Annotated in this window: 187 protein-coding genes, 1 tRNA gene and 1 pseudogene (1 of these 189 cut by a window edge); 85 read left to right on the top strand and 104 right to left on the bottom strand. The window is 52.6% G+C overall.

What is annotated here, in order from left to right; translation table 11 throughout:
* From Pr1d_RS00955 to Pr1d_RS00940, 4 genes are all read left to right on the top strand, one after another.
* Nucleotides 1-123 carry the 3' end of a hypothetical protein gene (locus Pr1d_RS00955; protein ID WP_148071753.1) on the top strand. The gene continues 321 nt to the left of window position 1, outside the view, so 123 of the gene's 444 nt are visible here — the last part of the coding sequence; the start codon falls outside the window, past its left edge; its stop codon occupies nt 121-123.
* 535 nt (nt 124-658) lie between these two features.
* Nucleotides 659-1,531 carry an MlaE family ABC transporter permease gene (locus Pr1d_RS00950; RefSeq protein ID WP_148071752.1) on the top strand — a complete coding sequence of 291 codons (873 nt, stop codon included), beginning with the start codon at nt 659-661 and terminating at the stop codon, nt 1,529-1,531.
* Complete coding sequence (locus Pr1d_RS00945) at nt 1,531-2,346, top strand: ABC transporter ATP-binding protein (RefSeq protein ID WP_148071751.1); 816 nt, start codon at nt 1,531-1,533, stop codon at nt 2,344-2,346. The genes Pr1d_RS00950 and Pr1d_RS00945 overlap by 1 nt, the downstream gene beginning before the upstream one ends.
* Entirely contained in the window at nt 2,346-3,461 is a 1,116-nt protein-coding gene (locus Pr1d_RS00940; protein ID WP_148071750.1) for an MlaD family protein, read from the top strand. The genes Pr1d_RS00945 and Pr1d_RS00940 overlap by 1 nt, the downstream gene beginning before the upstream one ends.
* 56 nt (nt 3,462-3,517) lie before the next feature.
* Here the strand turns inward: Pr1d_RS00940 and lysA are convergent, their stop codons facing one another.
* Nucleotides 3,518-4,780 carry a diaminopimelate decarboxylase gene (gene lysA, locus Pr1d_RS00935; RefSeq protein WP_148071749.1) on the bottom strand — a complete coding sequence of 421 codons (1,263 nt, stop codon included), beginning with the start codon at nt 4,778-4,780 and terminating at the stop codon, nt 3,518-3,520.
* Between the two features lie 292 nt (nt 4,781-5,072).
* On the opposite strand from lysA, the gene Pr1d_RS00930 reads away from it, so the two are divergent.
* The 4 genes from Pr1d_RS00930 (at nt 5,073) to Pr1d_RS00915 (ending at nt 10,045) form a co-directional block, all read left to right on the top strand.
* Nucleotides 5,073-5,555 (top strand): hypothetical protein, encoded by a 483-nt coding sequence (locus tag Pr1d_RS00930; protein ID WP_148071748.1) that lies wholly within the window; start codon nt 5,073-5,075, stop codon nt 5,553-5,555.
* Between the two features lie 205 nt (nt 5,556-5,760).
* Complete coding sequence (locus Pr1d_RS00925; protein ID WP_238476609.1) at nt 5,761-6,390, top strand: RNA polymerase sigma factor; 630 nt, start codon at nt 5,761-5,763, stop codon at nt 6,388-6,390.
* Nucleotides 6,380-8,608, top strand: a complete 2,229-nt coding sequence (locus tag Pr1d_RS00920; RefSeq protein ID WP_148071747.1) for a serine hydrolase domain-containing protein — start codon at nt 6,380-6,382, stop codon at nt 8,606-8,608. The genes Pr1d_RS00925 and Pr1d_RS00920 overlap by 11 nt, the downstream gene beginning before the upstream one ends.
* A gap of 54 nt (nt 8,609-8,662) precedes the next feature.
* Nucleotides 8,663-10,045 carry a serine hydrolase gene (locus Pr1d_RS00915; protein ID WP_148071746.1) on the top strand — a complete coding sequence of 461 codons (1,383 nt, stop codon included), beginning with the start codon at nt 8,663-8,665 and terminating at the stop codon, nt 10,043-10,045.
* A gap of 39 nt (nt 10,046-10,084) precedes the next feature.
* On the opposite strand, the gene Pr1d_RS00910 is transcribed toward Pr1d_RS00915, so the two are convergent.
* The 3 genes from Pr1d_RS00910 to Pr1d_RS00900 are packed head-to-tail and all read right to left on the bottom strand — an operon-like array spanning nt 10,085 to nt 12,907.
* Nucleotides 10,085-11,227 carry a GNAT family N-acetyltransferase gene (locus Pr1d_RS00910; RefSeq protein WP_148071745.1) on the bottom strand — a complete coding sequence of 381 codons (1,143 nt, stop codon included), beginning with the start codon at nt 11,225-11,227 and terminating at the stop codon, nt 10,085-10,087.
* On the bottom strand, nt 11,224-12,228 hold the full coding sequence (locus Pr1d_RS00905; RefSeq protein WP_148071744.1) for an NAD-dependent epimerase/dehydratase family protein: 1,005 nt from the start codon (nt 12,226-12,228) through the stop codon (nt 11,224-11,226). The genes Pr1d_RS00910 and Pr1d_RS00905 overlap by 4 nt, the downstream gene beginning before the upstream one ends.
* A 52-nt stretch (nt 12,229-12,280) precedes the next feature.
* Nucleotides 12,281-12,907, bottom strand: coding sequence for a PEGA domain-containing protein (locus tag Pr1d_RS00900; protein ID WP_148071743.1), 627 nt, complete (start codon nt 12,905-12,907; stop codon nt 12,281-12,283).
* Between the two features lie 323 nt (nt 12,908-13,230).
* Here Pr1d_RS00900 and Pr1d_RS00895 point away from each other — a divergent pair, with 323 nt between their 5' ends.
* The 4 genes from Pr1d_RS00895 to Pr1d_RS00880 all read left to right on the top strand — a co-directional run bounded on the left by Pr1d_RS00895 (nt 13,231) and on the right by Pr1d_RS00880 (nt 19,223).
* Nucleotides 13,231-14,553: a protein phosphatase 2C domain-containing protein gene (locus Pr1d_RS00895; RefSeq protein WP_148071742.1), complete on the top strand. Its 1,323-nt coding sequence runs from the start codon at nt 13,231-13,233 to the stop codon at nt 14,551-14,553.
* Nucleotides 14,554-14,768: 215 nt separating this feature from the next.
* Nucleotides 14,769-15,956 carry an LptF/LptG family permease gene (locus tag Pr1d_RS00890; RefSeq protein WP_148071741.1) on the top strand — a complete coding sequence of 396 codons (1,188 nt, stop codon included), beginning with the start codon at nt 14,769-14,771 and terminating at the stop codon, nt 15,954-15,956.
* A gap of 242 nt (nt 15,957-16,198) precedes the next feature.
* Nucleotides 16,199-17,857, top strand: coding sequence for a sensor histidine kinase (locus Pr1d_RS00885; protein ID WP_148071740.1), 1,659 nt, complete (start codon nt 16,199-16,201; stop codon nt 17,855-17,857).
* A 10-nt stretch (nt 17,858-17,867) separates the two neighbouring features.
* Nucleotides 17,868-19,223 carry a sigma-54-dependent transcriptional regulator gene (locus Pr1d_RS00880; protein ID WP_148071739.1) on the top strand — a complete coding sequence of 452 codons (1,356 nt, stop codon included), beginning with the start codon at nt 17,868-17,870 and terminating at the stop codon, nt 19,221-19,223.
* An 18-nt stretch (nt 19,224-19,241) separates the two neighbouring features.
* On the opposite strand, the gene lexA is transcribed toward Pr1d_RS00880, so the two are convergent.
* Nucleotides 19,242-19,841, bottom strand: a complete 600-nt coding sequence (gene lexA, locus Pr1d_RS00875; protein WP_148071738.1) for a transcriptional repressor LexA — start codon at nt 19,839-19,841, stop codon at nt 19,242-19,244.
* A gap of 203 nt (nt 19,842-20,044) precedes the next feature.
* On the opposite strand from lexA, the gene Pr1d_RS00870 reads away from it, so the two are divergent.
* The 4 genes from Pr1d_RS00870 (at nt 20,045) to proB (ending at nt 26,171) form a co-directional block, all read left to right on the top strand.
* Nucleotides 20,045-22,546 (top strand): fused MFS/spermidine synthase, encoded by a 2,502-nt coding sequence (locus Pr1d_RS00870; RefSeq protein WP_148071737.1) that lies wholly within the window; start codon nt 20,045-20,047, stop codon nt 22,544-22,546.
* Between the two features lie 135 nt (nt 22,547-22,681).
* The gene (locus tag Pr1d_RS00865) at nt 22,682-23,758 is read left to right on the top strand and encodes a S1C family serine protease (protein ID WP_148071736.1); all 1,077 of its coding nucleotides are present in this window, start codon (nt 22,682-22,684) and stop codon (nt 23,756-23,758) included.
* On the top strand, nt 23,758-24,822 hold the full coding sequence (locus tag Pr1d_RS00860) for a S1C family serine protease (RefSeq protein ID WP_148071735.1): 1,065 nt from the start codon (nt 23,758-23,760) through the stop codon (nt 24,820-24,822). Before Pr1d_RS00865 ends, Pr1d_RS00860 begins: the two co-directional genes overlap by 1 nt.
* A 224-nt stretch (nt 24,823-25,046) precedes the next feature.
* Nucleotides 25,047-26,171, top strand: a complete 1,125-nt coding sequence (gene proB, locus Pr1d_RS00855) for a glutamate 5-kinase (protein ID WP_238476608.1) — start codon at nt 25,047-25,049, stop codon at nt 26,169-26,171.
* A gap of 127 nt (nt 26,172-26,298) precedes the next feature.
* Here the strand turns inward: proB and Pr1d_RS00850 are convergent, their stop codons facing one another.
* Nucleotides 26,299-27,216, bottom strand: a complete 918-nt coding sequence (locus Pr1d_RS00850; protein WP_148071733.1) for a PEP-CTERM sorting domain-containing protein — start codon at nt 27,214-27,216, stop codon at nt 26,299-26,301.
* 62 nt (nt 27,217-27,278) lie between these two features.
* Nucleotides 27,279-28,631 carry a PEP-CTERM sorting domain-containing protein gene (locus tag Pr1d_RS00845; RefSeq protein WP_148071732.1) on the bottom strand — a complete coding sequence of 451 codons (1,353 nt, stop codon included), beginning with the start codon at nt 28,629-28,631 and terminating at the stop codon, nt 27,279-27,281.
* Between the two features lie 282 nt (nt 28,632-28,913).
* Between Pr1d_RS00845 and Pr1d_RS00840 the strand changes: the two genes are divergently transcribed.
* The 3 genes from Pr1d_RS00840 (at nt 28,914) to Pr1d_RS00830 (ending at nt 31,699) form a co-directional block, all read left to right on the top strand.
* Nucleotides 28,914-30,158 (top strand): right-handed parallel beta-helix repeat-containing protein, encoded by a 1,245-nt coding sequence (locus Pr1d_RS00840; RefSeq protein ID WP_148071731.1) that lies wholly within the window; start codon nt 28,914-28,916, stop codon nt 30,156-30,158.
* A gap of 72 nt (nt 30,159-30,230) precedes the next feature.
* The gene (locus Pr1d_RS00835) at nt 30,231-31,259 is read left to right on the top strand and encodes a DUF1559 domain-containing protein (RefSeq protein ID WP_148071730.1); all 1,029 of its coding nucleotides are present in this window, start codon (nt 30,231-30,233) and stop codon (nt 31,257-31,259) included.
* 26 nt (nt 31,260-31,285) lie between these two features.
* Nucleotides 31,286-31,699, top strand: coding sequence for a hypothetical protein (locus Pr1d_RS00830; RefSeq protein WP_148071729.1), 414 nt, complete (start codon nt 31,286-31,288; stop codon nt 31,697-31,699).
* Nucleotides 31,700-31,844: 145 nt separating this feature from the next.
* Here Pr1d_RS00830 and Pr1d_RS00825 read toward each other — a convergent pair whose 3' ends face one another.
* Nucleotides 31,845-31,955 (bottom strand): winged helix-turn-helix domain-containing protein, encoded by a 111-nt coding sequence (locus tag Pr1d_RS00825; RefSeq protein ID WP_390622053.1) that lies wholly within the window; start codon nt 31,953-31,955, stop codon nt 31,845-31,847.
* Here Pr1d_RS00825 and Pr1d_RS26190 point away from each other — a divergent pair.
* Nucleotides 31,950-32,129 carry an integrase core domain-containing protein gene (locus Pr1d_RS26190; RefSeq protein ID WP_148071727.1) on the top strand — a complete coding sequence of 60 codons (180 nt, stop codon included), beginning with the start codon at nt 31,950-31,952 and terminating at the stop codon, nt 32,127-32,129. The genes Pr1d_RS00825 and Pr1d_RS26190 overlap by 6 nt on opposite strands.
* 309 nt (nt 32,130-32,438) lie before the next feature.
* Here the strand turns inward: Pr1d_RS26190 and Pr1d_RS00815 are convergent, their stop codons facing one another.
* The 5 genes from Pr1d_RS00815 to Pr1d_RS00795 form a co-directional block, all read right to left on the bottom strand.
* Nucleotides 32,439-33,614: a glycoside hydrolase family 10 protein gene (locus Pr1d_RS00815; protein ID WP_148071726.1), complete on the bottom strand. Its 1,176-nt coding sequence runs from the start codon at nt 33,612-33,614 to the stop codon at nt 32,439-32,441.
* Between the two features lie 19 nt (nt 33,615-33,633).
* Nucleotides 33,634-34,104, bottom strand: a complete 471-nt coding sequence (locus Pr1d_RS00810; protein WP_148071725.1) for a hypothetical protein — start codon at nt 34,102-34,104, stop codon at nt 33,634-33,636.
* Complete coding sequence (locus Pr1d_RS00805) at nt 34,088-35,104, bottom strand: DUF1559 domain-containing protein (RefSeq protein ID WP_148076216.1); 1,017 nt, start codon at nt 35,102-35,104, stop codon at nt 34,088-34,090. Before Pr1d_RS00805 ends, Pr1d_RS00810 begins: the two co-directional genes overlap by 17 nt.
* Before the next feature lie 141 nt (nt 35,105-35,245).
* Nucleotides 35,246-36,712: a DUF4623 domain-containing protein gene (locus Pr1d_RS00800; protein WP_168204988.1), complete on the bottom strand. Its 1,467-nt coding sequence runs from the start codon at nt 36,710-36,712 to the stop codon at nt 35,246-35,248.
* Nucleotides 36,713-36,886: 174 nt separating this feature from the next.
* Entirely contained in the window at nt 36,887-37,936 is a 1,050-nt protein-coding gene (locus Pr1d_RS00795) for a PEP-CTERM sorting domain-containing protein (protein ID WP_210417848.1), read from the bottom strand.
* 422 nt (nt 37,937-38,358) lie between these two features.
* Here Pr1d_RS00795 and Pr1d_RS00790 point away from each other — a divergent pair, with 422 nt between their 5' ends.
* Nucleotides 38,359-39,609, top strand: a complete 1,251-nt coding sequence (locus tag Pr1d_RS00790; protein WP_168204987.1) for a DUF5009 domain-containing protein — start codon at nt 38,359-38,361, stop codon at nt 39,607-39,609.
* 7 nt (nt 39,610-39,616) lie between these two features.
* On the opposite strand, the gene Pr1d_RS00785 is transcribed toward Pr1d_RS00790, so the two are convergent.
* A complete protein-coding gene (locus Pr1d_RS00785) occupies nt 39,617-40,789 on the bottom strand; it encodes an AraC family transcriptional regulator (RefSeq protein WP_148071721.1) in 1,173 nt (390 codons plus the stop codon).
* Between the two features lie 364 nt (nt 40,790-41,153).
* Here Pr1d_RS00785 and Pr1d_RS00780 point away from each other — a divergent pair, with 364 nt between their 5' ends.
* The 6 genes from Pr1d_RS00780 (at nt 41,154) to Pr1d_RS00755 (ending at nt 49,650) form a co-directional block, all read left to right on the top strand.
* On the top strand, nt 41,154-42,245 hold the full coding sequence (locus Pr1d_RS00780) for an anhydro-N-acetylmuramic acid kinase (protein WP_148071720.1): 1,092 nt from the start codon (nt 41,154-41,156) through the stop codon (nt 42,243-42,245).
* A 19-nt stretch (nt 42,246-42,264) separates the two neighbouring features.
* Entirely contained in the window at nt 42,265-43,182 is a 918-nt protein-coding gene (locus Pr1d_RS00775; RefSeq protein ID WP_148071719.1) for a Gfo/Idh/MocA family oxidoreductase, read from the top strand.
* Complete coding sequence (locus tag Pr1d_RS00770; protein WP_148071718.1) at nt 43,179-44,234, top strand: Gfo/Idh/MocA family protein; 1,056 nt, start codon at nt 43,179-43,181, stop codon at nt 44,232-44,234. The genes Pr1d_RS00775 and Pr1d_RS00770 overlap by 4 nt, the downstream gene beginning before the upstream one ends.
* A gap of 78 nt (nt 44,235-44,312) precedes the next feature.
* Nucleotides 44,313-46,157 (top strand): sodium:solute symporter family transporter, encoded by a 1,845-nt coding sequence (locus tag Pr1d_RS00765; RefSeq protein WP_148071717.1) that lies wholly within the window; start codon nt 44,313-44,315, stop codon nt 46,155-46,157.
* Nucleotides 46,158-46,184: 27 nt separating this feature from the next.
* On the top strand, nt 46,185-47,927 hold the full coding sequence (locus Pr1d_RS00760; RefSeq protein WP_148071716.1) for an FAD-dependent oxidoreductase: 1,743 nt from the start codon (nt 46,185-46,187) through the stop codon (nt 47,925-47,927).
* 28 nt (nt 47,928-47,955) lie between these two features.
* Nucleotides 47,956-49,650, top strand: coding sequence for a family 10 glycosylhydrolase (locus tag Pr1d_RS00755; protein ID WP_168204986.1), 1,695 nt, complete (start codon nt 47,956-47,958; stop codon nt 49,648-49,650).
* Here the strand turns inward: Pr1d_RS00755 and Pr1d_RS00750 are convergent.
* From Pr1d_RS00750 to Pr1d_RS00680, 15 genes are all read right to left on the bottom strand, one after another.
* Nucleotides 49,639-49,947 carry a hypothetical protein gene (locus Pr1d_RS00750; RefSeq protein ID WP_148071714.1) on the bottom strand — a complete coding sequence of 103 codons (309 nt, stop codon included), beginning with the start codon at nt 49,945-49,947 and terminating at the stop codon, nt 49,639-49,641. The genes Pr1d_RS00755 and Pr1d_RS00750 overlap by 12 nt on opposite strands.
* A gap of 220 nt (nt 49,948-50,167) precedes the next feature.
* A complete protein-coding gene (locus Pr1d_RS00745) occupies nt 50,168-50,872 on the bottom strand; it encodes a response regulator (RefSeq protein ID WP_148071713.1) in 705 nt (234 codons plus the stop codon).
* A 63-nt stretch (nt 50,873-50,935) separates the two neighbouring features.
* A complete protein-coding gene (phoU, locus tag Pr1d_RS00740; RefSeq protein ID WP_148071712.1) occupies nt 50,936-51,607 on the bottom strand; it encodes a phosphate signaling complex protein PhoU in 672 nt (223 codons plus the stop codon).
* Nucleotides 51,608-51,643: 36 nt separating this feature from the next.
* Nucleotides 51,644-52,534, bottom strand: a complete 891-nt coding sequence (gene pstB / locus Pr1d_RS00735; RefSeq protein WP_238476607.1) for a phosphate ABC transporter ATP-binding protein PstB — start codon at nt 52,532-52,534, stop codon at nt 51,644-51,646.
* A gap of 70 nt (nt 52,535-52,604) precedes the next feature.
* Complete coding sequence (gene pstA, locus Pr1d_RS00730; protein ID WP_148071711.1) at nt 52,605-53,483, bottom strand: phosphate ABC transporter permease PstA; 879 nt, start codon at nt 53,481-53,483, stop codon at nt 52,605-52,607.
* Nucleotides 53,480-54,412: a phosphate ABC transporter permease subunit PstC gene (gene pstC / locus Pr1d_RS00725; RefSeq protein WP_148071710.1), complete on the bottom strand. Its 933-nt coding sequence runs from the start codon at nt 54,410-54,412 to the stop codon at nt 53,480-53,482. The genes pstA and pstC overlap by 4 nt, the downstream gene beginning before the upstream one ends.
* Nucleotides 54,413-54,497: 85 nt before the next feature.
* Nucleotides 54,498-55,484, bottom strand: coding sequence for a PstS family phosphate ABC transporter substrate-binding protein (locus Pr1d_RS00720; RefSeq protein ID WP_210417847.1), 987 nt, complete (start codon nt 55,482-55,484; stop codon nt 54,498-54,500).
* Nucleotides 55,485-55,635: 151 nt separating this feature from the next.
* Complete coding sequence (gene pnpS / locus Pr1d_RS00715; protein ID WP_148071709.1) at nt 55,636-57,414, bottom strand: two-component system histidine kinase PnpS; 1,779 nt, start codon at nt 57,412-57,414, stop codon at nt 55,636-55,638.
* A 131-nt stretch (nt 57,415-57,545) separates the two neighbouring features.
* Nucleotides 57,546-59,639, bottom strand: coding sequence for a Na/Pi cotransporter family protein (locus Pr1d_RS00710; protein WP_148071708.1), 2,094 nt, complete (start codon nt 59,637-59,639; stop codon nt 57,546-57,548).
* Nucleotides 59,640-59,863: 224 nt separating this feature from the next.
* Nucleotides 59,864-61,168 carry a coproporphyrinogen-III oxidase family protein gene (locus Pr1d_RS00705; RefSeq protein ID WP_238476606.1) on the bottom strand — a complete coding sequence of 435 codons (1,305 nt, stop codon included), beginning with the start codon at nt 61,166-61,168 and terminating at the stop codon, nt 59,864-59,866.
* 8 nt (nt 61,169-61,176) lie between these two features.
* Nucleotides 61,177-62,298, bottom strand: coding sequence for an outer membrane protein assembly factor BamB family protein (locus tag Pr1d_RS00700; protein ID WP_148071706.1), 1,122 nt, complete (start codon nt 62,296-62,298; stop codon nt 61,177-61,179).
* Complete coding sequence (locus tag Pr1d_RS00695; protein WP_238476605.1) at nt 62,282-63,427, bottom strand: iron-containing alcohol dehydrogenase; 1,146 nt, start codon at nt 63,425-63,427, stop codon at nt 62,282-62,284. Before Pr1d_RS00695 ends, Pr1d_RS00700 begins: the two co-directional genes overlap by 17 nt.
* A 39-nt stretch (nt 63,428-63,466) precedes the next feature.
* The gene (locus Pr1d_RS00690) at nt 63,467-64,885 is read right to left on the bottom strand and encodes an aldehyde dehydrogenase family protein (RefSeq protein WP_148071704.1); all 1,419 of its coding nucleotides are present in this window, start codon (nt 64,883-64,885) and stop codon (nt 63,467-63,469) included.
* A gap of 34 nt (nt 64,886-64,919) precedes the next feature.
* Complete coding sequence (locus Pr1d_RS00685; RefSeq protein ID WP_148071703.1) at nt 64,920-66,041, bottom strand: hypothetical protein; 1,122 nt, start codon at nt 66,039-66,041, stop codon at nt 64,920-64,922.
* Nucleotides 66,042-66,234: 193 nt separating this feature from the next.
* Nucleotides 66,235-66,702 (bottom strand): hypothetical protein, encoded by a 468-nt coding sequence (locus Pr1d_RS00680; RefSeq protein ID WP_238476604.1) that lies wholly within the window; start codon nt 66,700-66,702, stop codon nt 66,235-66,237.
* Between the two features lie 533 nt (nt 66,703-67,235).
* Here Pr1d_RS00680 and Pr1d_RS00675 point away from each other — a divergent pair.
* Both Pr1d_RS00675 and Pr1d_RS00670 read left to right on the top strand, forming a co-directional pair.
* Nucleotides 67,236-67,793, top strand: coding sequence for a hypothetical protein (locus Pr1d_RS00675; RefSeq protein WP_148071702.1), 558 nt, complete (start codon nt 67,236-67,238; stop codon nt 67,791-67,793).
* Between the two features lie 151 nt (nt 67,794-67,944).
* The gene (locus Pr1d_RS00670) at nt 67,945-69,618 is read left to right on the top strand and encodes a DEAD/DEAH box helicase (protein ID WP_238476603.1); all 1,674 of its coding nucleotides are present in this window, start codon (nt 67,945-67,947) and stop codon (nt 69,616-69,618) included.
* Here Pr1d_RS00670 and Pr1d_RS00665 read toward each other — a convergent pair.
* The 3 genes from Pr1d_RS00665 to pyk form a co-directional block, all read right to left on the bottom strand.
* A complete protein-coding gene (locus tag Pr1d_RS00665) occupies nt 69,601-70,452 on the bottom strand; it encodes a hypothetical protein (protein ID WP_148071700.1) in 852 nt (283 codons plus the stop codon). The two genes, Pr1d_RS00670 and Pr1d_RS00665, sit on opposite strands and share 18 nt — an antisense overlap.
* Before the next feature lie 397 nt (nt 70,453-70,849).
* Nucleotides 70,850-72,121, bottom strand: coding sequence for a PQQ-binding-like beta-propeller repeat protein (locus tag Pr1d_RS00660; RefSeq protein WP_148071699.1), 1,272 nt, complete (start codon nt 72,119-72,121; stop codon nt 70,850-70,852).
* A 105-nt stretch (nt 72,122-72,226) separates the two neighbouring features.
* Nucleotides 72,227-73,810 (bottom strand): pyruvate kinase, encoded by a 1,584-nt coding sequence (gene pyk / locus Pr1d_RS00655; protein ID WP_238476602.1) that lies wholly within the window; start codon nt 73,808-73,810, stop codon nt 72,227-72,229.
* 249 nt (nt 73,811-74,059) lie between these two features.
* On the opposite strand from pyk, the gene Pr1d_RS00650 reads away from it, so the two are divergent.
* The 3 genes from Pr1d_RS00650 to aroF all read left to right on the top strand — a co-directional run bounded on the left by Pr1d_RS00650 (nt 74,060) and on the right by aroF (nt 76,675).
* Nucleotides 74,060-74,872, top strand: a complete 813-nt coding sequence (locus Pr1d_RS00650) for an SDR family NAD(P)-dependent oxidoreductase (RefSeq protein ID WP_148071698.1) — start codon at nt 74,060-74,062, stop codon at nt 74,870-74,872.
* Between the two features lie 269 nt (nt 74,873-75,141).
* Nucleotides 75,142-75,537, top strand: a complete 396-nt coding sequence (locus Pr1d_RS00645) for a four helix bundle protein (RefSeq protein WP_148071697.1) — start codon at nt 75,142-75,144, stop codon at nt 75,535-75,537.
* Between the two features lie 106 nt (nt 75,538-75,643).
* The gene (aroF, locus tag Pr1d_RS00640) at nt 75,644-76,675 is read left to right on the top strand and encodes a 3-deoxy-7-phosphoheptulonate synthase (protein WP_148071696.1); all 1,032 of its coding nucleotides are present in this window, start codon (nt 75,644-75,646) and stop codon (nt 76,673-76,675) included.
* A 122-nt stretch (nt 76,676-76,797) separates the two neighbouring features.
* Here aroF and Pr1d_RS00635 read toward each other — a convergent pair whose 3' ends face one another.
* Nucleotides 76,798-77,487: a transposase gene (locus tag Pr1d_RS00635; protein ID WP_148071695.1), complete on the bottom strand. Its 690-nt coding sequence runs from the start codon at nt 77,485-77,487 to the stop codon at nt 76,798-76,800.
* A 622-nt stretch (nt 77,488-78,109) separates the two neighbouring features.
* Nucleotides 78,110-80,038, bottom strand: a complete 1,929-nt coding sequence (locus Pr1d_RS00630) for a hypothetical protein (RefSeq protein ID WP_148071694.1) — start codon at nt 80,036-80,038, stop codon at nt 78,110-78,112.
* Between the two features lie 380 nt (nt 80,039-80,418).
* Between Pr1d_RS00630 and rpsR the strand changes: the two genes are divergently transcribed.
* The 3 genes from rpsR (at nt 80,419) to Pr1d_RS00615 (ending at nt 82,002) form a co-directional block, all read left to right on the top strand.
* Nucleotides 80,419-80,685: a 30S ribosomal protein S18 gene (gene rpsR / locus Pr1d_RS26185; RefSeq protein ID WP_238476601.1), complete on the top strand. Its 267-nt coding sequence runs from the start codon at nt 80,419-80,421 to the stop codon at nt 80,683-80,685.
* Nucleotides 80,686-80,837: 152 nt separating this feature from the next.
* Nucleotides 80,838-81,257 carry an acyl-CoA thioesterase gene (locus tag Pr1d_RS00620; RefSeq protein WP_148071693.1) on the top strand — a complete coding sequence of 140 codons (420 nt, stop codon included), beginning with the start codon at nt 80,838-80,840 and terminating at the stop codon, nt 81,255-81,257.
* A 40-nt stretch (nt 81,258-81,297) separates the two neighbouring features.
* On the top strand, nt 81,298-82,002 hold the full coding sequence (locus Pr1d_RS00615; RefSeq protein WP_238476600.1) for an ABC transporter ATP-binding protein: 705 nt from the start codon (nt 81,298-81,300) through the stop codon (nt 82,000-82,002).
* 3 nt (nt 82,003-82,005) lie between these two features.
* Here Pr1d_RS00615 and Pr1d_RS00610 read toward each other — a convergent pair whose 3' ends face one another.
* On the bottom strand, nt 82,006-83,616 hold the full coding sequence (locus tag Pr1d_RS00610; RefSeq protein WP_148071692.1) for a choice-of-anchor I family protein: 1,611 nt from the start codon (nt 83,614-83,616) through the stop codon (nt 82,006-82,008).
* Between the two features lie 365 nt (nt 83,617-83,981).
* Here Pr1d_RS00610 and Pr1d_RS00605 point away from each other — a divergent pair, with 365 nt between their 5' ends.
* Nucleotides 83,982-85,169 carry a PEP-CTERM sorting domain-containing protein gene (locus Pr1d_RS00605; protein WP_168204985.1) on the top strand — a complete coding sequence of 396 codons (1,188 nt, stop codon included), beginning with the start codon at nt 83,982-83,984 and terminating at the stop codon, nt 85,167-85,169.
* Nucleotides 85,170-85,221: 52 nt separating this feature from the next.
* Entirely contained in the window at nt 85,222-86,295 is a 1,074-nt protein-coding gene (locus tag Pr1d_RS00600) for a DUF1559 family PulG-like putative transporter (RefSeq protein WP_148071690.1), read from the top strand.
* On the opposite strand, the gene Pr1d_RS00595 is transcribed toward Pr1d_RS00600, so the two are convergent.
* Complete coding sequence (locus Pr1d_RS00595) at nt 86,247-87,092, bottom strand: PEP-CTERM sorting domain-containing protein (protein WP_148071689.1); 846 nt, start codon at nt 87,090-87,092, stop codon at nt 86,247-86,249. The two genes, Pr1d_RS00600 and Pr1d_RS00595, sit on opposite strands and share 49 nt — an antisense overlap.
* 93 nt (nt 87,093-87,185) lie before the next feature.
* Complete coding sequence (locus Pr1d_RS00590) at nt 87,186-87,857, bottom strand: PEP-CTERM sorting domain-containing protein (RefSeq protein ID WP_148071688.1); 672 nt, start codon at nt 87,855-87,857, stop codon at nt 87,186-87,188.
* Between the two features lie 994 nt (nt 87,858-88,851).
* Between Pr1d_RS00590 and Pr1d_RS00585 the strand changes: the two genes are divergently transcribed.
* Nucleotides 88,852-89,325, top strand: a complete 474-nt coding sequence (locus Pr1d_RS00585) for a hypothetical protein (RefSeq protein WP_148071687.1) — start codon at nt 88,852-88,854, stop codon at nt 89,323-89,325.
* Between the two features lie 248 nt (nt 89,326-89,573).
* Nucleotides 89,574-90,872 (top strand): amylo-alpha-1,6-glucosidase, encoded by a 1,299-nt coding sequence (locus Pr1d_RS00580; protein WP_148071686.1) that lies wholly within the window; start codon nt 89,574-89,576, stop codon nt 90,870-90,872.
* A 47-nt stretch (nt 90,873-90,919) separates the two neighbouring features.
* Here Pr1d_RS00580 and Pr1d_RS00570 read toward each other — a convergent pair.
* The 3 genes and pseudogenes from Pr1d_RS00570 to Pr1d_RS00560 form a co-directional block, all read right to left on the bottom strand.
* A pseudogene (locus Pr1d_RS00570) lies at nt 90,920-91,609 on the bottom strand (HAD family hydrolase).
* Between the two features lie 23 nt (nt 91,610-91,632).
* Nucleotides 91,633-92,985: a glycosyltransferase gene (locus Pr1d_RS00565; RefSeq protein WP_148071683.1), complete on the bottom strand. Its 1,353-nt coding sequence runs from the start codon at nt 92,983-92,985 to the stop codon at nt 91,633-91,635.
* A 150-nt stretch (nt 92,986-93,135) separates the two neighbouring features.
* Nucleotides 93,136-93,942, bottom strand: a complete 807-nt coding sequence (locus Pr1d_RS00560; RefSeq protein WP_148071682.1) for a M90 family metallopeptidase — start codon at nt 93,940-93,942, stop codon at nt 93,136-93,138.
* Nucleotides 93,943-94,094: 152 nt separating this feature from the next.
* Here Pr1d_RS00560 and Pr1d_RS00555 point away from each other — a divergent pair, with 152 nt between their 5' ends.
* A complete protein-coding gene (locus Pr1d_RS00555) occupies nt 94,095-94,457 on the top strand; it encodes an STAS domain-containing protein (protein WP_148071681.1) in 363 nt (120 codons plus the stop codon).
* A gap of 167 nt (nt 94,458-94,624) precedes the next feature.
* The gene (locus tag Pr1d_RS00550) at nt 94,625-94,936 is read left to right on the top strand and encodes a winged helix-turn-helix domain-containing protein (RefSeq protein WP_168204983.1); all 312 of its coding nucleotides are present in this window, start codon (nt 94,625-94,627) and stop codon (nt 94,934-94,936) included.
* A 164-nt stretch (nt 94,937-95,100) separates the two neighbouring features.
* Here Pr1d_RS00550 and Pr1d_RS00545 read toward each other — a convergent pair whose 3' ends face one another.
* The 3 genes from Pr1d_RS00545 to acnA all read right to left on the bottom strand — a co-directional run bounded on the left by Pr1d_RS00545 (nt 95,101) and on the right by acnA (nt 101,713).
* Nucleotides 95,101-97,017, bottom strand: a complete 1,917-nt coding sequence (locus tag Pr1d_RS00545; protein ID WP_148071679.1) for a mucoidy inhibitor MuiA family protein — start codon at nt 97,015-97,017, stop codon at nt 95,101-95,103.
* A 236-nt stretch (nt 97,018-97,253) separates the two neighbouring features.
* Nucleotides 97,254-98,795 carry a sulfatase family protein gene (locus Pr1d_RS00540; RefSeq protein WP_148071678.1) on the bottom strand — a complete coding sequence of 514 codons (1,542 nt, stop codon included), beginning with the start codon at nt 98,793-98,795 and terminating at the stop codon, nt 97,254-97,256.
* A 98-nt stretch (nt 98,796-98,893) separates the two neighbouring features.
* Complete coding sequence (gene acnA / locus Pr1d_RS00535; protein WP_148071677.1) at nt 98,894-101,713, bottom strand: aconitate hydratase AcnA; 2,820 nt, start codon at nt 101,711-101,713, stop codon at nt 98,894-98,896.
* Nucleotides 101,714-101,956: 243 nt separating this feature from the next.
* On the opposite strand from acnA, the gene Pr1d_RS00530 reads away from it, so the two are divergent.
* Nucleotides 101,957-103,336 (top strand): Nramp family divalent metal transporter, encoded by a 1,380-nt coding sequence (locus tag Pr1d_RS00530; RefSeq protein WP_210417846.1) that lies wholly within the window; start codon nt 101,957-101,959, stop codon nt 103,334-103,336.
* Nucleotides 103,337-103,505: 169 nt separating this feature from the next.
* On the opposite strand, the gene Pr1d_RS00525 is transcribed toward Pr1d_RS00530, so the two are convergent.
* The 4 genes from Pr1d_RS00525 to Pr1d_RS00510 form a co-directional block, all read right to left on the bottom strand.
* Nucleotides 103,506-105,665, bottom strand: a complete 2,160-nt coding sequence (locus tag Pr1d_RS00525) for a M56 family metallopeptidase (RefSeq protein ID WP_148071676.1) — start codon at nt 105,663-105,665, stop codon at nt 103,506-103,508.
* The gene (locus tag Pr1d_RS00520) at nt 105,662-106,048 is read right to left on the bottom strand and encodes a BlaI/MecI/CopY family transcriptional regulator (RefSeq protein ID WP_148071675.1); all 387 of its coding nucleotides are present in this window, start codon (nt 106,046-106,048) and stop codon (nt 105,662-105,664) included. Before Pr1d_RS00520 ends, Pr1d_RS00525 begins: the two co-directional genes overlap by 4 nt.
* A 36-nt stretch (nt 106,049-106,084) precedes the next feature.
* Nucleotides 106,085-106,435: a hypothetical protein gene (locus tag Pr1d_RS00515; protein ID WP_148071674.1), complete on the bottom strand. Its 351-nt coding sequence runs from the start codon at nt 106,433-106,435 to the stop codon at nt 106,085-106,087.
* Between the two features lie 77 nt (nt 106,436-106,512).
* A complete protein-coding gene (locus Pr1d_RS00510; RefSeq protein ID WP_148071673.1) occupies nt 106,513-107,919 on the bottom strand; it encodes a Gfo/Idh/MocA family protein in 1,407 nt (468 codons plus the stop codon).
* A gap of 413 nt (nt 107,920-108,332) precedes the next feature.
* Here Pr1d_RS00510 and Pr1d_RS00505 point away from each other — a divergent pair, with 413 nt between their 5' ends.
* Nucleotides 108,333-109,343 carry a leucine-rich repeat domain-containing protein gene (locus Pr1d_RS00505; protein ID WP_168204982.1) on the top strand — a complete coding sequence of 337 codons (1,011 nt, stop codon included), beginning with the start codon at nt 108,333-108,335 and terminating at the stop codon, nt 109,341-109,343.
* Between the two features lie 253 nt (nt 109,344-109,596).
* Here the strand turns inward: Pr1d_RS00505 and Pr1d_RS00500 are convergent, their stop codons facing one another.
* Together Pr1d_RS00500 and Pr1d_RS00495 are read right to left on the bottom strand one after the other, a co-directional pair.
* Nucleotides 109,597-109,776 (bottom strand): hypothetical protein, encoded by a 180-nt coding sequence (locus tag Pr1d_RS00500; RefSeq protein ID WP_148071672.1) that lies wholly within the window; start codon nt 109,774-109,776, stop codon nt 109,597-109,599.
* Nucleotides 109,769-111,568, bottom strand: a complete 1,800-nt coding sequence (locus Pr1d_RS00495; protein ID WP_210417845.1) for a chloride channel protein — start codon at nt 111,566-111,568, stop codon at nt 109,769-109,771. The genes Pr1d_RS00500 and Pr1d_RS00495 overlap by 8 nt, the downstream gene beginning before the upstream one ends.
* A gap of 271 nt (nt 111,569-111,839) precedes the next feature.
* Between Pr1d_RS00495 and serC the strand changes: the two genes are divergently transcribed.
* From serC to Pr1d_RS00480, 3 genes are all read left to right on the top strand, one after another.
* Nucleotides 111,840-112,937, top strand: a complete 1,098-nt coding sequence (gene serC / locus Pr1d_RS00490) for a 3-phosphoserine/phosphohydroxythreonine transaminase (protein ID WP_148071670.1) — start codon at nt 111,840-111,842, stop codon at nt 112,935-112,937.
* 80 nt (nt 112,938-113,017) lie between these two features.
* Nucleotides 113,018-114,646, top strand: coding sequence for a phosphoglycerate dehydrogenase (serA, locus tag Pr1d_RS00485; protein ID WP_148071669.1), 1,629 nt, complete (start codon nt 113,018-113,020; stop codon nt 114,644-114,646).
* Between the two features lie 266 nt (nt 114,647-114,912).
* The gene (locus Pr1d_RS00480) at nt 114,913-115,131 is read left to right on the top strand and encodes a BON domain-containing protein (RefSeq protein ID WP_168204981.1); all 219 of its coding nucleotides are present in this window, start codon (nt 114,913-114,915) and stop codon (nt 115,129-115,131) included.
* Between the two features lie 119 nt (nt 115,132-115,250).
* Here the strand turns inward: Pr1d_RS00480 and Pr1d_RS00475 are convergent, their stop codons facing one another.
* A complete protein-coding gene (locus Pr1d_RS00475; protein ID WP_148071667.1) occupies nt 115,251-116,057 on the bottom strand; it encodes a 3-keto-disaccharide hydrolase in 807 nt (268 codons plus the stop codon).
* 212 nt (nt 116,058-116,269) lie between these two features.
* Between Pr1d_RS00475 and Pr1d_RS00470 the strand changes: the two genes are divergently transcribed.
* The gene (locus tag Pr1d_RS00470) at nt 116,270-117,151 is read left to right on the top strand and encodes a hypothetical protein (protein ID WP_148071666.1); all 882 of its coding nucleotides are present in this window, start codon (nt 116,270-116,272) and stop codon (nt 117,149-117,151) included.
* A gap of 12 nt (nt 117,152-117,163) precedes the next feature.
* Here the strand turns inward: Pr1d_RS00470 and Pr1d_RS00465 are convergent, their stop codons facing one another.
* A complete protein-coding gene (locus Pr1d_RS00465; RefSeq protein WP_148071665.1) occupies nt 117,164-118,855 on the bottom strand; it encodes a SpoIIE family protein phosphatase in 1,692 nt (563 codons plus the stop codon).
* A gap of 311 nt (nt 118,856-119,166) precedes the next feature.
* Between Pr1d_RS00465 and Pr1d_RS00460 the strand changes: the two genes are divergently transcribed.
* Complete coding sequence (locus Pr1d_RS00460) at nt 119,167-120,180, top strand: DUF6973 domain-containing protein (RefSeq protein ID WP_148071664.1); 1,014 nt, start codon at nt 119,167-119,169, stop codon at nt 120,178-120,180.
* A gap of 27 nt (nt 120,181-120,207) precedes the next feature.
* On the opposite strand, the gene Pr1d_RS00455 is transcribed toward Pr1d_RS00460, so the two are convergent.
* Complete coding sequence (locus Pr1d_RS00455; protein ID WP_238476599.1) at nt 120,208-120,780, bottom strand: cysteine hydrolase family protein; 573 nt, start codon at nt 120,778-120,780, stop codon at nt 120,208-120,210.
* A gap of 173 nt (nt 120,781-120,953) precedes the next feature.
* Here Pr1d_RS00455 and Pr1d_RS00450 point away from each other — a divergent pair, with 173 nt between their 5' ends.
* The 4 genes from Pr1d_RS00450 to Pr1d_RS00435 all read left to right on the top strand — a co-directional run bounded on the left by Pr1d_RS00450 (nt 120,954) and on the right by Pr1d_RS00435 (nt 123,462).
* A complete protein-coding gene (locus Pr1d_RS00450) occupies nt 120,954-122,141 on the top strand; it encodes a DNA polymerase Y family protein (RefSeq protein ID WP_148071663.1) in 1,188 nt (395 codons plus the stop codon).
* A gap of 109 nt (nt 122,142-122,250) precedes the next feature.
* Nucleotides 122,251-122,619, top strand: a complete 369-nt coding sequence (locus tag Pr1d_RS00445) for a GxxExxY protein (protein ID WP_148071662.1) — start codon at nt 122,251-122,253, stop codon at nt 122,617-122,619.
* 116 nt (nt 122,620-122,735) lie between these two features.
* Entirely contained in the window at nt 122,736-123,209 is a 474-nt protein-coding gene (locus Pr1d_RS00440) for a hypothetical protein (RefSeq protein ID WP_148071661.1), read from the top strand.
* Between the two features lie 182 nt (nt 123,210-123,391).
* Nucleotides 123,392-123,462 (top strand) — tRNA-Gln (locus Pr1d_RS00435).
* 27 nt (nt 123,463-123,489) lie between these two features.
* Here Pr1d_RS00435 and Pr1d_RS00430 read toward each other — a convergent pair.
* Both Pr1d_RS00430 and Pr1d_RS00425 read right to left on the bottom strand, forming a co-directional pair.
* A complete protein-coding gene (locus tag Pr1d_RS00430) occupies nt 123,490-123,963 on the bottom strand; it encodes a hypothetical protein (protein WP_148071660.1) in 474 nt (157 codons plus the stop codon).
* 88 nt (nt 123,964-124,051) lie between these two features.
* Nucleotides 124,052-125,497, bottom strand: a complete 1,446-nt coding sequence (locus Pr1d_RS00425; protein WP_238476598.1) for an OprO/OprP family phosphate-selective porin — start codon at nt 125,495-125,497, stop codon at nt 124,052-124,054.
* Between the two features lie 417 nt (nt 125,498-125,914).
* On the opposite strand from Pr1d_RS00425, the gene Pr1d_RS00420 reads away from it, so the two are divergent.
* A complete protein-coding gene (locus Pr1d_RS00420; RefSeq protein WP_148071658.1) occupies nt 125,915-127,048 on the top strand; it encodes an ABC transporter ATP-binding protein in 1,134 nt (377 codons plus the stop codon).
* A gap of 113 nt (nt 127,049-127,161) precedes the next feature.
* Here the strand turns inward: Pr1d_RS00420 and Pr1d_RS00415 are convergent, their stop codons facing one another.
* Both Pr1d_RS00415 and Pr1d_RS00410 read right to left on the bottom strand, forming a co-directional pair.
* Entirely contained in the window at nt 127,162-128,808 is a 1,647-nt protein-coding gene (locus tag Pr1d_RS00415; RefSeq protein WP_148071657.1) for a thiamine pyrophosphate-dependent enzyme, read from the bottom strand.
* Between the two features lie 44 nt (nt 128,809-128,852).
* A complete protein-coding gene (locus Pr1d_RS00410; protein ID WP_148071656.1) occupies nt 128,853-130,856 on the bottom strand; it encodes a 2-oxoacid:acceptor oxidoreductase family protein in 2,004 nt (667 codons plus the stop codon).
* A gap of 675 nt (nt 130,857-131,531) precedes the next feature.
* Between Pr1d_RS00410 and Pr1d_RS00405 the strand changes: the two genes are divergently transcribed.
* Nucleotides 131,532-132,452: a DUF4394 domain-containing protein gene (locus Pr1d_RS00405; RefSeq protein ID WP_168204980.1), complete on the top strand. Its 921-nt coding sequence runs from the start codon at nt 131,532-131,534 to the stop codon at nt 132,450-132,452.
* A gap of 555 nt (nt 132,453-133,007) precedes the next feature.
* Here Pr1d_RS00405 and Pr1d_RS00400 read toward each other — a convergent pair.
* Together Pr1d_RS00400 and trhO are read right to left on the bottom strand one after the other, a co-directional pair.
* Nucleotides 133,008-134,420 (bottom strand): POT family MFS transporter, encoded by a 1,413-nt coding sequence (locus Pr1d_RS00400; RefSeq protein ID WP_148071655.1) that lies wholly within the window; start codon nt 134,418-134,420, stop codon nt 133,008-133,010.
* 149 nt (nt 134,421-134,569) lie between these two features.
* Nucleotides 134,570-135,484 carry an oxygen-dependent tRNA uridine(34) hydroxylase TrhO gene (trhO, locus tag Pr1d_RS00395; RefSeq protein ID WP_148071654.1) on the bottom strand — a complete coding sequence of 305 codons (915 nt, stop codon included), beginning with the start codon at nt 135,482-135,484 and terminating at the stop codon, nt 134,570-134,572.
* Nucleotides 135,485-135,583: 99 nt separating this feature from the next.
* Here trhO and Pr1d_RS00390 point away from each other — a divergent pair, with 99 nt between their 5' ends.
* Nucleotides 135,584-136,567: a Gfo/Idh/MocA family protein gene (locus tag Pr1d_RS00390; RefSeq protein WP_148071653.1), complete on the top strand. Its 984-nt coding sequence runs from the start codon at nt 135,584-135,586 to the stop codon at nt 136,565-136,567.
* Between the two features lie 88 nt (nt 136,568-136,655).
* Complete coding sequence (locus Pr1d_RS00385) at nt 136,656-138,041, top strand: L-serine ammonia-lyase (RefSeq protein ID WP_148071652.1); 1,386 nt, start codon at nt 136,656-136,658, stop codon at nt 138,039-138,041.
* 31 nt (nt 138,042-138,072) lie between these two features.
* Here the strand turns inward: Pr1d_RS00385 and Pr1d_RS00380 are convergent, their stop codons facing one another.
* The gene (locus Pr1d_RS00380) at nt 138,073-139,203 is read right to left on the bottom strand and encodes a redoxin domain-containing protein (protein WP_148071651.1); all 1,131 of its coding nucleotides are present in this window, start codon (nt 139,201-139,203) and stop codon (nt 138,073-138,075) included.
* A gap of 455 nt (nt 139,204-139,658) precedes the next feature.
* On the opposite strand from Pr1d_RS00380, the gene Pr1d_RS00375 reads away from it, so the two are divergent.
* Nucleotides 139,659-140,930, top strand: a complete 1,272-nt coding sequence (locus tag Pr1d_RS00375) for a hypothetical protein (protein ID WP_148071650.1) — start codon at nt 139,659-139,661, stop codon at nt 140,928-140,930.
* On the opposite strand, the gene Pr1d_RS00370 is transcribed toward Pr1d_RS00375, so the two are convergent.
* A complete protein-coding gene (locus Pr1d_RS00370; RefSeq protein ID WP_148071649.1) occupies nt 140,877-141,896 on the bottom strand; it encodes an alpha/beta hydrolase in 1,020 nt (339 codons plus the stop codon). The two genes, Pr1d_RS00375 and Pr1d_RS00370, sit on opposite strands and share 54 nt — an antisense overlap.
* A gap of 248 nt (nt 141,897-142,144) precedes the next feature.
* Between Pr1d_RS00370 and mnmG the strand changes: the two genes are divergently transcribed.
* The 3 genes from mnmG to Pr1d_RS00355 all read left to right on the top strand — a co-directional run bounded on the left by mnmG (nt 142,145) and on the right by Pr1d_RS00355 (nt 145,731).
* A complete protein-coding gene (gene mnmG, locus Pr1d_RS00365) occupies nt 142,145-143,977 on the top strand; it encodes a tRNA uridine-5-carboxymethylaminomethyl(34) synthesis enzyme MnmG (RefSeq protein WP_148071648.1) in 1,833 nt (610 codons plus the stop codon).
* Nucleotides 143,978-144,429: 452 nt separating this feature from the next.
* A complete protein-coding gene (locus Pr1d_RS00360) occupies nt 144,430-145,008 on the top strand; it encodes a response regulator (RefSeq protein WP_148071647.1) in 579 nt (192 codons plus the stop codon).
* Nucleotides 145,009-145,044: 36 nt separating this feature from the next.
* A complete protein-coding gene (locus Pr1d_RS00355) occupies nt 145,045-145,731 on the top strand; it encodes a sensor histidine kinase (RefSeq protein ID WP_148071646.1) in 687 nt (228 codons plus the stop codon).
* Nucleotides 145,732-145,828: 97 nt separating this feature from the next.
* Here the strand turns inward: Pr1d_RS00355 and Pr1d_RS00350 are convergent, their stop codons facing one another.
* The 9 genes from Pr1d_RS00350 to Pr1d_RS00310 form a co-directional block, all read right to left on the bottom strand.
* Nucleotides 145,829-146,452: an NYN domain-containing protein gene (locus Pr1d_RS00350; protein WP_148071645.1), complete on the bottom strand. Its 624-nt coding sequence runs from the start codon at nt 146,450-146,452 to the stop codon at nt 145,829-145,831.
* 36 nt (nt 146,453-146,488) lie between these two features.
* Nucleotides 146,489-147,760 carry an aspartate/ornithine carbamoyltransferase family protein gene (locus Pr1d_RS00345; RefSeq protein ID WP_148071644.1) on the bottom strand — a complete coding sequence of 424 codons (1,272 nt, stop codon included), beginning with the start codon at nt 147,758-147,760 and terminating at the stop codon, nt 146,489-146,491.
* A 215-nt stretch (nt 147,761-147,975) separates the two neighbouring features.
* On the bottom strand, nt 147,976-149,598 hold the full coding sequence (locus Pr1d_RS00340) for an ABC transporter permease (protein ID WP_148071643.1): 1,623 nt from the start codon (nt 149,596-149,598) through the stop codon (nt 147,976-147,978).
* A 41-nt stretch (nt 149,599-149,639) separates the two neighbouring features.
* On the bottom strand, nt 149,640-150,023 hold the full coding sequence (locus Pr1d_RS00335) for a four helix bundle protein (RefSeq protein WP_210417844.1): 384 nt from the start codon (nt 150,021-150,023) through the stop codon (nt 149,640-149,642).
* 34 nt (nt 150,024-150,057) lie between these two features.
* Nucleotides 150,058-151,272, bottom strand: coding sequence for an argininosuccinate synthase (locus tag Pr1d_RS00330; RefSeq protein WP_148071642.1), 1,215 nt, complete (start codon nt 151,270-151,272; stop codon nt 150,058-150,060).
* Between the two features lie 228 nt (nt 151,273-151,500).
* Nucleotides 151,501-152,667, bottom strand: coding sequence for a 3-keto-disaccharide hydrolase (locus Pr1d_RS00325; protein WP_148071641.1), 1,167 nt, complete (start codon nt 152,665-152,667; stop codon nt 151,501-151,503).
* Between the two features lie 140 nt (nt 152,668-152,807).
* Complete coding sequence (locus Pr1d_RS00320) at nt 152,808-153,185, bottom strand: GxxExxY protein (RefSeq protein WP_148071640.1); 378 nt, start codon at nt 153,183-153,185, stop codon at nt 152,808-152,810.
* A gap of 59 nt (nt 153,186-153,244) precedes the next feature.
* Nucleotides 153,245-153,544, bottom strand: a complete 300-nt coding sequence (locus tag Pr1d_RS00315; RefSeq protein ID WP_148071639.1) for a hypothetical protein — start codon at nt 153,542-153,544, stop codon at nt 153,245-153,247.
* A gap of 72 nt (nt 153,545-153,616) precedes the next feature.
* Nucleotides 153,617-155,371: a PilW family protein gene (locus Pr1d_RS00310; protein ID WP_148071638.1), complete on the bottom strand. Its 1,755-nt coding sequence runs from the start codon at nt 155,369-155,371 to the stop codon at nt 153,617-153,619.
* A gap of 419 nt (nt 155,372-155,790) precedes the next feature.
* On the opposite strand from Pr1d_RS00310, the gene Pr1d_RS00305 reads away from it, so the two are divergent.
* Nucleotides 155,791-157,449, top strand: coding sequence for an ABC1 kinase family protein (locus tag Pr1d_RS00305; RefSeq protein WP_148071637.1), 1,659 nt, complete (start codon nt 155,791-155,793; stop codon nt 157,447-157,449).
* A gap of 2 nt (nt 157,450-157,451) precedes the next feature.
* Here the strand turns inward: Pr1d_RS00305 and Pr1d_RS25665 are convergent, their stop codons facing one another.
* The gene (locus Pr1d_RS25665; RefSeq protein WP_168204979.1) at nt 157,452-157,604 is read right to left on the bottom strand and encodes a hypothetical protein; all 153 of its coding nucleotides are present in this window, start codon (nt 157,602-157,604) and stop codon (nt 157,452-157,454) included.
* Between the two features lie 390 nt (nt 157,605-157,994).
* Here Pr1d_RS25665 and rpsU point away from each other — a divergent pair, with 390 nt between their 5' ends.
* Nucleotides 157,995-158,210: a 30S ribosomal protein S21 gene (gene rpsU / locus Pr1d_RS00300; RefSeq protein ID WP_148071636.1), complete on the top strand. Its 216-nt coding sequence runs from the start codon at nt 157,995-157,997 to the stop codon at nt 158,208-158,210.
* Nucleotides 158,211-158,565: 355 nt separating this feature from the next.
* Here rpsU and Pr1d_RS00295 read toward each other — a convergent pair whose 3' ends face one another.
* The 3 genes from Pr1d_RS00295 to nadC all read right to left on the bottom strand — a co-directional run bounded on the left by Pr1d_RS00295 (nt 158,566) and on the right by nadC (nt 162,623).
* Complete coding sequence (locus Pr1d_RS00295) at nt 158,566-159,849, bottom strand: Lpg1974 family pore-forming outer membrane protein (protein ID WP_148071635.1); 1,284 nt, start codon at nt 159,847-159,849, stop codon at nt 158,566-158,568.
* A 337-nt stretch (nt 159,850-160,186) separates the two neighbouring features.
* Nucleotides 160,187-161,056 carry a hypothetical protein gene (locus tag Pr1d_RS00290; protein ID WP_148071634.1) on the bottom strand — a complete coding sequence of 290 codons (870 nt, stop codon included), beginning with the start codon at nt 161,054-161,056 and terminating at the stop codon, nt 160,187-160,189.
* 643 nt (nt 161,057-161,699) lie between these two features.
* Nucleotides 161,700-162,623: a carboxylating nicotinate-nucleotide diphosphorylase gene (gene nadC / locus Pr1d_RS00285; protein WP_148071633.1), complete on the bottom strand. Its 924-nt coding sequence runs from the start codon at nt 162,621-162,623 to the stop codon at nt 161,700-161,702.
* A 116-nt stretch (nt 162,624-162,739) separates the two neighbouring features.
* Here nadC and Pr1d_RS00280 point away from each other — a divergent pair, with 116 nt between their 5' ends.
* The gene (locus Pr1d_RS00280; RefSeq protein ID WP_210417843.1) at nt 162,740-163,153 is read left to right on the top strand and encodes a ComEA family DNA-binding protein; all 414 of its coding nucleotides are present in this window, start codon (nt 162,740-162,742) and stop codon (nt 163,151-163,153) included.
* On the opposite strand, the gene Pr1d_RS00275 is transcribed toward Pr1d_RS00280, so the two are convergent.
* The 6 genes from Pr1d_RS00275 to Pr1d_RS00255 all read right to left on the bottom strand — a co-directional run bounded on the left by Pr1d_RS00275 (nt 163,143) and on the right by Pr1d_RS00255 (nt 169,164).
* Nucleotides 163,143-164,045 carry a PfkB family carbohydrate kinase gene (locus tag Pr1d_RS00275; RefSeq protein ID WP_148071632.1) on the bottom strand — a complete coding sequence of 301 codons (903 nt, stop codon included), beginning with the start codon at nt 164,043-164,045 and terminating at the stop codon, nt 163,143-163,145. The two genes, Pr1d_RS00280 and Pr1d_RS00275, sit on opposite strands and share 11 nt — an antisense overlap.
* Before the next feature lie 190 nt (nt 164,046-164,235).
* Complete coding sequence (locus tag Pr1d_RS00270; RefSeq protein ID WP_148071631.1) at nt 164,236-165,957, bottom strand: DUF1559 family PulG-like putative transporter; 1,722 nt, start codon at nt 165,955-165,957, stop codon at nt 164,236-164,238.
* Between the two features lie 46 nt (nt 165,958-166,003).
* The gene (locus Pr1d_RS26445; protein ID WP_261343805.1) at nt 166,004-166,132 is read right to left on the bottom strand and encodes a hypothetical protein; all 129 of its coding nucleotides are present in this window, start codon (nt 166,130-166,132) and stop codon (nt 166,004-166,006) included.
* Between the two features lie 51 nt (nt 166,133-166,183).
* Nucleotides 166,184-167,851: a glutamine--tRNA ligase/YqeY domain fusion protein gene (locus tag Pr1d_RS00265; RefSeq protein WP_148071630.1), complete on the bottom strand. Its 1,668-nt coding sequence runs from the start codon at nt 167,849-167,851 to the stop codon at nt 166,184-166,186.
* Nucleotides 167,852-167,969: 118 nt separating this feature from the next.
* The gene (locus tag Pr1d_RS00260; protein ID WP_210417841.1) at nt 167,970-168,674 is read right to left on the bottom strand and encodes a carboxylesterase family protein; all 705 of its coding nucleotides are present in this window, start codon (nt 168,672-168,674) and stop codon (nt 167,970-167,972) included.
* A gap of 103 nt (nt 168,675-168,777) precedes the next feature.
* Nucleotides 168,778-169,164, bottom strand: coding sequence for a hypothetical protein (locus Pr1d_RS00255; protein ID WP_148071629.1), 387 nt, complete (start codon nt 169,162-169,164; stop codon nt 168,778-168,780).
* Nucleotides 169,165-169,620: 456 nt separating this feature from the next.
* On the opposite strand from Pr1d_RS00255, the gene epsC reads away from it, so the two are divergent.
* Complete coding sequence (gene epsC / locus Pr1d_RS00250) at nt 169,621-170,580, top strand: serine O-acetyltransferase EpsC (RefSeq protein WP_148071628.1); 960 nt, start codon at nt 169,621-169,623, stop codon at nt 170,578-170,580.
* A gap of 104 nt (nt 170,581-170,684) precedes the next feature.
* Complete coding sequence (locus Pr1d_RS00245) at nt 170,685-172,442, top strand: ABC transporter permease (protein ID WP_148071627.1); 1,758 nt, start codon at nt 170,685-170,687, stop codon at nt 172,440-172,442.
* A gap of 70 nt (nt 172,443-172,512) precedes the next feature.
* Here Pr1d_RS00245 and tatC read toward each other — a convergent pair whose 3' ends face one another.
* The gene (gene tatC, locus Pr1d_RS00240; RefSeq protein WP_148071626.1) at nt 172,513-173,535 is read right to left on the bottom strand and encodes a twin-arginine translocase subunit TatC; all 1,023 of its coding nucleotides are present in this window, start codon (nt 173,533-173,535) and stop codon (nt 172,513-172,515) included.
* 279 nt (nt 173,536-173,814) lie between these two features.
* Between tatC and Pr1d_RS00235 the strand changes: the two genes are divergently transcribed.
* From Pr1d_RS00235 to Pr1d_RS00220, 4 genes are all read left to right on the top strand, one after another.
* Nucleotides 173,815-174,792: a type I phosphomannose isomerase catalytic subunit gene (locus tag Pr1d_RS00235; RefSeq protein ID WP_148071625.1), complete on the top strand. Its 978-nt coding sequence runs from the start codon at nt 173,815-173,817 to the stop codon at nt 174,790-174,792.
* Between the two features lie 79 nt (nt 174,793-174,871).
* Complete coding sequence (locus Pr1d_RS00230; protein ID WP_148071624.1) at nt 174,872-175,147, top strand: hypothetical protein; 276 nt, start codon at nt 174,872-174,874, stop codon at nt 175,145-175,147.
* A 188-nt stretch (nt 175,148-175,335) separates the two neighbouring features.
* Nucleotides 175,336-176,454, top strand: coding sequence for a pseudouridine synthase (locus Pr1d_RS00225; RefSeq protein ID WP_148071623.1), 1,119 nt, complete (start codon nt 175,336-175,338; stop codon nt 176,452-176,454).
* Complete coding sequence (locus Pr1d_RS00220) at nt 176,451-177,350, top strand: dihydroorotate dehydrogenase electron transfer subunit (RefSeq protein WP_238476597.1); 900 nt, start codon at nt 176,451-176,453, stop codon at nt 177,348-177,350. The genes Pr1d_RS00225 and Pr1d_RS00220 overlap by 4 nt, the downstream gene beginning before the upstream one ends.
* Nucleotides 177,351-177,456: 106 nt before the next feature.
* Here the strand turns inward: Pr1d_RS00220 and rpsT are convergent, their stop codons facing one another.
* Nucleotides 177,457-177,729 (bottom strand): 30S ribosomal protein S20, encoded by a 273-nt coding sequence (gene rpsT, locus Pr1d_RS00215; protein WP_148071622.1) that lies wholly within the window; start codon nt 177,727-177,729, stop codon nt 177,457-177,459.
* A 59-nt stretch (nt 177,730-177,788) separates the two neighbouring features.
* Complete coding sequence (locus tag Pr1d_RS00210; RefSeq protein ID WP_168204978.1) at nt 177,789-179,258, bottom strand: tetratricopeptide repeat protein; 1,470 nt, start codon at nt 179,256-179,258, stop codon at nt 177,789-177,791.
* A 70-nt stretch (nt 179,259-179,328) separates the two neighbouring features.
* Here Pr1d_RS00210 and cobA point away from each other — a divergent pair, with 70 nt between their 5' ends.
* The 4 genes from cobA (at nt 179,329) to Pr1d_RS00190 (ending at nt 182,752) form a co-directional block, all read left to right on the top strand.
* Nucleotides 179,329-180,876: a uroporphyrinogen-III C-methyltransferase gene (gene cobA / locus Pr1d_RS00205; protein ID WP_148071620.1), complete on the top strand. Its 1,548-nt coding sequence runs from the start codon at nt 179,329-179,331 to the stop codon at nt 180,874-180,876.
* A 248-nt stretch (nt 180,877-181,124) separates the two neighbouring features.
* Nucleotides 181,125-181,364: a hypothetical protein gene (locus Pr1d_RS00200; protein ID WP_148071619.1), complete on the top strand. Its 240-nt coding sequence runs from the start codon at nt 181,125-181,127 to the stop codon at nt 181,362-181,364.
* A 14-nt stretch (nt 181,365-181,378) separates the two neighbouring features.
* Nucleotides 181,379-181,567, top strand: coding sequence for a hypothetical protein (locus tag Pr1d_RS00195; RefSeq protein WP_148071618.1), 189 nt, complete (start codon nt 181,379-181,381; stop codon nt 181,565-181,567).
* A gap of 12 nt (nt 181,568-181,579) precedes the next feature.
* Nucleotides 181,580-182,752, top strand: coding sequence for a S1 family peptidase (locus Pr1d_RS00190; RefSeq protein WP_148071617.1), 1,173 nt, complete (start codon nt 181,580-181,582; stop codon nt 182,750-182,752).
* A 693-nt stretch (nt 182,753-183,445) separates the two neighbouring features.
* Here the strand turns inward: Pr1d_RS00190 and Pr1d_RS00185 are convergent.
* From Pr1d_RS00185 to Pr1d_RS00165, 5 genes are all read right to left on the bottom strand, one after another.
* Nucleotides 183,446-184,411 carry a calcium/sodium antiporter gene (locus Pr1d_RS00185; protein ID WP_148071616.1) on the bottom strand — a complete coding sequence of 322 codons (966 nt, stop codon included), beginning with the start codon at nt 184,409-184,411 and terminating at the stop codon, nt 183,446-183,448.
* Nucleotides 184,412-184,430: 19 nt separating this feature from the next.
* On the bottom strand, nt 184,431-186,350 hold the full coding sequence (nagB, locus tag Pr1d_RS00180; protein WP_148071615.1) for a glucosamine-6-phosphate deaminase: 1,920 nt from the start codon (nt 186,348-186,350) through the stop codon (nt 184,431-184,433).
* Between the two features lie 110 nt (nt 186,351-186,460).
* A complete protein-coding gene (locus Pr1d_RS00175; RefSeq protein ID WP_148071614.1) occupies nt 186,461-187,504 on the bottom strand; it encodes a Gfo/Idh/MocA family protein in 1,044 nt (347 codons plus the stop codon).
* Between the two features lie 42 nt (nt 187,505-187,546).
* Entirely contained in the window at nt 187,547-188,413 is an 867-nt protein-coding gene (locus Pr1d_RS00170; protein WP_148071613.1) for a sugar phosphate isomerase/epimerase family protein, read from the bottom strand.
* A gap of 269 nt (nt 188,414-188,682) precedes the next feature.
* Nucleotides 188,683-190,530, bottom strand: coding sequence for a redoxin domain-containing protein (locus tag Pr1d_RS00165; RefSeq protein ID WP_148071612.1), 1,848 nt, complete (start codon nt 190,528-190,530; stop codon nt 188,683-188,685).
* A 159-nt stretch (nt 190,531-190,689) separates the two neighbouring features.
* Between Pr1d_RS00165 and Pr1d_RS00160 the strand changes: the two genes are divergently transcribed.
* The 3 genes from Pr1d_RS00160 (at nt 190,690) to Pr1d_RS00150 (ending at nt 194,675) form a co-directional block, all read left to right on the top strand.
* Complete coding sequence (locus tag Pr1d_RS00160; RefSeq protein WP_148071611.1) at nt 190,690-192,738, top strand: hypothetical protein; 2,049 nt, start codon at nt 190,690-190,692, stop codon at nt 192,736-192,738.
* 370 nt (nt 192,739-193,108) lie between these two features.
* Nucleotides 193,109-194,008 (top strand): GGDEF domain-containing protein, encoded by a 900-nt coding sequence (locus Pr1d_RS00155; protein WP_148071610.1) that lies wholly within the window; start codon nt 193,109-193,111, stop codon nt 194,006-194,008.
* Between the two features lie 343 nt (nt 194,009-194,351).
* The gene (locus Pr1d_RS00150) at nt 194,352-194,675 is read left to right on the top strand and encodes a DUF6793 family protein (RefSeq protein ID WP_148071609.1); all 324 of its coding nucleotides are present in this window, start codon (nt 194,352-194,354) and stop codon (nt 194,673-194,675) included.
* A 104-nt stretch (nt 194,676-194,779) separates the two neighbouring features.
* Here Pr1d_RS00150 and Pr1d_RS00145 read toward each other — a convergent pair whose 3' ends face one another.
* From Pr1d_RS00145 to Pr1d_RS00135, 3 genes are all read right to left on the bottom strand, one after another.
* Nucleotides 194,780-195,664 carry a hypothetical protein gene (locus Pr1d_RS00145; protein ID WP_148071608.1) on the bottom strand — a complete coding sequence of 295 codons (885 nt, stop codon included), beginning with the start codon at nt 195,662-195,664 and terminating at the stop codon, nt 194,780-194,782.
* 407 nt (nt 195,665-196,071) lie between these two features.
* Nucleotides 196,072-196,683 carry a superoxide dismutase gene (locus tag Pr1d_RS00140; protein WP_148071607.1) on the bottom strand — a complete coding sequence of 204 codons (612 nt, stop codon included), beginning with the start codon at nt 196,681-196,683 and terminating at the stop codon, nt 196,072-196,074.
* A 668-nt stretch (nt 196,684-197,351) separates the two neighbouring features.
* Nucleotides 197,352-199,631, bottom strand: a complete 2,280-nt coding sequence (locus Pr1d_RS00135; RefSeq protein ID WP_148071606.1) for a diguanylate cyclase domain-containing protein — start codon at nt 199,629-199,631, stop codon at nt 197,352-197,354.
* A 468-nt stretch (nt 199,632-200,099) separates the two neighbouring features.
* Here Pr1d_RS00135 and Pr1d_RS00130 point away from each other — a divergent pair, with 468 nt between their 5' ends.
* Both Pr1d_RS00130 and gltX read left to right on the top strand, forming a co-directional pair.
* Nucleotides 200,100-201,131, top strand: a complete 1,032-nt coding sequence (locus Pr1d_RS00130) for a hypothetical protein (RefSeq protein WP_148071605.1) — start codon at nt 200,100-200,102, stop codon at nt 201,129-201,131.
* A gap of 186 nt (nt 201,132-201,317) precedes the next feature.
* Entirely contained in the window at nt 201,318-202,889 is a 1,572-nt protein-coding gene (gene gltX, locus Pr1d_RS00125; RefSeq protein ID WP_148071604.1) for a glutamate--tRNA ligase, read from the top strand.
* 63 nt (nt 202,890-202,952) lie between these two features.
* Here gltX and Pr1d_RS00120 read toward each other — a convergent pair whose 3' ends face one another.
* The 5 genes from Pr1d_RS00120 to Pr1d_RS00100 form a co-directional block, all read right to left on the bottom strand.
* Nucleotides 202,953-203,960, bottom strand: coding sequence for an isocitrate/isopropylmalate dehydrogenase family protein (locus Pr1d_RS00120; protein ID WP_148071603.1), 1,008 nt, complete (start codon nt 203,958-203,960; stop codon nt 202,953-202,955).
* Nucleotides 203,961-203,982: 22 nt separating this feature from the next.
* On the bottom strand, nt 203,983-204,405 hold the full coding sequence (locus Pr1d_RS00115) for a hypothetical protein (RefSeq protein ID WP_148071602.1): 423 nt from the start codon (nt 204,403-204,405) through the stop codon (nt 203,983-203,985).
* A gap of 99 nt (nt 204,406-204,504) precedes the next feature.
* Nucleotides 204,505-205,491, bottom strand: coding sequence for an HDOD domain-containing protein (locus Pr1d_RS00110; protein WP_148071601.1), 987 nt, complete (start codon nt 205,489-205,491; stop codon nt 204,505-204,507).
* Nucleotides 205,492-205,704: 213 nt separating this feature from the next.
* The gene (locus Pr1d_RS00105; RefSeq protein ID WP_148071600.1) at nt 205,705-208,641 is read right to left on the bottom strand and encodes a beta strand repeat-containing protein; all 2,937 of its coding nucleotides are present in this window, start codon (nt 208,639-208,641) and stop codon (nt 205,705-205,707) included.
* A gap of 1,302 nt (nt 208,642-209,943) precedes the next feature.
* Nucleotides 209,944-211,368: a vitamin K epoxide reductase family protein gene (locus Pr1d_RS00100; protein WP_148071599.1), complete on the bottom strand. Its 1,425-nt coding sequence runs from the start codon at nt 211,366-211,368 to the stop codon at nt 209,944-209,946.
* 85 nt (nt 211,369-211,453) lie between these two features.
* Here Pr1d_RS00100 and Pr1d_RS00095 point away from each other — a divergent pair, with 85 nt between their 5' ends.
* Both Pr1d_RS00095 and Pr1d_RS00090 read left to right on the top strand, forming a co-directional pair.
* Nucleotides 211,454-211,636 carry a CPXCG motif-containing cysteine-rich protein gene (locus Pr1d_RS00095; RefSeq protein ID WP_148071598.1) on the top strand — a complete coding sequence of 61 codons (183 nt, stop codon included), beginning with the start codon at nt 211,454-211,456 and terminating at the stop codon, nt 211,634-211,636.
* A gap of 71 nt (nt 211,637-211,707) precedes the next feature.
* Nucleotides 211,708-212,511 (top strand): polyphosphate kinase 2 family protein, encoded by an 804-nt coding sequence (locus Pr1d_RS00090; RefSeq protein ID WP_148071597.1) that lies wholly within the window; start codon nt 211,708-211,710, stop codon nt 212,509-212,511.
* 14 nt (nt 212,512-212,525) lie between these two features.
* On the opposite strand, the gene Pr1d_RS00085 is transcribed toward Pr1d_RS00090, so the two are convergent.
* Together Pr1d_RS00085 and Pr1d_RS26440 are read right to left on the bottom strand one after the other, a co-directional pair.
* Complete coding sequence (locus tag Pr1d_RS00085) at nt 212,526-213,614, bottom strand: protein arginine kinase (protein ID WP_148071596.1); 1,089 nt, start codon at nt 213,612-213,614, stop codon at nt 212,526-212,528.
* Nucleotides 213,615-213,763: 149 nt separating this feature from the next.
* Nucleotides 213,764-213,985, bottom strand: coding sequence for a UvrB/UvrC motif-containing protein (locus tag Pr1d_RS26440; protein WP_261343819.1), 222 nt, complete (start codon nt 213,983-213,985; stop codon nt 213,764-213,766).
* Between Pr1d_RS26440 and Pr1d_RS26175 the strand changes: the two genes are divergently transcribed.
* Both Pr1d_RS26175 and trpE read left to right on the top strand, forming a co-directional pair.
* Nucleotides 213,974-214,153, top strand: a complete 180-nt coding sequence (locus tag Pr1d_RS26175; RefSeq protein WP_238476744.1) for a hypothetical protein — start codon at nt 213,974-213,976, stop codon at nt 214,151-214,153. The two genes, Pr1d_RS26440 and Pr1d_RS26175, sit on opposite strands and share 12 nt — an antisense overlap.
* Before the next feature lie 554 nt (nt 214,154-214,707).
* Nucleotides 214,708-216,234 carry an anthranilate synthase component I gene (gene trpE / locus Pr1d_RS00075; RefSeq protein ID WP_148071595.1) on the top strand — a complete coding sequence of 509 codons (1,527 nt, stop codon included), beginning with the start codon at nt 214,708-214,710 and terminating at the stop codon, nt 216,232-216,234.
* 875 nt (nt 216,235-217,109) lie between these two features.
* Here the strand turns inward: trpE and Pr1d_RS00070 are convergent.
* From Pr1d_RS00070 to pyrF, 6 genes are all read right to left on the bottom strand, one after another.
* On the bottom strand, nt 217,110-218,747 hold the full coding sequence (locus Pr1d_RS00070; protein ID WP_148071594.1) for a restriction endonuclease subunit S: 1,638 nt from the start codon (nt 218,745-218,747) through the stop codon (nt 217,110-217,112).
* Between the two features lie 5 nt (nt 218,748-218,752).
* Nucleotides 218,753-219,823, bottom strand: coding sequence for an HsdM family class I SAM-dependent methyltransferase (locus Pr1d_RS00065; protein ID WP_210417840.1), 1,071 nt, complete (start codon nt 219,821-219,823; stop codon nt 218,753-218,755).
* Between the two features lie 120 nt (nt 219,824-219,943).
* Entirely contained in the window at nt 219,944-220,213 is a 270-nt protein-coding gene (locus Pr1d_RS25945) for a type I restriction-modification system subunit M N-terminal domain-containing protein (protein WP_210417839.1), read from the bottom strand.
* Between the two features lie 141 nt (nt 220,214-220,354).
* Nucleotides 220,355-220,792 (bottom strand): endonuclease domain-containing protein, encoded by a 438-nt coding sequence (locus Pr1d_RS00060; RefSeq protein ID WP_148071593.1) that lies wholly within the window; start codon nt 220,790-220,792, stop codon nt 220,355-220,357.
* Between the two features lie 219 nt (nt 220,793-221,011).
* Nucleotides 221,012-223,705 carry a type I restriction endonuclease subunit R gene (locus Pr1d_RS00055; RefSeq protein WP_148071592.1) on the bottom strand — a complete coding sequence of 898 codons (2,694 nt, stop codon included), beginning with the start codon at nt 223,703-223,705 and terminating at the stop codon, nt 221,012-221,014.
* Nucleotides 223,706-224,153: 448 nt separating this feature from the next.
* Nucleotides 224,154-225,086 carry an orotidine-5'-phosphate decarboxylase gene (gene pyrF / locus Pr1d_RS00050; protein ID WP_148071591.1) on the bottom strand — a complete coding sequence of 311 codons (933 nt, stop codon included), beginning with the start codon at nt 225,084-225,086 and terminating at the stop codon, nt 224,154-224,156.
* 212 nt (nt 225,087-225,298) lie between these two features.
* Between pyrF and Pr1d_RS00045 the strand changes: the two genes are divergently transcribed.
* From Pr1d_RS00045 to Pr1d_RS00035, 3 genes are read left to right on the top strand one after another with little or no spacing between them, the layout of a single operon-like run.
* A complete protein-coding gene (locus Pr1d_RS00045) occupies nt 225,299-226,321 on the top strand; it encodes a sugar-binding protein (RefSeq protein ID WP_148071590.1) in 1,023 nt (340 codons plus the stop codon).
* A gap of 21 nt (nt 226,322-226,342) precedes the next feature.
* Nucleotides 226,343-227,875, top strand: a complete 1,533-nt coding sequence (locus Pr1d_RS00040) for a sugar ABC transporter ATP-binding protein (RefSeq protein WP_148071589.1) — start codon at nt 226,343-226,345, stop codon at nt 227,873-227,875.
* Between the two features lie 22 nt (nt 227,876-227,897).
* Nucleotides 227,898-228,908 (top strand): ABC transporter permease, encoded by a 1,011-nt coding sequence (locus tag Pr1d_RS00035; RefSeq protein WP_148071588.1) that lies wholly within the window; start codon nt 227,898-227,900, stop codon nt 228,906-228,908.
* A 966-nt stretch (nt 228,909-229,874) separates the two neighbouring features.
* Here the strand turns inward: Pr1d_RS00035 and istB are convergent.
* Nucleotides 229,875-230,686: IS21-like element helper ATPase IstB (gene istB / locus Pr1d_RS00030; protein ID WP_315853100.1), on the bottom strand; the 812-nt coding region annotated here is incomplete at its 5' end.

Genomic DNA, 230,686 nt, shown 5'->3' with positions numbered 1-230,686 from the left:
TCCCCTGAATATAACTTCCTAGTAATATCTCAGGCTGAGGATCGTGAGTTTGAACAAGTGCATCTCGTGTTCGAAGCTATGCTAGCAAGTGTGCTGAGGAATCAGCAAAAAATAGAGCAATGAAGGAAAGTGAGCCGGGTCGTCCCCGAACCCGATCTTGTAAGACTTGCAACTCGCAGTGCTATCGCACCATTATGATCGGTGCTTATTTCGCAGACTTCGTGAGTCTTTCACGATTTGGTACGCGGTGTGCATTACTCTTATACCAGTCCGCCAGGCACGCAGTGGCAAAGTCTTCTCTCCCGCATCTTGAAGGCGTAGCTCTGACCCAGGCGTTGCCTCTCGTCACAGTGCGTCGGTGTAGGACGCTACTTATCCCGTTACGGGCAACAACGAGCAGGACTAGAAGCTGAGGAACCGGTTGGCATCCCTCGCAGGGCCAACCGGTTCCTTTCTGTCAAAGGCGGCGTACGCTGGCGCCGCTAATCTTCCCCCAGCTTGCTAACAATGTTTCATTGACAAGCTTTGCTCAAGTGGCAATCTCCTCCCAGTCGAAACAGAGTTATGAGTCGTGGTGCGCGCCTAGTGTTAAAGATCTCGGGGCCAAGTGAGAGCCATCGGCTTCCGCCGACGGCTATGTGGAAATTGGTAGGCATTTATGTCAACAGGTATAGAATACTCGCCGCGGCCACGCCGTGGGGTGTTTGCGGCGCTAAAAGATCCCTTTGTGGATTTGGGGGGAGTCGTGCTGCGCTCGTTTGAGACCCTGGGAGACATGACGCTCTTCGCATGGCAAACGATTCGCTGGCTTGTTGCTCGCCTGCCGAGCAGGGATTCTCTCTACTCGAACATGTATCAGATCGGCGTGATGAGTTTGCCGGTGGTGGCCCTGACGGGGACCTTCATCGGGATGGTGCTCGCCGTGCAGTCCTATTCGCAGTTTCGCGCCTTTGGCCTGGAAACGCAACTAGGTGGCGTGATCAACCGCACAATGTTTCGTGAACTAGGACCTGTGCTTGCTGCCACGATGCTTGCAGGTCGCGTCGGTAGTGCAATGGCGGCGGAACTTGGCACGATGCGAGTGACCGAGCAGATTGACGCCTTGTCGAGCATGGGAGCCAATCCTATTCAATATCTTGTCGTGCCACGATTTTTAAGTTGCCTCTTGTTGATTCCCTCACTCACGATCATGGCCGTGTTCATGGGTGTGGTTGGTGGGGCGGCCTATTGTGTCTTCTTGTTGGATATCGATGTTCACCACTACTCTGCCAACTCTAAGACCTATGTCGAAACCTGGGATTTGATCTACGGTGTGATCAAGAGCATCTTTTTCGGTGCAACGATTGGATTGGTAAGTTGCTACCGGGGCTTTCACTGCAAAGCAGGGGCCGAAGGTGTGGGACAGGCTGCGACGAGTGCTTTCGTTCAATCTTTCGTTGTGATCATTGTCCTCGACCTGTTTCTGAGCATCATGCTGGACAACATCTATTCCTATCTCTGGCCAACTAGTCCCATGTTGCTCAACGGGTAATGGCAGATTCGAACACAATCATTGAGATCGACAAGCTCAACGTCAGATTCGGACGACAGGTTGTGCTGCGCGATATTTCGCTCTCCGTACCCGCTGGCCAGACACTGGCGATCATTGGCGAGAGTGGTTGCGGCAAGACAGTCTTGCTGAAGACGATAATCGGTTTGGTGCGGCCGACAAGTGGATTCGTGAAGTTTGATGGACAGCGTATCGATCAACTCACGGACCAGGAACTGACGCGGCAACGAACCCGATTCGGGTTTGTGTTTCAAAATGCCGCTTTGTTCGACAGCATGACCGTGGCCGAGAATATTTCGTTTCCTTTGAGACAACATCACCCTGAGCAGCGAGCAAGTCATGACGAAGCGATGTTAGCTCGGCTTGCAGAAGTGGGGCTCCCCACTGCCGTGCTACGAAAGCATCCAGCGGAGTTATCGGGCGGGATGCGCAAAAGGGTTGGTCTAGCGCGAGCTCTGGTCATGAATCCCGAGGTGCTACTCTACGACGAACCGACCACTGGACTGGATCCAATTGTGAGTGACGTGATCAATGAATTGATGATGCGCACTCGCAAGAAAAATGCCGTGACAAGCATCATTGTTACCCACGACATGAAGACAGCGCAGAAAGTGGCTGACCGGATTGTGATGCTCTACCCGCTCACCAGACTTGCGGAGAACGAACCGCAAATACTATTTGACGGGACTCCCGAGGAAATTGAGGGCGCAAAGGATCGGCGCGTGACTCAATTCATTCGCGGCGAGGCGGGGGACCGGTTGATGGAAATGAACGAACTTGCTGAGGAGGTAGTGTGATGGATGAGCGAACAAAGAAATTCCGTGTTGGGGCGATGGTGTTTTTCACCGGCATCGCTTCGGTTGTCTTGACCTTGATGAGCAGTGACTTAACCTGGTCTCCATTCAGCCATCACTATCAGTTGCAGTTGCTCGTGGATCAGGCCCCTGGGGTCGCACCAGACACACCGGTCCGTCGACGCGGCATTCTTATTGGTCGAGTAGATAAGGTCGAGGATACCGATTCAGGTGCTTTGATCACACTCAACATTGACGACGACAAACACTTGAAAACGAACGAAGTTGCTCGCATCCAGACATCGCTGATTGGTGATGCTGTAATCGAATTTGCACCTGCCAGTGGTCAGGCTTCGGCGCAGATTGTTCAGCCGGGGGGACCTCCCTTGCGTGGTTTCTACAATCCAAGCCCGCTTGATCTGATTGCGAACCTTCAAGGAGACCTCAAGGTTACGATTCAATCGCTCGGATCTGCGGGTGAGGAGGTTGCTCAACTGGCTGACAAACTCAATGCCGTGCTGGGGGACACTGACACTGAACGAGTTAACCGGATGATGGCAAACGCCGATTCAGCTCTGGCAAATTTCAATCGTGTGATGATCGACGTAGAAGATGTATTGGGTGACGAGCAGTTTAAGGACGAGCTCAAACGCGGGCTGTCCCAGTTGCCTTCGGTAGTGGCCGATGCCCGGCAGATCCTTCAGGTGCTTGAACGGACGCTGGCTTCTGCTGATAGGAACCTGCAGAACTTGCAGGGGCTCACCGGTCCCTTGGGGGATCGCGGACCGGAATTGGTCAATCGACTTGAAGGGAGTATCGATAATCTGGGTGTCCTATTCGAGGAGGCGGCATTATTGGTCAAGAGCGTAAACGCCAGCGAGGGAACGGTTGGGCTCTTGCTCCGTGATCGCGAACTCTATGACCGCTTGGGTAGGACGATTAATGAGGCAACGGCAGCGATCACCGACGTACGGTGCTTGATCAATGATAATCAAATCCAACGACGCATTCGTCAGATTTTGGACAATATCTGGGTGTTGACCGACAAGTTGGCCCGAGATCCGGCACGAGTGGCACGAGGGATTATCCCCAAAAATCGCGAAGTGCCATTGAAATAGGTTCTACTTGCGAAACATCACTTTCCTTAGAAGTCCTCTCAGGCAGAGAGGAGCTACTACGAAGTGGGAATTCTTTCCCCTCGAATGATTTCTTCAAACGATTGCCGGGCGCGGATCAGGTGGGCAGTTGAATCTTCGACAAGGACTTCGGCTGCCAGCGGTTTCGTGTTGTAGTTGCTTCCCATCACTGCACCGTAGGCACCTGCACAGCCGATTTCGAGCAGATCGCCAACTTGAGCCTCGGTTAGCCGCCGAGTGCTCACGAAACCGCCCTCTTCCTGGGTAAAGATATCGCCTGATTCGCACAGGGGTCCTCCCACCACGACATCAACGAGCTTGTTCGACTGATGGTCTCGCTGATAGATCTTCATAGGATGGTAAGCCCCATAGAGAATCGGTCGTGCAAGGTTATTGAATCCCGCGTCGACCAGATAGTAGAGATTCTCACCCATTTGTTTAACGGCGCGAAGTTCAGTCAGCAGCCTGCCAGCTTCAGCGACCAGATAGCGTCCCGGCTCGATTTCTAATGTGAGCGGGATACCGAGCAATGAAGCGAGCTTTTGGCGAGTCGCATCCCACATCTCAAAATAGGCGGCAACATCGACCCGCTGTTCACCTTCTCGATAGGGAACCGAGAGACCTCCTCCTGCGCTGATCGATCGGAGAGTTGGACCGACTTCTAGGGCGGTTGTTTCCATGGCATGACAGACTTGGCTTAGGTGCTCCATGTCGGTACCCGACCCAATGTGCATGTGGAGCCCAGTGACGGTAATGCCATATCTGGCCCCTCGCTCGATACACTCAGCAACTTGAGTATGCCAGATTCCATGCTTGGAGCCAGCGCCGCCGGTATTGGTTTTTTGACTATGTCCATGCCCGAACCCAGGATTAATCCGCAACGTGACTCCGCACCCAGGGCTCCGCTCGCCAAGTTGGTCGATCATCACAGGCGATCCGCAGTTGACCGGAAGGCTGTGCTCGACGACTAGATCAAGTGCTTCGCGGTCAAAGATGTCGGCTGTATAGACGATCTCCGGATGTTCGCCTCTAGCAGGCAGATAGCCGGCAGCGAGAGCCCGCCGAATCTCTCCTGCGCTAACAGCATCCACCAACACACCGGTGCGACGCATCAGATCAAGAATCGCCAAGTTAGAGCACGCCTTTTGGGCAAACCGCACTACATCGAACGCCGCAAACTCACGGATCCGTTCTTTAATGATGCATGAGTCGTAGACGTACAGCGGGGTGCCAAACTCTTGCGCCAGGGAAAATGAGGACAGGTCCAGTTTTCTCTCTCCTAAAATATTGGGTCTAGTCAAGTACGTTTCCTTTGGGAGGGGAAAGTGAACTTGCTCACAGGACCTGCGCACAATCTTGTCGAAATGGTAAGCCTCTGGCAGTACGTTGCATCCGACAGCATTCTAGAAAACCAGATTAGGGAGTCAATAACTGGACCAGTTCAAGTTTTTCCTGAGGAATCGTGGCCAACGCCAGTTTCGAGAAAACTGAGATCTGTTAGATTATAGGCACATCCCAGGGCACTCTCATCGTGAACCGCCCTCCCCTTGTAGCGAATTCGCCCTGCGAATGTGAACCGGACTCAGATCATCTATGGACTATCATGGCATTGAGGGTTTCCTTGGATCTCGTGCTTCGTTGGCCTATGACGTTGCATTTCTACTCGAGTTGGCTGTCATTCCGCTATTCATTCACAGTTTGCTGCTGCTGTTGGTTCGCCATGACTACCAGGCTCACAAACGGTTGCAGTTAATTGTTACTGGTATGTTTGCTGTTGCCGTCGGCTTGTTTGCGTTTGAGTTCTTTGCCTATGACTGGCGGACGCGAGTCGGTGTAGAAGCGGATGCCATCCCTCGCATTACTTACATGACACTGACGATCCACCTCGCATTCCTAACCATTACGGCTTTGATCTGGCTCGTATTGTTTCTTAATGCTTTGAACAAGATTCCTTCACCGCCTGGTCCTTGCGAGTTTGGTCCCACTTATGTGTTCTGGCTCGTGTTGCTTGGTTTGCAATTGTTTATCAGTACGCTAACGGGGTGGGAGTTTTATATGTTGGCGTTTTGCTACTGAGCGTGCCTTCTTTCGAAGGCCCGCAATCGTTCCTTGCTAACGATGCCAACTACTCGGCTATTTCGTTGTCGAAGTTAATATGCGGCGAGCATAGCATTTTCTTTTCTGCCTCCTTTCAAAGAGGCTATTTCGGGTGCCGTTCATCTAATTGGTGAGTCTCCGCACACAGTATGCAAAGTTTATCTTGGTAACTGCGCGGCTTGATATGGCACGCGCAATGAGAGAAAAGCAACTTCACGAGCTTTTTTTTGAGTATTCTGTAAGTCAACACTTGCTCGCGTTACCAATACCTATAGAAGATGGTTTTGCATTGCGTGAAGAAGATCAAAAAACGCTGTTCATGACTTGGCTTGAGGAGCATGGTTCATCAGTCATTAAGGTTGCGCGCGCATATACCCTTACAAGCGAGGAATGTCAGGATCTTGCACAGGAAATCATGCTACAGGCCTGGCGGTCATTGCCGAAGTTTGAAGCGAAGGCAAGCGCGGCGACGTGGTTTTATCGAGTGGCTTTACACACCGCGATGAATTGGCAAAGAAATGACAAGCCTCGCCGGTCCAGGCAGCAACCACTAATGGAGGTGGATGCCTTAGCACCCGAATCGATGAATGGAGTCAAGCAAGTCCAATATCAAGAGACCGTCGTGCAGCTTTACAATGCTATTCATCAGTTACCGAAAACAGATGCTGCATTGGTGCTGCTTTACCTTGATCAATTGAGTTATCGAGAAATGGCTGAAGTATTGGGCATCTCCGAAAGCAACGTGGGCGTGAAACTCAATCGAGCGAAGAAGTCTCTGAGCGAGCTGATGAAAGGCCACAAGCATGAATTCTGATGATCAGTTGGGCCCTGACTTTTATCAGCAGGCATGGCGTGCACAATCGTCTCAGGCCCCTGTCACGGTTGATGCCGACTTGTTGTTCCAACAAGTGCAGCGTAACCAACGAGATTTTCGAGCGACCATCAACCGTCGGGATTTCGCTGAAATAGGAATCTCGTTGCTGTTGTTGCCCGTGTGGATCTATATGGGCGTTGCAACGGCTTCGCCGTGGACGTGGTATTTGACCGTGCCGGCCCTTATTTGGATTGCTGGATTCCTCCTTATATATCGATTGCGTCACAAGCCGCAACCCATCCCATCGGACAATCCCCTGCTTAGGTGTGTGGAGTGTTCGTTGACCGAAGTGGAGGATCAAATCTGGTTGCTGCGGAATGTTTTCTGGTGGTATCTGCTGCCGCCTGCGATTCCCATGCTGGCATTCATAGCCCATCTTTCCTGGCTAAAGTCTAATAACTCGTTGGACGCTCTCAGCGATGCGAACGTCTTTGTTTTTGTATTTATCTTGGCGGTTTTCTATTTCCTCTATTTCATCAATCAACGCGCCGTACGCGTGGAGTTGGAGCCGCGACGCCGCGAGTTGCTCGCGCTATTATCCAGTCTCGGTACCGAGAAAACGGACGATTCGCCTGAAAAACTTGATACGACTAACCTTGCCAAGAGTGACGAATGCTTGGGGAAGATCGGACGATGGTTCCTCGTCGCTGTTTCATGCTTCTTGACACTTGTGGTGGTAGCCCTGGCGGGCGGGTTATTCGACTCCAGCTATGAAGGGCCTCCTCAAAGCATCGGCCCAGCAGGAGAATCGTTAGCGGGTTTGGTTACTAATCTGCGCAATGAGAAGGACCTTGTCGGTCTTGCAGCCATGGTCGTTGTCGACGGCGAAGTCGAGGCTGCTGCCGCCAACGGGGAACGGATGAAAGGGAGCAGCGTGCCGGTTGAGATCGGTGACCGCTGGCATTTGGGGGGAATCGCAAAATCGATCACGGCCACGATGATCGCGCGATTGGTCGAGTCAGGCCAGATGCAGTGGACCGACACCCTAGGCGATTGCTTCCCTGATGCATCCCTACACGAAGACTGGAAGCCGGTGACGCTCAAACAACTGCTGACGGACACAGCGGGCGCGCCAGCAAATTTTCCCATTGAAGTACGACGCATAAGGCCTCCACTCGGCCCGGAATGCACCCTGGCACGTCGAGAGGCAGTGTTTGAGGTAATCGCCAATCAACCTGAATACCCACCAGGTGAGAAGTATGTCTACTCGAATGTTGGCTGCACGATAGCGAGTGCGATGGCCGAGAAAGTGACCGGTGCCTCCTGGAAGGATCTCGTCATACGAGAAGTATATGAGCCACTGGTTCTCATCACCGCAGGGTTCGGCCCGCCGAAGAGCCCGGATCGTACGCTACCTGAGCCGCGCGGTCACCGAGCGGTTCTTGGCGGAAAAGTCTCGGTGGATGACGAGGCAGATAACACTACTATCATGGGTCCCTCAGGCATCGTTCACATGACCCTGAGCGACCTTTGCACTTACGCAACGGACCAAATGCGCGGTGAGCTTGGCGAGGGGAAGCTACTTTCCACCGAGACTTATCAACTGCTACACACACCCGAGTTCAGCTACTATGCCTTCGGCTGGATCAAGAAAGAACCAAATAAGGAACACCCCTATGCGCAGTACTGGCACAACGGCTCGAACACGATGTGGTACGCGATGGTTGTGTTCATCCCCGAGAAGAACATGGTGATCGCAGTCACCTCGAATGACGGCGATATCGAGAGTGCCCAAACAGCCGCCTTGGATATTGTGAGGGCCAGTGTGAACCGGAGCTACGCAATAGCTCAACCCACACAGGGGACAGACTTTCTCAAGAAATCTCCCTTTGCCGCAGTGCGTTGGCAAGATTCCCAACCGGAGGTCGAGCTCGACGGCCAGTGGTTCCGCCTCTTCGCAATCGACGGCCTCTTAACCGACGACATCCTTGCCTTCAGCAAGAATACCTACGGCAAACTCTGGCAAAAGCGATTCGAAGAAGACCTCGTCGAGATCCTCACCCGCATGGGCCACCCTCCCAAAGAGACGGTCCAACTCGTGGTCCAAACACTGATCCACCCAATCGATACGCGCACCCTCAACAAAGTCCCCATGACCTCGGAAAATCGAAGGGCAATAAAGGCGGCAGCTCAAGCCCGAGCGGATACGGAGTCCTGAGACGAACTGCCGCGAATAATCTGAAAAATCATATCTGACCAAAGGGATGAAACCATGTCGTTATTTGGACCAACCTCAAGAATAATTACCTCGTTGCTCTCAATCCACTTACTAGCGAGTTCACCGATAGCAGGTGCCTTCGATCTCAAACCAGAGATTGATCCGCTCGCTAAGCAATTACTCGACGATGATCTTGCGGTCGGCTTCGTCGTCGGAATCTATAAGGATGGCGAAACACAAGTGATCGGTTACGGCGAAACAAGAAAGGGCAAAGGCATCGTGCCCGACGGCGACACAATTTATGAAATTGGCTCGGCCAGCATGGCTTTTACGGGAGCAATCCTCGCCGACCTGGTCGAGCAAGGCAGGGTGAATCTTGCTGATCCTATGCAAAAGTATTTGCCCCAAGCGGCAAGAAAACAAATAAAGAATCTCTCAAACATTACTTTCGGGCATCTTGCTACTCACGTGTCGGGGCTGCCGAAGTTGCCTGACGATTTGCAGCCGGCAGATCCTAAAAACCCGTACGCAGGCTATTCGTATCGGCAAATGCATACCTTCTTGAAAGAGCACGAACTGCGCCGAGCACCCGGTGAGTATGAATTCTCGATGTATGGCATGGGCCTACTAGGTGTTCTAATGGCTGGTCGAGAAAAGACACCCTATGAAGAGTTGTTAGTCGAGCATATCGCAATTCCTTGCGGAATGAACGATACATGCGTCAAGCTTTCCGGCAAGCAGCGCCGGCGGCTTGCCCCGCCCTACGATGCTTCTCTACGGGCAGCTAAGAATTGGGACATGCCGACTTTCGCTGGTGCTGGGGGCATTCGTTCGACTACCAATGACATGCTCAAGTTCATCGCTGCCAATCTTGCCGACGACGACAAACCTCTAACGAAAGCTCTGCAGCTTTCGCATAAAAAACACCAAACGATGCCAGATGGATTGTCGATGGGCCTTGGCTGGCTCATTTGGCCGGACGGCATGACTCGCTGTCTCGACGGTATGACGGGGGGATATGCAGCTTGGTTAGCTGTCGTGCCCAGTCGCGATGTTGGCGTCGTCATACTTTCCAACACGGCCGCCTTGCAAGTCACTGAACTCGGCGCGAAAATCACACAAATCGCTGTCGAAGCGAATGCCGAATCAGCTGCAGCAGCGCCTCTCGCGAAAGTCACTCCGGAAGTACTTAAATCTTACGAAGGTGTCTATGAGATCACGCCACAATTCGCCCTTACGATCACGTTCGAAAAGGATGATTTAATGGTTCAGGGGACTGGCCAGCCAAAACTCCAGACCTCTCCAGAATCGGAGACAAGATTCTATTGCAAGGCTGTCGATGCCCGTCTTTTTTTCGTCGCCGACAAGAGTGGCAAGCCAAAGTATCTCGTTTTGAACCAGAATGGAACGAATCAAACAGCAACTCGTCGAGATTAGTTTCCAGAGATCAAATGCTACGAAGCTGTAATACTCTATTCAGACTTTGAAATCCTTTTCAAACAATTGATAGCGTTTCCAGATTTCAGCACCGAATTTTTCTATCGAGTTACGCATTTTCGTATTGGAATCCAAGATATAGCCTGTCTCCAAATGCGCGATTCCCCGACGCAAACACTCGCCGAAAAAATTCTCATAGAGCACGGCACCTGCTCCGACGGCATATGCTTTGGGGGTTGCAGCATAAACATAAATGACGTGTTTCTTGATGTGGCGGCGCTGTCGAAGATAGGTCCACCAACCGGTGGGAAAGAGACGTCCATCCATTTTCTTGAGTAGTTCGTTGTAGTCGGGGCATGCGATGAAAACCGCTTCGGGCTGCCCGTCGATTTCAGCAAACAGAAACAAGGCGGGATCTACGATGCCCTGTAGTTCATCGCGCGCCGCCTCGAGTTCGGCAGGAGTCATGGGAATGTATCCCCAGTTGTCCTTCAGAGAAATGTTGCAGATTGAACGAACGTGCTCGAGTTCTTCGCTGATGGCATCCATCTGCACGGTACGAACTCTGACATTTGCGCGCTTTTGAACAAAGTTGCTCATGCGCTGTACCCGTTCCCAGGTGTTGTCTTTTTCTGCCTGTGAATGTTCTTCGAACTTGAAGCCGTAAACAAGAAGTTCCATCGCTGGCCGTAAGCCGTAGGCTTCTGCCTGATGGAGGTAGTAGGCTGGCGTATATGGCATCGGAATCGTGGGAGTATACTCGAATCCGCCCGATAGAAAACCGGCACTTGTATTCATCGCTGGGTTGGTAGGGCCTCGCATGCTGGTCAGATTGCGTTCGCGGAGCCACTGTTCGGCGGTCGAATAGAGCGCTTGGCTGACTTCAAGATCATCGATGCATTCATAGTGTCCAAAAAAACCTACGCGATCTTTCCAGTGCTCGTTGTGCCGAGGGTTCTCAATCGCGGCAATGCGACCGACCGCTTGGCCATTGTGAGAAGCCAGGAATAGCTGCGCCGTGGCATGTTCGTAGAAGGGATTTTTTGCTGGCGTGATTTCTTTGAGTGATTCACTTTCCAGGTTGGGAACCCAAAGCGGCTTGTCGGCATTGATGCGTCGAGCAACGCGCACGAATTCGCGCCGTTGTGACTGGGTCTGAACTGGCAGGATTGTAACTGTCACAGGTGTCGGTTGATCCAATCGAGAGTTGTGCTCATCGCATCTTCGAATGATACACGGGGAGAAAATCCAAGTACCCGGCGGGCCAGGCTGATATCATAAACTTGAGGCTGTCCAAGTTCCAATACGGCGAGTCGAGTCAGCAGAGGCCGCTTCTGGCTACGAAGGGCTTTCGCTGCGGCTTCCATCGTCATCGCCAAAGGATACGCCACGCGAGTCGGCAAAGAAAATCGCACACGCCGGGCGCCAATTCCGTCCGCTAAAGCGTCGATATAGTCCTTCCAGGTGACCGGCAAGTCGTCGCAAATGTTCATCGATTGACCAAGGGCCGCCGGAGTCGCAGCAGCCTGCAAGATCGCATCGACGACATTTTCGACATAGACTAGCCCCGCAATGTGGCGCCCGCTGTCTAGGAGCAACATGGATCCAGATCGGAGGTGATTGGCAATTTCGCCGACATAGTTTTGACACTCTGGTCCAAAGACCATGACCGGTCGAAGCAAGGTTGCTCGCAAACCGTCGTCCTGGATGGCATGCCTGATTTCTTGCTCTGCTTGAATCTTAGAATCGATGTAGGGAATGTTGCGCGAAGAGAGAGGTGTTTTTTCTGTGATGTTGTTTGTTACAGGATAGCCGTACACTGAGGCTGAACTGAGGTGAACCATACAATGTACATCCGCTGCCGCCGCTGCCCTCGCGACATTCCGGGTCCCAATCACATTGGATTTATGAAATTCCTGGCGAGAACCCCAATCGGAAACGAGTCCGCCGCAATGGAACACATGTGAGGCGCCTTCAACTGCCTGGGAGACACTTGTCGCGTCGAAGAGATCCCCTTGAAAAAGTTCAGCACCAAGATCCGCCAACCAAGTCGCTTTGTTTGGAGTGCGGACAAGAGCTCGCACTTTCTGGCCTTTCGTACACAGGCGTCTGACGAGATGGCCACCAATCAATCCGGTTCCCCCTGTGATAAGACTCACTTCTGAAGAAGGGGAATTCGGCATGGAGAGAACTTTGTGCTAGTAGCGTGTAATCTGGCCTCGGTAGTAGTTTCCTTTATGGCAATGGCACCAGCGGTTGTCCACCTGAGGGGAGTGAGCCTGGAGGGGCTGGGAGGGCTCCCGAGGGGACCAGGGTTTCCGATTCTGGTGGCAAAGTCAGCACAGGTTGCGTGCCTGGGGAGAATACGGGAGCCGCGCCAGGAGGTAAGACAGGGCCACCAGACCCTGGCGGACCAATTACTGCTGGCGGCAACACGGCACCTTGTTCCGTGCTTCGCCGCAACTCTTCGGCACGGCCTAGGAGTTGTTCGGTCGGCACGATCACTTGTGGAACGAGGTTGTACGAGACTGTGCGAAAGTCTTGAATCTTCTTGGGGCAAAGATTTTCGCTCACAAAGTCCAATGGTGGAATCTCATACCATGGCGTGGGAATTGGCTGGCTTACTGTCAGCGTTTCGAACCCGGGTTTCACGAGGCGCACTTCGCGCGTGCCATAGTAAATAAAATCAGTAGCACAGGGCGTTGTGCCAATCAGTTGATTATCGACATAGACCATCGCACCGGGAGGGTTGCTGCGGACCATGAGCCGACGCCTCACACATCCCGGCAATAACACCAGGCAGACAAGGGCAAGGCAAATAGCCAATTGCTTCAAATATGGATTTATGGCCGTATTGGTCATGCCGTGGTCCGAGGAGCGCGGATTCTGCACAGAAAAGCGGGAGGAACTATAGGGGGCCTGCATGAATTGAGCTACAGCGACTTTGTCGAGCCATCTGCTTGAATCCCCCTGCCCCGCTATCAATTCTGAGATTTCGTCGTTAGAATGGCTGCTTGCTCTGCTGGCAATCGCCTGCAGGTAAGGTAAAGAGATTGGAATTGATTGTTCTCTGGTACCAGGCGGCCTCTACCATCCCCTTCGGAGGGTAGCGTTCAAGTTCTGCTACTAGAATTCTCAGGTCTTCACTCCAACAGTTCAGCACTTTGTGAGAATCTGCATCGCGTATGAGTAGCCCCTCCAGCAAGTTGGAACGCTCCATCGGGGGGCTGCGCTGTACTGCGGTTAGCGATGTGGGTATGCGCCGGTCGAGCAATCAGGATTCAATGGCGGTGTCCCTTGCAGAGGGGAGTCGCCAGTGGCAATCACATGGGCACTTGTTCATGGTGGCTGATGGGATGGGAGCTCATGCCGCGGGGGAACTCGCCAGCAAGCTCGCGACCGATACCGTGCCCCACAGCTATCACAAGCGATCGGAAGTTTCGCCGAGTGAGGCCATTGTAGAGGCGGTCCGAGAAGCCAACAGTGTGATCTACAATAAAGGTTCCAACAGCGTCGACTTCCAAGGGATGGGGACAACCTGCAGTTGCTTGTTGGTCTTGCCTCAGGGTGCTTTGGCAGCTCATGTGGGAGATAGTCGAGTTTATCGGCTCAGAGGGAATTGTTTTGAGCAGCTGACTTTCGATCATAGCTTGGTCTGGGAGATGGCCGCCGCTGGACATGCTAGCGAAGACGAGATTCCTGCGTATGTCCCCAAAAATGTAATTACGCGATCGTTAGGTCCGCACCCAACGGTGTCGGTGGATGTCGAGGGTCCATTTTCGGTTCAAACAGGTGATCGGTTTCTACTGTGTAGTGATGGGCTTACTGGACCATTGAAACCGGAGCTGATTGGTGCAGTCATTGGCTGCTTGCCACTCTCAGACGCCGCGCAAACGCTTATCGATTTGGCCAATTTGTTGGGTGGGCCTGACAACATCACGACGATCGTCGTTGAGATTGCCGAGTCAGATAAATTGGGGCTTGCTGCTCCGCCTGAAGAATCCGAATTACCGCCTCGTCGATCGATGCGTCGTAAGTCGGTTCACCCTTTTTCTTGGATGGCGATGATTTTGAGCGCTGTCTTGGCAGGGGCTTTGATGGCTACTCATCAATTTGGGGGGGCATTTTTGGCTTTGGCTGCATTCCTTGTTGCTGCGATCGTTGCCTGGACACAACGAAGCACCGATCCGGGTGCCTGCAACACAGGTGCCATATTGGGACTCCATGGTAAGGCTCCCTATCGAAGGCACGATTGCCAGCCAGGTCCTGCCAGCATCGGTACGTTGGGGGACATTGTGCGACAGTTGGAAGATCTCGAAGGCCAAAACAATTGGGAAGTTGACTGGCCGACGATTCATCGTGACCGCAATACAGCCCATGAGGCTATCACACAGGGCAATTATCAAGAGGCGGTGATCGCCTACTGTAGCGCCGTCAGGCGGTTGATGCAAGCGCTCCGCAATTCTAAGCACCCTGGAACAAGTGATTCGACAGTTGACCTGTGTTAAGTGGGGGCGTGCTAGCTGAAAGCGGCGAATCGTTCTAGTAGTTGTCGCTAGGCCGATGGCAGTAGGTCAGGGAAACCACCGGCTGCCGCAGAGGGCTATTTGAATCGATTGGCGGCACGAGTAGGAGAGTCTGCCATAAGTGTCGTTTCGCAGTCTGGCCGGGATTGGTACAGTGTGGCAGACTACTCCCCTTGCCCATTTGTAACGCCAGCTTGATGCGCATTCTAACGCGATATATCGTTTTTGAAATGCTGTCAGTATTTCTGCTGACGCTAACTGCGATGACGGCTATCGTGTTTCTTATTCTCGTCGGGAAGGAGGCTGTTGAAAAAGGATTGGGACTCGTACCGTTGTTGCGGCTACTGCCCTACATGCTTCCGCAGGCGATGCTTTTTGCAGTGCCAGGTACGATGCTGTTGGCGTCGACGACAATCTATGGCCGCATTTCTTCCTCCAACGAAATTGTGGCGATCAAGTCACTCGGTATTTCTCCTTTGGTTCTAGTTTGGCCCACGCTAATCTTGGCGACTTTGGCGAGCTTTGCCACAGTTTGGATCAACGACATGGCCGTCTCCTGGGGGCACGGGGGAGTGCAAAAGGTGGTTCTAGAATCACTCGAAGAAATCATCTACGGCCGGTTGCGTACAACACGATCCTATAGCAATGACCAATTGAAATTGACGGTCCAGCGGGTCTATGGGAAACGGCTCATTGACCCTACGTTCCTGTTTTATTCTGCCCCTGACAAACCTGCTTGGACGGTGACCGCTGACGAGGCCGAGATTCGTTCGGATGCCGCTGAGGAAAGGATTTTACTCACATTGGTAAACGCCGAAATCGACTTCGGAGGGGGAGGTGCGATTTCTCATCCTGGATCGTGGGAGCTACCAATTTCCTTTAGCCAGTTCACAGGAGAATCAGGTCACTCGCGTAGCCCTGCTAACTACGCTCTGCGTGAAATCGGGCCAAAAAAAGTAGAGCAAGCCCGGCTTATCGAAACAATGGAACAAGAGATGGCAGCGGATGCCTCCCATGCCATAATGACAGGGCGAATGTTCGAACTTGCCGAAAGTGATTGGCATAGCCGTCGTCGAGCCGTCGAGAACGCTCAAAATACTACACATCGCTTCTACACAGAGCCACATCGCCGCTGGGCGAACGGCTTCAGTTGTCTATGCTTTGTCATGATTGGCGCACCTATGGCGATCCGCCGTCGCCACGGCGAATTCTGGGGGAGCTTTTTCGCCTGTTTTCTGCCGATTCTCTTAATCTACTACCCCATGCTGGTGGGCTGCCTCGACCAAGCCAAGGCAGGCGTGTTTCCCGCCCCTGCGGTCTGGCTCGGTAATTTGGTGCTAGCGGGATGGGGAATCTGGTTGATGCGGCGCGTTGTGAGATTCTAGCTCCTTAGAAGTCCTATTCAGACACGTCTGTCGCTGGACTAGCTTGCGATCTCGCAGGGATCATTGCAACCTACGGCAAGCGAGCTAGGAGAGTGTAGAGTTTTCGTGCACGACACAATGCCATGCTATCACGGAATATCTGTTCTTGTCAGATTTACAATCTAGCTGCTAAACTCCCGCTCCCGTCGGGTTCGAAAAGCCCGTTTTGATTGACTGTATCACCCACGACAAGGAGGTCGTTGGTGCCTTCTCAATGGCCCTTACGCACGAAGCTCAAGTTGGGATTAGGAGTATTCCTAATTTCCTTTCTTGCGCTATTTGGAAGCGCAGTCTACGGCCTCTACGCCTATCGCGGTTTGGTGATGAGTCTCAGTGGTCGGTCAGCTGAGCTTCCACTTGCTAGCGAGATCCAGCAGCGTGTTAACGACCTACGTGTGATTCTCAGCCAGGCAAATGAACGTGCTGAGTTTCCCCAAAGTATCCAATCCTTTACGGAAGTTCCATCAGAAAATGATGAGCCTCAATCCTTGCCGTGGGATGCAAAATGGCTGCGAAACGACTATCGAGATACATTTGTCCGATTGGTGGAAGCGATTGACCGCTACCGCCTCCAACTAGATGTAAGCAGCCTCGATCGCGACTTGCAACTTGGTGACGACAGCTTGGAACGCCAAACCCTGGCCGAGATCGACCAGTTAATCGATGAGCTCGGAGGCAAAGATTCTGGATCCGAACTAGGCGAGGACTGGGTACTGCGCCCCAACCGAATTGAATACATTCGTGGTCAACTCGATGAAATGCGAGACAAGGTGGAGGACTTGCCAAGTTATCTCCATGGGCGACTCGAAGATCTTTCGGACAATGTGCGCGCCCAGTATCGCACAGCAATCTTCATAGCTTGGGTTAACGCTGGAATCGCTCTCGTACTGATTTTCGTTTCCATTCGCGGATTCATTCGCTGGTTCGCCGAGCCTTTGCAAACCTTGGTTAATGGTTCCCGTCAAGTGGCTCTAGGGAAATTCGACCATCGTATCCACCTGGAGTCGTCGGATGAGATGGGTGAACTTGCCGTTGCAATGAATAATATGACGGCCCGCTTTCAAGAAATTCGCGATGATCTGGATCGGCAAGTTCGCGAACGCACCAGCCAAGTGGTACGGAGCGAGCAGCTTGCCAGTGTGGGGTTCTTAGCCGCAGGGGTAGCCCATGAAATCAATAATCCACTCGCTTCGATTGCGTTGTGCAGCGAATCGCTCGATTCACGCATTGAAGAGATGATGGCAAATGCAGATTCACCTTGCAAAGAGGACGCTCCAGTCATACACAACTATTTGCAGATGATTCAGCGCGAGGCTTTCCGCTGTAAGCAGATCACTGAGAAGCTCCTCGATTTTGCCCGGATGGGAGACTCTCAGCGAGTGCGGACCGACTTGCGGGAATTGGTTGCAGGCGTGATCGACATGGTGCAACATCTCGGGAAACACAAGGATAAGAATCTGGAACTCGCCGCTGGTCCTCCAGTGGTTGTCGAAATAAATGCCCAGGAAATCAAGCAGGTAGTTTTAAATCTCATCACGAATGGTCTTGAAAGTCTTGACTCAAGTGGTACAGTCCTCGTGGCCGTCGAGCAAGAAGGTGATTTGGCAAAGATCATCGTTGAGGATGACGGTTGCGGCATGAGTGACGAAGTGCGCAAGCATCTATTCGAACCGTTTTTCACCCGTCGCCGTGGAGGTCAAGGAACGGGACTTGGTCTTTCGATTACCTATCGCATCGTGGAAGAACATGATGGCAATATTGAAGCGACTAGCGCGGGCGCAGGATGTGGCTCGCGGTTTGTAGTATCACTGCCGTCACAGCATACGACAAAGGAGAAGAACCATCGCTACCAAGCAGCCTAACGGTCAAGGATTGACCCTGTTGTTTGCCGACGACGAGCCCTCGCTGCAGGAGCTGATGAAGCTCGAACTGCCGCGATTGGGACATCGTGTGACGGTATGCCCCGATGGTCTGACAGCCATAGCCGCCCTAGATAAAAATACCTATGACTGTATTATCGTCGATCTCGATATGCCTGGCCGCGACGGCATCGGTGTGATCTCCCACTGCAAAGACGTATCTCCCGAGACCGAGGCCGTGGTTCTTACTGGGAAATCGTCGATGGAGACTGCCATTGCAGCCCTACGCCATGGTGCTTTTGACTATCTTACAAAGCCTTGCAAGTTGGTTGAGATCCAAGCACTGCTGAAACGGGTCACCGAAAAGCGGCAGCTCACGCAGAAGTGTCGCGCGTTGCAGCACCGTGTTCAGAGCCTTGAAGGAACCCCGCGACTTATTGGTAACACCCCGGCGATGCAGAAGGTGCGCCTGTTAATCGAAAAAGTAGCTCCCTCGAATTCGACCGTGCTTATTCTTGGTGAAACAGGCACCGGTAAAGAGTTGGTGGCTCGTGCGCTCCACGAACAAAGCACCCGAGCTAGCAATCCGTTTGTTGCGATCAATTGTGGCGCGTTGCCGGAAACCCTCATCGAAAGTGAGTTGTTTGGACATCGCAAAGGAGCTTTTACCGGTGCCGATGACCATCGTGTGGGTCTCTTTGAGGTTGCGAACGGGGGGACAATCTTCCTCGACGAGATTGGTGAACTTCCCAAATCGATGCAGGCGAAATTGTTGCGCGTCCTAGAAAGCGGAGAGATCCGTCGCGTTGGTGAAAACAAAACTACTCAGGTAGATGTGCGGGTAATTTGTGCGACACACCGCGATCTCCAGGCGATGGTTGCCGAGGAAGAATTTCGCGAGGACCTGATGTATCGCATCAACCCGTTTGAAATCTACCTCCCATCATTACGGGAGCGCATTCAGGATGTGCCCAATTTGGCGAGACACCTTCTTGCGCGACACCGTGGCAAGCCTCAAGGGGACGAGTCACTGATCGCACCGGATGCAATCGATGTGTTGCTTTCACATGTTTGGCCTGGTAATGTGCGTGAACTGGCCAATGTGATCGAACACGCGACGATACTATGCGACTCGGGTCCCATTCGCGCAGAGCATTTGCCCCAGCAACTCTCATCGCGGCAACTGCAAGGAGCGGCCAAGCTTCGCCGCGGGGCCATCAGCCTCCGCGATTTGGAGATGGAGGCGATTCAAGAATCCTTAGAACGCAACGACGGCAACAAACCCAAGGCAGCCGAAGAACTGGGTATTAGTCTCAAGACGCTCTACAACAAGCTCAACCAAGTTAGCAACCTAGAGCAGTCGGCGTGAGCGAGGTAAGCAGGCGACTTATCCTACTTTGCGCACGACTCCGGTTACCACGCCAAGCACTTTGACGTTGCGGCTATAGATCGGTTTCATCGAGGAATTAGCTGGTTGCAGTCGGATGCGGTTGGCCTCAGGGTACCAATATTTGAGCGTGGCTTCCCCTTCATCGGTGAGTGCCACGACGATGTCTCCCTTGTCGGCAGTGCGCGCCTTTCGGCAGATAACAAGATCGCCGTCGGCGATAGCCGCCTCAATCATCGAGTCCCCCTTCACTCGGAGGGCGAACAGATTCTTTTGGCTAAACCAGTCGGTAAACTCAAAACGCTCAGATTGTTCGATTGCTTCGCTTAAGCTACCAGCCGCGATCTGACCAACTAGCGGCATCCCCCGATCTACGCGAGCTTCGTCGGTGAGCTGAATCGCACGCGACATGTTAGGTTCACGGGTAATGAGCCCCTTTTTCTCAAGGGCCTTGAGGTGGCACATGACCCCGTTGGGAGAATTGATCTTAAATTGCTCGCCAATCTCCCGGACAGTAGGGCCGTAGCCCCTCCCATCGATCTTGTCACGGATGAAATCGAACACCTTGCGTTGGCGTTGAGTGAGTTGGTCGAGGGACATGGGTAAACTCTTTCTGCGGAATTCTACCGGAATGATCAAACTTATGAGCCCTGACGAGCTAGCATCATCTTAATATACGTTCGTACAGACTACAAGTGCATCTGTACACTATTTAGTGGAGGATGGGAATAGTGGCAGTTTGGCGGGAAAAATTGAATATTCACTTGGCGGACATTAGCGTCACATTTTGATAAGATACAATCATGCCTCACAAACGCCAATCAATGCCTTCTCCACCACTTTCACTGCGTTTTACGAGCATCACCTTCTTGTTTGTCGGTAGCGGTTGTGCAGCGCTTATCTACGAAGTGATTTGGTTTCATCTGCTACGTTTGGTGATCGGTGGTTCGGCGATTTCCATGGGAATCGTCTTGTCCACGTTTATGGGGGGCATGTGTCTAGGGAGTCTCTTGGCTCCCCACTTGATTGCCACTCGATGGCACCCACTGAAGGTATATGCTGCTCTGGAGCTGGCAATTGGTCTCGTCGGGGCAACGCTCCCCTGGTGGATGCCCGCTCTCCAGAATTGGTACATCGCTCAGTCGGATGCCACAGGGCAAGACCTATTCATTCGGGCAATCGTCGCGGGAGGCTGTCTGGTGCCTGGGACGATTCTAATGGGGGCCACATTGCCAGCTGTAGCTAGATCCGTAGCATCCACGCCCACCGGGTTGGCTGATCTGGGTTTCTTCTACGGTGCAAACACGCTCGGAGCTGTCTTGGGTTGTTTCATTGCTGGTTTCTTGTTGCTGCCCCAAACCGATGTTACTTATGCGAGTTACGTCGCAGCGGGAATCAATGTGCTCGTTGCACTCCAGGCGTTTTCCTTGGCCCAACGAATGGCATACAATCCCGATCAGCTTCAAGAGAAGGGTGCCGATCAGCGGAGTGCTGTTGAAAATGTGCCTCTGCTGATTGCTATCGTTATGGCGTTGTCAGGTTTCACGGCTTTGGCGGCGGAAGTTGTCTGGACGAGACTCTTGTCACTCTTGTTTGGTGCGACCACTTACACGTTTGCTATTATCTTGATGGTATTCCTGTCCGGTATCGGCATCGGCAGCGCCTTTGCTTCCAAGTTCGCGGCCAGGGCATCGCGACCGCTCCGCTTGTTGGCGCTAGGGCAATTGCTACTTATGTTGACTTTGGTGTTGGCGAATCTGGCAATCACTCGAATCAACCCTTTCTGGCTACCAAGAGCTGGAGGCCCCTTCCACGTTTACGGTGTTTTTCTTCACGATACGATCCGAGCGGCAATCGCTGTCTTTCCTTCTGCTATCATCTGGGGCGCAACTTTCTCTATCGGATTGGTTGCCGCTAGTCGCGGTCAGCCGGATGCAGGTCGATTAGTCGGTCAGGCCTATGCGGCCAACACATTGGGGGCAATTCTAGGCTCGCTGATGACCACGATGCTGTTGGTTCCCTCGCTTGGTTCTCAACTGACACAACAATTAATGATCTTTGTGGCGGCAGTGACGGCGCTGATAGCACTCTGGGCAGAACGTGGCAGGATGACATCGAATGTCTCCACAGTAAACCCAAACAGAAGTAATCCAATTGAGACTTTTGATCCTGAATTGTTGACTTTTCCCCGTAGTTTCTGGATAGTAGGCCTTCTAGCCTTTGCGACTATTTCGATGCTGATTCCCCCGCCCCACGGCCTCTTGGGCAACTCGATCATGCCGCCAATGTGGAATCGCTTTCGACATTTGTACGAAGTCGAAAGCTTAAATACAGCAGTCGTCGTCTTGGAAGAGAAAGCGACAGATTCTCGGTCGCTGTGTGTCTCGGGAAAAGTAGAGGCTTCGAATAATGTAGACGACCTGCGCTGTCAGCGCCTTTTGGGCCACTTACCCGCTTTGTTTCATCCTAATCCGGAGAAAACTTTGACGGTCGGTTTGGGTGCAGGGACCACCACCGGTAGTTTTGTGCTTTACCCACAAGTGGAGAGCATCAAGATTTGCGAAATTGAGCCAGCTGTAATCGAAGCTGCCGAGTTTTTTTCTGAAGAGAATCACAATGTGGTCGCTGACCCTCGGACAGAAATTGTCATTGATGATGCCCGACACTATATGGCGACGACTCAGGAGAAATTTGACATTATCTCCTCTGATTCCATCCATCCCTGGGTCCGCGGCTCAGCAATCCTCTACTCGCAGGAATACTACGAGCTTTGCAAGACAAGACTTAAACCCGGTGGCATCATGGTACAATGGATTCCACTTTATCAGACCGATTGGTCGACGGTTTCTTGTGAATTGGCGACTTTTCTAAAAGTTTTTCCTGCAGCCACCCTCTGGTCAAGCGGAGCTGATCGTATGTTTGGTTATGATATCATCGCAGTCGCTCAAGTAGATGAGGTTCCGATAGATCTTCAGGCGGTCCAGGATCGTATTGATAGCAACAAGAAACTTAAGTCAGCGCTTGACGAAGTCCATTTGGGTTCGGTTGTCGATCTGTTCAAGCATTATGTCGGTTGCGGCAAGGATCTAGATACCATCTTGCAAGATGCCCAGATCAATCGCGAATCCAATCTTAAGCTGGAATACATGGCGGGCTTGGCGTCTTATATCCAGGAACCTGACGCGATTCTTCGCATAATCTTAAGTCCGCTTCGCTATCCGACAGAGATGCTTATAAATGATGAGAAGTTTCATGAAGAGATTCATGCGGCTCTCAATCTGCTAACCCCCAAAGAAGGCGACTAGGAATCGGGTCTCTTGCCAAGACCGATCTCGCGACAATTATTCGGTAATAAGTTCCATAGATAATCATCGGTACGTGGAGAATAGTGTTCGTTGTATTACCTTTTGTGGGTTGTAAATTGGATTGATCTCATTCACATGAAACCTCTTCATTTTGTATCGATGTTTTTGACATGCCTATCGACTTTTGGACTACTGCGCGCCGCCGAACCCCTACCCTTCTCGTCCGAGTTGACCACCGTATTGAGTGATCGCTATCCCCACGGGGTGGAGGACCTTAAACTGCTCGAAGAACAGGTTCAGCTTGTCGCCGCGCAGGCCGTTCCTGCAACGGTGGAAGTGGAAATTGGGCGGAGTATCGGCAGTGGGGTGATCATTTCCAAGGAGGGGCTTGTCTTAACAGCGGCTCATGTGATTGGTCGGCCAGGGCGCCGAGCTACCTTGGTCTTGGCTGATGGTCGGCGTCTGAAGGGACGCACCCTAGGAGCCCATCATTGGATGGACGCGGGAATGGTCCAGATAACCGATCCGCCTGGGGACTTGCCGTTTGCACCACTTGCTCCGGAAGAGGCTGTTGAAATTGGGCAGTGGGTTGTAGCAACCGGTCAACCCGGGGGGATTCTTGATGATCGTTCTCCGCCGGTGAGGTTGGGGCGGGTGTTGGCGGCCGATGATCAATGGATCTGCACAGATTGCACCTTGGTTGGTGGCGATTCAGGGGGGCCATTGTTCAACATGAGAGGGGAGGTGATGGCGATTCACATGAGCATTGGACCGGAAGTCGTTCACAATTTTCATGTCCCTGTGACCGAAATTCGGCCCGTCTGGGAGAAAATGCTTCAGGGTGAAGTTTGGGGAGGAGAAGTCGCCGAGCGTGACCACGATGGCAACTGGGCCGTATTGGGGCTGGCAGGTCGCACGATCAATGAGCGAACAGTAGTCACGCAGGTTTTTGGAGGATTTCCTGCAGAGGCAGCCGGAGTCTTGCCTGGAGATCAGATAGTGGCAGTCGATGGTCAGGCAATTGCATCGATACTTCAACTCACAGAGACCATTTCACGCAAATCCCCTGGTGATACGATCCATCTTGAGCTTATGCGCAATGCCCACGTGATGGAACTCGACGTTATGCTGAGCTCAATTGGTGAGCCCTTGCCCGGCAGTTTTGACCCTTCCTCCAGTGAAGCCCAACCCGAATCGCGAGAGCAACCTTAATGCAAAGAAAAATACAGGCTTGTACGCTAGTAGGAATTTTGCTGTTGTGCTGCGAATCGGGTGAGACACTACTCGCGCAGTCCTCTGATGAATTGGGAGTGGCTGCTCACAACTATCCCACCGAACGGATTACGGTTCCTAGTTGGCGCTTTGCCCATGGCCCCCATGTGCGGGCCGCGTTTCAAGAGGTTGTGGCTGGTGTGAGGAAGGCCATTGTCGAAATCAAGTGCGAAGGGCGCCAGGTTGCTCTGGGGGGCATCGTGGGACCGGACGGGTGGATACTAACCAAGGGGAGTGCCTTGGTGGGACCAATCACCTGTCGGCTCCATGATGGTCGTGAGTTGGACGCCCGCGTCGTAGGTGCGAGTCGCGAATTTGACGTTGCCATGCTCAAAGTTGATGCCAAACAATTGCCTACCCTTGCGATTTCGGATAGCGTCGTACCCGTGGTGGGTTCGTGGCTTGCTTCGGCGGGAATGGACAGTTACCCAATCGCAGTGGGGATTGTAAGTGTCGAGCCTCGCGAGATTCCCCATCAGGCGGGTATCCTGGGGATTCAGCTTGATGCGGTGGCAAATCGTGCGTTGATTGTACGGGTATTTCCTGGTTCGGCAGCATCCAAGGCTGGATTGTTGGTCAACGACACTATCTTGGAGATCGACCGCGTGCCGACGCCTAGTCGCGAGGCATTGATTCAACGTGTTCAGGAGTTCAATCCGGGAGATCGAGTTTCCTTGAAGATTCAGCGAGACGGAGAGCAACTTGACGTGGAAGCGGTCTTGATGGGGAGATTCCCTGGACTTCAGCCTTCCAGGAACGAGTTTCAAAACCGGCTTGGTAGCGGCTTGAGCGAGAGGAGATTTGGGTTTCCCAGCGCTTTTCAGCACGATACGGTTATCAACGCAACCGACTGTGGCGGACCAGTGGTCAATTTGGACGGCGAAGTAGTCGGGTTCAATATTGCCCGCTCGGGGCGGACGGAAACCTATGCGATCACAGCTGCATCGATCTCCAAGCTCCTTTATGAGTTGATGTCTGGCAATCTGAAACCAGAGCCAGAGTGATCGATGGCTCTGAGGCCGATAAAAACTCGGTGGGAGAAAAAGAAGCGCGTCCGCAAGAAAGCCCGCTAGTGCCGTTGGTGCCTGCTGGAGTACCATGAGCGGAGCGGCGCCAACCGCCGGCGAGAGCGTGAATACCGGTGGCAACCGCCAATCCACTCACAATAACTGTACTTCCTCCAGCCTTAGCCTGATGCTCTATGTCGGAACTCGTGCGGCAAGAAATAATGTCCAACGCCGATTTGGTCGTCGTAAAGGTCGGTACCCGCGTGCTGACCAACTCCGACGGTATGCTCGACAAGAATCGCATCGAGAGTATCGCCGGGCAGGTTGCCCAGCTATGGCAGGCTGGCAAGAAATGTGTTCTGGTCAGTAGCGGGGCCGTCGGAGCGGGACTAGGGCGACTAGGTCTTAAACAGCGACCAACCGATTTGGCCCAACTGCAGGCCGCCGCGGCAATTGGTCAGAGCGTTCTTATTGAGTCTTACAATCGAGCCTTGGAACCGCATCAATTACATGCAGCCCAAATGTTGCTCACTGCCGAGGACCTCAAGGACCGCACCCGCTATCTTAATGTTCGCAACACGCTCTTTGCGCTGTTTGAATCGAATGCCGTGCCTATCATCAACGAAAACGATACCGTGAGTGTCGAAGAATTGAAGTTGAGCTTTGGGGACAATGATAGACTGGCCGCCTTGGTTACAAACCTTATTCGCTCTCCACTCTTGGTGCTGCTCTCAGATATCGAAGGAGTATTCTCGGGCGATCCACACGATGCGGCTTCGGAAGTACTCTCGGTGATTACCGATTTGACCGCAGCACAAGCTGAGTTGGTACGCGATGATCCGCGCCGTCCGGGAATGCGGTTGAGTACTGGAGGGATGACGAGCAAACTGATTGCGGCCAGGATTGCCACCTCCGCTGGTGAAAATGTGGTTATCGCGAATGGTCACCGGGAGAATGTTCTCGTGGATATTTTAGCAGGCAAAGAGGTAGGGACGTTGTTTCTGGCCGAAGGCCCTGCGGTCGACTCTCGCAAGCGCTGGATCGGGTGGAGTGCCAGCCCCAACGGACGGCTATTGCTTGACGCGGGGGCCTGTCAGGCAATTTCAGCCGACGGGCGGAGCCTCCTGGCCGTGGGGGTTGCCGAGGTGGAAGGGAATTTTGTCAAGGGGGACGTCGTCTCGCTTTGTGACGAGGCAGGAGTAGAGTTTGCTCGAGGACTGAGCAATTACCCGGCTGACGAAATGCGTGTGATTGCCCGGCAACCGAGCGAGCGTATTGCCGAACTCCTGGGCCGTCGACCGTACTATGAAGTAGTGCATCGAAATAATCTAATTGTGCTGGGTTAACCGGTTCGCCGTTGCCCACATGCTTTTTGCTTACAAGGCCTGCAGTGATTTCCCAAAAGAAAAAGCCGCTCCGAGAATGAGTTTCTCGGCGCGGCAAGCCGGCCTTGATGGTTGAAAATTCAGGAATTCAATAGCTCCGACGGAAAAACCCTGCCATTGTTAGCAGAGTCAACAATACTACGCTGGTTGGCTCAGGTATCTGCACATTCGCTCCACCAGGCGTGGCGAAGAGGTACATCGAACTAGGATTCACAGTGATCTCAGTACCATCTTCGAAGGCAGCATCGCTGTCGCCAGGTCCAGAACCATCATTAGCGAAGAATGGTCCATTGAACCCGGCGGGCTCACCGTCCCCGCTGCTCGAGTCGAAGAACATCCAGAGACCATCACTCGGTCGCCTTTGATAAACATCTGCGCCGAACCCAAGTAGTATATCATTGCCGCCAAACTGGCTGGCATATTGATAACCGGCATCACCAGTCTCGGCTTGGGAAACCCCATCGTGAAATCCTGTCCAAGCAACATCGAGAACTCCATCATCATCGCCATCAAGATCGTCCCCTATGGCACCGGTGAACCCTTCTACGAGAAGATAACTATGGACATTGTTTTCAAAGATGGGATCTTCATTAATGTCTTCTTCATCGTAGCCAAAAATCTGGCTGAAGCCTCCAACATCAACCGTGGTAGCCCCATCAGGTCCCTGGACGCCAGATGTCAACGGATCGATATCAATGACGGTGGCAGAATCTCTGCGGAGGAACAAGCCATTGGAACCTGTGGAAAAAGCACTGAGATCGAAGGCATTGAGAACTTGGCCCGGGTTGTCGAGTTGGGTGGGTTCAATCGGCAAGTCACCTTCGATTTCTAGAAACCACACATTGTTGAGGGAGGTTGTTCCCGTCGAGCTAAAGAGTTCAAAAAACTGACGGTCGTCTTTCGGGTCCTCGGGACTGACATATATCTCGTTGATTTGCAATGCGGCAAACGCCGATTGGCAGCAAATTAGAATTGCTGCGATTGTTAACATGATTTTCGACTTCATTAGTACTTCTCCATTTTACATGTTGTTGAGACAAACAAATTTACATCGAACAAAGGCAATATTCAGGCTGGCTTACGATTCAAAGCACTGCTAATTAGAACCAAACCGATGGCAATGAGCATTGTCGTAGTCGGTTCGGGGACGGCGGTCACGGCGGACAGTGGCCGGACAAATCCATACTTGTTTTGCCAGGTGGCCAGATCGATTTGGTTGATGATCATGTCCCCGTTGAAATCACCGAGTGCCCAGCCGCTGTTGGTACCGTGGCCTCGCTGCCAAGCGAAAAAGTCGTGTCCATCGACGTCGCCATCGAGGTCGGCATCGCCGTAATCGGTAAAAAACAAATCCTCCGAACGGACTCCAGTATCTCCCTGCACGAGGGCGTCGACATCGATTTGGCTAGCCGCTCCGAAATTGAGTGCAACGTCGAACCTTGGTCCGACAACGCCTAGATTTGAATAAAGAAAATCTATATCGGCAGCATCGACATCACCATCCTGGTCCGTATCTCCTCTGTACAGTCCCCCAACGCCTGATATGTTTTCAGCACCTGGAGTTGCAAAAAGGAATTCGGAGCTTGCAGTTACATGAATGGTACGTCCATCTTGAAAAGCAGCATCATTATTACCATAGAAACCCTGTCCATCATTGGCAAAGAAGGGACCAACATAGCCACTATCGTCTTCTCCACTACCGCTGTCGAAGAATGACCACATGTTCTCAACAGGGTCCCAACTAAAAACATCGGCACCGAACGGCAAGACGGCATTAACACCTCCTACTGACTCGGCATATTGAAAGCCTGGATCGGCCGGTTCTTTTACGCTCAACGCGTCTATTACACTCGTCCACGGTGTTGAATCGAAAATCCCGTCGTTGCCGGGGTCGAGGTCCATTCCTAGTGTCCCCGAAAAGTTGCTCACCAACAGGAAGTTAGAAACATCGTTCTCATAGATCTTTGTCCCACCGTTCTCGTCCCCCTCGTAGCCGAGGTCGACTCTGCCGGGGAAGAGATCGAGTCCCAAAACGGTCGTGGCACCAGGACCCTGGACGCCTGGAGCTTTGGAATTGTCGAGAACGATCGATGCCGAGTCTCTCCACATGAACAGACCATTGGAACCCGTGGATAAACTGCTTAGGTCAATCACAGATAGGATCGTGCCTGGATTGTCCATCAGACTTGGAACGAGATCGCCGTCAATCTCCAGAATCGAGAGATTCGCCAGCGATTCGATCCCGCCTGTCGTGCTCTGCAATTCGATAAACTGCCGTCCATCTTCGGGGACTTCAGGAGAATAATAGATCTCGTTGAAGCGAATCGCTGCGGAAGTAGAAGAGATAGCACAACAAATTACCGCTATCAATAGAAATGTTGGTTCGCGACCTATAGGGGACTTTAGTAGTGATTCGTTCACAAGTCACACTTTCGAAAGCAGTTGTGGATATTTTGATTTCGTGATGTTTTCCAAGTCTAAGAGAACATGTGAGGAATTGATGAACAATGGAAGTGCTTCAGATTAAAGAAATGTTAAGGAATGACGACGTGCTAATTCACATTCCACAGCTACTCCTCAGGAGAAGAAAATAAGACTCACGAAATCTTCATCAGTTCTTCAAACAGATGTCTAGACTGGGGGCGGACGTGAAAAGTACCCGAATCAATTTGTTCCAAACGACAAAAACTCAGATATAAAAACATGTCTATTCTCACGATGCATTGGACTAACCTGCCGAAATGTGCTTGTCAGATATTCTGCTATGTGATCGGGTTCATCGGATGCGGTTCGGTTTCCTGGTGTGAAAATCTAGCAGAAGTGGCGATCAAGTGTCTGGAAGTGCCTGAAGAGTATCCGTCGATACAGGCTGCGATTGATGCCGCAGAGGATGGAGAAACAATTCTGATCGCTCCTGGCGTTTATCACGAGTCGCTCAGGATCTCTGGAAAATCGGTAATCCTCGCCTCTTGGTATCTCACCACGAAAGAGACGAAATACATCAAGCAGACAGTTCTGGACGGCTCAATCGTGCCTGACCCCGATCCGGAAGACGATATCGATGCGGTCGTCGATGCTGTGATTCTAATTGAGCCCGATGCAGGTCCACAGACGACTATTCTGGGATTTACGATTCGAGACGGCGACGATGGTATCTCATGTCATGCAAAATCGCGAATCTTGTTCAATCATTTTGTAAACAATAAAGACGCGATTGATTACGAAGGGGGTGGTGGCGAATGTCGTTTCAACACGTTTGTTGCCAATGACGACGATGCCATCGACTTGGACTTGGCTTGTGAAGTGCTAGTCTCAAACAACATCCTACGTGACAACGACGACGACGGCATTGAAATTCGGCTTCATGATTACGAGGGGCCAACGCTCGAAATTATCATTCGGGATAACACGATCACAGGCAACGGCGAGGATGGAATTCAGGTGATCGACTATCCAGGGCATTCGGATCGTAGGATTACGATTGAGCGCAATCTAATCGCCGAGAATGCGATGGCGGGGATAGGCTTCATGTCCGATGGCATCACCCTGGAAGACTATCGTGGCACGACGATACCTGAACCCATTGCACTGATCAATAACACAATCTGCCGAAATTCCTACGGGCTTTCCGGCGGAGGCAATGTTCAAGTTATCAATAATCTGTTTGTCGAAAACCTGCACACACCCCTGAAAAACGTGAATGGCACAGCCAAACTGAGTCACAACCTCTTATGGGAAAACGGAGCAGAACCAATAGATAGCGATCTGAAATCAGGCTTGCTAATTCGCGAGGATCCGCAGCTTGACGAAACATATAAGCCATTCGTCGGTAGTTTGTGCATTGATCGTGGAACGACTCAGATTGAGCTGAGATCGCAGAAAAACGTTGTCCATCCACAGGCATTTCGTGGCAGTGCGCCCGACTTAGGAGCATTTGAGATCCGCTAGTTCGGAGCAGCTTACGACAAAAAGTGATCTTGAGCTTACCATTCCGATCCTCTGTTTCAGGAAGATAAAAAAATGAAGAAATGGAATTACTGCCGATATTCAGTCCGCCGAGCATTTACCTTGGTTGAACTCTTAGTAGTGATTGCCATCATCGGGGCGTTGGTCGCGCTCTTGCTACCTGCAGTGCAAGCGGCACGTGAGGCAGCCCGGCGGATGCAGTGTCAGAATAATCTCAAGCAGATGGGACTCGCACTGCAGAATTATCACAGTGCCTATCGTCACTTTCCGCTTTCAGTCTACGGGGCAGACAAGAGTGGCATTAATTCAACCACTGGTTTTCCAGAAAGTGAAGAACAAGGATACGGCTGGTCGGTAGCTTTATTGCCTCATCTGGAACTCAATCCGCTTTATGAACAAATCAACCCCGATTGGAAGCCGAGCCCGTTTCTAGTAGCCTTCTACCAAACAGGCAAAATCATTCCTGCTGGTGAAAGCGAAATTTCGGTCTTTCGATGCCCTTCTTCGGCGATGCCATCTCATGTGCCCAATGTGTTTAGTGCTTTGGAAGCACCACAATATCAAAATACAAGAGACTTTCCAGTTCCCGAGCATATGGTCGGATACGCCACGAGCGACTATCGCGCATGCGCCGGAGCCCAAGATAGTGCTGGAGGAATCCCGGGAAATGGTATGTTTGCTACCTCTAGCGAACTCAAGAAGGTCAGCGGCAAGAGTTTCGTTCGCATGAAAGATGTGACGGATGGCCTAAGCAATACAATTGCCCTGGGCGAATCGGCTTATGTGATTGGTCAGGAGCCAAGCAAATGGCCTGTATGGATCGGAGGGGTCGAGGAGGACGAATCGGCTCACTTCGAGACGAAGAACCAAAACATCATAAACTGCGGAATCAGCCCCAAGTCGGTTGAAAACTTTGGGCTCGCAACAGATGATGCGTGTGCATTCAGTTGGCATGATGGTGGAGCCTATTTCTGCTTTGGAGATGCCTCAGTCCATTTTGTGAATGAAACAATTGATTTTCAGACCTATCGCTATCTGGGAAATATCGACGACGGCAACCTGATTTCCGATGTGCAATTTTGAGAGTAAGTATTAAATCATTGAACATAATGACAACAAAACTTTCTGGAATTCTCCAGTTTCTCAGCTTCCTCGTTTGTGTATTTCTGGTTGGATGTGGCACCGCTCATCCACCTGTGGCAAAAGTAAACGGTAAGGTGACCTACAACGGCCAACAGGCAATAGGAGGGCGGATACTGTTTCTTCCTGTGGGGGGTGGCAAGCAGGGGATAGGCACAATTCGTTCCGACGGCACATTCGAGCTTGGAACATTTGCTAAGAACGACGGCGCTTTAGTAGGAAATCATCAGGCAATGATTGTGCGTGCCGTTTTCGATAAAGCTAGAGATGAAAGTCTTGCTTTCCGACGATCTGAAGGGCAATGGATTGTTGTGGAGCCGGAGACGGTGAACGAATTCGTGATTGAGCTCTCATCCGGAGATTGGGTTGCATTGGCGAACTAGCTTTCCCTCCGTCATGGGGTGAAGACCCACAGAGTAAAGTGGGTGGAAAAAATAGCAGAATGAAGCTGGCCACTCCAGTGATTTTCAATACGTGTGGTTTGCTCCTCGGAAGTCTGTGTAATTTTCGACTCCCCAAGCACTTATCTCATGTCAGCACGAGATCAGTCGGATCGCGTAGGCGATACCCAATGCCGCGAACCGTTTGGATCAAATCGGCGTGGGCAGCAAGCTTTTTCCGCAAAGAGCGGATATGCATATTGATCGTGCTCTCAAATACGATGGCGACATCGCCCAGGCAATCCAGCGGTGGAGGACGCGGGTTGCCATCGAGACGCTATACATTGAGCCAGGGAGTCCCTGGGAGAACGGCTACGCGGAGAGCTTTCATAGCTGCCTGGGGGTTGAGTTCCTGGCTCGGGAGGAATTCTGAAAGTTTATCCGCAGTAAGGAAGCTGACTACGGCCTGGGAGGAAGACTACAACTGGTTACCGACCGCATCTCGCTGGGGCAGGCCCCATCCTTGTGAGTGAAGACTTTTCTAAAGAAGCCTGATCGAGCATCACTTTGGAACATCTTGATTCAGATTAGAAAGCGTATAGTACACATGTTTCGGTGAGTTAGTGCAATTAATTGAACTGCTATGTCCGCTGATGTTTTTGGCACAGTCAATCTCTAAGCTTAATTCGAAGCGCCATAAATAGGGTTTGGGAGTAAAACTTTGAACTATGGTAGACTGGGCTCACTTGTACAACGATTCGAAAAAAGTCCGGTGTTCGATTAAGGCGGCGTCATAGAAGAAAACTTCCCCATCTATGCCTGCAGCACGATTGGCGTCGACCATGCCTTGCACTCGCTCGGCATCGTTGAAATCACTATCCGCTGTGAGTACCAGGATTCCTGGGCTCAATAGGTGATGATTCTCTGGGGCGACAAACTGGTCAACGATCTTCTTCAATTCAGCTTCGTAGACTGCTACCTCCGTGCGATAAATCTGTGGGGATATTTCGTCTACCCACCCGTTTTCAATCCACATAGGCCAATCCTGCAAATACTGTTGCTTGCACCAAGGATAAATGCTCGGTGCTGCAGAAACTACGGCCTCGGGACGGATTGCTTTTAGCTCGTGGTACATCCTGCCCATAAAGTCGTTAAGCAAATCGGCTCGCCAATCGATCCAGTCGGGGTCAAGGTGGTTTTTGGGTGGTTCACGACCTTCGTGCTGTTCTTTGTAAAGGGCAACTGTCCAGGGATCATAGCCTCCTATGCTAGGGCAGGCTGGTAGCCGATCGTCTCCTTGGACACCATCGATATCGTACTTGGTGAGTATCTCTTTGAGCAGTGAAAGCACAAAATCTTGCACCTCTGGCCGCATGCCATTCATCCATTGAAAGCCATTCTTGCTGACAAGATTACCTTTCACGTCCAGTGCAGCCCACTCGGGATGCTTCCGGATCAACCAGCCACCATCGGGTTGTTGGTATGAACAAGAAAAACCAAACTCGAACCAGCCAATGACTCGAATATTCTTGGTATGGGCCGCATCGATAATTTCCTTCAGCATGTCGAAGTCTTTGTAGCGAGGATCGACCACAATACCCGATTCCTTCAACATGATCTCGCTAGGATAGGTCGTCATCCCGCGGTTCCAAGTAACGACATAGATCGTGTTTATTCCGCATTTGGCTGCGAGATCGACAAACTCTTGAATTCCCTCGACAGTGGTCAGGGTCGGGGTTCCGACATTCGCGACCCACACACCGCGAACTGGATAGATCGTGCGCGAAGGTTCGTTAGACGATTGCTGAGAGTAGCCGTTCTGGATGAGCAATACCGATAGAAGTCCTAGAACGATGAGATGCTGTACTGCGAAGGACTTCGCCATCCGAGCACAAAAAAACTGATACAAAGCGATCATGAAGCAAAATACTGCTTAATCAGCGAGGCAACTTGAGCGGTGGACCTGTGAGTCGGAGTTCGATAGGTTGATTTCCTACGGATAGGATTTCTACAGAAAGCCCACTTTGATCAGAATACGTGTACTTCTCCGGAATCAAGCTTGGACCGAGTGTTTGTTCTCCGACTGACTTCTTGTTTTCAATTTGAGGACTTTGTGAGGCATAGCAGGTGACTTTCACCTTGTGTTGGCCGACGATTGCTCCATCGAATTCAGAAAAGGTACTTAGTTCAAACGTGCCATCTTCATTGAGCCTTGCTCCCGCGGGCTGGCCCATTTGTGGTTGGAACATCACGCTTCCAAAGGGAAGTGGTTCGTCGTTGTAGTAGACCGTGCCTTCGACTGGAACCACCTGAGGACCATGATCGCAACCAGTTAAGGTCGCTGCCAAAGAAATTAGCAACCCTAACCAGGCTTGTTGAGACGCCCCTGCCCTAGAAAGCCGCAGCATTAACAGGTTCCTCACCATTTGCAGTGGCCAAATCCTTATAAATTTCAATGTCGATCTCATCGGCAATCGAGTGAACGCTCCCATCCACATTGACAATCTGAGTAATGCCAGGGTGAAAACTTCCCAATGGAAGATAATTGAAGTTTATCGCATTTCCTGTCACGCAGTCACCCGAGTTTCTTACGACACAAGCATTTGGCGAAGTCTCCAGGACCTTAAATCCGTAGGGCCCGTCAGAGAAACCTGAAACATACCAAGGACGCACATTTCCCGGCGGTGTTTCTACCAATTGCCCCAAGCAGCAGGCTCGGTGGACGAACTCCCCAATCATGAAAGTATTGCTTTGTCCGTCCAGAATCTCTGAAAGCCTTCTCTCCCGGCCGATTCTTGCAATTCTGGGACGTGCCCCACCCCCGTATCTAATTTCCTCCAAGAGAAACGCTCCGTTGTCCGGTATCGCACCGAACGAGGAAGCGATGAGTGTTTCACCACGATTTCGAACCGCCCCGCCAACTCCTGTATAAGTATTCAGGGCACCCAATTCGTACTCGTAGCCGGGATCTGCAGAGAGTGTAACTTTGTCATCTGGCCAAGAGGGACAAATAAAACTGTCTATAACAGTGTCCCGCACGGGATCGTCATGGTATTGCTGTCCAGTTTCGTAATAGTTGAAAACCATCTGATCGTAGATGTTGCCCTGTTCCATATATGGTAAAATATCGGTAAACAGACCATGCTTAACAAAATTTATGTTCTCTTCCACGTGCTCAAGGGTTCTGCCATATCCCATTGGAAGTGCATTCTTGGTCGAAGCATAGTTTTGCGCGCCGAGTCCCAATTGATGCAGGTTGTTGCTGCATTGAACTCTTCGGGCAGCTTCTCGTGCTGCTTGCACTGCGGGGAGCAAAAGAGCCACCAGTACCCCGATAATCGCAATCACTACCAGAAGTTCTACCAAGGTGAACCCTACGTGGGTTTTGGTACGGGGTAATCTTTGCATAGTTCACATGCTCCTATGGAGAGTAACCTCAGATTGGTGGCTAGACTGAACTGAAGAATAACTCACATCGCCACGAATCGCCTTGAATCGGATATGGCGCTGCCGAGCTACCCCTACCGGCAGCGCCAAAAATGCACTGCCTCATCGACTGTTGCGTCGGCTCGTCCAGAAGCAGACCAAGCCGCTCAATGCCAACCAAGCCGTTGCCGGTTCAGGCACAGCTACTACTGCCGCTGACAGAGGGGGTACTGTGCCGTATTGGTTCTGCCAGACACTGAGATCCAGACCGTCTACATTCTGGTCGCCATTGGCATCGCCATCCATGAGCGTAGCACCACCTATCAGCCCAAAATTTCGCTGCCAGGTAAGAAAATCTTGGCCATCGACATTTCCATCGCCGTCGAAATCTGCATCGTCGGAACTGACAGGATCGATAGTTAATTCAAACGCTTGGATGCCATTGTTGGTACTGAGGCCGTAGATGATCGCCGTCCGGCCTTCAATCGGGCCAAACTTTACCTGTCCAGTTCCATTGATGTTTGCATTTTGAATCATGCCGGTAGGCAAAGCACTTGCTTCGGCGATCTTCCTCTCGGCCAATGGGAGCGAAAGATCCGACATGTCGTAGACAAACAACCGTGCACGTGCGATCGGATCGGTCGAGTTGCTCGCTTCCATGATCGCCAAGATTGGCCGACCATCAATGATAGCAAAATCCATTGGACGTAGCGTGAAACCATCCGTTGCGAAACTGTCAGTTAGAGTGCCTGTACTCCCAGAAACGTCGACAATCCGCGGTTGGGTCGTTGTCGTACTGAAAGACCCCATTCCAATGACTGTATCCTCATCTTGAAAGGTTATGCCTAATCCGAAATCGCCTCCATCAGGCGGTGTGCTTGCTACACTGACATTCGTAGCCGTAAAATTCAAGCCATCGATTGTGTCGAAGATCGCAAAACTGTTGTTCCCAGACACGCTGGGATTGCGGGCATATCCTGCAACCAAACGAGTGTTCGCTCCGCTTCCTATCACGTCGAATGTGTCTCCCAGACGTGCACCAGCAAGCGGAGCACCGCTGTAGGCTAACGTCGGAGAAGCAGCGGCTTCATTATCCCAGCGATAAATCTTGAATGGGTTGCTGGTGACGTTCGTGGTTAAGTTGGCCATGTAGATCGCGCCATCTTCCGCGACGCCAATCATGTTCCGCGTAAAGGTACCACCCGTGACGTTGGTCGTGTCAAAGTCGACGAAACCCTTATCGACTCCCGTCGAGCCATCGAGAATGCGCAGTCCTTTTACCGTATCGGGATTTCCAAAGCGGCTCAGGAGCAGCAAATTGCCAGTGGTTGCATTGTAGGCGATGCCCCGTTCGAGGTCGGGAAATCCGATGCCGTCGTTTACATCCCACAGGAAGTCGTAAAAACCATCGGAATTAGTGTCGGCGCTGGCGACGTCGCCGGGAAGAAGTTCGGCTGGAGCCCGCCAACCAGGGTCTGCTCCGCCGAAGGTGGTGAGTGGATTAAGTGTTGCTGCTGTAGCCGATGAAGCACAAAGTGCAACCAGAGCCCAAAGACTCAGGCCCCATATTTTGAGTTGCTTGTATCGCATCTTCCTCATCTCCCGTAAGTCTCAGGGGCAAAAAAACTTTATCAAAAATCTGCCGCCGACGGACACTCTTTGTATGAGCGTTGAACGTCGGCGACAAATGACAACTCGGTTCGCTGCTCCACTCGCGATGAAGCAGCGAACCATTAATCGTTCTTTTTCCTACTTTCTGGTAGCCTAAATTCTTCGGCGACCAGCCATTAGGCCAATCATACAAAGTCCCAACAATCCCAGCGAAGCTGGCTCGGGCACTACCTGGAACGCTTGAATACCGTTGTTGGCGTTCATGGCGTACAGCCGCAGCCCACCAGAGGCGGGCCGGCCGAACTTGAGGTCTCCGACGCCATTTCCATTACTGACGAAGGCGGTGGTGAGGTTCGCGTCATCCATTAACCCAGTCGTGGATAGCAATGACAGATCTGAGCCGTCGTAGAGGCGGACGAGACTGGAGTTGATGTCAACGGTGGCGAGGAGCTGATCGACGGGGTCAAACGCTATTGGGGCTTCGCCAGCGGATGTACGAGCGAAGGCAGTAGCGGGTCCACCAGAGGTAGCTACCTGAGTCAGGCCGGAAGCGCCGGTTTGCGATCCCAACACGTTCCCGGCTCCGTCGAAGTCAATGCCCAGGCGGAAAGCACCATTGGCAGCTCCTGCGGCGACGGGATTGCTCGCAGTGTAGGAAAGTCCGTCAGCAGTAGAGAGCAACACATAGTCCTCGCCGGCGGTGCTGCCTCCAGCAGCTACGATCTGCGTGTTCGCGCCCGAACCGATGACGGCCATTGAGTCGCCGGTGCGGACACGGTTGGCCGGGCCGTCAAAAGCAACAGTCGGAACGGCCGCCTCATTGGCCCAGCGGTAGACCTTGAAATTGCTGGTAGTGGAGGTCGAGAGATTGGAAGCGTAGATAGCGCCATCGTCGGCGACATCGATCTGGCTCAGGGCGAATGTACCACCGGTGATGCCGGTGACATCGAGCGAGCCGACTGGCAGGCCGGTGTCACCGTCGAGAACATCGACGAAGAGGCCGCCGTCACGGTCGACAACGTATACACGGTTGGTGACTTCATTGTAAGTGATGCCACGTACAGTTGCGTTGGTCTGAGGATTGAAGCCAGATTCACCTGGCGCCAGCCATCCATCGCCACCGCCAAAGCTGTTGAGCGGCGTCAGAATCAGAGCCTGTGCTCTTTCACTCGCACTGAACAACATCAGCGCACATAGGACCATCAAATAACTTTTTCTCAAAACCATTAGACTACCTCCCCATGATGTGGGACTAAGGGTGATGCCCAGTCGCCGTGGACGAAGCAAACTGGACGGCGATTCATAATCTTCCCAATTCTTGGTGAACCCTGAGATGAGTAAAACAAACGTCCACTTCCTTTATGCTAAAAGCGATTTGACAATTCCGCAAACACTTCGGGCGCAAAATAATCCACTGAAAGCGCAAGCAAAAAACTGCATGAGAACGCACTTTTGCACTATGTTTCATGCGGCCAAATCGAATTCTCCGTTCTTTCAAATCTCCACTTTTTTTAGCGCGTTCACCCTTGTACCGGGTAGAGGGTTTTCGGAGTCACTCTATGCTACGTGGGTCGCTCCTGAACCGTTCAGACCCTTGTAGATTCTCTCAGATACATAAGCCGAAAATGGAAAAACGCAGCCTCCAAGAACCCGACGATTTTGGCAAAACGCATGAAAGAATGCTGTCGCTTGATGCCTTTCGTGGCTTCGTGATCGGGTCCATGTTGCTAGTCAATATGACATGGAATGAGTCCGTTTTTCCCCAGCAGTTCTTTCATGTCCCCTGGAATGATCCGCAACAGGGTGCCACTTTTGCCGACCTGGTCTTTCCCTGGTTTTTGTTTATTGCCGGTGCATCAATCCCATTTTCGATAGCAAGTCGGCGGCGACGGGGGATCTCTCACACGGGAATTGTCGTTTCGGCCGCCAAAAGAGCGGTAACGCTCTACCTTCTGGGCGTCTTGCTGACCGTCGCTGGCTCAGCCTACACGCAACCCCTAAGCTGGAACAATTTACTCCAGTGGAACATCCTCCAACTTATCGGGGCAGCTTATTTCATTGCGGTTTGTATTTGGTGCTTGCCCAGTTGCTGGAGAATTGGCTTCGTAGTGCTAATCCTGGCCATCCGCTGGATTACGATGATGGTCCCCTCTTGGGAGGCGGCGAGCGCACTTGCCGAAACCCGTGCACCGACTGACGCCCCGATGGGACCGCATACCTGGGCGCATTTCGATGCGCTTCGGCAAATATATTCGTTCGAACACCTCAAACCCTCTTACTGGAAGACATTTTTCAGTTGGTTCGGAGCTAGCCAAGAATATCTCCCTGGGGCAGCGATCGCCGTTTTGGGTGGTCTCACGTCATCATTTCTGGCGACAAATCGTACTTTTAGAGGTGCCTCCCGAGTTGTACTTACTGGATCAACGATCGTACTGGTCAGTTTCCTGTTGCAATACGACTATGTACCTACTGGGGGAGGAATCTTAGGTGATTTTACGATCCCCTTCAGCAAGTGGTTCTTTAGTCCAGCCTATTGCTTGCTAGCCGCTGGTACAGCGATGCTTCTGTTCGTCGGATTCTTTGTTGTGATCGACCTCTATCATTGGACGACGGCATGGTGGTTGCGTGTTTGGGGTATGAACGCTTTGGCTCTTTATGTCGCTGCGGAGGTTACTTTCAAAATGGTACTGACCAAATGGCTCGTCAGACTCCCCGACGGCGAATCCGATTCTTTGGCGGCGGGTTTTCTCGCTTGGACCGAACACGCCACTGGATCTGCAGCCGTTGCGGGCTGGAGTTTTGTGCTCAGTTGGCTGGCAATCTGGTGGCTGGCTTGCTGGTGGTTTTATCGAAGAGGGATATTCATCCGCGTGTGAGACCCCGTTACTTGCCCCGCAACTTCTTACGAAACGCAAGTGGCATCTGTCCAAATTGTTTGCGAAAGGCCACTCCAAATTGGGTTGTTCCCGCGTATCCACATGCGTTTGCTATGGCTTCGACCGAAAGATCTGATTGCGATAGCAACTCTTTCCCACGCTCGAGTCGAAGCCGGCGAATCTCTTCTGCAGGCAAACGACCAAAATACTTTTTGAACTGCATCTCCAAGAATCGCCGCGAAACAGGTACTTCTCTCAACACATCGGCTACCACGATCCCCTGGAAGACGTGAGTCTGGATATATCGCATCGCCTTGATGATCATCACGTCGTCTATTGCCAATACATCGGTTGATTGCATGCCTATCACGCATGTGGGCGAAATCAATCGTGGCTTGGGAGGAGGAGCCTCGCCCTGCATCATGACGTGCAACATGGCGGCAGCTTCGTAGCCAATTCTTTGACTCGCTACCGAGATACTCGACAAGGGTGGAGTACTTAGCTCGCATATGAGGTCATCTGTATCGGCTGCCAAGATGGCTACCTCGTCTGGAACGGGAATTCCTTCAAGGTTACAAACCTCTGTAAGTTCCAGGCCACGACGCGCATCGACGGCAAATATTGCCACCGGCCGCGGAAGGTGACGAAGCCATCGATGTACCCTCGTATGCTGTTCATCGCGATCAATGCGGCGAGTTACTCGATAGCCAGGCTTATAAACATGGCAGGTGAGATTCTGGGCATGCAATTCCGCAACGAATGCCTTCTCACACTCTTTGGAGTACTCATTACTCGGCGGAGCGTAGTAGGCAAAGTGTTTTAGCCCACGTCCTTGAAAATGGCTGACCGCCATCTTAGCCCTCTCGGCCTCGTTCGTGCGGACATGGCCTATTCCCGGTGCATCGGGAAATACATCATCAACGTCTACCGTCGGAAGCCCCATCTCAGAGATCACTTCGAGTTGTGGCGGAGTACTAATCCGCGCTATGATGCCGTTGCCTCGCCAACGATCAGGTACTGACCAGCGGCGGCTGTAGTCTCGGGGGTCCGTGAGAAGATTCCAAGGGCCGAACTTGCTGCAATAGTCCGCGATTCCGCGTACAACAGCTCTCCCCCAGCTGTGATCCGTCTCAACTAGGACGGCAACGTCAGGGATCCGTTTTCTTGTTCTCTTAGACATTTGTGTCGTTCGTAGTCGAGGGAATTCGTAACGGGCGGTCCGAATGCAATCGCATTAAGAAAAGACTCCGCAAAACATAGATAAAAAGATCGAAATCCTGTGGGTGCTTTCCCTGTTTCTTCAGGTTCCGCAGTTTCAATTTACATGAAAAATTACTTTTAGCCTTGCGTGGAATGACCAAGCCTCGAGGCCTCTTGGTTAAAGGGCTCCTCGTAAAATTCAGCGTTCATTCCACTATACATTCTGAATATCAAGCAATGCGCAAAATACTGAAATTTCTGCGCTGCTTGTGAGCCTATGGCCTCAGCCAATTGATAGACTGAAGCCTGAGACTCCTATCCAATCTCCCCTCCTAGGGTGAAGAGTGCCTCGTTCCACGCTTATTCGTTCTGTTGGTTTGACGAGCTCGACTTCGGGCGATGGGGTAGAAGCTGCGCTCATAGATACCGATGGTAGAGACGAGATAATTCCCCTCGGAGGATTGTTTCTGCCCTACGACAGCGAATTTCGCTGGCAAATCCTTGAGGCGACCCAGAGCGATCTTCCCCTGACAGATTTTTTGCGACTCGAAAGCAGGCTCACTCAGCACCATATAAGTGCCTTCGAGTTGCTTAAGGACAAATATTCTGACGAAATGGTAAAGGCAGAGGTTCTTGGCTTCCAAGGGCACACCCTCCGCCACATTCCTAGCAAAGGATTGACCCTACAAATTGGTAATGCCTGGCAACTCACCGAATCAACAAAGCTCCCTGTCGTGAGCGACTTCCAGCGTCATGACATGGCGATTGGCGGCCAAGGAGGACCTCTGGTTGCCATGTTCCATTGGGCCCTCATGGCCCAGGAGCCCCGACCAGCCTTGATGCTCAATCTCGATTCCGTGGCAAGTGTAACCTGGCTGAGCAAGAAAAACGATATAATCGCTGGCGATACAGGCCCGGGAGTGGGACTACTAAATGAGTGGGTCCAAGAAATGGCCGAGTTGCCCCATGATCTGGAAGGTCGGGTGGCTATCGAAGGCAAAGCTGTTGCTCGCGTGGTTCGGCAAGCGTTGAAATCAAAGTTTTTCTCTCGTAACTTGCCCAAGTCTGCCGATCGCTATGAGTTTGATCATATCGATCTTGCTGGACTGAGTGTCCCCGATGGTGCGGCCACGCTTTGTGCCATAACAGTTGAAGCCTTCGCGTGCGCGGTCAAGCAGCTTCCCGACTTACCCGATCTGCTGTGGGTTACCGGTCCAGGGAGCCAACACCCTGTTATCAACAAGCTGCTCTCGAAGCACTTCTCGGCAGTTAAGAATGTAAGCGAGCGTGGCCTGGATCCGCACACGATGGCCGCAGAATGTTTCGCTTGGCTCGCAGTGCGACACACAAAAGGCTTGCCCATCACGACCCCAGAAACAACCGGTTGTCGCAGCGCAGATTGCGCTGGCTGGATGACTTTGCCCACAAAAGAATAGCTTTCAGAAATTATTTGGCATGACATACAAACGCATCGGTTTCGTCGACTATGACCTGGATAATTTCCATGCGCGGGTTTATCTAGAAGCCTTACGAGGCCCTCTGGCAAGCCGCGGATATACTGTAGAAGGAGCCACGGCATTATTGGCTGAACCTAGTGGAAAATGGGCGTCGGCCCACGATCTACGCTATTTTGATTCTGTGGAGCAACTAGCTAACGAGGTCGATTACTTTGCCATCTTGGCCCCTTCCAATCCCGAACTTCATTGGGAACTCTGCCAACAAGTTTTTCCTCACCAGAAGCCGACATTTGTAGACAAGACATTTGCCCCTGATGAGAAAACTGCCCAACAAATCTTTCGGCTTGCGGACCAATATGGTGTACCGGTGCAAACAACTTCAGCCCTGCGAAACACGAATATCCAACTTCGTGTTCAAGGGCTTGCCTCACCGGTACAGAGCATGTTCGTTACCGCTGGAGGAAGTTCGTTTGCCGAATACGGCATTCATCCCATGGAGCTAGCAGTCAGCACCATGGGACCTGATATTGTGGCACTGATGCGAATAGGCAACCTGAATCATCCCCAGTATGTTTTGAAATTCAGTGATAATCGCACGGTAATCATCGACTTCAACGAAGCTGCCGACATTCCCTTCAGCGTGTTTCTAATAACCGATGAAGGCACTGAACATGTAGTCGTGGACACAGATACTTTGTTTGTCGACGCAGCATCCGCAATTTTGGATTTCTTTGATGCAGGGTCCGCACTGATCGATCGCCGAGAAACCATGGTGATTCGCCGGATTCTGGACTTGGCCATGTCCGATCAAGTTATGTCAAGATTTGCACTCATTGCCAGCGACACAGCGAAAAGAGATTTATTGCCGGCTCCACACTGGAAGCAGTCTGAACTAGTAAAGGTAAGAGAACGATGAAGATAGGCATTATTGGAGCAGGGACAATCGGACAAAAACATGCCGCCGCCGCCAGGCAAGCCGGAGCTGATATCGCATGGGTAGTCGATAAGAATGAAGCCGCTGGTCAGTCATTGGCCCAAGAATACCAGGCTAGCTATTGTTCAAGTCCAGATCGCATTTGGGAAGATGATTCCCTCACTGCAGTCGTTATCGGCGTGCCTAATTTCCTGCACAAGTCATTTGCGATCGAGGCTCTAGAAGCCGGAAAAGATGTTCTACTTGAAAAGCCGATGTCCCTCTCGCTCGATGATTGTCAGCTAATTGCCCAAGTAGCTGAAGCATCTCAGCGCGTATTGCAAATTGGATTCGTACATCGCTACACCGGCGTGGGCAAATTGGCGAAGCAACTATCGGTTTCAGGCAAACTAGGTGAGATCTATTCTGCCAAGGCCAACCTGTTCTTGCGCCGAAATGTACCAGGTTTAGGTAAGTGGTTCACTACCAAAGAACTCTCAGGCGGAGGTGCTATGATTGACGTCGGAGTCCATCTTATCGACTTAGCATGTCACATCATGGATTTTCCAGAGGTCGAGTCTGTAATGGGTCAAACATTCGAAACTTTTGGGCGCCGGATGGAATCCTACCATTATGAGGACATGTGGGCTGGCCCCCCCAGCCTGTCAGGCATTTGCGACGTGGAAGATGCCGCTCAAGCACTGGTCCGATTCACGAACGGTTCCACTCTCGAACTACATGTGGCATGGGCAGGTAATTATCCCCGTAAGTTCTTTCCTGATTCCGTAATGGGATTTTTTGGTGATCAAGCGGGCATTGGATTTGAATTGTTTGGCAACGAAGTTCAGTTCACCTCAGAACTCGATGGCAAGGTTGTAGACGAGTCTCTCACCGTAGAAGATGGCGACTTTTTCCTCGAACAGTTTCAAGACTTTCAACGAAGCGTTGAAACTCGTGTTGTACAAGGGGCAGACTACAAAGAAGCCTGCGCGGTGCAGGCGATTGTCGACGCAATCTATTCCTCCAGAACACGTCAAACAGCCCTCTCCTTGTAACTTTTTGCTTCCTCACAATCTAAACTCCAGTATCCCGCCAAGCGGAAATACATTGGCGACACTGAAGAAGCTGCCAACATGCCATTCGCAACAGCACATACGATCGATGCAGTGGTTATCGGCATCTATCTGCTCGTGAGTTTTGGTCTGGGAGCTTTTGCCAGCCGCATTCTCCATACTGGCGGTGGCGAGGAAGGTTATTACCTGGCGGGGCGGAGAATTCCTGGTTGGGTCAATGGCATCTCCTATGCAGTCACGGCCATGAATGCCGATGTCGCTCCTCTCTATTGTGGTTTGACTGCCGTGATCGGACTTCCGATCGCATGGTACTACTTATCGCGATTCACTTTCGCTTGGATGCTCGTGGCACTCCTCTTTGCCGTCCGCTGGCGATCCATGGGAATTCGCACTGGCCCCGAATTCTATTCGATTCGTTTCGGAGGGCATGGAGCGAAATTTGTACGAGTGTACTCGGCTCTGTTTGCGATTGCCATCAATATGATCCCTTGGCTAGGTGCAGGGCTTTTGGGAACACATAAAATATTGAGCCCCGTATTTGGCATTGAGAGCAAAGTGACAACACTTACTCTCGTCTTGCCCCTACTAATCGCCTATGTGTGGATCTCTGGTTTTGCCGGAGTTGTCTTTACGGACGTGTTGCAATCCGGTGTGATCGTATTAGCAAGCGTGATCCTCTTGGCAACGGTATTAGTCGATCATGGTGGACCGGTTGGTCTGGCCGAGGAATTGGTCACTGCGCACCCTGCAGAACACGAACAAATTATGTCCGTCTTTCCCGTGCCGGGGCATGCCGTACTGGGACCACTAGTCGTGTTGGCTTGGTTCATTGTGCCGACGATTGGACGCGGTGGAAGTGTGGACCTCGATGGTCAGCGACTCTTCTCCGCCCGTTCATCGCGCGAGGCAGCAAAAGTGCCAATCTGGGCAGCTGGGGCTTTGTACTTGATGTTGCTACTGCTGACGCTGCCCGTACTTGGGCTGTTAGCCAGTCGGCCTGAACTTTATCACGCCTCTCCAAGTGTACGCGAAGAAACTTACGGAATGCTCTTGGACGAACATCTCCCCGTAGGAGTATTGGGTATCGCATTGGCCGCTTTACTGGCAAGTGTGATGTCGACGATTGACAGTCATATGAACTATGGTGCCCAAACATTCGTCAATGACGTCTTGCGCCAGATTCTTCCTGAATCCAAATGGTTGGATCCCGACTCCAGCACGTGCGTTTGGGTTGGTCGGCTGGCCATGCTCGGTATTTTGGCTTGTGGAGTGAGCGTCATGCTGGCCGCGGAATCACTGTTTCGAATCGCTATTATTATCGCGGGAATGTTTGCCTCCAGCGCAGCCTTTTTTTGGGCTCAATGGTGGTGGTGGCGAGTGAACTTCTATTCTTGGATAGCGGCCATGGTCTCTGGGCCTCTGGTCTATTTCGGGCTGGGTTGGTTGCTGCCGCACAACGAGTGGTGGGCAGCCCAGATCGCAGTCAGCCCTGCCAATGCTGATACTATGGCAATGCTACAAGCCGTCATCTCGATTGGACTGACGACTGTTGTCTGGTTCAATGTCGCTCTTTTTACATCTCCTGAAAGTGAAGCAACCCTCTGCAACTTTTATCATCGCGCTCGTCCCTTAGGATGGTGGGGACCGATCCGTAAGAAAGTCTTGGCGGAAGAGGGAAATCTGAATCCTGTGCCACGCTTGCTCTTGTCGGGGACATTGATCGCTATAGTAGGTACTTTATGGGTCGCCTCGGCAGTGCTTGGCATTTCACAGATTGTCGTGGGCCAATATACCCAAGCCCTCATTTTAGGCCTGATCTCCCTAGCAGGAGCGGCCCTCTTTCTACCACTATTCCGTTGGCACATTCAAAGAATGGAGGATTCCCAAATCGCTCCTCATGTTTGAAGCGCACGACAATTGGAACATCTACCTATGAAACTGCATCCCTCATTCTATCAAAGATTCTCTCTCGCTCCAGTCTGCTTGTCCGTATTCTTGGCGTGCCTTGTCGGTAACTTACTTCCCACTGACTCTACATTATGTGCTGAGACCATCGAACTCGATAATTACGACGTTGTGATCGCAGGGGGATCGACGGCCGCCTTCGCAGCAGCAATTGCCTCTTCTAATTGTGGTGCAAAAACGGCGCTACTAGAACCAACCGATTGGGTGGGAGGACAACTCACCTCCAGTGGGGTTCCTGCCGTAGATGAAGCTTGGCACACTCTCCGCGATTCGAAATCACAACAACCGCTTCTGAATGTAGCCCAAATCGCCCGCGACCCCCGCAACATGACGCCGAGTTTTCTCAAGTCGCTAGAACAACTCCAAGATTGCGGCGACTGCTGGGTGAGCCGTTTCTGCTTCCGTCCAAGCATTTATCTCAAGCAACAATTACTACCACTTCAGAAGGAATCGGGCGATAATCTGACCGTGTTTCTCGATACGGTGGTCAAACGGATCGAAGTGGATGAAGACTCTGGAAAGATCCAGTCTCTCACTGCCATTCGTAGAATTCCCTCCCCAGATCTGGAAGCCAAGGGATATGATCGGCTACCCTCACAAGACATCTCCGACTGGTATTCACAGGAACCAAGCGATCGATTTTCGAAGGACGTGCTCTTTTTTGGATCGCACACAGATCGTGCACCTATTTTCATTGACGCAACCGAATGGGGCGAACTGCTGGCTTTGTCTGGCGCCAAATACTTGGTGGGGGCTGAACACGTGGAAGGCGAAACCAGCAGCAACGACGTTTGCGGCCAGGCCACGGTGTATTGTTTTGTTCAAGAGCTGCATTCAACTCCACAGGAACAACCCACTTGCGAAAAAGATCTCTCTACTTTTGGCTTTGCCGATTATGCAGAGAAAGAGAATGCCTGGGACCTTATTTGGACCTATCGTCGAATCCATGGTAAAGACAAGCCCTCACCCGGTGATCTGTGCCTGCAAAACTGGGGTTATTCCGGCCGACGCAAGGAGGGTGGCAATGACTATCCTTTCGGGTTTCTTTTCAAGTCGATTGCCGACACAACAGCGGAACTCGCCGATTGGCGGGGTGGAATCGATCTAGGAGTCTTGTCTGCAGCCGAACATCGTGCGTTTGGCTGGCATGAGTGGTTCCGTCAAAACGCTCCAGCTCCGATTGAGCCAGATCAGATTACTCTGAATGGTGCCGAATTGGGAACCGACCACGGTTTGGCCAAACTCCCTTATATTCGCGATACCCGACGTTCCATCGGACTGGATGGTTTCATTCTCAAGTTCGACGACCTCTCTGGACCAGCGAGTCAGGTTACTGGCACCAAGTTCACAGACAGAATTGCCCTCGGTGCCTACGCGGCTGATATTCATCCGTTAGTCTCCTGTACTTATCCGGCACACACCAAGGCTGCACACGATACCCTCCCCTTCTATCTACCCTTTCGAGCTTTGACTCACTACCGCTTTGACAATTTGTTGGTTGCGGGCAAGACGATGGCCCAAAGCTTTCTCGCAAACTCGGCAACTCGCTTGCACCCCATCGAATGGTCTACCGGCACTGCTGCGGGAGTCGCAGCAGCCTATATGGCAGAGACAGGAAAGAATTCAAGACAGGCTCTGGAACAAATCCATGAAGTGCAACGAAGAGTCAAAGAGTTTACCCCCATCGACTGGACTATTCCCACCAAGTAACGATCATTCTGATTCACAGAAACTTGAAATGCCGAAGGTATTTGCCGTGATTATCCGTCTCCTATTACTATGTCTGATCTGCTTGCTTCCGACGTCCTACATGAAGGGAGCTAATCCTGAAGTACGCGGGACATGGCTAACCACCACAGGTGTTGACCATGTCCGGTCAGGTTTCAATACCGAAGCTACGATGGAAGATCTCCGCGCGGTTGGATTGAACACGACATATGTTGAGACGTGGAAAAACGGGTACACGAATTATCCTTCTCAGACTCTCAAGTCGATCATCGGCACAACGGACCGCAACCCAACCATCGGCTCTTCGAGAGATCTGGTTCAGGAAACGCTTATTCATGCTCATCGCAATCAGTTGGAGTATTACGGCTGGTTTGAATACGGCGCGATGAGTCAATACATCGGAGGGGGAGGGAACCCCAGCAATCCACTTTCTACCTATATGAAGAACCGGGGCTGGTTACTCAAGAACCAAGCGGGGGAATATGCGGATGGCACGAATGGGGGATTCGCCTACATGAATGTTGCTGTCCCGGAAGTACGGCAGTTCATCATCAACATGACACTCGAAGCGGTCAATCGTTACGATCTGGACGGTATCCAATTCGACGATCATATGGCATGGCCGATAAACTTTGGCTTCGACACGACAACGATCAACCTCTACACCTCTCAAACCGGCAACCCGGCTCCCACGTCGCCTTCGAATTCTCAGTTCAGTGCCTGGAGGCAACAAAAGGTGACCGATTTTGCTGCTGAATTCTATAAGGTCGTAAAAACGGCCCGCCCGGAAATCAAGTTTTCCATAAGCCCATCGATTACCTCTTTCTCAACAACGAACTACAACGCAGATTGGCCTCTGTGGGAATCACAAGAAATTTTCGATGAATTCGCGATTCAAATGTATCGCTCTTCACTTTCTAGTTTCAACTCTATCGTGAACCAACAGGTCACACCATTCAAACCCAATGATCTCGATAAGCTCGTTTTCGGTTTGCGAATCAATCCCTCTCCGCTCACGCCCTATGCCGATGTGGAAGCGATGATTCAACGCAGTCGCACTGAAGGTGCCGCCGGTCACAGTCTCTGGTTTTCAAGCGGAGTCTTGGACTTCTATGAAAATCAACTAACTGCTTTCTACGACGTTGCTGGCCAAGGCCATGCCCAGAACCCCAACTTTGCTGCGGACCATCGCCCTGCCCCACTCATAGGCACCAGCGCCGGCGGGAATTTGTGGGACGTGAATGTGATCGACGCGGATCGCTATCGCATTGTTGCCAAGATTGGCAGCTTCTGGACTGAGTTCAATGTGGCGGAGCTTGCTGCCGGCGCACAGCAATTGCTCGTACCAGGTGCCACTCAAGTCGAGTTATTGGTTGATCGCCGCTCGGCAACGTCCTTCCTTGGTGACTTTGACGGCGACAACAACGTCGATGGCACCGATTTCCTTGCCTGGCAGCGCGGCCGAGGGACGACATCAGGTGCGACAGCCTTCGACGGAGATGCCAATGCCGATGGCAAAGTCGACGTACTAGACCTCGCCCACTGGCAAATGAATTTCGGCTGGATGCAAAATGATGAGTCCATAAGCCAGTTTAGTGTACCGGAACCTTCATCGGCGGCACTCCTTACAACGATTATTCTTATTGGGTCTGCACAAATCCGATGTCGCAGATCAGAATTCTTCCGAAAGATACTACGAGCATGAATAAAACTGCTTTCCGATGTTTCTCGTCGTAAATTCACCAAAGTTTCTACCGATACTGCTGCCCTGGCTGCGACGCCGGTTGTTCGAGCAGCGGGTAATCACGACGGTACCTCTGCGAAAGATCGCCTGCGTATTGGCTTTATTGGTATAGGCGGGCGCTGCCAGCAACACCCTGATTCGGCTGCCAGGCTGTAAAACGAAGGTGGCACGGTGGAGATTCCAGCCGTCTGTGACGCGTTCAATCGCTACCGGGATCGAGCCGGGCAGCAGGTCACTCAAGCCACGAAGAAGAAGCAATTGTGACTGCCGACTATCGTTGCATAACGCCTGACCTGCCCCCAAAAGTGATGCCACTTTTGGGCTAGGTCAAGCTTTCTCACTGTCATAGGGTGAAGGCCCACAGAGGAAAGTGGGTGGGAAAAGAGAGCAGAATGAAGCTGGCCACTCCAGTAATCTTCAATACGTGTGGTTTGCTTCTCGGAAGTCTGTGTAATTCTCGCCTCCCCAAGCACTTATCTCATGTCAGCACGAGATCAGTCGGATCGCGTAGGCGATACCCAATGCCGCGAACCGTTTGGATCAAATCGGCGTGGGCAGCAAGCTTTTTCCGCAAAGAGCGGATATGCACATCGATCGTGCGCTCTAGTACGATGGCATCATCTCCCAGGGCGGAATCGATCAGCTCGGCCCGAGAGAACGCTCTCCCAGGCTGACGAATGAGAGCGGAGAGTAGCCCGAACTCGCTTGGTGTCAGATCAAGTGCGATACCACCTGCAGTGGCACGGTGACGGACTCGATCGATCATGATTCCCTGACTGACTAGAATCTCACGATCGGCATTGCCCTTATCCTTCCGGCGCAAAAGAGCGTTGATACGTTGCAGCAGAACTTTGACACTGAACGGCTTGGTGACATAGTCGTCGGCTCCCACGGTGAAGCCGACTAGCTCATCGCTTTCTTCTGAGCGAGCTGTGAGCATTAAGATCGACAAATCCTTTGTGTTGGGATCAGCACGCAACTGCCGACAGACTTCTAGTCCATCGATCATGGGTAGCATGAGATCAAGTACAATCAGATCAGGGCAATGCTCGCGAGCATGTCGCAGACCTTGCTGTCCGTCACGACTGAGGTCTACTTGGTAGCCTTCTTGCCGGAGATTGTAGTCGAGAACCTCCCCTAAGGAAGGATCGTCTTCAACTATTAGTATGCTTGCCTTTGCCATAGTGATTTGTTTTCAATTATCCCCTTCCAGGGACGATTATGTAGGTAAGACCGAATTCTGATATTAGAAAAATGATAAATCTTCGTTCCGGTGGCGTGCGATCTCACCGTCAACTAAGTAGATGACGTCCTCAGCGATGTTGGTGGCATGGTCGGCGATACGTTCGATATGGCGTGAAGCTGAGAAGTAATACATGGCGGGTTCGATATCACCCTTATTAGATCTTACCATTTCTTGTAAATCGTCGATCACTTCCCGATTCAAGTCGTCCACTTGATCATCGCGTAATCGGACTTCTCGAGCCAAATCGACATCAAGCCGCACGAACGCATCTATTGCATCTCGGACCATTGAAATTGCGACATCAACCATCTCCTCTAGACGTCCAGGAAAATGAAAAGAAGTGAACCGTACAAGGCTCTGAGCCCGCTGGCCCAAATTGACGGCCAAGTCGGCGATTCGTTCCAAATCGGCATTGATTTTCATCACCGTCGCGACACGTCGCAAGTCAACCGCCACGGGTTGATGGAGTGCCAAAAGCTTTAGACACTCTTCTTCGATGCGGACCTCTCCACGATTTACCTGATCTTCATCAGCAAGCAGTTTTACCAAGAGGCCCGATTGCAGTTCTGCGATTGCATGGCTGGCGCGCAGGATCATTCCCTCCACAATAGAGGATTGGGCGAGGAGGTCCTGTTCGAGGGCTTCCAGATCACGGCTGAGATGTTTTGACATAGTAAAAGTGGGTATTGTGAGTAGGTAAATATGCCCTTAACCAAAGCGGCCCGTAATATAATCTTCTGTTTTCTTCTCACCCGGGTTGGTGAACATGTCAGTAGTTGCACCCACCTCGACCAAATGGCCTTCGTAGAAGAACGCCGTTTGGTCAGACACGCGTGCCGCTTGTTGCATGTTGTGGGTGACAATGACAATGGTGTAGTTTGATTTAAGCTCGAAAATTAGGTCTTCGATTGCGGCAGTTGATTTGGGATCCAATGCCGAGGCAGGTTCGTCCATCAGCAATACTGCCGGGTTGGTTGCCAGGGCGCGAGCAATACAAAGCCGTTGCTGTTGCCCGCCGGATAGTTGCAGAGCCGAATCGTTCAGGCGATTTTCGACCTCATCCCACAAAGCGGCCTGCTGAAGACATCTCTCAACAATCTCGTCAAGGACATCGCGTCTCTTGACTCCCGCTACACGAGGTCCGTAGGCCACGTTCTCGTAAATTGACTTGGGAAAAGGATTCGATTTCTGGAAGACCATTCCTACTCGTTTGCGTAGTTCGACCACATCGGTGCCCCGCTGATAGATATCCATGCCATCAAGCAGGATCTGGCCATTCAGAGCAGTCTCGTCGATCATGTCATTCATGCGATTCAAGCACCGTAGGAAGGTGCTCTTGCCGCAGCCTGAGGGGCCGATCAAAGCGGTCACACAGTTTTCAGGCATATTGAAACTGATGTCATGGAGTGCCTGATGGGCACCGTAGAAGAAGTCGACGTTGTTAGCCACAACTTTATTCGCCCTCTGGGTAAAATCCGTTTCGTCGCGATCCGTAGCTGGTCGCCGTACGGTCGGGGTCGTCACACGGAGGGATGGCTTCGGAGAGGCCGCTTCGCTCATGGGAGTTTCCTCTTCGGCTAACAGAGTTTTGAGAGCCATTGATTCAGTACTCAGGTTCTTAGGGAATTGATTGCTTGTTACTGGGGAATGATTTCTAGTGTCGCAATTCTTACCAGCGGATTTTCTTGCTGAATCTTTGTCGGAGGATTACAGCCAATGCATTCATGGAGATTAACACGATCAATAGTACGATAATGCCAGCCGCGGCGACCTCATGAAAGCCTTTTTGAGGTTGATCTGTCCAATTGAAAATCTGAATGGGTAGTGCGCTAAACTCGTCGGTAAATAAGTTACTGGGGGTGAATCGTACGTAGGTGGCCGCCCCAATGGCAACTAAGGGAGCTGCTTCTCCTAAGGCTCGCGACAAGGACAGAATCACTCCCGTCATTATCCCAGGGAGGGCAACAGGAAGCAATTGATGCCAGATCGTTTGCCAGCGGGTAGCGCCTAGAGCGTAGGAAGCTTGTCGGATTGTACTAGGAACCGCCCGTAGCGATTCTTGAGCGGAGAGGATGACGATTGGAAGAACGACCAAGGTTAAGGTAAGTCCGCCGGCGATCACGCTGCGATTAAGTTGCATCATGCGTACGAAAAGGCCAAGCCCCAATATGCCATAGACGATCGAAGGAACGCCTGCCAGGTTGGCAATATTAATTTGTACCAGAGTGCGCCACCGACTTGGGGGAGCATATTCTTCCAGATAGATCGCTGCACCAACCCCGATTGGAACGGATACCGCGGCAGTCACGCCGATCAAATAGAGACTTCCAATCAACGCAGACCAGATGCCACTCTTGTCGGCAAATCGAGAAGGCCAGCTTGTGAGAAAGTCCCAAGAGAGCGAGCTCCAACCGTAGCTGCAGACATTCCATAGGAGTAGGACCAGAACCGAGACGCTTAAGACTGTACAGAATCCGCAGAGGACTGCAAAGCAGCTTGAAGCGAATTTTGCATAAGGTCGACCTTTGGAATGTTGGGAGAGGTTCATTCGTATTTCTCCCGGACGCGAGAAAGAATCCATTGTGCGATCACGTTTAATAGGAGCGTGAAAATGAACAATGTAAGACCGACGGCAAAAATGGTGCGGTATTCAAGTGTGCCTGCTGGTGTGTCTCCTTGGCTGACTTGCACAATATAGGCGGTCATGGTTTGGATGCTCTCAAGCGGATTGAGTGTTAGCTTGGGCGTGGCACCGGCCGCTAGGGTGACCGCCATCGTCTCACCGACTGCTCGTGCAATTGCCAGTAGGAAGGAAGCCATGATTCCGGACATAGCTGCCGGGACGACAACACCGACGGTAACATCCAGCTTCGTTGCTCCGAGGGCATAGGCGGCCTCGCGCAAGCTGCGGGGGACAGAGCGTAGCACGTCTTCGCTGAGCGAAATGATGGTCGGTAGAATCATGAAGCCGACGACAATGCAGGCATTTGCAGCATTGAATAATTCTGCACTGGCAAAGAGGCTCTTAATGATGGGAGAAACGAAGACAACGGCCAGATAGCCATACACCACTGAGGGAATTCCAGCGAGCACTTCGAGCAAAGGCTTCACAATGTCGCGTATTAGCGGGGAGGCATATTCACTTAGGAAAACGGCCGTGCCCAAGCCTATGGGGATGGCGACCACAGCCGAGCCGGCCGCCACGAGAAAAGTCCCGCAAAACAGAGGCAAGATGCCAAAGTGCTGGGGCTTCAAGAGGGGCGACCATTTCGTTCCGGTAAGAAACTCCCAGACGGAGACATCGCGAAAAAACTGAAGCGACTCAATCAACAGCACCAGGACGATGCCGACCGTTGTGATGATTGAAACTACAGCACAAAGCAGCAACACGGAATGCAGGATAATTTCAAATACGGCACGAAAGCTTCTGCGACCGCTGGAGGCAATCAATGTCTCGGTTGCTGAAAGTGATGGCATACTAAGCGAATTCTGACTTGAGATTTCCACGGGGAAAGTCATATCGAGAGTGGTCCCTCTGGAACAGGGGCCATATCACTCAACGCTAACTTTTGTTTAAAGCTTCTTCCAAAAGCTTGTTGTTTTCTTTGGCAACGGCCTCGGTAATTGGGACATAGCCCACCTCGCTAGAAAGTTGCTCCACGTTGTCTAGATAGAATTTAATGAACTTTACAACTTCTGGTCTCGTGAGCGATTCTTTGCTTACATAGATAAACAGAGGACGAGACAGCGGAGTGTAGGTGCCGTCTCGCACGGTTTCCTCGCTAGGAGCCACACAATCCTTGCCGTCATTGACTGAGAGCAGTTTGAGCTGATCTTTGTTTTCGGCGAAGTACGCATAGCCGAAGTATCCGAGTGCTCCCTTGTCGGCGGCTACGCCTCGGACAAGGGCATTGTCATTTTCGCTGGCTGTGTAATCGGGCCGACTGGCACGGGCTTCCCCGACAACAGCTTCGGTAAAGTATTCGAAAGTACCGGAGTCGGTGCCAGGGCCATAGAGTTTCAATTCTTCATCGGGCCAGTCCGGATTCACGTCGCTCCATTTGGTGATCTGGCCATCGCTCTCAGGACGCCATATGTTTTTGAGTTGCTCGACGGTTATGCAATCGCACCAATCGTTTTCAGGATTTGCCACAACTGCCATTCCATCGAATGCGACCGTCAGTTCGATGTACTCGACACCATTTGCTTTACAGGCTTCGACTTCGGATTCCTTGATCTCACGCGAGGCATCGCAGATATCAACTTCTCCGACGGTGAATTGCTTCATGCCCCCGCCCGTTCCCGATTGCTTGACCGGGACTTTGATCTTGGGGAAGGCTGAGCCAAACTCTTCGGCGACGGCCATGGAGATGGGGAAGACGGTACTCGAACCATCGATGCGGATGCTCCCACTAGGTGAGGCAGTCCCTTCCACGGATGGCGACCCCGATTCGGAAGGAGTTATGGCTGATTTGCTACAACCAGCAATTAGAAGCAGACATGCCAAAACCATCCCTGTAGATCTCTGCAAGCGACGTGAAATATGCACTTTTTTCCTCTCACTTCATGATTTGAATAGGAGTACCCAAGTCCTTTGGTTACTCTAACTGTTGTTTGTGAAGAAACTGTGAAGAATTCTTCACGAATTGGGGACGCCGAAAAAGTGCGGCAAAAGTGAGCTGTATGCGGCTTTGGCGCTTCTAGGCCAATCGGAGTCGGACCGCAAAGGTACTCCCCTGACCGGGGGTACTCTTGACGGAAATACTGCCCTGCATGGCCTGGCAGAGATGCTTTACTATCGCCAATCCCAGGCCGGTGCCTCCCAGTTCTCGGGATCGGGCCTTGTCGACACGGTAAAATCGCTCGAAGAGCCGTTCGTGATGCTCGCTCTCGATGCCTATGCCCGTGTCGGTGACCTCGATGACTGCTATTTCTCCCTCGGTGTGACTGCTAACAGTGACAGTGCCTCCGGCCGGAGTATATTTGATCGCATTGTCGATCAAATTGCTTAGTATCTGCACGAGACTCTCCTCATCCGCTTGTACCCGCAGTTGCTGTTCGGCAACTTGGTTTTTAAGAGTGATTCCCCCTGCCTTAGATCTTTCTTCAAAATCATCGAGACAAGTTCGGACGACCTTGCTGAGCAAGAGATTGGTAACTTCCAGCGTGGCCTGTCCGGATTCGATGCGGGCGATACTCAAAAGATCGAGTATTAATTCGTGCAGGCGAGATGTTTGATCGTCGATACGGGTGAGGAACTGTCGGGCATGCTCGGTATCTTCCAATGCTCCATTCAGAAGTGTCTCGGTGTAAGCCTTGATTGAACTGAGAGGGGTCTTGAGTTCATGGGATACGTTGGCAACAAACTGCTGGCGTAGGCCTTCAAGCCGTTTCAATTCTGAGATGTCGTGCAAAACTAGCACCACGCCAGCTGGAGGAGTGCCGGCTAGTTGGGTGGCCTGAACGTCGAGGGTAAGTAAACTGTTCTTTGTCTGCCAGGCAACTTCTCCTCGAATAGGCTTGCTGCTCTTAAGTGCTTGCTGAAGAAGTGAGCGGAGTTCATGGCTGCGAACCACTTCCAGAAGCGGTAGGCCAGCAACCTTGTCTGGCTCGAAATTCAGCTTCTTTCCGGCAGCCGTATTGGCAAACAGCACGTGTTCCTGGCGATCGACGGCAAGGACTCCTTCTACCATACCTTCGAGTACAGTCGTTTGTCGTTCGATGCTTTCACGCAGTTGGGTTTCCCGGGTTCCGAGTTCGCTACTCATATGTTCGAAGGAGCGGGCGAGGCGTCCCAATTCGTCGTTGGAATGGATACGAACCCGTTCGGAATAGCGACCTTCTGCGACTGCCTCGGCAGCATCGGTAAGCACATTTATTGGGCTCACCAGCCGCTTAGTTAGCCAATAGGCGAATAGTAGGCAAGTGAGAGCAACTCCCAAGCCCACCAAGCCGATTAATTTGTTTGTGGACTTTACTTGCTCATTGAGAGGTACCACTGGCAGCGCCGCTCGGACGAAGCCTACGGTGTTGTCCCCATCTCGAATAGATAGGGAGTAATATAAGAAAGGGATTCCTAGCGTCGGGCTGCGACGGCGGGATTGACCCTCCCCCTCGTGAGAGGCCTGGGCGAATTCTTTCCGGGCGAGGTGATTTTCCATAGCGTCGACCGAGGAAAGCGAATCGCGTTCGGAGTCGGCCAGAACATTCCCTTTGGCATCGACGATGGTAAATCGAATATCAGTACTCGAGCCTATCCGGCGGAGTTTTTCTTGTAATTGCTGGCGATTTTCTGTGGCTAAATCTGATCCCAGGTCCTCTCGGACTAGTTTTGCAGTGTCCCGGAGTCGGTGACGCGCTTGCTCGATAAATTGCTCTTCCTGCCAGCCGGAGACGATTGCCATGCACGCGGCGACTGCCAAGATGACAAGCATCGCAGAGGCGACAAACAGTTTCCAGAAGATTTGCGAGGACCACATGAATGATATCGTGGTCGTTGGGGATTCATTCAGCAAGACTAAAAAAGTTGAGAATCTCAGAGCCGACCCAAATCTTATCCACGGTCAAACAGCCCCCAATAATCGCCGTGAAATTCTAGTGACGGAAATAGCTACTTAATTGCAGCGAGCGATTCAGCCACATTTAGGGTGTGATCACTTACGCGTACATAGGAGTTGAGAGCAGAGGTAAATGCAACGTTTACGTAGGGAGCGATCTTTTCGTCGGTCATTTGTTGCAAGTGTTCCTTGCGGAGTGTGCGGACAAGGTGTTTAATTTCTGCCCGCATGGTATTGGCTTTCGTAATCACTGACTGATTTCGCTGTATACAGGCATCGATTACCATTTGCATATATCCAGCGACCGTATCGTGTAGTTTGTTCAATTGCTGTCGCATTGTGCCGTTCATGGCGTAACCTTGGTCATTGAGTTTGATCTGGAATTTGAGGATGCTCGCAATATAGTCACTGATAGATTCAAATTCATCAGCCATACGAAGCTGGCGGCGGCCTTCGTCGATGACGTCATGCGGCAGGTTCGCAGACAGTAAGTCAGAAAGGAACGTAACGATTTCATCTTGAATCGTGTCGAGGACTTCTTCCCGATTGAAAAGCTTCTGCGTCAGCTTACGGTCGGGCTCTCCCCCCTGGTATGAGAGTTCCGAGAGCCAGTGCATCATTTTTCGGCAGCCATCAGCCATTCGCAATACCTCGACGCGAGACTGTTCGATCCCCATGACCGGCGTATCCAACATGCGAATGTCAAGTCGAGTGAGATGTGGTTTTTCCTTATGTACTTTCTGCGGTACGAGTCGTTCTAGCAACCTGCCCAGCAGGCTAGCAAACGGGAAGAATACGATCGTGTTGACGACGTTGAAGCAAGTATGAACCGCTGCTATTCGGACCGTCATATCGATGGCTTCGCCGACATCACCTTCCACTCCAGCAAGTGATCGAATAAAAGGCAGATTGAAAAGATCGTCAAGAAAATCAATATACCAGGGAAAGATTGCGGTGATCCATGCTACGCCCACTAGATTGAACAGTACATGGAAATAGGCGGCACGACGTGCATTGGTCGTGGCACCGAAGGATGCTAGCCAAGCGGTAATCGTCGTCCCGATGTTCTCGCCAAGCACCAAGGCGGCCGCCGTTTCGAAAGGAATCACACCGATCGTCGCCAGGCTGATGGTAATTCCCAATGTGGCCGAAGATGATTGTACAAGAAATGTCAGAATGCAACCGGCGGCTGCACATTTCAGTACTCCCAGATAGGAATGCGCATCAAATCGAGCAAACCAAGCTTCGAAGGCCGGTAGGTCCTTTACCATGGCGAAACCGTCCTTCATCAGTTCCAGTCCGAAAAAGACCATCCCAAGTCCCATGACTGCCAAGGCGGCAAATCGGATGCTTTCTCGCCGTGGAAACAGGTAGCCAAAGGCACCCAATCCCAGCATGGGGAGTCCGTAGGCGCCAATTTTTAGGGCAAGAATCCACCCGGTGATTGTGGTGCCGATGTTGGCACCCATGATCACCCCAATAGCCTGCGCGAGAGTCATAAAGCCACTGTTCACAAATCCTACGACCATAACGGTCGTAATCGAACTCGACTGGACGAGCATCGTGACTAGCGTACCCACGCCGACAGCCATAAATCGATTGTCGGTCACCTTGCTAATCATGCGACGCAAGCCACTTCCCGCGATGGCTTGCAGGCCTTCGGACATGTTCTTCATGCCCAAAAGAAAGATGCCTAATCCGCCGATTACGGTCAGAGCAAGCGACAAGTAGTCAGGGTGCCACACCGTCCCTTGGAAGCGAGCATCGACAATCGTATTGGTAACTGGGTTAAGAGCACGAACCGTGATTTCGGTACTCCCCTCTTTCTTCCACTCGAGGATAAGCCGATTGTCTTGTAGATTTGTACCGGCGACTTTTGGTTTAGTGTTGTGTACAATCGATAACTTGAGCTCCTCTCCTGTGTCAGCAGGGGTCCCTTGGAACACTTCTCCTAAGTTGATGATCGTATCGGGAGCGCCATGCAACACTTTGCAATCGGGGAGCAGCCTCTCGCTCGATCTGTTTGCTCCAGGCTGCTCTATTGAGGGCTCGGCTTGCTGGGCATCATCTAGTAAAGAAGCTACTAAGCGGGTCGCCGGGTAGACAGTCAGGCATATGCCTAATACGAGTATTGCAACGCGCACCATGAGCGCTAGTTCTCCTCAATCAGATCATTCAAAGTTGCGGATGTTTTCGCCTAGGCAGAATTTCTCGCCCAGATTGGGTAATAGGCTTGAAATCAGAATCAATTTCCGAGATTCAGCGGCTCTTAATAATTCCTTCACACAATCTTAATTGCCAAGGCGCGGATCGCCTAGTGACTGAGAGATGGGCGACTCATCGAGTCGGTGAGAATTGCTGCCGGACGGGGTCAAGTGTAGCGAACATCCCGGAATTGCGGCTCAAAGAACGCCGGAAGCAAGGAGTCGACACGCAACAGGCCTTCTCGGGTGAGTTCTACTCGGCGACCCGAAATTGCGAGATATCCGGCATCTTGGTATTCCTGCCAGACTTCGCTCCACTGGGCGAGAATATCGCAGGAGAACTTATTTTGGAAATAGTCAGCGTCGAGGAATCCCCGCTTGAGTTGCAAGATCATTTCTCGAACCAGGGCCTGATGGGGTGTGATTTGCAGGGCACGGCCGACAGGCAACTGGCCCGATTCCAACGCTTCACAGTAGTCTTCCCACTCGGGAAGATTTTGATAGTGTACACCTGAGACATGTCCAAAGCTGGCGATGCCCGTGGCGAGTAGATCGCTGCCGTGCCAGAGATTGTCTCGATAACTAAAGTTTACTGCCGTGGGATCCTTCACCATCGTGTAGGCACTCGACACTCGGTAACCGGCAGCACGAAATTGGTCGAAGGCGTAGTCGACCCAACGGCGCTTGGTCGGCCAATCGGCAACGGGGGTTTCAATTTGGTTGCCCAGAATATCTTGGGAATAGACCGTGTTAAAGGGTAGTTCCATCTGGTAAATGGTTACACTGTCGGGCTCAAGCTCGATCGCACGTTTTACAGTTGTTTGCCATTTTTCATCCGTGTCGCCAACCATTCCGGCTATGAGGTCGATATTCGTATTGGAAAAACCGGCAGCTTGAATCCAGGGCCAGGCTCGGTCAATCTCCATCGATTCATGCGCGCGGCCATTGTCACGAAGAATCTCGTCGTCGAAATGTTCCACGCCAAGGCTGAGTCTCGTCACCCCCAATTCACGTAGAGTATGAACCTTGGGTTCGCTCAGAGTACCAGGTTCACACTCAAAGGTAACTTCCTCAGCGTGATCCCAATTGATGCTTTGCCGCAGGCGGTCGACCAGCCGAGTGAGTTGTTTTCCGCTAAGGAATGATGGAGTTCCTCCACCAAAGTAGACAAAGCGAAATGGTCTGTCTCCCATCACGGGAAGCTTGCTGACCAACTCGATTTCCTGCGACAGAGCACTGACATAGCGTTCGACTTCGCTGGAATTCTTGTCGATAAAAACTTTGAAATAACAGAATTTACAGCGTTTTCGGCAAAATGGAATGTGCAGATAGAGTCCTAAGGGGACTTTGTTGGGGGGGCTCTGCATTGCTGAGAGCACCTCGTCGAGATTATCTGCGGACCACTGTGAGAATGGTGGATAATTGCTGACAAAGTAGCTGCCAACTTCGGTCTTAGTGGTTTCAGTCGCCATGCTTTTAGTCATTTCTCTTCCGAGCTAAAACAATAGAGTGTTCCATCGGTATTCCCGATGACCAGCCGATTGTTGGCAATGGCAAACGCCGCTTGGAAGTTCCCGCCTGCTTCATATTTCCAAAGTTCCTTGCCCGTCGCAATATCAACACGATGAATTACGCCGCGTTTGGTCGCAAGAAAAACACTGTCGCCAACAATCACTGGCGAACTTTCGACGGCACTGCGCACCGGAAAAGTCCAAAGCATTTCGCCAGATTCTGGGTGAATTGCATAGAACTTCTTCCCCTGAGTTCCGAATACCACCGCACGTGAATCGACAGCCGCCGCGGTGTGAATGGGATTGATATTTTCAGGGTCTTGATGTCGCCAGGCGATTTCCATTGCCGGCACTCGGATTGCATAGAAACTTCCCTGCTCGGTGCCAAAAAGTGCTTTACCGTCAAAAACAGCCGGTGTTGAGCCGGTTGGTCCATCGATGTCGACTCCAGCAACTTCTTTACCACTGGCGATATCAATCGCATGGACACGTTCGTCGCAACCGGCGAGTAAGACATGACCCTCGACCACAGTGGGCCAGCAGCGTAGCGGTGCTTCTATCTGGAATTTCCATTGCAATTCGCCGGACTCTAAATCCAGAGCAACGAGCTCACCCGATTCCGTAGTCGCAAGCACATGGTCTCCAACAACATTGGGGGCAGCGTAGGATTCACCTTGCGCTTCGTATTCCCAAATCAAGTCACCATTCTTGGCATCCACGGCACGAATGATGCCATTGAAATCGCCAATATAGATTCGGCCATCGTGGAAGGTGGGCCCTGCAATAAAGCCGCTATTCTCAAACTTCTGATGCCAAACTTCCGTCCCATCAGATAATTGATAGGCATAAAGCATTCCGTCATTGTCACCGACGTACACCACTCCCTCGGCAATGACTGCCGTCCCCTCGTACCCGCTTTCAGAAAGTGAATGCTTCCATAGAACGGCCGGTTCGCCAGGTAGGGCAGTTTGCACCGCCCCGGTGGCCATTTGATTTCCACGATAGACGGGCCAATCTTCGGCTAGGGACGGATCGAGAACCCAGCTGCTTGCGATTATCAAAAAGGCTACGAGTTCAAAAGGCTTGTTCATAAAGCTTCAGTAATTCGTCGCGACTCACGGGCACAGGATTAAATGTGGCTGTCCACTGGCAGGAGGCGGCCTCAGCAAGATGCGGCAAGCGGTCCTGCTCGACACCACATTCATGTAGTGTAGCAGGAAGACCCGCACGGTTGGCGACATTTCGCAGGAAGTCTGCCAATTCAGTGGAGCCTCCTCGAGGACAATTGGGCTCACCATCGATCTCGGCAAGCAACTTTTCATACCAGGATTCGCATTCCTGGCCATTGAATCGCACTACGTGGGGCAGCATCAGCGCTACAGATTCTCCATGGGCAATCTGATAGGTGGCGGTCAGTGGATTAGCGAGTGCGTGAGCAGCCCCAAGCATCGAGTTTTCGATCGCTGAGCCAGCTAGACACGCACCCGTTTGCATATGAGCACGGGCGGACAGATTGTCCGGCTCTTCGATAACTTGCAAATAATGAGGGGCCAGTTCCTTCCAAGCGCGGAGGCTGTAGTCGCACGAGATCTCGTTCCGTTTCGTTGTGACGTAAGTTTCTACCGCATGGGAAAGTGCATCGAACCCTGCGAGAGCAGCCACGCGGGGTGGCTGGGTTAAGGTAAGCTCGGGGTCAAGAATTGCCACACGAAATGCTGCGCGGTGATCGCCACAGGCCATCTTCACATGGGTCTCGGCATCAGAGATGAGCGCGAACGATTGTGTTTCGCTGCCAGTGCCGGCCGTAGTGGGAACCGCGATCATCGGCAGTAGTGGCCCCGTTGCCTTACCGATGCCCCAGTAATCTTGCATTCGTCCGCCGCAGGAGTAGAGGAAATTGATTCCCTTGGCACAGTCCATAGAACTGCCGCCACCCAATCCGACGATCAATTCGGGGTGAAACTCCTTGGCGACTGCTAGCCCCGCTGCGACGTTGTCGGTCGTAGGATTCTCCTGAACGCCATCGAATAGCTCGGCTTCCAAGTCGGATTTCGCAAGACTTTCAAGACCACGACCCGTGTGCCCTGCTCCGATAACACCCGGATCGCTAACTACCAGTACCCGCTGCACGTCAAGTTCGCGGGCCAGTTGTCCCAGTTCGGCAACCTTTCCGGCGCCGGACACGATTTGCGTTGCTGAACTATAGTTTGCCTGTGTCATAGTTCCATTCATGAGCCAAGTGGTACAGCCACGTCTCGTCTACGTAACTTGCAAAGCACGATTGCGGTACAAGAACTCGATGAGATTGCCTTCGTGGGGTTGGAGCCAATCGACCTGAGGGGTGGGAATCGAACCAAGGTTAAGCCGATCGATGTGAGTACATGCTATTAAGTCGCGGAGAAAGGATTCATCGTTGGTAATCGCGGTGCCAACTAGTGTGGGGCCGATACGTGCAATCATTTCTTGTTGTGGACATCGCACAACGCTTACCATAGGAAACATATACTCGACATTGGCTGCGGGCGAGTCGGGGCTATCGCATTCCAATACGGTGGGAAGCAAATAGTCGCATGTTTCTCCCTCAATCAAGCGGGGACCAGCTTTTGCAGTGGCATGGCGTGCGCCACCGCTTTCGATTAATTTTTCGATTGAATTCCAGACAGCCGGGGCGACCTTGGGGGTGGTAAATGCCGCTAGGCAGGCCTGCGGATCATCGGGAGGGAGGACCTGGATTGGTCCCAACTTCTCGGCCAATGCATCCGCAATTTTCGCAGTGTGCCGTGAAGCGTAGATGCTTGAACAGTTGATGCAACTTCGTCCTCCATTGCGGACCACACTATCAACCATCATATCGAGGTATTGCGGCCAATCGTCGACCACATCGTCGCCCAGCAGAATCTTGCTATAGCCGGGACCATGAACCTGCACCTGGGGGTTTCCGGCGTATTGGTCGATCGTTTGGGGACCGCCGAAAATCATGCTGCGTCGATGGGAGGCCAGAATGGCTCCTCCAAGTTCGGCACCTGGTCCCGGATAGAGTGAAATCGCCTCGGCAGGGATTCCAGCAGCGACCATCGCGGCAGCGACACGGTAGGGTGTCCACGGTTCTTGCGAGCCGGGTTTCAGCGCCAGACCGATCTGCAAAGGGATCACAGGAAGCCAAAGGGTGTGGACTCCAGGGGAATTCGAAGGGAGCACGGCCCCTAAAACGTCGGTCTGCGCCTGGTAGCTAACAGTTACGCCACGACCTTCGTCACCATAACCACGCGCGAGAATGTTGAGATCAAGCCCGCGTGTGAGGGCATCGAGAATCTTATCGATGTTTTTTAGCACAAAGGCATTTTTCGTGACGTTGGCCGCACACATCGAGAGCGGCATACCCGTGGTAGCCGACTGCTGAGCGATAAAGTCGGTAGGTGCCTGCTGGCTATCTCCAACAGTGAGAGTGCCATTCTCAAACAACTCGCCAGCTTGTTTGCATTTTTCGATAAGTTCTGCAGGCGAGAGTTCACGCAGTGCCTCTCTAGCCTGTCGGGCCTGCCTCGCATCGCGACGGATAATTCCCGCACCGACCGTATGGACTTTGGCGACCGGTTCCCCGGTAAGAAAGTGCGAGATTTCTTCGACTTCGAGAGATTCGTAAGGTTTGCCCCATCTTATAGCCGGAAGCGTAATCATGGATGATTGCAGTTAGTTGAAAGATGAATCGGATTTAATAGACGCCAACCGTGGTACTATCGGCCAATCGGCTGAAGGGTCGCACACCGCTCACACCATCCCAGGGGTATTGCTCACAGGGTGGTTCTCGTTCGCCTTCGTCCCGTTCAAGAAATCCTGGCACGAAGAATTCTGGAGTGAGCGTCGTTAGTTTTACGCGTCCCGTCTCGCCAAAATCCACCAGTCGGTCGGTATCGTCAAAATCGACGACTTCTATTACTGCGCGAGGTTGGGGGGCATGGTACGTTATCTTGTAGCCGTTGTCCTTAGTTACCAATTCGCTACAGGCCAGTCCCATCAACGTATTTCCATAGGTGGGCGTCATGTAGATGCCGCTCTCTTCAGGGGGGCCTCCAAAAAGCTCTTCGACACAGAACTTCGTCCACTGCGGCGTGAACTCTGTGCCACCAGAGAAAATACCCGTGATCCCCATTTCGCCCAGCGTTGTCCCACGTTCTTCAAGTTCCAGGCACAAGGCCTCGATCAATTTGGGAGTGCCGAACATGCACTTCACATCGTGTCCAGCTCCCAGGATGGATATTGCTTGATCGATGCAATGTTTCTTGTACTCTTTGAGGTGCTCCATCCAGCCTTTTTTAATGAGCTTGATCACCCAGCGGGGATCGAGATCGATACAGAAGCAAATTCCACCTCGATGCTGCGCGAGATGTTCCACAGCTAGCCGCAATCTCCGCGGGCCAGAAGGGCCGAGCATCAACCAATTGCTTCCCGGTGGGAAATACTTGTCAGGCAAGGTATCACTGAAGAGCGAATAGTCAGTGCGGAAGTCCTCCATGGCGATTCGGCTCTTCGGGATTCCGGTGGTACCGCCAGTTTCGAATACATAGACCGGCTTGCCCACAAGACCTTTCGGCACCCACCGCGTCACCGGACCACCGCGCAACCATTCGTCCTCGAACGGGTCAAATTTCTTCAAGTCTTCGAAACAATGGATTTCTGTGAGTGGATCAAACTTGAGCTTTGCCTTCTTCTCAAGCCAGAAGGGACAACCCGTAGATTCGTGAAAATGCCAGGCGACAGTTTCCACGGTGTGAGCATCAAGTTTCTGTCGCGCTTGATCGATTGCCGTGGCTGAGGCAGGGGCAGAAGGATTCATGGGGAGGGTAGAGGCGAGCGAGGGATTGAGAGGGGAGTAATTGACACACTCCACAAGCTATACCACCGGGCAACAACTGGCAAGTCGATGGTAGCCAAGACCAAGCTGTGCACAATTTCTTGACAGGGCATTTGCTCGTATTACATTGCCGGAACTCGTCTGAATCGTTCTGGCATACAAAGTTCTCAAATAACTATGCCGGATCGGCTTGAGAAGTAGCGCTGGGGATACTGCTCAGTTGCGCCAAGACTTGAATGACCCCATTGAGATGCGCCAGACGGGGGCCAAATCGATCTACGAATTCGTTGAGTACGAATTCACCGTCAACCAGTTCTTCGGCAGTGTCGTTGATTTCCTCGGTCATGCGTTCTAGATACTCGACCTGTACTTTGCTGAGGACTTCAGCTGCCTGACGGCAAGAATCAGAAAGTTGAGGATTGGCACTTCGCCACTGATGCAGCTCTTGGGAACGCTGTTTGTGGGAGGTGGCCATCACGGCAACCAATTCTTCTAAGAGTTCGTTCGTGCGATCTTGTGCCGCCAGGACATCACGCAATAATTCCGACTGATCCCCTCCGGGATTAGCGGCTCTGTGAGAACTGCTTCCCGCACTAACATCTAACTGGGAAAACACAGCGGGAAGCGAATGACTTTGAGACATCGAAGAATCATTTCCTTTCTTCGGGTTGCCATGGAGCAAACCCATTGCAGACTTTCATGCCCGCGCTAGTCAAATTTGTCCGTCAATCTCTCGCCCAACAATCAGTCCGGAGAGGAACTGCATCATATGAGAATGCCAAACAATGAATTTGTGATAATACGAACGAACAGTATCTCGAACAAGATCTCCGGCGACTTCATGTCGCCTGACGCTATGGTCGTTGTGCGTCGCGACAACGAGTTCTCGTCCAATCTGCCGCTGCGTTTTTTGTTGCTTCGATTGTGCCATTAGGTTGGCAAAGCCAGAAGCCCCCGGGATGGCTTGCTAGGTCAGCGGTTGCCCCAGCAGCCATAAGTCCCATTCTAACGAAACTTGAGTAGATTTCTAGCGTTTGGAAAGCCTGTATTTGTCCTCGGGAGGCTAAAGTTGGCCCTCCCTGGGTCCCGATGAGTGGAACGACCGGTGTGCCTCTTCTGGTCAAGCTGCCATGTCCCCGTGGCCCTTCGAAAATACCCCCTTGGATGAACATCAAAGTGTCTAAATCCTTACCTGCCATTGGTTTTGTGACGGCCCTCGAGGACGAGAATCATGGCTATTTTGGCGGATATCTGGTGCTTTCTTCACTGGGGAGGCCCCTGGAATTTCACTGCAGCACGCCGGTGCAGCCGAATCAGGCCCAGCGAATACTGTATGGTGCGACTCTAAGGGACTATGTCCTGGCTGATCTAATTGGGCAGACTTTGCTGGCCAAGTCCCAGCTACCAGTGCAAGCGGTCTTGACCGATCAGCGCGAAATGCTTGGGCTCAGCTTACTTTGTGACGAAACGATCGCTTGTGTCGAGCCTGCAGGTTGCAACGACGCTCAGGCCGAGGCGTCAAGCGGCCCTTTGTTGGTGCTAAGCGACTATCAACTAGTTGGTACGCCGAGTTGCGTATGGCAACCGGAGGCGTTTCAGACGTTGCTTCTTTCGCTGATTTCCCATGTCGATTTGATGGAACCCTTTGAGCGCATTCGCGCAGCCATCCGCGAAGCTCAGCGTATTACCGATCCTGCTCCAGACTCTCAGCTTGGTCTTGCCGATGCTGCTTGATCCTCAGCCTCAAAATATACTGTCTCGATCTTCACATCAGCGACCGGCGATTCACTCTTTTGTCGGAGATGTGTTGCAGGCTGAATTTTGCGAAGTTCGAGAACTGACGGCCGCATTTTCATTCGACCAGGAAGTTGAATGTGTGGAGATTATGTCGCGACTAGACGAGCTCGCGGCTGTGACTGTGCCTTTGGCATTCCCTCGTGTAAAGACCGTTGGAGTAACGTTTCCCGCTGCGAGAGAAATGTTGGCGAGCAACGCTCCCAAAGAGCGAGTTCCGAAGCCAACGCCAGCGACTCCTCCAGTCGTTCCCTTGGACGAGCATGTCGTTGAAGGGGGTGACTTGAATGAAACTTTTGTACCAACAACTTGCACTCGAATTCGTCCACCGCGTGATGTGGTGAAACTGGAGGACCGGCTTTACTATCTCCTGCAGCCTCCGCTGGAGCAGGTTTTTGCTACTGCAACTTTGGAGTTTCCTTTTCGTCCTTTCAAATATCAATTCGATGGCGTAGCATTCTTGTACCCACGGAATGAAGCGGTGCTGGCCGACGAGATGGGACTTGGCAAGACGATGCAAACAATCGTTACGATGCGGCTGATGGTGCAGCAGGGCCATATTCGTCGAGCCCTCTTGGTGTGTCCCAAGCCGCTCGTCACCAATTGGCAGCGGGAATTTTCCTTGTGGGCACCGGAGCTTCCCATCACAGTGATCGAGGGGAAGCAGTCCCGTCGGGAATGGCTTTGGGAGAACGCCCGCGAAGGAGTGTTGCTGGCCAACTACGAATCACTCGTGCGTGATCGCTCTTGCCTCGATGCCATTGAGGAACCCTTCGACTTGGCCGTGATCGACGAATCGCAGCGGATCAAGAACATATCAGGGACCACAAATGAAGTCGTGTGCAGTATCCCCCGCAAGCGGAGCTGGGCACTAACTGGCACACCAATCGAGAATAGTATTGACGATCTGTTAGGTATCTTTCAATTCGTCTCACCAGGTTGTTTACGACCGCAGATGAAGATTCCCTCGATTCGTGAGGCTGTGGGGGATTACATCATTCGCCGTACCAAGGATCAAGTCCTCACCGATTTGCCGCCTAAAATGTTCCGCGATGCCGACGTCGAACTCACGCCCGAGCAGCAGTTGTCGTACGAAATGGCTGAGAAGGAAGGGGTTATTCACCTTCAAGAGCTTGAGACTTCGCTGACGATTCAGCATGTATTTGAGCTGGTGATCCGGCTCAAACAGATATGCAATTTTGATCCTATTACCGGCGCCAGTGCGAAGTTCGATCGCCTAAAAGTAGATCTCGAAGAGTGCCGAGCGAGTGGCCGCAAGGCAATCATCTTCAGCCAATGGACGAAGACCCTGTTTGAATTGCGCGACCGGCTGCAAGAATTTGGGCCACTGGAGTACCACGGCAAGATTCCTTCTCGACAACGAGACGGCGTGATCGAGACGTTTCGCAACGACCCTTCGAAGCATGTGATCCTAATGAGCTATGGCGCGGGGAGCGTCGGCCTCAATTTGCAATTCGCTGGCTACGTGTTCCTCTTCGACCGTTGGTGGAACCCGGCAGTGGAAGACCAGGCGATCAATCGGGCACATCGCATTGGTGCTACTGGGCCAGTCACGGTGACTCGTTTTCTGGCAGCTGGCACTATCGAGGAACGCATCAACGCCGTACTTGAAGAGAAGCGTCAGCTTTTCAATGCCGTATTCGACGGTTCCACGGTTCGCAAACAAGGGCTTTCGCGTCAAGAAATCTTTGGGCTCTTTGATCTGCGGTTTCCCGAGCCTAGCGGCTTAGAAGAAGCGGCGTAGGAGTGAATCGAGAGTCTGCTCGATTTCTGCTAGTTCATCTTGTGTAAGTTCTCGTGACTCGCGATCCGTCTTCGGCTCAAAACCGAACCAGGTCAAATGCACTGGCCAATGTCTGAGCTCTCCGGTTTCATTCACGCGCTGCATGATCCGCAATCCCCAGAATGCTCCGTAGGCATTGCGGAAGCTGAGCCAGCGTTGCGTGAGTTGGTTGATTGATCTGTCCTCTGGGACTTTAGTCCTTCTTAACATCACCAATACCGAGGCAACGAGAAGACTTCCCAGGGCGATTGAGAAACGCCAGGGTGAGGATAGCTCGTGTTCCAGGTATTCGCCTAGTAACAATCCTTGCCCCGCTGCCGTAAATAATGCAGCCAACCAGTGGCGAGTTGGCAGATAGTTCAGCAGTCCCAGGACGATGAGCGCAAGGAGGAATAACCTCCAGGCGGCGAACAACTCCAGACGTGGGCCAGCCGGTAAAGCGAGCGCCTGAAGTGCGGGCCAGACCAGAATCAGCCAAAGCGTCGCTACGACCCATTGCCAACCGAGGTTCTGCGGACGCTTGGCTCCAAGCACGGCCATGAGGGGGCAAAACGTGCTGCAACCGACAATATACCAGATCGCTGCTTGAAGTAGCTTGTTTTGTATTAGTGAGTCTTCTCCCAAGTAGAACGAAGCTATCAGGAGCAATAAGGCCGACAGCGTTGCCCAATTCAGGGGGGCTGTGAGAGTGGTCCCTTTGGCTGTCGTACGATCGACGAGCAAGACCCCCAGCAGGAAGGTGGCCAACACAACCTCAACTAATTGTGGCTGATTCGGAATCCCTCCAATCGTCATGACTGGTTCTCTCGTCCAAGCGATGCTGCTCTGAAATCACAAAACACGGTGTATGCCGATTATAACGTCCGGGTAAGGCTTTGGGATCAGAAAAAATGTGCTTGTTGCGTTTGCTCAACACGGTTGAGTAACGCATGCTTCGACAGTGAAACGTTGTGCTTCAGAGTAAAACATTCGCTAAGGAATAAAAATCAAACAGGCACGAAAAATAGTGTGCCTGACTCAACCGTTCGTCCGTGCCGGCATCCGCCGTGAGCCTACTGGGGAGTATGGCTCGCGACAGCGAAGTCGGTTGACTGTGGGCAGGCTCTCGCTTCGAGAGCCTGCCCGATTTTTTTTTGATTCTCCAAGGGCTCACCCTAAAACGCCTGCTCACTCTTTCCAGAGGTGGCGAACCCTATTCGATACGGTAGAGATGAGTGAAGCTCCGCAGAATGAGTGCATCATCTATGACCGCTGGCGAGGCATTGAAACCGGCGGGAAACTGTTTTTCTGCGACCAGTTGATATTCATCCCCCGCTGCAATCACCAAAACTAATCCCTCTTTGCTTAAGAAGTAGAGGTTTTCGCCGGCTAGTAGAGGTGATGCCCAGTATTCTCCAGTCGAACGCTTGACCCAGATGGATTCGCCAGTTAACGCATCAAGACACGATATCACGCCACTATCATTGATCATGAAAAGTCGGTCATTGGCGACTATCTGCGAAGAACGGTGAGGAACAGCTTTTCCCGTACTCCATGCGACACGCGACTCGGTGATGTCGCCGGTACCCTCGGGGGCCACAGCCAGAAGGCTCATGTCACCCTCGCCTGCCGCAATGTAGACCAGTCCGTTCTCGTAAATCGGTCGAGCAGCGGCATTCATTCCTTCGTGATGAACTCGCCAGAGTTCGCTGCCGTCTTCAGGGTTGTAAGCGATTGTCTCGATTGCTGCAGGACAGATCAGTTGCTGCTGACCTTCGACTTCGATCAAAGTCGGTGTACAGTACGCTTTCTTAAGATCGCCCTCTTCGGTCCCATAATCGATGTCTCGATTAGTTTTCCACAGTGTCTTGCCTGTGTGTTTATCGAGTGCGACGACGTATTGGTTGTCAATGCCGTCGAACAGGAGGAACAGTCGATCTCCAGCCACAACAGGTGATGAGGCAGGTCCACGAAAATCCTCGCAGACAAAATCGCGACGTTCCCAGAGCTTCTCACCAGTGGCCGTATCGAGGCAGGCCGTACCATACTCACCGAAATGGACGTAGATGCGACCTTCTTCAATAAAAGGCGTACAAGAGGCGTAGCTATTGGTAGGGTGGCAGTATCTCGGCTCAGCCACCTCAAGCACCAAAATATCATGCTCGATGACACCCGTGTCAGCCTTCACGCATACGGCATAGAGTTTCTTGCCATCCTCCGTGGCCGTGGTGAGCCAGATTTGCTTCCCCCAGACGACGGGAGAGGACCAACCCTTATCGTGAATCGCAGCCTTCCAGGTGACTTTCTCAGTGTCGCTGAATTCGGTGGGGAGCGTAGCCGAGGTTTCGCCGTCGCCATTTGGACCACGGAACTGATTCCAAAAAGGCTCAGCGCACGTACTTTCCACCACGGTCAAAGAAGTCACTGCAAATAGCAAGTAGTAGACGATAACGCGTGATGAGAGCGAACTCAATAAAGTCGACATAGTGACATTCCTGAGGCAAATCGCAGCATTCAATTTGCTGGTGAGCTTCAGGATGTCTGAAGTCATGGATTGCGTCAAGCCGCACCGTTTCTTAATTGAGTACAGTTAAGCGATTGTTCCTTCCACTTCATGCACAACCACAATGTCGTGCACACCGCTTGACATTTTCTTATTGCCCTGGCCTGCCGTGAGATGAGAACCTCCGACAATCACAATGCGGTCTCCCTTGGCAGCCAGGCCCACCCGACAGGCCCATTCGTCGGTGTACTTGATGAGTTGCTCGATGTTTTCTGCAGGTGCGTTGCGAAGCGGTGTGACGCCCCAGTAGAGGCACATGAGTCGCAGAGTGGATTCCTTGCTACTCACTCCAATCGTGGGACTAAAATTTCGCTGCTGGGACAATGCCAGGGCAGTACGTCCGGAGTGACTTGCCACGACGACAAGTTTGGCGTTCAGGCTTTGAGCCATCGTGCCTGCTCCTCGAACGACTGCAGCCGTGACTTCGTGCAAACCCCCTGCGTTTTTCTTGGCAGACTGCCTGATGGGAAGACCTTCCAAGCTTTTTTCGGTTACTTGGGCGATCCGGTTCATCATCTCAACCGCTAGGCGGGGGTGTTTCCCAATTGCGGTTTCACCGGAGAGCATACAGGCATCCGCTCCATCGAGCACGGCGTTGGCCACGTCGGTAGCTTCTGCGCGGGTTGGCCGCTGTGATTCATGCATGCTGTCGAGCATCTGCGTGGCGATGATAACAGGTTTGTGATATTCGTGACAAACTCGAATGATGCGTTTCTGTGCCAGGGGCATTTCGGCCACGTCGATTTCCACACCGAGATCACCACGGGCGACCATGATGCCATCCGCTTCTGCGACGATTTCCTCAAGTCGCTCCAGGGCCTCTCGCTTTTCAATCTTGGCTATCACTCGCGCGGTAGAACTGTTCGAACGGATGATGTCCTTGAGTGTCCGGACTTCATCGGGAGAGCGCACGAAGCTCAGGCTTACAAAATCGACCCCTGTCTTCGCGGCCCAGATTGCATGCTGATGGTCTTCCACGCTAATGGCCGGTGCACTGAGTTTTACTCCCGGCAGATTGATGCCCTGACGACTACGGATAATGCCATGCTGCTGGACACGTAAGCGAGCCCGATCTGGAAACAACTCTTCGACCAACATACTGACGGTGCCATCGGCAAACATCACGAGATCGCCAAGAGAAAGTTCGTCGACCAGTGCTTGATAGCTGGTAACCAGTTCATTGGCAGCCGAAGGGTTCTGTTTGACCAAGAAGAACGTCTCGTCTCGACCACAGAAAATTCCTTCGTCAGGCAATTCGCCCAGGCGAAACTTGGGGCCAGCTAAGTCTACCAAGATCGCTAAAGGTTCATTGATATCTTCGCTCACCTGTCGGATGTGATCTACATGAGGCTGTTGTTGCTCCGGACCAGCATGTGCCATGTTGAGACGAAAGACACTAACCCCACTTCGTGCGAGAATCGCGAGTTGCGAGGGTTCGCAGCAAGAAGGCCCTACCGTGGCAACGATCTTGGTGCGTGCCTTTTCGACACGGTTGAGGGGAAGATTGTACTCATCCATAAGTTTTCCTAATTCGCTCGAACGATCGCTAGGCGCAGCAGGCGGGACAATAGATTGGGAGGTTGGCAGGAAGTCGGTGCAAAGAATCGTCATCTCTATTGTGCCTTAATGTCCAGATAATGGAATACGGTGTAAAGTTGAGGCTGGTCGCAAAAAGCGTGCTAGAGCAATAGGAACTGCCTGCTTGCTTGGATTCAACTGTTAAACCATACTTCCATGACTTAGAGAATGTGTCGTTTGCTGGTGTTCTAGGGTGAAGTATAGGGAGATCAGCACATAGAATAAGCATTACAGATACTACCAGACCCTCTCGACCGGGGGTTAATAGCTACCCCAAGTGCAATGTCGAATTACTGGCAAAACAAAACCTGCCTGGTAACCGGTGCTTCCTCCGGATTGGGGTTGGCGATTGCGCGTAGCCTCGCGACCCATGGAGCGACGGTCCTACTCAATGCGCGTACTAAAGCACCACTTGAGCAAGCAGTCGAAATATTGGCGGCAACGGGAAGCAATGCAATTGCCTTGCCAGGTGATGTGACCGATCAGTCGGATGTCGAGGCGCTAGCGAGTGAGGTCCAAGAGCGATTTGGTGGACTGGACTTGCTTTGCAATTGCGCTGGTCGATCCGCACGGGGAGAAGCAATCGACACAACCCCCGAGAACTTTCAGGACTTGTGGGAGATAAACTTCCTTTCAGTTGTCCGCATGACCCGTTCATTTGCGCCTCTGCTGATCGACGCAGATGGGCATTTGGTGAATATTGGCTCACTGGCAGGCAAGGTGGCACCTAGATATTTAGGTGCCTATCCGGCCAGTAAATTTGCTTTGAGCGCCTATTCGCAGCAACTTCGCATTGAGCTTGGACCTGAAGGTTTGCACGTATTGTTGGTCTGCCCAGGGCCCATTAAACGAGATGATGCTGGGCAGCGGTATGCTGACACTTCTACTGTCATCCCTGACGCGGCACAGAAGCCGGGGGCAGGTGCGAAGCTTCGCGGGATTGAACCAGCTTGGCTCGCCGAAAGGATTCTTGCCGCCTGCGAGAAGAAGCAGCTTGAATTGGTGGTACCTGGAAAAGTCCGCTTGTTGATGGCAGTGTCCCAACTTTCCCCGAAGCTAGGGGACTGGATTTTGAAGAAATCGACCTCTGGTTAAATTGGCCGATTTTCTTTTTTTGCATTTTTCTCTGTTGCCAAAATCGGAGTTCGTGTTCAGAATACAGACATGCAGGCAACTTACGGTTACTTTTGGTTTAGTTCCACTCGCTCCTTCTTTTTTACAAGAGGTGGCGGGGCCGGAGGTAATGCGTAGCTGCTAAGCAAAGATACGTAGACAACACTCAAAAGCCCCGAGCACCTCAACGGTTCTCGGGGCTTTTTTTGTTGGAAGAGTGAATAAGTGAGTAAGTGAGTAGGTGATTTAAGATGGCTTACGAGAGTCGGTTTCGTCTGGATGATTTTGAGCTGTACAAGCAGGCACGTGATTTTCGCAAACGGCTTTACGTACTTATCAACTCACTTCCTTCAAATGAGAGGTTTGCCCTGGCTGATCAAATGCGGAGAGCTGCTATCTCAATTTCCAATAATATCGCGGAAGGACATGGCAGATGGTACTACCAACAAAACATCCGATTTTGCCGAATATCGCGCGGTTCCATAGAGGAAGTCATTGATGACTTAAACATTTGTTTCGACGAAAACCATGCGAGCGAAGATCAACTAAACAGCCTCAAAGAAAACGCTCTACAACTAATTGCCCGCATCAATAGCTATATTGCCTACCTTCGAAAATCCAAACAGGGCATACCCGACGAACCATAGTATCGCCCCAACTTACTCACTTACTCACTTACTCACTTACTCACTTACTCACTTACTCACTTACTCACTTACTCACTTACTCACTCCCCCCCCACCGGAGCCCCCCATGATTATCGTAATGAAACGTAGTGCCTCTCAGGAGGATATTGACACCATGATTGCAAATGTTGAAGGTCTTGGCCTCAAGGCCAATGTCATCCAAGGAACTGAGCGAACCGTAATTGCAGCGGTTGGCGAAGAACGCGTCGCTGGGATCAGTTCCCTGGAGAGTGGTCCAGGGGTAGACGAAGTGCTGCCCATTCTTGCACCGTACAAGCTAGCCAGTCGTGAGCTCAAGCCAGAAAGCAGTACCGTCACTGCCGGCAGCCTGTCGGTAGGAAACGGCACAATCGGCGTGATGGCTGGTCCTTGCTCCGTGGAAACGAGTGAGCAAATCCTTGCCTGCGCCCGAGCCGTCAAAGCATCTGGGGCCTCAGCCTTGCGTGGTGGAGCATTCAAGCCCCGCACCAGTCCCTACAGTTTCCAGGGCCTTAAGGAAGATGGCCTCAAAATGTTGGCGGCCGCTCGCGACGAAACCGGCCTGGCTATCGTCACAGAGGTTGTATCTCCCGATGACGTCGACCTGGTCAGTGAATACTCGGACGTCTTGCAGATCGGTGCGCGAAACATGCAGAATTACCGCTTGTTGGAAGCCGTCGGTAAATCTCCCCGGGCAGTGCTCTTGAAGCGCGGACCGAGTGCCACGATCGACGAATTCCTACTTGCCGCGGAGTACATTCTTGACGGCGGCAACCTCAACGTGATGCTCTGCGAACGTGGAGTGCGCACCTTCGAAAGCCACACACGGTTCACACTTCCCTTGGCGACGGTCCCCTACGTACAACAGCGCACCCACTTGCCAATCGTCGTAGATCCCAGTCATGGAACGGGCCACACAAGCCTTGTCACAGCCATGTCCAAGGCCGCAATCGCTGCCGGTGCCGACGGCCTGATCGTCGAAGTCCATCCGAACCCCGACAAGGCAATGAGTGATGGCTATCAATCGATGAACTTCGCCCAGTTCGAGCAGATGATGACCGAATGCCGACGAATCGCCGAGGCGGTGGATCGTGAGCTAGGAGCGATGGTGGCGGTATAGCCGCTGATTCGTCGTCGGCTACGACGAGGATGTGCCGCGCAATTGAATCGATTCCAGCTTCCGGTACTTAGTGACGTAGCGTGGGACCCTGTCCCGCGTAATTGATCTTCACTCCACTCGCGTCAGGGTCCCAAGCTACGTTCCCGATCAAAATCCCATCCCGCTGCTTGCCACGCAGGATTGATCCAGCGGTGCCACGCACTGCGTGCAATTCCCGCCCGTTGAGGATTGGCCCCGATGTATTGGACGACGCGATACAAATGCTCAGTGTCGCGAATGATCCGATCGTAGAACTCGGCTTGCCATAAACTACCTGTCGTCTTGTGACGCTTGTTCACAAACTTCGCGGACAGGCGTTTCATGGAGCCTACTTCGTCTTCCAATTCGTAGGAAGCGAAAGGACGAATGACCATGTGACAGTGATTGGCCATGATCACAAAGCAACCCAGTTCATAGCGTTCTCCGTGGAAGTTTAGAATAGTCCGGCGGAATTCGACAGCGTACTCTGGCTGAGCAAGCCAACACTCGCCATAGCCGGCGTCCATCCACTTTTCAACCTTACGAAAGACTGTCCGCGCGTAGTCGTTCCACGCCGCTTCATCGCGCGGGGGTGGATTCCGCGCCTCCCATTCTCGCCGCATCGCGGCCAGTTCGTTTCGCTTAGCGGTCGGCAAGGCATCGGCCAGATTGAAGGTAACGAAGTAGGTCGCCCCCTCTTGCCGCCAGTGCGGCAGGTTCCGCGTATAAACCCGCACCGGCAAAGCCGGATGAAGACCTCGAAACCCCGGAGGCGGATCCAAGTTGAAGGACATAGAGAACACCCCCGTAGAGTGGGACCCCGTCCAGCGTTCCAACAACGTACCTACGTTTCTACATTAACTCGGGACAGGGTCCCAAGCTACGCTCTATCAAGTAGCGTTGGTCCCCGACCCGCGTTTCTTCCCTCCAATTTCACTCGGGTCGGTGACCCAAGCTACCCTATGCCACTCGGGTCGGGACCCAAGCTACCATTTGGTAAAATAGGTTCACTCCGTGGCACAAAAATCGTTGTAGAACTCGCCCACCCAATCGCGATAATAGAGCTCGCAGCATTGTCTGATAGGTCTTTGAAAACTGAACCGCAGGAAGAATGCCAAGCAATTTTCTTAGCAGGCACCTACCTGAACGCAGCCGTTCCCTCTTTGCACCGTAGCAGGGACGCCGCTAGCGATCCGTCTGTTGTCGCCAAGTCCTGGAGGGCTTGAAGCACCAGGTATTTTGTCCCTCACGAGGGTGGGTTATGTTTACAAAACTATTCGAGAATCTCGCTAGAACACGGGAAAGAGAACGATTCCGATTTAGTTTTATATTTTTGTTTTGAGTTTCGATAAGAATGGCCAGGACAAAATTCCCCGGCACGGTGCGCAAGAGCAAGCAAAAATTCGTGAGTTTTCACTAGCCGCTGCTTGCGGCTTGGCGGTCTATCACTTGGCGATGCACGGCAGCGGGAGCGCGAATATAGACCAGTTCATTGCCCGAATCGTGAATCACGATGGCATTGCCGTCAGTTTCCTTCGGCCAAAGTTTGGCAGGATAGATATCCAGCAAGGGTTCGCTATTCACAACATCCTGCGAAGTGATTTGGACCGTCCCGCCGGGGCCAGCGCGCCAGCCCAGTTCTAATGGAGTGAGTACGGCTTCAAGAGCCGCACGCCAGGGCTGATTGGTGATCTGGCAGGTGATCCGCGAATCGGGCCACAGATTCACTGTCGCCAGTGCAGGCCAGTCTACAAACACGGGCAGACCCATTTCGCTTTGCCAATAGCGAAAGACTTCGGCAAGGGGAGTCTCATGGGAAAAAGTGAACGTTGTGGGTGCAGATACTCGCTCTGCTATCTGCAAGCCATGGGGCTTGCCGCCAAGTAGCCGGGCCGGATAGCGACTTCGAAGTGGTAATTGCTTCGCCAGGCGAATCCGTTCCAAGAAAAATAGAATATGGAAGTGAACGCCCTGAGCCTGATTGATTTCAAGCTCGTTGGTAGTCGCAGAAATCGTGCCGATACCCCCTGCCCCGTCCCAGCTTTCAGGAGCAATCAGTTCTTCAATCCACTTGGCAAAGTCTTCTGAAGTGGTTTGGGGACCTATCAGATCGTCAATGGGATAATCGATCTTGCGGACCCTCTCAGCATCTTCTCGCACAATCACTACTTGAGGCCCGTCGGTGGTAAATTCAAGATGCAGGGGCTTCAGAACTTGGGAGAGGGCCTCCTCAAGATGTATCTCGTAGACATCGATCGAGACTTTTTTATTGGGGGATACGCCCGCCATCTGCAACTCGACGGGAGCCACACTGAGAGGTACACCAGAGAGACTGCTCATCAAATCCATAAAGTCCGTGAGGGTCACATCTTTCGCTACTAGTGAGGGGATCTTGTGTTGAAGTTGCTCCTCCGCCGAGCGATCGAAAATGAGTCCGGGGCTATTCTCGCTCAAGCGAACTACTGTGGGCTTCCCGATGGGACGCGGCTTCTCGAAGTTGTTTTCTGGTTCGACAGCAGTCTCAGAAGGCGAGGCAGTTGTTGCGGTTGCAGTCTCTTCGCTAGTCCCAAGATCCTCCAGGTCCATTTGCTCTAGGTCGAAGCGGAGAGGGTCAAATTTGCGAGCGATGCGGGGTTCGTCGGGCGGTTCCACGACGAGCTTGGGTGTGGCAGTGTCCTGCGTTAGATTTTCGGTCGGGGCAACCCTAGTGTCGACAGTATTTTCGCCAGCGGGATGCGGTTTCGCAGGGGGTATGCTTGGGGGTGGAGTGGCTGCCGTTTCAGCGAGGGGCTCCTCAGGAGAAGTTATGACTGGACTCTGGCGATCCTGAATCGCCCCGGGTTCCTGCTTTTCGCTGGGTACAGACGGAGTAGGTTCTTCTGCTGTCCTGGTGGGAACTTCGGCGAATTGAGGATTCTCGGAATCAACCACGATGGCAGGTTCGGAGAACTCTTGATGACGCAAAACAAGGAACGCACTGGTGACACTCGCACCAATGACGAAGCTGGCGATCCACCACAGGATCGTCTTGTGGCCCGCTGCCGCTGTATTTACGGCAAGGCTTGCCATCTCGTCCAGCGGTGGACTCTCTGCTGTAGGAACATCAGCCGATGGCGTCTCGTAGTCGTAGCTATCGGGAACAACTGGAGCTGGCTGTTCGACTGGCTCGGGCAATTGCGCTGCGGGAGCCTGACTCAGGGCCGAAGATGGCGTTTCAGCCTCTGGCGCAGCGACGAGAACCATACTCTCGCATTTGGGACAAGCTACGATCTGTCCGATCAAGGCAGCATTGCGCACCGATAGCTTGGACTGGCAAGTGACACACGTAACTTTGAATAGTTCCACGGTACTCAGTTTCTCTGTTCACCGAGAAGGGCGAGTTGCAGGCAGGTTGAACAAGATCAAATTGCAGCAGATTGATCTCAGACAAGACTGCTCATTCCGACTTGTTCCATTATAGTCGATCTCTAAGTAGGAAGGGAAACTTTGGCAGCAAATACAAGTCGTGCAATCGAGCCGGTACTCGGCCCCATCTCAGGAGTGCACCCGACAATTGTAGGTCACAACGTGGCCTTTCCATGAGCAAAATGCCATCGAAAACGACGTTTGATCCGCACTTTCAAGGGTGTTTTCAGCAGAATTTCCGATTGCAAGCGATGATTGAATTGGTAGAATGTGGAATTGTTACTCAATGAACCCTGCTGTCCTGTGAGGATTGTTACCCTGTGAAACCTGCCCGATCTCCCCGATTTCAGAAGCGTAAAGTCACTAAGAAGGTTGCTAAGAGAGACCCCATCTGCATCGATGGTGAGCGTCCTCGGCCGATGTTTGTCGACTACAAAGACTTGGATATGCTCAGCAAGCTGACCAATCGCCACGGTCGCATTGTTAGCCGTCGCAAGACCGGTTGCCAAGCGACCAGCCAACACGCCGTTTCCAAGGCGGTCAAGCGTGCCCGATTTATGGCATTGATGCCTTACGTCGGTAGCTGAGGCTAGCGCATCTTACTGGTGCGGTGACGATCTAGTGCTTTGTCTTTGCTAAGAATTAGGGTGCGAGACGTCGCAAACTTAAACTTGTAAAAGAGTTGTGACGTCTCGCGCCCTAATTTTAAGAGTTGTCAAAGCACTAGGATCACCTCCTCATGACCGAGCCTTTCCGTACCCAGCGACTCGTGGAGTTCCACGACACGGATATGGCCGGAATCATGCATTTCGCGGCCTTTTTTCAGTACATGGAATCTGCGGAGCATGAATTCGTTCGATCTCTAGGTTTCAGTGTTCACTCTCAAATCGACGGGGAGACGATCAGTTACCCTCGAGTTGCCGCCTCTTGCGATTACCTCTCGCCCGTTCGTTGTGAGGAGGTGCTCGATATTTCCATTCTCGTGGAACGTCTTGGGAAGAAGAGCATCACCTATTCATTCGAGATGGCTTCGAACGGCCGAGAGATCGCTGTAGGAAAAATCACTTGTGTTTGTTGCCGGGTGACACCAGGCAAGGCGATAACTTCGGTTCCACTGCCCACAGAGGTTCGAGAGAAGTTGCTGGCTTTTGTCGCCTAATCTTTGCCCCGCTTGTTCTTTATCAAGGATGCTTGGCCTCATGCCTTGGGCCTGTCAGAATGATGGCATGGTTTCCCTACTAGCAGATTCACTCTCGAAGTCTTACTCGACTCCAGATTCTGAGCTGGATGTTCTTGTCGATGTTTCTTTGAGCCTTGCTGCCAGTGAGAATCTGGCGATCCTGGGCCCTAGCGGTTCGGGAAAAAGTACTCTTCTAGCTATTCTTGGCACTTTGGATCAACCTAGTTCAGGAACGTTGAAAATTGGAGACGCGGATCCCTTTCAATTACCTGAGCCACAATTGGCGGAGTTTCGCAGTCGGCAGATTGGGTTTATATTCCAGGATCATCACCTGCTGCCGCAATGTACGGTACTGGAAAATGTGTTAGTACCATTTCTGGCGAGTGGTTCGGCGGGCGCAGTTGAAATTGATGAAGCGACTCAGCTCATCGGTCGAGTAGGCCTAGCGGATCGACTACTACATCGACCGGCCCAACTCTCTGGCGGCGAAAAACAACGAGTCGCTATCGCCAGGGCTCTTGTACGCAAGCCGATACTTGTGCTGGCCGACGAACCCACGGGAAATCTCGATAGCAGAACCGCTGAGGAGGTTTCCCGATTGCTGCTAGAGTTACAAGTCGAGCAGGAGTCGATGCTCGTCGCGGTGACACACAGCCAGCAATTGGCCGATTCAATGCAACGCCGCTTGCACCTTGATAATGGACAACTCGTGGAGCATGTCTGAGAGTTATTCCGCTACATTGAGCGAAAGAGTGTGAGCCGTCATGGTGCCACTCCCTTCATTGCAGACGACTAACAGTGGTTTGTGGAGTGGATTCTGCGAAGCAGGAATGAAGAGAAGCCCCTCTGGCGCACGATCTCGAAGTTCTGGCTCAGCATTTGGTTGCAAGTAGCCGAGAAAACTTGGGGAACGAGGGTTGGAAACATCATAAAACATTACGCCCCCTGTTCGTTCCAAGCTAATAGCAGCGATGTGTCTTCTATCGAGCGAAATGAGAGTGACGTTTTCAGGTTCAGGGCCACGAGTTGTGCTGCGATTGTCTGGAACACTAGGCAGATAGCTATCGACATTGAACAGATGGGGGGCCTCACGTGCGACGGTTTGCTCAAATCCGTTGCCACTGTCGAAAACGAGTTCCAGTTCATCAGGGGTTCGTCGCCAAATAGAAAACGACCTGGTGCCAAAGCAGACGAATTCGTCAAGATCGCCGTCGCCGTCCAGATCCCCTGCCGATCGAGAAATCTCTAACCGAGCCAGATCGGGATGGTTCGTCAAATGACGTGCAGGGTTGTTGCGATCCACGAGTATACCATTATCTGCGATTGAGCCGATTAGAATCGGTTCGCAAAAATTGGCATAGTAACGTGGATCGCCCTCGTTGGCCGTTACGAGATAGGATTCATCTTTGTGCTCAAAAGTCGCAATGCCGTCAGGCTGAAATAATCCAGCTACAGGCCAGTGTCGAATTCGGACTCCACCGTCCTGGTCACTTACATCGAGCCCTGTACCCGCTGAGGCAGAAACGAGTCTTGTTACTGAATTATTACCTCGTACTCGAAAATCCTTCAGTCCTAGTGGATAGATCGTAGTGATCTCAGCATGTTCGATGTCCAATTCTGCGATTGCATTATTCTCTTGCAGCGTAATCCAAGCTTTCTTGGAGTCGGCACTGACGGCAATGTATTCTGGTTCTAGGTCCTGGGCGACACTTGCGATTCCATCGTCGTTGCCCTGATTGGGGCCAAAGACACGAACTCCATCAGCGATCAGTTGCTTTTTCTGCGAATCGAACTTTGTGAAGCGGACTTCTCGCGCGGAGGCATCTTGCCAATCATCACCAGGAGTGATGATTGTGACTGAACCTTCGGGATCAAAGGAGTAGTCGTCATTCGGCTCCCCTTCGTTGGCGACTAATAAACTCTTGCCATCTGGTGTGAAAGTGACCATGTCAGGTAGAAAGCCTGCTGAAGAAGTTGCCAATTCGACCAATTGATTCGAATCGTAGATCGTGATGATCCCTTTTTCGTGCTTATCATCCGCAGCCCAAGCAACAGCCAGCATTCCCCCTGAACAAGTAACACTGGTCGGGTGATACCCAGCAGGATGCTCTATGCTACCTGTTTGCTGTCCCGTGGAGACATCGACCACATCGATCCCGACTCCTGTAGTTACGAATAGCTTGTGAGTCTCCGAGCAATGCGCAGCAATCTCGCAAGATTCACTAGGGGCTGCGTATCGCCAGCCGAGTTCAGCGACGAGATCACTTGCCTGTGATTTAGGTAGTAGGAATTGCGTAGCGCAAACTGCAATAAAGCAAACTTTACTTAAAGTTATCACGCGAAGGTCCCGTTGTTTCGACTCACCAGATGGTGGGTTCCTGTGCAAACTTGATCATTTCACTCGCCCGACGTTCTGTCGATGGGTCTAGTTTGTTAAAGGATTGTTAAGACTGTATGCAGGGAATGTTATTGAATTGTGAAGAAGTGATGATTTTTGAAGGATGTCGAGCCTAGGGCGTTGTGACGCATGCAAGCGACGATACGATGAGCGCATATCACCAACCCTGGTGACCTTGCGCACGAAGGACGTGTGAATCATGAAAACTTTGGAACAAAGAAATGCATTTAATGAGGACGTTGCGGCAATCAGGTTTTGCTTGCTTTTTGCTTTGCACTGTGAATTCGCAGGCCAGTATTGGCCAGATGTTCATCAATGAAATCTATCTCGATCCCCCCGGTAGTTCTGGTGATCTAGTGTTCGAGTATGTCGAACTGCGTGGGCTGCCAAATGCATCTTTGGCTGATCACTATCTGATCGTGCTAGAAAATGAAACCAGTGCTACTGCCAATCCAGGCGAGATCGAAGCGATATTCGACCTGGGTAGTTTGAGTACTCCATTTCTGGGAGCAAACGGTTTTCTAACACTGCGCCAAGCGGGAGGAAATTATTCAGCCTTCGATTCGCAGGCTACTAATCTGGACAATACTCTGAGTAGCTTTACCTGGGGGTCGGGGCCTACGACTAGCTCCGTTGGATTCTCTGACGAAGGTAACAATGGCGTTCTAGAGAACAGCGGCGGCACGTTTATGCTGGTGAAGAACAACGGAGGCTCAGCAACAATCCCATTTATCCCCGCTTTGCCTGATCCCTTGATCGATCTAGATGTCGATGATGACAACGAGCTTGATGCAGGAACAATTCTCGATAGCTGGACAGTTTTCGATTCCATTGGAATCAATGGAGAAGCCAGCGATATCAATGGGCTCCTATACGCACCCATCAACTTTAGCGCTGGGACGCCTGATGGTGGCGGCAATGTCCCTGCAGGTGCCACCTTTATCGATGCAGGATTCGAAATCGAGTATTTCGGCCGCTGGGGCAACAGCACAGGATCGTCCGCCGACGACTGGCATGTCAGCAATCTGACCAACGACAATGCATCTGGATATCAAAGCACCGGTGACTTTCGACAATCTGCTGAGCCGCACGGAGTTGATGCAGTTGGACAATTCGTAGAGACCAGTCAGGGAGTCCCCTATAGCATGAACCTTACAGGAACTATGGGGTCAGCCAATCTCTATATCGAAGATGGCGATTTCGATGCAATCTACAATGGTGACCAATATGTCTTCGACGGTGATGTCGACGGCAGCGATTTTCTCACTTGGCAGCGAAATTTTGGATTCGGTGATGGTCAACATGCTACCCGCCGGCATGGTGACGCGAATGGAGACCGTACCGTTGAGGGTGCAGATTTAGCACTTTGGCGTACCAACTACGGGACAGGGGCAGGTGCTTTGGTTGGCATTGTAGTAGCCGTCCCTGAACCGTCCTCCCTTGTTCTCTTGGTTTTGGGAAGTGTCGCCTTATGGCGGAAGCGCCGCGAATAAAATTTCGATCCTGTGGAATCTGATACGAGTAAATCATTGCTTGGAGGCATCTATGTTTCGTACTAAAAAGCGCCGACCGTGTGGCTCGCTCAAAGCGTTCACCTTGGTCGAGTTGTTGGTTGTTATCGCCATTATTGGAGTGCTAGTTGCTCTCTTGTTACCGGCAATTCAGTCTGCTCGTGAGGCAGCCCGCAGGGCCCAGTGCATGAGCAACCTGAAGCAGATAGGATTGGGCATGCTCAACTACGAGAGTTCACGCAAGAGCTTTCCACCCGGGCAATTTAAGCCTGCCGGACTTACGGAAAAGCGTGCCCTCTCCTGGTCGGTTTGGCATCTGCCCTACATCGAGCAGCAAAGCGTATTCAATCAATTCGATCTAAAGTTTGGTGTAACCGAATTACCAAACAACCGCCCAGATCTCACGGGGCCGTCCAATACGGTGATCGATGTCTATCGTTGCCCTAGTACAGGTCGCATACAGAATTTTCGAGGAAACGATGGTCGACTCACTGGCCTGCCAGAGGCCTCAGGCTCCTCCGGTCATACGGGCAATGGACTTGGTACCATTGATTATATGGGAATCCGTGGACCTGATTGGGATGTCATAAACAAAGTCTCAGGAATTACGTACGGGACTGAAGGAGGGAGCAATTTCACGAGCCTTAAACTGGATCGGGGAATTCTGATGTATTTGCAATCGGGGGGGCTCTGTTTAAACAAGAATGAAACATGCTCATCCGCAGTAGTTCGGTTCAAAGAGATTACCGATGGTGCCACTTACACTATCCTGATTGGCGAATCGAGCGGTCGCGGTGCTGAGGAAGGTCTCAAATGCAACGGCGAGAATACGTTGTCAACGGACGAGTTTTCAGGCGCCTGGGCTAGTGATAAGAATATTAGCCGAGTGAAGCTAGATCCTGAGAGTCCTGTTTGTGGGGAAAAGATCTCGGCGATTAATCCCGCTGCCAAGTATCAATTTGCTTATGAGGAATTCTTCTCTGACCATCCTGGCGGCGTTCAGACGCTTCGCTGCGATGGCTCGGTGCAATTCCTGCGGGACGACACTGAGCGTGACGTCTATTTCGCTCTATGTACGCGGAATGGCGAAGAATTGATTTCGGAATGATTTGCACTACCGCCTGGGTGTCGCCACATCGTCAAACCTCCGCAGCTAAGCAGGAACAGCAGGACACTTGTTGGCTCGGGGATCGAGGTCACTACGATGCCCTGGAGTCGCGATCCGTCTCCCACGTCATTGGGAAATTGAGGAAAACGTGGATTGGTCCTGTAGTTCGGCACATCGGCATAGTTGCCTTCGCCATAGGTGAGTGTAAATACCTCATCCGCAAGGTATGGATAGTTGATCCCTGTTAAATCATCGTCCTCGAATTGACACTCGATAGGGTTTGGCACGTTCAAGTCGGTCAGATGATATCCTTGTAGATCGAGTCGGTATTCGGCCTGGGAGTCAAAGATAGTGATCTGATATCCATTGGGAAAGGTCAATATGAAGTATTCGAGTGTCTCGTCTTTAACGCCATCAAACAAGATGTCGTTGAGTACACCTGCCTGATTGAATGAGAAAGTGAGAGACTCACCAAGGCTGGTCGAATTGTGGCTTCCTTCGAGAAGATTGAATTTAGTTCTGTCACCTGTTGCAGTCCCATCGATTGCATCTGATAGACTTCTTGAATCGATACCTAGTCCTTGTGCGTCGCTATCGTCTAACAAGGTGCCTATAGGTGCAGCCATGAAAGTTGCTGTAGTGCCCTCAGAGACAATATTCGCCATGGGTTGTCCCACGTAAGCATTGTTCTCGCCCCCAATGTCGGTACCAAAGTGAAAGCTAATAGCGAAGGTATTGGACTGAGAAGATAGTCCCGCAATTAAGACCAGTACGCAGCGTAATATTGGGTTAGTCATAGGAATTGTCCTTGAATTCGTATAAAAACAATCCCCGTTCTGAAAGGGTTCAGAACGGGGTATCTAATGGTCACATTGAAGATCGAAGTGTAATTACCGGCGTCGCAGGCTAAAGACAACCAAACTCATGCCAACCAATGCCAAGCTAGCTGGTTCTGGGACTCCAACCGAGCCGGGTGAGCCAATAGCAGGTTCGCCGATATCGTTGACGGCAGTTGCCACAGCACCTGCGGCATTGCCTACTGTGCTGAATGATCCGAGAACGAGGTCGTAAGAACCTCCAAGGGAGCCATTGCCGTCGGGATAGGAACCAGTGATGTCAGGTGACCCTGTTGGTGCCACTGAAGTTATCCACAATCCGATTGCATCCCCACCTTGACCAAGTCCGGACCCCTCGTAGGAGCCAACTTGAGGAAGTGGGCTAACCAAAGTGCCCCAAGTATCGGCCCATAAAAAGGTGTTGATCCCCCCTGTTCCTGCGTTTCCATCGACAAAGATGACAGACTCGCCGGGAGCAATAGTATCCACGCCAAACAAAAGGTCTGCTGTAGTGGCATCGAAAGAATCGTCGTCAAAATAGAGATTACCGTCGGTCGCTTCCACCCAGGCCATATCACCATAATTGGTTACTTCAAACCAATCATCGGTCAGATTCTCGCCATCGGTATTTCCGGGCCAAATTTCGGTAATTCGCAAGTCAAAGGCAGCCATCGCCTGGCTGCTTAACAAAGCGGCCAAAGCCGCCGCACACAGTAAGATTCTCATTAAATCCACTCCATCTGTCGTAAGTTTAAGAAACTGAAAACCACGGACTGGGACTACAAGCCCAATCCCATGGCTGGAGTTTAGCGCGACAGGGTGAAGGATCTATGAAGAATTTGTGAGCATTGTCTAAATAGAGCGATTGTTAATGAGTCATTAAGATTCCATGAAGCTGCCGAGAGTTGCTCCTGTCCGGACTACCTCAGTGGTTCTCAACTAACCCGGAGATGCTTTGTGGTAGGGCCCTTCGGCTCAGGTCGGGGGAGCATTGCCTAGGTGCGTAGATTGAGTCGTCGGGTTATTCCGGTCTTGATGCCCCCTCGAAGGATTAATGTGAAATGATTGGCAACTCCTCAGCGCTATAATTAATGAACGACGTTATCGTAGTTCGATGCAGTTAGTATCCGTTCGATTTTGCCCTTCATGGAAGAAAGCAAATGTCTTTGCATCGCCAATTCTGCTGTGCCGCTCTCTTGGCACTAATGTTGGCGGGCACTTCATCTGCCCAATCAATAGGCTACTGGCACTTGCCCAGTACCCATGCACAATACTGTGGCTTTGGTTGCGGGCCAGGGCACCACGTACCGATGATTCGGACTCATGGCTGTGCGCCGCTTCGAGTCCCTCGCTGTGTGCATACTCGGGGATGTCTCTCTAGTGGCTTGGCCTACTGCGAATCCTTCCGTGGCGGATTTGAGAGCCCCGGTTGCCATGCTGAGCTTGATGCTCTGGTCACTCCAGATCACTCTGGCACCGAAGACAGTGTTTTACTACCGGAACCCGGGGATTCTTTATTTTCTTTCCCCGGCGAGTCCGACCACCAAGTGCTCCCTGCGCCACAATCTCGTCCGCAGAGATCGCCTCAAAACTGACGCTTACTGCTCGGGTTTTATGCAACTTCGCACCATATGGAAGCAGCATTGCCTGTCAAACAGCACACTTTTCTCTTACACTTGCTAGTAGTGTGACCCCCAGATCCTCAATTTGAAGTTGCTGCATGCGATTTTTCGTCGTTTGTTTAATTGGCTTAGGAATTGCTATAGTCTCTGGTGCACTGTGGAGAAGGTGGCGAAAAGCTCAAATCGAGGCTACTCGCAGAGATGCGATTCAATCGTTCGAAGAGCAACGTCCAGTTCTGACAGAGAAATTCTTGGCCGCAGCAGATGCCACCGGCAAGCCTCGGGGGCTGACCTGGAAAAACTGCGAACTCTCCGGCGAACCGCTGTTTGCGACCGATCAGCTAACTGGCGAATTGTATGCACTTGTAACCGCCTCGATCAGCTTCGAAGCCATCGCAGGGGGAGACATGGAAGATGTCGAAGCAGTGAGCAATCTGCGATGTGCCACGGCTATCTTTGCTTATCGAGACCACTCTTGGACCACCAATGGGCGGGCTGTCTTTAACCTTGAACCAGCGCAGTCGTTAGAGCGCTACCAGGATTCGCTGACTCCTTTTGAATTGAGACGTTGAATAGAGACGTAAATTTACTCGTATTTACATCATCCACGGTGCGCTAGCATCCGGTTGTTATGCTTTGCCAGAGGAACGAGTCGCTAGCGTGATGCGGCTGATAGTCGACAACTGTGTGCTAAAAAAACATCCGCATAATCTGCCCAATCACTACCCCCACGGTAAAGTGTTTCTGTTATCATGCTAGGTTTGGTTAGCATGTTGTCTGTGAGTGATTGTCGCGTCTCTGCCCTGAAGGAGCCACTGTTTTGCCGAAGCCCATCCTTTTTGATCCCAGTCACTACAGCAATCTTACCGCAGAGGACCAAGCTCTCTTGCAGTTGGGCTATGGCCGGGCTGTCGATGCCCTGGAGCGGAACATCACGCCCAAGGGTTTCTCAGCCTGTTCGCTCAATGACAACCAAGTTTGTGGAACAGACGCAAACTATCGCTCCGTATGGGCCCGCGACGGAGCCAAAACGATCATTTGGACGCTTGATCTGGATGACGAGCATATCCGAAATTGCCAATTCCAAACCCTTCGTACGATTCTCTCCCATCAGGCACCTGCTGGGCAACTTCCGGCGCATGTGCTGATTGATTCGGACGAGCCCGAGTACGGTGGCGTAGGGGGAATCACTTCGATCGACAGTGCCTTGTGGACGATCATCGCCGTCCACCACCTTTGCCGACATCTCGGGGATTGGTCGCTGGCGGAGGAGTTTCGAGACACTTTGCAGAAAGCCGTGGATTGGCTCGGTGCCCTCGACGCTAACAATTGTGGCCTGCTGGAGATCCCAGAAGCGGGAGATTGGACCGACCTATTCGCCCGTAGCTATCATGTGCTTTATGACGAGGTGCTCTGGCACCGTTGTCTTCAATGCCATGCCGACATGCTTGATCACCATGGCGAGAATGATCGAGCCGAAGATTATCGCAATTGGTCTGAGCATGTGAAGAGTATGATCTTGCGCCGGTTTTGGCCATCAACGATCCACGATGAGTCCCAAAGTGGTCCTAGTTTTGCCGATGTGCAATATCAGCTGGGTGACGCTCGCTATTTGGTCGCGCAAGTATCGCCATTCAATTACAGCTGGCGATGCGATGTCTACGGCAACCTCCTGGCGTATCTGACAAAGCTGGTTGACAAGGATCGGGCGATGATGACGTTCCGGTTCTTGTGGGGAGTTGGCGTCAACGAGCCAGGGCCAGTGCGCAACATGTACCCGCCGATTCACGCTGGCGATCCGGAGTGGCGTGACTATTTTGCGGTCAACGTCCTCAATCTGCCCAATCATTACCACAACGGTGGCATCTGGCCCTTCATCGGCGGTTTGTGGGTTCGTTACATTCACAAGCTGGGGATGCCCGAGGTTGCTCGTCGCGAATTAGTCAAATTGGCGAGTCTCTGTTCGCAGGGAGTGAAGAACGAGTGGGAGTTTAACGAATGGCATCACGCCGAAACTGGTCGGCCGATGGGCAAGGCGTATCAAGCGTGGAGTGCAGCCAGTTTCGTGAAAGCCTGCCACGATCTGCATCTGGAGCCAGAACCGGATGGGCAGTTTTGAGCCCGGGAACACGCTCTGCCTCGAGGAACCTGGCAGCCACGACGCGGCTAACGAAGACTTGCCTCCAGCCAATAGCGAATTCCCTCTTCAACTCCTGCGGCGTAGTGTCCTTGGGCGTGGTAGATATGCAAGGACTTAAGCGATTTGAGTTCAGGAAGTGCATTGCCGACGACCACACCTAGCAAGTCTTGCTAGAACATAGAGCGGTCATTGCCTGTGTCGCCGCAGACGAGCACCCGCTCGGCTCGAATATTCTAATGCTCGGCCAAATCTGCGCAGGCTGTTCCTTTGTTGACGCCGACGGGAAGAATATCGAGGTCGCTCACTGAGTTGTAGACAATCTGGACACACTGCCCGTTTTTTTCGAGCAGGGACATCCAAAGGGCCAGATCATTTTCGCTGGCAACGTAAGCGTAGTAACTGAGTTTGTGCTCTGAGAGAAACTCGTCGGGCTGCAAGTCGAGTCCCTCGCAAGCGGCGAGGGTATCGCGGATGACCAGGAGATTCCAATTCGCCCCAGATACCGGCCAATCGTCGAGCGTTTGGCGATTTACAAAGAACTCGATTTGCGTTCCCACGCCACCAATCAAGGCATCGGGTTCAGGCAACAGCGTCGTCTCAACCGATTGCCGAATAGAAGCGGATAAGCGTCCCGAATTGTAGGCCAGATAAAACTGTTCACGACGCGAGGACAGCCATGCAGCAAATCGTTCCAGTGCGTCGTCATCTCCCAGCATGGTTCCGTCGACATCGCTGACAATCAGGAACCGGTCGTCCACGACTTTTCTCCTGCTAGACTATGGATCGGTGCTTCTTCGAACACAAGATTGGGTTCTTGCGGAGTACGCGGAATATCGTCCACCGACGCTAGCAATTGTTGAGCGATGCCAGTCCAGGTGAAATGGGCACGCGCTTTCTGGCAACCGTATTTCGCCAGTTGGTCGTAGATTTCATCATATTGCAGCACCGAGGCGATCGCATGGCCAAATGCGGGAGGATCAAATGGATTGGCATAAATCGCATCGCGGCCCCACATGACTTGTTCCCATAAGCCACCTTCGGTAGTCACAACTGTGGGTGTCCCACAGGCCATGGCTTCGACGGCAGTCATGCCGAATGGTTCGTAGCGACTGCTGAGGGCAAAGACGTCAGCGGCACGATAATAATCGGGCAGTTCTTCATCAGGGATATAGTCGTGGTAGATCACGCGATCTTCTATCCCTAACTCTCGTGATAGATTCTTGAAGCCGTCAACCATTTCCGCTTCTTGAGGATTTGGAGAGGTCGAGCCGATCGCCAATACCAGTTTTGCCTCTGGGACACGATCAAAGACTTCTTTCATCGAACGGATCAAGAGGTCGTAACCCTTGTTGTTGGCGATCCGCCCCAGAGCCAGCACGATGCGGCCATCGAGTCCAAACTGTTGTTTGAGACTGCGGCGTGAAGCTCGCGAGACAGGGAAGAAACGGCGGTCGTCATAGCCAGGAGGAATGACTCGGATTTTGTTCCGCGTGCAATCGTATTCTCCATCGGGACGGAGGAGAAAATCTCGCTGGACGGGAGTCGTGGCGATCAATAAATCGCACTCGTCGAACACCACCTTCTCTTCGCGGATACGACGCCGGAAGTTGTATTTCTGTTCCAATTCGTCAGGATTGCCGTCCATGTTGTCCCGTTTCCAGGCACCGATCGAATGCGGCGTATGGATATGGGGAATGGATAAGCGATTGGCCAGTGCCTGTCCGGCTAGGCCTGCATCCCAATAATGGCTGTTGATAAAGTTGTAGTCGAGGCTTTCATCCCGAATGAAAGTGGCGACGCGCTGGACCCATTCAGGGATGGCCTCGCACAATGTCTCCTTAGGAATGAAATGCCTTCCCCCACATGGAAATCGTAGAACCCGCACGCGGTCGTCGACCGGTTCAACTGCAGGCTGGTCTTCAAATTGGCGGGTGAGAATGTCGACCTCATAGCCGAGACGCGCCAAGCATCGAGATAGTTCGATTACGAAGACTACTTGGCCACCGGTATCTGGTTTGCCAAATTCCGGTTCGGCCGCAACATAACCATGGGTAGAAATCATCATGATCCGCTGCGACGATTGGGACATCATTCGATCCTCCTCTGGGAATTCTGATACTCTCAATTCGAGCAAGCATTCTAGCAGAAATTAAGTTCAAGCATAAGTATGCTCTGCAGTCACTATGTTCACGCGTGTTTTGATCTATCAGAGAAGTGTAAAACAAATATCGAGGAAGCTTAATTACGCATTTGACGGTGACGGCAACCACTCGCGCGGATCCTGACCGAAGAGACGTTCGAGGGCTGCAAAGAGTTCGCCATGCTCAACTGCCATCAGGTGGGGTCGAGTAAAGAAGCATTCTGAAGCGACCGCGAAAAACTCTGCATGGTTCGTGGCTCCGTATCTGTCGAGCAAAGTACGTTCCCCTCGTTGGCTGCTTTGCACCAGGCGAGTGAATTCGGCCGAAGTAACCCGAAACCACTGTTTCTCGAATTTGTAATCCGTCATCGGAGGTGACCCGTCGGTTGTACCGTCGAGGCTATCCATGTGGTGGGCAAATTCGTGGATCACAACGGATCGTCCACACTTGGGTCGGCGACCTTCACTCAGCACAGCCTGCCAGGCCAGTACGATAGGCCCCCCCTGCCAAGATTCGCCCGATCGCACATCGGGGAACGATTGGGGCGATTCGAGATGTCCCAGCAGCAGCTCGGAGGACTCAGCTGGGCGGGATTGATAGACTCCTGGATAGACAATAATCGTCTGCAATCGGTCAAAGTAATAGGACTTCTCGAAACCGAGCGTAAGGAGGGCCGCCTGCCCGGCGATAGATACACGCATCTCGTCGGTAACGATCAGACGATTTCCCCCTGCCCAATCTTTTTCTTGGAGCATGACATGGACAAAATCACGAACTCTCTGTTGGCGAGTCGTATCCAAGAGTGAGTACTGCCAGACATTGTCGCAGAGGTGCGACTCCCACTCGCTCGGCCAGGGCTCGGCCAGCAGTCGGCGACGTCGTCGTTCCCTCAACCAGCCGAAAAACATCTTGTAGCTTCCTCATAGAGGTATTGTAGAGAACAGTCTTGCCAAAGAAAATTACGGGTTTCCGCTTGTCGTAGAGTTCATGGCATGAGATGCTAATGTAGCACACGCTTGTCGTCTTTGACTTACTTGGCACTGTAGAAGGGTAACCAACGATGCCGATTCAAACTACCTCGAAGGATGGAATTCTCACGATCCATATATTGGACGATCGGCTTGTCGAACCAGTCGTCTTGGAGCGACTCTTTGAAGATCTGAACACGGAGGTGAATAAATCCACCGAAGACCGTGTAATTATTGATTTCTCTCCGGTTCTGTTCATGGCATCCTCGGCCTTGAGCAAACTGGTGCAGCTCAATAAGAAGTCGAAGGAATACAATGCCAAACTCAAGTTGAGTGGCATCTGTCCGGAAATAATGGAAGTCTTCAAGATTACCAAGCTGAATAAGGTGTTCGATATCGCCGCCAACGAGGATGCCGCCCGCAAGGCCTTCAACAAGACGGGCTTGTTTCGCTAGCTTGCCCTATAGTTTTCCCTGCCCAGGTCGGGATGATATTTTGGGCCCTACCCCACGGATTTCCATTCTTGGCTCTGGCTCATGTTTCGGGTATCTTAGTGGCGCGTCGGATTGAATGCGGCAAAACAATCCTCCTTTCCCTGATGAACGTGAGCAAGGAGAACACCATGGCCAAGAAGAAGGCAACTTCGTCTGCTGTAGCAAAGACTTCTACTCCCAAGAAACAATCCATTAGCAAGTCGTCCTCCAACGGTGTCGCCTCCAAGACACAGGGTGCGTTGGGAAACGAGCAAATTGGGATAACTGCCGGCGATATTTGGAGCGTGCTCTCCCAAAATGGAGAATTGACGATAACCGCATTGAAGAAGGAAATCGATGCTCCGAGTGATCTAGTGCTGGCAGGAGTTGGTTGGCTTGCACGTGAAGAGAAACTTCAATTCACGACCAGTGGACGCAGCGCAAAGGTGTCGCTGAAGTAGACGCTTTTTTGAAGTGGTGAGCGAATCCAGGAGGATTTGTCATCCCGATGGGAGCTTCACGACCAGAGGGATCTGCGTTGTATAACCAGTACACCTAGGGAGCCAGTGATGGTTCGAACTAGATTCCTTAAGTCGTGAAACTCCTCTCGGAATGACAGAAAAATCTATTTCTTATTTGGCATGCCGACGATCGAAAGCTGCTTGTCGTACTCGATTTTCATCGTGTAGGTCAGTACCTTTTCTTTGGGACCTACTGCTTGAGCAGGGACTTCCAGGTCCCAACGGAGGATGCCTTCCTTGCGGTCGGTCATTAAGTAGGTTTCGTTGGTACTGATCGCTTCATCGGATTTGACAAGTGTTACCTTGATGTCGTTCTCACCCACCGTCGGGAGCCGATCGAGCAGACGGACGGAAGCCGCCTTTTCGCCGAAGTTTTCCAGCGTGAGTTCATAGGTGAAATCGACGACCCGGTTTCCGCCTTGAATCTGTTCCTCCTTGTTGACCAATTCTCGATGAGTTCGGAGAGAAGGGTCGATGCCAAGCCCCACGGTAAAGCTTTCGCCGACGGAGACGGTGGGCAGTTCGCCACGCCCTACGAATTGGCCACCTAAGAATGTGGCGGCCGGACCTGCCAAGAACACGCGGTCACTGGTATTGGAAACTCGGGCTTCTTCGTAGACATAACTGGTCAATACAGGGGTTGCCAGTCGGTAAAAATCTCCCTCAAGCGGAACCGAGGCAATCTGGATCAGTTGCCGATCGGAACGGCTGGGGAGGCTTGTGCGGTTGGCGAGCTGGTAGCTGACGCTCACCCCTTCGGCAGGTGTTTGTGTTGAATCTTTTTCTCGCTTGAGTTCGCTGAGCGAATTATTAAAGTCCATGAGTTGCAACTGATCGGCAGTTTGATTCAAAACAGCGTCGGCACTAGCCGTATCGCTCATTGCTAATCCCCAGCCACCGACACCGCCACCCATACCGCCACCCATACCGCCACCTTCCCCACCGAATCCTCCACGGCCACGTCCCGCTCTCCGGGCTTCCAATTGTGGACTCGACGCAACAACGTCACCGAAAGGCCCGGATGCATCGGCATTGATCTGACCGCGCATTTTGCCAAGTTTCGCAAGGTTCTGCTGGGCCTGCTTGTAGTTCTCTGCGGCCGACATCGGTTGTTGCTGTTGTTGCGGTGCAGGATTACCCAGCTTGATTGCGAGGGCTTCGAGTTGTGGTGCTTTGGCAACGAGCGAGGGAGTCGCCGTGGAGAGGATCATCTCCACGTCGTTCCAGTCTTCGCCACTCATTTGCTCGATCGAGGCGTTGTACTCGACCGTGATCTGGTCACGCTCATCGGTGGCTCGGATATTATAGGAGGGAGACCAATTAGCATTTCCCACCAGGTAGCTAAGCTGCAATTGGGAAGCTGTGCGTTTTGGCACATCGATGAAGACGACTGCTTCTCGTACATTGCGGGCGGAACCTGCGGCAATAGTTTCTCGTTTGCGAACGAGCAAGGTTTTATCCTTGTTTAGACTCCGTTCTTCTTGGGCCAGTTCCAATTCGCGCTTGGCGATCTCATCTCGCTCAGAAAATTGAAATTGCGTGAGTTCCTTAAGTGTGTCTGCGTTGAGGACGCCGTTCTTGAGTTCTTGTTGGGAAGTGACTGCGGCAAATTGAGCGAGCTGAGTGAGATATTGACTCCGTTGGGCTAGCAAGCCGCGTTCTTGGGCTACGGCGGCTAGCTTATCATCGACGGCCTGGATTTGTTCGTCGAGTTCGCGAACCTCCTGCCGCACGTCGGCTTCAATAGGGCGGGTTCGATAGCGGACCGAGCGGATCTGAATTCCGTCACCCGGCTCGGCGAACAGGCTGCCCGCAAGGACTGACTCGGGGAGATTGGTCACGACCAATTCGAGGAGGCCCTCTGTCTCTTCGATATCGATCTTGCGGGTAACCAGGGCCTGGCCTTGATAGACGGTAACGGCCGAGACGTGCCCTTCGGTTGATACCGGCTCAGCGGCTTGGACAGAAAATGAGTTGACCGAAAGTACGACAAGCAGTGCAGCAAAAGCGTGGCGAATCATGGTTGTTCTCCGTGGTGATGAGTCTAATCGATACTCCCGAATTCTACCAAAAGGGAGTCCCTGCGTGGTTGGACGCAGCTTAGAGCGAAAAGATTCCCGGAAATTGATGATTCTCAGAAGAAATTAGTCGCTAATGAACGCGGATCGGGCAGATATGCGCGGATAGGAATGAATGATTTCCTAAAAAATCCGCGATAATCCGCTCAGCCCGTGTTTGTCCGCGGCCTATTTCTTTCCTAGGAAGTCGGCACCCGAGTGCGGGGAGCATTCGTCTTGAGATTCGACGCTTCTGGGTCTTTCTGAGGGACCTTTAGTTCGCTGCGCAGACGTTTGAGTTCTCCCTCAAGCCGTTTTCGCACTCCCGCGTAGGCTTTGTTGTCGTAAACGTTTTGTAATTCATTCTTGTCGAGCAGCAGATCGTAGAGTTCCCATTCGTCGACATCCGGCTCGTAGAAATAGATGAGTTTGAAGCGACCATCTGTCACACCATAGTGCCGACGGACATGGTGCCAACCTGGATACTCATAATAGTGATAATAGAAAGTCGTGCGCCAGTCAGCAGGAGTTTCGCCCTCTAAGAGTGGGACGAGCGAACGGCCTTGCATGTCGGAGGGGATCTCCAGGCCGGCGACATCCAGAAACGTTTCGGCAAAATCCACCGGCGAGACAATCGCATCGTTCAAGGAGCCCGCCTTGGTGTGTCCCGGCCAGCGGACTAAGAATGGTGTGCGGAGCGATTCTTCGTACATCCACCGCTTGTCAAACCAGCCATGCTCTCCCAGGTAAAAACCCTGGTCAGAGCAATAAACGACCATGGTGTTTTCGGCGAGACCTGATTCTTCGAGCCAATCCAAGACGCGTCCTAATTGCTCATCCACGGAGGCAACACACCGCAGGTAATCCTTTATGTAGCGCTGATATTTCCATCGCACCAGCGCATCGCCAGTCAGGTTCGCTTCGCGGAATGCCTTATTTCGAGCCTCGTACGCGGCATTCCATTTCGCCAGTTGTTCTTCGTTCAATTCTCGCGGTGGAATGAGCTTCAAGTCGCGTTTGTCCATTGTCTCCGCAATGGTCATATCTTGATGCTGGGCAGCTGGGCCGCGGAGAGAATAATCCTCGAACAGCGTCGGTGGTTCGGGTATGGTCTCGTCTTCGTAGAGGTCGAGTTGCTTCGGACCGGGATCCCACGGCCGGTGCGGGGCTTTCTGCTGGTACATCAGCATGAAGGGCTTTTCCTGATCACGGCCATTCTTGAGCCAATCGAGAGCCTTGTCGGTAATGAGTTCGGTCGTGTAGCCAACATTCTTCGTCGGCTTGCCATCGCGGATCATGTTCGGATTGTAATAGGTCCCCTGCCCTACGAGGACATCCCAATGGTCGAATCCTGTGGGTTCGCTTTCTAAGTGCCATTTTCCAATCATTGCGGTTGCATACCCTGCTTTTTGGAGAAGCTTGGGAAACGTTTGCTGGGCACCATCAAACCTGTTGCCGTTCACAAGGAATCCATTAAGGTGGCTATATTTACCTGTAAGAATCACCGCTCGGCAAGGACCGCAAATGGAATTGGTGGCATAGCAATTGTCGAACCGCATCCCCTCATGGGCGAGTCGGTCGATGTTAGGCGTCTCGTTGATCCGCGAACCGTAGGCGCTGATCGCTTGATACGCATGGTCATCGGTAAAGACGAAGAGGATGTTGGGACGCGGGGTGGCTTGGGCAGTCGTGAGGAAAAGCAGCCAAGATGAGAGAGTGATCAAACAGAGAGGAATCTTCATGGTATTGCCTTGAGGAGCTAGAGATAGGTTTTTTCCTCCTACTAGCGGAGGATCTTAAGTTGGTAGCAGAACAGTAGAAGAAACGCTTGAGACAACCCCTACCCCTTCATCAATTTCCGCAGCACAGTCTGCAGGATGCCACCATTGCGGTAGTAGTCGAGTTCGACGGGGGTGTCGATGCGGACCGTGGCGGTGAATTCGATGGGGTCGGCGTCGGCTCGGCGGGCGATGACTTTGAGTTGCTGACGGGGTTTGAGGTTATCGCCTAGTTCAGGAAAATCGAACGTCTCTTCACCGGTGAGACCTAAGCGCTCCCAGGTTTGTCCACCGGGGAATTCCAGAGGCAAGACGCCCATCATCACGAGATTGCTACGGTGGATGCGTTCGTAGCTGGCCGCCAGCACGGCTTTCACACCGAGCAAAAATGCCCCTTTCGCTGCCCAATCGCGGCTGGATCCGGTGCCATATTCGCTGCCAGCAAGTACCACCAGGGGAATGTCTTCGTCGCGGTATTTCATCGCGGCATCGTAGATACTCATCACTTCACCATCGGGAAGATGGCGAGTGACTCCTCCTTCGGTGCCAGGAGCGAGCTGGTTGCGGATGCGGATATTGGCAAACGTGCCACGGGTCATAACGCGATCGTTGCCACGGCGAGAACCATAGCTGTTGAAGTCGCGCGGCTCGACACCATTGGCCTGCAAAAACTTGCCAGCTGGGCTATCTTTGGCAATCGCACCAGCGGGTGAAATGTGATCGGTAGTGACCGAGTCGCCAAGTAAGGCTAGACAACGGGCTCCCTTGATTGATTTGATCGGATCCACCTCTGGTTTGAGATCCTCAAGAAAAGGTGGTTCCTGTATGTATGTGCTTTCTGGGTCCCATTCGTACAGCTCGCCTCCTGTGACTTCGATCTCATTCCACTTGGGATTCTTTGCCCAAACATTGTCGTACTGGGCCTGGAACATTTCTGGCAACACACTGCTCTCCACCGCCGACTGGACCTCATCATGAGTTGGCCAAATGTCGGCGAGCATGACTGGTTTGCCATCCTTACCAGTCCCGATGGCGTCCTTAGTAAGATCGATGTCAGTTGTGCCTGCAAGACCGTATGCAACAACTAGTGGTGGGCTCGCCAGATAGTTGGCCTTCACATGCGGATTGATGCGGCCTTCGAAATTCCGATTACCTGAGAGTACGCCAGAAACCACGAGATCGTATTCGCCCACGGCATTGGCGATTGGTTCGGGGAGTGGGCCGCTGTTGCCGATACAGGTCGTGCAACCATAGCCGACAGTGTTAAAACCGATCTGGTCGAGATACTTGTCGAGCCCTGACTTGGCGAAGTAGTCAGTCACCACTCGTGAGCCTGGAGCGAGACTTGTCTTCACATGGGGTGGAACGGTGAGACCTTTTTCGACCGCTTTCTTGGCGACAAGTCCGGCGGCGACCATGACAGAAGGATTCGACGTGTTCGTGCAACTCGTGATCGCGGCGATGACGACGCTGCCGTGTTGAATGGGAAATTTCTCGCCGTTATTTTCAACTTCAATGCCATCGAATCCAGGATCAGCTATCGCGACTGCTTCTTCTACCTCAGCAGTTGCAGCGGCTTCTGCTGGCTGTCCCCCCTCCCCTTCCCACCGACCTTGCGGACTCCCATTGTTGGGGCGTTTACCATAGACTTCTTCCAGATCGCGATGCCAGGTGGACTTCATTGCCGTTAAGGGGATTCGATCTTGAGGTCGCTTGGGGCCTGCCAAGCTTGGTACGACGGTTGAGAGATCGAGCTTGACGGTTTTGGTAAAGGTCGGGATGGGTGCGTCGTCAGTACGAAACAGGCCCTGAGCTTTGGTATAGCTCTCGACGAGCTCTACCTCTGCCTCGGTGCGGCCCGTGCGGCGCAAGTACCGAAGTGTCTCTTCATCGATAGGAAAGAAACCCATTGTGGCCCCGTATTCGGGTGACATGTTGGCAATCGTGGCCCGATCGGCTAGCGACATTGTCGAGACACCTTCGCCAAAGAACTCGACGAACTTGCCGACGACTTTTTCTTTACGCAACTGTTCGGTGACGGTTAGCACGAGATCAGTTGCTGTGGCCCCGGCGGGGAGCCTGCCGGTGAGCTGCATGCCGACGACTTCAGGCATAAGCATGTAGATCGGCTGGCCTAGCATAACCCCCTCTGCTTCGATTCCTCCCACGCCCCAACCGACAACACCGAGGCCATCGATCATGGTGGTGTGGCTATCGGTTCCGACAAGCGAATCAGGGACGGCCACTTTACCGGCGTGATCGTCCAAGAGGAACACACATTTGGCAAGATATTCGAGATTTACCTGATGGACGATTCCAGTACCCGGGGGTACGACCCGAAAATTGTCAAATGCCTCCTGGCCCCAGCGCAAGAATTCGTAGCGTTCTCGGTTTCGCGAGAATTCCAGTTCGATGTTCAAATCAAGCGCCGTATCGGATGCATAGTAGTCCACCTGCACCGAGTGGTCGATCACCAGATCGACGGGGACCAGGGGATTAATCTTCTCCGGATCACCTCCGAGTCGCTCCATGGCGGATCGCATGGCAGCGAGGTCGACGACGCAGGGGACGCCCGTGAAATCCTGGAGGACCACTCGGGCGGGCTTGAAAGGAACTTCGACGCCAGAATCACCGGGGGCGAGGACGCCCCGGCTCTTTGTCCAGGCCGCAAGCTTCTTGACGTCATCTTCGGAGACCGTGTAGCCATCACAGTTTCGAAGACACGATTCCAGTAGCACGCGGATCGAGTAGGGTAGTTCCGCTACTTTGGTTAGACCCAGCTCTTCGAGTTTGGCGAGCCGATAGATTCCGGCTAGGCCGTTCCCAGTCTCAAACGTGTCTCGGGCTGCAAAGGGATCAATTTGTAAGGTGGGAGCGGCCATCGTAGCGATCCTTCGTATTTCATTGCTGTTAGTGCTGTTCTATTTGGGATTTCCAAGCATTGGAAATGGACTTTCTACGTCCAATTTGCTTGGAACATCATTTTAGCGTTTTTCGATTGGCTTGTCTGGACCCTGTATCCCATCAATTTCAGCCCTTCAAACACTTCCGCTCACTTCTCCTGCACCGTACACTTTCAACAGTAAATTCGTGCTTCTCTTCTTGTTTATTGGTGACAAACACTCTTGCCCCCACGCGATCCCTACGTTCTCGATCCGGCATCTATTCAGGAGCCTCCCACAAGGTTTCTTGATCAATTGAAATATTGCGGCCCCGGATTTGTGCTCTCAGCGTCGATCGTTGGGTCGGGGGAATTGATCGCCACAACCACGCTTGGTGCTAAGGCGGGATTCACTGCCTTGTGGGTCATCCTCGTGAGCTGTCTCGTGAAGGTCGTGCTGCAACTGGAGTTTGGCCGACACACGATCCATCATGGCGAGACGGCTCTCGTGGCGATCAATAAGCTTCCCGGCTGGCGAATCGGCCGTGTGCATTGGACGATCTGGTTTTGGTTGGCTTTATTACCAATCAAGATTCTACAAGTCGGCGGGATCGTGGGGGGGCTTGCGATTCTCTTAAATCTCATCATGCCGACGTTCTCGATACCTGCATGGTGTGCTGTCGTAGCAATCACAGTCGCGGCATTGGTGTTCAGCGAACGATACAAGCTGATTGAGATGATGTCGCTGAGCATGACCTGTGTCTTTACGATTCTAACACTCGTATCAGTTGCCGCTCTTCAATGGACGGATTACGGACTCAATGGGAATGAGATTCTCGATGGGTTGCGAGGCCAAGTGCCGCCTGGAGCATTGCTCTTCGTGTTCGCCGCGTTTGGGCTTACTGGTGTCGGTGGCGATGAGATTATGCAGTATACCTATTGGTTGCTCGAAAAGGGTTATGCCTCGCGAGTTGGGTCCTATCAGCGCGGAGATGCCGACTGGTTGCGCCGGGCAAAAGGTTGGACTCGTGTGATGGTATTCGATGCCCTTCTGTCGATGCTCGCCTACACCACTGTTACGGCGGCTTTCTACATATTAGGTGCTGCCGTACTACACGCACGAGATGAAATCCCAGCCGGAAATGAGATGGTAGCCACTCTCGCCAACATGTACACCGAGTCACTCGGACCCTGGGCACGAGATGTCTTTCTAGCAGGTGCCTTCTTCGTACTCTTTTCGACGACCTTCTCCGCCCTAGCTGCTTGGACACGCATCTACAGCGACACATTTAGTCAGTTCGGCTGGATCGATTTCACGAAGCAAGTTTCTCGAGTGCGGACGATTAAGATACTCGCTTGGGTGTTTCCCACGTTGTGGACGATCACGTTCCTGTGGATCGAGCAACCGGTGTTGATGGTCATGTTAGGGGGTCTAGCTACGGCGGCGATTTTGTTGATTGTCGTCGTCGCAGCCTTCGACTTCCGTTATCGTCGGTCGCTGCCTGAGCTCAATCCTGGAATCTTGTACGACGTTGTGTTCTGGATCAGCACGGTTTCAATTGTTTCTCTAGCGTGTTATGGCATCTGGACGGCCGTTGCTTCCTGGCTTGCTGAAACAGTTTAGCAACCAGGTTAGCCGCCACGCGGCTGTCGAGCCATTCTCGTCTAAGCGGAGCGTTTGGAGATTTCAGCATTCAACGGATGCCGATAAGCGGTTTCGCTAAGATAGAAGCCCAGCAGAACGACTCGCAGAGTCGCCCTGCAGATGGCCTCTCATTTCCAGAATTTCGATTTCATCGAGTTTCAAGTTCGTCGGAATGCTTAGCCAATGCCAGCATCATCTCCTGCATAGGAAATCTCGATACCGCTAAAATTTCGTTTGCGTAAGATCCATCGGCCCGCTTCAAGACATTCGTCGAAATTCTTTCCAGGAATTCCTTACAGAATTGCTCATAGGCGACTTCAACACTTTCAAGCGGATGTTCCGATTCGTGTTCATTGATCTGCTTAGTCAGGCCTGTGATTGCCAAAGGAATGAGTTTCTCGATCGCTTCGCTCACCGACTCGGCGGATTGCTCGTCTTCAGAAATCAAGCTGAACTTCAAGCCGACATTTCCGGTTTCTTCTTCCAGGTCCAATCCGATGGAAATCTTTCGCGTGTGCTGGAGGATTGCACGACAAGCCATTTCCGCCGGTTCGGTTGAAGTAGATTCGGCAGATTCGATTGACTTGTCTGTTGCCACGATCGTTAGAAGCCCCCTGTCTGCGGCCTGCCACTCGGTTGCCAGAGTATCGCTCGTTTGATGCACACTTTTGTTGTCCGCCATTTCTTTAAGCCTCTCCAAGGAGTGTGCCAAGATTACCGTGCGACTGTCGCGAGCGACAATCAGCAAAGGCTGGGGACCAAACGCCATTAAACTGTACTCAAAATAAACCACATCCCCTTCGCTCTTCTCTTCAGCGTTTGGAAGATTGCGTCGGATCCATGATTGCCATTGAACATCTTCACGGAAGCGAAGCACTACTTCAGACGAGCCAAACATCAACTTATTCTTATGCTGTGCATCGCTGGGTTTCTCGATCGGCTTAATTGTCAGATCAAGTAGACCGATGATATAGTCGATCGATTCAAAGTGAACGTCAGCCGCTATATCTTTTCCAAGGTTCTCCTGTATGACTTCGCAGAGAAGGTTGTTGAACAAGTTCATTGTGGGTCGATACGCGGGATGATGCGATAGCTCACCCAAGCGAATAGCAAACACCCCAGATTCATTGTCCCCAACTAGGGAGATATCAATCGGCGCCCTATTGAATGCCTCGAATTCTTTGGGTGGTTCAGCCGCCGTGACCGATCGTGTTTTCTCTGCCTGTGTCGCGTTCAATGGTTCAGCCGAACTTCTCAAAACCATCGTGACGACACCGAGAGTAACAATAACGCCAGCGGAAAGACCTCGTAGGCCACGCTGCGCGCTTCGTTCCTGTTCGCAATCCTTTGCTCGTAACATGTTGATCCTCCTGATCAAGTTAGTCGACAAGGCAGGCAAAACGATTGGCTCCGTGCGAAGCCATACAGAATCGTCTCTGCTGATTGCCAACTGTGACAACGCCTTCAAATATCTAGTTCGTCCCCCAACGGTAGCAGCAGCTAATTGATCGGCTGCCAATTCTTGCGACAGAGCTAATCTTTTCACTAGAGAGTGAATCAAGGGATGGTAGAAATGGATGGCACCAGCAAGACTGCTCAGCAAACGCCATATGAAATCCTTGTGCTTAATATGTGCCAACTCATGCGCAAGCACCGCCAGCAGTTGATCGTTGGTCCACTGGCGCCAATCGAGCGGAAGGATGATCCTCGGTTTTCGCCAACCGACGACTGTCGCGCTAGCAACTTCCGCCGATTCACAAAGTATTATTGTCCTTTGAACTTCAATATGCTCTGCGAGTTGAAGAATTCTGTGAAGAACATGGCGGTCCTCTATCGGCACGCTCGCTCGGATCAGTTTAACGATGTATCTTAGGGAAACAATGAATCGCAGCATCCCCCAGACCATGAATGCTACAGCAAGAGTTACCAGACTGGTGAGAATCCATCCGAGCGTTGTTCTTGATGTAGTATTGCCGATTGAAAGAGGTCCAACATCCGACAACAATGCCATTGCATTGAAGAAGACCGGAGATCCTTGGCCGTGAGAGCGATCCTCCACAGATTTGAAGTTGGTAGTTTCTTCTGAGCCGGTCGAGTCTGCAGTCATTTCCACATTGGATTGTGGAGTGAAGATTCTTGGGAGCGAGATCGGTATAAGGATGGTTATCACGAGGATTGTCGCCGTCGCTGTGCTTGCTACTTGGGCACCTATCCCAGGGTAGCGGCGACATAGACTACATGTTAAACCTAGCCCGGTCGCCGATATCAAGGTGACCTGCATGACACACCATAGGTAGGATGTAGTCATTTCTCTTGCTCCCGTAAAACTTCTTTGAGAAGCGTTCTTTCCTGTTTGGTGAGTTTCTTTTCACTCCCGAGCAGGTTGACCAGCAACTGTTTACGAGACCCTTGAAACACGCGTTGAACCAGATCTCCCACCAAGCTTTGAGACACCTCTTCAAAGGTGCGCATAGGACGATAACGAAACGGGCGTTCCTCATTGGTGGGTTTCAGAAATCCTTTGTCCACCAATATTCTGACCAGGTTGGCGACCGTAACATAGGCTCGATCCACCCCGCTTTTGGCAAGGTTTGCACGTGCCTCGCTCGCAGTGATATCACTTCGCTTCCAGAAGACATGCATCACCTCCAACTCTCGTTCAGTAAGTTCATTCTTTGGCGGACGACCCATAATTACCTCAATATTTGTTTAACCAAATTTGGTTTGTCAAAATATAGACCCAGACATGGGGCTATCGCAATACCAATGGAGTTGGTCAATAAAACTGCGACTTCCTGCTAGCATCGACCGCAAGGTAACGGGCTGAAACGAGGTGTATAGCAGTACTTTTCCGTCCCCTCCGCCTCGCGTCTTCGAGGGGCCAAGCATCAACCGATTGCTACAGCGCGGAAAGTACTCGTCCGGCGAGGTATCGCTGAGGAGTGCGTAGGCGGTGAGAAAGTCTTGCATGGCAATCCGGCTCTTGGGAATGCCCGTCGTGCCACCGATCTCAAGCACATTCACCGGATTGTCGGCATGCCCCTTGGGAACCCACAGCTCCACTGGGCCACGTCGCACGCTCTGGCAAGGTACTCACCACCGCTTGAGCCGCGACGCAGAACTGAGCAGCTCTCCACACATTTGCCTGATCTATCTCAGATCTCCCAACCCGGTCGGCAGTCGCGCTGTACAAACTGATTGACTTCTGAAACATTGGGGCTTTTGAGTTGCGCAGCATCCCATTCAATTCGGGTACCTTCGGGCATACGCAGCGCCAGATTCCCAATCAAGATAGTTTCAGTCAGGCGGCCTCCGTAGCCAAAGTTGGACATCGTTCCGGGAGCATAATCTCCCTTGATCGCATTGACGAACTCCCACTTCTGGCGTTGGTCGCCCCCTGAATTGTAGGGAATTCTGGGCAAGGTTGGCTCTGGCGGATGATAGTCAACGAAGTCTTCCTTTGGGAGCAGATAGTACTTTGCTCCGTAATCATCTGGGGAAAAGAGGGTCCCCTTGCTACCAATCAGTACAGAGCCGCTTGTCTTGTTGCCACCCTCTCTTTGCTGTTGGACACGCTTTTGAAACGAAGCAGGCAATTGTCTTACTACTTCGTCGCCTGGCAGTTCTCCTCCATCGTACCAGTAGAATTTACATGGGGCTAAACCATCGCGCTCAGAAAATTCAAACAGTAATGCTGAACTGGCCGGGTAAGTTTCACCTTCGGTCAGGCCTGGGTTCTTGAGGGGAGTTACAGCCATCGCGTCGAACAGGTTCAGCGCCATCACTGGCATGTTGGTCGTGTGGCATGCCATATCACCCAGAGCACCAGTCCCGAAATCGGTCCACCCTCGCCAATTAAAAGCATGGTAAATCCCCTTCTTGAACGGACGCATTGGAGATGGTCCGATCCAGGCTTCCCAGTTCAAATCTTCCGGAATGGGATCCTCCCCTTCCGGGCGACCCTGACCTTGTGGCCAAATCGGTCGATTCGACCAGATGTGAACTTCAGATACATCACCGATGGCTCCACTGCGAACAACTTCAACTGCCTCGCGGAGCCCATCTTCACTGGTTCCTTGATTACCCATTTGAGTAACAACACCCGTCTCTTCGGCAACCTCACGCATCTTTCGCGCTTCGGCGATTGACCATGTCAGAGGCTTCTGGCAGTAGACGTGTTTCTTCATTCGCATCGCGCGTACTGCCGCAGCGGCGTGAGTATGATCCGGAGTACTGACAGTAACAATGTCAGCTTTGTCTCCCAGCCGATCCAGCATCTCTCTGAAATCTGAGAACTTTGCTGCATCGGGAAACTCTCGACCCTTCTTATTTAGCGTCCCTTGGTCGACATCACAGAGGCCAACTATTGCAACTCCTTGCTCCGCGATATGACTGGTATCGCTACTTCCCTTTCCCCCCACACCGATGCAGGCCGCACTTAATCCTTGGAGGGCAGAAGTGTCAGCACGCAATAATGAACTACCACTGGACCAAACACCCAGGCTTGCGCCAAAGGTTGCAGCTTGCCCGATAAAATCCCTGCGAGTCGATTTTCTAGACATTTGTATTCCAAGAGAGAAAGGACGGCAAAAAAGGTCACAACCTGATTGTTGGCCACGGAAGTAATGCGCGATCAATCCCCAGCTTAGCAAACTCTATGCCCGCAGATCGCCGCAACACCCAAACTTATCAAATCGTTGTCATTGCTTCAAGTAATAAGTAAACTACCAGTCTCGCACTGCACCATTACTGAAGTTACCCTCCGAAACCCACTGGCATAAAAGTGTACCAATTCCGCTCTATTCGAACATTTTCTTTTTCGATCGCCTTGATACTACTGGCTGGGTACCACATATGTACCCACAGAACTCAAGCAAAAGCTAGCGAATCAACTTTTCCGGCTGATGAAAAGCTGCCAGTAGAAAGTTTCGATTCCAAGGCCTCTCTAGCCGATCAAGACTCGGTTGACATTCTCTTGAAGGCCGGATTCAAACTCAAGCGAGCCGCCAATGGCGAGGTCTCTGAAGTGGACCTCACCGATGCTCAAATCGACTCGCAAATCGTCGATGCACTAGCCGAGCTTGAGAATCTTGGGATACTCCGACTACGCCGCACGAATATCAGTGATGAAGACCTTGGTAAGTTGGAAGGACTCACAAGGCTGAGAATGATCGACTTGCGCAACACCAATATTACGGATGAAGGTTTGAGTAGCCTGGCAAAACTCAAATCCTTGGTCGACATTCAACTTGAGAAATCAAAGATAACGGACTCTGGAGTAGCCAAACTGGCTGACTTGAAATTGAAATCTATCAATTTTAATTACTGTACGACCATCAGTAATGAATCTCTCAGAGTAATTGGTGCCATTCCCACGATCGAGCAGATTCAGTTGGACTATACAAAGATCGACGATAAAGGAATGGCCGCATTGGCCAATGCAAAACGACTTAAGCGACTCCGCATCCGGGGCACCGACGTCACCGGTGAGGGGCTTGCTCACCTCTCCAACCTGACTGAAATTGCGAGGTTGAACCTGCGCGACTCTTCGGTGGACGACGCTGGACTGGAGGTGATTTCTGCCATGCCAAAGATCAATTACTTAGACATCAGTGAATGTCGCTTAGCGACTCCAGAGGGGATCGCAAAAATTGGCAAACTTCCGGGACTAGAATATCTTTCACTTTGGGAAACCAAGACAAACGACGCAACGATGGAATCATTGGGTAACTTACGCAATCTCCAAACACTCATTCTCAAGGCAACCAATATCAGCGACCAGTCGTTGCCCGCACTGCTGAAAATGACGAATCTAGTCGATCTTGACGTCGCCGGCACTCAACTTAGCGACGACAGCTTTCTTGCACTCGGGAAACTCCCGAGATTAAAAAAGATGAACGTCGCGAATACGCGGATCGGGTTCGATGTGATCGACGAACTATCTGATTCCCGAGAAGATCTACAGGTCATCGAGTTCGAGAACTGACACAGAGAATCTTATAAATGGCACAAAGATCGGTGTGGATTCTACCAGCTCAATCCTGATAATGGAGCTTGCGACACATTAGGCAAGCTCTTTGATAGTTTGATATATGGAGTGCCGTTTCGTGATTTCGGAGAGTAGAATCGGCGAGTTGTGCGCGCCCATGATTCGGCAAGGTGCTATTTGCAAGTGCTTTGCCAAGACATATTGATTTGAAGCAGACTTCAATTCTGCAAGAAAATGCCCATTCTACCGGTCACAATACGTCTATCTTGACCCGCAACTTGGACTCCTCAGCCCAAGGGTCAAAGAGAGACCGCCCTAACGGTGAGACCAGAGAAAAATCCGTGGCCAACAAAGCCAAGTTATCCAAGATGGAATCAGGGAGGTTTCGCATCGGTTGTTCTGGTTCGGCAATTGGCATCAACTCATTCATGGTGCTGCATCTTAGAGACCCGGTCGTGATAGGCGCCAATCACGTCATGTCGGCTTAACATGCCGATGACATGGCGCGGGGCTTCTGTTTCCACGATTGGGAGGTAGTCGACATTTTTTTGGGTGAAGCGGCGTAGGGCAGTATGTAGGTCGTCTTCCGCTTTGACCGTCAGCACGGGTTGGGTAGCAATGTCGGCCGCTACGATGAGTGGGCCAGAGCCGTTGCCGGTGAGGACTGCCCGCAGATCTCGCAGGGAAAAAATGCCGGCCAATTGTTTCTCCTGGTCGACTACTGGGTAGTAACTGTTGTTGGAGTAGGAAGCAAGTCGGAGAATCTCGGTGAGCGGCATGTCTTCTGGGATCAAATCGACTTTGCGATCCAGATGCATCACGTCACGAACAAACATTTGTTCTAGCACATCGACCACAAAGTCCCCTTGGTGGGCAGGGCTATCGACCAAACCGGGTACTTGTTCTTCATAGAGGCTCCATCGTGATGAAAGGACCGCGACGTTTATGATGCAGACCAACATCAGCGGGATGAGCAGATTGTAAGTCCCGCTCATTTCACAAACCATCAGCATGGCTGTGAGGGGAACCCGGGCGACGCCAGCAAAGAATCCTCCCATTCCCACGAGAATGAATGCTTCAGGATGGGTGATCAGATTTGGGAACAATTGCTGGCAGGCCATGCCAAAAGCCCCACCAAGCATCGCACCGATGAAAAGTGATGGAGCAAACACGCCACCGCTACCGCCAGATGAAATCGTGAATGACGTGGCGAAGATTTTCCCAAAGCAGAGGACGACCATGATCCAGATGGTCAACTTGCCATCAATGGCTCTTTGAATCCAGCCGTACCCACCCGACATTAAGTGGGGCAGCCAGATCGCCAGGACGCCAAGCATCAGCCCTCCGACAGCAGGTTTCACAAAATTGGGAATGGGTAGCCGACGAAAAACGCGATCGCGCATGCAATAGAACACCAACACATAGATGTAGCCGACGATTGCGCAAAGTATGGCAAAAACCAGATACAGGGGGATCTCTTCAGCCCCGCCAAACTCCAAGCCAGGGGTCGTCTTGAATGCCAAACCGGGGCCATAGATGGTCGCGAAGACGGTGTAGGCCGTAATCGAGGCGATGAAACAGGGAATTACTGCCGCGGTTTCTAAGGCCGTAGAGCTGTAGAGTACCTCGCTCACGAATAAAGCCCCGCCTAAAGGGGCGCGAAAAATTGCCCCAATTCCTCCGGCAGCACCAGCAAGCATGAGCAATCTTCGGTCGCGTTCGCTCAAACTCAGCTTGGTGGCCAGAAACGAGCCGAATCCGGCACCAATCTGAGCAATTGGCCCTTCACGGCCCGCCGAGCCTCCGGTTCCGATAGTGATGATCGAGGCCACAGTCTTCACAAAGGGGACTCGCCCTCGGATTCGGCCGCTGAGTCGATGAAATGCTCGCACAAGGGCATCGGTACCATGGCCTTCCGCCTCGGGTGCGAGACCATAGACTATCATTCCACAAACCAAGCCACCTATAGTTGGTACCAACAGAACCACCCACCACTGCGAAGGATTCTGAGGCACATGCTCTATCGCTTCACTCCCGGCTGCCGGGGGATAATAGCCTGCGATACCTCCCAGCACGGCCCCTTGGAACCACATCAGGAGGAAGAAGAATAGAACAGCGCCAAGACCGGCAACAATCCCCACTAAGGGGCTGAAAAAGACAAGCCTTCCAGAAGACTCGGTATCGAAAATGGAAGTAAAATACCGCCGAATATGCTGAAACACACCCACCCTCAATTCCAAACGGAGACTCTCTGCGATATTTCAGTCTACTTCTCCCCAGGGGTTGCCACAAGTTGTGGACCGCGCAATAGCAATTTGAGTATCAGGTGAACTATTGTCCCCCGGATGAGTCGTTTTAGTGTGAAGTTGACCCATCGCCAAGTATGGGAGGAGTCACTAAAATGGCCCCTTTTGAGGAGCGGATTTTAGAGTCAATTGCCGCTCACGACGTGTGGGCGTCCCTCTCGCAGTTACAAAGGATTACTCAAATAAGATGACCCAACGGGCTTACAATTTTGCAGCAGGACCGGCAACGCTACCTGAGACAGTATTAGAACAGGTACAGCGTGAGATGATGGCATTGCCAGGACCGAAGGCCTCGATTTTAGAGATCAGCCATCGGTCACCGACCTTCAAAGAAATCATCGAGGCTGCCGAGAAAAACATCCGCACACTGCTGGGCATCTCGGACGACTATTCTGTATTGTTTCTACAAGGAGGCGGACGGCTGTTGTTCTCGATGATTCCCATGAATCTGCTTACTGAATCGCAACCGAGCGCCGACTATATTCTCACGGGTTCGTGGGGCAAGGCCGCTATCAAAGAAGCTAAGAAGCTGGGTTCGATGAATGTAGCTTGGGATGGGGCCGACGACAAATATACTTACACGCCCTCCGATACAGATTTGAAACTCGACCCCAACGCAGCTTACGTGCACTACACCTGCAATGAAACTATCGAAGGGGTGCAATTTGCTGCCGAACCCCAAGCGGGCCAAGTGCCACTAGTTTGCGATGCTTCAAGTGACTTCATGCACAAGCCACTCCCTATAGATCGCTACGGCATGATCTACGCTTGTGCCCAGAAAAACATGGGCCCTGCGGGTGTGTCGATCGTTGTCGTCCGCAAGAACCTCTTGGAGCGATCCAGCGATGAACTCGGCAGCTATCTCGATTTCAAGCTGCATGCGGACCAGGGCTCTCTGATGAACACGGCACCCACGTTTGCTATCTATGTCGTAAGGCTTGTAACGGATTGGCTGCTCAATGATATTGGCGGGTTGGATAAGATGTATTCCATCAACCAAGCCAAAGCCAAAATGCTCTACGATACAATCGACTCTAGCAATGGATTCTATGATGGGCATGCACGGAAGGATTCGCGGTCGCTGATGAACGTTTCGTTCCGTCTGCCCAGCGAGGAACTTACGACCCAGTTTATTGATCAGGCCGACGCGGCGGACCTTACTGCATTGGCTGGTCACCGTTCGGTCGGCGGCGTTCGAGCTTCGATCTACAACGCGATGCCAGTCGCGGGAGTCGAGGCACTGCGAGATTTCATGATCGATTTTAGAGATAAGCACGCAAAGTAATAATTCGAAGGACTGGCGATGCATTGCATCGCGGTTATGATCACCTCTGACTACTATCCACTGACCACTGCTCAACACACATGCACAAAGTAATAGTTCTCGACGATTTGTCTCAAGAAGGTCTCGATCTATTGAAAGCCGCACCGGGTTTCGAATACGAAGTCCGTACGGGGCTCAAAGGCGACGATCTTCGCGAAGCCCTGGGGCAATTCGATGGTGCAATCTGTCGAAGTGGTGTGAAGCTCACGCCTGAAGTGCTGGAGGGTTCGCGGCGACTAAAGGCCGTCGTGCGGGCTGGAGTCGGGACCGATAATATCGACAAAGCAGCTGCCACTCGAGCCGGAGTCGTAGTGATGAACACGCCGGCTGGCAACACACTTAGCACTGCCGAACACACGATCACTTTGATGCTGGCGATGTCGCGAAACGTGGCCCCGGCGTACCAAAGTCTTTGTGAAGGACGATGGGACCGCAAGCTCTACATGGGTTCGCAGGTTGCCGGCAAGACGCTTGGTATTGTCGGATTGGGGCGCATCGGTCTGGCAGTTGCCGAACGGGCAATTGCTTTGGAGATGAAGGTGATCGGCTACGATCCGTTTTTATCCAAGGAGCGAGCGCAAGAATTGGGCATCGAACTGGTGGATACCGTGGCAGCGATGCTCCCAAGAGTTGACTATCTTACAGTACATACTCCGCTTACAGATGAGACACGGAATCTAATCGATGTGCCTCAACTGGAAATTATGAAGCAAGGGGTGCGGTTGGTGAACTGTGCTCGGGGCGGGATTTACAACGAGGCGGCACTCCTGCAAGGATTAGATTCGGGAAAAATTGCCGGAGTAGCACTCGACGTCTATGTCGACGAGCCTTGTACGGACAGCCCTTTGTTCGGAAAACCCGGCGTGATTTGCACACCACACCTGGGAGCCAGTACGGAAGAAGCTCAGACACAGGTCGCCGTGGAAGCGGTCGGCCTGCTGACAGATTACTTGGCCAACGGCACGATTCGACATGCGGTGAATGTTGCACCGCTTGATGCCAAAACGATCGAATCGCTACGGGGTTATTTGGATGTCGCATACCGGTTGGGCATGTTACTGGCCGGCTTGCAGGAAGGTGTGGCTCGGCAGTGCCGACTCGTTTATCGTGGTGAGATAGCTGATCGGGATATCAAGGTACTCAATGCCACATTCGCCGCCGGTTTGCTTAAGCACGCCCTCGACCAAGAGATAAATCTGGTGAATGCTGAGTTGATGCTCCGCGAGCGGGGGATTGAACTCACGACCGAATCGCATAGCGAAATGGGATCGTTCCGCTCTTCGATGTCGGCTGAGTTGGAAACCGACGCCGGGAAACACAAAGTTGCTGGAACCGTTTTCGGCCAGTCGATGCCACGGCTGGTCGCAATTGATGGATATCGGCTTGAAGCTTATCTCGACGGCTGTTTGCTGGTATTCACTCATGAGGATGTACCAGGCATCATTGGTGGCGTGGGGACTGTCTTCGGCCAACATGGAGTCAACATTGGCCAGATGGCAGTCGGTCGGGCTGGTGACACGGCGGGAGGTGATGCTATCGGCATCTTAAATCTCGACGCCCCCCCCTCTGGCGAGGCGCTGGAAGGGGTCCGCCAGTTGACTGCCATCGGCAGTGCCAAAGTGATTCACCTCCCACCTGCTGGAGAATTGCCTTCCTGGCTTCAGGGTTGAGAATGTTCACAGTTTGGATCTCGCGGACTGGATTTGGTGCGTGAAATAGTTCTCAGACTGCATGAATTTGACCTCTCGCTATCTGCATCCAAACGGTAGACTCCGCACGACCCGACGCGTTTTTCCGCAAACCGGATGCGGATTCCCTCAGATTTTCATCCTAGACCAAATTTATGACCCATATTCTTTCGGGCCATGATCTTGCCGGAGTTCAAAGCCCTCCCGCCGTATCCCCCTCCAATCAGGTCTATGCAAGCAGGCAAGCCATGGCAACTCTATGTCCACTCTTTGAGCAAGTTCAGGGCGCTCTGACGGGTAATCCCTACTTTGCAGTCAAGCAATTTCGCGTCGAAACCAATGACGGCATGGTCCGGTTGGAAGGGACCGTTGGTTCCTTCTACCAAAAGCAAATGGCTCAAGAGGTGGTCCGCCGTTTGGATGGCGTGCAGGGAATAGAGAATCAGCTGCAGGTGAGCTGGTCATAAGAAGCTGTTAGCCGATTGCTATTAGCTGGTAGCCAGAGGGGATTGCTTTCTGAACTGTTGGCTTGCCGCTTAGCGAGAAAACTTCTTTCCAGCAGAAAAAATCTACTCTCTGAGATGGGCTACTCCCCCAGCTCCATCAGCTCCACATTCCGAAACTCTACCGGATGTCCTTCTGATTGCAACGAGATCGTTCCCTCGGTAAGCATCTTTTCTGCTCCGGCGTCGAGCAGTCGTTTCGCGTCAGGGTCAGAACCGTCGAGTTGGGGATCGCTGTATTCAAGTACGACCTGACCGTTGATTCTGTGGCGAATAAGTTTGTCGCCGTGGACTTCTATCTCGGCGGTTACCCATTGGTCACCGTGATAAGTGGGGCTGCTGCTGTTTGTACAATGTTGGCTGATTAGTTTACCATCCATCACGACATGAGTACCAGGAGTGCAGAGGTTGCCGGTGTGGCGTGGATGTGTACCGTCGCCACCGAGTAGTTGCACTTCGATCGACACGGGAAAGTCTTGATCGAGAATCATTGACTCGGGCGTTTGGCCATGGATCATGATCCCACTATTGCGAAACGCCCAGGCAGGGGCATTAGGAGATTGCTCGCCAACGACTCGGTACTCAAGTCGCAAGATGTAGTTGGAAAACGGTTTCTCGTAAAAAAGATGACCAAAGCGGTCGTTGAAATCGCCAACATATTTATCGTAAGCCACCTTCAATACACCATCTTCGACTCGAAACGTGTCCGCAAAGTTATCTCCTGAACCGTGGCCTTTAATCTTGGGCGTCCAGCCTGTGAGGTCCTGACCGTTGAAGAGTCTGATCCATTCTTCGTCGTTTGTAGAGGGCTCGGCTGCTGGGGAGTAAGATGCCAACAAAAACAGGATAAAGAGTGGGGTAGTGAATGTTTTTCGGTTGTAATGCATCATGGATGGGCCTCATTGAGAAAATGAAAAGTGACCATTCAGTATAGAGGGACAACGCAAGCGGAATAGGGGACCTTGCGTGACCAGCGGCCATGACTTCTTGCAGTCGATGCTAGCTGGTAGGTGCTGCGGAATCGTTAAACTTTGCCAACGTTCTCGCCGAACATGGATAGAGAGTCTTCTCTTTTCCTGCGCGCTTCGACGTCGAGATTGCCATGCGATTCGCTGCTAATGTCTATCTTCTTCTAATTTGGGGGTGTTCCTGCTGCTATTGCGCGGCGGAAGATACTCAGTTTACGCTCGACCAATACTATGAAACTTCCCTGGAAGAGCCAATGATCGAGGATTCGGCTGTCCAACCCGCTGGGTATGGTGGCCAAACATGCATGGATTGCTACTCCTGCATGGATTGCAATTCGTATGCACCTTGCCCACAGACCGTCGGCTGGCTCTCGGGTCCATATTTCAAGCTGGGGTTAACTTCCGTGTTGGGGACGGGCCTCTTGGAGGAGAATCGAGGTACCAGCTACACCATTTCTATGGGTGGTCGGCAACCCCTTGGCCCAGGGATGGGAGGGCGACGGTTGTTTTTCGATGTTGGCGGTTCTTATCTGTCGGCGGAAGGGGAAACTACACGCGATGTAAGTGGCAAACAGACCAACACGGCTACAAATACATCCATGATTGTTGATGATGCATTCAGTGTGACACTTAACGAAGTACGTCGCGCGGGTGCCCATGCGGGGGTCGGGTGCTATTTTGGTTCGCTTCTAGACGACCGCACCGAGGATCCTCAAGCCCGACTTGGCCTGGTCTTTGGAGGAAGGCTCTCTCACATGCATGGCGTGTTTCGATCCCAGCGACTGGTGACTCCACCAGCAGGTAGTACTCTCACACCGATCAATGAACGATCAGACATGGCAGGAGGACTCTACTTAGATGTGGAAGCGCTCATATTGAAGCGTAATTCCCCTCTGGGAGACTTGCAGTGGACAATCGATGGCGAATTTGCCCAGGACTGGATCGAGTATTCGAACTTCGCAGAGGGTGGTTTAGGTACGGCATCGTTGCTGTTCGGGTTCATGTTAGTTCGCTAAGAGACGAGCAGATCAATCCCGCCCGATGCATACCAGACACATATCGTCGCTCTGGGGGTAGTCCCCTGCGAATCCACGCACGTCGTCCAGCAGACGGTTGCCGAGATCGGTGTTGATGATGGTCTTGTCGCTGATGAGTTCGATCATACGTTCCACGCCGTAAAGGTCACGCTCGGAATTCATCGCCTCGCTGAAGCCGTCGGTGTAGATGGTTACAAAGTCGCCCGGCTCGAGAACACGCTCGTAGGCCTCGAATTCGAAGTCGTCGATGACACCTACCGGCAATCCGGCTTCTTCGCCGCCGATCTCGAGAATCTCGCCCTTGGCGTTCCGCAGAATGGGAGGCATGTGTCCGGCATTGACCAAGATGAGTTTATTCGTCGCAGGGTCTACCACGGCAACCACCATCGTAACGAACCGGTCGTCCCAGCCATATCCAGAGAAGATCGAATTGATCTTACCCAAAGCCTTGGCCGGATCGGGTTCAATCGCCAACCATAGTCGTACGTCACTCGACAACTTTGCCATCAGAATAGCGGCGGGGACTCCCTTGCCGGCAACGTCTCCCAGCACAACGGCAAACCGATTGTCGGGGAGTGATACGTAGTCATAGTAGTCTCCACCCACCTGAAAGGCCGACTCGTAGTAAGCAAAGAAATGATAGCCGGTCACTTCTGGAGAGTGATGCGGCAACAGGGCACGCTGCATCAGTTTGGCGGCTTCCATGTCTCGCTGCAGTGCCATTTGGCTCATCGCTTCTTGATGCAATCGGGCGTTGTCGAGTGCGATTGAGGCCTGGTTAGCAATTCCTGCCAACAATTGCAAATCTTGGTCGGTGAATCGGCTTCTCTGATTGTTCGTGTCGATCTGAACAACACCCAGCGATTCACCTGCGCTGGAGATCATCGGGGCGCAGATGAGCGAGCGGATTTGAAAGTCGGCAATGCTTTCGGCCATGCCAAATCGCTCGTCGGAAGAGGCGTCAGCAGAAAGGATCGCACGTTTGCCTTCCATCGCCTGTCGGACGATGGTGCGGCTGAAACGCATGTTTTCCTCGTCGCTCGTTTTTCGCGCCTTGGAGGCTACAGCCACCAAGGGTGCGGTTGGTTGCGGACGCATGACGATGAATCCACGATCGGCCTGCACAAAAATCTTGAACAAACTGTCAAGAATCTTGGGAAGTATCTCTTTGACAGTGAGTGTGCTGCCCAAATTGTTAGAGATTTCCACCAAGGCTTGCAGCTGAGTCTCGGGCCGGGCTGAAAGATTCCAAACTGAAGCTGAGCCTTTACTGACATCTAAAGTTGCCATAATTTCCGAGGTGGCGTTCGGATCTTCCTCGGATTCTTCAGCAAGTGTTTGCAGTAGCGACGAGTTCGTGGGGCCAGCACCTCCTAAGGATTTCGACGGTGAGCCATCCTCGAAGACAAACAAGATATCGCAGATAAGCATCTGGTCGCCGTTCTTGAGTTCTCCTCGATCCTCGACCCGGACGTTGTTGATGTACGTGCCGTTACGACTTCCCAGGTCTTTGACAAAGATGTGTCCATTTTCTTTAGTGAGAATGATATGCCGGCGACTGACCGCAGCCACGTCGAGCACCAGGTCGCACTCGGGGCTCCGCCCCATGACCCAGTGTTCGCCCTCGTCTAAATCATAGACACGGCCAATTTCGCCACCCTGCACGATTTTCAATCCAGCCATGATTGCCCCGCAGGCTCGCCTGCAGCCTGTTTACTCAGAAAGGCGAAGTGCCGTTCGATGCTCAAGGAACCTTCCTTGGCTATCGAATCAGCATGTAGTGTGAACTGATGATTTTAAGGGGGGGGATTGGGGGGCGTCAAGCAATGCGAGCGAATCAGCAAATTGACCCAATGGTACTACCGATGCAGCTTGTATAGAGAACGTGCCGTAGGCAGTTCTGGGGGCATGACTTTCAAAGCCGGAGAATGAGACCTAGAATTTAGCTACCTCTTACTTGTCTCCGCGACTGAAAGTTGGCTCACAAAAAATTCATGACTCGCAAAAAGAAGATAATTTGCAGTTTGTTCGTCACTCTCGTGGTTTTAGCCGTCATTTTGTATGTAGCTGCCAACGTAGCGTTGGATCGCGTATCTCGTCGACTTATGACAGATGTAGCTGCGAAAGCAGAAAAAAAGGGGCTTGGTGTTGCGCAGCCTTCCTTCGATTCGGTTCGGCTTTCTGGTACTCTTTCGCCAGCCTGGTCAGGTTTACGCGCAATAGTATCTGGCAGTCCCCACGAACGAGGTCCCGAGTGGGATCTGCAGGTAGAACGGGCAACTCTTGGCTGGGGGTTCGACAGTCGAGCTAACTTGATAGTTTGGGGAATGACACTTTCCGAGATTTCAGAAGTTCCTGAAGATCGAAAGTTTACTGATCGCAAGATTGTGATAGATCGCATTAACTGCCAGTTGCCCTTCAACGTATTTCACCCCAATGCGGTGATTTTAGAAGTGTTACAAGAGGGTGAACGTATTGTCTCGGACGGGACTACGATTTGGCCTCTGGAGATCGACGGAAAAATCATCTGCAGCGTTAAGAACAAGCCTGTCGAATTGCGGTTGAATGTCGTGCCAAAAGGAGATGAGAACTCGCTGGCCCTCATAGAGGAGGATGTGGTCGCGTTGTCGCCGCTGTTTGGGGAGAAACTTACACAAGCAGAAGTCAAACTCATTTCATCACATCCCTTGCGTGCCTCGCGGCTGTTGCAACTCAAAGACGAAGCGGAAACGAAATCGTCTAGATCTAGTGAAAAAGACCCTTCAGTCCCTCAAGACGCTTATCGGCACATTCTCTGGAGCTATCTCCTGAAGGAGGCTTATGGTGTCGAGTTCGCCGAACAAGTAGGAAGTGCACACGAAATGGGTGACACAGGAAATACTGAGGCCGAGCGCGAAATGGATCTGCACAACAACGCAATTGGAAGAAAGTATGCCGAAGAAGGAATCCGCGAGAATGAAGTCTTGCAGCACTTGATGAGTGACCCTGAAGTTCGACGTGAACCGTAATCAATGGTGAAGGTATAAGTGTACGGCTTATAGCCGAGCAATCCAGCTGTCTAAGTCCAACACTTCGCTGAGCAGCATCTGTTGGGCGCACAGAATGGAGCGGTGCAGCTCTTCGGCAGTCACCTTGCCGGCGGAGTTCTCCAGGGCCAGCGTCCCGGTGGCATCTTGCAGAAACTCGACGGTCAATCCGCGGTGGACTGCTTGGCGGGCCGTGGTGTCGCAACACATGTGGGTCATGTAACCGGCGATGGTGACCGTGTTCACATCGTGTTCACGGAGCCAGTTTTCTAGATTCGTGTTGGTAAAACTCCCTGGCAGCGTTTTCTCAACTAGCAGATCGCGAGGTCGGTCGGCCACCTCTGGGTGGAGTTCCCAGCCAAGCGTTCCTTTTTGAAAAAAAGGCATTGCAGGATCGGGAAAGTGGTGCTGCACGACAAGTGTGGGCACGCGACCCTCCGCGGCGTCCATCGCCTTGAGTATCTGGCCTAGGTGCCCCGCCGGATGCGTGATGGGGAGCGCTCCCCCGGGAAAGTATTCATTCTGGACGTCGATTACCAGCAGTGCCCGACTCATAGCGTTTTCCTTATTGTTCTTGACCATGCTTTCCTTTCGGCACTGGTAAGTGTAACGCAATTGTGTCCCGGTGAATGCCTGGAGCCCCAAATATATGGCAGGCTTGTATAGTATACTTATGTACATTATTCTTGGAGGGCGAAGCCTGAAGTTTGGCTCTGGACTCTCGACCCCTTAGCTCTTGACTATCCTCCCACACCATGATTGGTCACGTTGACGCCGATTGTTTTTATGTCTCAGCCGAACGGGTGCGCTATCCACACCTGCAGGGGATGCCTGTTGGTGTGTTGGGCAACCACGGGGCCTGCATCATCGCCAAGAGCTACGAAATGAAGGCCGCCGGGGTGCCCACCGGGATGCCGATTTGGGAAGCGACGCCGATTTGCCCCAAGGGGGTGTTTGTGAAGCGGGACTTCCGCTGGTACGAGGCGCTGTCGCGCAAGATGCTGGCCATCGTTCAAGAGGCCAGCCCCCGTGTGGAGTTTTATTCCATCGACGAACAATTCTTCACCACGACCGAACACACACAAGAGTTTGCCGGGCGACTCCAAGGAGAAATTCTCCAGCGGGTCGGCGTGCCGGTGTCGATTGGCATTGCCCCCACCAAAACGCTGGCTAAATTGATCTCCGATTCCTCCAAACCGTTTGGCTGCGGAGTGATCCACAACGATCGCGAACGCCTCGCCTTGCTTCGTGATCGCCCCGTCACGGATATTACCGGCATCGCTCGGCGTAGCGCCAAGCGACTGGCCGAGCACGGCATTCATACTTGCGAAGATTTTGCCAACGCCGACCGGGCATTTGTCCGCTGGCTGCTCACCAAGCGGGGCGAGGATTTATGGTGGGAATTGAATGGGACACCGGTGATCCCGATCCTGATAGCTCGCCCTCGACACAAGTTTGTCTCTCGAGGGGGGAGCATCGGCAAGGCGAGTTGCGATCCCCAGCGGGTGCACGCTTTTGTCGTGCGGAATGTCGAACGGCTGGTTGAAGCACTCACCCACTACCGTATTTGCTGCGACTCACTGATCCTCACGCTACTATTTACCAACGAACCAGAGCGGTCGCTCCGCAGCAGCCTGTTGGGAAGCCGAGCCGACTTCGAGGCCCTACTTGAAGCCGCCATGTACCTGCTCCCTCGGGTTTGGCAGCCCCGCTCAGCCTATGTTCACTATATGCATGTGATCGCCGACGGCCTCCGCCCACTCGCCAACCGGCAGCGGAGCCTTTTTGAGCAATCGCAACTGGTAGATATCAAGCACAGGATCAATAATGAGATGGGCCGGTTTGTTCTGCGCAGTGGGGCCACCCTCCCCCTGGTCGACGTCTATGGCGATGCAGCGAACGAGTACGACATTTGTGATATTTATGGAAAGAGTTGTTTTTGAAGAGAAGCGAATTCTTTAGCCACGGATTGACACGGATGAAACACAGATGCCGAGCGAGTATGTTTCTCAACAAACCCAATCGCTTCTCAATTTGAGGCAGTGAAAGAACATGAATTTGCAGCATAAAGATATAACCGAGGAAATCATCGGGGCGGCGTTCGAAGTGTACAATGTACTGGGCTACGGATTTCTTGAGAAAGTGTATCAGAAAGCAATGCAGGTCGAATTGCAGTTGCGAGGTCTAAAATCCGAACTTGAGAGCAAGATCAAGGTCCGATACAAGGATGCACTCGTCGGAGACTATTCAGCGGATCTCTTTGTAGAAGAATGCGTCCTCGTAGAACTAAAGATCGCCAAAACATATCACCCAGAGGACGAGCCCCAGCTATTAAACGAACTCAAAGCAACTGGAATCAAAGTCGGCATCATATTCAACTTTGGAAGGAGTAAAGTTGAATTCAAACGAATGGTGTATTGAAAGATTGGTATGAATTAGCCACGGATTGAACGCAGATTAGGTTTCGACATCAATATTTTCCGTGTTTCATCCGTGTCAATCTGTGGCTAAAAAACATCTCAGGTTGGACTCATTCAATGTGCAAAGGCATCTCGATACTTAAGGCTCGGTTGAAGCAAGAGTTGTTTGACCAATACGAACTGGAACAGCGGATCACTTCGCGGGGCGCCGGTGCCCAGCCGGAATTGCATTTCATGTACACCGACCCGGTGGTGCAGCTCCCGGTGATCCACGACGGCCAATTGGTGATCTACGAATGGGGCAATCGAGGCAACAAGGAATCAAAACTCCCTCGCACCGGCTGGTGTCGTCTGGAGAGTTTGAAGGCCGGCAAGTGGCGCTGGCTCTCACCAGAGAAAATCATCATCCCCGCCAATTTCGGCCTGGAGAAATCTGTGTGGTTTCAAATCAACGAGGGAATGCAAGGCGTGGTGGTCCACGATGAACAGGAACGCCCCCACGCCTACATGCTCACCCAACCTGCCAGCCATTACTACCAGACGATGACCCGCCACGAGCGCATGCCGATTTTGATTGACCAGGAAATCTAGAAGGTTAGCCGACTCTCCGAGTCGGATTGGATATCCCGACTTGGAGAGTCGAGCAGCAGTAAATAGAGGGCCTCAGAGTTTCAACTTGACGATTCACCCGCCTAATCGTACGGTATTGAAGAGGAGAGGTGGTCAATTCAAGGCCTGCTAAAGCCTGGAGAAAACATCTATACTCGACATTTTGGGGAATAGTGTAACGGTAGCACTCCGGACTCTGACTCCGTCAGTCTAGGTTCAAATCCTAGTTCCCCAGCTTTACTTGGCTGACCTGCTTTTCCGACTAGCGGCAATTGCGCTGGCAGCGGGGGCATTTGCAGTGGTGACGGCTGTTCCCCTGTCTCGTGCAGACGCATTTTACTTCCCATTCGTAGCCGCAGGTGTCGCACTCGTATTTGTGTTCTTCCAAAACGTTTACACAACGTACCCAGCCACAAACGGGGCCACAGCATTTTTCCCAGGGGAAGCGAAAGCCGGGGACGCACACATATTCGCAGGCCACTTTCCAACAAGATTTCTCTTCTTTATCTTCCACCCGTTTCGGGCAGCATACCGGCTCGCAGCAAGTGCAGGGTATGGTGCGACAATGGCGACAGCCGACAGGATTTACCAGATTGTCTTGGATGGTGGCTGAGGGTTTGCCGGGAACGAGTCGCGTCGCTGTATCAGTTGCTTTGCCTTGATTCATCAAGCCTATGCTGCTCAAGAGTATTGCGATGGCAAGCATAAATGCGGTTGGATGGTTCGTGTGTTTCATGTTATTGATTCCAATGTCTTGAGAATCGGTTTAGGTAGAAAGGAAAGCGCAGAGCTGCGTTGCGGCTCGGCTGATAGGAACTACCAGACTAAAAATCCACCATGAAGCGGGTTCCAAGGATTGTGTAATGGCCAGCAGTCAAGCCAGCAATGGGGAAATGATCGTCGATTTCTCCATAGATGGCGTTGAATTGCATACGAGCGTAAGCGTTCCAGTACCAATTTAACCCCAGAGTGTGGCTTGTACCAACTCCGCCAAGGACGTCTTGATCGGAAAAGTCGGCGTGGGACCAGCGATAAGCGATCTGCCAGGCCCCCCATCCACCACGGACTCCATCGTTGCAGGTGTCGACAAGAAAGAAATTCTCAAGTGGTTTTATGCGGTCGAGCGTTCCCGACTCACGATCCCAGGGCATGTAGTCCCCAGTGAGAAAATAAGCGATGTACGCGTAGCCGCCGTGGAAACGAACATCTTCAAACCCATCCCGATCAACCCAATTGTGTTGATACTCACCCACAAGTTGCACAGGCCCAAAATTCCAGACGTTTTCCAACCCAATCAATTGATAATTGTCTGCGCCAGCGATCTGCCCCGTGTCAAGCCAACGCCTCGTTGATCGTGCTTCAGGGCGAGTCCTGAACTGGGCCTCGTTCGGCCCACGACCTGGAGTACCGGAGCCATCCGGGTTTGCCAGTGTACCGGCAACAGCAAAATGGCCATAGCCTCGACCATCGGAAGGCTCGTCGTACCAGAAGGTGGTTGCCAATCTTCCTGCACCTTCGCCTTGGAAATGGTCGCCCACATAAACTCCTTCATCTTGGATTAGTCGTTGGTTAAACACACCATAACGCCAGTTCCAAACGAGATCGTCAGAGTATCCATAAGCACAGACGCCCAATCGACGAGCATCTTGGTTGAAGCCTTCGATAACAAAAGGCCGTTCCAAGAAGACGTTGTAGCGACTACTGTTCAAGTGATCCAAGCCATAGGGTCTTTTCTGGTTGCCGACCAGTAGCGTTTGTACCATTGGGATGTCATTCCATCCGAGATAGACGTCTCGAAACTCGGAGTCGTTACCCGCAGCGAACTCCATCTCGATCTTGTACTCCATCGTCTTCCACAAGCTGCCCGCGACTCCGAATCGAACACGGCGAAATCCTAACCGATCCTGTGGTGTAAGATTGGGGTCCCCTGTTTCGAACGCGTTCGTCCCGGGAGAGTTCCCTGGAAAACTCCACTGATCCACATGGATTCGACCACTGAGTTTCATGCTCTCTTCACCGTGGCCCATGACGACGTAACTCTTCAGCTTCTCTTTTACACCAGAATAATTTTCCTCGAGCTCTTCGTAGTTTTCATTCAATTCAGTAAAGTTTTTCTCGAGCTTCGCAAACCGTTCTTCGAGCGATAGTTCTTTGGGAGGTTCGTCGAGGAGGAAAGAATCAAACGCAGATGGTTGAACAACTGCTTCGTCTTCTCCGGAAGAAAGCGGGTCTAATCTAGAATCTTCAATTGCCACTGAAGAGGAAAGCATCAGACTACTGGCAAACAAGATCACGAAGAGACACGACTGCACTCTTCGAAGAATCTGCCCAGACGTTCTATTGATGTTTCTCATGTTTCAACGACTTGTTTGATCGGGACTGAGAAGTGAGGGCACACTTGCCCCAGCAAGCGACATAGATCCCCTACAAAGGGAATAATCGGTACGACCGTTCCCGGCAAAACGGTTAAGACTCCTACAATTAACACAATCTTCACAATTGACATGGAAATACCCGAAAAACCGTAACCTCTTACCTCAGCTGTAATATTTACCTGGCCCGCAAAGTTTGCCAGAAAAGCGGTTGTGGGCCCATTGGGCGTATTGGCAGCCAGAATAGTAACCTCTCGTTATAATCAAGTATTCCATCGCACATTACGCTGAATTCCCGAACTCGAAGGCTGATCTATGGCTTCTGTTACCCTAGAAAATGTTTCCAAGATCTTTCCCGGCGATGTGTATGGAGTCCGGGATTTCGACCTACAGATTCGGGATGGTGAATTCCTCGTATTGGTTGGCCCCTCGGGGTGTGGCAAGAGCACGACCCTCCGGATGATAGCAGGGCTGGAGACGATTTCAGCAGGCACTTTGAAGATCGGCGATCGTGTGGTCAACGACGTTCATCCCCGCAGCCGAGACATCGCGATGGTGTTTCAAAATTATGCACTTTATCCCCACATGACTGTATTCGATAACATGGCATTTGCCCTCAAAATGCGTAAGACGCCCAAAGCGGAGATCAAAGAGCGAGTTGCCTGGGCAGCAGGTTTGCTGGGCTTGGAACCTCTCATGGCCCGCAAACCCAAGGCGCTTTCAGGCGGACAGCGTCAAAGGGTGGCGCTGGGAAGAGCTATCGTGCGGAAGCCAGCAGTATTTCTTTTCGATGAACCCCTGTCGAATCTCGATGCGAAACTACGTATTGAAACACGGGCGGAAATCAAACGGCTACACCGTGAACTCGGTACGACTACCATCTATGTAACCCATGATCAGGAAGAAGCGATGACGCTGGGTGATCGGGTCTGTGTCATGTGCGACGGCTTGCAACGTCAATGTGCTCCTCCGTTAGAGATCTATCGCAATCCTGCAGACCGATTCGTGGCTGGTTTCCTTGGTATGCCTTCGATGAATTTTTTTGAGGGGCATCTTGAACGGACGGACGGGCAAATTTGGTTCGACAATGTTGATGTCCGACTACGCACGGAGGGTGCGCTGAGTGAGTGGCTTGGGAGCGAAAATCGGCGTGATATCGTAGCGGGAATCCGTCCCGAAAGTTTTCAATTTAATGGATCGGAAGCGGCCTCCGAGGGCAAGTCGATTTCTGCGACTGTCCAAATTGTCGAACCATTGGGGAGCCAGATGGATGTGTATCTGGTGCTCAAATCAGGGGCTCGAATAGTGTGCCGGGTTCCTGCTCAATCCCTTGCCGAGGGGAAATCGGTTGCATTGCGGGTGGACCCTGAGGAAATTCATCTCTTCGAGCCGAGAACTGCCGAAGAACCGTATGGCCGGAGTTTGCGGGTTGAGGAGGAGTTGGTGTGAATAGGTCTCAAAACTATGAACATCCTCGCTAGTTAAAACGCCATGTGTTGAGGGAATCACGAATGCAGATGTGCATTCGCCCAGGAAAACGATCTTGACTTGGCAGATTGACTCTAAATCACGCCCGCCAATTCCTGCAGCACGTGCCAATTTTCGAGGCGGTCTTGTTTGGCGCGGAGCAGGGTCTCCGACGGATTGCCTTTGGCATCGAAATGCTTGACAAAGCGGCCTTCGCTGCGGGCGAAGTCGAGAAAGTCGACCGTTTCTCCTGTCTTGGGATTGGTGAACCAATCATCTTTCATCGAGGGATTGCCTTGAAGAGAAAGTCTTTCCTTGATTTTTGTGCCCTTGTTGGGATCGTACACCAAGAGAGGGAATGCTCTGGTGTCGACTGCTAGCCGGGCCTGCTCGCCGGCCATGTTGTCTCCCACGCCGTGCTCGGGCTGACAGGTGGTGTAGCAATTGACGATTGCTGGGCCATCGAATTCCAAGGCCCCTAACACTGCTTTGTAGAAGTGATTCGAGTGTGCAGCAGTTGTCTGAGCCACAAACGTGTGAGGATGCATCATCGCGATCTGAGCGATCTCTTTGCGCCTTTCTTGTTTGCCATCAAGCATCTTACCGTGATTGCTCATCTTGGTGTTCTGTCCGGTGAAACTGCTCGTCGAAGCCTGGCCTCCCGTGTTCGAGTAGACCTGCGTATCAAGTACAAACACTTTCACATGCAGACCTGAAGCGAGCAAGCGAGAAAGGGATTGGAAGCCAATGTCGAACATCGCCCCATCGCCCCCGATGCACCAGAGCGGTCTATCTTGCCATCCCATCTGATTCCAGCGAAGGCGAACACCCATTGCATCGGCCGGAGCATTTTCAAAGAGTGAGTTGGTCCAGGGAACTAGATAAGGGTTATATGGATAGGTAGAGGTATAGACTGTGTTGCAGCCCGTAGCCGCAACGATTCCCCATTGGTCTTTGTACTTCGCACCGGTGGCAGCACACAGCATCCGCAGCGCAGTCCCTTCGCCGCAACCAGCACAGGAGCCTGCCCCGCCCACATAGATGTGGGTTTGCTCGCGGAGCATCATGTCGATTAGTAGGTTGTCGTTGATATAAGTTTCATCTGAGGGACCGACTTCCTTGAAGTAGCGATGACTTCGGCGGATTTGTTCCATTACGGGTTCGGTCTTGGGAATCATCTCCAGAGCCAGATCATCGCAGACTTTCACACATTCAGCGCAGCCCTTGCACTTACTGGGATCGATGATGATAGCAAAACGCCCTCCTTCTTTTCCTTTCTTTTTGGGGCCGTCGTAGTACTTGCGCGGACGGGACCACTGCGACTCGAACATCGTGCGGTCCTCTTCGTCAGAGAAGTGTCCTAGTTTTTCCTCTAGATCGGGTTCAGCGATCACCTTAGCCAGAATTGCCGTATCGGGGCACTGCGTCACGCAATCCATACAGCCCGTGCAGTTGTCGGGGATATACTCAGGGATCTCAGGAGAAACATAGCTGAAATCACGTAGTGTCGCCGTACCAGCGGGAACTAGTGAACGAGCCAGTGATAGATCGGCAGGTAGTTGTGTTGCCCCATTCCCTTCTTCATAACCGCGGATCACTCGCTCGTTGAACTCGCGCGCATCCAGGACTGGCAATTCGACATCGATATAACTCTTGTCGACTAACGTGCCGTAGCAATTGTTATTGTGCGGATCGCGGGGATGAGCCTCGTTCATCGAGCTAGGATGGTTGACAGTAGCCATGAAATATCCCTTTCTCTTGCCGACAGAGTCGGCAGTATAATTCACTATTGAAGCTTAACCTGTCCGTTCGTTTCTGAACGTATGTATTCAGATGGCACTTCCTGGATTTCGCTGTACCCACGTTTGACGCAGGTGAGATTGTCCTGGACAACTTGCTCGCCCCGCTTGCCAAAGTATTTGCGCAGTGCCTTTTCCACGCCTGCGTAGACTGCTTGATCGTCCATGCCACTCATTTCACGATATGGAGTGAGTTTCAGGAATGCACCGAGCAAAACGATACCTTGCATACGCATCTGCAGGTCAGAGGCGGTCGCCACCTCCCGTGCGATTGAGACCATATCGATGTAGTAGATGTGGATTCGTTTCTCGCGAATGGTGTTTTTGTGCGCCTCTGGGATGCGCGCCCACACGTCGGCTGGATTGTTGTAGGTGCTCTGCATGAAGATCGCTCCACCATCGACCATCCCCTTGAGTGGGTTGCCGTTGAAGAGGGCGTTCGTGTCATTGAGTACCGCGAGGTTGACATATTCCAGCTCGCTGTGCGAGTAGATATGGCTATCGGCAATCGTGAGATAGTACGTCGTTGGGAGCCCTTTTTTCTCGGAGCCATACTTCGGGTAAGCCTGCACGTCTTTGCCAAAGACTTGGCCGGCTATTGTGGCGATCACTTTGTTGGTGGTGACCGATCCAAACCCGCCGACCGAATGGCCTCGCATAGAAAAAGCATGCGGCGGCCGCAGATCGGGATCGTCATCGGAAGTGATCGCCAGGGGATGCTTGATGCCGACGCAGAAGTAATCTTGGCCTTCCTCGATCATATTGTCGAAGATAGCGTTGATATCACCAGGACGTACATCGCGACTTCCCAGTCCGGCAGAGCCGGAATAGATCATCGGAACTCGATCAATTTCCTCCTGACCATTCTGTCCGGTGACCGCATCACAGAACGCCGCTTTGATTTCACGGGTCAGATGATTCCCAGTGGTAGAAAGCGGATCGTCCATCCGCTCCAGGACCGCAAACGCCTTGCAGTTTTTCAAGGATTCGACGATTTGTCTCGCGGGGAAGGGACGGAAACAGTGAATATTCAGACACCCTGCCTTGATTCCGCGCTTCTCACGCAGATAGTCGATTGTTATCTGGGCGGTTTCCATGTAGGAACCGATACCTACCAGGATGTACTCGGCATCTTCACAACGGTACGGGATCACCATGTCGTAATACCGGCCAGTGTTGCGATAGAACTCAGCAAATGCGTCCATGAGTGCCGGTGCGACCTGGTCGTAGTACCACCGCTGGGCGATCTTGCCTTTCATGTATGAATCCTGATTCTGCACGACTCCTGACATAAGCGGACTGGAGGGGTCCATCAGGTTCATCAGTTTGTCTTCAGGGCGACCGATGAATTCTTTCATGAATTCCGGTTCAATGAGTCGCGCACTTTCGACCGTGTGGGTCGTAAGAAACCCGTCCTGCACATTGAAGAACGGAGTCTGAGAAGCCTCTGCTGCACGACGGGCAATCAGACACAGGTCACCTGCCTCCTGGGCATTTCGGCCAAATAAGACACCCCAACCACAATCGGCCACGCTCATCACATCGTCGTGACCTGCATGGACATTCAAACTGTGGCTAGTGAGTGCCCGTGCACCGATATTGAACACCACGGGCAAACGCTTGCCTGATATGGTGTAGAGCACTTCTTTCATCAGAACGAGGCCCTGTCCCGAGGTGAAATTGGTAACGCGTCCCCCGGCTACTGCAAAGCCTTCGCAGAACGTGGCCGCCGAGTGCTCGCTCTCCGGTTCGAAGAACAAGAGCGGGTCACCCCACAGGTTGGTCTCTCCATTTGTGACCGCTTGGTTGAACCCGCCTCCCATTGTGGTGGAGCTAGTGATCGGGTAGGCCCCTGATCCCTGGCTGATATGGATCTCGACCCAGACGACGGCCTCAGCTCCGTCGCAAGTTGTGGGAATTCCTGGGTAGGGAAAGCCTTTCGCTTCATCCAGCGTGAAGTCTGTGGCACGATCAACAGAATCCGTCGCCATACAAATTCCTCCGCAAGAGTTTCGCCCAGAGTTTCTTCCCCCCTCCCCCGATCAACTTATTACGGTGGGGAATCCCAAGCGAACCGAGCGCCGATTGCGCTGGCCAGCGTGGGGAAGATTCTATTGGCTGTGAGCCGGTTGCCCGGCGGAACTATTGGTTGCGGCAGGTATTGCAGGAACCGAGTTGCGAAGTTTGAAAAGAAGACTGCAAGACTGCCGATCAAGATCGCGAAACTTACGAGTCAAAGAAAACAAATCTAGATGAATAGAGGAAAAGTCCAACCACCCCTCATCGTACACAAGGCTGCGGTCATTGCAAGCAGATGGAGGGTCGTGGATCTCACATCCCGTGTTGTAAAGTCTTTGGCTGCTTGATTTAACGGCGCTTCAATAAGGAATGCTGGATGGCCCTGCACAGAGAGAAATAGGGATCCAACGCGACAAATTGTCTACTCTTGTAAAGACAATTGGAACGCTCATGCGACGATTTCTTGAGGATTTGCCTCAGTCCCACAGATTCTCTAGCAATTCTTAAATCTACTGTCGGGAGGAGTTCCGTAGTTTCAAGCATACGGAACGGTTTGCAGCTGAATCTGTCGTACTGCTGAGTCGAGAGATCAAAGTGCGAACCGTGTAACAAGAGCCCACCAAAAAGACTAGAGGATGCCTACTGTGATGAGATCCACAATTTATATGCTTGCCATTGTAATGGGTTTCGTAAGCCTATCTTCTCAATCGTCCGCTGAAATGATCTATGGGATTGCCGAATTGGGCTCCCAGAATCTTGTGAGGTATGACTCTACCTCGCCTGGAAGTATTATTTCGAGCATTGCAATTTCTGGATTGCAGGCCAATGAGTCAATCAAAGGAATAGACTTCCGTCCCGCGACGAATCAACTCTACGCCCTGGGAAGCTCAAGTCGCTTGTATCAGGTGAATACCAACACAGGCCAGGTATTTGCCGTGGGTACTCCATTCACTCCCACGCTGAATGGGACAAGCTTTGGTTTCGATTTCAACCCTGCAATCGACCGTATAAGGGTCGTTGCGGAAACAAATACGAATACCGTGTTGAATCCGAACGATGGCACAGGAACCGGCGTTACCAATTTGTTTTATGGTGCTGGTGATCCAAATTTCGGAGTTGATCCTAACGTTGTTGACTCAGCCTATACCAACAGTTTTTCTGGCCCACCCAACCCCCAGACTCCAGCTAGGACGACGCAGCTCTATGGCATCGATACGGGGCTGGATATTCTCGTGACCCAAGCCAACTCGGCGGGAACTTTGGGGACAGTAGGAGGACTCGGTTTGGATGTAGTTTCTGTAGGGGGATTCGATATCTCTCCGATTGGTAACCAAATCGCGTACGCAGCACTCTTGCCTGCGAATGCCACGAATTCACGACTCTACACGATTAATCTAGGGACAGGTCTAGCTACGCAAGTCGGTGAGATCGATGGTGGTCTATTCATCTCGTCGTTGGCTGTCGCTCCAGACAGGATTGTGCAGCCCGATATTCCGGAACCGACTTCTATGGTTCTCGTTCTCACAGGATTAGTTGGAGTGATTTCATTACGACAGAGGAGAGCCTAGGCTATACCAGATAGCCTGAAGCAAACGATACCGAGCCCAGCAATTGTTGGGCTCGGTGTTTTACTAGCGAATCCTACTATTGCCGAACGCGAAGGTAGTGGGGAAACCGAGTTGCTCAAGGGTGTCGACGCTGTCCGGAGCATAGGAAAGTCCTAGGGACAAAATAGGCGTGCTCCAACACCTTCGAAAAGTAGTCCACTGCCTCCTTGGGAGTTTCCAGAGAGCAAAGTTGACGCTGCCCTTCCACTCGTCGGTAAGCACATTTCCTGCCACCCGAATCTCAAAGAGACTGTTGGCTCGTTGGTTGCAGTAAAAGCTTGAAGTTTTCAGAGGACAGGTTATCCATAACGTCTTCCAAGTATGGGGAAATCGGTGGTGCGCCTCTGTATACTAAGGTGCGGAGTTGGCTTGCAAATAGGGCTCAACAGATTCGAGTTGTATGTTTGAGCAGAGTGCTCCGGTATCAGTTCTCGAGTCAGCTCACTGGAAAAACCACAGAAAGGGTGACCATCAAGCATCCACTTCATGCGCATAGATTAAACAGGGAGACTACTCTCAGATGGTCGTTGTCTCTTCTGCCCCCTGGATATAGGTTTTTCCTTTATAGAAGTTTGACCAAGCGACATAGATGAGTGCAGTTACTATCATGACCCAGGTAAAGAACCAGAAATAATCCGCACCAACTAGAATGTCATTTCCACTGTCTCTTTGACTCTTAATGAACGAGTTGACGCCTGAGGTAAAAACATTTCCAAGGGTGATCGACAAGAAATAGACTCCCATGATAAAGGATTTCATTTTCTTGGGTGCTTGGGTGTAAGAAAATTCTAGCGCAGTAATTGAGACCATAATCTCGGCAGCCGTCATTAAGACATAAGCGAGCAACTGCCAGCTCAAATGGGGTGTCTCTCCCGCATCAATTCGCATTTGAGTCCAGGCAACAACGGCGAAAGCAGGTCCGGTGAGCAGCAGGCCCAAGCCAATTTTCCTTAATGGGGTTAATCGCCAAACCTTGTTTATTGCAGGGTAAATGACATACGCAAAAAGAGGGATAAAAAGCATTACCAAGATGGGGTTCGCCGCCTGAATCTGAGCGGGCAAGACTTCATATCCTAGCATGTTGCAATTCAGATCGCGTGCCTGGTGAACCCAGGAAGATTGCGTTTGGTCGAACAGGGCCCAGAAAGGTGCAAGCATTAAATACAGGGGAGCAAGATTCGCAATGGCCAACAGACCATCCTTGCTGATTGTTTCGGTGAAAAACTTTCTGCCACCTGCCGGAATATGAACAAACTTGTTCCTACCTAGCCAAAACGTAAATGTTGCGATAGCCATCAAGACGCCTGGCACTCCAAAAGCGACTCCAGGTCCGTAATGTACCAAGAGCCAGGGGGTGAGTAGCGTAGAAAAGGTGGAGCCAAAATTGATCGCGAAGTAGAACCAACTGTACACATTCGAGAGCAGGTGTTGATTCTTTGCGCCAAATTGATCGCCAACGTGGGCAGAGACACACGGTTTTATTCCGCCCGCTCCGAAAGCAATCAGCCCCAACGCGACGGCCATGGTTGCTTTGGGACTAATACCAGTCATGGCCGGGTAATCAGCAAGGGCCATAACCGCATGGCCTAAGCAATAAAACATAGACAGCCACAGTATTGTGCGATACTTGCCCAGGAGCCAGTCGGAGAGAATTGCTCCAATCAAGGGCAAGAAGTAGACGGCAGCCACAAAATTATGTTGCCACACATTTGCTGTGTTGTCGTCCATAGGATCCAGATTGCCACTGGAATCGAGCAGATGAGTGGTCAAGAAGACTGCCAAGATAGCCCTCATCCCGTAAAAGCTAAATCTCTCTGCAATTTCGTTGCCCACGATATAGGGAATGCCGCTTGGCATCTTGTCAGAGAGTAAGGGCTCTATGAGATATTTGCTGGTAGGTGTGGGCACGGGAGGGATTTCTTTGCTCATCGAAAATCCAGAGTGTCAGGATGATAGAATTGGGGGCCGAGACGGCAAGTGTAATCAAAATCGGCAATAGGGGCAGCAGCAATATTGGCAAGCGAAAAGTCGAGAGCAGTCAGCTGAGTGTCCAGAACCACTCTGCTGACGCTAGGCTCTCAATTAGAATGTCCAATACCTCTGTCGCTGGGCTCCCTCGGAGTTGCTAGATCAACCGACTTCTTGCAGCAATATGGGCATTGCTCGCCGATGATGTAGTCGGGCGACTGCTGATCTTCCTTTGAGAGCAGTTCCTGACATACGAAGCACATCTCAGTGTCCGTCTCCTGGAGATTGGCGTCTAGGGCCACGCGTTTGTCGAAGACGAAGCATTCACCGTTGTAGTGTTCGTTGCCACATTCTTCGAAATATTTGAGGATTCCGCCGGATAGCTGGTACACTTCACGGAAGCCGGCCTGCTGCATGAAAGGTCCCGCCTTTTCGCAGCGGATGCCACCCGTACAGAACATGACGATCGGCTGGGCTTTCGTTTCGGGTGGCAATTTCTCCACAGCGGTGGGGAAGTTCCGAAAGTGGTCAACGCCGATTGGCTTGGCATTCTCAAACGTACCGAGTCCGACTTCGTAATCATTCCGCACATCAAGAAGCAGGCATGGTTTGCCCTCGTCGAGCCAAGACTTGAGTTCGGTCGGTGATATCTTTTTGGCCGGAGCATTCACGGGATCAATATCCGGCATGCCGAAGGCAATGATCTCTTTCTTGACCTTCACCAACATCCGGCTGAACGGTTGTGTGTCGCTGGTGCTTTCTTTTACTTCGAGCGAACCGATTTCCTTGTCGCTCGTTAGGGTGTCGAGCAACTGCCGAACGTCGGCTGACAGCCCTGCTACGAAGAGGTTGATCCCTTCCGGGCTGAGCAGAATTGTCCCTTTTAGGCCAAGTCTGCGCGCCAGCTCCCGCAATTGCTCCCGTCGCTCGAATAAATCCGTAAGCGGGACAAACTTGTAGGCAGCCACATTGAGAAACTGCGATTGTGGAGTACCTCCGCAAAATTCTGCTTGATCCGAGTTCATCTACGTTCTATTTCTTCCTCAATGACGGTAGGATTCAGGCTTTCAGCATATACAATTGGGTGACAATTTTCATCTCCTTTTTCAAGCATCGAGGGACCTATGCAACTTGTCCGCTGGGGAATACTGAGTACCGCCAAGATTGGCACCCAAAAAGTGATTCCAGCCATGCAGCAAAGCGATTTGTGCGAGGTGCTGGCGATTGCATCGCGGAATCAAGCTACTGCCGACGAAGCAGCCACGAAATTGGGAGTTCCCCGGGCCTACGGCAGCTACGAGGCCTTGCTGGCCGATCCGGATATCGACGCCGTCTACAATCCCCTGCCAAATCATCTGCATGTACCGTGGTCCATCCGTGCCCTCGACGCGGGGAAGCACGTGCTATGTGAAAAACCCATCGGACTATCGGCGGCTGAAGGGGAGAAATTGCTCGCTACGGCTTCCCGGCATCCTGAACTCAAGGTGATGGAAGCCTTCATGTATCGCCACCATCCCCAATGGCAAGCTGCGAAGCGACTTGTCGAGGATGAGGAGATCGGCGCTTTGCGAGCCATCCAAGTGGCGTTTTCCTACTACAACGTGGACCCCAAGAATGTGCGCAACGTCGCGGAGATCGGCGGCGGAGGGTTGATGGACATCGGTTGTTACTGCATTTCGCTTGCGAGATTTCTCTTCGACACCGAACCGAAAAAGGTTTGTGGTCTAGTAGAAAACGATCCGAATTTTGGCACGGACCGGCTAGCTTCTGCCATTCTGGATTTTGGAACAGGACAGGCATCGTTCGTTTGCTCGACCCAGATGGTCCCTTACCAGCGTGTAAATGTTTTCGGTACCGAGGGACGCATCGAGATCGAGATTCCATTCAATGCTCCGCCGGATCTACCCTGCAGAATATGGCACGAGAAAGAGGGTGCAACAAATGAGGTCGTGCTCGACGTTTGTGACCAATACACTGTCCAATGTGACTTGTTTTCATCGGCAATTCTGAACGATACCCCAGTGCCGACTCCCTTGAGCGATGCAGTGGCGAATATGCGTGTCATCGAGGCGATTAGGGCCAGTGCAAGTTCTGGCAAATGGGTCTAGGGGTTTCCACGGTGCCTGTTTTCGGTGACAGGCATAGAATGCATTGGTTTCGTTCCCAATTCTAGCTTTTCATTGTAGGGCTCGTATCGTGGCTACCAGCGTTCTCGATTTGTTCACCATTGGCATTGGACCCTCGAGTTCTCACTGCGTTGGGCCGATGCGCGCAGCGCGGTTCTTTGCCGAGCAAATGCAGGACTTTGGGGTATTGGCAAAAGCTCACAAAATTGAAGTCGCCTTGTACGGATCACTAGCACTGACTGGCCTGGGACACGGGACGAACCGGGCCATCCTGCAGGGGCTCGCCGGCGAGACTCCCGAAACGGTGGAACCGGAGAAAATGGAGTCATTTCTCGTCGAGGTGGAATCGACGGGAGAGTTGGCAGTGCTTGGCCACAAGATTCCTTTTTCTCAGCAGGAGCATCTTGAGTACTTGACGAATGAGCAACTCCCCTTACACAGTAACGGGATACGCTTCTCAGCTTTTGACAGCGCTGGCTCCGAGTTGCTGCAGCGAGTTTACTACTCGGTTGGTGGCGGATTTGTTGTCGATGGCGATGGCCAGCCCTTGAAGCAAACCGAGCTGCGCCGTCCGCTGGCCTTCCCTTATCAATCGGCAGCAGAGCTGCTTTCGTTTGCCAGTGAATCAGGTTTGCGGATAAGCGAAATAGCGAGAGAGAATGAGAGATCCTTCCGCAGTCCTGATGAACTCGAGACGCGATTGGATGAAATCTGGATGGTCATGCAGCAATGTGTTGTGCGGGGTTGCCGAAAGCAAGACCAACAGACGAGCTATTTGCCAGGTCCCCTGAGGGTGCGTCGGCGAGCGCCACAACTCTATCAGAAATTGCAGTCAGCTCCACTTGCTTCGAACGGTGATCCCCTGTCTCCTATCGATTGGGTGGATGTGTTTGCCTTGGCCGTGAGTGAGGAAAATGCTTGTGGCGGTCGCGTCGTTACCGCTCCCACCAATGGGGCTGCCGGAATCATCCCGGCTGTGTTGCACTATTTCCATCGTTTTTGTCAGGGGGCCGATCAAGAATCTGTTCGACGTTTCCTGTTAACGGCTGGAGCGATCGGGATTCTCTACAAGCAGAACGCCTCAATCTCAGGCGCAGAGGTAGGTTGCCAGGGTGAGGTGGGGGCTGCTTGTTCGATGGCGGCAGGTGCTTTGGCGGAGGTGCTTGGTGGCAGCCCGGCTCAGGTGGAGCAGGCGGCCGAGATCGCCATGGAGCATCACTTGGGACTTACTTGCGATCCCGTCGGTGGCCTTGTGCAGATTCCTTGTATTGAACGCAATGCGATGGCTGCTTCCCACGCGATTCATGCGGCACGATTGGCATTGCGCGAAGACGGTCAGCACCGTGTATCTCTAGACCATGTCATCGAAATCATGCGTCAGACAGGCGCAGACATGCTTTCAAAGTACAAGGAAACATCGCAGGGCGGGTTATCGGTCAACTCGATCGCATGTTGAATAGGGCGGATGTTTTGAGGGCCCAATCTGCCTACTTAGAACTGGTGATATTGGAAGTGGCACGCTGCTCGCCTTCGACAAGCAGGTTGTCGACCAGGTCCTCGATGACTTTGTCGCTGGTTGCACCCTTCCAGTTCAACTCACCTTGCCACCAGTGGCGAATGTAGCCGTTCTTGTCCACGACATAGACGGTTGGCCACATCGTGTTACCCCAAGCTTTCCAGTTTTTGGACTCCAAGTCGATCAAGATCGGGAATTCGAGTTCTTGATCTTGTGCAGCAGATCTAACCGCAAGTGGATCACGTTCGGAACTTGTTTCGGGGGTCTGAATACCAACCACTACTACGCCCTTGTCGGCCAAATCTTTGTGCCAACGTCGATAGATGTCAAAATTGGCATGACAATTGTGGCATTGAAAGGCGTAAAAATGAACCAATACGACTTTGCCTCGCAGTTCGGCCATCTTCAGTGGTTCTGAATTGAGCCAATGTTTGACATCGACGAATTCGGGAGCCATCGGATAAATGCGTTTGAGTTTCGTCGTATCGAATGCATCGCCGAGAATTTCGCTGAGTTGCTCTTGTTGGGAGGGGGTGAGGTACTTGGTCAGACCTTCTCGCTCTGCTTCCGTAGCTTTTAGCAATTCGGATTGATATGCGGGGATCTCAGGGTCGCCGTATTGGGTGTTTTGCAGTTTCTGTTCGGCAACTTGGACATCACTCGCTAACTTGGCGAGACTTTCCTGTTCGGCGGGTTGCAAACCGATCTGCTTGGCAAGATCAACTCTTAAGAGCATCCGTCCGGCTTGGGAGTAGTATTCAAGTTGCTGGAGCCGCTCCTGTTGGTCAGGCCTGGTATTGGTGCTAAACCAATCCCAGATGCGGCCTTCTAGTTCAGCAACAATTGCAGATTGTTGCTGCCACGGCAGGATCCTCGCGGCAAACCAGCGACTGTCGATTTCCGAGAAGAGTTTCTCTAAATCGGTGACTTGGACATCGGACAATCCCAGTTCCTGGTGAACTTCTGGGGCGTGCACAATGCTCAACAAATGACGCGGAATCAGACTTTCGTATTGCCCAAGTTCAGCCGGAGCCCGAGCCGCCGCGACAAGCGGAACTGCCAACAGCACCAGTGTACCGAAGAGAACACATTGTAACTTCATTGAGGATTTCCTCCAGTTAACCGATAAAAGCGTTCGCCTACTGATGAGTCAGTCGCTTTCAGGGTGCGGAATCTTACCCATATTCTATCCAATCTCGGCCCAAGCTGGCCAGGAAGATACCCATTTCGCAGGAATGAATTGCAGGAAACGAGGTTGCAAGGAATATTCTGGTCTGCCCCCCTCTCTCTACTGGGCAAGAATTTAGGTTCTAGAAGAAGCCGTTACTTTCATTCCGCCGAAATATTCTCATTTTCTCAATGGTAACGGTTGTAGCGGCGGCAGGTGATGATTTTCTGCCACATCTTCGCTCTGGAGCACGTTGCATTTACGCAACGCGTTGTATTGTTTTCCAGACCCGCAGATTTTGCCCAACCTAAATTGCCCCCGTGACGGGCAAGGTCAAGCAGTCCTGCGGTAGTCAGTCTTTCAAATCCCAGTTCGAAGAAGGCACTGAAATGAACACCACTTTCCCCCACGATTTTAGTTTTAGCAAGTTCCTGCGACTTGCTACGGTCGCTTTGCTGTCCTGTGTTGCCATGGCCGCGTTTGCCTCGGCCCAAGTCCAATGCGACGAATGCAGCATGTGCAACAGCTGTCTGAATTGTTGCAATTCGGCCCCTGAATTGTGGGTAATCAACACCCGCCATGTCCCCAAGTGTTCGAACCTCGACCGAGGATTCGAGTGCATCACCTATCAGCGGTACGACCGTTGTCGAGGTTGCTTCGTGAAGGAATCCCGTGAGTCGTTCCTGGCTCAAGAGGCATCGATGCCTACCATGTTCTATCTGCATGGCAATACTCTAAAGCACAAAGGTGCGATGAAAGGGTTTTGGGATCTGTACGACAAAATGAGATGTTGCCCCGGTTGCAAACGGCTAGTCTGCTGGTCATGGCCTGCGCAACGTGTGTATAAAATGAAGGGGTTGCGGTTCCGAGAGATGGTTCAAAAGAATCTTCGGATCAAGTATGTATATTCCGAATATCAAGGATACTACTTGGCAAAGCTCGTTGATCAAATGAGCCTCACTCAACGCGTAACTCTTTCGGGCCATAGTTATGGTGCGATCAGCTGCTCAGTGGCACTGCACTTGATGGGCGGCGGCTGTACCCGCGGCTTGACCCTGGCAGGGGCTGAGCCCGTCGAGCGGCACAACTTACGTGCAGCGATGATTTCCGGTGCGTTTGACTACGACATGCTATTGCCAGGACACCGATACGGTCAGGCATTTGTTGCAGCGGAAAAAATATTCTCCACGTTCAACTGTCACGACAAGACACTCAAGAAATGGCCCGACACTTCATGGCATGGTCGCCAGGCCCTAGGCTTCATAGGAATGCCAGCACGTTGCCTGGGTGAGTATCGTCATAAGCTCTGTCAGATGAATACCTACCCTGAGAATAAAAAATCGCATTATCTGTCAGCTCACTTGAAGAATAACCGCTTTGTTTCAGCTCTCTGCTGCATCGCTTTTGGCGGAAGCAAGCCAATGATCGCTAAGGTAAATGTGGCTACCGAGTTGGCCAATGCGTCTAAAGAAACGGCGAAAGAGGAAGAGCCGCTGCCTGCTATAGATGACTTGGCCATCGAAGCCCAGTCCGCTGCAGACACCGAGGAAGTGGCTGAGGAGAAGCAAGCTCCCTCCAACCGTGTGGCAAGCTCAAAGACTTCGAGATCAGGGAGTCGTTCCAGCCACCGCCGTAATGGGGTGTTTGGTTCCCGAAGGTAGGAAGTACCCATGCTGCAAGAATCGCAGTGTATATTCGCGTACTTGTTCATTCTTCGGCATGAGTTGATGGATCCCTTTTGCCAAAACGAAATCACTGGCACCTGCCAGTTGAGTCGTCTCGACTGATAAGAGTCCATCGTCGTCGCCAGGGATGGCGGCGAGGTAGCCTTCGCCGTCACCGTGACCACCTGCGATGATGCCGAATTCGAAACTGGGCGTCGTGAGTCGCTGCTCCAACGTTTGCCAGCCTTTGCCTGGAGCAAGTTGTTGCAGCGGCTCGCCGGCGAATAGCTGAGCGATCTTGCTTTCAGAAAAATTGTCGGCCATTGAGGCTCCATGATTCGGCGGGGCGATCATGACGAATCGATTGTAGGTAAAGTCTGGCTGCTCTGAGGCAGGCAACGATGCCAAATCGGTCAGCGCCAAACGGATGACGATATTGCCCATGCTGTGGGCGACAAAATTGACCGTCTCCACGCCGTCCAAATGTCGTAAAACGCTGGTAAGAGACTTCGCATGTTGGTCGATATCTCCTACCGTCGAGGGATAGCCAAAATTTACTACATTGAAACCGCCCTCTTCCACAAGATACTCAGCTAGGCCATCCATCATTTGGCGGGCCGCTCCGAGACCATGAACTAACACAACGACTTCCTTAGGGAGTGCCGGAAGTTTCTCGACTTGCTTGGCTCGCTCCAATTCGGCAAGGCAGTTTTCGAAAGTGCCAAAAGTTCGCCGTCGATCATTGGCATCGATCAACCGGTAATGCCCAATACTGGAGTGCCTTTGAATCCGCCAGCCGTCATAGATTACCTCATCAGACCAGACGAATCGGCCGCCGAGAGTCTGGCTGCCAATGCCAAAGAGTGCCGGCTCGGCGTTCGCATATGCTGCCAGAAGAGTTAGAAAGAACAGGCTCTCGATTACAAGAGCGGCGAAGTGGTGGTGTTGGCGGGTACTTTTCATGATTGGCTCCTCTTCCTGGGGATTAGCCGATGTCCCAAAAGCAGATGGTGGGCGGGACAATTAGCTAGCGTGGATTGTACTCCTTCGGGCCCAGCAGCCCAACTACGTTTACGGGACCGCGGGGTCGAGAGTTCGTGAGTGTTGAGGAAATCGTTCCTGACCCTTGGGGAAACAGCATTTCCAATGATTCCCCGCATCTCTCACCTGGATGACTCGCATTCGCCCTGGGACTCCAGTACGCTAGGGAAATGGCAACATGCACCTATGATTTCGATGTAATTGTCGTCGGCGCAGGTCACGCGGGGACCGAGGCGGCGTTGGCCGCTGCACGTATGGGGGCTAAGACGGTTCTTCTCACCACCAACTGCGATACCGTCGGTCAAATGAGTTGTAACCCGGCGATCGGCGGCGTGGGCAAGGGGCAGATTGTCCGCGAGATCGATGCCCTCGGAGGCGCGATGGGATGTGCGATCGATGCGACAGGCATCCAGTTCCGCATGCTCAACCGGCGCAAAGGCCCGGCCATGCACAGCCCACGAGCCCAAGCCGACAAGAAACTCTATCAAGCCGAAATTAAGCGGTTCTGCGAAGAGCAACCAAATCTTTCGCTACGGCAGGAGGTGGTCGAGGATCTTCTGACCGAAAAAAGTGGCGAGGTGCCCCGCATCGTCGGCGTCCAGGTTCGAGGCGACGCGGTCTATCGTGCATGCGCTGTCGTGCTCACCACCGGTACATTCCTCCAAGCCTTAATGCACACCGGTGAGACGAAGACCGCAGGAGGTCGCGCGGGGGAAGGAACCACGGGGGGAATTAGTGGGGCGCTTGACCGATTGGGAATTCGCCTCGAGCGATTCAAGACCGGGACGCCGCCTCGCCTGAATGGCCGCACCATCGACACCAGCCGCACCGAGTTGCAGCCAGGCGACGATGAGCCACAACCGTTTTCGTTTCTCAATGACCGCATCGAGGTCGAGCAACTTCCCTGCTTCATCACCTACACCAACGAGCAGGTGCATGATTTAATCCGCGCAAACCTCGAACGAGCCCCCATGTACAGCGGACAAATCAATTCTTCCGGTCCGCGCTATTGTCCGTCGATCGAAGACAAGGTCGTGCGGTTTGCCGACAAGTCGCAGCATCAATTGTTTCTCGAACCAGAAGGCCGAAACACGCAGGAAGTTTATGTGAATGGTGTCTCGACCAGCCTGCCACGAGATGTGCAAGACGCGATCTTTCGCCTGATACCGGGTTTGGAACACGCCGAGATCATGCGCTATGGCTACGCGGTGGAATACGACTACGCTCCCCCCGATCAGCTACGCGTAAGCCTGGAATCGAAGCTGGTTAAGGGTCTGTACTTTGCTGGGCAGATCAACGGTACTACCGGCTACGAAGAAGCCGCTGCCCAAGGGCTCGTGGCGGGTGCCAATGCAGTGCTGGCATTGCGAGGTGATCCTCCCTTAGTACTCGACCGCGATCAGGCCTACATCGGCGTACTCATTGACGATCTGGTCACATGCGGCGTCGATGAACCCTACCGTATGTTTACCAGTCGGGCTGAGTATCGCCTGCTCCTTCGGCAGGACAATGCAGATCGGCGACTCACGGCGCTGGCCCATGAGCTAGGATTGGTCGATCTCAACCGGTTTGATCACTTTGAACAGAAACGTCTCGAAATTGAGGCCGCGACGGAGTTGATTGAAAACACCCGTTGCGATGGAACGCCGCTGGCTCAAATCGTGCGTCGCCCCGAGATCGCGTGGTCGGACATTGTAGGAAGGCTGCCCCAATTGGCGGGCCTGGGCAAGCAAGTCGCCGAGCAAGTGATGAATGACCTAAAGTATGCTGGCTATATCGCACGACAAACTGTCGAGGTCGACCGGCAGCAGCGACTTGCGGAAAAGCGTATCCCCCAGAGTTTCGACTATGCCCGTCTCACGCAGCTTCGCGCCGAAGCGCGGGAAAAATTCCAAAAGGTGCAACCGGTGAGTCTTGCCCAAGCAAGTCGAATCAGTGGTATTACGCCTGCTGACATTGCTTTGTTGATGGTGCATTTTGAGGGGAAAGCACCTGTGAGGTAGTTGGTTTTCTACCGATCATCCTGAATTGGAAGTCCAGGCAGGCGGGCACCATCATCGGCAGAAAAATACGGCTTTAGCTAGCTTGAGATCATAAGGTGTTATGAGCTAATACGTTACAGAGAATTGATCTCTGTTGACGGGAATTCAAGGGCGGCTATAATTCGTTCAATTGGCAATTCAGGGGATATCGGCAGACACGGAGAACATTGCCGTCTAAATAGCCTTGCTTATTTGAGGCGGCAATCAATGGTTGGGAAGACTACGCACTTCGGTTGTGTGTTGTTGAAAACTAGGTGATTTGGACAGGATACACTTCTATGTCAAATTGTCACACCGAATAGTCCAACCTTAGTTCTTGCTGCTGCCCTAGTTTATCCTGCTTGCCTTTTTAATTCCCTTGAAAGTACTACTGGTCCTTTCACCATCGACTAAGGAGAGAGGTGGTTCGAACTATGAAGACCGTATTCACTACCGGCGAAGCCGCGAAGATTTGCAAGGTCAGCCAGCAAACGATTATCCGCTGCTTCGATTCGGGGCAACTCAAGGGTTTTCGGGTGCCTGGCAGCAGATTCCGGCGGATTCCCCGTGAGCAACTCTATGCCTTTATGCGGGACAATGGGATTCCTACCGATGCCCTCGACAGTGGACGCCGCAAGGTTCTAGTTGTTGACGACGACGAAGATCTGGTCGAATTGATTGTAGACGCCCTTGAACGCGATGGCCGATTCGATGTCCGTAGCGTCAACAACGGCTTCGGCGCTGGCATGTTGATCAAGGAATTTCGCCCCGACATGATCGTGCTGGATGTCATGCTTCCAGACATCAATGGTAAAGAAGTCTGTACGCTAGTTCGCAGCCAGAAGACGATGGACGACGTGCGGATCATCTGCATCTCGGGCATGGTCGAACAAGACAAGATCCAAGAGCTTCGCGATGCAGGTGCCAACGACTTCATGAAGAAGCCGTTTGACGTCGATGATCTGGTCGGTCGGGTCTGCCAATTGCTAGATGTCGAGACCGCTTCAACCTGAGTGCGACTCGCCTAATTTTCGCGGGGGCCGTGCCGGATGGATGAGCTCGAACGGCAAAAGCTCGATGCGATGAAGGAGCTGGCGTACGGCGCAAGTCACGAGATCAACAACCCGTTGGCCAACATTGCCGCGCGTGCGCAGTCGTTGCTGCGCGAAGAATCGCATCCTGATCGCCGACGGTCTCTCGAGGCGATTCATCAGCAGGCGATGCGCGCCCACGAAATGATCTCCGATCTGATGCTATTTGCTCGGCCACCTCAGCTAGTTTGCGAACCATTCGATTTGGTGGAATTGATCTCCGGCGTGATCTCAAACCTAGCTGCTGAGACCAATACTCGCCAGATTCAGTTGAAACTAGAGAGCTCAGAGGAATCGATTCGGATCAAAGCAGATCGACAGCAGTTATCCGTGGCAATAGGTGCGGTCTTGGACAATGCACTGGAGGCGATTGGTCGCGACGGAAATATTTTAGTTGCGCTCAGTTGCTCGGATGAATCAGTAGCAATAGAGGTGACCGATGACGGTCCCGGCATCTCTGCCGAAGTCCGCAAGCACATGTTCGATCCTTTCTACTCAGGTCGAGAAGCGGGACGTGGTCTGGGGTTTGGACTCAGCAAGTGCTGGCGCATCGTTTCCGAACATGGTGGCAGCGTGGTTGTGGAAAGCGCAGGCGAGTCAGGAGCGACGATCACCATGCGTTTGCCGATTGAGTCAGCATCGTAGCCCCCGACTCTGCGAGTCGAAATCATGATTGCTGCACTTACCACTCGGAGAGTGGTGCTACAATCTGCCGGAACTGCGCATGACTTGTTCCGGCCTACTATTGCTCGCCATCTCTCAGCAAATCTTCTCCGTAGCCTGGTGGAAAAGGGTTTGTGAGGTCTGTCTCCACTTCGCGAGTTCTCGGTTTTGTCGGTTCGACAGAGTCGGTAGCCTCTGCCGCCATGCCTTCGGAAAACTTGTCGACCCAATATGCGATCTCTGCCTCTGTAAGCGACCTGACAGGCTTGTCAGGAACTAGAGTACCCGGCTGATTCTCAGCTTCCTGTCTTCTTTGCCAGATTTCACCATACCAGCGATCGCTATCGATATGTGATGCCCGCCGTCGGCGGGCTGCGCGTTGGATGCGGTGATCACTCGATACGACCAGTAAAGACCGTGGAGCTGTCTCTGCGAGAATCAACTCTTCGATCAATGCATCGGCATCGGCATACTCTGCCGCATACCTAACGATGATCCCCTGATACGTCAATGTTCGAGGCAACCCAGGCGGTGCTTCAGCAGCATCGAAGACAATGGTGGTCAGAGAACGTTCTTCATCCGGAATCGAGTTGGCGAGAAAACTCAGAAGCGCTTCTCGTGATCTTTGGAATGAATTGGGTCCGCCTCCCCCTCCAAACCCCGTCACATGCAACAAATTGTAACCATCAATGAGAAGAGGCATGATTGAGATGGGGGAGGAAAGAAGCGGCTAAATTCTTCAAATCGCCGAGGAAGGACTTTCATTATAGTCATGCCATTCGCTGTATTCTTCGTGGAAGAAACGCGAAATTTGGTGATCGACACCGAATACCGATGCCAACAGTGCGGCGCGGATCCACATGCCATTGCGGGCCTGGCGGAAGTAGACGGCCCGCGGGTCATTGTCGATTTCGGGTGGAATTTCGCCGAAATGCTGATCGCGCGGGAAAGGGTGTAAAATGGGAGCATAGCGTTTCATGCGGCTCACAAGTTCGAGATTCAACTTGTAGCGCGACAAATCCAACGCGGCAAACTTCGCATCCTCGTCGGCCGCATTGTGTTCCTTCTGTATGCGTGTCATGTAGAGCGCATCGAGTTGCTCGATGACGGGTACTCCCCCGACCCGTTCGTCAAACGACTGCACTTCTATTGTTCGCACCCCGCGGTCGGCCAGTCGCTGGCGCAAGTCGTCGCGGAGCGAAAGCGTCGGATCGTCGGGCGAGACGAAAATTAGGGTTACTCCCTCGTAATTCCCCAGCAAGCTGGCCAGTGATCGCACGGTCCGACCCCGACCAATGTCTCCACAGAACCCGTAGACCTTGTGCGACAATCCTTTGGTCAGATCTGGATGCTCCCGGCGTAGTTCGTCAAAACGAGTAGCGGCGGGCGAGTCCTGTGGGCGAGAGAATTGAAAAGTGCGTTGCAGCGTGTAAATGTCTAGCAGTGCCTGGGTCGGATGTTCGTCCGATCCGGAACCCGCGTTAATGATCGGTACACTGCGGTTGCCCGAGGCTTCTAGATCGTTCATCAAGTAGGCACACGACTCTGCCAGTCGGGCAAGTTTGCTGCGCATGATAATCAGATCGAAATAGCTGGAGAACATTCGCAGTGAGTCAAATCGGGTCTCACCTTTGGTCTCCGAGGAGGTCGTCGGATCGCGGACTTCGTTACAAGTGATCCCAAGAATCTGGCAAGCAGCCATGAATGAGAGAAACGTGCGGGTCGAGGGCTGTGTGAAATACAACATGGCCCGTTTGTGATTCAAGAGGCGGATCAGGAAATCCTGCCCTTCACGCATCTTGGAAAGGACGCGGATCTTGTCGGCCGTTTCGGCCAAGTCTTCGAGCATCGCAACCGAAAACTGGCCACTGAAAATCACGTGCCGCAGACGCTCGTTCCGCTCGAATTCGGGGAGCTTCATCCGCACTGGCCGCTCAATCCGCGACTCATAATGCAGTAAATCCAACTCGTCTTGCGTTGGAGCGGGACCATCTGGCAGGTCGTGCGACATCAGGGTAAACCTTTAAACTGGGCGGCATAGGATGGCAACGTCCGTTATCGCATAACGAGGAATTGATCGTCAAGCTTCCACTGCTATTCCCGCGCTGCCGTTGCTCGTCTTTTCAACAGAGTGGTTTCTCGTCTTTCCCGCGCAGGGGGGAATCCAGGTTCTTACCGCTGCCGTCTGGGTTCCCGCCTGCGCGGGAATGACAAGTCGTGTGCCGGCTAATTATCTGACACCCGCCAGCGGACCTGGAACAACCACATCACCGTACACAAGAGCGCGGCGTTGTACAGGATGGCAAACACCAAATGACCGAAAAAGAGAGGGAGTGAACCCTGAGGAGGCCCCGGCGAGCTTGCCACCTCGAGCGGCAGATTAAAGATTGCCACAAAGGGACTCGCAATCCCGGCAAGTTGCACGAAGTCCTCGGCAGTTCCGGATTTGCCAAAAAACTGGACGAATCGATCCGCAGCCAGCGGTACCAGAAAGAGGGTAATGATGATCAGATATGTGGCAAGCAAACTGGTCGAAGTTTTCTGGAAAAGGGTCGAACAGAAAAGCGCTGTCATCGCCGTCGTACAGCATGCGAGGAAGACTACGACAAAGTAACCAAACATCGTCGGCAGATTGTACCAAAAGTCCAGCGGCATTATGCAGGCCAGCACGACTGGCCACATCAGGAATGCCGTCAACACACTTGAGACCCGCAACCCAGAAAGCAATTTTCCCCACATCATCTGCCAAGGAGAAATCAGCGTGGTCAGCAACATGTCGAGCGTCTGGCGCTCCCGCTCGCTGGTCACACTTCCAGCAGTAAAAACTGGGCCGACAAGCATATTAAAGAGCAGCACGTAGGCAATATACCAGGGGGCGAGATGCTGTTTGAGAAAAAGTAAAATGCCCATCAACGGTAGCGCCAAACCCATGCTGATCTGGATCACCAGGCGAAGCATGAGGGTCCCCTGGCTGAAAATTTCGCTGCGGATTTCCTTGTCGTAGATCGGATTGGCATCCTCGGGGAGAAACGTAGTCCGCTTCGGAGGTGCGAACAACCGGTCGGGAAATTCTTCGCGCTTGATATACAATCCAACGGCAGATTCGGCTTCGGTGCCAAGATCAATCGCCTGTTGGCCGGCACTTCCCAGATCAGGGGCAGCCAGCAACCGCCGCGAAGTGTCGAAAAGTAACATCGCTGTGACGGAGAGGCAGGCTACTGGCACTACCCCGCAGACGACCACGAGTCGCGCCGGGCCCAACTGCTCAAGCGCCTGCCAGATAAACACCCCTAACATGGCCAAAGGGAGAATCAACAGATACGACACTACTAGCGAAGAAGAGGTCCGCGAGAAATAGCTGCTGCACCACAGGCTGATGGCAGTGAACAGCGCCACGGACGAAATCATCGCTACATACGCCGCGACTACTTCGAAGAACTGCACCCCTCCCAACGGCAAACAAAGCATCACAACTGGCAACGAACCAATCATCAACTCCGCCAGGGGGCACAGCGAAGCCGCCAATTTGCCGAACACAATCGCCCCCGGCTTCACCGGACTGGCCATCAGCATCTCGAAGCTGTCGCGTTCCTTCTCGCCGGTAATTGCCCCCGCAGCAAAGCTGGGAGCCATCAGCGACATGAGCATGTACTGCCCCAGAAACAATAGATTCACCAGCGGCTTGGCCTTGTCGGAGTTCGACATGTCCAACCGCTCCTCTGCAGGCCACGCAGCATAGACCAACAACCCCAGCAGCGCCACATAAGCAAACAACAGCACAAAAGTGCGGTTCATCCGCAAGTTGCTGACGAGTTCCTTCTGGAGCACAGGGTTTTCGAAGAGATACATGGGGGGACTGGGAGCTGGGGGCTTGAGACTGGGGGAAGAAACTAAGTTTCCTTCGATTGCAAAACCCTGGATTTCAAGGAGCTTGTGAGTGATCTCAAGCGTCTTCCTAAAGTCTCACACCTTTCGAGGAGAGAATTCATAATGATTTCGTCAAGATATTGGAGTTCGTTGGACAAGATGAGTTGCGTTCCTAATTCGGCCAGCGAGCCCATCACAAAAGAAATGTGATGAAGATACTCCTTGGTTGAGGTCCGCGCGTGTCCTTCGGCAATATTGGAAGGGATGGAGACGCTGCACCTACGAATCTGGCTGACCAATCCATAAAGTTTCTGTTTGGGGAAGTGCTCCTTAGCTTTATAGACCTCTTTGGCGATAGCCATTCCCTCCTGCCAAACGACCAAGTCTCGATAGCTAAGAATGCTCATTGTTTCTTCCCCCCAGCCCCCGAATCCCAGCCCCCTAATATGCTCTCGGCCGCGCCGCCCCTAGTACCCGACTCGGCAACCCCTGGATCCTCAAAAACCCTTCCGCGTCCGTCTGGTCGTAGCTGCCGCCACCTTCCATGCTGGCGATCTCCTCGTCGTAGAGGCTGTTGGGGCTTTCTCGGCTCTGGATCATCACGTTGCCTTTGTAGAGTCCAAGCGTCACGCTGCCGGTGACCGGTTTCTGCACTTCGCGTATGAAAGCCAACAGGGCGTCCATTTTGGGGACGTACCAGAAACCGTAGTAGACCATCTCTGCCACCTCGGGAGCGATGCGGTCGCGCAGGTGAACTGTCTCGCGGTCTAGCGTGAGTTGCTCCATCGCCAGATGGGCAGCGTACAGGGCCGTCATGCCGGGGGCCTCGTACACGCCGCGGCTCTTCATGCCGACGAAGCGGTTTTCGATGATGTCGATCCGCCCTACCCCATTGCGGCCAGCGATTTCGTTCATCGTCTCGACTATCGCAAGCGGGCTGAGCTTCTTGCCATTCACGCTCGTTGGCACACCGCTCTCAAACTCAATGGTGACCTCTTCCACCTTGTCTGGAGCCTCTTGAGGCGAAACAGACATGCCGAAATCAACGATTGCCACACCATTGACCGTGGGGTCTTCGAGCTTGCCTGCCTCGTAGCTGATGTGCAGGCAATTCTCATCGCTGCTGTAAGGTTTCGCCGCAGAAGCTTTGACGGGGATTTTCTTCGCGTCGCAGTAGTCGATCATCTCGGTACGGCCGGGGAACAAATCGCGGAACTGCTTGATCCGCCACGGGGCGATGATCTGGACATTCGGATCGAGGGCTTCGGCGGCAAGTTGGAAGCGACATTGATCATTACCTTTGCCGGTCGCCCCATGGGCATAGGCCTCGGCACCCACCTCGCGGGCAACCTGCAAGCAGATCTTCGAGATCAACGGCCGCGCGATCGAAGTACCCAGCAAATAAATCCCTTCGTATTTCGCTTGCCATTGGAGCACCGGGAAGGCAAAGTCGCGGCATAACTCCTCACGGGCGTCAATGAGTTGCGAGGATTTTGCTCCGTTGTCGCGAGCCTTCTGTAGAATCGCCTCACGGTCTTCACAAGGTTGCCCCAGATCGACATACACGGCATGCACATCGTAGCCTTCGTCCTGAAGCCAACCGAGAATTACCGAGGTATCTAAACCTCCCGAATAAGCCAACACACAACTGGGCATAATCATTTTCCAAAATAGTTAACAGACAAAGCCTCGATGCAACGCACCGCACGGCGTACAAATATTAGCCGCGACTCTACGAGTCGCAGGAAACCCATTGTGGATGGACACCGCAAGACTGGCAAGCGGTTCACAGGGAGAAATGGGCCAAGGAAGAACACGGATTAAGCGGATGCTCACGGAACTTCTCATCTACGTAAATCCGCAAAATCAGCGTTCATCCGCGGCCTATTTCTTTCCAGGCAACTCCGCGATCCGTAGATTGCGAAACTCTAGATCAGTCGTCGGATCGTGCCCCTGAATCATGAGCGTACCCGCTTCAAGCCTGAGGCCACGGCGAGGGTTTACGTCGGGCTTCCGATCGTCGGTCCAGTCGCTCACTTGATAGCCGTTGACCCACACTGCCACGTGGGGACCGTTGGCGATGATAGTTTTGGCGAACCACTCGTGATCGCTCGCTACGATGCGGCGGGCATTCTGCCGGCGGAAGATGCCGCCCGTGCCGCAGTCGACCGGTTTGGTGGGATCACCATCGACCATCCCGTTGTGAATCTGGCTCTCATAGCCCATCATCTTGTCCCCGGGGATGCAGCGGAAGAAGATGCCCGAGTTGAGTCCGTCACCGTTGACTTTGCATTCGAGTTGCAGGACAAAGTCGCCATAACTGTCGACACTCTCCAAATGACCGGGGCCGTTTTGCACCGTGAGGTCATCTTCTGCGTTCACCGAGAACTCACTTTGGTCCGTTCCTTTTGTGCTCCAACCGGTAAGATCGCGGCCGTTGAAAATCGGTTTCAATCCTAACGGTTTGAGCCGAATGTTGCGAAATGCGATCTTGCCTTCGCGGTGTTGCAAGCCGATGTGGCCGCGGGCGACAGGGTGGGGATCGGTGTACGAAACCGCTTCTGCCCCATCGAGTACGACTCTAACCTGGGGCCCTTCGACGGTGATCTCAAAAACATGCCACGACGGCGGTGCCCACTTCAGTGGGCCTCCAAAACGCCTACGCCCCACGATCGAAGCAGTCGGAAACGGATTCTCCGCTGGAGCGATGTTTACTTCGTAGCAATCCTGTGCTGGGTCCGTCGGATTGAGGGGAGTGCGCAGAAAGACTCCGCTGTTGGTCGTCTTGGGGGCTTGGAACTCAACGTGCAACGCATAGTCCGCAAACTCGCTGGTACTCATCAGCCAGCCCTCATCACCGGAGTCGACCGTAATCGCACCATCTTCGACGCGCCAGTTGGCATCGCTTGTCGCCTCCCAACCAAAGAGCGTCTCGCCATCAAAGAGTGCAATCCAACCGTCGTCTATTTGTTTGGGTGTGAGGACATTCTCCGCTGCATGCGAAATGGAATAGGATAGGAGCAGACATAGTGTGCAAACGATTTTAGTCATGATGTGGTGAGATTGAGAGCTACGAAGGAAGAAATGGAACGCGGAGGAACGCTGATTTGGCGGATGTTCGCAGATCAGACAGGTTTCAATTAGGCATTCGACAGAAACGGAAACCAAGCTACTGACAGCGATAGTTTTGTTTAATGGGAAAATACCTTGCGACGAAACTCAGCCTTCGGTCCAAAGTTTAGTATAAGACCGACTTGATAGCCAGTTGCCTTGAGATAGTTTACGAGTTGAGCTTCATGTTCTTTCGCAATCGATTCAGCTGCCTTCACTTCGATGATTACCGATTCATTTACTAGCAAGTCGGCAAAATACTCTCCAACGATTTCCTCTTCGAACATCACAGCAATCGGCCATTGTTGCTTGACCGTACATCCTGACTTCGAAAGGGTGATACCTAAAGAATTCTCATAAACCTTTTCCAGAAATCCATATCCGAGCGAATTGTAAACATGATAGAAACCATGAATGATTCTATCGGTGAGATCACCGCGAATTAATCCCTCAGGCACAGCCCGGATCCTTTCTTAAAAATCAGCGACAATCCGCCGAATCCGCGTCCCATTTCTTCCTACCCCTCATCGATATCAATCCGCACCGCAAAGGGCAACTCCCCTGCCCTCCCCTGCGGGAGTTCGATCTCCACGCGGTTGGTGAGCCCAATCAGACGCGTAATCTCTAAGCCTTCGCCAAGCGATTGCCCATTGAGTGTCACCCGCGCGTCGGCGGGCAAGGGATCGACAACGATCCACACTTTCTCCCGCGGCGTCAGCCCCGCGGGCCAATTAAAAGAGCGCGACCACCGGACCCCCGATTCACAAGGCTCACATTGCCAAGGTTCGCGAAGTCGAATCGAGTGGATGTCAGGCATTAGGGAATGCGGAATTCGGATTGGGGAATGCGGAATTTGAATGGCTAATAGCTAATGCCTAACAGCTAATAGCTAGTCCGTCATATCCCGCGTGACATTGGCTTCGCGGATAGCGCGGGTATTGGGTTCATAGATCCGCAGTTTGACCTGGACCCCCTTAAGCGGAGTGGGGTAAGGGGGTGAGGTCTCACGTTCCATCGGGTCGTCCGGGCCGTTCACCCCATCGTCATCGAGACCGTTGGTGCCTTGGTCGAGATTATCTATTTGCCAAGGAGCCCACGAGGGTTGGATCGTTAGGTTCGTCGAGACGTAGTAGGGCGAGTTCTCCTGGTTGATCTGATCCGTTTCGTAGTAGTCTGTCCAAGAGTCGTAAACAGATGGACTTTCTCTTGAACTCTCCGGAAATGTCGGATGCCAACCAGCCCCGCGTTCTTGCTGATACAAGGTTCGTGGGGCTCCAGTGATACTCAGATAGTTGTACTCGGGAACATATGTCGAACCAATAAGTAGGCCGTTGTTCCAACCCAAGTCAGCAAAGGCTCCGAAGCCGGTGATCTGAGTTGGCCCGCCGGGATTGGCTATGAAGTCCTGAATGGCGAGCAAGAATGCTCCGTCTCCTCCACTAGTCGAAACTCTGACTGTACTAGGTTGGATGATGTTTCCCTGATAATTGAATAATGGTGCTCCGGGATCAAACACCTGGACATCAAATCCCAAGACATTTGACAGAACAATATCTGCCCCCGCGCGATCTCCACTTAAGGGCTGGAGTGAACTAATGGGATTAAGAGAAGCGTCGGCGACTCCAGCTAGCATACTTATCGATGGATTTCGATTAATTACATTGTATGAGAGAGGATGAGGAAACTTACGGTTACCTCCGATAAGATTGTCTGGCAAGTGAGCAAAGCGATGTTCCCTACGCGAAAGATCAGCCAGAGTATTCGGCACGATGCGGTCATTCTCTAATCGGACTGAAATATCAAAATCATTCTGAAAATTCAGCATTTCTAAGAGTTGCGCATGATATGTATTGGCAATCGGATTTGCTGCATAAAAGAATGGAGGCTCGCTATTTGGATGGAAGTTCGTATTCGTCAAATCATAAATCGGATCATCAACTGTCCCCGAAGGAGTGTCATAGGTCGTGACCCAAGGAGCGATCAACAATACCCGCCGATAGATCGTTCGCATGCCAGGCTCACCACGCGATCCGTCGGCCGGATTTTCTACGGCAAACCAGATAACCTCAGCAAATCGAGATTCAATCGACGTGCCCACCCAATCGTTTGGATTTGCTTGAGTACCGCCTGGAACGAGCGCGCGCCCTCTTCCGCGAAAGGGTGCTCCGCGGCTTTCCACTGTCAGCGCCAAAATGTCGTCATAATCTCCGAGTGAGAGAAAATCGGTGACAGTTGCTGGGTCGATGAGATTACCCTCTGCGTCAGATACCGTGTTGCTTGAGGGAATAAGGGAAACGGCTGGATCCACATTATTAGGAGGATTTATTATCAGGCTGCCGGCCAACGGATTCTCATCCGACGCCTGCCCCTCAACGATTTCAAGATACCCATCCGACGAATCAACCGCGTCGGTCTTCACCGTCGCCCCGGCCAGATCGTTGTACAATCGTTGCCGCGCGATGCGCAGCTCAGAGCTTATCTCCATCGCTCCTTGGCGACGGTTGACGCCGGTGCTGATGTTGGCGAACAGGTTCACTACGGCGGCCATCATCACTAGCGTGATCGCCATGCCGACGAGCATTTCGATCAGGGTGAGCGCGCGGCGTGAAATGGGCGCGGGGTGGAAGGGGCTGGTTTTCGGCATGTTGACTCGTGTTCCGCTCTGGACCGGGTGCCTCTGAATTAGTCGGTCTCAATACTACTATTGCACCGCGCAGAGGCCAAAAAGTCAAGCAGAACCCGTAAGAGAGTGACCAAGGACTAAGGCCCAATGAGCAATGTGCCGGGAGCAAATGCAGCACTATAAAACGTTCTTCAGCCGATTCTGCTCGATTGTGCCTCACTGCCGGGGTGCCTGGTGGCGTGTTACAATACAGGTTGGCATATATTCTTTTATGTAGGTCCATCCAGAAGAGAAGAAATAGAACGCGGATGAACGCAGATTGTACGGATTTTCGCTGATAGGAAATTGGAATTCTTATCTCTCTAAAATCCGCGCCGATCCGCTGAATCCGCGTTCATCCGCGTGCTATTTCTTATCGAGAAACTTAGCCCACACAAAACATGCGCATCAGCTCCATCCCGCAAATTTATCGCAACGTCAATCGCTGGGGCGAGATCTTTTCGATCCTCAGCAAGTATGGCTTGGCAGGTTGGCTGAGCAGGTTTGACTTTTCGTTGGGCAAGTCGCTGTTGAAAAACCGCAACGGGCAGGTGCTGGCTACCGAGAGCCGAGAGACCCGCATTCGGCTCGCCATGGAAGAACTTGGCCCCTCTTTTATCAAGTTCGGCCAGATCATGAGCACCCGACCCGACGTGGTTGGCACAGAGCTTGCCAACGAACTACAAAAACTGCAGACCGACGTGCCTGCTGACTCGCTCGAAGAAGTTGCTGAAATCGTCGAAGAGGAACTAGGCCAGTCGCTCTCCGAGTTGTTCGCGGAATTCTCTGAGAAACCCGTCGCCTCGGCTTCGATCGGGCAAGTCCATCGAGCCCGCTTACACTCCGGCGAAGATGTGGCGGTGAAGGTGCAACATCCACAGATCAAACAACGCATGCGGGTCGACTTGGAGATTCTCACCGGATTGGCGCAACTTGCCGAACGGCTACCGGAACTGCGGCCCTATCGACCGGTCACGATCGTGAGCGAGTTTCAACGGATGCTCCGTCGCGAGTTGGATTTTACCTGCGAGCGGCGACACCTCGATCATTTTGTCCGTGCCTTTGCAGAGAGCGATCAGGTAAAAATACCCAAGTCGTATCCCGAGATGAGTACCGAGCAGGTGCTCGTGATGGAATGGCTCGAAGGCGTGCCAATTTCCGATCTCCAGCAGGTGCGAGCTTCGGGAGTCGATCTGGCTGAAGTGGCTCGCAGCGGGGCCGAAGCGTATCTCGAGATGATATTCCAGCATGGGATCTATCATGCCGATCCGCATCCAGGAAATCTGCTCTTGATGCCCGATGGCAAGATCGGCCTCTTGGATTTCGGCATGGTCGTGCGTCTGGACGACTCGATGCGCGAAGCAATCGAAGACATGCTGCTGGCAATCGTCGAGCAAGACGCCAACCGCCTTGGCTCCGTGGTAGTTCGGATGGGTGCCGTGCCGGCGGGGCTTGATGAGACGAGCTTGAATCTAGATCTGTCAGATTTTGTTTCGCACTATGCCAATCAGTCGCTCGATCGGTTTGAGTTGGGAGCGGCACTCTCCGAGATGATCGACATCATGCTGCAGTATCACATCATGCTACCGTCGCCCATGTCACTGCTCTTGAAAGTGCTGATCATGCTTGAGGGGACCGCCAAGCGCCTCGAGCCAAGCTTTAGCTTGATGGAAGTCCTAGAGCCGTATCGCCAGAAGGTCGTTGCCAGACGGATGTCACCCACGCGACAACTCCGCAAAGCACGGCGTATGGCGTACGAGATGCAACTACTGGCGGAAGTGGTCCCCCGACGCTTACGCGACATCTTGCAGCAAGTGCAGGCAGGCCGGTTCGATGTGCATCTCGATCACCGGGGATTAGAACCCTCGGTCAATCGGCTGGTGTTGGGAATGTTGACCAGTGCACTCTTCCTGGGATCGGCACTGTTGGTCACCAACCAGGCATGGCCACTCTGGGGCGTCTCGGTCCCCGGGACGGCGGGTTTCTTACTCAGCGCAGTATTGGGCCTGCGGCTACTGCGTGCGATCAGCAAGTCGGGCAGCCTCGACAGCCGGAAATAGCCTCAAGCAGCTTGCTGAAGTTCAGGCTCACGTTGCGGAGAGATTTGCTGGAGGACCTCTTCAATATCCAGGCACAGCGAGTCGAGCGCCTGGAGGACCTCCGCATGGCGCTGGTCAAGTTGGCGGAGCGATTCGCTGCTGGCAAGTTCAGACATGGAAGGTTGTTAGCTATTAGCTGTTCGTCATTAGTTGATAGCCGCTGGCGGAAGCCTGCGGTTTTTTCGGATTTCAACCATCAGCTCCAGCCGACGGCTACCATTTAAGGCCACCCTAAGCAATCGGCAACAGGATTGGGCTGGGTGGAGCCGAGAAGGACTCATTTCGCTTGCGTCTTCGCGTCGTAAGTAGGGAAATGCAGATTGTGACGCGCAAGGCAGGCTGAGGTTGTTAAATCCGAGAGAATCTGCCGAATTTGCCGTCTGCGTAGGCAAATCATCGGGCCGTGGGCTAGACTCGCTCGCCGGTCGATGCTACTTTAAGCGTTTGCCCATAAGAGGTTAGGCTTCGCAATAAGCCCATCCACCAAACAAGATTAGGAGATACCCTTGGTAAAGTTGACGTTGCGGGAAAGAGAATCTGCTCAGGAAGCCGTTCGGCGGTTTCGGAAGTTAGTAGAAAGAAGTGGGATTAAGAAAGAGATTCGCGTCCGAGAGTTTTACGAGAAACCAAGCGAAACCAAACGTCGCGCTCGTCTACGTGCCCAGCGGCGCGCTCGCCGTGATCGTCTGATGCTCACCAGCCCCGCTGGTCGCCGCGGATAATCATGCCCTATCTTAGCCGGAGGCACACCTGCCTCCGGACATTCCCTGAGGCAGGTGTGCCTCCGGCTAGGAAGAAGAATTAGTACTTACTCTTTCGTAGAGTTCTATGCACCAGAGTCGCTCAGGACATCTGGCAAGCGCTCAGCAAAGTCGCGTTTTTCGTCGCGCACTCGGCGGTATTGCTCCGGCGCCTCTTCTTCAGTCTTTGACTCCCGAGCCAGTGTAGATAGCTCGACATTCGGCACAAGCATTATCCGCGATGCCGCTGGGAAGTTAGAGCATCTTGAACAAAAAAACACGCCAGCCGTAAAACGGCTGGCGTGTCGGAGATAGATCAAACAAAGTTTGCTTCTTCTCAGTAGGACACCACGGCCCGAGCGAAGAAACCATCAAAACCTAGAATGTTGGCATCGTCGAAATTGTTCAACTGAAGACCTGGAGTGGTCCAGTCGTACTCGTCACGAATACCAAGGTCATGCCAGGCGGCGATGAAATATCCAGAGCTTAGCTGGATATTGTTCGTGACCTGGGCACTCACACCGGCTTCGATCTCGGTGACTGGAATAACACGGCACCCCGAGTTGCTATAAGAACGCAACGTCAGTGGGGCCGAACCGTCGGGATCGTCTGTCGTGTAGGTGCTAATGTTCATATCACCGACCAGCAGAGAGATATCTCCTTTGGCATAGGCGCTAACGCACCCGCTACGTCCAAAGTATCGCCGACCCATGAAGCCCACTCGAGCACCTGCACCATTAAAGTCCAGTCGAGTTGTGGCGCTATCGATCTCATCACCGTTGTTAGCGATTGCCAGATTGTTGCGTGCCCAATCGACTTCAGCAAAGCGAACGCCAGCCGTCCAGGTAATGTCCCAAGCGGGGCATGGGCAGCAACCACAGCCACTGCCACAACCACACGAGGAACCACCGCCGCAGCAGGTATCGCAGCATGTGTCGCCGCAACACGAGTCGCAGCAGCCACTGCTACAGCAACCGAGCGGACAACCTAGTGGAATCGTCTTGGCTACGCCCAGGTCGTAAGACTTCACATCGACGTCCAAATTCCCTTGCAGGGAACCATTGTCGCCGGGAGCGTCTACTTCATAGGGGCCAAAGATGGTGGTCCCTGTCGAGGCGGAAGTATCCGTGACATCAAAATCCCCTTCACTTTGGTAGCGAGCGAAGTTGAAAACGATCGCACCACCACAGTCGCAGAAGTTGATACCACCACCAAAGCGATACGACGAAACATAGTCCATGTCGTATTCGACGATGCTCTGACCCCCTTGAGGATCGTTGGGATCACTGACAATGTACGCGAGGGCTTCGCTGAAGCAGGCCCGGGCGTAGATGTAATCACCGTAGAAAAAGAGCTGGCTATCATGGCAACACAGGGCATTGCCGAGTCCTAGGTTGCCACCGCTTCCGCCGGAGCAACCCGTGTTGCAGCTTCCAGCGTTGCACGTGCCAAAATAGTCGCACTGCTCGATTTCATTGTAATTTGACCACGAATCGCTAGCTTGATTAGCTGCAGAACTTGCCGTTTGGTACTCTCGTGGATTGGCGGCGTCGGCGGTCTGTGCCGCCAAGAGTGCAAGGCTCACTGCGAGCGCAGCAGCCCTCCTAAAACGAAACTTCATCTTGGATCCCCCCTTTGAAATTTCGAACAGGACGACGCTTGCGGGCGCACTGCCTGCTATGGAAGCATTTGACGAGCACCGGATCACCTTCCAGTGCTGTCCGCCTGTTCGATTATTCGTACACAGAAGAGAATCGGACCCCGTACTACCGTTACTTTCACTTTTTTCAGAATTATCCGAGTATTGGGTACAATCCAGGGGATTTACGCATTCGGCAAAGCTTGCCAAGAGAAGTTGGGACGCCTAAGCGGATGGATTTTCCACATTATAGCCGCCGGCGGGAGCCCGCGGTTCAAACCATTTGCTCCCCCCGCCAACGGCTACTACAGAGACGCACTCAGCTACGGCTGAATGTGCGTCTTCGGCAGAGCATGGCAAGGGAGACAATTCCCAGGAGGGAAGCTGTAGCAGGCTCAGGGATTCCCCCGTCTGTTTCAAACATGTCCGTAGGTGTTTGGGCATGATAGACCTCTAAGAGGCCAGCGTTTGAGACGGTATCTGGGCCGTTCAACTCGATTGCACTTGTTGTGACATCTGGCATTCCTGCCATGCCAAAAGTTGCCTGAACCGTTGCGGGATCGGTGGGGCCGTTACCAGCGTCTGCACCGAGAAGTACTTCGCGGTAATCAGGGTAGAGCGTATTGATCATGGGAGAAGGATCCAGATCAACACGGAAAATTGCGGCGTTTTGAAGCGAAGCTGTCGAAGTAAGGCCTGTAAAGTCAAGGGTCAATATCATGTTTGTTGGGTCAAGCGAACCAGAAACTCCCACTCCAGCATCAGAGTAATTTGAAGCAGAGACAGGCGTGCCGTTGAATCCCTGGGAGGGAGCATCGCCCAGTCCGAACTCGAAACCAGCCTGCTTCATATCGATTACAAAACTGCTGAGGTCGTTTTCCTGGGAGGAAACGTTCTGAATGAGTATAGCCGGACGATTACGCTGCTGAAGGCGGATCGACGGGTTCTTGCAGGACTCTTCGTGGTGGATCGCATCGAGTTGAGCTTGATTGATCTCGCCACGGTTGAAGTCCAAAATTGCTTTCAAATAGCGTTCGCTTTCGCCAATCATGAACTTGTAGTTGCCGATGACAACCGCCTGTGATGTGTTGGCAAGTGCTCCGGCTAGCAAGAGTATCGCGAATGCGGCACACGAGTAGCGAATGAGTGCTGCGGTCGAACTGAAACGATTTGTTGATGTCTTTTTCATAGTTGTCTCCAAGGTCAACCGCACGTGCCTTCCGTAGCGGCAGGGGCAATGATCTCTGGTGTGATGGGTCTAAATCAGGGAGGAGACCTGTCAGAACAAGTGCCAAACGCTATTCACGTTTGGCAGCATTCGATTGACGAGAGATGCAAAAATGCAGGGGCTTGCGGGCAGCTATTTAGCTGTCTTCAAGAAGTATTCGCGCACCTGTAGCGTGCCGAATTGACCGCGTGCCCTGACCGAAGCGTTGGTGATCCTGCCTTGGTGATGCGCAGAATGACCTCATGCAGGAAACCCAGAGACAAACCCATCAGGGGAGAGCTGAGTGCTATTGATTCCTGAAACGAAAAACCGTTAGGCAGGAATGCTTCTCAGCAAGCAAAGATGGTGTTGTGAACCCAGGCTACCAATTTCACCTGTCCGGACAACGAAGAGTCAACTCGACTCGTCGCCGATCGAATGTTCATGAGGTCCACAACCCAATCGAAAAAGTAAAAATGTGTGTTAAAAAGCGGTAAATCTACCGCAGCTTCCCTGATTCTAACCACCCCTGGCAGTGCTGTCAATTAAATTTGTACGGATTGCGAAGAATTTGTGTGCGGAGTCTTCGGACTCACCCATTAGTGCTCTCCACCCACCCCACATCCTAGGGGTGCCAGTCTAAGCCAATGTCGAGCCCGCGGGCTGAATGGGTTAAAGCGCCTGAGCTGATTCTGTCGACTCCCGTCTCCGCAAGCTCTCGAATGGTTTCCAAGCGCACTCCTCCGGAGGCTTCCAGTTCGACCGTTGGGGCGATATCGTCACGCATCGTAACGGCCGTGCGAAGTTGACTTGAATCCATGTTGTCCAACAAAATGACGTCAGGATGCATTGGCAAGACGGCGGCAAGCTGTTCAAGACTGTCAACTTCGATTTCTACAATCAGATTCGATTGAGCCGCGTTTTGTGACGACTCAAGAAATTGACTTGCTTCCAGGACTGCTGCTGCGGCATCCTCGGCAGTGGCAACCGGCTTTCCTGAACGCTGGGCCAGATGATTGTCTTTGATCAGTACTGCATCGTAGAGACCCATGCGGTGATTGGAACCTCCTCCACAATGAACTGCGTATTTCTCCAAACGGCGCCACCCAGGAGTCGTTTTTCGAGTGTCGTAAACCTTTGCCTTGGTGTCGGCGACCTCTTGGACAAAGCGGCTTGTGAGTGTTGCGATGCCCATCATCCGACCCAGGAGATTCAGTATTGTCCGCTCCAGAGTGAGTATGTCACGAACGTTGCCGCTCAACACCGCTAGAGTTGTTCCTGCGGTGAAACTTTGAGAATCTTGGACACGAAGCTCTACTTCCATCTCAGCTTTTGCTTCCGAGAGAACGAGTTCGATCGTTACCAGACCGGCTGCGACTCCTGGATCACGAGCTACAATACTGGCAGCTCCCTGTCGCTCTGCAGGTACCAGGGCGACGGTGGTCCAGTCCTGTTGGCCATTCAAGTCTTCAGCGAGGGCAAGACGCACAATCTGCCGACAATCGTGCTGAAGCTCACTATCCCATTCGATCTGCTGGAATTCTCTCATGGCTAGTTCTCGATTTGGGAGAGGGCAAACGGTTATACTGGGGGCAGAGCGTTGATGTTTCATTGTCAAATATCCCCTTTTCAATGCACGCCATGCAACCCGGCAGAGAAAAATCTTTGACCGATTCGACACCACGGCCGTGGATTAAGCCCCGCGATCAAGCAAGCCTGCTTGCCGTGGTGGCAAGTCTGCTGGTGATGATGGCAAGCTACTGGGTGTACAAAGGTGGGCACGAGGGAAGGCTAATCGATATCGATCGAGCAGACCCGCTGCAGGCGAGCTACTTGGTGAACGTTAACGAAGCTGATTGGCCTGAATTGCTCCAGTTACCCGGATTGGGAGAAACGATGGCACGGCGTATTATCAGCGACCGGTTACAGCACGGGCCGTTTCGCAGTGTTGAGCAGTTGGACCGCGTCAACGGTATTGGACCGCGAACTATGGAGCGGTTGCGACCCTTCTTGATGCCGATCCCCGTGGATACTGATTGGGCCGTGAATTCGACGGATGAAATCGAAATCAGAAATTGAGCATCTTCTTGTACTCAGTCATCCGCTCGTCAATGTCTTTGCGGGAGATCTGTTGCATCCGCTCGAGACCGAACCCTTCCACATTGAAGCTTGCCACGAGAATGCCATAGGCCATCGCCATCTTGAGTGTCTCGGGTTCAAAGTTATCGCACTCGGCTAGATACCCCATCATGCCGCCGGCAAAGCTGTCGCCCGCACCAGTGGGGTCGACGACCTGCTCGGTTGGAAAAGCGGGGAGAACATAAGTTTCATATTCGCTAAAGAACATCGCTCCATGCTCGCCCTTCTTGATAATGACGAACTTGGGGCCCATTTCTCTTACGCGGTGGCCAGCCGTGACCAGATTCTCAGTCTCGGCAATCAACTTGGCCTCACTGTCGTTCAGTACCAAGCCATCGAGTTGCTTGAGCAGCTGATTGAGGTCGTTGCGGGTAGTCTTAATCCAGAGATCCATCGTGTCGGCCACGGCCAGCCGCCGACCTGGCACTTGCGAGAGAACTTTCATTTGAACGGCAGGCACGCCGTTGGCGAGAAACACATACTTTGCCCTGCGATAGCTTTCAGGCAGCACGGGATCGAACTCGCCGAACACGTTCAGCTGCACGTCGAGTGTGTCGCGGTCGTTCATGTTGTCGTGGTAGCGACCCGTCCAGGTAAAGGTCTTGCCACCTGGAACCTGCTGTAATCCCGAAGTATCAATCCCCTGCTCATCCAGCACAGCCGTATGTTCCGCAGGCCAGTCTTCGCCAACGACCCCTACGAGCCGCACGCTGGTGAAGAAACTTGCGGCATAGGAGAAATGAGTCGCTGACCCCCCGAGCATGTTATCCCTACGTTCCGTGGGAGTTTCGACGTGATCAATGGCAACGGACCCGACAACAACAAGTGGCATGGTTCTTCAATGGGGTTAACGAAAGGCGAGCCGGAAGCGTAAGCGCCCGGAGTAAACAACGTGGCGAGCCGGGTCGTCCTCGACCCCGAATTCCTACAGGCTCGGGGACGAGCCGGCTCGCTTTGATGGAAATTGAACCGAGGATTATGTGCAGTAGAGCTGCCTGGTGACAACCCCCAACGCCGAGTCGTCAAGGAATCTCAACCACTTCCCCACCATCAACCGTCAAGAGCTTCTTGAAAACACCAGGATCAATGTCTTTGCTGATAGATTTGACGTGGGCATCAGCAAAACTCGCTAAGAAAACACCAGCATGTAGCGGAGGAATCAACCCCTTGAGTGGTTTTTTTTCGTCAAATTCCCAATCCTCAGGTTTTGTCCAGGGAACAGCACTCTCGTCGTTGACTTGTACCATCATGATTGTAGCTGCTGTGCCGTCTCGTAGGTCCATGAATCTCTTTCCTTCCTTTGATCCGTCAAAGAACATGCCGTCTCCTTGTACACCGAGATAGTTGGTGCGACCCTCTGTCTGAGCAAAGCTAGAACTTGGTTCGGCAAAAACGGCTGGCATCTTGGCGATTAGAGCCTTGTTGTGCTCACTGTCCCACGGTTCGTCGAGATGAAATTGTTTGTAGAGTTCATTCTGTTCGAGAAAGGGAAGGATATGTACCCGCCAACTCAGAAGTGGTTTGTCATTGTCGTCAAAATTCGCTTGAGCTGGAAATGATATTTCATTTTGATCAGCATAATTGTGAAGTGCTAAGTTGATCATCTTCATGTTGTTCATTGAAGTATTTCGCCGTGCCGCTTCTCTAGCCGCCTGCACCGCGGGCAAAAGCAACGCAACCAACACACCCGAGACGGCCGTCATCGTGAGCATTCCCATCTGGCCATGCTCGCCTGACTGGCGGAAGATCACCAAACGAGTACCTTCTCGCTGTGGTGCCAATGCCGTGCTCATGTCATTCATCATCCGCTCCTGATAACGTCCCATTGCTTGCTGAACGGGATCGCTATTCTGTTTGAGTCGGGTGATCTCTTCGGTGGCCTGGGAGCGGACCAGATCGAAAGACTTATCGACTAGGCCCAACAATTCCTGCGCGTCTTGCTCATTATTGGACTCGATGACTAGTTCGTTGGTTCCCGGATGGGACAGGTTCATTCGCAACTCTATCGTTTTCACCAGATCGGGAGCTACATTGAGATACTCAAATTTGGGTGGAGTGGGATTCTGCATCAACAATCCATTGATCAGAGGCCGCAGCGGCACGACATCAATTGCCAGATAGACATCATCACTGGCAGCTGCCATTAAGTGCTCGTGCAGTGAGCTCTCGGCGGGCTTGAATTTGCCGGTAAGAAACTTCTGAAGCGTCACCTCCGGCGTAGCCAGTAGCACCGTCTCACTCGGAAAATACATGCTCGGCATGAGTGGGTGATTGCTCTTCAAGTGAGGTTGTTCAGATTGCTCGTTGGGTGTGGTGTGCTGAGTAAGCTGCGGATGCAGTTTGCCAACCACGGGGGAAATGAAACTCCCCATGACGGCATAGTTGGGTGCCCCTGCGGCGGGTGGTTCCACCGTCAATAGCAGTCGATCCAGCTGCAAAGGGTCAAGCCCTGATTGGTGGAGCGATGCTGCTTGCAAGACTTCAATGGGCATCATCTTGGCAAACGGCGAGGCGAGAATCGCCTGTGGACGCAATGAAATGACGAGACAAGCTTGCGGCAACAAGTAGGTCACGTCCAAGGGAGTGTCGACAACATCCGGCACTGGCACAGCCGCTGGATCGGCAAGGAGCGTGGTACGTTCATCTGCCTCCTGAGCAATCAGAGAGGAACCCGGAGTGAACAGCATCAACCCCGTGAGAAACCAGCAAAGAAAATGAGTGTGTGTTCGATTCGTGTGGAACATAAAACCTCCTGATGTGTCTTCTAACGAGGAAGACGGTGAAGTACACCTAATTGTCGATTTGCCAATGCTCGAAGCGGTGATACCCGCGAATTCCTTCGATCTGGCTTCGCGATATTATGCTGATTCGCTTGGACTTGGCATGGATTGTAGCAAAATCAGGGCGAATTGGAATCATGTGTTCCCGCCCTAGCCGTCCCGCCCGCTGAAGCGGGCTCGCCAGATGCAGTTACTTCATCTTCGCCCAACTATCGCGCAGTGTTGCAGTGCGGTTGAAGACGGGCTTCTCTGGAGCGGAGTCTACCGGGTCCACGAAGAAATACCCCAATCGCTCGAATTGAATATGGGTGCCAGGCATTGCCTCATTCAGTGAGGGCTCCACGAATGCCGTGATTGTTTGCAGCGAGTTGGGATTGAGGTTGTCGAGAAATGTTTGGCCCTCTGATACGTTTTCCGGATTTTCTACTGCACACAAGTGGTCATACAAGCGAACCTCGGCGCTAAGTGCTCGCTCGGCTGAAACCCAATGGATGGTTCCTTTGACCTTGCGTGAGTGATCAGGGTCGAACGTGCAGCGAAGTTCAGTCACATTGCCAGCGTCGTCTTTGATGACCTCGTCGCATCTGATGATGCCCGCACATCTTAGTCGCACCTCGCCTCCTGGTCGAAGTCGGAAGAACTTCTTAGGGGCGTCTTCCATGAAGTCCTCGGCTTCAATCAGAATCTCTCGCATCAGCGGCACCTTACGCATTCCGGCCTCGGGGTTTTGAGGGTGATTTGGGGCCTCGACGTCGATTGACGAGCCTGGTTCGATGTTTGTGAGTATTACCTTGATCGGATTGAGTACCGCCAGAGCTCGCAGTGCCTTTTCGTTGAGGTCCTCGCGGATGGCGTCTTCCAGCCAAGCCATGTCGATGGTGCTATTAAATTTGGCGACGCCGATTCGCTCACAGAATGCCTGGATTGCTTCGGGAGTGTAGCCCCGGCGGCGCAGACCCCGAATCGTTGGCATTCGCGGGTCGTCCCAGCCCGATACGTGTCCTTCGTTGACCAGCTGCAGCAGCTTTCGCTTGCTCATGACGGTGTACGTCAGATTGAGCCGAGCAAACTCGATCTGTCGGGGGTGGTGAATTGCAAGTGATTCGCAAAACCAATCGTATAACGGACGATGGTTTTCAAACTCTAGTGTGCAGATTGAGTAAGTGATCCCCTCGATCGAGTCGCTTTGACCATGGGTGTAGTCGTAGGACGGATAAATGCACCACGTGTCTCCGGTGCGATGATGATGTGCGTGTTTGATACGGTACATCACCGGATCGCGTAGGTTGATATTCGGCGCGGCCATGTCGATCTTTGCCCGCAGAGTGTGCGTGCCATCGGCAAACTCTCCAGCCTTCATCTTCGCAAAGAGTTCGAGATTCTCCTCGACGGTACGGTCTCGAAAAGGGCTGTTTTTGCCAGGCTCAGTGAGCGTGCCACGATAATCACGCATCTGGTCGGCTGTCAGGTCGCATACGTATGCCTTACCGGCTTTGATCAGTTCCACTGCCCAGTCGTGGAGTTGATCAAAATAATCCGATGCAAAGAACAGCCGATCCTCCCAATTGGCACCCAGCCAGCGGACGTCGTCGAGTATGGAATCGACGTACTCTTGCTCCTCCTTTGCAGGATTCGTGTCGTCGAATCGCAGATTGAATTTTCCGTTGTATTCCTGGGCCAGGCCAAAATTCAAGCAGATGCTTTTAGCGTGACCAATATGCAAATAGCCGTTTGGCTCAGGGGGAAACCGCGTATGGACCTCGACGTTCTTGTTATCAGCGAGGTCGGCGTCGATAATCTGCTCAATAAAGTTCCGCGAGGCGGGCTTTTCTGCGGTGGGGGAGGGATCGGTGGGCATGAAGGTTCCTGCGAATTCATGTGGCGGTGGGTTCATCCCCCAGTGTAGCAAATTCCGGTCTCTCCCCGGTAGATGACTCTTGTTGCAACGAGGAGAATCCGCTGTGAAACCTCTGCCTTCATTTCTCCTTCTTCTGGCTCAACAACCAATCGTAAAGCATGAGATTGTTGTAGGTCTCGGTCCAGCTGTCATGGCCCGCATCGGGATAAACAGTTAGGCGAGGAGCGCTGCCCAGGTTGTAGAGAGCGTTGATCATATCGGTGGTACTCTTGAGGGGTACCACTGGATCTTTTGCGCCATGAAAGGCCCACAGGGGAATCTCCTGAATTAACTCGGCCTGAACTGGCTTGCCACCTCCGCAGATCGGCGCTATCGCGGCGAACACTTCGGGCCGGCGGGCCGCCAGTTCCCAGGTGCCAAAGCCACCCAAGCTGAGTCCCGTCAAATAGACTTGCCCACGATCGACAGGCAACTCTTCGAGCACATGATCGACAAATGCGGAAAGCATGTCGATGTCCCAGTTCACTCCGATGGGCGTTTGTGGAGCAACGATCATTACTGGCAATTTGTGCTGCTTTACAAAATCGAAAGGGCCATGCACATTTACGAGTTTCAAGTCGTCGCCACTCTCTCCTCTGCCATGGAGAAAGATGATCAGAGGATACTTTTTCTGTTCGTCAAAATCCTCCGGCTTGACTATCAGATAGGGGCATCCCACTTCTTTCGTGATCTCTTCGCTAAATTTACTGTGATTCTCCTCTCCACACACGGTTCCGACTTTACAAACGGTCAATACAATCATCGCTCGCAGAATGCTGTTCATAGTGTTCTCCAAAGTAATTGAGGCTTGGCAGAACAGTAGAATAGAGCACTGCAGCTAAGTATCAATACCCCTGGTTTCATGCCTGGATTTGACCGCGGCCGAATCAGATCGTAATGGCAATCGTCGAGTTCAGCATGGACAAACCCAGGTAGAGAGCCGTAAAAATCAGTCCCTGGCATGTAGTGACCACGAGGGCTGACAATGGCCCTGTTCGTACCAAAATTGCCACGATGGCGATGGTCAGCACAATAGGTGCCAACAGACTGGTTCCCAGGCCGGGGGCTGACACGGAGGTGTTGACCCAAAATCGGAGAACGATATTGGCAACCACCACAAGAAAGGTGCAAAGCAGACTCTGCCAGAAATCGGGAGGATCAACCGAGGCAATCGCACAGGCAATTTGCAAGGACCACGCTGCAAAAATCATGGCCGCGGGGACGAACAGGCAGAGCACTAACGTGGGATCGAGCCCAGAGAAGAATTGAAACATGTTGCTGCTCTCCGCTTCGAGTAATAGTTATCCCGCCGTGGAGTCCTACTAAAATATAGTTCAATAACTGCTTCAATGTGGCAGCTAGAAGTGAGGTATTTTCGCAACAAATAGATCAATTTCGATCCGTAATAGCCTTGGCCGAAAGCCCATGGTTGTCTCAGGATCGGACCATGGGCTTCTGCACGGCTAGTACACAGGAATTCCGCACTTACCAATTGGGATAAATGCGGTAAAATGGTTAAACTCGGTATATTCGGTGTGCCGAAAGAACCAAGGATGGCCAGTCTGTGTCATGCGAGAAGGACAGGAACCAAACATGATTGCTTCGTTCTATTTCTGTGACTGTACGGGCCCGGCTTAGGCCGGACCCTCTCGACCCTCGCGCTGGCCCCTTCTCGGCTAGTTATCTCGACCGTTTCGCAATCAAATCCCCATTGGGTGAAGAGCATCATCATGGCCTCCGATTTCCGTCTGAAGGATCAACTTCCTGAGATCACTGACCGCATCGTGCAGACCTACAGTGAGCTAGGCACGATCAATCATCTCGATCACTGCCCATTACCAAGCTACGAAGAAGTGATTGCCGCGACGTATGAACTCATGGAGATATTGTTCCCCGGCTATCGGCGTCGCACGGGGCTGCATCGAGGGAACATTTCCTACTATGTTGGTGACCTTGTCGACCGCTTGCACGATCGCCTCACGAGCCAAATTGGCCGCGCGTTGCGACACGATGCCGGTGCGACGAGCGATTGCCACTGCGACAGCGACTTCGAGGCCCTTGGCCAGGCCAAGACTTTGCAGTTTCTTGATCAACTTCCCGATTTGCGGCGCGTCTTGGCCACGGACGTACAAGCTGCCTTCGACGGAGATCCGGCCTGTAAGAATGTCGACGAAGTCATTTTCTGCTATCCAGGCTTTGATGCAATTACCGTTTATCGCTTGGCGCACATACTCTATGAACTGCAGATTCCCTTCATTCCCAGGATGATGACCGAATGGGCCCATAGCCGCACGGGAATTGATATTCATCCCGGCGCTACGATCGGCAAATACTTCTTTATCGATCACGGTACGGGTGTCGTGGTCGGCGAGACGTGCGAGATTGGCGAGCATGTGAAAATCTATCAGGGCGTCACTCTTGGTGCCTTAAGCTTTCCCACCGATGGCGATGGCCAGTTGGTTCGGGGGCAAAAGCGCCATCCGACGATCGAAGACCGCGTGGTCATCTACGCAAATGCTACGGTCTTGGGAGGCCGCACGGTGCTCGGCCACGACGCGGTGATCGGCTCCAACGTATGGATTACCTCAAGTGTTGCTCCCCATACGACGGTGGTACTGGAAAAGCCGAAGCTGAAGGTGCGAAGCGAGGTGCCTGACGAATTACGCCCCGAAACGCAGTACCAGATCTGATGGGGAAATGGCTGGAATAGGAGGAATTGGGGAATAAAAGGAATTCTGTTAGAGTTCTTTGATTCCTCCATTCGTTCATTCCTCTATTCCCCCATTTTTTCCAGATGCTCGCCGGCCCTATCTATCGTGTCGAACTGGTCGCCGCCGCGCGCCGGCGGCGCTATTTCGTGCTGCGGGTCATCTATGCGGCGCTGATTCTGTTTGTTTTGTGGGTAACCTATTCAAACATGAGCTATCTGGTCTTTCGTTCCAGAGGAATTCCAGCGGGCACTTCAATCCGCAATTCGGCGATGCTGGCAGCAAGCTTTTTCATGAGTTTTAGCTGGTTACAGCTACTCGCGGTTCTGGCCGTGGGACCCGCCATGTCAGTCGGGACAATTGCAACTGAACGAGAACGCAGGACGATCGAATACCTTTTCACAACCGACCTTTCCAACGCGGAGATCATCCTCGGCAAGACACTTGCTCGACTGACGCTACTCGGCCAATTCGTGCTGGTCGGACTGCCGATCTTGTTTCTGTTTCGTATCATGGGAGGTATCCCCGCGGGAGCCCTTACCGCCAGTTTTCTAATCACTGCGAGTAGCGCCGTAATGCTCACGGCACTGAGTGTCTGCGTGTCGGTCTGGTCACCACGAGCCAGAGACGCGACGGTGCGAATTTATCTCTTGTTGATTGTCCTGTTCTTGCTTCCCCTGCTTTTGAGTACTTTCTTCTGGTCGCGTCTGATAACCAATGTTGGCTGGCGAACAGCAATCATGCCTGTGGCAGAATGGCTTGGTTCGATCAACCCCTTCTTGATTATGGCGAGGGCAATGGGGAACACCTCTGCCGTAGGAATCGGACTCAATATGCGAGTCGTGGTGAGCAGCGTCGGTGCCCAGATGTTGGTTTCCCTAGTCGCCCTCGGACTGGCAATCTTCGCCGTACGGCGAGTCCACCTCTCGGAGACCACACGGAGCGTGCCGAGCAAATCGCGGTTCCGCAATCTCCACTTGCCTAAATTTCGCCGACCTCTTGGAACTCGTCCGATTCTCTGGAAGGAAATGTTTGCGGAGTCTTCGACGACCAAGTTTGGCTACGTCGGTGGGATAGCTCTCATGATTCTCTTGATTTCAATTGCTGTGATGACAGTCATGGTTTTTCTTAACTCAATCGTAGCCTACCAAACCTATGCAAGAAATGACTATTTCGAATATCTTATGGGGCTCTCTGGAGCAATGGGGAGCGGCATATTGTTGCTCTTGGCTTCGCGGGCAGCGGGGCTAATTGCTCAAGAAAAGGAACGCGACTGTTGGGACTCTTTGCTGGCCACACCTCTGTCCGGTCGAGAGATCATCGACGGCAAAATTTGGGGCAATCTCTACAGTTGCCGTTGGTTATTTCTGGTCTTGGTGGCAGCTTGGATGTTGGGACTTCTGTTCACAGCAAGTTTTTTCTGGCCACTGCTTGCCAGTAGTCTCACTTTCCTGATATTGGCCTACTTTGCCACAAGCCTGGGATTGTTCTTCTCGCTCCGCTCCGCAACATCAATGCGGGCTATCGGGCTCACACTCGCGACAATCATTTTTTGTGGCGGAGGATATTTATTTTGTTGCTGTGTAGTTTTTTCTGTTGGAGGTAGCACTGAGGGCGGGACTCTTCTGCTTGCCCCCTGCATTCCGCTGTTGTTGGCATTGCCGACAGTCCTATTTGAGGATTTCGTCAAAAGTACAATCTGGGGCCCATGGTTTCCTCTATCATATTGCCTGGGCATGATCGGCTATCTCATCACAGGCATCTGCCTAAATATGCACATGAAGGCATACTTCAATTCCTACGCAGGTCGCACCGATTGGAAGCAGTACAAACTCAATGAATAGTAGGCGGATTGGAGCTAGAAGCCTGTAGCCCTCCAGCAGTCACGAGAACTGATGGCTAGCACCGATCCACTCACTTCGGCAGATATTTGCAGAGCAATATCCCGCCAAAATAGAGAAACACCAGCGGTACGCCCATCAGGATCATGCTTCCTGGGTCGGCGGGGGTGAGAAACATAGACAGCACGGCGATCACAACCACTGCCAATCTCCATTTGTCCAGATAATCCTTGATGTTAAAGATGCCGATCCGTTCGAGCATCAACATCACCAGCGGTAATTGGAAACTAATGCCGAAACCAAGCGGCAAGATTAACACAAAGCTCATCCACTCGCTGATCTTTGGTGTGGGGTTGATGCCCATCTGAGCATTGAACCAGAACAAAAAGTCCAAGACGTAGTCGAAAACCGCAAAGAATGCTAAGGCAGCTCCGGCAAAGAACAGGCCCAGGCTCATGGGCAAGTAGAGGTAAACCAAATTCCGCTCTCGCTTGTACAGTCCCGCCGCAACGAATTGCCAAATAAAGTAAAAGATGAAAGGACTCGCCAAAATCGCACCTACTACCAATGAGGCCTTCATGTACACCATGAATCCTTCCTGGCTGCCGGTACTTATTGCTTGGGTCCGAGGGTCGTTTTCGAGGGGCCGATAAAACCGCAATTTGAGCATTTCATCGCGATGCGTAGAAATCTCTGACTGTTTATCTTCTGGGAGATCAATCCCCAGGGATTTCAAAGTCTTTGCCAATTCGTGTGGATCGATATACCACTCTTCGGGCATCAATCCTTCATCGGCGATTTCTGTAGCGGCTGCAGCAGGGTCAGCAGGTACTGGCTCGCCAGAAGAGTTCTGCTGATCAAACCATTCCAATTGCGTTTCTCTTGCTTGGCCCCGATAGTAGCTCTGAAGCGCCTCAACCAAAGGAATCTGAACGAAATCGACGACCTGCCAGCCGATCATCAAACCGAAGGCGGTCCCGACTGCCCAAGCCGCAATCGATTTGAACAGGGCCGAGCGGAGCTCTTCGAGATGCTCGGAGAACGACATCTTCGTTCTCTCAAGCTGTTGTTCGTCATCCTCAGTCGTTTTGGCCATGAGATCAGATCTAGCTTCCTAATGTCAGCGTCGGGCGGTTTTGGAGTCAATTAAGAATACAACAGGAAGCGTCAGCGGGCCGAATCGAGCATAAATCCTATAATAACAAGGGATTGAGGGAGCGACAACGGATTCATGTGCAGCCATTGCCACGATCTGCCGAATCGCGAAGATGGAAGATGTTAGATCATAGCTGTCCCCGGAAGGGGGTGGTTCTTCCAGGTGCAACCATCCCCTTTCGGTGACAGCCACCAAAAGTAATCAACGTGATAAGTCCCCATGCCATCCGTTTGTAATTACCCTCTGCGGTTTGAACCTCTGTTTCGTCAGTACCTTTGGGGAGGACGCCGACTTGCGACGATGCTTGGCAAGCCGCTCGGCCCGGGGGACAACTACGCGGAGAGTTGGGAGATCGTGGACCACGGCGAAGATCAAAGCGTGGTTGCCTGCGGTCCTGCCAAAGGACTCACATTGCATGAACTGGTTGCTGAACGCCCTGAAGCATTATTCGGTCGCCATGCGAAGCAAACCCAGTTTCCGCTCTTGTTCAAGTTTCTCGATTGCAATCGAACGCTTTCCGTGCAAGTCCATCCCAATGATCAGCAGGGCGCCCTGCTTGATCCTCCCGATCTCGGCAAGACGGAAGCATGGGTAGTACTCGCCGCAGAACCGGGCAGCAAGATCTATGCTGGTCTCAAATCCGGGGTCACCCGCGAAGATTTGAGAGCAGCTATCGAGTCAGGCAATTGCGCCGAGTGTCTCCATGAATTCGAGCCCAAAGTTGGCGATTGCGTTTTTATTCGAGCTGGCACCGTGCATGCCTTGGGCGCTGGTCTGGTGATTGCTGAGATTCAACAGGCGAGCGACACGACGTTTCGACTTTTCGACTGGAATCGGGTTGATGCCCAGTGCAATCCGCGACAACTCCACATCGAACAATCACTTGAAGTGACCGATTACACCCGCGGGCCTGTAGCTCCACAAGTTTCTGACTCAACCGATATTCCCGGCAGAGAACGACTTGTTGAATGCGACAAATTCATCCTCGACCGTTGTGCTGTCGGCGAGTCGACAGACTTCGGAGGCGACGAACGGTTCCACCTACTGGTTCCACTCAAAGGTGCTATCACGCTGGCGGGTGATGCTAGCGGCGAACCGCTATCCCTGGGCAATACATGTCTCCTCCCAGCAGCGGCCGGCAGAATAACGGCCGAACCAATCGAGCCTGCCGTCGTATTGGATATCTACCTGCCTTGATCTGAGCCGCACTTCCCTGGCAGTGAATCTGTTCCTACAATTCGCTCCCTGTAATTCTCCTCCAATTTCCTGGTGTGCAGTGAATCGAAATCTGTTTCCCACAGCCGGTGCCTGTTTGTTGCTGTTGTTTGCGATTGGTTGCTCGCCGACGATCCGTATGCCGAAACTCTTGCATCCAGGCACCGCGGCTTATCAGCGCTACAATGCCGAGTTGTTTGATCCCTATCCTCAAAATGATATGGGACCAAAAATCGACGGCGGTCGCCCGATCGATTATCAGTACCCTATCAATCAGGTTGAACGTGCCCGCCAACCGATGCCGGTTGGCCCGTGGCGCATGGGTTCGCGGTATTGAGCGTTGGGGTCCTTGCCGGCCCGCCACACAGTCCTGGAATCCCGGTAGGCGTGGACTCTCAGCTAAGAGCAAGGAAAAGCGTTGCGTTGGTTCCCGCCCCTGGGTCTAACGTCCCGTTTCAGTTAAGATGGGTCGTAGGCGACCGTGTGTGAGTCGCTCCTTACTTTCGATGAAACGACCCGCCTACCATGCCTCCCCGCAATGCAAAAAAACCTGCCTCGAGGCCTGGACGCTCATTATCCGGTGGAAAACCATCTGGCAAGAAAAACACGGATAAGAAATCCGGCGGAAGTTACGCTGGGAAAAGTCGACCAGGCAAGCCGGTCAAGCGTCGCCGCAAAGCCGCACCTCAACCCGCCTCCGAGCTTCCTGGTGAGCGGCTCCAAAAGGTGCTGGCCGCCGCCGGCTTGGCAAGTCGCCGTGAAGCAGAGACATTGATCCTCGAAGGCCGTGTCGAAGTGGATGGACAGATGGTGACCGAACTCGGCACGCGGGTTGATCGGCGGCATCAAGAAATCTTTGTGGATGGGGAACCCTTGCCGCATCCCAAGCTCGTCTACTTTGCAGTGAACAAACCTGAAGGCGTCGTCTGTACAGCAAATGACCCCTCGGGGCGCCCACGGATCACGGATCTCCTGCCTCCAGATATAGGCCGTGTTTTTAACGTGGGTCGGCTCGACATGAGCAGCGAAGGGCTGATTCTTATGACGAACGATGGTGAGCTTGCCAACCAGCTCACACATCCGCGACATGGCGTACAGAAAATCTACGATGTGCAAGTGGCAGGCGAACCTGGTCCAGAAGTATTGGCTCAACTTCGCAAAGGGATGCACCTAGCCGAAGGGTTTGCCCGGGCAGTAGATGTGCGCGTCAAGAGCCGCAAGAAGAACGGCACGGTGCTTGAGATGGTACTCGACGAAGGCCGCAATCGCGAAGTGCGTCGTCTCTTGGCTCGCGTGGGACACAAGGTGCAAAGACTTACGCGAATCGCTGTGGGGCCGGTCCGTCTGGGCGAGATGCCACGAGGTTCCTATCGCCAGCTTACACATGAGGAAGTCCGCAAACTCAAAACCGCCTCTGAAGATGGCCCCGACGAAAGAAAAAGCACCTCTAGTGGAAAACCTGCGAAGAAACTAGTAACTGATCAGCAGGCCGCTCAGCAGCGAAAACGCAAAGCTGCCAGGGGTAAGGCCTCGGCTTCCAGAGCAAGCAGCAAGCCACCACGCAAAGGGGCCGGCACTCAAAGTCAATCCGGCAAAAAACCCTCCGGTAAGAAATCAGGCCCACCTAAGCGAGGTCGGCGGTGAGCGATACACTGAGTGACGCAGGAGGCAATCCACTCTCGGCCGCCTACTATGCCGATTGCGCTAGTCAGTACCGTGCAGCAATTACGGAGAACGAGTGCCTCGCGCGGGATACCTACCGAGTGCGGTTCGAGTGCCCTGAGCTGGCCGCTACGATCGTGCCTGGGCAATTCTTGATGATGCGACCGGTGGGCTCCAATGATCCGCTATTGGGTCGCCCCTTTGCACTCTACGACACCGTGCTCGACACAGCGGGCAGTCCCATAGCGATTGACGTAGTATATTTGGTCGTTGGCAAGATGACGTCGCGACTTGCAACTAGCCGCCCAGGCGAAGAAATCGATGTCTGGGGGCCTCTAGGCAACGGTTTCTCTCCGCAACCAGTCGATCACCTCATCATGGTTGCAGGGGGCATCGGCCAGACGCCATTCTTGGCACTGGGCAGAGAGTTCCTAGGAGGTCGCCAATACGGCGTACCACCTCGCAGGAACAAGCACGCTGAAAAAGTCACTCTCTGCTACGGCGTTCGTTCGGTCGATCTCCTGGCTGGAGCCGAAGATTTCAAATCGTGCGGGATCGATCTGCGAATCGCCAGCGACGATGGTTCTGTCGGGCACCACGGATTGGTTACGGAATTATTGGAAAATCTATTGGCCGAGAAGTCTACTGCTTCATGCCGTATCGCTTGCTGCGGACCAGAGAAGATGATGGAAGCTGTGGCGGGCATCGCGCGTGCCCATGAAGTGCCATGCGAAGTGTCGCTAGAAACCCCAATGGCATGCGGAATTGGGATTTGCTTTAGCTGTGTGGTAAAGACCCATCAACCCGATGGCGACTGGGACTACAAGCGGACTTGCGTCGACGGCCCCGTCTTCAACAGCGAAAAAATCGCATGGTAATAGCGAGCACGCCTCTTATTCCTTTATAGCCGCCAGCGGAATCCCGCGGTCCATTGATTCGGAAGAAACCACAGGCTTCCACCAGTGGCTCTTGCAGAGGGAACGCCTACTTCGCAGCCTTCAGCTTCTTGATTGCCGCGGAGAGACGCGACTTGATGCGGGCAGCCTGATTGTCGTGAATCACCTTCTTAGCGGCCGCTTGATCGAGACGCTTCGTTGCGATCACATATTCTGATTCACTTGTGGCGACATCGCCGGACTCGATGGCTTCGCGAACTTTGCGAATTTGACCACGCAGAGCAGACTTGACTGAGCGGTTGCGCTGGCGGCGATCCTTGCTTTGACGCAGACGTTTCTTGGCACTGACAGAATTTGGCATTATTTTCGTTACTTAACAGGTGTACTGAAGCCAGATCGGCCACCCTCGGCCAACCCGAATCACCCACTATTACGCAATTTGTTGATCTTGTCTAGCCGGTCAGAGACATCGCGGTAGGCAAAATCTAGCCCTGCCAGCTCGGTCAAATGACTTTCGGCCCGGTCGAATTCCTTCATGCCTGTGGCCAAAACCCCTGCCCTATAGAGAGCCAATCGGCGAGTTTCTGAATCTGGCTCGTCGCAAGCCTCTAGGGCCTGCTCATAGCTCGCGAGAGCCAATTTGTACTGCTCAATTTTCTGAAAACACTCCCCCAGCTCCAACAAAACTTGAACTCGACGCTGGGGGTCACTCCGCGCTGCCTGTAAATGGGGGATTGCCTCCTTGGGCTTGCCGGCACGCTTCAGACGCACGGCCAATTCGTACTTGAGCCGAGTATTGCCCGGATCGCGATCTGATTTAGCGGCATAAGTCTCGAGTTCGAGTTGATTGGCCTGAGCTTTGACGCGCATCGCAAGTTGCCGATTTTCGTCGGTTGGATCTTCCTCGAACTGCTTCTCGGCAATTGCCTGTTGCTCGCGAGAGCGTCGCATTAGCACGTTTTCCATTCGCTCGCGGACAGTGAGATCGCCACCACCTGAAACCTGCATCGCTTGTTCTAGTAGCTTTTCAGCCTCGTCGTACCGACGTTCGCGCACCTGAAGATCCGCTAGTTTGAAATAAGCTTGCAAGTCCGTCGGATCCTTCGCGATCTCTTTTCGAAATCGCTCTTCTGGTGGAAGTTGTTGGTCTTCAGGCGATTTCTCTTCGACTTCGCCTTTTGAATGGCGTGAATAGCTGGCAACCGAGGAATGGGACCCACCATCCGCCGAATTATCCTGCCGCAGCAAGTCAGGGTCGTAGCCACCCTCATGAATCGTTTTTTCGACCGAGAGCCGCGAAATTGACCTTAAAGCCTCTTCGTCATGGGGCTTGGCCTGTTCGACTCGATGCCAACAGGAGATTGCTTGATCGAATTGGCCCATCCGCTGAAGCGTGATCGCCGCTTGACGATTGACATTGATATCTTTCGGATTCGTGTCGAGTGCCCAACGCAAATAGGTGAGTTGGGATTCGTCGATTCCCAGTTCATCGCAAGCTTGAGCCATAGCAAGAAGCGTGGGGATATCCCATGGATTGATCGCAAGTGCCGTGCAACCTGCTTGCAGTGCCTCGGCCCACTTCCCTTTGGCTGCGGCCTTACAGAGTGTCGAGCGAGGGCTCTTGATCTTCAAGCCTGCCATCCGAGCACCAGACTTATTGTTTCCATATTTTTTCTGCAGATTGGCGAAAAAGCTCTGCAAATAGACAATATTTCCCGGATCTTCGACGACACATTGTGAGAACAGCTGCGTGGCATAGTCATAGTCGTTTTTCTCAGCGCAACGCTGCCCATGCTCAAAAACCTTCTGCAAACGTTGCCGTGAGGCAGGGCTCAGGGGCGTCATGCCATGGAGCGGTTTCGACGTGGCGGCTTGTTGTTCAGGTTCCATGGCCATTATTCTATCATGTTGTTTCGCGCTATCCACCGTAACCCCGCAGCGACCCAAAGGTGCTGAACCGATGACCAATGAATCTGGCAAAGTGTACCTTGTGGGAGCGGGCCCCGGCGATCCATCGCTCATTACTCTGCGTGGATTCCGCCTCCTGCAGCGGGCAGACGTGGTTTTTTATGATTATCTCGTAGATCCAGTGGTACTCAATCATGCCGGCCTCCTCGGCGAAAATCTAGGACAGAGAGATCTCATCTGCCTCGGTCGCCACGGCGAGGGACGCATCCTGACCCAGGAGGAAATCAACCAACAGATGGTGGCGGCGGCCAGCGCGGGCAAAATGGTGGTCCGGCTCAAGGGAGGCGATCCAGCAATCTTTGGTCGCACGGTCGAAGAAATCGCTGCCCTCGAACAGGCTGGCCTTTCCTATGAAGTGGTGCCAGGTGTGACCTCTGGTCTGGCGGCTGGCAGCTATTCCGGGATACCACTTACCCATCGTGACGTCGCTTCCTGCGTTGCGCTCGTCACCGGCCAGGAGCGCGAGGGGAAAGCGGGGAATGCGATTGACCTCAGCAGCCTCGCCAAATTTCCAGGGACTTTGGTTTTCTACATGGGAGTAACTACTGCCGGTGATTGGTCAAGAAGGCTCATCGACCACGGCAAGGCTGAATCAACTCCGGCAGCGGTCGTGCGTCACTGTAGTTTTGCCGACCAGCAAGTTTTGAGAACGACCCTGGGAGAGCTAGGCACCTTCTTGAGTAAACATAAGCTGCGACCCCCTGCAATTATCATCGTGGGAGATGTGGTTGCCGCTGCAAGCGGCAACCCCTGGTTCTCGATCGCACAACAGCAACTGGATCGTCCGTTGTTCGGGAAAACCGTGTTGGTCACGAGGCCCAAGCATCAAGCGAGCGATCTTACGGTGAAACTGCACGAAAAGGGTGCGATTGTTTCATGTCAGCCGGCAATCCAAATTGAACCTCCTTCGGAGTGGGGATTGGTCGATCAAGCGATCGAAAACCTCGCTTCGTTCGATTGGCTCGTGTTTTCCAGCGCCAATGGGGTGAAGTATTTCTTCGATCGAATGTTGGCAACCGGTCGTGATCTACGGCACCTAGCAGGTTGCCAGTTCGCCACAATCGGCCCTGCGACTGCTGCGGCACTCAAAGAATATTGCCTGCATGCCGACTTGCAGCCAAGCGAGTATCGCGCTGAAGCACTCGCCCAAGAGCTTGCCCCGTTATCAAAAGGCAAGCGAGTGCTGCTGCTGAGGGCAAGCCGAGGCCGCGAGGTACTTGCTGAGTTGTTGACTGCCGCTGGAACCGATGTATCTCAGGTAGTCGTTTACCAGAGCAACAATGTCCTAGAGCCGTCTAACCACATTCTTAATAATCTGCGTGCAGGGAAGATCGATTGGATCACAGTTACCAGTTCGGCCATTGCTCGGTCGCTGGTGCAAATGTTTGGCGATGAATTGCGCAAGGCAAAGCTCGCTGCGATCAGCCCCCTGACCGCCGAGGTACTCAGCGAGGCGGGTTATCCAGCAGGTGTCGTCGCGGGAGAGTACACAACTGATGGTCTGCTCTTAGCGATTGTAGAAAACGAAACCGCTCCTTAGCCGGCCCCGCCACGCTGTCCGAGATTTCTCTATCTCGTAGGGCGTGACTCTCCGGCTGAGCGTGAGTCAAATATTAGCGATTCTTCTTTTTGTGCCACAATTAACTCGCGTGCCTCTTAGCCAATCCCTGCGGCCAAACGTCTGACGTTTGAAGTAATGGTCACCAACGTCCGATGAATGCACCAGGGACACAGTGTTTCGCAAGGAGCGAAACCCCACGCTAGGTACTCGCAGCAGGGAACGAGAGCATGCAACATGGACTAAACCCAAAAGTACGGGCCACGATTTACCTTCCGCTTGACGTGTTGAACGAGGCACGCGATGCGGCGGTCCATCTGGCCGGTTACCCCGCACGACTGACATTGACCCAACTGGCAGAGAATGCCCTGCGTGCAGAGTTGCGGAGGCTTAAAGCCCTCTACAACGATGGCCAGGATTTTCCTCGACGCGATGAAGAGCTTCGGGGTGGTCGACCCATTGCGGCCTAAGGGAGGAACAGACCATGAATGAACTGCCCCTTGTGTCGGTCAGTCGAAGAGAACGAGAAGAAGTGGCGATTTCATCCGCTGTAAAGCCTACCGGCTACCTCAAACCAAACGAGGAAGCCATTCAGCTTCGCAGTCGGCTGCTACAAATGATACTCAACAATGAAAGAAGTCGCCGGACACCACCTCCAGCCCCTAAGGTTTGATAAACCTCTGTGATGTTACATCAAGTAAGTGAGTTCTGGAGAGTATGTGCCCGCTATCGAATCGCGATAGCGGGCACCATCCTTTGTGCGCACTTCGCGCTCCCCTTGCAGGCATTGGCTGATTTCTCGTCGGCCAATTTTGCCCGCATCTGGCAAGAAGAAATTGGGTCAAGACTGTCTGACGTGCAGCAGCAACCCGCCTTAAATACAGTTCCCTTGGGTACCCTCCCCTCCCCTTCCGCAATGCCAACCCAATCTGCCAAGCCCCACCCGGCAGTGGTGCGGGTGGTGGTTCCTGAGGGTGAAGCGACATCTTTCGGCAGTGGCACCTTAATCGATGTCCGCGAAGAATTCGGGCTTGTGATTACTAACTGGCATGTGGTCCGCGACGCCAAAGGTCCAATCGAGGTGATTTTCCCCAATGGGGTGACTTCCAAGGCCCGTTCGCTCAAAGTCGATCCCGATTGGGATTTGGCGGCCTTGGTGATTTGGCACCCACAAGTTGAACCTGTAAAGATTGCTGACAAGGCACCCCAGCCTGGCGATCTCTTGACGATTTGCGGCTATGGACCCGGCATTTATCGTTCCGTTACCGGCCGCTGTACACAATACTATTCCCCAAACGTCAACCTCCCGCAGCAGATGGTCGAGCTTGACGTCGAAGCGCGGCAAGGTGACTCGGGTGGTCCCATTTTCAACGATCGAGGAGAGTTGGCTGGTGTTTTATTCGGCGCCGGCCAGGGAACCACGCTGGGAAGTTTTGGAGGACGCGTCGAGTCATTCTTAGCGACGTTAGCACCCAATATCGGTAGACAAGCGGAAAACGCTATCGTGCAGGGATCAGCAAAAGAGGATGCTCGCTCATTAGCACCTCGTACTAGTGACTCAACGCAGGCTTCCTTCGAGGACGAATGGCAATCAAGCGAGGCCCAGTTGGCCGACCTGCGAGCAGAAAATCCAGATCAAAGCAAGGCATCACATAATGCAAACACTCTTTCCCCGCCAACGTTCGACGAACTGGAAGAACAGCCCCACGACGAGATAGTCGATGCCGAAGTCGCATCACCTCAAAGAAACAAATCACACTTCACAGCCAAACAACCCTTATTTGAACAAGTAAAAACCGCTCTAGCCGCGGTCGGAATCGTTGCCTTGGCCGTCATGGTGCTCAAAGCGGCAGGATAAAACCTTCAGTTGCTCAAAGTGCAGAATTGGCTCTGGAGTCCCTGGAAGTATTGAAACTAAACCCCAGGTAAGGCCATGTGAGTTCTACGAACTTCGCTACCACTCCGAGGTATGCTCATCAGGTGTTTTTCCATCGGCAGTGGACTTATCCGTTGATGCTTGCGGGTATATTCGCTCTTGTTTTCGTTGGGGGGTGGGTCGAATTGCTCCTCCGTCTTGGCTTAAAGGAGGGAGTTTGGATTGGCTTACCACTCTGGCCTGGGAACGTGATTGCTTTCGGATTATTGTTTTTGGCGTTTGCCTTCGGGGTGGTCGGCGGAAAGGCTCTTGAGCAACGCTAGAATGCTAAATGACACAGGAAGCGTCGTCCAGGGGTACCAACAGCCCAGGTTAAACCTGCGTTCGGCGTGAATGAACGGCGCTAGTCGCGGAGCTTGCCGGAAACACAACCGAGTGCCAAACGGCCGCGAAAAACGAAACAGCCAGAGTTGTCTTGATTGAATCTTCCAAAGCTCACGGCGAGGTTCCTTTGCTCTGGACTCCAAATGTAGCAGGATTCGCAAGAATTCAGACGAGAGAATGAAAGTTTGGGAAGTCTCCGATCCGAATTCTTGCGAATCCGGCTACTAATTGGCTGAACAGATGCAGAAGCTTCAAGACCAGTGCAATGGAGGCGTGCAGAAAGACACCTTCTTAATTAATCAACAGTCGCCCAACATAAACGCAATAGACCACCAGCAAGAGAAGCCCTTCGGCCCGGATGATTTGACGACCGGACCAGAGCATGGGAAACAACAGGAGCGTGATCCCCAGCATCCACCAGGCATCGGTAGCAATCAATTGAGGATCGACCGGTAGCGGCGCTAACATTGAACTGATTCCCAAAACGCCCAAGATGTTAAACAGATTCGAGCCGATGACATTTCCTACCGCGACGTCGCTTCTGCCACGGATACTGGATATCAGGGAAGCCACGACCTCCGGCAATCCCGTGCCGGCGGAGACGATGGTCAAGCCGATGACGCGCTCGGACCAGCCCAACAGGCGGGCAAGCTGCACGGCGCCCTCCACGGTCACATTCGCGCCCAGCCCCAAGAAGGTCACCCCTGCGGTCAATAGACCGAGGCAAACCCAAGGACTTGGCCGCTCGGTTGCAGGGGTTAACTCGGCAACTTCCGCTTTTAATTCCGCGGCTTCTTCTGCCGAAACCTGGCGCCGAACCAGTCGTACCAAATAAGTCGTGAAGCCTACATAGAAGGCAATGAACAACATGCCATCCAGCCGTCCGATCTCGCCGTCGTGCTCCAGGACAACTCCCAGAAACGTGACCAGCAAGAGCACAGGATACTCCAGCTTGATTGTGTTACCCACAACGGCGATGGGACGAAACACGGCACAGAGCCCCAGGATGACCGTGATATTGAAGATATTCGAGCCTATCACATTTGCCACGGCAATTTCGGCGCTGCCTTGATAAGAAGCCATCGCACTGACGGCGAGTTCAGGAACTGAAGTTCCTGCTGCGACAACCGTGAGTCCGATTACAGCCGGAGAGAGCCGCAACAGTGTCGCCAAGCCGACTGCGCCGCGCAGTATCGTTTCGCCCCCCAGTACGAGGAATACGACGCCCAAAACAATAAGGCCACATGGAATGAGCATCTACTAGGCAGCCTGTGATTTAAAGAATCCCTTCCGCATCGCCATTCCAGCAGACAAAGCCTTCAATTGCTTCATACTCGGCAAGGCCCAGTGCATCATAGAATTTAGCCGTCGCACGATTGCGGTCCTCGGCTCGCTGCCAAAACTCACGGGGATCAGCGCCGGGAAACAGCGCCCGATCTTTTTGAGACTGATGCTTGAAAACTGCAGTCCGTTTGCGCATCAATTCGCGAGGGCTCAGGGGAACGGCCATCTCTATTTGATGTGGGTTCCATTCCTGCCAGGCTCCACGATAAAGCCAAACAACACACCTCTCGTACCAATCCTGATCCTTCACGCGATTACAGGCCTGAAAAACGGCGCTCAGGCACGTGCGGTGAGTGCCGTGGGGATCAGATAGATCACCTGCCGCATAAATCTGGTGAGGCTTAATGCTCTCCAGAAGATCGACCGTGATCGCGATGTCTTCGTCGCTGAGCGGTTTCTTGCGAACCCGACCTGTTTCGTAGAACGGCATGTCGAGAAAATGCAATCGCTCAGCAGGCACCCCCGAGGAGCGAGTGGCAGCGCGAGCCTCGCCGCGGCGAATCAGTCCTTTGATCGACTGCACCTCGGCACTGTCAACCTGACCAGCCACCTTGTGCTTGAGGAATTGTTCGACATGCTTTTCCAAGCTGTCCACCCGCTCAGCGTCGATGTCAAAATGCCGATTGAATTCAGCGGCGAACTCGGCAAATCGAATTGCATCGTCATCGAACACGGCAATGTTCCCAGACGTTTGATAGGCAACGTGTACTTCATGCCCCTGGTCAGCCAGGCGAATCAGGGTGCCCCCCATCGATATCACGTCATCATCGGGATGTGGTGAAAAAATCAACACCCGCTTCGGGAACACATCATCGTAGGATTGTCGGCGGTCGCCAGGCTGCCTGGCCTTTTCAGGTTTACCAGCAGGCCAACCAGTGATGGTTGATTGCAAGTACCGGAACACACGCAGATTGATTTCATAGGCAGAGCCCACTGTTGCCAATAAATCCTGCAGACTCTCTTCGTTGTAGTCTTCTTCAGTCAGCTTGAGGATAGGTTTCTCAAGGCGAGTTGCCAACCAAATAACAGCCTTGCGGATGGTAGCGTCATCCCAATCTACAGACCCCAATACCCAAGGAGATCGAAGGCGAGTCAATTGCTCTGCTGCAGCTTCATCGAGTATGAATCGAGCATCTGGGTGTTCCTGTAAGTAGGTCGCTGGGATGTTTGGAGTGATCGGGCCTTCAACCGATTGAGCGACGACCGGAGCCTTCCCTTCCCCAAATGCCAGAAGATAGATCTGCGTTGCATCGGAAATCGTGCCAACACCCATGGTGATCGCGCGACGAGGAACATACTCCTCACCAAAGAAGTCGCTTGCTGCGTCGTTCCGCGTGAGGCGATCAAGTGTAATCATACGAGTGCGACTATTGGGCCCCGAGCCAGGTTCGTTGAAGCCAATGTGTCCCGTGCGACCGATTCCCAGAATCTGTATGTCGATGCCACCGGCCTCGACGATCTGCTCCTCGTATCGCTGGCAGAAAGCGGGGACATCGGCTTCGGCAAGCGTGCCATCAGGTATATGGACATTGGCCGGATCGATGTCGATGTGATCAAACAAATGCTCATTCATGAACCGCACATAGCTCTGCAGTTCATTGGATTGCATGGGAAAATACTCATCGAGATTGAAAGTCACCACATTTTTGAAGGAGAGCCCTTCATCCCGATGCAAACGTACAAGTTCCTTGTAAACGCTCACTGGGGTGCTACCGGTGGCTAGACCCAGCACGCAAGCCTTGTTCTCGTCGCTTCGCTTACGAATAAGTGCTGCAATTTGGGAGGCGACATGACAGCTCGCCTCGCGGGCAAGGCGAAATACTTGACAGGGAATTTTTTCACTCGGGGACATGCAGCCGTTGCTCTCAATTTGAGGAAGAATTAAATTTTTAAGCGTCCCTTTATTATGTGGGGACTGCCTGTAGATTTGCAACGAGCTAATTCATCAATTTGCGCAAAAACCTAGACCTTCACAGCTCTCCCTTTCGATAGGCTTTCGGCTTGTTTCTGGCACAATAGAATTGCGTCTTGAGCAAGTTGAGCGTTCAAAATGTTCGAAGTTTCCCCTCGGCTGAGGCAGCGGACGACCTCCCTGATTTCGGCATCAAAGGCGTGTGTGGGGTCTTCGCCTGCCAGGGAAATATAGTCAACTTTTCCTTTCTGACTCAACAAGGTTGGAGGACATAGGTATTCCGCCTTGTCGCCTATCACGGCGAACTCGAAAAGCAGTGTTGCTTTTTCCAGATGAATTTCAAATCCGTGTAAGAATTGGCGGCCTTGTTGGGGAATGGTTCCCGATGTTGCTTGTACGACCGGACCTTTCGGGCCATAGGCAAACTGGGAGTGCCAATACTCCGCGAGTTCGCTTCTCGTGCGACCAGTGGTCGAAACGGTCAGCGGCATCCCAAAGAGAAGGCAAATGAAGTGGGCATCGTGAATATGAAGGTCCAGCAAAGGACCTCCCACTTTGTCGGCTTGCCAATAATTAGCAAGCCAACTTGGGTCGGCAATTACTCGTTTGAAATTGCCACCCAATAGCTTGCCGTAACGGCCGCTGCGAATCGTTTTCAATGCCCAATTGTACTCCGGAAAGAACGGCAATACGTGCCCTACCAGAATCTGGCGATCTGCTTTCTCCGCAGCCGCGACCATTCGCCTACAGTCAGCTGGAACGAGTGCCATTGGTTTTTCACAGAATACATGCTTGCCGGCACGAAGGGCTTTGACCGCAATATCGGCGTGCAGCGAAGGTGGAAGTGTGATGTCAATTGCATCGATTTGCTCGTCGGCGAGCATGTCATCGATCTGGCTGTATGTATCCACACCCTTCAGGTCCATTATGGTGCCGGCCGGACCAAAATTCCCCTTAATATCTCGCCAATCGCCAGTTAGGCGATTCTGATCTTGCTCGCAGATGGCGACTACTTTGGCTCCGCGAATCTTTTGATAGCTCAGGTAATGGATCATTCCCATGAATCCGATGCCTGCAATTCCGACTTTCAACATGATGTCGCTTTCTTTGTTCCTGATCACAGGTGAGGCTACTGCTTAGGTAGAAAATCTCAGAGCTTCCATAGTGCGTCGAAGGAGATTCACGCCACTACCAATCTCCTCAAGCTGGCGAGCAGGATCCTGGGGAATTTCACGCTCAATGGTAAGCGGACCTTTATAACGAAGAGCCTCGAGAATACGAAGGAATTGAGTGAAATCAACATCTCCTTCACCGAGCGCGACTTCAGTGCCCCAAGTTTCACCCGGTTGGTCCGACCACTTCGCATCTTTGCAATGGACACTTCGAACGAAACGTCCAATTCGCTCGAGAGAAGGTAGCGGTTCACCGCAACCATAGAGAATCATATTGGCTGGATCAAAATTCACAAAAAGATTTTCTCGTCCGACCGTTTCCAAAAAACCCTCAAGCACGTCCGCAGGTTCTTGTCCAGTTTCTAGATGAATCGCCTGGCCATTCTGAGTACAGTAGTCACAAACATCTCGAACTGTTTGGACTATTTGCTGGTAAGCCTCCGATTTTGGATCGTGGGGTACGAAACCAAGATGGAGACCCACGGCTTTGACTTCCAGTTTCGCAGCAAAGTCGGCTATCTCTTTCAGTTCTGCAACGCGCTTGTCTCGGGTTTCGGTAGGAACGAGTCCCACGGTACGCTCGACTGTTGGTATATCCGCATAGCTTTCGCCTTCAAATCCAGCAAAAACACAAGAAACCTCGATGCCGAGCCGCTTCAGCCGTTCACTCAGCTCAGCAGCAGCCTCCGGGGACCGCTTGGCAGCTGCTGGGGCATGAAGATGAATTGTCGTAAGTTGAAGTTGCGCTAGTACGTCAAAGCTGACACCCAACCCTGCATCGATACTAGTAAACACTCCTAGAGGCCAATGGTCTGTAGTACATGGATTCATGGAATAGATTCTTGATTGAGATTGGATCGTGACTCGTAGGACGATTGGCGACGAACTATCGCCAGCCGTCTACGGTATAAGGCCGATAGAAATCGGTCTAGCCCCCTTGGTCTCAAGAAGTTGTCGGTACCAAGAAAATCTCTGTGAAACAAGAAATCACAGAATCACAATATGTTGTGCAGAAACCAGGGAATATCGGGCGCGAGGTGGTACTGCACCGCACGGACTTCCCCGCAGTTGTGTGGGTAAAGGCTAATCTGTACTTAGTTCTATTGCACCGGCCCGAAATCTACCACTTCATACTTCACACGAAGATTGAGCATTTCCTGTGCTGAGAGCAAACCAAACTTCACCAACGCTTCGGGATCAGGATTGTTTGGATTGTACTGCGAATTGTCGAAGTGAGTTACTGTATAGAGTGCGTCTCCTGCCTTGAGCCGAACAGGGTTAACGAATTCATATGTGCGTTGCCAATTGAAATCGTACGTCGGCACACTCATGATCAGTTCTCGCTTCTCTTCAGGCGTTCCAGGGTTTACGGCTTTATAGATTGCAAAATCTTTTCCCCGATAGTGCATATGAGGAGCGAGGGCGTAGATCAGAACATCAGTCGGAAACTGGTAATAGTTGGACTTCTCGTAGTGCATGTCGTGTGGTCGCAAGCGTATGTCTTTGCGATTGAAAACTTTTGTCTCAAGCACATGCTCCGGTTTCTGATTGGCCCACACGATTCCCATTCGAGAGACGTCTGGCTCTTCCTTCCGACCTGTTGGTGTGTAATGCATCTCGAAGAAGATGTCGTGGCCTGCCGGCAATTTGAGTGCGAAGTCCTTCTCGTAAGTCCGCGCGTTGAAAGGATCGCCAGCAATATAGTCACCAACTTTCTTCACTTTATCGCCAGTCAGGCCATACAGCTCGAACATTGCTTGTGTGGCGACAAGTTGTTTTTCATTGTGGGGGCCGATGATTGCTCCAATGTGGTGTACGATCGCTCGATTCCCTGGCTTGACTTCAATTGCTTGGATATACCGATCCTCGGAAAAATTGGCCTTAACCCTGTAGAACTGATATTCATCGAGCCTAAACAGAGGAACTTCGTAGGGCTCAGGCATTTCAAAAACAAAGTCCGGTTCGGCAATGGCCCAATCTTCTGAAGACGGCCATTTCTTTTTCGGTGGGGCATCCGCAACGTCTCCCACGGGACACCCGTTTTCTACCCAGGCACGAAATGTGTCAATTTGTCCGGTGCTTAGGCGTTCATCATGCTTGAATCCCCCCGTTTCACCCTCTGCGTCCGTTCTGCCATGCCAAGGTGGCATCAATCCGTTTTCCATTCGACTGAGCATCACTTCGCTCATTGAGGCTACTGTTTCATAGTCCTCGAAAGAGCTGAACAGCTCGGCGCCAGCTTCCCCTTCGCGGTGACAGTTCATACAATTGTCTTGTAGGAGGCGGGCAATCTCTCGGTAGTATGTCACCGATTGATATTCGCTCAGATCCCGCGGAGCGTGCCTGGCAATGGCACAACCCGATGCGGCCGTTTCACTCAGCAAAGGTTCTTTGCCCTGGAGAAAAGAATCTAACGCGTCTGCAAGATAATCTTGCTTCGTATCAGCCGTTCCACCTCCAAACCACATGCCGTCTACCTGTCCTCGGTAGACGATCTTTGTGGGATCGTATCCATCACGTGTATCGAGCACGACCACCTGAGGAGTGGTCTTGAGTTCGAGTTGTTCGTGCCAAGGATTCTCCGCATCGTCCTTATAAACAGGAAAAATAAGCCCCGTATCCTGAGCGTAAGCGGCTATGGATTGTAAGTCATCGCTTCCATTGGGAAACAAAGCAAAGAATTGGATTCCAGTTTCATCATAATTCTTCTGCAATTCGTTCAGTTTGGGAATCAACCGACGCACAAGTGGGCATTTCGTCGAGAAGGTAACAACGACTACTGCTTGAGTTGGCTTGGTTTCGTATTGAGAAATCAATTGCGGTGGAAGGCAAGTATTACCCCATCGCCCCGTCAGAACGGGAGCGGAAGCAAAGATCTCCTCAGAAGCTACGAGCGTCAGAATCGCTACAAACGGCAATAGGAAAACGATTTTTTTTGTCTTAGTCATGGCAACTGAACCTCAGGGAGGGTCGATCTAAAGTAATTCATCGGCACACGTCGCTGAAAAGCAACTTATGTTTACACAGGAATCAGTAAAAACACACACCTGCTCAGCAATACTAGTTTAAAAAAATCACCACTTTGACTGACATCCTGGACACTTCCAATGATTTATCAAACTACCACACGGTGGCTGCCCTGCCTCTTGCTGCTTGGACTTGCCAGCGAGTCTATCTCTGCAACTCTTGACGTGGCACAGTCAAAGGCTAATCCAGCTTCAGTCCTACTAGATGCCGAGTCTCGCTTTGTACAGCCCTCAGAAGTGTGGTTCTATGAAACTCAAGAATCGCTTCGTTCAGAACTTGACCGAGTCGGTGCAATGTTGGACGCTCAAGGCCCTGGTTATGCCGAGCCGTGGAAAAACCATTTTCACTGGGATCAATTGAAAAGGAATCTGGGCTCCTTAGCCTCCGTCAATGTTTCCGAGATCGAACTTTCGCGGAGATGGATGTATTCTAATCGCAAAGGAACCGAATATCCATTCTTTGCCGAACTACGTTCTGCAACGGATGCCTATCTCGATGCCGCATACACACTTTCGCACCCGAATCTACACCGTGAATTCTTAGAAAAAGTCGCTTTGGCTCGCGAGCAATCACAAGCTCTTTGGGCTGATCCCAGCGACGCGAATGCCGCTGCATTGGGGCGCACACTCGGTTGGTTGGAAAGAACCCGCCAGCTTCCTGTAGAAACCGCTGAATTACGGTCGGCGCTTTCTCACCCAAACTTGCAACTGGTTGTTTCCAAGCCTCTCATACATCGCATCATGTCGACCCAAGACACTGGCGTGGAACATAGTCTTGAAGTAAGTGATACCGGCCAAACACCTACGACTCGCCCATTCCAAAGATCTCGGACGGTCCACGTGCGGGGAACCGCACATACCAAAGGCGAGATTGCTTTAGAGCTTGTGCCCAACTCTCAGCTTGCGGAACTAAACATCGCCTATCAAGGCGATGTTAATTCACACTGTCATGCGACTGCAGGGCCAGTTTCCTTCAACATCCACACGATGGGGCCTGTCTCGGCCTACACACCGGTCACCTTTGGCCCTGAGGGCATTGTTGTCCAGCCCACCGCCGTTGAGCCACGTGTTCGCACGAGTATCAACAACGTTTCTGCGGATCGCAGGATTGTGCAGCGCATCGGCAACCGTCGCGTCAACGAACCGGAGTCGCGGGCCATGATCGACAAGCGGTCCCGCGAGAAAACGATAAACCTTCTGAAACTAGAAATGGATGAACGCGTTGGCGTGGCGATTGACGATATACGCTCCGAAATCTCCCGCATGCGTTCTACTATGGGGCAATTTAGCGAGGTATTTGCTCCTGTCGTTCGCGAAGGGGCCGCGCCAGTCTTTGCAAGTACTCAGTCGTCCGATAGGGATGTCACAGTTAATATTTACGAAGGTCGTCGTGAACAATTTGGGGCTGCCCACCCTTGTCCTGAAAGTTTTCCGCAAGCCGACGTTGTGGGTCAGATGCATGTATCTTTCATCAATAATCTGCTCGAAACGATCATGGCAGGCAAGATGTTCACGGACGAATACTTCATGAAGTATGCCAAAGTGCTGCAGCCTACTTTGCCACTTGACTTGATGGTTCATGCCCGCGCCAAGCGGTGGGCGATCATCGCTGATCAACCTCGACCCTTGGAAATGGAAATCCCCGAGGCGAATCTCTTCCGTATTAAGTTGAATATTGCTGCCTTGGAAGTGGATGGGGATCGCTTTACCGCTAAAACCCAAGCCACAGTACGCTACCACCTTCAGCAGAACGAATTTGGCGATTATTTTCTTGAACGTGAGGGAAATGTTGAGCTCGATACTCAACTTGATACGCACCATCGCGAGCTATTGGAAAAGAAACTAAATGCCTTCTTTGCGCCCATTCTTGATGGGGGAGGTGTCGTTATTCCCGAGGGAGGGGCCACCGGGCCAATGAACTCGCTGGAACTGGTTGGAGTTCAGGCAACTGACGATTGGCTTGCCGTCGGCTATATCGTGCCACAGGATTTGGTCGACTCCTTTATGCACGCAGAACGTAGCGAAGCATCGCCCTCAGCCGCCATCGATGAGAATCAGGTGTTGGAACCGAAACTACCACCTCCTTATGCAGTGGACGACACCCTCAGTACCTACCCTGGTATTCGATGATCGAGGGTTATCCCAGTCGTATGGGTTAGTGAGGTGCTCCGGATTTGCATTGGCTTGTGACGTAAATCCGTAAGGAGTCCTGCGAAGCAATTCTAACCTATTCTTGAGAAGAAAAACGCGGTGCATTGTTACCCTAACTCGAGGTCTTTGAAATGGAAATGATACATCAAGCTAAGCACTGGGTGTTTCAGATGCTCAACGAAACTTGGGCTTGGTTTTCGACGCTAACCAAAGTCGAATGGATGGTGGTCCTGGGAATTTGCTCAGCATTTGGATTTCTCTGTATGAGAGGAATCGCTAGTCGCGGTACGACCTGAACGAACTTCCACTGCATCGCAGTGCCCCAATTCTTTAATAGGACTGAAGCGTGATGCCAATCGCAAGTATCGAAGTAATTCTGGCGGATACAGTTGCCTTGGCTGCCGTAGCACTGATTGGCTATCTGTTTGGTAGCCGTACCCGCGGCCAAGCAGCTAGTACAACCGATGCCCAGCTTGCGAGCGAGCTTTCTCGAGCTACCCGGATTGCTCGTGAGTTGCAAGGCGTTGCCGGTCGAATTCGAGAAGAAGTGGCCCAACATCAGTCAACGATCAACCACTTTCAACAACGTTTGGGCCGGTTGGAGCAAAGCGATCATACAGAAGGCTGGTTGGCCTTAGGTCGGGAAGCTGAATCGCTGCTAAATCCCACGATGAAATTGGCGAGCAACTTATCGCTGGCCTATGACGAGCTACGTAGACATTCCAATCAGTTGACCTTATTTGCAGGTTCGCGAACTGATCGTGAAACGGGATTACGAAATCGACGGGCGATGGAAGAACAACTTGAATTCTTATTGGCCAATCATACCGAGTCTTCTCGTCGGTTTGCCGTAACTATTTTTAGCGTACAGAGCGAGCAAGGTGAAATTGATACAGACAGCTTGTGCCAATTTGCCAGCCTACTTGAACACTCCGCAAGAGACACAGACATCGTCGCCCGCTATGGCAGCGATGAGTTTGTCGTCGTGATGCCTCACACGAGCCTGCCAGGTGCCACGGTGTTTAGCGAGAGGCTACTAAAGTTAGTATTATCTGAAATATCGCTTACCCTCTATGGTGGCATCGTAGAAGTCCAAAGCGACGACACCACGAGCAAGTTGCTTTCCCGCGCCGATTCGGCACTCTACAGTGCACGCAGCGATGGCAAAAGCTGCCTGTATCAGCATACGGGCAAATCCATCCGCCCACACGAACTGAGTGTGCTTCCGGAAACAGCCGGGGTTTGCTAGTTTTTAACGGCCCCCTGCAAGCAGCACGCGGGTAGACTTTGGTACAACCGCGTACTTGGCGCAGGGGATCTGAACCGTGCAGGATTTCGGTGTCTCAAAGGGCCAGAAAATGCGGGATTCGTTCAATTAGTTGACGCTCACCTGCTCTATCATCTAGACTTACTCTCTGAAGGCTCCAGCGAGGACGGGCATTGCCTTGCTGGTCAACTGAATCGGTTTTCATGACACCGATGCTAAGGGCTCCCAGCTTTGGGGCATCAATTGGCAAAGGTGGTATGAATTCGTTTGGAACGGATTACCAGATTCTGAATTCTTAACCACAACCGTCAGAAAGGAGATTGTCATGCCACTCTTTGAGGTCGAAACGGATAGTCACATCATCATCACCTGGGCACAAGACAACGACGAGGCGTCGGCTGTCGTGACCGATGCCTATCCCAATGATTCGGTCCTTCGCATGACCAAGCGGCCGCGTGATACTTGGGTGATCTCCAAGAGCGCCTTGGGGCTTTCCGGTTCACTTGATGTTTGTCACACCGCGAGAGATTGCCTGTCTAAGGCAGAGGGGGACAAAGTTCATGCTATTCGACTCTATATGCACGAGACGGGAGTCGATCTTGAACAAGCACGTAAAGTAATCGAGTCCAACATGGTCATGGGCTGGTAGCAAGAAAGCAATTGCCCCAAAGAGCTAATCCCAATGTCCAGCAAATTGTTGGTCAGTTCACCTCTTGGTCATTGGGAATTGGACATTCAATTCAGCCTGTTGTATTACCGATACTGGTTGGTGCTAGTACTCGGGTAAGCCACATTGGGTACCGACGAGTCGCTGCTCGTTGGTGATGTTGGACGTGTGGCCACTTCATATCTCGCGTTTGTAGCTGCTATGGCTGGATAGGTGCCAGTTCCCCCAGGACGATAGGGTTCAGCCGAAGCGATAGCCGACGCAGTTTGCACTTGCTGTGGTTCACTAGAAGGACTCGTCACAGGTGAAGCCGACTTCGGTGTGCTCGACATAGAATACCGGTCTCCTAAACCATTGGAAGCTGAACTCGTCGAGGCTGTTGCCATGGTGTTCGCGGGAGCGCTGAAATTTGGAACGGCTCCGCTGGTCGTTGGAGCGGTTGGTTCGGAACTCTGCGAATAGGAGTTGCCATAGCGGTCTGCAAGAGGAGCATTGCTTGACGGTGTAGCAGATGAATCTGCTAGGGACTGAGCGCTTGGTGCCGACTTCGCTGCAGGCACCGCGTTGGGATTATACGGCAATCCGCTTGAGGAGGCAGTCATCGTCGTAGCGGTTGAAGCCGCAGGACTGGTAGTCGTTGGCACGTAGCTTTGGGCTCCGGTACTCGGATAAGCTCCCGCCGATGCAACAAACGGCGGTGCCGCTTCGGTAGCACCGGACGCCGCTGCATTGGCGTTCGACTTAAACGCCGGTGCTGTTGATATCTGCACTGGATCGGCAGAATTCATGCTTTCGGCTTGCTTAGCGATTTCTGAAGGAAGCTGAGGGGCGGCATGTGCCACTGCAGTCGACTCGACCTTGGCGGCGTCCTTGGACGAACTCCACCAAGCCATTTTGGGTGCTGACTTGCAACCTAGCGCTGCACATCCAATAACTACCGCTAAGCTGACAGTAAGTATTCTTACTCGCATGGCATCCGTGCCCCAGTCTATGATTTAGTTTGCTTCCCTACGCTTCTATTGAGTAAAGATAATATAGAAGTCAGGTATCAGGGTTTCGCTATCCCGCATTAAGCGATAATTACTCAGCGGCGGAATAATCCCTACTTATTCTCTTGTCGGCAAGCTTGAGCAAACCTGCTTACTAAAATTCCTCGATTCAGGAGAAGTTTATGACGATTTTCGCCGACGGATTTGCGCTCCGCTAGCGAGCGGGGATTATAGAGGCCCTCTTTAGAGGGTCAATGTCAGTTGCATCGTCTTCGCTTGCCTAGAAAAACAGCACCCGGCACATGACTGCAATGCACCCTACGAAGGGTTGAGCAATGCATGCATGTGTGGGTGCTATTCATTGGCAGTGCTAGCAATTCGCCTTTTCCTCAGCCTTTTGCCTTGTCGTATCGTTCGTCGACGGCCTTCCAATCGATCACGTTGAAGAAGGCGGCAACGTAATCAGGACGACGATTCTGGTAGTGAAGATAATAGGCATGTTCCCAGACATCCAATCCCAAGATCGGCGTGTTGCCACTCATGTAGGGGTTGTCCTGATTTGGAGTGCTTTCGACGATCAACTTGCCAGCCGGAGTAACACTCAGCCAGGCCCAGCCGCTGCCGAAGCGTGTGGCTGCAGCCTTGCTGAAGGCTTCTTTAAAGGCCGCGAATCCACCCAGTTCACTAGTGATGGCTTCACCAATCGCTCCAGAAGGTTCGCCGCCCCCCTTGGGGCACATGACGGTCCAAAATAGAGAGTGATTGGCATGCCCACCGCCGTTATTTCGCACGGCCGTTCGGATGTTCTCAGGCACGGTGTCGATCTTGCGACACAAGTCTTCGATTGACATCTCAGCAACCCCTGCCCCTTCCAAAGCGGCGTTGACATTAGTCACGTAGGCATTGTGGTGTTTGTCGTGGTGGATCTCCATCGTCTTGGCATCGATATGAGGCTCCAGTGCGTTGTTAGGATACGGTAAATCGGGGAGAGTGTAGGCCATTTTAGATTCCTCCTCATAGGATTGAGTTGCGTTATATTCACACTGCGAAGCGCCGGGAAAGAATGTCGCCAGATCTGATGATTCCCGGGCCATCCGCTCAATCAGCAGCATAACGGACTGAATCCGGTTGGGCAATCGGCCCATAGAAAGTCGAGCCGGATACATCAGCTTCCGGTATCAACAGACTGAGCAAGATATGTCGGCTTCAGGCAAGACGAGAGCCGCGCAATTTTGTCGCACCTCGGTCCACTTAACTATCAGTCCTACCAGCCGAACTTAACAGTCCTTGCAGATGGTGGCACTGGGCTTCAAGTGCTGAGAGTTGCAAGGAAAGTCTCTCGACGATTGATTCCTTGGAATCTGTGTTGGTAGAACCGCGATCTACTCTCTTGTGCAGCGTATATTCAGAGTTCAAATCAACGTCTTCAAAGGCGGCGTCCAAGGCATCAACAGAAGGCTTCTCTGGGGCAACGGATCGCAACTTCGTGTGTTGGGAGAGAGGGGGTCGGTTTTGATTTCGCGATTCGGTCCGGGGTCTCCTCCCTTTCCAATTCATCGTTTCTCGAATGTCATCACGCATGGCATTGCCCTTAGTTAAATATGCATTGCAACTGCCAGAAAGCCTATCGATCTCTGACTAACAGCTGGCAGCTAATTGCTTTGAATTCTTACAGAACAAGAAGTTGAGACTCTTCAATCAACTCGTGTTCCTCTTTCGCCATCAAATAGGCCTTTACACTTTGAAGTATCATTTGCGCACGATCAGCCACGTCGCCGCTACGACGATTACTCGTACTACGCGGTCGCACAGCCACTTCGATATTTGTCGAGGTATATTCTCCCGCTGCGAAACCAAGATTGTTCGTCCTCATGACGCGCTGTTCGCTAAACTCCAGTTCGATGCGGTAGTCAATATTACGGTCTCCTCTGCGGCGATCGCAAGAAACCTTTGAACTGGCGATTTCCAGTTCGACGGTATTTTCCTTCGTAGAAACTATTTTCGCCTGGTGGTCGGAAACGAACCCACGAAGCTTGGCAATCGCAATATCGATAGGTACTGCCGTCGAAAGAGAGGTCTCGATAACAGGTTTCCCTGAAAACCTACCCAACCACCACCATTTTTTCTTTGTCGGTTGTTTTTCCATGCCGTTCCCCAGTTGTACGACTTGATTTCGACCTTGCTCCTTCGCCATCAACAGAGCTCGGTCCGCACGACGCAGCATCGTTTCCGAGTTGTCACCTGCTTGCAATTCTGTCACGCCAAAACTGGCAGTTATCTTTTTGTCGCCTAGTTGCGAATGGGATGTTTCTGCTAGTTTGCGGCGAATTTCTTCCGCGCGACGTGCTGCATGGGCATTGTTACAGTCGGCACACAACACCGCGAATTCTTCCCCGCCATATCGGGCAACAAGGTCACCCGTTCGACACATCGAAGAGAGGAGACCGGCAACCGTGATGATCGCTTCGTCGCCCGCCTGATGGCCATGGGTGTCATTGATTGACTTGAAGTGATCGATATCGATCATAATGAGGCTACAAGGGTGATGCGCCTGCTCGTGCGCTTCAATGAACAAAGCTTGCATTCGGTCAAATTCTGCTCGATTTGCCACTTTGGTAAGCGGATCTCGCGTGACTTCGGCATGCAAAGCTTCGCATTTTTCTTCCAGAGTTGCTTCAGACTGGGCATCGTGTAAAAGAATCGTCGCACCAAGAATGGCACCATCACGTCCTATCACGGGAATGGCGTGCAAGTCGATCGGTACCAATTTTCCTTGACGACCCAAAATCATCAACCGCTGCCGAATCTGAGAACTTGTACGCAGTACTCGCGCAACGGGACACGAACCATCATGGATGCGTCGTTTGCCGTGACTACACATTTCTAGCAAGCTCGGTGCAAATGTTCGCCCCGTGGCAGCGCCTCGACTGATGCCAGTGATTTGCTCGGCACCCTTGTTCCAAAGAGTAATCTTGGCCTGAACGTCGACGAATACCACTCCGTCCCGCATCGCTTCAATGAGCTTTTGCTCGAAGAGCGATCGTCCAGAGTTTTCGGAGGCTGAACCTTGTTTGGTTGGCACTGGAGACTCTGCATTCTGGACAGCATCCCAGGGCAGTTCATCCTGCGTATTATTTAGTTCATTGAGCCATCGTGTTGCGACACGCTCAGTCAGCACATCATGGTGTTCTGAGAGTACTTCTTGGAATTGCTTGACTAGCACGGAATCAAATTGTGTACCGGAGTGCTCAAAGAGTTCCTGTAGGGCACGATCGCGACTCCAAGCATCACGATAGACTTGATCGGTTGTCATCGAATCGAAGGCATCGACAATGGCAATCATTCTCGCTGCCAGCGGAATTCCCTCGCCACGGAGCGCTTGTTCATCGTCGCCGCCGTCAAAGCGTGAGGTCGAATGCATGATCGCTTGCAATACTTCAGTCGAACCACAGCATTCTGCTACGATGGAACTCCCCTGTCGGCATTGCTTTCGTACCAGCGATTCTTCTTCTGGTGTGAGGCGGCTTGATTTAGTTAGAATCGAATCGGGGACGCCGATCTTCCCAATGTCGTGAAGTAGAGCAGCCACTTCGATAATGTCTCTCGTGGCTTCGTCCAATCCCGCATAGAGCGCCCAAGAACTGCATCCTAGTGAAACTCGCAAAGAATGCTCGGCCGTCTGAGGGTGCTTTTGGCGCAAAGCGGTGAACAACCCGCTTGCCATTCCTAGTCGAACTTGCACCAGCTTATTTTCATGGCGTGCGGTCGGATGGGGTTTCACATCTTCATTGTGCTTTACCAAGCCGCTGCCGCCTGCCACATCTTCCAACGCGCGCAGGAGGGAGCTGATTTCAGCCACTCGCGACTCGGTCGACGTCAATCTGGATGACTTGGCTTGCGATACTTCAGGAACTGGAGGTTCTTGAATTTCAGTATTTGATTCAGACATAGGATCAATGCATGTGCAGTTTGATTCGGAATACCGGCTGCCAGATTACGCAGGTGACACCCCTCCGATTTCCTCTTTAAGGCTAGGTTATTTTTGGACCTCCTGATTTAAGTCCAGGGACTTGGCACGGTCACCAATCACCTAGGCGCACAACCCCTACAATCGGATTGCCCGGTTTCCCCTGGGGAGTCCTGTAGTTTGCTTCTGACTCGCTGGTAGCAGCCATTTATAGATTTTACCCAACCGTTACAAAGCGGTTTGACGAACGTTCATAGCGAATGGTGCGGTCAAAATGCCGATTCCGATTGTACGGAAGCTAGTCGAGTGTTGGCTGGCTATGCGCTAACTACGATTCCTAGCTAGCACTCAAAAAGGCAGGCGGACAGATATCAAAGCCGGCTACGAATTAGCTGGGCAAACTCGAACTGACCGGTTGAAACACCGAATCCAATTCAGCAAAGCGGCACGATGGCACGAAATAACGCACGCTTGGGACGACTTCGACGCGTCCTCAATGAAGACCAATCCTCCGTGAGTGTTGCCTACAACATTCAAGAGTCTGACCGGATCCCGGGCGATACACCTCGCTATGGTGGGGGTGCGAACATAGAGAACCACCCTCAGATTACTGACTATATTCCACGTAGGGCTCGCGTTTTCGGACTGCTAATCGCAGCCGGAGCATTCTTGGGGATTCTTGCAGAAATGGTTGCCCACCACGCCGCAAAGATCTCGGCTTTCATTCCCCAGGGAGTCGACATCAATCTTGCAGAGGTGTTTTCGTCTCGGTTGATTGCCTGGACTTCGGCGGCATCGCTGCTCCTTACCGCAGCCTGTGCGCATGTAGTCTACCTATTGAAACGGCATCGCATCGACGATCTGAGTGGCCGTTATCGTGTTTGGCGGATGGTGAGTTGGCTATCTGTCATACTCAGTGCCAACTGTGTACTCGCGATTCATCCAGTTGTCGGGCAGATGTTGGGCCACAGCACGGGTTGGCATCTCTTGAGCAACGATTCAGGATGGTGGTTGCTACCGGTGTTGCTTATCGGCGGTTACGTATTCTCAAAGTTGGTAATTGATGCCGCTGAATGTCGAACAGCGATGACCGTGTTTCTGTTGGCAATGACGTGCTTTCTGATTGCCGGTGGACTTGCTGCAGGATGGATTCCAATCGAGAACTCGCTTTGGGCTGGGACGATCACTCGCTCACTGCCTCTAGCAGGATTCTTGCTCTCGCTGATGGGGTGCCTACTGACTGCCAGGTATGTCGTTCTCGACGTACAAGGATTGATCGAGCACGATGCGCCTGAGAGCAAAATCGTGGTGGCGGCTAGTGCTTCAAATACTGCTGTGGCCAACGAATCCCACGACGAAGCTGAGGAGGATTCCGAGTCGGCGTGGATCGATGGCAGCCAACCCGAAGACGACTACGATCGCCCCCTCTCGAAGGCAGAACGCAAGCGTCTCCGCAAACAGCAACGCCATAGAGCTGCCTGAAAAACGCAGGGCTTATCAAGAAAAATCCTGTCGTCCCCTTTCAGGACTCCGTCGCTTCGGGGATAGTAGTCTCTGCTGCCAACGTCATTCCCGCGCAGGTGGGAACCCAGAGTTTGTGCATGCCCTCTGATTTCACGCATAGCTGGGAACGACGCAAACCTTTCACCACTTTCCCTCGTAGGTTCCATGACGGTTCGCACACGTTTTGCACCCAGCCCGACAGGTTATCTCCACATCGGCGGGGTCCGCACAGCCTTGTTCAATTGGCTCTTTGCACGCGCCCACGGCGGGCAATTTGTGCTGAGAGTTGACGACACAGATCAGCAACGCAATGTTGAAGCCGCCCTCCAGCCAATCCTTGAAGGTTTTCGGTGGCTGGGGCTTGATTGGGACGAAGGTCCCGAAGTAGGCGGCCCTTATGGACCCTACTACCAATCCGAACGCAGTGACAAGTATCAAGCTGCGGTCGAATCGCTATTGGCTTCTGGCGCAGCATATCGCGATTTCGCCACGACCGAGGAAATTCAGGCAGAACGGGAAGCGGCACAACAAGCAGGGGAACAGTTCACCTATAGTCGTCGCTGGATGGCGGAATCCATCGAGCAAGCGCAGCAGTTCGCTGCTGAAGGCCGCCAGGCAGTTGTCCGCCTAAAAATGCCTCGCGAAGGGGAGTTAATCCATCAAGATCTGATCCGCGGAGAAGTTCGCTTTCCCTGGTCCAACGAACAGGACCATGTTATCCAGCGTGCCGATGGTAGCTGCCTGTATCATCTCGCATCGGTGGTCGATGACAACGACATGCAAATCACGCACGTCATCCGCGCCGAGGAGCACCTCTCTAACACCCCTCGGCAGATATACATCGCCCAATCGCTCGGCTACTCGCTCCCCGAGTATGCCCATCTGCCCTATGTGGCAGAACCAGGTAGCAAACACAAACTCAGCAAACGCAAGCTGGACAAATACCTCAAGAACAAGGACTTTGCCCAACTCAAGTCCCACGGCGAACGAATTGCCGAACGGATGCATCTCTCAGTGGACAGCGAAGTCTTCAACCCAGTCATTGTCGATTTCTACGAGCAAATTGGTTTTTTGCCCGACGCGATTCTCAACTACCTTTTGCTCTTAGGTTGGTCTCTCGACGACAAAACCGAAGAGTTTACCCGCGACGAGATGATCAAACATTTTTCGCTTGAACGAGTTAACAAGGCTCCGGCAAGCTTCGATCCGCAGAAGCTGGTTGCTTTTCAAGATCGCGCGATGCAGAAATTGCCCCTCAAGCAAAAGGTTGCGAGGGTGTTGCCCTTTCTGCAAGCAGCCGGCTACATCAAAAACCCGCCGCCGTGTGATACCGGTCCTTACCTCAGTCAAATCTGCGAGGCTGCTGGCGACCGGATCAAAGTCGCGGGAGACATTCTCGATTACGATGATTTCTTCGTCGCTGACGACAAGCTCGAATACGATGAGAAAACTCTCGACAAGCGACTCCGCAAAGCGGAAAATTCGCCTCAGCTCTTGGCCGAGTTCCGTGATCATCTAGCCAGCGTAGAAACATTCGAGGCCGCGACGCTCGAAGAAACATTGAAGGAATTCGTCGCAGAGAAAGGAATCAAGATCGTCGAGATCGTCCACGCGGTCCGCGTTGCGATCACGGGCAAACCTGTGGGTTTCGGACTCTTCGAGACACTAGCCATTCTTGGCCAAGAGCGTAGCCTCGCTCGCATTGACCGAGTCTTGCAACAGATTTCAACCTCATAGCCGTGGCCGGAAGGCCATGGTTGAACCTCAAGCATCCCTCGCCTACCGATGAGGGCTAATATATCAATTCGCCTCAAGCCGCGAGATTACCGCGTTAGTATACTCGCTCGTCGAGGCATTACCCCCCAAATCACCCGTCAGCGTCTTTCCTTCGGCTAGCACGCCGCGGACTGCATTTTCCACTGCGTCCGCCGCTGTCTTCTCACCAAGAAAACGCAACATCAACACACCGCTCAACACGAGTGCAGTCGGATTCGCCAATCCCTTGCCTGCAATATCGGGGGCTGTGCCATGGACTGCCTCAAACACCGCCAGCTTTTCGCCAACATTGGCACTAGGCGTCACCCCCAGGCCGCCTACAAGTCCGCTGGTCAGGTCGGATAGAATATCACCGAATAAATTTTCCATCACGAGTACGTCAAATACATGGGGATTACTAACTAACTTCATAGCCGCCGCGTCCACGATGCAGTCATCGAATTCGATGTCGCTGAACTCCTCGGCAACTTCCTGGCAAGTCTGTAAGAACAACCCGTCGCTGAGCTTCAGAATATTTGCCTTGTGGACACAGGTCACGCGTTTGCGATCCTGCCGACGAGCCGTTTGGAACGCAAACCGTGCAATTCGCTCCGACGCAACCTTGGTAATAATTCGCAAACTCTCAACAACCCCTGGCACCACGGTATGCTCCAGCCCGCTGTAGAGTCCTTCCGTGTTTTCGCGGATCACGATCAGATCAACATCTTCGAATCGAGTAACGACACCAGGGAGTGATCGAGCAGGGCGGAAGTTGGCAAACAAATTCAGCTTTTGCCGCAGAGCGACATTGACGCTGCGGAAACCGGCCCCGGAGGCCGTCGCCGTTGGTCCCTTGAGTGTTGCATCAGCCGATCTAACGGCATCCAGCGTTGCTTCGGGAAGTGGATCACCTACCGTTTCAAAGGCCCCCTGCCCTGCCACTGCCTCTCGCCAGTCAATGGCCACGCCACTCGCATCGAGAATCGCCTTCGCAGCTGCACAAACCTCGGGTCCAATTCCATCACCAGCAATCGAGACTACAGAATAACTCATAAACGACTTTCTAGATAAATTTTCACCACGCTGCATCACGTGCATCAAACGGGACTGTCAGCGCCGAAGCCCCGCCACTCGTAACCGCGATCGCCAAGAATCCGTCCGCCGGCGCATTACCCTCAAACACTGGTGCTAAATAGGCAAATACCGCCGGGACCTCCGAACGACATTTTAGATAAGGAAACGCACAAAGAAAGATGGTAGTCTTTTCCGTATCGCCGTCGGAGCGTTGGGCGGCTATAGCTTCGTCCACCGTGTCGTCCCCCAACCAACTGCGGGCGATCTCTCCGCCAACCGCGTCTTCACAATCGAGCAGAAACAACACGGGATCGCGCATTTTCTCGCGCACGGCATCATACGTTTGAAACGCCAGCTCTAAACTGCTTTCCAGCAGCATCTGTTGGGCCTCTAAAGCGGCCTCCCCATCTGCTCCCTCTTCCACCGGGTACTCCTCGCATAGACATCGCTGATAGAAAGTTTCAGCAGAACGTGAGCCTATCGCTCAGGAGGCAGTTCGGCAAGCGACCCTACGGAAAGTCGATCAAACTTGCCCATTTTCTTCGGCCAGCAAAGCCTCCAGACTATCCAGGTCGACAGCCGTTTCGAAGACGGCGGCTTGGAATATCACTTGGGCTTCGCGCTCGATTGCTTCGACGTCGATTTCGCCATCGATCCGCACCTGGAAGACTTCCACACTTTCTTTCACGGCTTCCTTGCACTCCGTGGCAAGCGAAATGAGGTCATCCAGATCGAGATCAAATCGAGTTTTCAACAGGGGAAGCAAGATCCGCATGTGAGGGCTGTCGGCAGTCCATAGCACCTCAGCCAATACGCTCGCCACTTTGAGTATCTGACTCATTTTGTCTGCAGATGCCGGGCAGTGATGATGCTGAGAAACGGCCACCACCAATTCCTCTGGCAATTGCCACCGGGTAAGCAATCGCACACCCACATCCACGTGAGTGAAACCAAAGTCTTCCTCTTCACGTTGGAGCTGTGTGACCAGATGATCGGAGTTTGCGCAAGTCTCCAGGTACTTGGCGGTTTCGATTTGTGCCATCGCCATCATCCCCAGATCGGCCAACAGCCCTGCGGCAAATACCGAATCAGCATGCACTTCGCGTTTGTCACAACGCTCTGCAAGTTTTCGGGCCGCCACGGCCATACTCAGCGAACGCCTCCAATAGTTCTCGTGAAAAGTCTTCGGGCACCCATTGGCCAGCGCCTTCACGAGCCCGAATCCCAGCACCGACAATCGCAGCGAACGCCGACCCAAGTACGCCATCGCTTCTTGAACAGCCGTAATCTTGCGCGGCAAACCGTAATAAGACGAGTTCACCAACCGCAAAACCGCAGCCGTCAGAGCCGGATCATTTTCCAGACACCGCTTGACGTCGTGAAATTCAAAATCGGGATCGCGCGTGATCTCCATCACCTGCAGCGCAACCGCGGGAGACGAGTGCAACTTGTCCAACCGGCCAAGCAAGTGATCAATAGAGTCTGACGTCTCCAGGGCCAAGTTAGACATGGGACTTCTCTTTCCAAAAAAAGCCGCGACCGCTGGTCGCGAAGGTGCAATAACCACAGGCTTGCGACCGCCGGTCGCAAACTACGAGCTAATGCAACTTTAGCTCACACTCCGGCCAACGTGGTCTGGCTGTATGGATTACTACGAAAGAACCGAGACCCACTTCTCTAGACGTTTCGCCCCCATTGTTAGCCGCGACACGGAGCGCCATTGTTAGCCGCGATGCGGAGCGCAGCAGAGCGCGTTCCTCCCTCCCCACCAGCCACACACCAGGAGCCACCCAAGCAACAAGAGCCCACTCGGTTCCGGCACCGCAGCTGCATTCGCCGAGAGCGGCGCGACCATGCCGTAGTTCGCCTGCCAATCGGTGAGGTTTCCAATGCTCGGATCACGCTGCCAAACAAGAAAATCACGACCATCGACATCGCCGTCGACGTCGAAGTCGCCAAGGAGAACGTTGATGACTTCAAGCGTCACATCGTTAGCGTTGTACTGCACGTCGAATCCGAGTCCGGCGCCCAAATAAGCGCCATTGACATTGGCAAAGGTACCCGTCACTCCACCGGTCGTGGTGAGAATGGGAAACATGTGCCCGAGACTTGGCGAGTAGCCACTATCGATCACAAGTTCCAAACTACCGCCCAGCGTGGCGGTGTCGGCCGTGAGTTGATCGAAGTCGACCCCCGCCGTGGGTGTAACTCCACCGGCAAAGAGTTCGATCTCCACGGAACCGGCGTTGATCATGTAGTCCTGCGAGACGGTCATTGTTCCTGGCGAGCCACCGATCAAGAGCGTGCCACCATCCTGAACAAGTACGCCATTGAACGTCTCCGCAGTGAGTGTGCCACCATTGAAATCAAAATTGCCCGTGCCGGGGTGCTGGATCGTGCCGGCAAAAACGTCACCGCCGTTCATGGCGAACGTCCCACTCGTGACGTCGATCAGGCCGTGAGCGCCATCGGCGTTGCCGCCGGTACCCAGCCCGCCCCGCAGGTCGAGCGTGGCGCTATCGGTAATTGTGTAGCTGCCGCCAAGCACATTCAACGTGCCGCCATCGCCGCCGACGTTGCCGGGTGAGCCGGAGCCCAGGCCGGCGTTGCCGCCATTGAGCAGCACCACGGACGAGCCGTTCTGGGTGATCGACCCGCTGTTGAGCTGGATCGTGCCACCCAAGCCGCCGATGCCGTCGCCGAATGTGTCACCGCCGCCGCCGTCGCCGCCATTGGCCTTTAGGCTGCTCTGAGCGTCAAGGATCACGGTGGTACTGCTGAGGTTGAGGGTGCCGCCTGCGCCGCCGGTGCCGCCGTAGTTGTCGCAGCAGGCGCCCAGGCCGCCGCCGTCACCGCCGTCGAAGCTCATCGAGCCGATCCCGCCGAGTGTGATGCCGCCGCCGGTCGCAGTGAGCATCCCGCCGTCGCCGCCAATCCCACCGGAGTTGAAAAGGCCGGGGGGGATGAGTCCGCCGTCGCCGCCGTCGTAGCGGATCGAACCGTCGGTGTTGGTGATCTGGCCGTTAGATTTCAGCGTTTTGCCGCTGGTCCCGGCCACGCCGGCCGCAGCCTGTGCCGGCGTAGCGTCGACGAGACCGCCCGCTGTCACGTTGAGCGCTGCGCCGTTGCTCATCGTCACGTCATTCAGGACCTGGACTAAGCCCGTATCCGAAACATTCAGCGAGGCGTTGCTAAGCGTGAGTGGATCGGCCGAGGCAGCTCCGGTTCGACCCAGGATCTCCCCACTATTTAGCGAGAACGTGCCGCCGGTGACATTGACGCTGCCGTTGGCGCCGGTAGTGCCGGGGAAAATTGCGCTGCCGCCAACACCACCAGCCAGGGAGATGTTTCCTCCATGCAATAGGAACTCACCGGCAGAGACCGACACGGTTCCGCCTCGCCCGCCATCGCCTCCGGTAGTGTTCGCATTGCCACCCACACCCCCATCGAGAGTGACGGACCCGGTAAGGGTGGCGAGCCCTCCAGAGATAGAGACATTTCCCCCCTGGGCCGCATCCCCTCCGGTAGCTCCGGCATTCCCACCCCGGCCACCCGTCAAGTCGAAGGTGCCGGACAGATCGACGGTTCCACCAGAGACCGTCAGCGATCCGCCCACGCCGGCCTCTCTTTGCTGGGTTCCGACACCACCGACCTGAACAAAGTCGCCCGACAAAACGGCCGTGCCGGTGGCGACCGAAACGGATCCTCCCGCACTGAAACGGCTCCCACTGAGGTCAAATGCGCCCGAGATCGTAACGTCGCTGTTTGATAGACTGATCGACCCCCCCACTCCTCCTGCCGAGGAAGAAGATCCGGGACCTTGTGTTCCACCTCGCAGGTCCCCATCCCCCCCGAGTACGGCAATCCCACCCTCCACGACGATTGCCCCACCCCTTCCACCAGCAGCAAATTGCCCTCCCGTGCCGCCTCTCAGATTCCAAAGAGAACCAACACTTGACAGGAGTTCACTAGATGAAGTGATTTTACGCCCTTGGGCTCCAGTACTGAATCCCAACCCGTTGGCGCCGTTCCCCTCGATCACTCCACCGGCTTGTGATTCGAGGGTACCCGTGTTGTTCGCGTCTGCCGCGAGCCGGTAAGTCGCCGTTCCGCCTCCCGTGCTGCCGAATTTCAGCGAAGTAAGCGTTGCGTTATTGATAGGCGTGCCGCCTGTGAAAACAATCGCGTCCGCCGGGCCGATCAGATCCACCGCAAACGGGCCCACCGGTGGTCCGGATGGGCCGGCAAGAAGGTTCAGACGGTAATTGTCCGCCGGGAGCGGGTTGGGGTTCAGTGGGGTCCCGACGACCGTGATGCCTGGCCAAGACAGCAGTGCGTCTGGACCAGCAGACGTACGATCCTGTCCGCGGAGCGCGTTGGCACTATCGAACAAAGATAGTTGCGCGTCGAAGCCCGAACTGGGGATCACATCACCCGCGCTGTTCACTCCGCCCACCTGCGTATAAGCGCGGAACCGCAGGTCCTCGCCGCTGCCGACAGTGCGCGTCAGATCGAACAACGCATCGTACTCGTCAAGCGGCACATTGATGTCGCCCTCCAGCGAGAAGTAGGCCGACTGGCCTCGAGCCAGAGCGACACTAAAAGTGAAGAGCGAACAGATGAGGATCCCAATGGCGACGTACGAGTGGTGGTGATTCATGGTGCAATCTTCCTGCTATTTCTTGGGGGGAAACGATTGAAGTGGCGTGAACCGCCTCCCGTGCGGCCAACGACCAATGGTGAAAATCTGAGTGTGGGCTGTTCGCTGCGAGAACTCCGGGTGTGAAGCATCAGTCACGTCGTGTGAGAACTGGCGATTAGTGTTGAGCCTCCAGCAGCACTGGATTGGTCCGATATTAACACGACCAGTGCCGAATTCCTACCAATTTCTGCGAAATCCAGCCCTTTGTCGCCTAATGGCGGGATGGTATACCAATCCCCACAGGCGCATGACATCTGAACTATGCCGTGACGCAGGCTTACAGCCTGTGAATCTTATGATTGACAAGCGAGATGACTGCCCCGCGAAATCTACTCGATGGCCAAAACTAATCTCTAACCTCCAGTCACCATTTTCTTATAATGTCCGTTGCACTCCATAGCACACGATCATTGAAAATAGAGAAAATGAGTTGAGAGCAGAGAGCGCACTAGCAGCGACGTCGCTAGAGATCCGTCGGTAGGTTTTTGGCGGCCAAATGCTTGAGGGATTCCGCTTTTTGTCCCCAAGGACAAGAGTTTTGTTTTCAAAATTATTTGACAAACTCGATAGAACCAGGGGAAAATCAAGAAAATGGGTTTAGTTTTGTATTTTGTTTTTTAGTTACCGATAAAAGGAACTCGGCAAGCATGCCGTCGCAGTGCGCAAGATTGAGATAACTTCCTTCACTTTTCGCAACTCGTCTGGAAGAACCGGCAGCTCTCGCCGAACCGCGCACAAGAGTCTCCGTTAGCCGCGCCGCGGAGCCCCGGCGCAGCGAAGCGCGTCTTCGATTCTGCCCTCAACACCAGTCCCTTATGTTGCGAGACAAGCTGAGATCAAAAAAGAAACCCGGCCACCACTCGGGTGACCGGGTTCATAGTTTTTGCTTAGAGAACAGGCCTTAGCTCGGAAGTGAGCAAGGCGGGCACTCACAAGCAGGTGGTGGCTGCCTCCGTTAGACAACCCGCCGGCGGTCAACGGTTTGCACCACCCCACTGGCTTATATGATAATCGTTCAAAGAACCACCTCCTTTCTCACAAGTTTGCGGCGGCTAAGCGCCCTGCCAGAGGACACTCGGCGGCCAGTTAGGGCCCGTCGTGCTGCGGTCGCACGACCCATAGTTGCATTATAATCACGAAACCGGCCCGTCAAGCAATATCAATTGTCAGAGGCCAGTATTTTTGCTTAGCAACTAATTCCAGAGAGTCGCGCGACCCTACCAAGGTTCGTAGAAAATGGAAAAAACCCGAAAATGCCGGTCATTCAACTTCAGCAGTTTGGGGCTCAAGGCCCAAGGTATTCTCGAAGAACCCGAACCATTTAGTTTCATCGTTGGGGACACCTTTAATAACCCCCTTCTCTGAAACAAGAACCGGCAAGCCGGTTTCGAGTTTCTTCATTTCATCGACATGCTGCTTGACCCGGCGATTGGCATCAATCTCGAGTGATTTGTCGAGTAGTATCTCGTTTCCCACAAGTTCCATCGCCTTATTGCGTGCCTTGTAGACGGCAGGTGCTTTTTCGCCTTCCATTAAGTAGTTGTGAAACTCAGCGAACTTTGCCGGATTCAGCTTCCAGACACTGATGGCCAGTTTCGCGTAGTCGCACGCCGTGCGATGTAAGCTCTGATCCATCTTTACATGAGGATTGCAGTGGCGACTCAAAGGGACATGATAGATCGCGAAGCAGATATCCTCTCCATAGCGCTCGGCAGCTTGGTGAATATAAGGATGCATCTTTCGGCAATGAGGGCAGGTGTAGTCAAGCAGTTCGACCAAAACCTGCTCTGCGTGCGGATCGCCCAGCGTCGGCTCATTGGTGACTTCCACGCGTTTTCCCAACGATTGCAAAGTGAGATAACGCGGCTTGGACCTACCGGGAGACGTCGATCTAGTTTCGTCGGTCGTGGGAGCAGGAGATTTGGCTTCGGGAGTTTCACTATCGGAGTCCAATTCGACAGTGAACTCCGGCGTGTCCTCTGCTTCTTCTATGTCATCTTTCTGTTGTGCATCAACAAGTTTCGCATTGTCTACGTTGGCGACGAATTTCATAGTAGACGGTGCGAAAAGCAGTTGCCCCCCAATGAGGAAAAGCAAACCTACTACCGCAATTCCAGATGCAATCAAGGGTTGAAAGTTCGTGAGTCTTGTTGATTCAGTTGGTTCTGAAGCGTCGAAATCGACACCCAACAAGGATCGCATTTGATCGTAGTCTTGAACTGGAGCAGAATCGTTCAAAGCGAAATAGGCAACGATCGAGATCAGTAGCCCGCAGATATGCACGGAGAGACAATAGAAACAATAGTGCCCTATTAGGAGGAACTGTACTCCAAAGAACCAGACACCAGATCCAGCGGCAACAAGGGCCAATGCCATGAGACCCAATGCCGCCCAACTTCTGGGATGCAAGATACCTGGCCAGCAGAGTGTCAGAATCCCGGCATACACGAGTGAGCCAAATAGACTGACAGGAATTCCTAGCCACTTCGACCAGACACTGTCAAGCACTTCATCACAGCCTGCCAAGGAACTGCCCGAACAGCCAGCAATCGAGGACTGGTTCCAGGTAACCCATGTCAGATAGGATGAGATGCCAAGAGCAAACATCGCCAGGACGGTGACTATGACTGCCAGCGCCTTGCGATTGTTTGAAACGAAATTTGAAATGATAGAATGGTCGCTCACGCCGTTTCCCGCTTTTGGAGTGGAAGTCACTTAATCCTTAATTCTAGCACAATCCTTGGCCCCTAGAATCCTTGCGAGAAGCAGAATGGACGACGATCTGAGCTATATTTGTGGTAGTTGCGGGGAAGAAATTGTCATCCCGTTCGATCCTTCTCAAGGAACCAGGCAGGAGTATGTCGAGGATTGTCCCGTCTGCTGCCATCCCAATTTGATTCGGATCGAAGTTGAACCAGCGGGACACATTATCATTTCAAGTGAATTAGAATAGAAAAGCAGCAAGGTAAGATCTCGACTCCTAAACGATCACGGCCATTCCATCAGCATGTGAGAAACGAACCTATGTCTCAACCACTGACAGTATCACCTGGTACAAAGATTCATCTCAAAGATTTCGACGCCAGATTCGTCGCGGGAGATTGGAAAAAGAAATCTGCAGCCAAGCAGATCGAAGAAAACACGGCCATTAGCGGTGAACTCGCATATAAGTTGTATGCCGAGAATCAACGAGCCTTACTTTTGGTTCTTCAGGGAATGGACACCGCAGGAAAAGACGGCACGATTCGCACAGTAATGACGGGTATCAACCCTCAGAGCTGCCACATTACCTCATTCAAACAGCCCAGCCAAGCTGAACTCGACCACGACTTTCTTTGGCGAATTCACAAAGCGGTTCCACCAAGAGGTGAGATAGGTATCTTCAATCGCTCGCATTACGGAGATGTTTTGGTTGTACGTGTTCACAACTTGGTGCCAAAAGAGGAATGGAAGTCTCGCTACGAGCGGATCAATGAATTTGAACAATTGCTTGTTGAAGGCAAGGTGACTATCGTCAAGTGCTATCTGCATATTAGCAAGGAAGAGCAGCGAGAAAGATTGCAAGCACGACTGGACAATCCCAAGAAACGTTGGAAGTTTAGCATGGGAGATTTAGCGGAACGCAAATTGTGGGATGAGTATCAACGAGCTTATGAGGATGCGTTGACTTTGTGCAATACCAAGCACGCCCCCTGGCACATCGTTCCGTCTGACCGCAAGTGGTATCGCAACATGGTAGTGAGCGGCATCTTGCGTGAAGCACTGGAGAAAATGAATCCTCAAGTGCCACCAAGCGAACCTGGCTTGGATGGTATCGTTGTGGAATAGCTCAGGCTGATCGACTAGTTCTGGGTCGGACCGTTAGGCTTATTCCCATCGAGGTGGCGGCGCAAATAAGTAGCCCGTTCGATATTGCGAGCAGCTGAATCGAGATCGTTGCCCGCGAGTTTCTGTAAATGAGCAGGTTGGGTATGTACAAACAGTTTGTTGATAGTAGGAATCTGCAAATCACTGATAAGTCCCAGGTTCAGGCCCATCCGCACACTCGAAAGCAAGTGCATGGTTTCCTCTGAGCTAATTGTCTGGGCAGTGCGCAGAATGCCAAACGCCCGACTCACGCGATCGTGGAGGGTTTCGTGGCTCTCCCGGATCAAAAAGTCACGAGCCTGACGTTCGTAATCGATGAGGACAGGCACAATATCGGCAACTTTGGCGATCAATTCCTCTTCGGTCAGTCCCAAGGTGATTTGATTGCTGATTTGATAGAAGTCGCCCATCGCTTGGGAGCCTTCTCCATAGAGTCCCCGCACCGCCAGGCTGATCTTTTGTAAACTCTTGAATACTTTTTCGATCTGTCTGGTAATCACCAAGGCAGGTAGGTGGAGCATGACGCTCACGCGGATTCCTGTACCAACATTGGTGGGGCAAGCCGTGAGGTACCCCAGCCTGTCACTGAAGGCATAGACTACATGCTCTTCGATTAAGTCGTCCAAACGATTGACCTGTTCCCAGGCAGCCTGAAGGTTCAATCCGCTCTGCATGACTTGCAGGCGGACATGATCCTCTTCGTTGATCATGACGCTGTATCTTTCCTGGGGATCGATCACTACGGAACGAGCCCCAGTCGCATCTGCCAGCTCTCGGCTAATAAGCTGTCTTTCTACGAGAAACATTCGATCAAGTTGGTCTATGTCACCGACCTTGATGTACAACGTGTTCGGATCGAGTTTCTTCTCCTCGATTAATTTGGAAATCGTATCTTGCAAAATCTGTTCGATAGCAGCTCGATCAGCCTCTGTAGCCCGAGAGAGAAAGGGAAAGTCTGCTAGATTGCGGGCTAACCGAATACGACTGCTGATAACAATATCCGACTCTGGGCCAGCCCCACGTAGCCATTCGCCGCTCGCATTGGTCAGTTCGTTCAATTCCATTTTTTCTGGCTTCTCGTCAAGGATTGCTGCAACGGCTTAGGCACTAGGTTGAGCCGTCTCATATTTCAGTTCTGGCTAACCCAATTCTATCCAATTACTCTAAGCTTGTGAGGGGGAGATTGACGGGGGTGGCATATCAATCGCCGTAATTAGTCTGACTCTTCCTTTTCTCCACCGTTTTCAGGGGATTGTGCTTGAGTTTCGATGGCCCGAATTTCGTCTCTAATTTGGGACGCCCTCTCATAGTTTTCGGAAGAAATCGCCTCTTTCATTTCGCGCCGTAATCGAATGAGCTGGGTTTGTTGGTCCGCTCCCTTAGGGCATCTCTTGGGAACCTTCCCAATGTGATGAGTTTGATCATGGATGTTCATCAAAAGAGGCTCAAGTTCATCAGCGAAGAATTCATAATCATGGGGACAGCCGAGCCTCCCCTGCTTACGGAACTCGAGAAAAGTGATCGAACAAACTGGGCAACGCATCTGGTCGAGGCGCGCCAATTGATCGGCAGTTTCCCCAACGGCAAGATGCTGGGCCAATAGGCCTGCCATCGCCGGCATGACATCCGATGTATCTTCTTCGCTAGGAGTCAAGAAATTCTGCGCGCAATCTTCACACAGATGGAGTTCTTTTGGCTTACCATCAATCAGGTCGGTTATGTGAAACGTAGCTTGTCGATCGCACTTTTGGCACTTCAGCATAGTTCAACTCACGAATTGGCTTGTTAAAGGAGAATTCGGTATCAGATTCAGCCTCTGACTTGCAGTATACTCTCTTTTGGAATCATTCCAGAGTGTGCGCCTGGGGCAAGGTCGAACTTAGGAGAATCCTTGCGTGTCTGCCACCAGGTATGAGCATCGCCGCTCTCGGTGAGAGTCTGTCAGAGAATCCCCCTATTAAAGTATGGGGATTCTAGCTGTGTTACGGGTGGTGTCAAGAGAACCGTAGAACACCTAAGTACTTACCCATCAATTAGTTGGAGCCCTCCAGCCTCTCACAGAACGACAGTTGTGAGGGGTAGAGGCAACTGATAAGCTGGCTCTCAAATTGATCCATGTAAGGTTCTTGGCACCGTCTGTGAGGACATCTTGGCACGATGAGTTACGCACCTGGATTCGACCGCTTTTCTCAACTCGCTGCAAGCGCTGACTATGTCCCCGTATTTCGCAGGCTACTAAGTGACGCCTTAACACCCGTTCAGGCTTTTCAGCGGCTTGATTTGACTGATGCGGCATGTTTGTTCGAAAGTGTCATTGGTGGTGAAAAGGTGGGACGCTATTCCTTCGTAGCGAGCGATCCATTCAAGTGGATCAAGGCCTATGGGAAACAGGTTGCCATTGCTTCCCGAGGTGACAACTCGGCGGGCGAACCAGAGTGGGAAACGCAGGCCATCACTTCAGAGAATCCCTTTGAAGCTCTGCGAGAACACGTCGATGCCATGAGGGTTGCCCATCCGGAGCAGCTGCCACCGTTCATCGGGGGTGCCATTGGGTATGCAGGGTACGACACAGTGCGGTATGTAGAAGACCTACCTAACGCTCCTCAGGATGATCGTCAACTGCCCGACCTGTGGTTTGCTCTCTTTGATTCTTTGGTTGTGTTCGATCATGTGCAGAAAACGGTTATCGTACTCGCCTTGGCGGAGGTATCGAATAAAGATCCCGAGGCGCTTCGTCAAGCTTACGACAAGGCTGGAAAACGTGTTGACAAGATCGTTGAGCGGTTGGAATCCCAACAGGAATCGCTGCAACTTGCGGACATAAACTCCGACGGTGGAAGTTCACTCAATTGCTCCTCGAATTTCACTCAAAGTGAGTATGAAGATGCCGTGCGAAAATGCGTCGAATACATTCGCGCTGGAGACATTTTCCAGGTAGTCATCAGCCAGCGAATGGAAGCCGAATTTCAATCGCCTCCTTTCGAACTCTACCGAACGTTGCGTGTTGTGAATCCTAGTCCCTTCATGTTTTATCTGCGCACTCCCGAAGTAACACTCGTAGGAAGTTCTCCCGAAATCATGGTTCGTGTGGTCGATAACAAGGTGACCGTCCGACCCTTGGCGGGCACGAGAAAGCGAGGACAGGACGACGTTGAAGATCAGCGGCTAGGTGAAGAATTGCTGGCAGACCCCAAAGAGTGTGCCGAGCATGTAATGCTCGTCGATCTGGGCCGCAATGATGTGGGACGTGTGGCGAAGTTTGGTTCGGTCGAGATCTCCGACGTCATGGTGATCGAGCGCTACAGCCACGTGATGCACATCACGTCGAATGTAACGGGTCAGTTGCGAGAAGAATGCGATGCCTTTGATGCACTGGCTGCCTGCTTGCCGGCGGGCACGGTCTCTGGGGCTCCCAAGGTGCGAGCCATGGAAATCATCGACGAGATCGAGCCCACCCGTCGCGGTCCCTATGCCGGCGCAGTGGGATACATTGATTTCGCCGGCAACATGGATACCTGCATCGCGCTCCGCACCGTGGTGATTCACAATAACAAAGCCTACATCCAGGCAGGTGCGGGCATCGTCGCCGACAGTGTGCCGGAAACGGAGTACCAGGAAACACTCAACAAGGCACAGGGCTTGTTGAAAGCCATTGAGATTACTCAGCAGCGGTTAATGAATTAGTAATCTTCTCTCATCTGCACTAATCTTATGATCAAAGCGAGGCACCCCAGCCGCAATCAAGATAGGAAACAGGAGGAAACTGAGAGAACGGAGGGAGAGTGTAAAATCGCAACACTCATCCTCACCGATCGGAGCTAATTTAGTTAGAAAACATTAGTGCACTTCTCTCCTTTCGATTTTTCTCCGTTGCCTCGGTTTCCTCCTGTTCAATATTATTTGGTTGTAGTCAAAGGCCACGTGAACTTCGGCAAGCAGATAGATACTTATCCCGTGAAGCGTCCGCCGGACGATCGCAACTTGCGAAAAGTGAACGAACTTATCGCAATCCTGCGCACGGCGACGGCATGCTTACCGGGTTGCTTTTATCGGCAACTAAAAAACAAAATACAAAACTAAACCCATTTTCTTGATTTTCCCCTGGTTTTATTGAGTTTTTCAAATAATTTTGAAAACAAAATTCTTCTCCTTGGGGCAAAAAAGTGAAATCCAGCGAGCATTTGGCCGCCAAAAACCTACTGACGGATCTCTAGCGGCAACGCTGTGGATGCGCTCTCGGTTTCCGAGTCTCTGGCTCTAGACTCTCGTCTCTCAGCCCTCGACTCTTATTCTCAGTTGTCAAAGAACTCACAGTTCTTGCTGCGAACCCTATTATAAGGAATAGGTGACTGGAGGTTAGACACTGTTTTTGTGCCACTTTGGCAGTAGTTACTTAGATGCTCGGCGCTAGTCAGAAAGCGTGAACTACTTCTTCTTGAGTTTTAGTGTGCTTGCCAAGATGGAGAGCCGATTCCAGTATCCCCTCCCCGCTCGATAGCTCGCGACCCTCCCAGAGGGAGGGTATTCTAAAACATCCTCCCTCTGGGAGGGTCGGACTTTCAGGGCCGGGGAGGGAAAGAGTCGTTTCGGTATTGGGACAGATTCTTAACGTTTCTTCTTACGTTTGACCGCCCGCTTGGGCTTCCATTACTCTCCGCCGCTCGCTCTGCCGCGATGCGCTCCAGCAGAACGGAAGCCGGTTCGAATTCGCGGCCTTCGCGGCGGGCCAGGTCGGCTTCGGTTTCGACAAGCTCTCCGGCGAATGCCTTGGCAAGAACGGACTGGCCAATCTTTTCGGTTCGTCTAGTTCCAGTTGAGACTCGATCTTCAATCTCGATCGCATAATCCAACAAGAAGTCGACCCGACGCACAATTTCTCGTTGTTCATCTAAGGGTGCGAGCGGCAAGGGAATCCTGGCAATTGCTTTGGTATTAATGTTAGGTTGAGCGGAGGCTTGTGTACCGCCTACCAGTCGCTCTTGTCCTTGCGGCGACATTAGGAAGTTTAGAAGATACTTCGGGTCCGTCGTAGACGTTGTTAGGCGATATCGAATTAAGTAGGCACTTGCAATAGCTTCCCCTAATTCGGAGTCGAATAGAGCACACTTTCCTATCGTTGCACCAGTGCGTGTTACAAGCAAGTCATTCCGCTTCAAACAAAAGTGCGGCTTCGCTCGTTCTTCTATTTCAAGTCGTGGCGGATTGTCAAAGTCTATATTGCCTCGATAATCCATATCAGACGTCCGGATTGTCGGAACACCTTCAGAAACATACTCATCGGCACCAAAGCGAGGGCCGTAGAGCGACTGAGCAGACACTTCGTCGAATGAAACCCACATCCACGTCTCTGGAAGCTCGAATAGTGAATCTGTATCGATTTCAACTGCTGGCTTGTACTTGGACTTCCAGTTATTTGAACCTCCAGTTCTCCCTCCGGCAGCATACTTCGCCATTTCAGCCTCTTCCCATTTAGCTTGACGCTCATCTCGTGTTCGGCAAATGAGCTCATCTGCAGGCTCTACATTACCATGCTCCTCCCGCCAGTCGGCGGTGAGGCGGCCGGAGCAGGCGGCGGCGAGGACGGATTGGCGGAACTTCTTGAGGATGTCCGGCACGCGGCTGAGCCGCTCGCGGGCCTTGTTCACCCGCTCCAACAGGGCCTCGACCTTCGCCACGATTCGCTTTTGCTCGGCGAGGGGTGGAAGGTGAAGAGGCCAATCACGCACAATCTTGTTGGTCAAGTTCGGTTGTGTTCCACCTTGTCCGGCTTCGATTAGGGATTGTCGCTGCGAAAGCAGATAGTAGAAGAGATAAGAACGGTCAAAGTGCAGTTCGTCAACAATGCAATTCGCACAGGCTTGATTTGTTGCTGCTTCAATCTCAAGCAAACCGAGCTTGCCAATAGTCGCCCCATACAAGGCAATCGAGAGCGTGCCACTTGGAAGTATTTTTGCGGCAGAGTTCGCAAGTCCTTCTTGTGAAATGTATTCTTCGGTTGCGGTGATTCTCCCATCATTCAGATCGCCACTCTTTACCCAAGGGATTTTACCTCCGAAATACTCCGGGTTCTTACGGGAGGGAGTGCCGCCAGTTGCCCATTTACCAGCAGCTTCTATTTGGCAGGCTGCCCATCCTTCGGGCAAGGAACCGTCGCTGTTTTCTGACGAGGCCACTGTCTTATCTGTTGCAATGCTCATGAAGCTCAACCACCATTCTCCAGCAATGCCACGACGCCGTTCAGCTCCAGAATTGCGTTTTCGAGTTCCGATATCGCATCGGTTGCGAGCTGCTCGGGCGGCGGCAGGTCGTCGCTGTCGTCGAGGGATTCGTCCCGCAGCCACTTGAGGCTGTCGAGCTTGAAGTCGCGTTCCTTTACTTCGGCGATGCTGAACTTCCGCCAGCGGTCGTCCTTCGAGTCGCTTGCCTTGCGCTTTGCTCCGCCGTTGGGGTCCTTGCCGTAGCACTTCTCGAAAGCGGTGAAGTGTTCTTTGGTGAGCGGGCGGTCCTTCTTCGTGATGCCTGGGATGTTGGTGCGGTTGTCGTAAATCCAGACGGTTTCGGTCGGGTAGCCCTTGGTGAAGAAGACGACGTTCGTCTTGGTGCCGGGGCTGTATGGCGTGAACGTGCCGTTGGTGAGCCGCAGCACGGTGTGCAGGTCGCAGTCTTCGGTGATGAGCTTGAAAACTTCGCCCGCCTGATCGGCAAATAGGCAGTTGTCCGGCACCACAACCGCCGCTCGACCCCCCGGCTTGAGTGTGGTGAGCACATGCTGCAGGAAGTTGAGCTGCTTGTTGCTGGTGGTGATGGTGAAGTCGTCTCGCGTGGGGGCCTGATTCGCTCCGCGCGTGCCGAAGGGGGGATTGGTGAGGATGCAATCAAACCGCGTCCCCGGTGGCGGGTCGTAGATCGAGTCGCCCAGCGAGATGTGCGGCTCCAGGTTGTGCAGGTAAAGATTCATCAGGGCCAGCCTTCGCGGGCGGGCAACCAGGTCTTGGCCAAAATAGGTGTTGTTCTTGACTCGCTTCACGGTGGGCCGGTCGAGATCGGCCCCATTCTTGGTCTCGCCGAGGAGCCACTCGTATGCTGACACGATAAACTCCCCCGTGCCACAGGCGGGGTCGCAGATTTTGTAATCGGCGCTGGTGCGTGGGTCGGGTTTCATGCAGCGAACGATGGATTTGATTAAGAGCCGTGGCGTGAAGTATTGCCCCGCCCCTTTCTTACCTTCAGCGGCGGCTTTTTCGAGAAGCCCCTCAAAGGCATCAGCTTTCACGTTGACTTCGAGCGTGGTCCATTCGGTTTCGTCGATAGTGGTGAGCAGCTTTTTGAGATTCGCCGGCTTGTTGAACCGCGACTGAGCCCCGGAGAAGATGTCGCCCAGGAGCCCTTCCTGCTAACCAAGTGCCCGCAGGACATTGGCATAATAGTCGGTGAGGTCGGTGCCCGCTTTGGACGTGAGAGCAGGCCAAGCGCAGTCGAGCTTGACGCTCTTCTTCGGGTCGTCGACAGACCGCATTTTCACTTTGATGAGACCGATGCCCCGTTCGTCGGACATTTTCAGAAAGAGCAAATAGGTAATCTGCTCGATATAGTCGCCATAGTCGATGCCATCGTGGCGGAGAGTATGGCAGAAGCCCCAGAGTTTTTGGACAACGTCAGACAAGTTGGATTTCCTTTACTTAGTGATTGGGTGTTTGCCCTCCCCGGCCGCTACCGCGTCCGACCCTCCCAGAGGGAGGGTAATTATAAAACACCCTCCCTCTGGGAGGGTCGGCCTCTCAGGGCCGGGGAGGGTACAAGCCTGCTATCTAAACAAATTCATCGGCCCCTCCGGTGCACTTTCATGCACTATCCCTGCACCACGACGATCTCGGTGTTTGAAATCATACTGCTTACCTAAGTGCGATGCGATGGCCTGACCGACCGCCTGCACATCGTGTTCGACGTCCTTATCGGTAAATCGTAGGATTTGCCATCCGCACTCGCGCAAATAGGTTTCTCGATGCAAGTCGTTTTCACCTACAGCGTCGTGGTATCCGCCGTCAACTTCTATCACCAGTTGCTCAGCGACGCAGGCAAAATCTGCATAGTAGGGACCGATGGGATGTTGGCGACGGAACTTCAAGTTACACAACTGCCCACCCCGCAATAGTGACCAAAGAAGCGATTCGGATTTGGTTTGCTGCTGTCGCAGTGCATGGGCGCGTGTTGTTTTCTCAGATGAGTGGGGTTTTGGATTCATTGGTAGTCAAAGCGATTGTATGAGTGTAGAAGTGAATAGATACAAGTTTATCATTGCTGTTCGGCGAACCAAACCTTGCTGGAGCGCTGCCCAGATCCCTCCCCGGCCGCTACGGCGTCCGACCCTCCCGGGGGGAGGGTGTGTAAAATCAGGGAGGAAGACCGATATCTACACCCTCCCTCTGGGAGGGTCGGCCTCTCAGGGCCGGGGAGGGCTTCGTCAAGCTGCAATCGCTTCGTTCAGTTCCAAAAGTAAATCGTCAAGCTTCCCTTCAAACACCCGATTCGCCTGTACCCAACCGCCTGACTGTTCAAAGACCGGCATCAGCAAAAAATCTTCCTGATCAATCGTCAAGCTTGTCACCAAGTGATCATGGATGCGGTCGAGCCACTGCTGTTGTTGATCAGTAAACGTCTTCTTCGCTGTCAGCTTCGCAAACGCTCGGTCGATCCGTTCTTCCGCCGTCAGTAGTGGTTGGGCCTCATCCGCTGCGTGCTTGACCATCGATATGATTTCTACCAGGGCCTTATGATAGTGCATCTCGTGGGCCCGTTGTAGGTTCTCCAGAGTGAATCGCTCCGGTGCGGTTGACAGCTTATCTTTGAGTTCGGTCAGTGCAGCGGTGTTCCAGTCGCGGGGGCGGTCCAACAGAATGCCAATCGCTGCGACTTTCTCGGTGTTTTCGTCTACGAATTTCTGAAAGGCCGCCAGATAGTCTGCCGGTTTGTATTCATTCCCCTTGCCGTCGCGGATGAGGTATTCGCTCGTGACGATGTCCTCGTGCTCCGGTGCCCGGATGAATAGCTTCTTTTGGCGGGGATAGTTTTCCAAGAGGTCTTGAAAATCCGACTTACGCAAGAGCTTCATCGTCTCGACAAAGTCCTCCTTGAGTTTGCGCGGCAAGGCGCAGGCGTATTTGCCGACGTCCCCATCGGCGATGCCGAAGGCCGCGAACTGCTCCCTGGCGGAGGCGTCCATGTTTTTCTCAATCCGCTGGAGTCGCTTCACGAGACAGCGGATGTTGTACTCGCGGTCGCGATTGCTCCAGATGTCGTCGATGATCTGCCGGATGGTGCGGGCGGGCATGTCGGGTGGTTCAGCGGTAATGCCGGTGGCATTGCGGAAGTATTCGAGCAAGGTGCCATCAAAGCAGTCGAAGACCAAGAAGTGTGACTTGTCGGGATGATGTTCCCCTTTACGCGTGCCACGGCCCATCATCTGCTCGAAGAGAATGCGGGACTTCACCGGTCGCAGGAAGACGATGAACTCCAGATCGGGAATATCGACGCCGGTGGTGAGCAGATCGACTGTCACAACGATGCCGGGTTTCTGGCGATTGCGGAACTCGCGAATCTGTTGCAAGGGTCGATCGACGCGACCGGTGATTTTGCGGACGAATGCATCGCCTCGCCCAAAGACCTCGCGGCAAATTTCTACAAGCTGATCGGCGTGGGACATGTGCGGAATGTCGTTGGCAGCGAAGATGAGTGTTTTGGGAAAGCGGCCGGTCGCTTGCTCGTGTTCGTCGGCGTACTTTTTTAGTTCTTCGGCAATCTTGCGATTGGAGTCGGGTGAGGTGACTTTGCGCTCGACCTCGGTGCTCTCGAATTGCCGTTCATCTTCGAGGCTGTCTCGGGTCTCTGCTCCGCTGTCGGGGTCGACGATATCGACTTCTTCACCTTCGTTGAGGAAGATGCCATTCATTCGCACATCGGAGCGGACCTTCACAGCGTTGTAGTCGACCAAATATCCATCCCGAACGGCGTCTTCATAGGGGTAGCGAAAGACAATGTTCTTGAAGTACGCCTTGGTATGGGCGGCAGGGGTGGCAGTGAGGCCGATGCGGGTGGCGTCGAAATGATTGAGGGTGTCTCGCCAGACCGAGACCTCGCCCGTGGTGTAACCTCGATGACACTCGTCGGCGATGATCAAGTCGAAGGCGTGAATCGGTATCTTGAGTTGTTCGGCATCTTCGTCGATTTCTTCGTCCGACGTGGTTTGAAAGACCGCCTGCCTGCCGAACAAGTTGATGGTCATCCGCTGGATGGTGCAGACATAAACGAAGGCATGGCCGGGGGTGGGATTCACGAGGTAGTCTTTCGGCAAGACTTTGGGATCGAATTTCTCTTCTTCGTCGAAATCACCCATTTGAAAGCTCTGGCTGTAGACCTCGTAGATTTGGTCGAACTTGAGGCCCGGTTCAGCCTCAAACGAGGCAAAGGCCCGCACGGTTTGTGCTGCTAGTGCACGGCGATCTACCAGAAACAGAATACGTTTGGCTGTGCCTGATTTCATGAGCCGATAGATTTGATTCACGCTCATATAGGTCTTGCCGGTTCCGGTCGCCATGGCGACGAGCATTTGCCGGGTTCGATTGGCGAGTGCCTGCTCGATCGCATCATTGGCCCGGAGCAGACAGGCCCGGATCGATTGATTCTGAGGAAGCCCGCGCAATCGCTCGTGAGCTTCGTCGAGATCCGTGGCAAGTAGTTCGGTGAGAGCGGCTGGGGTGTAGAAGTCGACGATCTTGCGGGAGAGTTCCAACTCGTGCCGCACGTCGTGGAAGTAGATCACCTCGCCATTGGATGAGAAGAGGAACGGGACGCGGAAGCCACGATAGTTGAAGGGGCTCGCAGAAATGCCCTTGGCATAGCGTTCCGCCTGTTGCAGGACGCCTTGAGGGCCGAGGGCAACCTTCTTTGCTTCGATCACGCCTAGCAATTGGCCATTAACTACCAGGGCATAGTCGACCGGTCCTTTGTCGGTAGGAAACTCTTCGATGGCGTGATGCGAGTACTCGGCGAGGTCCTTCCCTTCTTGGAATGGCACAATCTCCCAGCCCAACGTCTTAAGCTTGGGGTCAATCCGCTTCTTACGGGTTAGGCGTTCGGATTCGCGAGAAGAGTTGGGCAAACTTGGCTTCCTTCGAGGTTAGAAAGATAGTAATCGCGTGTGCTTAACGAGTTATTCCTGTTTTTATGGTTCTGCCATTATAATCTGGGGAGGTGCGAAAGGGGTAGGTGGAACGGAGGAGGGAATTCGAAACATGCACATGGTGTTATGAGTTGGTAGTGACGGCGACGGCAACGACTTTCTCGCATGGCAGTGTAATCCGAGCGTCGGTAACTTGTCTGATTGGCAAGCACTGTATGGTGCGGTTTCCCGGTTGCTCACGAAAGGAAATTATTACTCGGAGAGTGGTGGTACTGTGGGAGGGCTTGATGATGGGCTACTAGAGCAATTGTTTGGGTAACGGGGCTGGTATGACTGGCGCAAGTTGCCGCTTCCCCCTCCCCGCTCGATAGCTCGCGACCCTCCCGAGGGAGGGTTTTGGGGAATTTCTCCAATGAGCTCTAATCAATCAAGGTGAATCGCTTGACCCAAGTTTCCCCACTGCTGTCTCGGCTTGCAGTTGCGCGATCATATCCTCGGTCGCAGCTTCCACAGCCCCTTGCCAGCGAGAATCTCCAAAGCTGTCTTTGTATTCAGGGCGCTGATGAGCGAAGATGATTCCTCGCGAATTGTTGATCATGGCACCTAAGCCTTGTGCGTCGAATGCGGCGGCCGTATCTTTTGCGGTTCCTCCCTGGCTTCCATAGCCGGGGACTAAGAACCAGGTGTTGGGCATTGCCGCGCGAAGTTCGGCAAGCTGATCTGGGTAGGTTGCACCTACCACGGCGCCCACGCTTCCGTACCCACCCTGCCCTGTTGCACCAGCGGATTGATCGGCAACGTATTGGGCAACGGTTCGATACAAGGGCTGGCCATCGATCAATTGATCCTGCAGCATGCCTCCACCCGGGTTGGAGGTCTTTACCAAGACGAAGAGTCCGGCACCGCGTTCTACGGCCACATCTACGAAAGGCTGCAAACTATCGGCACCGAGGTAGGGGCTGATGGTAAGTGCATCGGCTCCCCAGACGCTACTTCGACCAAGGTATCCGCGGGCATAGGCCTCGGCAGTGGAGCCAATGTCGTTTCGTTTGCCATCAAGAATTACTAAGAGCCCCTTGTCCCGCGCATAGGCCATGACGTTGGCCAGGGCCAACATGCCTGCCGGTCCACATTCTTCGAAGAAGGCCGCTTGAGGTTTCACCGCAGGAACCAATGGTGCTACTACGTCAACCACCTCACGACAGAACTCTTCGTACGCAATTGCTTGCGATTCGGTATCCGAAGCTCGATTTTGTCTGAAACTTGCCGGTAAACTTTCCCAACGTGGATCAAGCCCCACGACGACAGGGTTTCTGCAGCGCCGAACTGCGACAGCCAATTCCTCTCCGAAATGATTCAAAACTTCACCTTTCTCGATGGCTTTCTTGAGTCAAAACTACTGCACGGCACGATGGAACAGTCGGCAAGCAACTTAAGTGGGAACTACACGGCCAAATAAGAGTGTTATCCACGACTTTCCGTTTGAGATATCAGCTTGCATCTGAGTGGTTAGCCAATTTATGATAGTGGATTAGCCACGTTATCTTATCTGAAAGATCCAGGATTCTATTCATGATATCTATTCTGCACCGACTTTCCAGGAGCATTACGCACCTGCTCGTCTTTTCTTTGATGGCACTGCTAGGTTGTAGCGATTCGGCAGATGAACGTCCACAATTTGCATTTGTTACCAATGGAGTAGCGAGCTTCTGGAATATTGCAGCCGCGGGAAGTAAGGCAGCTGCCAAAGAGGCCGGTGTAGCGGTTACGGTTGTCATGCCAGATGGGCTAACAGACCAGACCCGAAAGCTCGAAGATTTGATTACCAGAGGCATCGATGGAATTGCGGTCAGCCCGATTAATTCTGCGAATCAGACTGACATACTAAACAAGGCGGCCGAAGCAACTATTCTGATAACGCAAGACTCTGATGCGCCCGAGAGCAATCGACTGGCATACATAGGGATGGACAATTACGCGGCCGGATTGATGTGTGGAAGACTCGTTCGAGAGGCGCTTCCTGAGGGGGGCGAGGTGATGCTTTTCATTGGCCGACTCGATCAAGACAATGCGCAACTTCGACGCCAAGGGTGTATTGACGCTATCGTGGGTCGAGAACCAGATTCTACTCGCCGCGATCCTCCTGGAGCGAGTGTTCTTAGCGAAGACGGGAAGTACAACATTCTGGGAACGCTCACCGACCGCTTCGATCGGGCAAAGGCAAAAGCCAATGTCGAGGATGCTATAACTCGGTATCCAAACATCTCGGCGATGGTTGGGTTATTCGTTTACAATCCTCCAGCAATTCTTGAGGCATTGGAACGAACGGATATGCTCGGGAAAGTTCAGGTAATTGGTTTTGACGAGGACGAGTCCACTCTTCAAGCTATTCAGGACGGCAACGCCATAGGGACCGTGGTTCAAGACCCGTATAAGTACGGCTATGAATCGATACGCTTATTGGTTGGCTTGAATAGCGGAGAGGAATCAAATCTCCCTGCAGACCGCTTTGTCGACGTTCCGCCTCGTACTATCAAAAAGGAGAATCTCGAAACATTTTGGAAAAATATGAAGCAGCTTTTAGAGGACAAATAGGTTAGACGAACCACGTATTTCATGGAAAAATCGCCACCTAGTTCGATTCTAGAAGCCCAAGATGTAAGTAAGGTCTATGGGGGCGTCCAGGCACTGGATAATGTGTCGTTATCTCTCCAATCAGGCGAAATCCTGGCAGTAGTAGGGGAGAATGGCGCTGGTAAGAGCACCTTAATGAAAATCCTGGCAGGAGTGGTCCAGCCCTCATCTGGAACAATTCTTATCGAAGGAAAACCGACCCGGTTAGCCGATGTCACCCAAGCTCTTGACTGCGGCATTGCTTTAATTCATCAAGAATTGAATCTGGCTCCTAACTTGGATGTTGGAGCGAATATTTGTCTTGGTCGGGAACCTAGCAAGTTTGGTTTTGTAGACCGTAAATCTGTAACTGGTCGGGCTCAATTGCACCTTGCGCGGCTTGGACTTCACCTCCCTCCTTCGACACGTCTGGATTCGCTTAGCATTGGGATGCAACAGCTCGTCGAAATTGCTAAGGCACTCAGTGTTGACGCTAAGATTCTAATTCTGGATGAGCCGACATCTTCATTGTCACAGCAGGAAGCAGAGCAATTGTTCGTGGTCTTGCGTCAACTCCGCTCGAAGGGTGTTGGCATTTGTTATATCTCGCATAGACTCAATGAAGTGACTGATTTGGCCGACCGAGTGGTTGTTCTGCGTGACGGAAAATGCGTTGGCGAGCTTTCACACTCGGAGATTGACCGGGAGCGTATCGTCCAAATGATGGTTGGCCGCGATATTTCGCAATTCTATCAACGAAAGCCACACACTGCTGGAGCCAAGGCGATTGATGTTAAGTCATTGCGAACAGCTCGCTATCCTAATGTGGCTCTGGACTTTGCGGTTCGAGCAGGCGAGATTGTGGGACTTGCTGGGTTGGTCGGGGCTGGTCGAACGGAACTCTTGACCACCCTTTTTGGTATTACACCCCAAGTTGACGGCGAGATTTTCCTCGAAGGCGAGTCGTATTCACCGAAGAACGCTTCCGATGCTATCAGCTCTGGAGTGGTACTTGCCCCAGAGGATCGGCGGCTAAGCGGGTTGCATCTACAAAAAGGAGTCCGTTGGAATCTTTCGCTAGCTTCACTCAGTCAGGCGCTAAGTCGATGTGGATTCATCCGACGGCAAGCCGAGACTGAACTATGCAAGAAGGTGATCAGTGACTATGGAATCAAGACGGCGGGCCTTGAGTCGCAGGTCGGTCACATGTCGGGAGGAAATCAACAAAAGGTAGTGCTTGGCAAATGGCTGGCGAGAGAACCTCGGTTGCTTCTTTTGGATGAACCGACGCGCGGAATCGACGTTGGCAGCAAGTCAGAAATCTATGGCTTGATGCACGACTTGGCAGGAAAAGGGGTAGCGATTCTCTTTGCCTCAAGCGACATGGAAGAAATCGTGGGCCTTTCCGATCGCGTGCTTGTGATGCACCAAGGACAGATTGCTGGGGAATTAAAGCGCGAGGACTTTAACGAAGAAGCTATCATGCGATTGGCAGTGGGAAGTTCAACAAAACAGCTTGCTGCAGAGTCGGCTTGAATACAACCTGGAGCAATCTTGTATGAACTTTAGACGATTCAATCCATTAGCCAGTCTGGAAGGCTCCAAATTACTGGGAATATCGTCCTTGTTGTTTGCGATCTGTCTCTTTACGGCAGTGTCGAGCAACCGATTTTTGCTTGTGGGTAATTTGGAGAATATTGTTCATCGTACTGCACTTTTTGGAATTCTCAGTATCGGCGCAGCGTTCGTGATTATCACCGGAGGTATCGATCTCTCGATCGGATCGGTCGTATGTCTGACAGGAGTCTTGCTACCCTACTTGCTTACCGAGTGTCATTGGTCAGTGCCGATGGCATCGCTTGCAGTTCTGGGGATTGCGTCCGCAATTGGTGTGTTTCATGGATTCATGATTACCAAGATGCGATTGCAACCGTTTGTTGTCACCTTGTGTGGGTTGCTTCTTTACCGCGGAATTGCTCGTGGGATAACGGGCGATCAATCACAAGGATTCGGTGTAGCGTACAAGGGCCTGCGCGTATTAGCCACCGGTCATCTGACGTTCTTTGAGGGACAGGCTTACGAATTTCGCTTACCGGCAACAACTTTGATTCTGATCGCCATAGCAGTGATTGCGTCAGTTGTGCTTAACCGTACGGTGTTTGGCCGCTATTTATTTGCCGTCGGTGGCAATCCGGAGGCTGCCAAATACAGCGGAGTCAATGTAGATCGAGTCACGTCCTTAGCCTACCTGATCTGCTCAATTCTTGCCGGATTGGGTGGAGTCTTGTTCGTGTTAGATATTAATGCCGCACAGCCAAGCGATTTCGGAAACTTTTACGAACTCTATGCGATTGCTGCAGCCGTTTTGGGTGGATGTTCCCTACGCGGAGGCGAAGGAAACATACTGGGGGTTGTCTTAGGTGCTGCGGTGATGGTCGTCTTGAGCAACGCCATTAACTTGGTTTTTCCCGAATACCAAAATATCGAATTCGCGATTATCGGGGGAGTTATTCTTGCCGGAGTGACGGCCGATGTAGTTCTACGCCGTCTGCTTGCCTCTCGGAATTAAGCCAATGCACACAGGAAAAAGCAAAAGGTTGCTTGCAAATAGCTCCAGATTTCGTGGAGGGATGATCCATTCTAGATTCCTTTACCCAAAAACTATTTGGACTATACTAGTCCCATACAAAGCAATTAGAATTGAGCAATGTTCGGGCCGTGGCGCAGTCTGGTAGCGCGTTTGACTGGGGGTATGCTTGATTTTCTGTCCAGGTGAGACCTAAAGTCCTTACCAGTAAACAGCTTACGAGAAGTCTCTTCTTTTCCATCGCTTCTGTTTTAACCACGTTTTTCAGTGGAAAAAATTCTCATCCGTGTCATCATCCGTGTCACGCCTCAGCGTGAGCCGGAAGGATTACTCAGGTACTTTTTGCCTTGCCGACCTAGCAAGAACTTGTGGAGGGAAAACTCGGAAACGAGCCTGCTTCCTAGCTCACTTTCTCCACCTCGCTGAACTTGATGCTTGAACAAACTTCGGACCATAAGAACTGGACATGGAGTAGCCGCCGCTTCTGTGGAATAGGCATTTCTAACTTGTCGACCCTCCTGAGGCACCCCGACTAGCTACCCTCTTTCTGAGACCTACCAGAGGTTGCCGTCTTGTGCTCTCTATTCTATCCACGTTAAAAGCCGGTGGTAATTCAAACATGCTTGGCGTAGGGCATCTGATCGCTCACTCTGAATAAGACCGTACCTGAAGTGGATGCGGCGTTGCCGCAGCGACTTTTTTGGCGTATGGGAGGGATAACTCAACACCAAGAATAAGGCGGGGACAGCAACCGCTGCCATTCACTTCTCATCACCCGCCATAAAGATCACCGTCAGCGTCACTCCCCGTGCTACCACAAACAGAGTCGGAAGTGAGATCGCTCCCGTGTAAATGGCAGTCGAAAATCAGAGCGCCTGGCGGTCGAAAAGTTTAGCGCTAGGTTGGTAGCGGGGATTGTAACTGGCCCTCCCGCTTGGGCCAAGTAGTTTACTCCTGAGACTTCTTTCGGCGCCGCTGCTGGGCATCCTTGAGACGATAACTTTCGCCAGTGGTTTCGATGATCTGGCAGCGGTGGGTCAGCCGATCGAGCGCAGCGCCCGTGAGCCGCTCACTGCCAAGGACTTCGGTCCAGCTTTCGAATGGCAAGTTGGTGGTCACGATCAGGCTCTGCCGCTCGTAGGCGGTGGCGATAATGTCGAACAACAGTTCGGCCCCCACCTTGCTGGCTGGCACGTAGCCCAGCTCATCAAGGATCAACAAGTGCTGCTTGGCCAGTTGTGAACGCAAGCGAAGCAGCGACTTTTCATCCCGAGCCTCGATCAGCGTGGTGATCAATTCGGTAACGCGAAAGAAACGGACCTTCTGTCCCGCCAGGCAGGCGGCCATGCCGAGTGCCGTGGCCAAATGAGTCTTCCCGGTACCACTGGCACCGACCAGGATGAGATTCTCCCGCTTTTGAAGGTATTCCCCTTTCACGAGCTCCAGTACCAGCGGCTTGTTGACGGAGGGCTGCGCTCCAAAGTCAAACTCATCGAGCGTCTTGTGGGCCGGAAAGCTTGCGGCTTTGAGTCTCCGCTCCGCAGCCCGCCGCTCCCGGTCGACCAGTTCCAGCTCACACAAGGAGAGTAGGAATGCCAAATAATCGAGGTTCTCCTGCGCACTGCGGGCCGCTATCTTCTCACACTCACTGTGCATGTTCGGTAACTTCAATTGTTTGAGGTGATGTTTTACCAGCACGGTACTCTTGGTTTCGGTCATCGCACGTCCTCCGCCAATAGCGCCTGGTAGGCCGAGACATA

The sequence above is a fragment of the Bythopirellula goksoeyrii genome, from assembly GCF_008065115.1.
Classification (GTDB): Bacteria; Planctomycetota; Planctomycetia; order Pirellulales; family Lacipirellulaceae; genus Bythopirellula; species Bythopirellula goksoeyrii.
This window is presented reverse-complemented; position numbering and strand designations above follow the sequence as displayed.

Bases quoted from the DNA above. Each gene is read 5' to 3' on its own strand.
- Pr1d_RS00595 (WP_148071689.1), bottom strand. From the start codon at position 87,092: ATGACTAACCCAATATTACGCTGCGTACTGGTCTTAATTGCGGGACTA.
- Pr1d_RS00925 (WP_238476609.1), top strand. From the start codon at position 5,761: ATGGCACGCGCAATGAGAGAAAAGCAACTTCACGAGCTTTTTTTTGAG.
- Pr1d_RS00270 (WP_148071631.1), bottom strand. From the start codon at position 165,957: ATGTTCCACACGAATCGAACACACACTCATTTTCTTTGCTGGTTTCTC.
- Pr1d_RS00185 (WP_148071616.1), bottom strand. From the start codon at position 184,411: ATGCTCATTCCATGTGGCCTTATTGTTTTGGGCGTCGTATTCCTCGTA.
- Pr1d_RS00445 (WP_148071662.1), top strand. From the start codon at position 122,251: ATGAATTTGCAGCATAAAGATATAACCGAGGAAATCATCGGGGCGGCG.
- Pr1d_RS00815 (WP_148071726.1), bottom strand. From the start codon at position 33,614: ATGATCGCTTTGTATCAGTTTTTTTGTGCTCGGATGGCGAAGTCCTTC.
- Pr1d_RS00035 (WP_148071588.1), top strand. From the start codon at position 227,898: ATGAACTTTAGACGATTCAATCCATTAGCCAGTCTGGAAGGCTCCAAA.
- Pr1d_RS00620 (WP_148071693.1), top strand. From the start codon at position 80,838: ATGACCGAGCCTTTCCGTACCCAGCGACTCGTGGAGTTCCACGACACG.
- Pr1d_RS00260 (WP_210417841.1), bottom strand. From the start codon at position 168,674: ATGAACAGCATTCTGCGAGCGATGATTGTATTGACCGTTTGTAAAGTC.
- Pr1d_RS00255 (WP_148071629.1), bottom strand. From the start codon at position 169,164: ATGTTTCAATTCTTCTCTGGGCTCGATCCCACGTTAGTGCTCTGCCTG.
- tatC (WP_148071626.1), bottom strand. From the start codon at position 173,535: ATGGCCAAAACGACTGAGGATGACGAACAACAGCTTGAGAGAACGAAG.
- Pr1d_RS00870 (WP_148071737.1), top strand. From the start codon at position 20,045: ATGCCTCACAAACGCCAATCAATGCCTTCTCCACCACTTTCACTGCGT.
- Pr1d_RS00440 (WP_148071661.1), top strand. From the start codon at position 122,736: ATGTGCAAAGGCATCTCGATACTTAAGGCTCGGTTGAAGCAAGAGTTG.
- Pr1d_RS00195 (WP_148071618.1), top strand. From the start codon at position 181,379: ATGAATGAACTGCCCCTTGTGTCGGTCAGTCGAAGAGAACGAGAAGAA.
- Pr1d_RS00355 (WP_148071646.1), top strand. From the start codon at position 145,045: ATGGATGAGCTCGAACGGCAAAAGCTCGATGCGATGAAGGAGCTGGCG.
- Pr1d_RS00650 (WP_148071698.1), top strand. From the start codon at position 74,060: ATGTCGAATTACTGGCAAAACAAAACCTGCCTGGTAACCGGTGCTTCC.
- Pr1d_RS00475 (WP_148071667.1), bottom strand. From the start codon at position 116,057: ATGATGCATTACAACCGAAAAACATTCACTACCCCACTCTTTATCCTG.
- Pr1d_RS00390 (WP_148071653.1), top strand. From the start codon at position 135,584: ATGCAACTTGTCCGCTGGGGAATACTGAGTACCGCCAAGATTGGCACC.
- Pr1d_RS00135 (WP_148071606.1), bottom strand. From the start codon at position 199,631: ATGTCTGAATCAAATACTGAAATTCAAGAACCTCCAGTTCCTGAAGTA.
- Pr1d_RS00420 (WP_148071658.1), top strand. From the start codon at position 125,915: ATGGCTTCTGTTACCCTAGAAAATGTTTCCAAGATCTTTCCCGGCGAT.
- Pr1d_RS00175 (WP_148071614.1), bottom strand. From the start codon at position 187,504: ATGTTGAAAGTCGGAATTGCAGGCATCGGATTCATGGGAATGATCCAT.
- pstA (WP_148071711.1), bottom strand. From the start codon at position 53,483: ATGAACCTCTCCCAACATTCCAAAGGTCGACCTTATGCAAAATTCGCT.
- Pr1d_RS00290 (WP_148071634.1), bottom strand. From the start codon at position 161,056: ATGAAAAAGACATCAACAAATCGTTTCAGTTCGACCGCAGCACTCATT.
- Pr1d_RS00450 (WP_148071663.1), top strand. From the start codon at position 120,954: ATGATTGGTCACGTTGACGCCGATTGTTTTTATGTCTCAGCCGAACGG.
- gltX (WP_148071604.1), top strand. From the start codon at position 201,318: ATGACGGTTCGCACACGTTTTGCACCCAGCCCGACAGGTTATCTCCAC.
- Pr1d_RS00590 (WP_148071688.1), bottom strand. From the start codon at position 87,857: ATGAGAATCTTACTGTGTGCGGCGGCTTTGGCCGCTTTGTTAAGCAGC.
- Pr1d_RS00565 (WP_148071683.1), bottom strand. From the start codon at position 92,985: ATGATGTCCCAATCGTCGCAGCGGATCATGATGATTTCTACCCATGGT.
- Pr1d_RS00705 (WP_238476606.1), bottom strand. From the start codon at position 61,168: ATGGCGACTGAAACCACTAAGACCGAAGTTGGCAGCTACTTTGTCAGC.
- Pr1d_RS00145 (WP_148071608.1), bottom strand. From the start codon at position 195,664: ATGCGAGTAAGAATACTTACTGTCAGCTTAGCGGTAGTTATTGGATGT.
- Pr1d_RS00850 (WP_148071733.1), bottom strand. From the start codon at position 27,216: ATGAAGTCGAAAATCATGTTAACAATCGCAGCAATTCTAATTTGCTGC.
- pnpS (WP_148071709.1), bottom strand. From the start codon at position 57,414: ATGTGGTCCTCGCAAATCTTCTGGAAACTGTTTGTCGCCTCTGCGATG.
- Pr1d_RS00340 (WP_148071643.1), bottom strand. From the start codon at position 149,598: ATGTATCTCTTCGAAAACCCTGTGCTCCAGAAGGAACTCGTCAGCAAC.
- Pr1d_RS26175 (WP_238476744.1), top strand. From the start codon at position 213,974: ATGGATGTTCATCAAAAGAGGCTCAAGTTCATCAGCGAAGAATTCATA.
- Pr1d_RS00415 (WP_148071657.1), bottom strand. From the start codon at position 128,808: ATGGCTACTGTCAACCATCCTAGCTCGATGAACGAGGCTCATCCCCGC.
- aroF (WP_148071696.1), top strand. From the start codon at position 75,644: ATGATTATCGTAATGAAACGTAGTGCCTCTCAGGAGGATATTGACACC.
- Pr1d_RS00375 (WP_148071650.1), top strand. From the start codon at position 139,659: ATGAACACCACTTTCCCCCACGATTTTAGTTTTAGCAAGTTCCTGCGA.
- Pr1d_RS00710 (WP_148071708.1), bottom strand. From the start codon at position 59,639: ATGGTGCGCGTTGCAATACTCGTATTAGGCATATGCCTGACTGTCTAC.
- Pr1d_RS00430 (WP_148071660.1), bottom strand. From the start codon at position 123,963: ATGAAACACACGAACCATCCAACCGCATTTATGCTTGCCATCGCAATA.
- epsC (WP_148071628.1), top strand. From the start codon at position 169,621: ATGGCCTCCGATTTCCGTCTGAAGGATCAACTTCCTGAGATCACTGAC.
- Pr1d_RS00905 (WP_148071744.1), bottom strand. From the start codon at position 12,228: ATGCCGAATTCCCCTTCTTCAGAAGTGAGTCTTATCACAGGGGGAACC.
- Pr1d_RS00895 (WP_148071742.1), top strand. From the start codon at position 13,231: ATGAGTAGCCCCTCCAGCAAGTTGGAACGCTCCATCGGGGGGCTGCGC.
- Pr1d_RS00165 (WP_148071612.1), bottom strand. From the start codon at position 190,530: ATGACTAAGACAAAAAAAATCGTTTTCCTATTGCCGTTTGTAGCGATT.
- Pr1d_RS00525 (WP_148071676.1), bottom strand. From the start codon at position 105,665: ATGACTACATCCTACCTATGGTGTGTCATGCAGGTCACCTTGATATCG.
- Pr1d_RS00805 (WP_148076216.1), bottom strand. From the start codon at position 35,104: ATGCAAAGATTACCCCGTACCAAAACCCACGTAGGGTTCACCTTGGTA.
- phoU (WP_148071712.1), bottom strand. From the start codon at position 51,607: ATGTCAAAACATCTCAGCCGTGATCTGGAAGCCCTCGAACAGGACCTC.
- Pr1d_RS00835 (WP_148071730.1), top strand. From the start codon at position 30,231: ATGAAGAAATGGAATTACTGCCGATATTCAGTCCGCCGAGCATTTACC.
- Pr1d_RS26445 (WP_261343805.1), bottom strand. From the start codon at position 166,132: ATGATTCCAATTCGCCCTGATTTTGCTACAATCCATGCCAAGTCCAAG.
- Pr1d_RS00660 (WP_148071699.1), bottom strand. From the start codon at position 72,121: ATGTCGACTTTATTGAGTTCGCTCTCATCACGCGTTATCGTCTACTAC.
- Pr1d_RS00680 (WP_238476604.1), bottom strand. From the start codon at position 66,702: ATGTCTCAAAGTCATTCGCTTCCCGCTGTGTTTTCCCAGTTAGATGTT.
- Pr1d_RS00310 (WP_148071638.1), bottom strand. From the start codon at position 155,371: ATGCCGAAAACCAGCCCCTTCCACCCCGCGCCCATTTCACGCCGCGCG.
- Pr1d_RS00560 (WP_148071682.1), bottom strand. From the start codon at position 93,942: ATGTTTTTCGGCTGGTTGAGGGAACGACGACGTCGCCGACTGCTGGCC.
- serC (WP_148071670.1), top strand. From the start codon at position 111,840: ATGACCCAACGGGCTTACAATTTTGCAGCAGGACCGGCAACGCTACCT.
- Pr1d_RS00345 (WP_148071644.1), bottom strand. From the start codon at position 147,760: ATGTCGCACGACCTGCCAGATGGTCCCGCTCCAACGCAAGACGAGTTG.
- Pr1d_RS00350 (WP_148071645.1), bottom strand. From the start codon at position 146,452: ATGCCTCTTCTCATTGATGGTTACAATTTGTTGCATGTGACGGGGTTT.
- Pr1d_RS00540 (WP_148071678.1), bottom strand. From the start codon at position 98,795: ATGAAGATTCCTCTCTGTTTGATCACTCTCTCATCTTGGCTGCTTTTC.
- Pr1d_RS26440 (WP_261343819.1), bottom strand. From the start codon at position 213,985: ATGAACATCCATGATCAAACTCATCACATTGGGAAGGTTCCCAAGAGA.
- Pr1d_RS00670 (WP_238476603.1), top strand. From the start codon at position 67,945: ATGTCGCGACTAGACGAGCTCGCGGCTGTGACTGTGCCTTTGGCATTC.
- Pr1d_RS00760 (WP_148071716.1), top strand. From the start codon at position 46,185: ATGAAACTGCATCCCTCATTCTATCAAAGATTCTCTCTCGCTCCAGTC.
- proB (WP_238476608.1), top strand. From the start codon at position 25,047: ATGTCCAACGCCGATTTGGTCGTCGTAAAGGTCGGTACCCGCGTGCTG.
- Pr1d_RS00425 (WP_238476598.1), bottom strand. From the start codon at position 125,497: ATGCTTTCCTCTTCAGTGGCAATTGAAGATTCTAGATTAGACCCGCTT.
- Pr1d_RS00040 (WP_148071589.1), top strand. From the start codon at position 226,343: ATGGAAAAATCGCCACCTAGTTCGATTCTAGAAGCCCAAGATGTAAGT.
- Pr1d_RS00105 (WP_148071600.1), bottom strand. From the start codon at position 208,641: ATGAATCACCACCACTCGTACGTCGCCATTGGGATCCTCATCTGTTCG.
- Pr1d_RS00190 (WP_148071617.1), top strand. From the start codon at position 181,580: ATGTTACATCAAGTAAGTGAGTTCTGGAGAGTATGTGCCCGCTATCGA.
- Pr1d_RS00405 (WP_168204980.1), top strand. From the start codon at position 131,532: ATGAGATCCACAATTTATATGCTTGCCATTGTAATGGGTTTCGTAAGC.
- Pr1d_RS00585 (WP_148071687.1), top strand. From the start codon at position 88,852: ATGCGATTTTTCGTCGTTTGTTTAATTGGCTTAGGAATTGCTATAGTC.
- Pr1d_RS00945 (WP_148071751.1), top strand. From the start codon at position 1,531: ATGGCAGATTCGAACACAATCATTGAGATCGACAAGCTCAACGTCAGA.
- Pr1d_RS00265 (WP_148071630.1), bottom strand. From the start codon at position 167,851: ATGCCCACCGATCCCTCCCCCACCGCAGAAAAGCCCGCCTCGCGGAAC.
- Pr1d_RS00950 (WP_148071752.1), top strand. From the start codon at position 659: ATGTCAACAGGTATAGAATACTCGCCGCGGCCACGCCGTGGGGTGTTT.
- Pr1d_RS00200 (WP_148071619.1), top strand. From the start codon at position 181,125: ATGCAACATGGACTAAACCCAAAAGTACGGGCCACGATTTACCTTCCG.
- Pr1d_RS00685 (WP_148071703.1), bottom strand. From the start codon at position 66,041: ATGAATCCTTCTGCCCCTGCCTCAGCCACGGCAATCGATCAAGCGCGA.
- Pr1d_RS00070 (WP_148071594.1), bottom strand. From the start codon at position 218,747: ATGAGCATTGCAACAGATAAGACAGTGGCCTCGTCAGAAAACAGCGAC.
- Pr1d_RS00605 (WP_168204985.1), top strand. From the start codon at position 83,982: ATGTTCATCAATGAAATCTATCTCGATCCCCCCGGTAGTTCTGGTGAT.
- Pr1d_RS00500 (WP_148071672.1), bottom strand. From the start codon at position 109,776: ATGAATGAGTTGATGCCAATTGCCGAACCAGAACAACCGATGCGAAAC.
- Pr1d_RS00170 (WP_148071613.1), bottom strand. From the start codon at position 188,413: ATGAATCCATGTACTACAGACCATTGGCCTCTAGGAGTGTTTACTAGT.
- pstC (WP_148071710.1), bottom strand. From the start codon at position 54,412: ATGCCATCACTTTCAGCAACCGAGACATTGATTGCCTCCAGCGGTCGC.
- Pr1d_RS00920 (WP_148071747.1), top strand. From the start codon at position 6,380: ATGAATTCTGATGATCAGTTGGGCCCTGACTTTTATCAGCAGGCATGG.
- Pr1d_RS00510 (WP_148071673.1), bottom strand. From the start codon at position 107,919: ATGTCTAGAAAATCGACTCGCAGGGATTTTATCGGGCAAGCTGCAACC.
- Pr1d_RS00635 (WP_148071695.1), bottom strand. From the start codon at position 77,487: ATGTCCTTCAACTTGGATCCGCCTCCGGGGTTTCGAGGTCTTCATCCG.
- Pr1d_RS00545 (WP_148071679.1), bottom strand. From the start codon at position 97,017: ATGATTCGCCACGCTTTTGCTGCACTGCTTGTCGTACTTTCGGTCAAC.
- Pr1d_RS00860 (WP_148071735.1), top strand. From the start codon at position 23,758: ATGCAAAGAAAAATACAGGCTTGTACGCTAGTAGGAATTTTGCTGTTG.
- Pr1d_RS00645 (WP_148071697.1), top strand. From the start codon at position 75,142: ATGGCTTACGAGAGTCGGTTTCGTCTGGATGATTTTGAGCTGTACAAG.
- Pr1d_RS00865 (WP_148071736.1), top strand. From the start codon at position 22,682: ATGAAACCTCTTCATTTTGTATCGATGTTTTTGACATGCCTATCGACT.
- Pr1d_RS00470 (WP_148071666.1), top strand. From the start codon at position 116,270: ATGCGATTCGCTGCTAATGTCTATCTTCTTCTAATTTGGGGGTGTTCC.
- Pr1d_RS00155 (WP_148071610.1), top strand. From the start codon at position 193,109: ATGCCAATCGCAAGTATCGAAGTAATTCTGGCGGATACAGTTGCCTTG.
- Pr1d_RS00840 (WP_148071731.1), top strand. From the start codon at position 28,914: ATGTCTATTCTCACGATGCATTGGACTAACCTGCCGAAATGTGCTTGT.
- Pr1d_RS00915 (WP_148071746.1), top strand. From the start codon at position 8,663: ATGTCGTTATTTGGACCAACCTCAAGAATAATTACCTCGTTGCTCTCA.
- Pr1d_RS00235 (WP_148071625.1), top strand. From the start codon at position 173,815: ATGCCATCCGTTTGTAATTACCCTCTGCGGTTTGAACCTCTGTTTCGT.
- Pr1d_RS00465 (WP_148071665.1), bottom strand. From the start codon at position 118,855: ATGGCTGGATTGAAAATCGTGCAGGGTGGCGAAATTGGCCGTGTCTAT.
- Pr1d_RS00460 (WP_148071664.1), top strand. From the start codon at position 119,167: ATGACTCGCAAAAAGAAGATAATTTGCAGTTTGTTCGTCACTCTCGTG.
- Pr1d_RS00555 (WP_148071681.1), top strand. From the start codon at position 94,095: ATGCCGATTCAAACTACCTCGAAGGATGGAATTCTCACGATCCATATA.
- Pr1d_RS00785 (WP_148071721.1), bottom strand. From the start codon at position 40,789: ATGTCTAAGAGAACAAGAAAACGGATCCCTGACGTTGCCGTCCTAGTT.
- Pr1d_RS00210 (WP_168204978.1), bottom strand. From the start codon at position 179,258: ATGGAACCTGAACAACAAGCCGCCACGTCGAAACCGCTCCATGGCATG.
- rpsT (WP_148071622.1), bottom strand. From the start codon at position 177,729: ATGCCAAATTCTGTCAGTGCCAAGAAACGTCTGCGTCAAAGCAAGGAT.
- Pr1d_RS25665 (WP_168204979.1), bottom strand. From the start codon at position 157,604: ATGTCTGAACTTGCCAGCAGCGAATCGCTCCGCCAACTTGACCAGCGC.
- Pr1d_RS00315 (WP_148071639.1), bottom strand. From the start codon at position 153,544: ATGCCTGACATCCACTCGATTCGACTTCGCGAACCTTGGCAATGTGAG.
- Pr1d_RS00690 (WP_148071704.1), bottom strand. From the start codon at position 64,885: ATGATTACGCTTCCGGCTATAAGATGGGGCAAACCTTACGAATCTCTC.
- nagB (WP_148071615.1), bottom strand. From the start codon at position 186,350: ATGTCCCCGAGTGAAAAAATTCCCTGTCAAGTATTTCGCCTTGCCCGC.
- Pr1d_RS00745 (WP_148071713.1), bottom strand. From the start codon at position 50,872: ATGGCAAAGGCAAGCATACTAATAGTTGAAGACGATCCTTCCTTAGGG.
- Pr1d_RS00520 (WP_148071675.1), bottom strand. From the start codon at position 106,048: ATGGGTCGTCCGCCAAAGAATGAACTTACTGAACGAGAGTTGGAGGTG.
- Pr1d_RS00615 (WP_238476600.1), top strand. From the start codon at position 81,298: ATGCCTTGGGCCTGTCAGAATGATGGCATGGTTTCCCTACTAGCAGAT.
- Pr1d_RS00755 (WP_168204986.1), top strand. From the start codon at position 47,956: ATGCCGAAGGTATTTGCCGTGATTATCCGTCTCCTATTACTATGTCTG.
- Pr1d_RS00335 (WP_210417844.1), bottom strand. From the start codon at position 150,023: ATGAGCATTCTTAGCTATCGAGACTTGGTCGTTTGGCAGGAGGGAATG.
- Pr1d_RS00930 (WP_148071748.1), top strand. From the start codon at position 5,073: ATGGACTATCATGGCATTGAGGGTTTCCTTGGATCTCGTGCTTCGTTG.
- Pr1d_RS00140 (WP_148071607.1), bottom strand. From the start codon at position 196,683: ATGGCCTACACTCTCCCCGATTTACCGTATCCTAACAACGCACTGGAG.
- Pr1d_RS00275 (WP_148071632.1), bottom strand. From the start codon at position 164,045: ATGCCACTTGTTGTTGTCGGGTCCGTTGCCATTGATCACGTCGAAACT.
- Pr1d_RS00245 (WP_148071627.1), top strand. From the start codon at position 170,685: ATGCTCGCCGGCCCTATCTATCGTGTCGAACTGGTCGCCGCCGCGCGC.
- Pr1d_RS00370 (WP_148071649.1), bottom strand. From the start codon at position 141,896: ATGAAAAGTACCCGCCAACACCACCACTTCGCCGCTCTTGTAATCGAG.
- Pr1d_RS00890 (WP_148071741.1), top strand. From the start codon at position 14,769: ATGCGCATTCTAACGCGATATATCGTTTTTGAAATGCTGTCAGTATTT.
- Pr1d_RS00130 (WP_148071605.1), top strand. From the start codon at position 200,100: ATGGCACGAAATAACGCACGCTTGGGACGACTTCGACGCGTCCTCAAT.
- Pr1d_RS26190 (WP_148071727.1), top strand. From the start codon at position 31,950: ATGCATATTGATCGTGCTCTCAAATACGATGGCGACATCGCCCAGGCA.
- Pr1d_RS00120 (WP_148071603.1), bottom strand. From the start codon at position 203,960: ATGAGTTATTCTGTAGTCTCGATTGCTGGTGATGGAATTGGACCCGAG.
- Pr1d_RS00825 (WP_390622053.1), bottom strand. From the start codon at position 31,955: ATGCATATCCGCTCTTTGCGGAAAAAGCTTGCTGCCCACGCCGATTTG.
- Pr1d_RS00830 (WP_148071729.1), top strand. From the start codon at position 31,286: ATGACAACAAAACTTTCTGGAATTCTCCAGTTTCTCAGCTTCCTCGTT.
- nadC (WP_148071633.1), bottom strand. From the start codon at position 162,623: ATGAGAGAATTCCAGCAGATCGAATGGGATAGTGAGCTTCAGCACGAT.
- Pr1d_RS00305 (WP_148071637.1), top strand. From the start codon at position 155,791: ATGCGCATCAGCTCCATCCCGCAAATTTATCGCAACGTCAATCGCTGG.
- Pr1d_RS00330 (WP_148071642.1), bottom strand. From the start codon at position 151,272: ATGCCCAGTTGTGTGTTGGCTTATTCGGGAGGTTTAGATACCTCGGTA.
- Pr1d_RS00940 (WP_148071750.1), top strand. From the start codon at position 2,346: ATGGATGAGCGAACAAAGAAATTCCGTGTTGGGGCGATGGTGTTTTTC.
- Pr1d_RS00695 (WP_238476605.1), bottom strand. From the start codon at position 63,427: ATGACACAGGCAAACTATAGTTCAGCAACGCAAATCGTGTCCGGCGCC.
- acnA (WP_148071677.1), bottom strand. From the start codon at position 101,713: ATGGCCGCTCCCACCTTACAAATTGATCCCTTTGCAGCCCGAGACACG.
- Pr1d_RS00665 (WP_148071700.1), bottom strand. From the start codon at position 70,452: ATGACGATTGGAGGGATTCCGAATCAGCCACAATTAGTTGAGGTTGTG.
- Pr1d_RS00085 (WP_148071596.1), bottom strand. From the start codon at position 213,614: ATGGAATTGAACGAACTGACCAATGCGAGCGGCGAATGGCTACGTGGG.
- Pr1d_RS00090 (WP_148071597.1), top strand. From the start codon at position 211,708: ATGTCTCAACCACTGACAGTATCACCTGGTACAAAGATTCATCTCAAA.
- Pr1d_RS00380 (WP_148071651.1), bottom strand. From the start codon at position 139,203: ATGAAGTTACAATGTGTTCTCTTCGGTACACTGGTGCTGTTGGCAGTT.
- Pr1d_RS00600 (WP_148071690.1), top strand. From the start codon at position 85,222: ATGTTTCGTACTAAAAAGCGCCGACCGTGTGGCTCGCTCAAAGCGTTC.
- Pr1d_RS00795 (WP_210417848.1), bottom strand. From the start codon at position 37,936: ATGGTCCTATGTGCGCTGATGTTGTTCAGTGCGAGTGAAAGAGCACAG.
- Pr1d_RS00400 (WP_148071655.1), bottom strand. From the start codon at position 134,420: ATGAGCAAAGAAATCCCTCCCGTGCCCACACCTACCAGCAAATATCTC.
- Pr1d_RS00790 (WP_168204987.1), top strand. From the start codon at position 38,359: ATGGAAAAACGCAGCCTCCAAGAACCCGACGATTTTGGCAAAACGCAT.
- Pr1d_RS00810 (WP_148071725.1), bottom strand. From the start codon at position 34,104: ATGCTGCGGCTTTCTAGGGCAGGGGCGTCTCAACAAGCCTGGTTAGGG.
- Pr1d_RS00110 (WP_148071601.1), bottom strand. From the start codon at position 205,491: ATGTCTAACTTGGCCCTGGAGACGTCAGACTCTATTGATCACTTGCTT.
- pyk (WP_238476602.1), bottom strand. From the start codon at position 73,810: ATGACGATTCTTTGCACCGACTTCCTGCCAACCTCCCAATCTATTGTC.
- Pr1d_RS00550 (WP_168204983.1), top strand. From the start codon at position 94,625: ATGGCCAAGAAGAAGGCAACTTCGTCTGCTGTAGCAAAGACTTCTACT.
- Pr1d_RS00150 (WP_148071609.1), top strand. From the start codon at position 194,352: ATGCCACTCTTTGAGGTCGAAACGGATAGTCACATCATCATCACCTGG.
- trhO (WP_148071654.1), bottom strand. From the start codon at position 135,484: ATGAACTCGGATCAAGCAGAATTTTGCGGAGGTACTCCACAATCGCAG.
- Pr1d_RS00775 (WP_148071719.1), top strand. From the start codon at position 42,265: ATGACATACAAACGCATCGGTTTCGTCGACTATGACCTGGATAATTTC.
- Pr1d_RS00800 (WP_168204988.1), bottom strand. From the start codon at position 36,712: ATGCGATACAAGCAACTCAAAATATGGGGCCTGAGTCTTTGGGCTCTG.
- Pr1d_RS00325 (WP_148071641.1), bottom strand. From the start codon at position 152,667: ATGACTAAAATCGTTTGCACACTATGTCTGCTCCTATCCTATTCCATT.
- Pr1d_RS00160 (WP_148071611.1), top strand. From the start codon at position 190,690: ATGATTTATCAAACTACCACACGGTGGCTGCCCTGCCTCTTGCTGCTT.
- Pr1d_RS00900 (WP_148071743.1), bottom strand. From the start codon at position 12,907: ATGACCAATACGGCCATAAATCCATATTTGAAGCAATTGGCTATTTGC.
- Pr1d_RS00770 (WP_148071718.1), top strand. From the start codon at position 43,179: ATGAAGATAGGCATTATTGGAGCAGGGACAATCGGACAAAAACATGCC.
- mnmG (WP_148071648.1), top strand. From the start codon at position 142,145: ATGGCAACATGCACCTATGATTTCGATGTAATTGTCGTCGGCGCAGGT.
- Pr1d_RS00045 (WP_148071590.1), top strand. From the start codon at position 225,299: ATGATATCTATTCTGCACCGACTTTCCAGGAGCATTACGCACCTGCTC.
- Pr1d_RS00360 (WP_148071647.1), top strand. From the start codon at position 144,430: ATGAAGACCGTATTCACTACCGGCGAAGCCGCGAAGATTTGCAAGGTC.
- cobA (WP_148071620.1), top strand. From the start codon at position 179,329: ATGACCAATGAATCTGGCAAAGTGTACCTTGTGGGAGCGGGCCCCGGC.
- serA (WP_148071669.1), top strand. From the start codon at position 113,018: ATGCACAAAGTAATAGTTCTCGACGATTTGTCTCAAGAAGGTCTCGAT.
- Pr1d_RS00060 (WP_148071593.1), bottom strand. From the start codon at position 220,792: ATGAATCCAAAACCCCACTCATCTGAGAAAACAACACGCGCCCATGCA.
- Pr1d_RS00765 (WP_148071717.1), top strand. From the start codon at position 44,313: ATGCCATTCGCAACAGCACATACGATCGATGCAGTGGTTATCGGCATC.
- Pr1d_RS00700 (WP_148071706.1), bottom strand. From the start codon at position 62,298: ATGAACAAGCCTTTTGAACTCGTAGCCTTTTTGATAATCGCAAGCAGC.
- pstB (WP_238476607.1), bottom strand. From the start codon at position 52,534: ATGGCTCTCAAAACTCTGTTAGCCGAAGAGGAAACTCCCATGAGCGAA.
- lexA (WP_148071738.1), bottom strand. From the start codon at position 19,841: ATGTCCCTCGACCAACTCACTCAACGCCAACGCAAGGTGTTCGATTTC.
- Pr1d_RS00095 (WP_148071598.1), top strand. From the start codon at position 211,454: ATGGACGACGATCTGAGCTATATTTGTGGTAGTTGCGGGGAAGAAATT.
- Pr1d_RS00295 (WP_148071635.1), bottom strand. From the start codon at position 159,849: ATGAAGTTTCGTTTTAGGAGGGCTGCTGCGCTCGCAGTGAGCCTTGCA.
- Pr1d_RS00455 (WP_238476599.1), bottom strand. From the start codon at position 120,780: ATGGTCAAGAACAATAAGGAAAACGCTATGAGTCGGGCACTGCTGGTA.
- Pr1d_RS00410 (WP_148071656.1), bottom strand. From the start codon at position 130,856: ATGGCGACGGATTCTGTTGATCGTGCCACAGACTTCACGCTGGATGAA.
- Pr1d_RS00225 (WP_148071623.1), top strand. From the start codon at position 175,336: ATGCCTCCCCGCAATGCAAAAAAACCTGCCTCGAGGCCTGGACGCTCA.
- Pr1d_RS00480 (WP_168204981.1), top strand. From the start codon at position 114,913: ATGGCAACTCTATGTCCACTCTTTGAGCAAGTTCAGGGCGCTCTGACG.
- trpE (WP_148071595.1), top strand. From the start codon at position 214,708: ATGAGTTACGCACCTGGATTCGACCGCTTTTCTCAACTCGCTGCAAGC.